The organism is Bradyrhizobium sp. 44 (assembly GCF_023073095.1).
GTDB lineage: Bacteria > Pseudomonadota > Alphaproteobacteria > Rhizobiales > Xanthobacteraceae > Bradyrhizobium.
The window spans coordinates 169,834-394,797 of record NZ_JADPIY010000029.1; the positions used below are offsets into that span (position 1 = coordinate 169,834).

Here is a 224,964-nt window from a genome sequence, read left to right on the forward strand (position 1 = left end):
CGCGATGTCTCTCATGCCGATGTCTCTCACGCCGATATGGCGATGTAGGGAATGCTGGTCAGGAGAGCGGCGAGCAGCACCGCATTGCCGAGCATTCCACTCCAATGTAGTCGGCGTAGCCGGCGCGGGGCCTCGGCATCGCCGGCGTCCCTGGCGCTGAGCTGTTCGTCCATCCGTTGCATGAACCAGCGGCGTCCGTAGATCGCCAAGGCTGCAAGAAGGCCAACGCCCATCGCGGCGACCAGACGACCGTCGAGCAGGAAAGCGACCGCTCCGATGAGTCCGGCAACGCGCATCACCAGAAAATGCGCATTGAACATTCCGCGCAAAAGCTGGGCGACGGGCTGGATATCCAGCTTCACCAGTAGGAAGGCCGGAGACGCCAACGTGAAATAGCCCATCGGAAAGAGCAGAATGATCATGACGGCTACGGCAACGCCATCCGGTGTCATGGGATCGGCCTTTCTCGTCCGCGCCGGTGAGACCTTCCCGGCAGCGTCGCACAATCATAGCGGGAAAATACGTTTCCGGCACTAGGCTTTGGTCGAATGCTGCGCCGCGAAGGGCGTCTTGTCTCGCGGTTCAGGAGGGCTCGAGGCCGAGGGACCGCGCGCTCTCGATCCAGATCGGCAGCTCGCGCTGATATAGGGCGTTGGTTTCCTTGAAGCCGATCGCGGGTTCGAGCACGAACGTGTTGAGAACCTCCTTTACCTTCGGATCGTTGTTGGCAGCGACGCAAAGCTCCGCCAGGCGGTCGACGACCGGTTGCGGTGTCGCCTTCGGCACGGCCCAGCCGGAGAAGCCGCTAACGGTGAAGAATTTCGACGTCGCGCCCTGCTCGGGGAGGGTCTTGATATCGGGGATGGCGTCGACCTTCTTCGAATGAACCGCGAACACTGTGCCGCGATCGCTCTGCAAAACCGATTGCGCTGCCGTGTAGCTGCCCATGGCGACATCGAGCGTACCTTCCAGCATGCCCGTCCACATCGGGGCTTCGCCGCGATAGTGGATCGGCTCGATGGCAAGGCCGTACTGCTTGTTGAGCTCGTGGACCGTCATATGCGGGGCCGAGCCCGCGCTATAGGTGCCGAAGTTGACCTTGCCGCTCTTGCGAGCAAAGGCGACGAAATCCTCCAGCGTCTTGACGCTGGTTTTCGGGTTCGCCACCAGCAACAGGCCGGCGCCCGGAATGACGCTGACGAGCGTCAAATCCTTGTCCATGTCGTAGCCCGGAGTCTTCATCACCACCCGGTTCATGATGTAGGTGGTCGAGATCGAGCACAGGATGGTGTGGCCGTCGGGCTCCGCGCGTGCGACCTCCGCCGTCCCGATCGCGCCCGCGGCACCCGGCTTGTTCTCGACGACGACGGTCTTTCCGACCTGCTTGGCAATGAATTCGCCATAGGCGCGTGCGAGCAGGTCAGTCTGTCCGCCGGCGGGATAGCTGCAAATCATGCGAATTTGCCGCGATGGCCATGCAGCCTGCGCCGAGGCGTTGCGCGAGACGAAAGGCGTCGCGAGCGTGGCGGTGCCGGCGGCAATGAAGCGGCGGCGATCGAGACTTGGGGACATGATTCTCTCCCGGGTTGTCGCCGACGGTACTGCATCGGGTCGCCTCTGCCATGGGTGGCAAGCGAGACAGATTGGCGCATTCGAAGGGCCGCGCTGTGCCAATTCGGGCGTCATCCGGACAATCGCACTTTTCGCATGACACGCAGCCAGACGATTTCGGTCAGGGCTACCGCAAGCAAGCCAAAGGTGCCGCCGATCAGCACGTTGACGATGCGCTCCTCCGAGATGCCGCTGGCGCTGCCGGCGAAAGAGGCGGCCAGCGCGATGAAGAAGCAGCGCAGGCCGAAGCCGATGATGTAGCGGGAGAACGAGATCAGCGTGAGGGTGGCCGCGAGAACCGCGAGCGCATAGCCGGCCCGGCTTTGCGGCAGCACCATGCCGGCGAGGAAACCGAGCGGCACGCCGGCGACGGCGCCGATCGCCCGCTGCTTCAGCTTGCCGGTCGAAGCGGCGAGATCGCCGACCACGACGCTTGCGGCCGACCACATCACCCATTGGCCCTGCGCGAGATCGAGGATCTCGACCAGAGCCGCCGCAGCGAACACCGCAAGGGCGGTTGCCGCCGCGGGCACAAACCATTCGGCCGCGGGCGCTCCGAACGAGGTCGCGGCATCGCCGCACCGTCGCTGGTCGTAAATCCGGATGGCGTAGACCAGAGCCAGCGCGATCGGAGAGGACACGATGATCATGCCGGCATGGCGCAGGGCTTCCGAGGCGCTCACGCCCTCCCGCACCTCGCAGGCAAGATACACGGCGGGGATGAACACCCAATTCCCGAGCGTGCGGAAATGTTCGCCGTGGCGCGTCACTGCGACCGCAAGGAATCCGGCGAGCGCCGTCAGCACTGCGAATAGCGGCTTGATCGGGTTCGCGAGGAACAGCGCGGCAAAGGTGAGGAGGATGGCGAGATAATGCCACGCGACGACTTTCGGCGGCAGGTGCAGCCTGAGTGCGGGAATGAGCAACGAGACCGCGACCAACCCGAGATTCAGCAGCGCCGTCTCGCGCGCGATGAAATAGGCGGCGACCATCGGGCCGACGACGATCAGCGCCCGCACCAGCTCGCCGGTCTTGATTTCGCGCGAGAGGAGATCGCGCAGGTTGGCACTAGTGGGCGGGAAATTCACGGCGCACCAAAAGGGCGAATGAGAACGCAGACATCATACGGTGCGGGGCGCCACTAAGCGAGTCGATGCCGTCGGGCTGATTCAAGAGGTGCGCCGCCGCCGCTCCACACTCCGTCATTGCGAGCGTAGCGAAGCAATCCAGTCTTTCTCTGGAGGGACTCTGGATTGCTTCGCTACGCTCGCAATGACGATGTTCATGCAGTTGCGGGCGAAGACTTAAGTCTCGAGCCCGGACACAGCGGGACACGAGAGCGTCTTCCGTCACCGCTGAATGATCTTCATCCAGACGTCGCCGAGGATCGCGGGCTCACGCGGCGGCAGATAGGTCAGCCCCGCCTGCGCGCCGAATTCGGCGATCTTGCCCTCGGCAGCAAGCCCGGTCAGCGCCTTGTTGACGGCGTCGGTCAGCGCGGGATCGCTGGCGAGCCCGACATAGCCGCGATTGGCCCCGATCGGATAGTAGTAGCCGGACGCGGTGATCGCTGTATCGGGGTGCGCGGCGCGATGGGCGTCGAGGCGGCCGAGGTCGATCAGCGTCGCGTCATAGTCGCCGCGGGCAAGTGCACCGAGGAGATCATCGCGGCCGGGGACGAGATGGGTGATGTCGTCGATCAGGCGCCCCTTGTCGAAGGTCATGAGGATCGCATCGCCGAGCGAGCCGCTCTCGATGACGAGGCGCAGGCCCGCGAGGTCGCCGATATCGGCGATCTTGCGACCCCGCGCCTTCGGTCCGAGCACGACCGTGATCGGCGAGTAGACATAGGGCTGGCTCGGCACGAGCACGCCGAGTGCGACACGGCGGCGCCGGTCGTCGCGCGTGGCGCCGGCAAAATCCGGCAGGCGCGCCGTTTTCATGCCGGGCTTGACGAGGGAGTCCGTCGTCAGCGCATAGCCGCCGACGAGCGAGCAGCGCCCGTCGGACAGCAGCGCATTGGCCTCGAGCTGCGGGCTCGAATCCTCATCCAGCTTGCCTTCGAACCACTGGATCGTCAGGGGCCGTCCGAGCCGGTCGGCGATCGCCTGCGCCAGCAGCACGTCGAACCCAGAGCCCGGCTTGCCTTTGTGATGCACCGAGAGCGGCGGCCGGTCCTCGTCGAGACAAATCTTGAGCGGATCGTCGGCCGCGCGTGCGGCCGTCGCCGCGAGGATCGCGGCAATGCTCCACGCGGCCAGCCAGTGCTTCATGGCTTTCTCCGGCTCGAGATGAAGGCCCAGAGATTTCCGATCTCGTCGTCGCTGAGAATGTCGGCCCAGGGCGGCATCCTGTTGTTCTTGCCGTTCTTCACGGTAGTGACGAAACGCGTCTTGTCGTCGGGGAAGGCGCGCAGGTCCGGCGTGATGGTGCCGGGGTTCATCATGTTGGGGCCGTGGCAGTGTGAGCATTTCTCGGCATAGGTCGACTTGCCATGGTCGATCTGTGCCTGCACGGGATTGCCGGTTGAATCATCCGCGGCACGAACGGTCGCCGCAAGCGCGACCATCGGCACCGCGACGGTGGCGAGGATCGCCACCGTCTTGTGAGATAGCTTTCTCAGCATCGTGCCGTGGTTATTGCTTGACCGCAAAGACCCAAAGCGAGCCGCCGGGCGGGACTTTGGCCAACCGCTCGTCGCCGGAGAACAGCGAGTAGACGCCGCCATAGCCGCTCGTCACCGCGACATACTGAACGCCGTCCTGCTGCCAGGTCACCGGTTGTCCCTCGATGCCCGAGCCGGTCTGGAACTGCCAGAGCTTCTTGCCGGTGTCGGCATCGAAGGCCTCGAACTCGCCGGTCAGCGCGCCCGAGAACACGACGCCGCCCGCAGTCGACAACACGCCGGAGAAGCGCGGGATGTCGCTTGGTGCTTCCCACTTCGCCTTGCCGGTCATGGGATCGATCGCCTTCAGATGACCGCGCGGACCATCACCCCATTCCCAGAGATCGGTAAGGTCCATGCCGAGATACCATTCACCCTGCTTGAAGGTGGCGGGTTCGGTCTTGTACCTGCCGCCGAAGGCTAGCGTGTTGGCGTAAGCGAGGCCGGTCTGCGGATTGAACGACATCGGCTCCCAGTTCTTGCCGCCGAGGATCGACGGATAGACTGTCACCTTCTTGCCCTCACGCGCGTCCTTCGAGACGTCGGTCTCGATGGGACGTCCGGTCTTCATGTCGATTCCTGTCGCCCAGTTGACCTTCACGTAGGGATTGGCCGCGAGCAGCTTTCCGTTGGTGCGGTCGAGCACGTAGAAGAAGCCGTTGCGGTTGGCGTCCATCAACACTTTGGTCGGCTTGCCCTCGACGTTCATGTCGGCGAGGACCATCTCGGCCACGCTGTCATAGTCGAATGGATTGTTGGGCGAGAACTGGTAGTGCCACTTGATCTTGCCGGTCTTGGGATCCATCGCCAGCACGGAGCAGGTGTAGAGGTTGTCGCCCGGGCGCACCGCCGAGTTGAACGGTCCGGGATTGCCGATACCCCAATAGACCGTGTTCAGCTCGGGGTCATAGGAGCCCGTAATCCAGGTCGAGCCACCGCCGAGCTTCCAGGTATCGCCCTTCCAGGTGTCGCCGCCGGGCTCGTCGGGGGAGGGGATCGAATGGGTGCGCCACAAATGCTTGCCCGTTGCGGGATCCCAGCCGTCGATGAAGCCGCGGGTGCCGAACTCGGCGCCGGAGATGCCCGTGATCACGATGCCGTCGGCGACCAGCGGCGCCACCGTCATCGAATATCCCTCCTTGATATCGGCCGCCTTCTGCCGCCACAGCTCCTTGCCGTCCTTGGCGTCGAGCGCGATCACGTTGGCGTCGAGCGTGGTGCGGAACACCTTGCCGTCATAGAGTGCTGCGCCGCGATTGATGATGCCGCAGCAGACGATGCGCGGCGTTTCGGCAGGATACTCGACCTTGGATTTCCAGATCTGCTTGCCGGTCTTGGCGTCGACCGCCATGGTCGCGTTGTGCGACGTCACGTAGATCACGCCCTGGTACACCAGCGGCTGCGATTCCTCGCTGCGATCGTCGTTGAAAGAGTAGTTCCAGACCGGGACAAGGTTCTTGACGCTGTCCTTGTTGATCTGGTTCAGCGTCGAGAAACGCTGGAGATTGTAGCCCATCCCGTAATTGAGAACGTTCGATGTATCGGTCGCGCCCTTGACCAGCTGCTCGCTGGTTTGTGCATTTGCACAAGTCGATGCAAGCATGACGAGGCTCGCGGCCATCGCAAAGCGTTTCATCCGTTCCTCCCAATATGCGCGCCTATTGACGCTGCGACTGCAACACTCCGCCCGAATGCAAAACGCGTCAATACGAAAGTCGTAATTGCGATGCCGATATGGTGGGCGGCGCGGGATGCCGGTCATCTGACGGAGAGCTGACAAGCAACTCTCACTTGTGCGCAGGCGCTGAAGAAATTCCGCGACACGGAGCAGGAGCGCGTGCGCCACGGCAATGGTCGGGCCGACGGGTTCCGCAAGTTGTACGGGCGCAGGCTGCAATTCGGGGCTTGAACCGAGGCTCGCTTGTGGACTTATGTCGTCGATCTGGCTCGAATCGGAGCTCTTGGTCTGGGAGGTTTTCATGATATCGCGTCGCTCTGTTGCACTTGCGCTCACGATTGCACTGCTGTCCGGTCCGGCATGGTCGGCCTCCGGCAATGCGGTCAAGACGTTCGATACCGACAATGACGGCACGCTCGATCTGGCCGAGGTGAAGAAGGCGGCGGCCGCGTTGTTCGCCAAGCTCGATCCCGATCACGACGGCACGCTCGATTCCCGCGAGTTGCGCGGACGGTTAACGGCGAAAGAACTCGCCGCCGCCGATCCCGATCGCGACGGGACTCTCACGCTCGACGAATATCTCTCGGTGGTGGAGCAGCGCTTCAACGCAGCGAATCCCGACAAGGACGGAACGCTGGATGCGAAGGAGATGAACTCGCGCGCCGGCCGCGCGCTGCTGCGCTTGTTGCGGTGAGAACCGCGCCGCTTGACTGAGAGCGAAGGCGAGTTGCCCGAGAGAGAAATTTGCAAGCGCGATGCGACAGTTCGCTGTGTCAACGGCGCGATTCCAGACTTGCGCTGTGCCTGACGCAGCCCTAGGTTTTGGCCGGCGCGATGTCGCGCTCAATCCCTTGGGAGTCCCCGAATGGCCTGGAAAGCTCCGAAGATCGTGGAAGTGCCGGTCGGCATGGAAATCAACATGTACGCCTGCGCTTTGCGCAAGTAAGACTGCAAGACTGAGGACCTGCCGCGGCTTCGATGGCAAACACCGTCGAAGCCGTGGTAGTGTCGGGGATGCGAGCGAGAGCCCATACATTCTGGACCATGGTCGCCTGCACCGTCGCGCTCGCGCCGGCATGCGTCAGCGCCGAAGAGGGCTTCGATACCGAGCACATCTTCGGCTTCATGATCGGCACCGATGTCGGCAATCCCGGCGAGCGCGAATTCCAGACCCAGACGACAGGTCGATTCGGCAAAGGCGGCGGGACCTATCGCGCGCTGTCGCAGGAGGTCGAAATCGAGGTCGTGCCGCTGCCGAACTTCCGCGTCGAGGTCGGCGGCACTGCCACCCTGCACGACATCACCGGCGTCCCCGATATCGGCGACCGTCGCCAGTTCAATTTCCAGGGCGCTTCGCTCGACCTGCGTTACCGCCTGCTCGATCGCGAGCGCGCGCCATTCGGGTTGACTGTCGCCGCCGAACTCCATGGCGACCGCATCGACGAGACCTCCGGCGCAAAAGGGCGGATGTACGGTACCGATTTCACGCTCGCTTTCGATCGCGAGCTGATCCCGAACTTTGCTATCGGGGCGCTCAACCTGATCTATCAGCCGGAATGGGCGCGCTTCGAGATGACGGGGCTGTCCGAAAAGAGCTCGACCATCGGCGCGGCGTTCGCCGGCCTGGTGCGCGTGCGGCCCGATGTGCTGCTCGGCGGTGAGGTGCGCTACTTCCGGCAGTACGAAGGCATCGGCCTCGGCGAGTTCGCAGGCCAGGCCCTCTTCGTCGGTCCGACCGCCTATTTCCAGCTTTCGGAGCGCTCGCGCCTGACCATGAGCTGGAGCATGCAGGCCTGGGGCCGTCCGGCCGGATCGGGCGGCAATCTTGACCTCGTCAATTTTGAGCGCCATCAGGCGAGGCTGGTGTTTGGGGTCAATTTCTAGCGCTCGCGCACGGGTTGCGGGGACAGGCGACGGGCAATTCCCCCTCGATTTCGCGCGGCCGGATTGAAACTTCCCGCTCCTCGGAACGTAATCTTTTGTGCTAACTTCATCGCCTCTGCGAGGATCCCGGCATGAACCCGATCGACCTGGTAGTGACTGTGTGTGCAGTGCTCTCGCCTGCGACCTGCGAGGAGCAGCATCTGGTGTTCAACTATGCGGGGTCGCCGACGCAATGCGCGATGGCTGCGCCGCCCTATATCGCGCAATGGGTCGGCGACCATCCGAAGTGGCAGGCGGTGCGGTGGCGCTGCGAATATCCGCACCCGAACGACAAGGCGTGAAGCCCTGAGCTGCGTTGCCGGTCGCGACTGGCTTAGGTCCTCATCCTGAGGAGCTTGCGAAGCAAGCCTCTCGAAGGATGGCCGCAGGCGACAGACGGGCCTGCATGGTTCGAGACGCGCGTTCCGCGCTCCTCACCATGAGAGGAAAACGCTCGTAACGCAGCCCGCGTTACTTGCTGCAATCCTTCAGATCCTTGTCGGCGATCGAGAACACCGCATCCGCCTTGATCTCGATGTCGCGCACGATGCACTGCCGCGCATTGGGGTAGCTGACCCTGGCGTCGTAGCGGCCGGGCTCGACGCCCGTGATGCGCAGCCGCTCGTCGTGGTCGACCTCCTTGTCCTTGTCGTTCAAGCACTGGTTCGGACCCCACTCGGTCTTCCCGGCCGGCGAGAGCTGGAAGCCGGAGATCGTCTCCATCGTCAGATTCCAGAGCCGGATACCCTTGCCCTTGGCCTGCGCGAGCGCCGCGCCCGGCATCGCAACCAACAGGATGCCGATCGCAATCAGCGTGCGCCGCATGGTGAACCTCCCGCGAAAATCTCGTTGGTCCAGTTGACCATGACTTCTCATTTTGATTCAAGCTGCAACGCCGCGAGTTCGGCCCTGATCCTGCCGAGTTCGGCCTCGCTGCGCTCCGCGCGCGGGATGGCAATCGGCACCTCGCGCACGATGCGCGCCGGTCGCGGCGACAGCAAGAGCAGGCGGTCGCCGAGCCGGATCGCGTCATCCAGGCTGTGGGTGACGAGCAACGTCATCACCGGACGGCGCGCCACCAGCGTCGCGATCTCGTCGCGCAAACGGCCGGCGAGTGCGTCGTCGAGCGAGGCGAGGGGTTCGTCGAGTACGAGCAGGTCGGGCTCCACCGCAAAGGCCCGGGCGAGCGCGACGCGCCGGGCGAGGCCGAGTGACAATTCGCCGGGAAAATGGCTGCGATGCGCCTCCAGCTCCAGGATCCTGAACAGCTCGGCGAGCTTGGCATCAGTGACGTCGGGTGCCGCAAGCCGCACATTCTGCTCGACCGAGCGCCATGGCAGCAGCCGCGGCTCCTGGAAAACCATGCCGATCCGCGCTTCCGGCGGGCGCGAGACGCGTCCCTCGAAATCGCGGTCGAGCCCGAGGATGATGCGCAGCATCGTGCTCTTACCGCAGCCGGACGGACCGATCAGCACGCCGACCTCGCCGGATTGCAGCGCGAAGCTGATCGGCGCGAGCACCTCCTGCGTTCCGCCCGCGGCACTCCTGAACGTCTTGCCTGTGATATCGACCTCAAGCCGCACGGGGTCGCCATCGTGTTGCGCGGGCTTCGAACGGTTGCACCAGCGCGGTCTCGATCACGAGCACGACGGCGGCGAAGGTCAGTGAATAGGCCAGCAGCCGCGGCGTGTCGAACAGCTGGAAAGCGACGCCGATCTCGAAGCCGACGCCGTTCGGCCGGCCCAGGAGTTCGGCGACCAGTACGATCTTCCACACCAGCGACAATCCGGAACGGGCTGAGGCTGCGATATAGGGCGCCAGTTGCGGCAGCACGACGTGGCGAAAGGCGCGCAAGCGCCGCATCGCGAACACGCTCGCCATCTCGTCGAGCGAGCGATCGAGCGCGCGCGCGCCCTCGCGCAGGGTGACGATGGCGGTCGGCAGCTTGTTGATGGCGATCGCCGCGATCGCTGCGGCCTCCGTGAGCCCGGCCCAGATATAGGCGAGCACGATCACGACCAGCGCGGGCAGGTTCAGGAGCAGGATCAGCCAGGGATCGCCGAGCCGGTCGGCGAGCTTCACTCGTCCCATCAGATAGCCGATGGCGCTGCCGAGCGACATCGCCAGCACGAAGGCGAGGCTTACGCGGGCAAGCGTGGCGCCGAGATGCAGGAACAGCGCGCCGCTCGATGCTTCCGCGATGACGACGTCGAGCACGGCGGGCGGGGAGGGCAGCTTCGCGGCGCCGACGAACAGCGCGGCTGTCCACCAGATCGCGAGCAACAGGGCAAACGACAGAAGACGCAGCACCTCAGTCTCCGGGAACTGCGTGATAGAACGTGCCGGGCTCGAGTTCAGCGGCCGAGCCAACGAGGTCGCGTCCGCCGGTCTCGGCCAGCACGCGGTAGAGCACGCGCGCGTCCTTTTCTTCGTCAGCGATGCTCCGGCGCGGAATGCCGTCGCGATAGCGCTCGCGATAGGTCTTGAGCAGGGTGGCATCGCTGGTGCCGGTGAGCGGCGCGACCTTGTCCCAGGCAGCATCCGAGGTCACCAGCAGCTGCTTGGCCTTGCGGGTCATCGCGATGAAGCGCGCCACAGCGTCCCGATGGCTCGCCGCCCAGCTCTCGTCGAAGACATAGCCGACTGCGGAGACGGCGCCCTTGGCGCCGAGCTTCGGCAAAATGTCCTCGATGCCGGCGAGGCGTCTAAAGCCCTTCGCCTCCAGCTGTGCGCAGAAATTCCAGAAGTTGAGGCTTGCATCCATCTCGCCGTCGAGCGCCTTGGCGGCGATCAGGGGCGGAGCCCCATAGACGATAGTTGCCTCCGATTTCAGGTCGATGCCGTCCTGCTTCAAGCGCGCCTGGAGCAGCAGCCAGCTCTTGTCGATGGGACCACCGCCGACCGCGAGCTTGCGGCCCTTCAAATCGGCGAGCGACCTGATCGGCGAGGAAGCCGGTATCATCACCGCGCCGAGCGCGCTGGAATAGGGATAGAAGGTGAGCTTGGCGCCCAGCGTGCGCTCGCGAGACACCCACAGCCAGTCGGACAGGATGATGTCGGCGTTACCCGCACGCAACGCGATCTTACCGGCCTCGGGGCTCGCAAGCTCGGTGACGTCGAGCGACAGGTCGGCCTCCTTGTCGAGGCCGCCGGCGCGGATCGCGGCCAGCTCCCAAGAGAATGTTCCGGTCTTCTGCACCGCAAGGCGGATTGTATCCGCGGCGCGGCCGGGCCCGGCTAGTGTCAGCGCCAGCGTCACCGCAAGTGCCAATGATCGACCAATTGCTCTCATCACCTTGTGAGCCGTTTCCTCAGACAGAGTGCTTTTCAGGACAATACGCATAGCATAACTTCCGTCGCAACCAGCGGGAGGACGCGCATGAATCTGGCCGGACAGCTACGACCGATTGTCGCCGCATTGGCGGTGTGGGCTGCGACCGCGCTCGCCGCGCAGGCTGAAGAGGCCAATGATTATCCGACGTCGGCGCGTGCCGAGTATGTCTATGGCTGCATGAAGGCCAATGGCGAGAGCCGGCAGGCGATCGAGCAATGTTCCTGTTCGATCGACGTGGTGGCCTCGATCGTATCCTATGAGCGCTACGTCACCGCAGAAACCGCGCTCAGCATGTCCCAGGTCCGCGGCAATCTCGGCGTCCAGTTCCGCACCTCGGAGCAGGCGAACTCGGCCGTGAATGATTTGAGGCGAGCACAGGCGGAAGCCGAGGTGAGGTGTTTCTGACCGCTTCGCGGCGCCTGTAGTGGTCGTCATGCGGCCGGGACAAGTCCGGCCATGACGACCAGGAGACCTACGTCCCCGGCTTCTCCACATCCCACTCGTTGCGAAACACGTGTCCGTCCGTGTCCTTGGCTTCCGCGCGAAAACGCCTGGCGCCGTTGGACACATAGGTGAAGCGCAGATTGGGATCTTCCGAGATCGAGATGCCGCCTTCCATCGAGAGTACGGGGCTGTCGTCCTGCGTCAGCTTGAGCTGGTTGACGAAGAAGGCGGGAATATAGAGCTGCGTGACTTGGTCCATCTGCAGCCCGGAATTATTGGGATGGCCGATCATGATCTGAGCCTCCCGCATGCGGCTCGCCGGTGCCTCCTCGCGCGCGAATTGCCGGTAACGCATCTGCCCGAGCCGGTTCTGGGCTTCCTCCGCATTCTTTCCTGCCGGGGCCGAGCAACCGCCGGAAGCCTTTACATAGACCTTCGAGACATAGAGCTGGCCGTCGCTGAGCTCGGCCACCGCATGGACGTCGGTGTAATTGTTGACGCGCACGCGCGTCGAGATTTCGGTGACGTTGGCATCCGGTCCGAGTTCGAACTTCGCCGCCATCGGCGCGGGATTACGATCGATCACCAGCGTGATCGAACGGATGCGGCGGGCATCGCCAGGCGAGAGCTTGCTGCGCAGAGTGACCGGCACGATGGCCGCGTCCTCGGCACGATACGGCATCTCGATGCCAATGACATTGCCGCCGTCATTCATCGGGCGGTTGCTGAAGATGTCCTGCACCAGGCCCGGCCAGGGATCGTAAGCGTCTTCCGCCTGCGCCGGCACGGCGAATGCAATGCCGAGGAGCAGGGCGATCAGAGGCAGGCGGCGCGTGCATCCCGTCATGGTCATGGTCTCGCGGACGAAGCAACGTTACGGACATCGTAGCGCGTCCGCTACTCCCATTCAATTTCCGAAAATGCTGCGGTTGCGTTGCGGGCATTGTAGTCGTCGAACAGCTCCCAGTGCGGCCGTTCGGAGGTGGCGGCCTTGTCTGCGGCGGTCCGGATCGGCTCGCCCTTCTTGTTCGACGCCCGGACGTCCGCCAACAGTGCCATCAGATAGCGCCGCTCATCGGTCAGCGCCGCAGGCCATTCGCTCACGGGCCCGTGACCGGGAACGACGCGCTGCGCCGGAATGCTCTGGAGTTCCCCGAGGGTGCCGAGCCAGCCGCGAATGCTGCCGTCCATCACCGGAATATGGCGGAGGAAGACGAGGTCGCCAGTGAACAGCGTCTTCGTCATCTCATCGAACACGGTCAGGTCATTGTCGCTGTGCCCGGCCGGCCAGGCCCGCAAGGTCAGGCGGCGTGCGCCGAGATCGAGCGTCATTGTGTCCGTGACGAGCATTGTGGGCGGCACGATTTTCACAGGAGAGATCAATTCGTCGCCCATGATCCGTCTAAAATTATCGAGATAGTACGGGCCGCGCGCAGCCAGCGCCCGCGGCAGCCTGCTGTGACCGACGAAAACGGTGTCCCCGACTGCGAAGGCCGCATTCCCGAAAACATGGTCGGGATGGCCGTGGGTATTGATGACGTAGCGGATCGGCTTGCTGGTTCGGGCCCGCACCGCCGCCAGCAGCGCCTCGCCCTCGCGAACGCTACCGCCGGTATCAATCACAGCCACCGCATCCTCGCCCACGATGAAGCCGACATTGGCGATGTCACCCTCGTTCTCGCGGGTCATCAGGGCGATGGTCCCGGAGTGTACGAATATTCCCGGTGCGACTTCGCTCACAGGCAATTCGGCCGCTGCGGCGCATGCTAGCGTCGCTGTCACCAGCAGGGACAAGGCTGCGATCACGAGAGCGATGCGAGACACTTTTCCGCCTCAGTTCAAACGGTTGCGCGCATTGCACTGCAATAAAGAAAAGCCAGCACACAATCTGGCAAAACATGGCGCGTCATGCGTTGCATGGCTAGCATTCAAACAAGCCCAGGAGGAAGCGCGATGACGGAGGCCGGACGACATCGTCGCTGGTTGTTTTCACTGAGTATCCTGGTTGCGTCTTACGCGTTCGGCGACGTCGCCATCGCGCAGACCAACGAGACGGGTGACCTCTCGTTCGAACTGGTCGACCCCAAGGTGTTGCGCGTCTGTTCCGACCCGCGCAATCTGCCGTTCTCGAACGAGAAGGGCGAGGGGTTCGAGAACAAGCTTGCCGAGCTGTTTGCGGACAAGCTCCAGAAGAAGCTCGACTATGTCTTTTTTCCGCAAGCCACCGGCTTCGTGCGCATGACGCTCGGCTCGCATCGCTGCGACGTCATCATGGGCTTCCCCCAAGGCGATGACCTCGTGCAAGGCACCAATCCCTATTACCGCACGAGCTATGCCCTGGTCGCGAAAGCAGGCAGCGGGCTGGAGGAGGTCGACACGCTCGAGGATGCCAGGCTGAAGGGCAAGCATGTCGGCATCGTCGCCGGCACGCCCCCTGCCACCAACATGGCCATCGCGGGACTGATGGGTGATGCAAAGCCCTATCCGCTGATGATCGACACGCGCTACGACAATTCAGCGCAGGCAATGATCAATGATCTCACGGCGGGCAAGATTGACGCCGGCGTGCTGTGGGGACCGATGGCGGGGTTCTACGCGAAGAAGGCGGGCTCGCTTCATGTCACCCCGCTGGTCAAGGAAACCACCGGGCCAAAACTGGTCTATCGCATCGGCATGGGCGTGCGTGGCGCCGACCAGAACTGGAAGCGGCAGCTCAACAAGCTGATCCAGGAGAACCAGGGCGAGATCAACAAGATCCTGCTCGACTTCGGCGTTCCGCTGCTGGACGAGAACGATCGGCCGCTCGGCGCGGAGACGGCCAAAAAGACGCCATGAGGCAGACGCCATGAGGCGGCACCTTGCCGTTGCGCTGGTCGCCGCCATGCTGGTGGCGCCGGGCGTTGCGCAGCAGCAGGAGCCGTTCGAGCCCGAGGGCTATCGCACCGACAACTACCGCGCGCCTGTGCCGGCGACGCTGGGCGGCGCGCGCGTGCTGTCGACGTCAGAAGCCGAGATGATCTGGCACGCGAAGAGCGGCGCCTTCATCGACGTGCTGCCGCGCGCGCCGAAGCCGAAGAACCTTCCAGCGGGTACCGTCTGGCGCGAGGCGCCGCGCAAAAACATTCCGGGCAGCATCTGGCTGCCGGATACCGGCTACGGCACGCTGCCGCCCGCCATGGACGATTATTTCCAGCGCGGCGTCGCGCGTGCATCACACGGCGACAAGACCGCGCTGCTCGTGATCTATTGCCTGGCCGATTGCTGGATGTCCTGGAACGCCGGCAAGCGAGCGCTCGCGTACGGCTACTCCAACATCGCCTGGTATCCCGATGGTACCGACGGCTGGGAGCGCGCCAAACTTCCGACCGAGGAGGCGCAGCCGGAGCCGCGGCCGGAGCAGTAGGCAAGAGATCATCATGCCCGGGCTTGTCCCGGGCATCCACGTTCTTGGTGCCGCGTGGCTATGCGTGGAGGGCCGGGACAAGCCCGGCCATGACGCCCTGTCGCACGTGGAAGAGGCGAGGAAAGCCTACTGCTTCTGCAATTTCGTCAGCGTGCCCGTGCCGTTATTGTCCGTCGCAGAGTAGCTCACCTTGTCGCCGGCGTGGACGGCGTCAAGCATCGCGGCATCCTTGGCCTTGTACTCCTGGAGCGCGCCGGCGCCGCCTGCGCTGCCGCCGACTGTGCCCCTCTGTGTCTGCTGGATCGAAATCGTGCTGTTGAGCCGATCTATCCGGGTGACCATTCCGGTCAAATCGTCAGCGAATGCGCTGCTTGCGAGCATGCTGATGGCCGCAGCGCCTGCGAGGATGAATTTTGTGGTTCCCATCGAGGCCTCCCGATGCCTTGGATTACCCATCGACAAGACATCCTAGATCGATTTGGTTCCGGCATATAGCGCGGCGACAGGTTAATCATCGCAATGGGGGCGCGGGAACCTGCCGCAAGCGGTCAATGAGGCTGACGCTATTCCATTTCCTGTTGGATCACGCGTCCGAGCGCAAACAGCCGCTGGTCGATTGTGGTGGGAACCTCGCAGACGAACCGTACCACCTTATAGCGGTCCTCGAAAATGCGGGTCTTCCAGATCAGCTCGTTGCTGAGCGCATCGACCTTGGCCTCGTCGCGCGGCGTGGCGCCCTGGAGCGCCTGGAGCTGCACACTCTCCTCACGGATCTTGTCGGCGGCTTCGCGCTGCTTGCGGCTGACGCGTTCCAGTCCGCTCATGACCTGCGAGCGCTGAGCGTTGAGCGTGTCGAACAAGCCTGCGAACAGCAGTTTCGCATTCGCGGTCTTGTCGGCCGCGGAGCCCGCCAAAAACTCCCTCACCAACTTCTCGGCTTCGTCCAGCGGCGTCTTGCGTGCCGACAGTTTCGCGACCAGCGCGCTGACTTTGGCGTCGTCCTTCCACTTGTTCTGCACGTCGTCGAGCCAGGGACCGGCCCAAACGGCCGCGAGCGAAATTTCCGGCACTTTGGCCTGCGTGCAGGGCCAATCCGGATAGCGCGGATCGGCCGCGCGTGCCGCCGTGCTCGCGGCTGCGAGCGTCAGAGCGGTGATGGCCAGAACCCGAACCGTCATCCTTCGCCTCCCGCAGGGCCCCGTCGCGCCAGCCCGCGCGAGGGATCATAGGCATAGATCGCGCCGATCATGAAGACGATTGTGCAGGTGGCGACCACCGCCAGCGAGATCCAGTTGATTTGCCCGTAGAATGCAAAACGTATCAGCTCGACCGCATGGGTGAACGGATTGGCCTCGCAAACGTAGTAGAGATATGGGCTGCCCTCCTGCACCCGCCAGAGCGGATAGAGCGCCGATGAAGCGAAGAACATCGGGAAAATGACAAAGTTCATCACGCCGGCGAAGTTCTCGAGCTGCTTGATGCCGGAAGAGATCAGCATGCCGAGCGAGCCCAGCATCAGTCCGGACAGGATCAGTGCCGGCAGCACGGTGAGATAGCCGGCTAAAGGAGGGGTGATGTCCCAGAACCAGGCGATCAGCAGGAACGCATAGACCTGGAGCAGCGAAACCGCGGTGCCCGCGAGCAGCTTGCAGAACAACAGGTAGCCGCGCGGCAGTGGGCTTACCAGCAGCGTGCGCATGTTCCCCATCTCGCGGTCATAGACCATCGAGAGCGAGGACTGCATGCCGTTGAAGAGCTGGATCATGGCCATCAGCCCCGGCGCGATGAAGACCTCGTAGAGGATGTAGGTTTCGTAGGGCGGGATGATGGAGATGCCGAGCACCTGGCGGAAACCGGCGGCGAAGATGAACAACCATACCAGCGGCCGCACCAGTGCCGAGACGAAACGCTCGCGCTGGTGCAGGAAGCGCAGGCCTTCGCGCCAGACGATGCCCGTGAGGCAGGTGATGTATTCGGCGGCCGAGAAGCCGCGTGGGGCATCGCGGGTGGCGATGCTGCTCATGCGCCGCCTCCCGGCAGGGTCTGCTCGCCGGTCAGCCGCATGAAGGCGGTGTTGACGTCCTGCGCGCCGGCTTCCGCGACGACGCGGCTCATCGGCCCCTGCGCCAGCACCTTGCCCTGGTGCAGCACCACGAGATTGTCACCGGCCATGATCTCGTCGAACAGATGCGTGGCCCAGAGCACGCCGATGCCTTGCTCGCTCACGAGCTGGCGCACATGGCTGATGATGTCGGCGCGCGCCTTGACGTCGAGGCCGACGGTCGGCTCGTCCAGCAACAGCAGGCGCGGCCGGTGCAGCAGCGCACGGGCGATTTCCAGCCGCCGCATCTGCCCGCCCGAGAGATCGCGCACCTTGCTGCCGGCGCGCTCTGTAAGCCCGATGCGGCCGAGCAGCTCGGCGGCTCGCGCGCGGGCCTCGCGGCGGCTGATGCCGTGGAGTGCGGCGTGATAGAGCAGGTTCTGCGTCAGCGACAGATCGAGATCGAGCGTGCGCGGCTGGAACACAACGCCGAGCAACCGCAGCGCTTCGCCGGGGCTTTTGCCGACGTCATGGCCGAAAATGCCGACGCGGCCAGATTGGATGCCGAACAGCCGTGTGATCAGCGAGAACAGCGTGCTCTTGCCCGCACCGTTGAGGCCGAGCAGGGCCGTAAAGCTCGCGGGCTGCACGTTGAAGGACACGTCCATCAGCGCGCGGCGCGGTCCATAGGCGTGACTGACGCCGTCGATCGACAGCGCGGGCACCGCCGTCGGATCGGGCCTTGGTGTTTCGCGTTGTTCGGCGATGGGAGCAGGGTTGGTCATGGCGCGATCGTGATACCCCAGGGCAGTTCGCCCACCTGAATGGTCTTGATCACCTTTTGCGCGGCGACGTCGATGACGGAGACGTCGTTCGAGACGCCATTGGTGGTGATCAGGTATTTTTCGTCCGGCGTGAAGGCCATGTGCCAGACCCGTTGTCCTACCAGCAGATATTTCGTCACCTTGCGCGAGGCGGTATCGACCACGGCGATGCGGTTGGCGGGCCCGAGCGCGATGAAGGCGGTCTTGTCGTCCCGGGTCATGCCGATGCCGACGGGCTGGATGGCCTCCTTCCTCAACCCCGGAATCTCGAAATTGATCTTGCCGGTCACCTCGTGCTTTCCGGGGTCGATGATCGAGACGGTGCCGCCGATCTCGGAGGACACCCACAATTCGGAAGCGTCGTGCTTGAATTCGGCAAAGCGCGGCCGCGCGTCGACCAGCACGTTGGCGACGATCTGGCGCGACGACGTGTCGATGAAATGCGCCATGTTGGTGGTCTCGGACGTGTTGATCAGCGTCTTGCCGTCCGGGCTGATGGTCATGCCCTCGGGCTCGACGCCGACCTGGATGTCGCCAAGGCGGGCGCGCTTCTCGAGGTCGATCACCGTCACTGTGTTGTCGTTCTCGTTGGCGACATAGAGGACCTTGCCGGCGGCATCTTGGGCGAACAATTCAGGGTCGGGCCCGGAGGGCAGGCTGTCCACCACGGTTTGCGTCTTGACGTCGATCATCTGGATGGTGTCGTCGTCGCCGACCGCGACCATCACGAACTTGCCGTCGCGCGTGAAGTCGATGCCGCGCGGGCGCTGGCCGACCTTGATGGTCTTGGTCACCGTCCAGCTGTCGGTATCGATCACCGACACCGTGTTGCTCTTCTCGTTCGAGACATAGGCGATGAACGCATGCGCGGGCGCTGCCACCAGCGCGAGTCCGGACAGCAACCCAACACGCCACGCGCGCAACGTCCAAGTGCTCACTTTGATGTCCTCATTTCAGCTTGCATTTGCTCTCCGGGCGGTCATAGCCGAGCGTGTCGAGCTCGGAGACCTGGTGCAGGAACCCTTCCTGCGGCGACACCGACACCACCATGCGGCCGTCGACCAGCAGGATCGGCTGGCGCAGCTGTAGGTTCCAGTCGCGCAGGGTCAGCTTCGTTCCCTTGAAGGCGGCGACCGAGAACTCCGGACCCTTGATGAAATCGGTGACCTTCTTGATGTCGCCGGAATTGGTGCGCGAGGTGGCCTCTCCGATCATGCGCACGGCCGTCCAGGCCTGCATGTCGAGCGCGGTCATCCGCCGCGCGTTCAGCTTGACGAAGCGGTTCTGCATCTGGATCGCGCCCCATTGATCCTGCGCCGCGTCCCAACTGCGGGGCACGAGGCCGGCGGAGCCCGCGACAGGCCGCGGATCCCAGGTGCGATAGGGCAGGTAGGCGCCGAATACTTCGCTCTCGTCGGCCGCGAGCAGCACGTCGTAGGCCGGAGCCTGTTGCGTGAACACCGGCATCTGGCGCTGGATCAGCGTCACGCCCGAGTCGGTGCGGCGCGCGCCGCCTTTGTCCTCGAAGCTGCGCTCCTGCACGATCTTGGCGCCGAACCGCGTCGCGGTGCGCCGGAGCGCATCGGCGAACAGTTTGTCCTCGTCATGCGAGCCGACCACGAGCAGCCAGCGCTTCCACTGCTTCCACACCAGATATTGGCCGAGCGCGTCCGCCAGCATCGCGCGCGTCGGCGCGGTGTGGATGACGTTGGCACGGCAATCGGCCTCGCGCAGCCGCTCGTCGATCGCGCCGGCGTTGAACAGCAGCGTGCCGCGCTCGCGCAGGGCGTCGGCCACTTTCAGCAGCGCGTCGGCCGGCAGGTCGGCGATGATGAAGCCGTTGCGTGCGGCGAGGTCGGTCGCGGCCTGCACGGCATCCTCGCCCTCCTTGATGCGCCGCTCCTCCAGCGCAAAACGCTGGTTGAGGAACTTGCCGGTGGTGTTGTTGTCCTCGATGGCGAGGCGTGCGCCGGCGATGCCGTCATTCTCCGCGGGCTGCTCGACCAGCGACAGCGTCGATCTGGTGCCGGCGATTCCGAGATAGCCGACGCCGATCATGACAGGGTCGGCCGCGAGCGCACTCGTCGCAGCAACACCCAGGCCGATCAGGCCGACCAACCATCGGATCATGTTTCCTCCGTACAACTCCCCGGCTTGACCACCGATGGAGAATTGTCTCTGCTAAAGCATGACCGATTTGTCAGGCCATGCAACCCCGCATTTCGTCCTCGCGCGCGTGAGGCCGGGAATCACGATCATGCGAGCGCTGATAGGTTTCGCAGCTTTGCTGTTGACGGGCTCGGTCGCGCTCGCCGATCCGCCGAAACTCGCGGTGTTCGATTTCGAACTGATCGACACCAGCCTGCCCGGAGAGTTCTACGGCTCCAAGCCGGAGGAGGCGAGGCTCGACCTTATCAGCGAGCAGTTGCGCAAGGCACTGGTCGAGTCAGGCAGGTTCCAGCTGCTCGATATCGCGCCGATCCGGGATGCGGCGCGTCACAGCAATTTGCAGGCCTGCGGCAATTGCGACCTCAAGCTTGCTGGGCAGTTGGGTGCCGATTTGGAAATCACCGGCATGGTGCAGAAGGTTTCGAACCTGATCATCAATCTGAACATCTACCTGCGCGACGTGAAGACCGGCAATATGATCACGGCCGCCAGCGCCGACATGCGCGGCAACACGGATGAATCCTGGACGCGCACGATGAGCTATCTGATCCGCAACCGGTTGCTGGCACCGAACTACGGCAAGCCGGAGTAGGTTCTTCCAAGAGAGAAGAAGCCATCACCCTTTCAATCTCTCCGCATGCCAGTGCAGATGGTCGCCCATGAAGGTCGAGATGAAATAATAGCTGTGGTCGTAGGCCGCCTGCCGCCGCAGCGTCAGCGGGATGTTGGCCTTGTTGCAGGCGGCCTGCAGCAGCTCCGGCTTGAGCTGCTCCTTGAGGAAATTATCGGCCTCGCCGACATCGACCAGAAAGCCTGAAAAGTTCGCGCCGTCCTCGATCAGCGCCACCGTGTCGTGGCTGCGCCAATTGTCCTTGTTCGGCCCGAGGTAGCCGGTCAGCGCCTTGATACCCCAAGGTACGAGCGACGGTGCCACGATCGGCGCAAAAGCGCTGGCCGCGCGAAAACGGTGCGGGTTGCGCAGCGCGACCGTCAGTGCGCCGTGGCCGCCCATCGAATGGCCCATCACCGATTGGCGCTTCGCGTCGACCGGAAAATTCTCCGCCACGAGTTTCGGCAGTTCGTCGGTGACGTAGCTCCACATCCGATAATTGCGTGAAAACGGCGCTTCCGTCGCGTCGACATAGAAGCCGGCGCCGAGGCCGAAATCGTAGGCGTTGTTGGCATCACCCGGCACGTCGGGGCCGCGCGGGCTGGTGTCGGGCGCGACGAAGATCAAGCCGAGCTCGGCGCAGGCTTTGCGGAATTCGCCCTTCTCGGTCACGTTGGCGTGCGTGCAGGTGAGGCCGGAGAGATACCAGACCACGGGCAGCTTGGCGCCCTGCGCCTGCGGGGGAACATAGACCGAGAACGTCATGTCGGTTCCGGTCGCCTGGCTGGCATGGCGATACACGCCCTGCACGCCGCCATAGGATGTATTGGTCGAGACAGTCTGGATCGTCATGCCGTTATGCTCCGTGGCATCAAGCCACATCAGGATTGCAACGCTTGTGTGACCGAATTCGTGGCGGCCGTCAGGCCACGCCGCTGTCGATCGCCAGCCGCACCAGCTCGACAGAGGTTTTCACCCCGAGCTTCTGGCGCATGATGGACGAGGTGTTGGCGACAGTCTTGTAGGACGACTGCACCAGCCAGGCGATCTCGGAAAGGCTCTTTCCCGCGCTGAGCAGCCGCAAGATCTCCATCTCGCGCGCGTTCAGCTTCGATAGTGGGCTTTGCGCCAGCGCGGGTCCCGCAAAGGCGATGCTGCGCGCGATCGCGCTCGGCAGATAGGTGCCGCCGCCGCCGACGGTGCGGATCGCTTCGACGAGATCGTCGGGGTCGCCGGTCTTTGAGACATAGCCCTTGGCGCCGCACTCGATCGCGCGCGCGGCAAACGCAGGGTCGTCGTTCATGCTGAACATGATGATTCGGGCCTCGGGCGCGCGCTCGAGGATGCGGCGCGCCAGCTCGAAGCCGGACACGGTCGGCAGGTTGATGTCGATGATCGAGAGGTCGGGGCGCTCGACGATGAAGACGCACTCGCCGTCTTCGGCGTCGGCGGCCTCCAAAATCTCGATCTCGCCTTCGTCGGCCAGCACGGCACGGCAGCCGGAGGCGACGATGGGATGATCGTCGACGATCAAAATGCGCATAGGCGTTCCTCGCGACAGCGCCTTGGCCTGTTTCGCGCCCGGCCGGGATTGCTGTACGCTTTCGATTAGATATCGGGCGCTTCGCCTCTGTCAACGTTATCGGACAGGCGCAGGCCAATCCTTCGCGGGGGCACGGGCGATACCAATGTGGCAAAATCTATCCTTGCGTGGGCGCATCAACCTGCTGCTGGCGCTGCTGCTGGCGCTGGGGCTCGCCGTCAATATCGGCCGCCAGGTCGCGGAAGCCGGGCCGCGCGTGCAGGCCGAGGACCAGAGCGTGATCCGGCTCGCGCGCGAATTCATCGAAATGATCGTGGCGGATCTCAACGAGGCGCCCGATCCGGACGCCAGGCTGAACCAGATCGCACGCGACCTCAGCCGCCTGCGCCATGTCAGCATCGCGCTTCGGGACGAAGCGGGCAGTCCGCTGACGCAGCCCCGGACCGACGCCGACGACGACACCCGCGCGCCGCCGGCCTGGTTCGTCAGCCTGGTCCATCCCGAGCAGACCGCGGTGAGCGTACCCGTCTCGATCCATGGCAAGCCGGGTTCGCTGCTGATCACCTCCCATCCCGATGACGAGATCGCCGAGATATGGGATGCCATCGTGACCCAGCTCGAGGTCGGCTCGGTGATCGCGCTGGCGCTGTTTCTGGTGATGATGAATGTGATCGGCCGGGCACTGGCGCCGCTCCAATCCCTTGCGGATGTGATGGCCGAGCTCGAAGACGGGCGCTATCAGGCGCGCGTCGCGCCGGGCGGCGCACCGGAGCTCGCCGCGATCTGCACCAAGCTCAACCATCTTGCGGCAACGCTCAGCGAGGCGATCGAGGACAAGCGGCGCCTCGCCGAGCGAACGGTGTCGCTCCAGGACGTCGAGCGCAAGGAGATCGCGCGCGAGCTCCATGACGAGTTCGGGCCATACCTGTTCTCGCTGCGTGCGCATGCCAGCGCGCTGGCGAAGCAGGCGGACGGACGCGCCCCCAGTGCGGAGGCCGTACGAAAACACGGCAGCGCCATGCTGGAGCAGATCAACGCGCTTCAGCAGTTCAATCGCCGGGTGCTGGAACGCCTCCGGCCCGTCGGCCTTGCCGAGCTCGGCCTGCGCCAGGCGCTGGAATCGCTGTCGCGGCTGTGGCGGGAGTCGCATCCCGATGTCACCATCGAGACCGCGATCTCGCCGGCGCTTGGCGTCACCGGGGAGACCGCCGACCTCACCATCTACCGCATCGTGCAGGAGGCGCTCACCAACGTGTTCCGCCACGCCGGCGCGACCTCGGTCAATGTCGTCATCGAGCCGGTGGCGCAGGCGGCAAGCGATGGCCGCGGCTGTGCCCGGGTACGGGTCAGCGACAACGGCCGCGGCATGGAGCCAGGCCAGAAGCTCGGCTTCGGGCTCGTCGGCATGCGCGAGCGGATCCTGGCGCTGGGCGGCACGCTCAACGTCGTTTCCGGTGATGGCGGTCTGACCGTCGAAGCACTGGTTCCGACGGCGGCGGCCTGATCGCGTCGGGAAAAATTCCCGATTTTGGCGGGAAAATTGGTGCGGATACGGCCCGACCTTTTGTGGGTGGCGCACGCATCTCTGCCGATTACACTCGTCTCGACCAACCGGCGAAAATCAAAACAGCCGGCGGTCACGGATGGGAAGGCTAGGATGGGCGATCGTGTTGGGTTCAAGCGTTTTGGGTTCAAGCCTCTTGGGTTCAAGCGTCGTTTGGTGATGGCCTCGGTTTCGACCGGGCTGGTGTCGGGGTTGATCTTCGCGATCCCCGCGAGGGCCGCGCAGGACGAGGAAACCAACGTCCAGAACCTGCCGCCGGTCGAGGTGACGGCGCCACCGCCGTCGACGGCGCGGCGCACCGCGTCGTCGCGTCCGGTCGCGCACGTCGGGGCACCGTCATCCGCCAGTTCCAGGACGCGCCTCTACGTCTATCCGACCGCGCCGGGTACCGGCAGAGGTCTCGACGTCGACAAGGTCCCGTCGGCGATCAACGCCGTCGATGCCAGCCAGATCAAGCGCACCGGCTCGATGAGCATCACCGATGCGCTTCGCGACAACATCGCCGGCGTCAACATCAGCGAGGTCACCGGCAATCCGTTTCAGCCGGATGTCGAATTCCGCGGCTTCGTTGCCTCGCCCGTGACGGGCACGCCGCAAGGCCTCGCCGTGTATCAGAACGGCGTCCGCATCAACGAAGCCTTCTCCGACGCCGTCAATTGGGACCTGATCCCGACCGCGGCGATCCGGTCGGTCACGCTCGTGACCAACAACCCAGCCTTCGGCCTCAACGCGCTGGGTGGCGCGATCAATTTGCAAATGAAGGATGGTTTCACCTATCAGGGTGCGGAGCTTGATCTCATGGGCGGCTCGTTCGGCCGCATCCAGGGCTCGGCGCAATGGGGGAAGACGGTCGACAAGAACTACGGCGTCTATGCCGCGCTCGAAGGCCTGCACGACATCGGCTTCCGCAATTTCTCCCAATCGGACGTGCGGCGCTTCTACGGCGATGTCGGCTACAAGGCCGGCGACAGCGAATTCCACGCCAACATGGGCGTCGCCAAGAACGATTTCGGCGCCAGCGCCACCGTTCCCGCCGAGCTGCTCGACAAATATTGGGGTGCGACCTACACGACACCGCAGACCACCTCCAATCGCGTCGGCTATCTCAACCTGACCGGCAAGGTCGATGCGACGCCGACCTGGACGCTCGAAGGCACCGCCCATGTGCGCCGCTACGAGCAGAAGCTCGTCGACGGCAATCCGACCGACGCGCAGGAATGCACCGATCCGGGGCTCACCGGCCTTCTTTGCTTCGGCGACGGCGCCACACCGGCAAACGGCGTGAACGGCCTGCCGCTTGCCAATCCTTTCGCGTCCGGGACCATCCTCGGCGAGATCGACCGCAGTTCGATACGCTCGACCACCTTCGGCGTGTCGGGGCAGGCCACCAACACCGATCAACTGTTTGGCCACGACAACCGCTTCGTGATGGGCACGACCTATGATGCCAGCGTCACGCGCTACAACGCCACCGCCGAAATCGGCACGATCGGAGAAAACTACGTCGTCAGCGGCAGCAGTCTCTTCCTGGGGCCGACCGGCGTACCTGAAACCGTTGCCGGCCCTGTCTCGCTGCGGACCGTCAACCAGTATAACGGCCTCTACGCAATGGACACGTTCAATATCACGGACGCCTTCGCCGTCACCGGCGGCGGCCGTTTCAACGTGGCGCGCATCACGCTGGAGGATCAGCTCGGGACCGATCTTAACGGCGATCACACCTTCACCCGCTTCAATCCGGTGATCGGCGGCACATACAAAATTACACCGGAGCTGACGGCCTATGCCGGCTATTCCGAGGCCAACCGCGTTCCGACGCCGCTCGAACTCGGCTGCTCCGATCCCGCCCGTCCCTGTCTCATTGCCGCGTTTCTCGTCTCCGATCCACCGCTGAAACAGGTCGTGTCCAAGACCGTGGAAGCGGGCCTGCGCGGCAGCAGGGAGCTCAACATCGGCACGCTCGGATGGAAGCTCGGCGGATTCCGCGCGACCAATTACGACGACATCGTCGCCGTTCCCGCAGTCGGCCGCACCGGCTTCGGCTATTTCTCCAACGTGGGCCGGACCAGGCGTCAGGGGCTCGAAGCCGAGGTCAACATCAAGTCGCCCACGCTTCAGTTTCAGGCGAGCTACGCGTTCGTCGACGCACGCTATCTCGACGCTTTCGCGCTCGGTTCCGAAAGCCCGTTCAGGGATATTGCCACCGAGACCATTCAGGTGCTGCCCGGCAACCAGCTCCCCGCGATCCCGCGCCATCGCGTCAAGGTCGGTGTCGACTATGCCGTCACCGACGTCTGGAAGGTCGGCGGCAACGCGCTGTTCGTCTCCAGCCAATACCTGGTCGGAGACGAGTCCAACCAATATGCGAAGCTGCCGTCGTACACCGTGTTCAACCTGCACACGTCCTACCAGGTGACCAAGAACTTCCAGCTCTACGGCAAGATCGACAACATCTTCGACAAGCGCTACGCGACCTATGGACAGTTCTTCGACACAGGAGCCTTGCCAAACTTCACCAACGGCGCCGCCGACTTCAACGACCCGCGCTCGCTCAGCCCGGCAAGGCCGCGTGCATTCTATGCGGGGATGCGGGTGACGTTCTGATCTGGCTCGCAAGCCCCGGCCCATGTGGGATGACGAGGAGGCCGGTTTGCGCCGGCGCGGCGTGCCGCCACGGGTGTGTTCTACCTCAAGCCGATTGACTCATTGTTCATGTTTTGTTCTTATGCTGCTCGTCCAGCCAAGGGAGCGAGCCATGGACAACCGCATCAACGAAATCCGCAGGATCATCAGGGCGTTACGCGTCAGCATGCGTGAGGCCGAGGCCATCATGCATGAGCAGATCAACAGGGACGAGGACTGCGGCTTCGTTGCGGGCGAAGTCATGAAAATGCGCACGGTGATGAGCGGCCTCGTCCAGGAGCGGGCCGCGCTCGGAGACACCGACCCGATCGTTGTCGCCAGCCTCTTTGTTCCCCGCCGGCGACCGATGCCATCGCGCGTCGGCGTTGAGAAGCGCCGCCTTGTTCCGCCGCGAGAGATGGCACGGGCATGAAGGGGGAGAGGCCGACCTACTTCTCCGACATGCCGGAGCCCCCGGAATTTCTGAAGGCTCTCCATCATGCGCGGCGCCTGTCCTGCCTCGAGGGCTGGTGCCGCATGCACATCGAGGCCATCCAGGTCGCGATCGACCAGTACGCGGAGGCGGCTCTCGGTAACCGGGAGTTCTTCCTCAACAAGCCGCACAGCATCGGCGGAAGTCGCAACAACGGCGAGGTGCCGTGACAGCGGTACGTGTCAGCGTATCGACCTTTTGACGCCCCATGGTCCGCGCGTCGGCAAAGCCTGGCCTGCGTTGTTTTACCGATCAGAAACCATAGCGAATGATCCTAAAATTGTAACGAAACTGTTCGGCTGTCTCTGCGTCGTTTCGTCGGAGGGCCCGTCCGATGACAGAGCACCAGTTGAGAGAGCAGGAATTCCAAATCGCGCGTTACCGGCATTTGGAGCGCGAAGTGACCGATCCACTTGCCGCCTGCCTGCTTCACAGCATCATTGAAGACCTGGAGGCCGAACTGCGCAGGGATAGCCCGGATTGGCACAGGCCGCGCGATTAACGCTTTGTTAGCGCTGATCGTGTCGATGATGCGCGAGGGAATACCGGGAGACTACTCCCATGTTGAAGGACGGCACCTACGCCGCCTGGTACAAGACGCCGCTCGATCAGGGGACCGGGATCGTCCATGTCGCAGACGGACAGATTTGGGGCTGCGATAGCCTGATGACCTATCACGGCTCTTGCAAGGTCGACGGCGATCGCTTCACCGCCACCGTGTCGACGAGGCGCCATACCGACGGACGCGCAACGGTGTTCGGCGTCGACGATGAGCTCACGCTGGATATCGAGGGAAACTGCCCGGGCAAGGTCGCGACTTACACGGCGACGGCAGCGCAGGTGCCGGGAATGGTCCTCCAGGGTACGCTGATTCTGACGGAACAGCAGACCCCCGCACCCGAACGAGCCCGGCAGATACCGCCGTTCAATCCCGACAAGATGCCAAAATTGCCGAAGCGCTCACGCTGATCGCGGAAGCCGCCGTCGTCAAGCAGTTCACTGCGAATACGAAAGCTGATCTTCCGTGACGACTCGCTCGATTTTCTCCGACTTGCACTTGATGCGGTATCGGAGACGTCCATCGGACTCGATGGGCATATGCTGGACGATGGTGTAAATCATCGGCGGCTCAGTTGCGGCACGTCCTTGTGGGCCTTGGGGCTGGTGGCGAACGTCTTCATTCAGCTTGTAGGCATACGACATATATTTACCTCGAATTCACAGTGGCTCTGACGCGGGGTCAGTCGATGTATCCCTGGCGGGACAGGCGCTTGGTCAAGCGGAAGAGGTGACCACAGTCTCATGCGGTCAAACCGCGTCCTAAGTCAGTCGTTCTCTTGCTTGACCGGTGCAGACAGACAATCGCCCAGAGCGGAGCGGCGATGGTTGCACCATACGCCATATTTTCGAACTTTGGTCGTAATTTCCGAGCGGTTTAGGGCATTCTGTGAGCCTACGGGCCCTCTTATCGAGGGGGACTGACAACTTCCTCGCCGGATTGGGCTGGTATTTCGGCTTTGGGGTAGCTCTGCCGACAATCGCCCTAGTCCCTTTCGGACGACTTTGTCGCATTCCGCAATCCTGCATCCTCGGCCCTCGGCTCGCCCGCTTCTCAAACGACCCGCGATTCGCCATGGTGCCGCCGAAAGAGCATCACCCGGAGCACTATCAATGTCGGACAAGGTCTCGCGCCGCCAGTTCGCCACGCTGGCGGGATTGTCCGCAGCCGGAATCGCCAATCCTCTTGAGGTCGCGGATGCCAAGCCCGCATCGTCCCCGCGGAGCGTGGACGGCTTTCCGGCGGGCTTTGTCTGGGGCACGGCGACCTCGTCCTATCAGGTCGAGGGCGCGGTCAACGAGGACGGGCGAGGGGCCTCGATCTGGGACAAGTTCGTCCGCATCCCCGGCAAGATCGAGGACGGCAGCACCGGCGACCGCGCCAACGAGCACTATCACCGCTACAAGGAAGACATCGCGCTCATCAGGGAGCTCGGCTGCAAGGCCTATCGCTTCTCGGTGGCATGGCCGCGGCTGTTTCCGGACGGCGATGGCAAACCCAACCCGAAGGGGCTCGACTTCTACAACCGCCTGGTCGACGAACTCCTCAAGAACGGCATCGAGCCGTGGCTGACGCTCTATCATTGGGACCTGCCGCAATCGCTCCAGGACCGGTTTGGCGGCTGGCGGTCGACGGAGACCTGCAAGATTTTCGGTGATTACGCGGCCTATGTCGCCCAGCATCTGACCGATCGCGTCAAGAACGTGTTCACATTGAACGAGAGCGGTCGCTTCGTCCATTTCGGCTACGGCATCGGCATCGACGCGCCCGGCGTGACACTGCCACAAGCCGAGGTCAACCAGATCAGGCACAACAGCGCACTCGCGCACGGGCTCGCGGTGCAGGCGGTCCGCGCCCACGGCCGCCGCGGCACCAGGGTGGGGCCGGCCGAGAACATCGATGCCTGCGCCCCCGCGATCGACACGCCGGAGAACGTCCGTGCCGCCGAGATCGCGCTGCGCGAGATGAACGCCGGCTATCTCAACGTCATCATGACGGGCCAGTACACCGACGCCTTCTTGAAGTTCGCCGGGCGCGACGCGCCGAAATACACCGATGCGGAGCTGAAGATCATCTCTTCGCCCGTCGATTTCCTCGGCCTCAACATCTACGCGCCGCAGAACTATGTGGTGGCGTCCGACCAGGGCGCGGGCTTCATGCCGCTGCCGATCCCGAAATCGTTCCCGCACATGAATTCGGACTGGCTGCGCGTCGGCCCCGAGACGATCTACTGGGTGCCGAAGCTGGCGGCGAAGATATGGAAGACGGACGCGATCTATATCAGCGAGAACGGCACCTCCGGCGACGACGTCGTGACGCCCGATGGCAAGATCTACGACACCGACCGCATCATGTATCTGCGCAACTACCTCGCTCAGCTCCAGCGCGCCACCGCCGAAGGCGCGCCGGTGCGCGGCTACTTCCTCTGGAGCCTGATGGACAATTTTGAATGGGTGTTCGGGCTCAACAAGCGCTTTGGGCTCTACCACGTCAATTTCGACACGCAGGTGCGTACGCCAAAACTCAGTGCCAGCTTCTATCGCAACGTGATCGCGAAGAACGCGGCGGGGGCGTGATTGCTCTCCCTCCCCCCGTTCTTGCGGAGGCGCGACGAGCTTGGCTTGCGCTGAGAGGGTGGGGTGAGGCGGTTCCGCCGACGCGCATTGACTCCCTTCGCACCTTGATTCAAAACGCCTCCAAGAATTCAAAAAGAGGATAACGCCAATGACCGACGCACTCATCATCGATGCCTGCCGGACCCCACGGGGCGTCGGCAAGGCCGGCAAGGGCGCACTCTCGGGCATTCATCCACAGCAGCTGGGAGCAACCGTGCTGCGCGCGCTCGCGACGCGCACCGGCATCGACACCGCCGATGTCGACGACATCATCTGGGGCTGCAGCGCGCAGGTCGCAACGCAAGGCGGCGATCTCGGCCGCATGTCGGCGCTGGACGCCGGCTACGACGTGCGCGCGAGTGCCGTGACGCTCGACCGCTTCTGCGGCTCCGGCATCACCAGCGTCAACATGGCCGCAAGCTCGATCATGGCGGGCGCGGAAGATCTCGTCGTCGCCGGCGGCTGCGAGATGATGTCGATGGAAGGACGTCGCGGCGGCGGCCCGATGATGATGGACAACGGCAATCTGCGCCTGCGTGCGCGGCATCCGCAGTCGCATCAGGGCGTCTGCGCCGACGCGATCGCGACCATGGAAGGCATCACGCGAAGGGACGTGGACGCGCTCGGCCTCGAAAGCCAGAAGCGCGCAGCCTTCGCGATCGCGAACGGCCACTTCAAGAAGAGTCTCGTGCCGGTGCATCGCGAGGACGGCAGCCTCGCGCTCGACCATGAAGAATATCCGCGGCCGCAGACCACGATGGAAGGGCTGAGCGCGTTGAAGCCCGCATTCCCCGCGGTCGCCGACCATGCGCTCGACGACAAGGGCACGACCTATCGCGGCCTTATCCTGCAGAAGTACCCCGAGCTCGAGATCGACTTCATGCACCACGCCGGCAACTCGTCCGGCGTGGTCGACGGCGCGGCTGCGATCCTGCTGGCGTCGCCAGCTTATGCCAAGGCGCATGGCCTGAAGCCGCGCGCGCGCGTGGTCGCGATGGCCAACATGGGGGACTCGCCGACCTTGATGCTGAACGCGCCGGTGCCGGCGACGCGCAAGGTGCTGGCGAAGGCGGGGCTGACCGTGGACGACATCGACCTGTTCGAGATCAACGAGGCCTTTGCCGTGGTTGCGGAAAAATACATCCGCGACCTCAAGCTCGACCGCGCCCGGGTCAACGTCAATGGCGGCTCGATCGCACTCGGCCATCCCATCGGCGCCACCGGCTCGATCCTGATCGGCACCTTGCTCGACGAGCTCGAGCGGCGCGACTTGAAGCGCGGTCTCGTCACCATGTGCGCGGCCGGTGGCATGGCCCCGGCCGTCATCATCGAACGTATCTAGCGCGAGCGAAGCTCGTCGGGCTCCTTAGAAATAAGGGAAAGAAAGTCCCCGCGATCGCCGCATCCCGACGGTCTAGCCTTATTTCCAGGGTGAATCGCGACCCGCCTTTCACAAAGAGGCCGGTCGTCGCTTGTCGAAAGCATCGAATCAGCTTTAGCAAGGCTGCGTGCGGGCCTTTGAAACAAGGTAAAATCCGCTGCCTGAGGCTTCTCCCGCTCCGGAAGTGGCTTAAAAGCAGGGTTTTTTGCCACAGAGGGCCAAAAAAGCCCGTAAAACCCCGACAAAACTGTGCAGAAGGCTATAGGCCTTCACCGGTTGGTCTAATATGCAGCCGTCAACGAATCAGAGGAGACACGATGGCCACCCAAATGTCGAAATCGCAGCTGATCGAAAAGATCGCGACCACCACCGAGCTTTCCAAGCGTGACGTCAAGAGCGTCATGGAGACGCTGACCGACGTCGGCCACAAGGAGCTCAAGAAGAACGGCCTGTTCCTGGTGCCGGGCTTCGCCAAGTTCGTGGTCATCAAGAAGCCCGCGACCAAGGCGCGCAAGGGCACCAACCCGTTCACGGGCGAAGAGATGATGTTCAAGGCCAAGCCGGCCCGGAAGATCGTCCGCGCCCGCCCGGTCAAGGCCGCCAAGGACGCCGTGGGCTAACAACGCAAAGGCCCCCTCGCGTGGAGGGGGCCTTTTGTTCGGGGCTGTCGCGAGGACTTGAGACGGAGGGCTCAACCCTTGCGGCGCTTCACCCTGACCGGGACCGGCTGAAGCCGCGGTCCTGATGCCGCCAGCGCATCGCGAACCCCGTCGATGGCGCGATCAAGCAACTGGCGCAGCCGTTGCGTTGTCCGCGATCGCTTCGCTCTTTCCAGCAGTTTTTTCATCGCATTCACTCCGCCGCTTCGACCTTGGCCTCGATCTTGGCCTCGGCCGGCTCAAGCGCCGCGGCGATGGCTTCGTCGACGCGCTCCAGCCAGATGAATTCGAGGTTGTCCCGCGCGCTCTTTGGGATGTCGTCGTAGTCCCGCTTGTTGCGCGCCGGCAGCATCACCCGCTTCAGGCCCGCGGCCGCGGCCGCCACCACCTTCTCCTTGATGCCACCGACCGGCAGCACCAGGCCGCGCAGCGAGATCTCGCCGGTCATGGCGGTGTCGCTGCGCACCGTGCGGTTGGTGAGCAGGGACGTCAGCGCCGTGAACATCGCAACGCCCGCGCTCGGCCCGTCCTTCGGGGTCGCGCCTGCGGGCACGTGAACGTGGATGTCGCTCTTTTCGAACAGCTGCGGATCGATGCCGAGCTGCGTGGCCTTGCTCTTCACCAGCGTCATCGCAGCCTGCACGCTCTCGCGCATGACCTCGCCGAGCTGGCCGGTCAGGATCATCCCGCCGCGACCGGATACCCGCGAGGCCTCGATGAACAGGATGTCGCCACCGACCGGCGTCCAGGCAAGGCCGGTGGCCACGCCTGGGATGCTGGTGCGCTGCGCGATCTCGCCTTCGAAGCGCGGCTGGCCGAGCACGGTGCCGATATCCTTCGGCGCCACGACGACCTTGGCAGCCGTGCCTTCGGCGACCTGCACGGCAGCATGGCGGAACAGCTTGCCGATCTCGCGCTCGAGGTTCCGCACGCCGGCTTCGCGGGTGTAGCCCTTGACCACCAGCTGCAGCGCCTCCGGCTCGATCTCGGCTTGCTCCGGCGTCAAGCCATTGGCCTCGAGCTGCCGCCGCACCAGATAGCGCTTCGCGATCTCCAGCTTCTCTTCCTGGGTGTAGCCGGTAAGGCTGATCAGCTCCATGCGGTCCAGCAACGGACCCGGGATCAGGTCCAGCATGTTGGCGGTCGCGATGAACACCACGCGCGACAGGTCGAAGGGCACGCCCAGGTAATTATCCCGGAACGTCCCATTCTGCTCGGGGTCGAGCACCTCCAGCATCGCTGCGGAAGGATCGCCCTGCACGCCGCGACCCATCTTGTCGATCTCGTCCAGCATCATGACGCAGTTCCGGGTGCCGGCCTTCTTGATGCCCTGGATGATGTTGCCGGGCAGCGCGCCGATATAGGTGCGCCGATGGCCGCGGATCTCGGCCTCGTCATGCACGCCGCCGAGGCTGACGCGCACGAAGGGACGATCCATCGCGCGTGCGATGGATTGGCCGAGCGAGGTCTTGCCGACGCCGGGCGGTCCGACGAAGCACAGGATCGGCGCCTTGCCCTGCGGCGCCAGCTTGCGCACCGCCAGATATTCGATGATCCGGCTCTTGATCTTCTCCAGGCCAAAGTGATCGGCATCAAGGATGCGGCGCGCTTCCTTGATGTCGATCGGCTTCTCCGCGGGCAGCGCCCACGGCAGCTCGATCAGCCAGTCCAGGTAAGTGCGGACCATGCCGGCCTCGCCGGCGGCCTCCGGCATGCGCTCGTAGCGGCGCAGCTCCTTCTTCGCATGAGCGTCCGCCTCGGGCGGCATGTTGGCCTTGGCGATGGCAGCGGTCAGCTCGGCGACCTCGGCCGCCTTGCCGTCGCCTTCGCCGAGCTGGCGCTGGATGGTCGCCATCTGCTCGCGCAGGATCGCTTCGCGCTGCCGCTCGTCGAAGCTGGCGCGGGTCTGCTGGCCGATCTCGTTGCTGATGCGCAGCACCTCCAGCCGTTCGGCCAGATGCTTCGACACCTTCTCGACACGCAGCGCGAGGTCGATGGTCTCCAGCACCTCCTGCTTGTCCTGCGGCTTGATGTCCATGAACGAGGTCGCCAGGTCCGCCAGCGCGCCCGGCGCGGTGGTGCCCTGGAACATCGCGATCAGCTCGGGCGGCGCCTGCGGCAGCAGCTCGATCGCCTCGATGGCCTGGCGCTGCAGGTTCAGCCCGCGGGCCTCGATCTCGGGCGTGCTCGTGGTCGGCTCCGGAATCTGCTGGAACCGCGCGGCCGGGAACGGCGTCCCCGGCAGAAAGTCGAGGATGCGCGCGCGCTGCACGCCCTGGCAGACGATGTGATGGGTGCCGTCGGGCGCTGTGATGTAGCGCACGATGTTAGCGATGGTCGCGACCCGATAGAGGTCGTCCGGCCCGGGCTCCTCGGTCTCGGGGCTGCGTTGCAGGATGATGCCGACCGGCCGCTGCTCGCGCAACGCCTGTTGCGCGGCGGCGACCGACTTCGGCCGCGCGATCGCGATCGGCGCGATGGCGCCGGGGAACAGCACCATCTCGCGCACGGGAATGATGATCAGCGCGTCTTCGGGAATCTTCACGTCAGAATTGCTCTGGGGATTGGTCGGTGCGGTATTCATTGGTTCGGTGGCCATGATCGACCTCAGGATTTGGCGAGGCGCAGCGCGACGCAGCCGTCCATCACGAAGCGACTGATGGCGTAGCGACCAACGGGCAGCGCAATGCGGCGCTCAAAACGCCCCTGCGGCAGCTCTAGCCTGTGAATGCGGGCGTTGCGAAGCTCCGGCGGAAGGGTGCGCTGGCCGGAGATGACGAGCACGCCGTCATGGATGACAGTCTCGACATTGTCGGGATTGACGCCGGGAAGCGCGACCAGGATCAGGAGCTCATGCTCGGTTTCGAGCACGTCGATCGGAGGCTCCCAGCAGGCTTCCTGGCGGCCGAACTGCTGGCGCAGCCGTTCGGCGCGGGTCAGCGAGTCCAGGGCTTCGGACAGCATCCAGTCGAGGGGATTTTTGGGTTGCATGATGCAGGCTCGGCGGTGGGGAACGCTGAATATGGGGCCGGTTCCCAAGAATTCCAGCCCGGCGGCGCGGAGGTGCCATGCGGATCGTGCGATCCGAAAAGACAAGCGCCGCGGCCTTCCAGACCGCGGCGCTCCGTTGTCACGCGATGTGCGGCTCAGGCCGCCTGGCGGTATTCCTCTTCCGCCTCGAGGTTGATCACGGAGGTGGCGAGCTCGGTCAGCGCGTGATCGGTCGCCTCTTCCTCGTCCAGCGTCGCCTGCAGCAGCCTTGCGGCGTCTTGCATGCCGAGCTCCTCAGCCCAGGTGCGCAAGGTGCCGTAGCGGGAGATTTCGTAATGCTCGACCGCCTGCGCGGCTGCGAGCAGGCCGGCGTCGAGCGCAGGCGCGTTCTTGAACTCCTTCATGATCTCGGCGCCTTCGTCGGTGATGCCGTTGATCGCTTCGCAAGGCTTGCCGCGGGCCGGCTTGCCTAGCATTTTGAAGATCTGGTCCAGACGTTTGACCTGGCCCTGCGTTTCGCGCAGATGCTTGTTGAAAGCCGCCGCGAGCTCCTTCGAGTTGGCAGCCTTGGCCATCTTGGGCAAGGTCTTGATGATCTTGTTCTCGGCGAAATAGATGTCCTTGAGCGTTTCCAGGAATAGGTCGCTCAACATCTTCGGCGCCTGACGGGCGCGGCCCGTCGACGATTTCTTGGTTGTGCGCTTCTTTGCTTTCTTGGCCATACATCCTCCTCTTGAGGTGACACGCGAAGGCATCGCCTTCCGCAATCCTCAGGCGATCAAAAGCTTTCGGAGAACGAAAGTTCCAAACGGCAACCTGCGCTCAGGTCGGACGCTTGTAGGGATCTTCCTGCCGCTGCCGCGCCTCGGTGTTGCGGTCAAGCTGCGCGCGCTCGTGGCGCCGCAGGCGCCCCGCCTTCGCCACGCCGTAGACGAGGACCGCACCCAGCACGAAGGCTCCGATGAACCAGAGCCAGAGCAGGTTGCCCGAAAGCTGGCCCAGCAACATTCCAATTCCACTGTCGCTCATTGTGCATCTCCGGTGATTTTCAAAGCGGTTCTGCCGGGCTAAGTCACTCCGCCAGCCATCGTTCCTGCGTCCAGGGAGCCCACCGAGACATGATCGACTTCACCTTATCTGCGTTCGTGACGCTGCTGCTCGTGGTCGATCCCGTGGGCCTTGCGCCGGCCTTCCTTGCCGCGACCGGAGGTATGCCCGACAAGACCAAGCGCACCATCGCGCTACGCGCGCCGCTGATTGCAGCGTCGATCCTGGTGGTGATCGCCCTGATCGGAAACTGGCTGCTGCGCCAGCTCGGGATCGGCATCCCCGCCTTCCAGATCGCCGGCGGACTGCTGCTGTTCGGCGTGTCCTACCAGATGATCTTCGGCGACCGTCCGCATCGCGAGGCTCGCGAGGCCGACAAGGCAAGCTCCGAACATGCCTCCGACGTCGCGGTATTCCCGCTGGCGATCCCGATGATGGCCGGTCCCGGCGCGATCGCGACCACGCTGCTCCTGACGGGCGATGCCGGCTACGGTCCGAGGCTCGCGATCATCATCGCGGTCGTGCTCTCGGTGTGCCTGCTCTGCACGCTCTGTTTTATCTTCGCGAACATGATCGCGCGGAGCCTTGGACGCACCGGCAACGCCGTCCTCTCGCGCGTGCTCGGCATGCTGCTCGCGGCCTATTCGGTGCAGTTCGTGATCAATGGGATCGCAGCGGTCCGGGCGAGCTTGCCGTAGAGCTGCGACAATCTGTTAATGCGTTGATTTTCATGTTTATTTCATGATGCCACGCGGCGGCTGGCGGGCTCGCGCGCGATCCGGCCCGCTTTCTCTTGCGCTGCCATATTGCTTGACGTACTCCCCGTCTGACAGGCGCCCACCGTCAGGAAATCGAGATGTCGATGACAGCGGACGAGCTCGACAAGAGACAGGCCATCATCGGCGCCTGCCGCCGCATGAACGCGCTCGGCATCAACCAAGGCACCTCGGGCAATATCAGCGTCCGGCATGTGGACGGGCTTCTGGTGACCCCGACCAGCGTGCCCTACGACGCCATGACGCCGGACCAGGTCGTGTTCATGACGATGGACGGCTCGCACGCGCCCGCTCAGAAGCCGTCCAGCGAGTGGCGCTTCCACCTCGACATCCTGAAAGCCCGGCCAGACGTCAACGCCGTCGTCCACGCCCATCCGACCTATTGCACCATCCTGGCGATCATGGGCCTGGAGATCCCGCCCGTGCACTACATGATCGCGGCCGCCGGCGGCGACAGCATCCGCTGCGCGCCCTATGCCACCTTCGGAACGATGGAGCTGTCCGAGCATGCCGTTCGGGCGCTGGAGGGCCGGCTTGCCTGCCTGCTCGACCATCACGGCATGATCGCGATCGGGAAGTCGCTGGACAAGGCGATGTGGCTCGCCGTCGAGGTCGAGACGCTGGCGCGGCAATATCACGGCTGTCTCCAGATCGGAGAGCCGCCGCTTCTGTCGAGCGCCGAGATCGAGCGGGTCCGCCAGCGCATGTCCGGCTACGGCATGTCGGAAGGGTAGGGCGGACAGAAAGTGTTCCTGCGGATCAGACATCTCGCCGACCGCAAGGGGACGAACCGCGTCATGGTTCGGCTGCGAGCGCTGCTGCGCAGCAACGAATTCTATCTGATCCCGCTGGCGCTGGTGATCGGCACGCTTGCCGGCGCCATCGTGACGCTGATGGCCGAGATTGCGCAGATTGCCCATATGGTGATCTACGGCATTCCCATCGACGTCCGCCTGTCCGCCAATACCAGCGTCAGTCCCTGGGCCGCGCTGATTGCGCCCGCGCTGGGTGGATTGGCGCTCGGTATCATGGAGTGGTGGCGGCGACGGCTCAAGCTCTCCAGTGCGGTCGATCCGATTGAGGCGAACGCGCTGCGTGGCGGCAATCTGTCGATGCGCGACAGCGTGGTGGTGTCGAGCCAGACGTTGATCTCGAACGGTTGCGGCGCCTCAGTCGGCCTCGAGGCCGGTTATACCCAGATCGGCTCGGGCATCGCCTCGCTGCTCGGCAAGTTCTTCAATCTGCGCCGCAACGATCTGCGCCTGATCGTCGGCTGCGGCGCCGCCGCGGCGATCGCGGCAGCCTTCGGTGCGCCGATCACCGGGGCCTTCTACGCCTGCGAGCTGATCGTCGGCGTCTATTCTGTCGGCAGCGCCGCGCCGATCCTCGCCGCCTCGCTCGCCGGTGCGCTGACCGCGCAATGGCTCGGCGGCGCGCCATACTCGCTCGAAATACCCAAGGTCAGCGCCGTCGGCGTCGAGCAATATCTGGCGCTGATTGGTCTCGCGCTCGTCACCAGCGGCGTCGGCATCGCCGTGATGCGCTCGTCCTCCATGTTCGAGCGCCTGTTCAAATGGCTGCCGGTCTGGCTGCGCCCGGTGATCGGCGGCCTCATCGTCGGCGGCTTTGCGATTGTCACGCCGCAGGTGCTGGCGGCCGGCCACGGCGCGATGGTGCTCGATCTCTTTCACGACATGACGATCGGCCTGATCGCGCTGATCATCGCCTTGAAGGTGACGGCTTGCCTGATCTCGCTCGCCTCCGGATTCCGCGGCGGGCTGTTCTTTGCCTCCCTGTTCGTCGGCAGCCTGATCGGAAAGTTCTTTGCCGCGGTGCTGGTCTTGATCAGCCCGAACTTCGTGATCGATCCGCTGGTCGCGATGCTGACGGGCATGGCGACGCTCGGCGTCGCCATCGTCGGCGGTCCCTTGACCATGTCGTTCCTCGTGCTCGAGATGACCCGCAACGTCGACGTCACCGCCGTGGTGCTGGCCGGCTGCATCGTCACCTCGATCTGCGTCCGCTTCATGTTCGGCCACTCCTTCTCGACCTGGCGCCTGCATCTGCGCGGGGAAACCATCCGCAGCGCCAACGACGTCGGCTGGCTGCGCAACCTCACCGTCGAGCGGCTGATGCGCTCCGATGTCGGCAAGGTGCCGTCGACCACGACGATTGCCGCGGTCCGCCGTGAATTCGCGCTGGGCTCGCGGCCCGGGATCGTCATCGTCAACAATGCGGACGAATATGTCGGCCTCGTCCTGCTGCCCGACCTGTTCTCCGGCGACCTCGACACCATCGCCGACGAGATCCAGGTGATCGAGCTCGCGCGCCTGACCGAGATCGTGCTGATCCCGGAAATGAACGTGAAATCGGCGATGGCGGTGTTCGACGAGGCGGAGGCCGAGATGCTGGCGGTGGTCGATTCCACCGACAGCCGCAAGGTGGTCGGCTTCCTCACCGAGACCTTCGCCCGCCGCCGCTATGTCGAGGAGATCGACAAGGCGACGCGCGGCGTGCTCGGCGCGTTGTCGTAAGGTCACGCGGAAGCGGGACGGCGCGCGTCATGCGCCGCCGTCCGCGCCCGCTATCGGCCCGGTTGGGAGGGAGCCGCAACGACGCCCGCCACGATCCGGCGGACCAGCGGCAGCACCATCAGCAGCGTCGGAAACGCGACGAGCCATGACAGCGCCCAGGCGCCCGGCCAGGTCGCGAGAAACGCCGGCGTTGCGCCGAGGCTTCGAAGCGTGGAAATGACCGACACCACGGCCGTCATGAGGATGGACAGCACGAATGGCATCACGATCGGCGCATAGCGCGCCGGCAGTTTGCGAACCGCAATCATCTGGTTTCTCTTTGGAATAGGACGCGTCGGTGACGGTGAACCCAAGAATGGCATCGATCCCGACGGCGTCGGTTGATGCGTTGGTTCACGTAAAACGCTTACGGCGACCGAAAAACGGTGCGTCTGTTCATTATCCGCTCATGTTGGATGGTTCAAGCTGGATCTGGACGTTCGGTTTACAATCGTTCAAAGCGTGCGGTTTACAATCGTTCAAAGCGTGGCAGATTGCCGCGATCACGAAACCATTTCAGTGGTTTGCGCATTAAGTCTCGTTTGATTGTGTCGCTTTGAGCGAGAACAGGGAAGGTCAAGATGAATAAGGGACCGATGATTTCTGCAGCCGGCCGCAACCTTGCGTTGGCAGCTTTCGCAAGTGTTGTTCTGATTGCGGCTTCGATCACCCCTTCGGCTGCCAACTCGCCCGCGCCCGCCAAGGCCGCTGCCGTGGGCGCGGGCGCTCAGGCTGCCACCGATTTCAGCGCCGCTCGCCGCCATCGCTATTATCGACGGGGCCCGAACGCTGCAGGCCTTGCCTTCATGGGCGTGGCGGCAGGTCTGATCGGCGGCGCGATCGCAGAGAGCAGGCGCCAGGAGTACTACGAGGACCGCTATAATTACGGCCCCCGTCCTTACTACGGCGGCCAGGGATATTACGGCGGCGGCCCCTATTATGGTCCGCGTGGCTATTATCAGCCGTATTAGGCGCCTGTCTTCGCCTCAGTCTCGATTCGCGCCAAAGGGGCGGTGTTTTGCACCGCCCCTTGTTGCTTCTACGCGAGGCGTCTCATTGCGCGGCCTGTGTCGCCCGTGCGTCAATCCCCTCGGAAAAAAATATTCTACTTTACCGAAATTCGGAAATGGCGTATGTGTCGCGCATCCCGGCTCATCCTTGAGGGGCGATCTTGTGGTCGTCACGTTCGCGCGCCGGGCTTGCGGTGGACGCGGCAGCGTTCGGGGACGAGAGGCTAAGGGCAGGGCGGATTGCTCTCCGTGAGCCCGAGGCTTCGTTCCGACGAGCGGCGCTGCTAGGCTTCGTCTCGTCATCAGGTCGGCGGCAACGTGCACAACGTCGTCGAAACCGGTGGCGAAATGGCGAGCCGTGCGTACGGCAAAACCGTGTGGTCCTGGCCGTCGTTGCTACGGTCAAGCCCTGGCGAATGCGGCATGCGCGTCAACCGGCGCGGTGCCGGTGAATTTCGTTGGGGCGAGGGAGGCCAAAGAGAACTCGGCTCCCGGGAGAGCACGGCATAAGCCGTCCAACCATCGCGCAGGGAAGGCCGAGTGATTGGCTACACCTGTATGCTGCTGTGCGGTTTTCCTGCGTGTGCTTTTCGCGCAGCGGACCGCGGGTGCCAGCCGGCACCCGGCCTTCCCTGCGCCCTCTTGGATTTGAGGGTGGAATGACGAAGCAAAGCTCGGGCGAAACGCGCCGCGAGGATGCGAAGGCGTGTCTGCAATCTGAATGCGAGCTGGAAGCGTGGCGCTGCCGCCTCATGCTCCGTCATTGCGAGCGCAGCGAAGCAATCCAGAAATGCATCCGTGGAAAATGTCTGGATTGCTTCGTCGCAAGGGCTCCTCGCAATGACGACGTGGAGGCAGTTTCGCTTGATCGCGCTAGGCTTCCTGCATCACCGTCCCGCTGGTGCAGACATCGCGCCGTTGGAATAGCGCGACCAGTCGGGCTCGGTCCGTTGTGATGGCCAGAGCGCGGCGTTGGAGTCGCGCACCGAATGGGTGATGGGATGGGGCTGCGCCTTGCGGACATGACGGCGGTCGTTCGCCGCGGCGATCTGGATCGTGGCGGCGGTAATCAGCGTTGCGCCGAGAATGATGAAAGTCTTTTGCATTGTTTCTTTCTCCCGTGATGACAGCCCGGCTGTGAGATTGTGTGTTTGTGTGCTCGCCGTCGCGGCTGACATGGCGACGCGCCCAGCCGATATCAGCGCTCGCGACATCACATTGGGGCGAGCCAATTTTCTAGCCTCGGCTAAATATTCGGCAATCGCGCCCGTTGCACCGGTGGACTTGCTCCCTCCAATCCGGTTCAATGGGCCAGATCTAGTTTTCAGGCGACAATGATGTCGAAATATCTGCTGGTCCTTCTGCTGATCGCTGCGCCAGCGGTGGCGCAGGTCAAGCTGACCCCAAAAACATCGGTGGCGCATCCGGACCCCTGCGCGCCGATCGGGCATACCGCGGACGGCAAGCTGGTCTATTCCATGAAATGCGAGAATTTGCCGGTGCCGCCTCCGCCGCCGCAGGCGGAACTGAGGGAGGCGCCGCAGCCCGCCGCCGAGCCGGAGCCCGAGACGCGGCGGAGTGGCGTTTTCGGCTGGTCCTACGACCGCAGGTAACTTGAGGTGACTTGCCGCGCCCCTTGCGCGAAGCCCGATGGAATGCTCTTTGCCTGAAAATTCCCCGTGGGGCACCGCCCCCGATCCAGAGAGATGAGATGAGCAAACTCGTTATCCGTGCCGGCGACTTCACCTTCGATGCCCGTTTCGAGGAGCAAGCGGCGCCCAAGACTGTCGCCGCGTTCCGCAAGGCGCTGCCGTTCGAAAGCCACATCATCCACGTGCGCTGGAGCGGCGAGGGCGTGTGGATGCCGCTCGGCGACCTCGATTTCGGTGTCGGCTACGAGAACCACACCAGCTATCCCGCGCCCGGCCAGATCATCCTCTATCCCGGCGGCATCAGCGAGACCGAGATCCTGATGGCCTATGGCGGCGTGCACTTCGCGAGCAAGATGGGGCAGCTCGCCGGCAACCATTTCATCACGCTGACCTCCGGCCTGGAGAATTTGGCGACGCTCGGCAAGAGCGTGCTGTGGAAGGGCGCGCTGCCGATCCGCTTCGAGGAAGTCTGAGTGACTGGTACCCGCTACCCGCGCGATCTCCGCGGTTACGGCCGCAATCCGCCGCATCCGCAATGGCCCGGCAACGCGCGGGTCGCGGTGCAATTCGTCGTCAATTTCGAGGAGGGCAGCGAAAACAACATCCTGCATGGCGACCCTGCCTCGGAAGCGTTCCTGTCCGACGTGCTCGGCGCGCAGCCTTGGCCCGGCCAGCGCCACGCCAATATCGAATCGATGTTCGAATATGGCTCGCGCGCCGGCTTCTGGCGGCTGTGGCGGGTGTTCAGCGAGCGGAAGTGGCCGACCACCGTGTTCGGCGTCGCCACGGCGCTGAAGCGCAATCCGGAAATCGTAGCTGCCATGAAGGAGGCGGGCTGGGACATCGCCAGCCACAGCCTGAAGTGGATCGAGCACAGGGACATGACCGAGGCGCAGGAGCGCGCGGAGATCGCGGAAGCGATCCGCGTCCACACCGCGGCGACCGGCTCGCGGCCGCTCGGCTGGTATACCGGACGCTCCTCCATCAACACCAACCGTCTGTTGATGGAGGAGGGCGGCTTCCTCTATCTCAGCGATTCCTATGCCGATGATCTGCCCTATTGGATCAAGGGCGCGAGCGGCAAGCAGCTCGTCATTCCCTATACGCTCGACGCCAACGACATGCGCTTCATCAACCCGCAAGGATTTGCCGAAGGCGAGCAGTTCTTCACCTATTTGAAGGATGCCTTCGACGTGCTCTATGCCGAAGGCGAGAGCGCGCCGAAGATGATGTCGGTCGGCCTGCACTGTCGTCTCGCCGGTCGCCCCGGCCGTGCGGCGGGGCTGATCCGCTTCCTCGACTACATCCGCAAGCACGACCGCGTCTGGGTGCCGACACGGTTGCAGATCGCCCAGCATTGGCACGACAAGCTCGCGCACCTTGCGGCCGATGCATTCGAGATCGGGTGAGGACGATGTCGCAGATATCGCTGTCTGATCTCAATGCCGCCGATGAAGCCGATTTCGTTGCCGCGCTCGCCAACGTCGTTGAATATTCGCCGTGGATCGCCGGGCAACTGGCCGCGAAGCGACCGTTCGCCGGCATCAACCAGTTGCGCGCCGCGCTGATGGCGGCGATCCAGAGTGCCGAACCCGACGTGCAATTGGCGCTGATCCGGGCGCATCCGGACCTCGCCAACAAGACCCAGCGCGCGGCGGGGCTCACCGCGGAATCGACCGAGGAGCAGAACAGCGCCGGCCTCGACCGGCTGTCGGATGCCGAATACGCGGCGTTCGAGCGCGTCAACAATGCCTATCGCGAGAAGTTCGACATCCCCTATATCGTCTGCGTGCGCCGTCACACCAAAGATTCCGTGCTGCGCGATTTCGAGACGCGGTTGCGCAATATCGCCAAGACCGAGACGCGGCGTGCGATCGAGGAGATTGGCCGCATCTCGGCTTTGCGGCTCGATCAACTCGTCGCAGCCGATGACAAGCTCAAGGTCCACGGCCGGCTCTCGACCCATGTGCTGGACAACCACGTCGGCAAACCTGCGCCAGGCATTCCGGTCGAACTGATCGAGCTCGCGAACCTCGGCGAGAGCCGCGTGATAGCGCGCGCGGTGACCAATGCGGACGGCCGCACCGACCAGCCGTTGATCGGCGGCCGTCCGCTTCCGATCGGCCGCTACGAGCTTCGCTTCAGCGTGGCCAAATATTACGCCGAGCGCAACGTGCAGCTCTCTGACCCGCCGTTTCTCGACGAAATCCCGCTTCGTTTCGCGATCAGCGAGCCGGAGAGCCACTACCACGTGCCGTTGCTCGTCACGCCGTGGAGCTATTCGACCTATCGCGGTAGTTAAATATGTTGCGCGGATGAGGCGACCGCTGCTGCATCCGCTTCCGCGGCTGCGCCGCCGCTCAATCCGTTGAAGAAGGCGTTGAGCAGCACGGAGACGATCGCACAGAGCAGAATGCCTGACTCCAGCAGCGGCTGGAGATCGTGCGGTAAATTCCTGAAGAAGCCGGGTGCGGCGAGCGGGATCAGGCCGAAGCCGATCGAGATCGCGACGATGAAGAGATTGTAGCGATTGTTGCGGAAGTCGACCGAGGTGAGGATGCGTGCGCCTGTCGCGGCGACCATGCCGAACATCACGAGGCCGGCGCCGCCGAGCACGACCAGCGGCACGGCCTCGACCAGCGCGGCGAGCTTCGGCAACAGGCCGAGCACGAGCATGATGAAGCCGCCCGTGACCGTCACCCAGCGCGAGCGCACGCCGGTGACCGAGACGAGGCCGACATTCTGCGAGAACGACGTGTACGGGAAGGTGTTGAAGATGCCGCCGAGCAGCGTGCCGACGCCGTCGGCGCGCAGGCCTCGGCTCAGGGCATCGCGATCGACCGTCTTGCCGGTGATGTCGCCGAGCGCGAGGAACATGCCGAGCGATTCGATCATCACGACGACCATGACGACGCACATGGTGATAACAGGTACCAGATGGAATTGCGGCATGCCGAAGCGGAACGGGATCACGATGGCGCCCCAGGAGGCCGCAGCGACCTTGTCAAAATGCATCACGCCCAGAATGCTCGCGAGCACGGCGCCGGCGATGATGCCAAGCAGCACGGAGACGTTGGCGAGAAAGCCGGTGCCCCATTTGATCAGGCCGAGAATGAAGAGCAGCACGAACAGCGAGATGCCGAGTCCCTGCAACTGTCCGTAAGCCGGATTGGGAAAGCTGCCGGCGACGCCGTCCACCATCCTGGTCAGCGTCGGCAGGCCGCCGCCGGCTCAGTTGATGCCGACCCGCATCAGGGAGATTCCAATGACGAGAATGATGCTGCCGGTGACGACGGGCGGAAATAGCGGCAACAGCCGGCTGACGAACGGCGCTGCGACAACGCCAAACAGGCCGGCGGCGATCACCGAACCGTAGATGCCGAGCAGGCCGATGTCAGGTGAAGCCGCCATCGACAGCATCGGACCGACGGATGCGAAGGTCACGCCCATCATCACGGGCAGTCGGATGCCGACGCCGGGAAAACCGAGGCATTGCACCAGCGTCGCAAGCCCGCAGGCGAACAGGTCGGCGCTGATCAGGAAGGCGACATCCTCCGGCGGCAATTTGAGTGCGCGCCCGATGATCAGGGGCACCGCGACCGCGCCGGCATACATCACCAGCACATGCTGAAGCCCGAGCGCGAGCAGGCGCGGGACCGGCAAGACCTCGTCGACGGGATGCACTTCGCTGCTCATGGATCAATCCCCCGAAATATGCCTACCCAAACTTATCGTGCAGCGCCGGAAACAGCCTGTCCGGCTTGAAGGGCGGCGCCGTGAAGCGGATGCCGGTGGCATCGGCAATCGCGTTGCCGAGGGCGGCGGCGACCGGATTGTACGGACTCTCGCTCATCGACTTAGCCCCCAGCGGGCCGATCGTGTCGGAGGTCTCGGCGAAGAAGACTTCGGTGCGGGGCACATCCGCGAAGGAGGGAAGATGGTAGTCGCGGAATTTGGGGTTGACGACGCGGCCGTCCGCATCGATCACCATCTCCTCGTAGAGCGCGGCACCGAGTGCCTGCGCGACACCGCCTTCGACCTGACCGCGGCACTGCATGGGATTGGCGACGACGCCGGCGTCCGCCGCATGCACGCTCCTGAGAATCCGGAGCTCGCCGGTGCCCTTGCTCACGGCAACGCGAAAGCCTTGCACGTTAAAGCCGACCGAACGCGGCGTGCCACCGGAATTGCCGGCGCCTGCGAACGGCTGTCCGCGTTCGCGCGCGAGCTTGGCCAGCTCCACAAAGGACATCCGCCGCACGCCACTGACGACGGCCTCGTTCTCGAGCGCGCAGCTCCCGACGTCGCAGAGCCATGCGCCGGCGGCGGCCGCCTTCAGCTCAGTCGCGAGCTGCATGGCTGCCGCATGCGTCGCCTTGCCGGCAACGAACATGCCGGCGCTGCCATAGGCGCCGGTGTCGTGGCCGCCATGGGCGGTGTCGGACTGGCGCAGGCGGATGCGGTCGACGGTGGTCGCAAGCGTCGTGGCCGCGATCTGCCGGTGCACGGTGCTGGTGCCGTTGCCGAATTCGGCGGTACCGACGATGAGGTCGAAGCTGGCGTCGTCGTTGAGCGTGACCATCGCATCCGCGAGATGGCCCGCCGGGGGCACCGTATCGATCATCGTCAGCGCGATGCCGTCGCCGATCAGCCACTCCGGCGACAGGTCCGGCTGCGGGCCATCAGCCTGCATCGCGCGCTCGACGAGGTCGAGGCACTGGTCGAGCCCGTAGGAGCCGTAGAGCACGTCGTGGAATTCCGATGACGGTGGCGACACCATGGGATCGCCGGGCTTAACGACGTTGCGCCGGCGCATCTCGTAAGGGCTGATGCCGAGCTGCTTGGCCAGTTCGTCGATCGCGGCTTCGACCGCGATCAGCGTTTGCGGCAAGCCATATCCGCGAAACGCGCCTGCCGGCACCGTATTGGTGTAGACGGCGCAGCCGTCGACCCGCTTGTTCGGGCAATTGTAGACGCTGATGGATTCGGCCAGCGAGTGGAACATCACGGGGCCGGCGTGATTGCCGTAGGCGCCGGTATTGGAGAGCACGTCGAGCTGGAGCGCGGTGAGCTTGCCGTCCGCGTCTGCACCGGCCTTGACGTGGACCCGCATCGGATGCCGCGTCGACGTCGCGACGAACTGCTCCTCGCGGGTGAGCTCCAGCTTCACCGGCCGGCCGGTCTTGAGCGAGGCGAGCGCCAGAATGTCCTCGACGAACATCTCCTGCTTGCCGCCAAAGCCGCCGCCGACGCGCTCGCAGAAGACGCGGACCTTGTCCATGGGAAGCTCGAAGATATCAGACAGCGCGCGCCTGGTCAGGAACGGCACCTGCGTCGAGGTGCGGACATTGAGCACGCCGGAAGCGTCGAGCCAGGCGAGGCCGCCGTGGGTTTCCAAAGCGGCATGCTGCACACGGTGACTATGGAAGGTGCCCTCGAAGGTGACGGCGGATGTCGCGAGCGCAGCCGCGACGTCGCCGAACTCGCCATGCGTCTCCGCGGCGAGGTTGCGCTGGGCTTCGGCAACGCGGTTCGCGGTGGTGCGATCGGGATGAACGATGGGCGCACCCGGCGCCATCGCCTGCTCCGGATCGACCAGCGCGGGCAAAATCTCGTAACTGACCTTCAGCCGGCGGCATGCGTCCTCGGCGGCGGCTTCGCTGTCTGCGACGACGGCTGCGACCTTCTGGCCGATGAAGCGGACGATGTCGTCGAGAACACGAGTGTCCTCGGGATCCATCCAGTCCTTCTCATGCCGCGCGGTCGACATCAGAGTGGTTGGCGCATCCTCATGCGTCAGCACCGCGTGCACGCCGGGAACGCTCAGGGCCTCCGACTTGTCGATCACGACGATTCTCGCGTGGGCGTGCGGTGACCGGAGCAGCTTGATATGCAGCAGGCCGTCAATCTGCGTGTCGAACGTGTAGCGCGCCTTGCCGCGCACGACATCGGGGCCAGCTGGCGCCGGCAGGCTGCGGCCGAATGCGGCGCCGGCCTCGACGTTCTCCTCGATATTGGTCTTGCCGATCAACGCATCCTCGATCGAACGATACCCGGTGCAGCGGCAGATATTGCCCTTCAGCGCGACGCCGAGATCGGTGCGCTGCGCCTGGTTCAGCGAGGCGCAGGTCAGGATCATGCCGGCGGTGCAGAAGCCGCATTGAAAGCCCTGCGCATCGAGGAAAGCCTGCTGCATCGGGTGCGCGCCGCTGTCTCCGCCGAGACCTTCGATCGTGGTGACGGCGCGCCCCTCGGCACGGAAGGCCGGGATCAGGCAGCTATGCACCGGCTCGCCGTCCAGCAGCACGGTGCAGGCGCCGCAATCGCCGGCGTCGCAGCCCTTCTTCACGCCGAAATGGCCGAGCTCGCGCAGGAACGTGCGCAGGCACTGGCCGGCGCGTGGCTCCTGCGCAAACGTCGTGCCGTTGACCTCGAAGCTCATGACGACGGTGCTCCGAGGAGTTCGTCGCGGATCTCTTCGGCAAGCCGCAGTGTCATGTGCTTGCGCCACAGCGGCTTGCCGTGGATGTCGGTGTGGTAGAGATCGTCGGTGATCTGCTGCGCGATGGCTTCACGGAGCGCTTTCGCGTCGGGGGCCTCGCGAAAGGACAGCCGAATCGGCCGCACGGTCGAGGCGGTGACCGTGAGCGTCAACGTGCCATCGGCATCCAGACTGCCGATCACCAGCGCCGCCGAGCGGCCGACCGGCGCCAGCGAGATCTGGCGAAAGACCGTACGACGCTTCAAGGCGGCAATCGGGATATCGATCTGCCGGAGCAGGTCCCCCGGCGCCAGAAGGTTGAGCTGGTTGCCGGTGACGAAGTCGACGACGGGCATCATCTGTTCGCCGCCGCCGGCCTTCCAGATGGTGCAGACGCCCTCCAGCGCCGCGGTGAGCGAGATCATCGGTCCCGCCGGAAGCGACATGCAGAGATTACCGCCGACGGTCGCCGTCTTCCAGATCTTGAACGAAGCAAGGAAGGCGCGGCAGCACTGGTTGATCAGCGGCGCCGCGAACCAGTCGGGTGGGCAGACGAATCCATCGAGCTGTGCAAGGGTGCAGGTGGCCGCGATGCTGAAATGGCTCTCGGTGACCGTCAGCGCCGGCCATTTCAGATCGATGAGATCGATGAGCCGAGTGAGGTGAACTTGCGGCTCCGAGAACAGCCAGGTGCCGCCCGCGAGCCAAGCATCACCTGGCGTCCAAACGGGCAGCTGCGCGCGCGTTTGCGGATGGGCGACCGCTGTGATGGTATTCAAGTCCATGGCGACGTCAACGCTTCCAACGAGTGAATCGAGCCAGGAGAAAGTCTTGCAAGACGAGCGCCAAGTCGCAACAACAAGTCGCAGCAAAAGTGCAATCGGGCCGGCCCCTGCCGTGCAGGCCTGTCGTCAGCGGATGTGAGGAGAAGCGGGATCATGAGCGACGCAAAGCCGATCTGGATCAGGGATCCTCTGGCTATCCTCGCCGATGGCGCCGAGCGCGGGATCGTGGTGAAAGGCGGCCGGATCGTCGAGCTGGTGCCGGCCGGCGCTGCGCCCGCAACCGCTGACGTCGCGGTGTTCGACGCTGGCGACCACGTCGTGCTGCCGGGCCTCATCAACACCCATCACCATTTCTACCAGACGCTGACACGGGCGCTACCCGCGGCGATGGACCGCGAGCTGTTCCCCTGGCTCCAGGCGCTCTATCCGGTGTGGGCGAAGCTGACGCCGGATGCGCTCGAGCTCGCTGTCACCGTGGCGATGTCCGAACTGCTGCTCTCGGGCTGCACCACCACGACGGATCATCACTATGTATTTCCGGCAGGGCTCGAAGACGCCGTCGATATCGAGGTGGGGGTGGCCAGGCGGCTCGGCGTGCGCGTGCTGCTCACGCGCGGCTCGATGAACCTGTCACAGCGCGATGGCGGCCTGCCCCCTGACAGCGTCGTGCAGGACGAGGACACGATCCTCGCGGACAGCGCGCGCGTGGTCGCCAAGTACCACCAGCGCGGCGCGGATGCGATGGTGCAGATCGCGCTGGCGCCATGCTCGCCCTTCTCGGTGACGACGTCCCTGATGCGCGCCACCGCCGATCTGGCCGACAAGCTTGACGTACGCCTGCATACCCATCTCGCCGAGACCGAGGACGAGAACAAATTCTGCCAGGAGATCTATGGCTGCCGTCCGCTCGACTATCTCGAACAATGCGGCTGGCTCAATGCGCGGACGTGGCTCGCCCATGGCATCTTCTTCAACGCAGACGAGATGAAGCGGCTCGGCAAGGCGAAGACGACCATCAGTCATTGCGCATGCAGCAATCAGCTTCTGGCGTCGGGCTGCTGTCCGGTGTGCGAAATGGAGGAGGCCGGCGCCGGCATCGGCATCGGCGTCGATGGCTCGGCCTCGAACGACGGATCGAACCTGATGCAGGAGGTGCGGGCCGCGTTCCTGCTGCAACGGGCGCGCTACGGGGTGACGAAGGTCAGTCACAAGGATGCGCTGCGCTGGGCCACCAAGGGCTCGGCAGCCTGCGTCGGCCGGCCGGAACTCGGCGAGATCGCGCTCGGCAAGGCGGCCGATCTCGCGCTGTTCAGGCTCGACGAGCTACGCTTCTCCGGCCATGGCGATCCCCTGGCCGCACTGGTGCTGTGCGGGGCGCATCGGGCCGATAGGGTGATGGTGGCAGGAAAATGGGTCGTGATCGACGGCGCGGTCCCCGGCCTAGATGTGGCAGACCTCATCCACCGCCACAGTTCGGCGGCGCGGGCCATGCAGGCGGGATAGTATCCAGGCGAAAATAGAAAGAGGGGGCGACCACAAGTGCCGGGTGCTTCTGGCCACCCCCTCCGAACCTCCTCCGGGAGGAGCAGGTGATTTAGGCGATGCAAGAAGCGTGCTACTTGCCCGGCAGCTTGTCGTCGATGCCCTTCACGTAGAAATTCATGCCGAGGATCTGGCCGTCGTCGAGATTGGCGCCGCCCTTGCACTCGACCGGCTTGCCATCCTGCCCAACGACCGGGCACTTGAACGGATGCAGCTTGCCCGCGGTGATTGCGGCCTGGGCATCCTCGGCGATCTTCTTCACGTCGTCGGGCATGTTGGTGTAGGGCGCCATCGCGAACATGTGGCTGTCGAGGCCGCCCCAGCTGTCCTCGGATTTCCAGGTGCCGTCGAGTTCCGCTTTGACCCGGGCGATGTAGTACGGACCCCAGGTATCGAGGATCGAGGTCAGCTGGGTCTTCGGCCCGAACTTGATCATCTCGGAATCCTGGCCGAAGGCGAGCTTGCCGCGTTCGCTGGCAATCTGCATCGCAGCGGGCGAATCCGTGTGCTGCATGATGATGTCGGCGCCCTGGTCGATTAGCGCCTTGGCGGCGTCGGCTTCCTTGCCCGGGTCGAACCAGGTGTTGGCCCAAATGATCTTGACCTTGATGTTCGGGTTGATGGTCTGCGCGGCGAGGATCGTCGCGTTGATGCCGGAGACGACCTCGGGAATCGGGAACGAGCCGATATAGCCGAGCACGCCGGACTTCGACATCTTGGCCGCGATCAGGCCCTGGATGTAGCGGCCCTGATACCATTTAGCCGAATAGGTCGACATGTTGGGGTTGCGCTTGTAGCCGGTCGCGTGCTCGAAATGCACGTTCGGATATTTCTTCGCGACCTTCAGCGTCGGATCCATGTAGCCGAACGAGGTGGTGAAGATCAGCTTGTTGCCGGCGCGGACGAGCTGTTCGATGGAGCGCTCGGCGTCGGGGCCTTCAGGCACGTTTTCGAGAAAGGTGGTCTCGATCTTGTCGCCGAGATCCTTCACTAGCGCCTGGCGTGCCAGCTCATGCTGATAGGTCCAGCCGAGGTCACCGACCGGGCCGAGGTAGATAAATCCGACTTTCAGCTTGTCGGCTGCGGAGGCTGCACTGACGCTCCCGGCAAGCAAGAGCCCGGCAGCCAGCGCAAGAAGTGATTTCCTCATCATCAATCTCCAAATGTCAGGGGAAAGCCACGATCCGCAACGTGCGCGCCCCATCGCGCACGGTGTGGAAATGAAACTCAGCGGTCAGGCACGAACACGGTGCCAAGCGCAGCCGGTGCGGTCGATCCACCCGTGCGCGCGCGGGAGAGCAGGACCAGGACGACGACAGTCGCAAGGTAAGGCAGCGCCGACATCAACTGCGAGGGAATGCCGACGCCCCAGCCCTGCGCGTGCAGCTGCAGGATCGTCACCGCGCCGAACAGATAGGCGCCCACCACGAGGCGGCCCGGCCGCCAGGACGAGAACACCACCAGCGCCAGCGCGATCCAGCCGCGTCCCGCGGTCATGCCCGGAATGAAGAACGGCGTATAGGCGAGCGGCAGATAGGCACCGGCAAGTCCGGCGCAGGCGCCGCCGAACATCACCGCTAAGGTGCGGATGCGCAGCACGGGATAGCCGAGCGCATGCGCGGAGACATGGTTGTCGCCGCAGGCGCGCAGGATCAATCCTGGCCGCGTGCGGTACAGGAACCACCAGACGCCGACGACCAGCGCCAGCGAGAAATAGACAAAGGCGTCCTCGCCGAACAACACGCGGCCGACCAGCGGAATATCGGTGAGACCGGGAATATTGAGATGTCGCGCCGGGGTGATGCGCTCGCCGACGAAACCGGCGCCGATCAGGCCGGAGAGTCCGACGCCCAGGATGGTCAGCGCAAGACCCGTTGCAACCTGGTTGACCGCAAGTCCGAGCGCCATCAGTGCGAAGACCAGTGACATCAGCGTGCCGGCGACGATGCCAAACAGTGCGCCAATGAAGATCGAGCCGGTCAGCCACGCACCTGCAAAGCCACACGCGGCACCGACGATCATCATGCCCTCGACGCCGAGATTGAGTACGCCGGAGCGCTCGGTCACGAGCTCGCCGGTCGCCGCGATCAGGAGCGGCGTCGAAGCGGCGAGCACTGCGAGAATGATGGCTTCAATGAGTTCCACGAGCCACCTGTCGGTTCGGGAAGACCAGCTTGAAGCGGTAGAGAATGAGGGAATCGCAGGCGAGCACGTAGAACAGCAGGATGCCTTGAAAAACCTTGGTGACGTCCAACGGGATCTTCATCGCGATCTGCGCCTGCTCGCCGCCGATAAAGGTCAACGCGAGAAAAAGGCCTGCAATTAATATTCCAAGGGGGTTCAACCGGCCGAGAAAGGCCACGATGATCGCCGTAAAACCGTAACCCGGCGAGATGCCGGGCTGGAGATGTCCGACCGGACCCGCGACCTCGATGATGCCGGCGAGGCCGGCCAGCGCGCCCGAGACGGCGAAGGTCAGGATGATCAACTGGTTGGAATTGAAGCCGCCGAACCGCGCGGCGCGAGGCGCCGCACCGACCACGCGAATCTCGAATCCCTTGATGGTGCGCCCGAGCAGGATCGCCACCGCCGCGACGACGAGAAGGGCGATGATGGAGCCGAGATGCAGCCGGCCGCCTTCGATCAGCAGCGGCACCGTTGCGACCGGATCGAACTCGGCGGTGGTCGGGAAGTTGAAACCGTGTGGATCGCGCCAGGGGCCGCGCACGAGATAGTCGAGAAAGAGATCGGCGACATAGACCAGCATCAGGCTGGTCAGGATTTCGCTGGCGCCGAACTTCACCTTGCAGATTGCCGGGATCAGTGCGTAGAGCGCGCCCGCCGCGGCGGCGAGCACGAGCATGACCGGCAGCACCCAGACGCCGGCGTCGGTGCCCTGCGTCTTCACCGCAATCCAGCTTCCGGCGACTGCACCAATCAGGAACTGCCCTTCGGCGCCGATGTTCCAGGCATTGGCGAGATAGCAGAGCGATAGTCCGATCGCGATCATCACCAGCGGAGTTGCCTTCACCGCGATTTCCTGGAGCGAATAGCTGTCGGTCAAAGGCGCGATGAAATAGGCGTGCAGGGCGAGCAGCGGATTCTTGCCGAGGATCGCGAACAGGATGACCATGGTCACGATCGTGAGGCCGATCGCGATCAGCGGAGAGATCAGCGCGATCGTGTTGGAGCGCTCGGCGCGCTTCTCAAGCACCAACTGCATGCGCGGCCTCCTTCGGCTCCAGCGTGCTGCCGCCCATCAACAGGCCGAGTTTTTCGCGCGTCGCCTCGCTGGTGGCGAGCGGTGCAGACAGATGGCCATGGAACATCACGGCGATGCGGTCGGCGATTTCCGCGAGCTCGTCGAGGTCCTGGCTGGTGACGAGCACGGCGGCGCCTGCGGTTGCGAGATCAAGCAGCGCCTGGCGGATGACGGCGGCAGCGCCGGCGTCGACCCCCCAGGTCGGCTGGCTCACCACCAGCACCGCGGGATTGCGCAGGATCTCGCGTCCCACAATGAACTTCTGCAAATTGCCGCCGGAGAGGGATGCTGCTTCCGGATCGCGCTTGGCCTTGCGGACGTCGAACGTCTCGGTTGCGCGGTCGACCGTCTTCAGAGTGGCCGCAGTATCGATGAAGCCGTGATGGACCATGCCGCTGGCGGCATGCCCGGTGAGAAGCGCATTCTCCGAAAGCTTCATGCGGGGCGCGGTGCCGTGGCCGAGCCGCTCCTCGGGAACGAAGGCCGCGCCGAGCTTGCGGCGCTGCGTGATCGAGAGATGGCCGGCAGCAAGGCCTTCGATCACGATCGTGCCGGGATCTTTCGACAGGCGTTCGCCGGAGAGCGCGGCGAACAATTCGTCTTGGCCGTTGCCGGCAACCCCGGCGATGCCGAGGATCTCGCCGCCTTTCAGCTCGAACGAGATGTGCTCGAGCCGCACGCCATGCGCCTCGCCGGGGGCGAGCGAGAGATCGTTGACGACGAGGCGCGGCACCGTGGTCTGCCGGCCGGCGGCCGCCTTCACTTCCTTGATCTCGCCGCCGACCATCATGCGCGCGAGCGAAGCGGCGGTCTCAAGCCTGGGATTGCAGGTCTCCACCTTCTTGCCGCCGCGCAGGATCGTTGCTGTGTCGCACAGGCGCTTCACCTCTTCGAGCTTGTGGCTGATATAGAGGATCGCGCGGCCTTCGGCCTTGAGCCGCTCCAGCACGATGAAGAGCTGGTCGGCTTCCTGTGGCGTCAGCACCGCGGTGGGCTCGTCAAGGATCAGGAATTGTGGATCCTGCATGAGCGCGCGAACGATCTCGATGCGCTGGCGTTCGCCGACCGACAATTGCCAGACCTCGCGTTTGGGATCGAGCGGCAATCCATAAGTCTTCGACACCTGCTCAAGCCGCGCCGACATGTCCTTGAAGGATTCTTTCCCGTCGAGGCCGAGCGCGACGTTCTCGGCGACGGTGAGATTGTCAAACAACGAGAAGTGCTGGAACACCATGCCGATGCCGCGGCTGCGCGCTTCCGAGGGGCCGGACAGCACGATCGGCTGGCCCTGCCAGAAAATCTGGCCAGCGCTGGGCTGGATCAGCCCGTAGATCGCCTTGACCAGCGTCGACTTGCCGGCGCCGTTCTCGCCCAGCAGCGCGTGGATTTCCGTTGGCCAGATATCGATGTCGATGGCATCGTTGGCGAGGAAATCGCCATAGCGCTTGGTGAGCCCGACCGTCCTGAGGAGCGGGGACTCGCCGGAATGCAGACTCTTAGCCGTGGGATCCAACATTCGCTGATGCGCTTGCATGGGGTGAAGTGCCTCAATACTGGGCTAGTTTGAACCGCCGCGTAAGGTGTGAAAAAGCGTCATCCCTTGCTCAACGCTTCGGCAGGCAAGTGGTGTCGGCGAGTCGCGGCTGTCGCCGGGAGGCGATCGTCCTCAAATGCCTGCCGAGCAGCCTTTGCAGTCCCGACTTGCGTGCGACGCGTGTTGCAAATTTGTGACGGCTCAAGCCAAATCGGAACCCGCTATGCAGGCTTGGCGTGAAGTTAAGCAGAGACGCGCCATCACGCGTATGCATTTGCGAACACCGCAACAGTAACTCCCGCCCATCTTGTCTGCCTCGTCCGCTCGACATGAAAAGGCGAGCGAAATCAAACGGGAATATCCGGCAATGGCCGCTCTCGCCTGACGTGTGGCGGTGAGGCTTGGCCTTCCAAATCCGCCAGTGAAACGCAGCACCCTGTGCAAACAAGCGGCATGCCTTGAAACAAGTTGAGGCTTCTCACTCCGGGAGATCGGCGCAAGTGTCGCACCCAAGGGACGTTCATTTTTACGTGTCCAAACTTGGGGGTATTCGATGTCGTTTCGTATGAAGGCAGTTGCGGCGGCGGCGCTGTCACTTGCTACGCTCGCTACCGGTGGCATGGCTCAGGCAGCCGACTTGCCGGTCAAGGCTGCCAAGAAGGCGGCCGACCTTCCGTTCTTCCTGGTGATCGACGACCGCGTCACCTTCTCCTACATCTTCAATGCCTCGCAGCCCGGTGCGTTCACCAACACCAACGGTGTGATCAACGCCAAGACGACGAAGCAGGTCTACTCCTTCACCCACTTCGATGCCTGGACTTACGGCACCAACTTCTTCACCATCTCGATGTTCAAGTCGGACCACAACGATCCGGCAGGCCCCTGCACCGCCACAGGCGTGGTCGTTTCGCCGGCTGCGGGCTTCGCTGCGACGCCGACGAGCTGTGCCGGCGCGACAGAAATCTACGGCCTTTTCCGCTCGACCTTCGGCTGGAACGAGATCTTCAACACCAAGGCCTTCACGCAAGGCCCCCTGCACAACATCTCGTTCGAGGTTGGTATGGATGCCAACACGGAGAACCGGTATTTCGGCGCCGCCAAGCGCGACGTTGTCGCGGGTCTGCAGTTCGCCTTCGATCTTCCCTATAAGGGCTACTTCAACGTCGCGCCGCTGGTGTACTGGGAGTTCGCCAACCACAACTCCTTCTCGCAGTGCGGCGCCGGTTGGTCCGCTCCGTGTATTGCCGACGGCAACACGTCGTTCAAGCCGACCTGGGCGATCGAAACCAACTACTATATGGACCTCGGCTTCCTGCCGCAGAACATGCAGTATTTCTCGATCAGCGGCCGCGCGGCGTGGTACGGCAAGAAGGGCACCGACACTGAGCCGCTTCCCGCCAGCGTCGCCAACGGCGTCTATCCCACCAAGGTCGAGTTCAACTCCGAGCCAATCCGCCTGACCCTCGATGCCTCGAAGGCGATTTGGGGCGACAAGTACTCGCACTTCGTCGACGTCTGGGTCGCCTATCGCTACTGGCAGAACAAGTTCGGCCTCGATCACAACAATGCCTTTGCTTGCACCACCTTCGTCGGTGGTACGAAGGTGAGCACCGGATCCTGCACCGAGTCCTCGCTCTACTCCGGTATCACTGTGAAGTTCTAACCACCTGACACTCTTCAGGTGAATGACGATGACGCCGCGTCAAACCTCCGCGGCGTCATCTTCGTTTGGGGGATGGGCTGGGTACCGTCAGGCAGCCCTTCAATGAGCGCGGGGCAAGGCCCGCTCGGCGGCGTCTACTTCGTCCACACGCCATCGTGCAGCGCTTCGGCCTCGTCTTCGAGCAACGGCCCCGCAACGTCTGTCGGCCTCTGGCCACTGGCAAAGACCTCGCGGCAGGGCAGGTCTAGCGTCGGATTCTCCGGATGATCGCCGGTAATGCTGCGCAGGCGGTGTTCGCTGAGGCCATAGACGACTCGGCCGATGCCGGCCCAGTAGATCGCGCCGGCGCACATCGCGCAGGGCTCGGCGGAGGAATAGAGCGTGGCCTTCGCCAACACCTCGCGGCCGAGCGTGCGGCAGGCCTGCGTCGCGGCGAGACGCTCGGCATGCGCGGTGCCGTCGTGATCGGGCATGTAGCCGTTCTCGGCTTCGATCAGGACCTTGCCTTCCGCATCGACGACGATGCAACCGAAGGGATGGTTGCCGTGGGTGAGGGAACGGCGGGCGACCGCAAAGGAAAGGCGCAGGAAGTGCTCGTCGCGCTCGGACCCGCCGCTCATCGCTCTTCCCTGGTCAATGCCCCGCCATATGCCGGCCGACCACGGTGAGATCGGCTTCGCTGGTCCGTGCTTCATACACGAATTCCCCGTGGAACATCACCACCAGCCGATCGGAGAGTTCAAGGAGTTCGTCGAGGTCCTCGCTGACCAGCAGCACCGCGGCGCCGCGGTTGCGCGCGGCCATGATCTCGGCATGGATTTGCGCCACCGCTGCGAAATCGAGCCCGAAACAGGGATTGGCTGCGATCAGCACCTCGACGGCGCCGCCGAGTTCGCGCGCCAGCACGGCGCGCTGGACGTTGCCGCCCGACAGTGCCGAGATCGGCGTGTCGGGCGTGCGGGTCTTGATCTTGTACTGGGCGATCTTCTTCCTGGCGTCGACGCGGAAGGCACCGCGGTTGAGCCACCAGCCGAAGCTAGCGAAAGGCGCGCGGTCGAACTCGCGAAAGGCGATGTTGTTGGCGACGCTCATGCCGCCGACACATGCGTTCTTCAACGGCTCCTCCGGCAGGAGTGACATGTTGTGCCGCCGCATCTCCTCGCGGCTGGCGTGATAGGGATCGCCGGAGACACGGATCTCGCCACTCTCGGCTTCGCGCTGGCCGGCCAGCACCTCGACGAGCTGGCGTTGGCCGTTGCCGGAGACGCCGGCGATGCCGACGATCTCGCCGGCGCGGACCGTGAGGGAGACATCATGAACGGCGATGGCGCCGGCGTCGTCGCGCGCGCGCATCTTCGCCAGCTCCAGCCTCGCCTTGCCGGCCTCTCCGGTGCGGGGCGGCTGCACCGTCAGCTCCTCGGCGCCGATCATGGTGCGCGCCATCGCGTCCGGCGTCAGTTCGGACACCTTGCCGGCACCGGCGAGCTTGCCGCGGCGCAGGATCGTGACGTCGTCGGCGAAGGCCATAACCTCGCGGAACTTGTGCGTGATCATCAGGATGGTCAGCTCGCCCTTGACCACCATGTCGCGGAGCATGCCGAGCACCTCGTCGGCTTCCGCCGGGGTCAGCACCGAAGTCGGCTCGTCCAGGATCAGGAAGCGGCGCTTCAGGTAGAGCTGCTTGAGGATCTCGCATTTCTGCCGCTCGCCCGCGGAGATGTCGGCGACTTTTGAGCTGAGCGGTACCTTGAATGGCATGCGCGCGAGAAAGGCCTCGAGCTCCTTCATCTCTTTCGGCCAGTTCACGACAGCCGGCACGTCATCGCGCGCCAGCACCAGATTTTCGGAAACCGTCATCGCCGGCACCAGCGTGAAATGCTGGTAGACCATGCCAAGGCCGAGGGCGTGGGCGTCCTTAGGATTGCCGATCGCGTGCTCGCGCCCGCCGACCAGAATGTCGCCCTCGGTGGCGTGATAGTAGCCCATGATGCATTTGACCAGGGTCGACTTGCCGGCGCCGTTCTCGCCGAGCAGCGCATGGAACGAACCCGGCCGCACTTTCAGCGCGACATTGTCCAGCGCCAGGAAATCACCGAAGCGCATGGTCATGGCGATGGCATCGACGCCGAAGGCGCCCGATGGCGGCGGCGTTTCGCCGACGATCACGAAATCGCTCCGATGAAAGCGTCGGACGTCGAGACCGCGCCGAACACGCCGCCCTGCATCTTGATCATCTTCAGCGCGTGGTCGTGGTTGCTCTTGTCGGTGGCACCGCAGCAATCGTGCAGCAGCACGCATTCGAAGCCGCGGTCGTTGGCCTCGCGCATGGTGGTGTGAACGCAGACGTCGGTAGTGATCCCAGTGAGCACGATGTTCTCGATGCCGCGCACGCGCAGGATCAGCTCCAGATCGGTGGCGCAGAACGAGCCCTTGCCGGGCTTGTCGATGATGGGTTCGCCGGGCAGCGGCGCGAGCTCCGGGATGATGTCCCACCCGGCCTCTCCGCGCACCAGGATGCGGCCGCAGGGGCCGGGATCGCCGATGCCGGCGCCGATCTGCCGGGAGCGCCAGCGCTTGTTGGCGGGCAAATCCGACAGATCGGGACGGTGGCCTTCGCGGGTGTGGATGATGTGAAAGCCTTGGGCGCGCATTGCCGTCAGCACTTTCTTGATCGGCTCGATCGGCGCCCGCGTCAATGAGAGGTCATAGCCCATCTTGTCGACATAGCCGCCGACGCCGCAGAAATCTGTCTGCATGTCGATGATGATGAGCGCGGTATTCTCGGGGCGGAGATCGCCGTTGTACGGCCAGGCATAGGGCTCGGACTTGATGGTGCGCTCGGGCATGATTTCGCTTCCTAGCGGGTGATCGACAATTCGGCCGGTGCTCCGGTCAGCGTGCGCTTCGGCGAGCAGGTGATGATCATGATCGCCAGCGTCAGGATGTAGGGGGCAGCGTTGAAGAGGTGGTAGCCGGAGGTGACGCCGACCGATTGCAGCGCCGGGCCCAGCGCCGCGGCGCCGCCGAAGGCGAGCGAGGCCCACAGACACAACAAGGGGTCCCAGCGCGCGAAGATCACGAGTGCAACCGCCGTAATGCCCTGGCCCGAGGACAGGCCCTCGTTCCAGCTTCCGGGATAGAACAGCGACAGGAAGGAGCCACCGATGCCGGCAAGGAAGCCGCCGACCATGGTTGCGCGCAGGCGGATCAGCAGCACGGAGTGGCCCATCGCACGCGCGGCGTCCGAACTCTCGCCGGCGGTGCGGATCAGGAGGCCCCAGCGCGTAGTCCGGAAGGCCCAGTAGAGAATTGGGGCGAGCGCGACGCCGATCAGGAACAGCACGTTGACCCGTAGGGCCGCGCGCACCTGCGGAATGTCGCTCCACCAGCCGAAATCGATTGCGGGCAGTCGAGGTGCCGTCGGCTCGATCAACGGTTTGCCGAGGTAGAACGCTAGTCCGGTGCCGAACAACATCAGCGCGATGCCGACCGCGACGTCGTTGACACGCGGCAGCGAACAGATGCCGGCATGCAGCGCGCCCAGAAGCGCGCCGGTGAAGCCAGCGGCGAGCACGCCCAGCCACGGCGATCCCGTGAGATAGGAAATGCCATATGCGCTCATCGCGCCCATCACCAGCGTGCCTTCGAGGCCGAGATTGATGCGGCCTGAGCGCTCGGTGATGCATTCGCCCAGGCTCACGAACAGGAACGGGGTCGAGACGCGAATGGCGCCGCCGAGCACGGCGAGCGGGACGGTCCAGAGTCCGATCGAGCCGTCTGCCATCTCAGGACTTTCCCTTCAGAAACCCGATGCGGCCGTAAAGCGCATCGCTGGCCAGCACGAAGACGAAGATGATGCCTTGCAGCACCAGCACGGATGCATCCGGCAATCCGAGGCGGCGCTGCAACAGCCCGCCGCTGGCGCTGATACCACCGAGCAGGATCGCGACGGGGATAATGGCGAGCGGATTTTGTCGCGCCAGGAAGGCGACGAGAATCCCTGTAAAGCCGTAGCCCGCGGCGAGGTTGGCGTTGGTGCGCCCCTGCACGGCGGCGACCTCGACCATGCCGGCAAGGCCCGCGGCGCCGCCGGCGAGGAAGCAGATGGTCAGGATCAGCTTGCTGACATTGAGGCCGACGATCTTCGCAGCGCGGATGTTGCCGCCGGCAACACGCGCGGCGAAGCCGAACACGGTGTGATAGATCAGGATATAGGCGGCGATCGCGGCGATCAGGCCGAACACGAGACCCCAATGCACGTCGGTGCCGGGGATCGATCCGATCATGTTGGCCGCGCCGATCTCGCGGGTTGACGGCTTGTTGAGGCTCGCGGGGTCGCGCATCACGCCTTCGACGAGATGGTTGAGGACCGCGAGCGCGATATAGACGAGCAGCAGGCTCGAGATCGTCTCGTTGACGCCGCGATATTGCCGCAGCGCGCCCGAGAGCATGACCCAGAGGCCGCCGCCGATCACGCCGGCGATGACCATGGCGATCTGCACGACGAGCGGCGGCATGCCCTGAAGCACCAGTGCCGCGCTGGTTGCCGACAGCGCGCCGATCAGGAGTGCGCCTTCGCCGCCGATGATGACCATGCCGAGTTGGGCGGGCAGCGCCGTGCAGAGTGCGGTAAGGATCAGCGGCGCCGCGCGCGTCAACGTGTTCTGCCACGAGAACCAGGTGCCGAACGCGCCGTAGTACATGTAGAAATAGAGGTCGAGCGGGCTCTTGCCGAACATCGCGACGAAGATACCGAAGACCCCGAGCGCGCCGGCCAGCGCCGCGCCCGGGATCAGGATATATTCGATCGCTCCGCCGTGACGTTGGAGGAATCCCGGATCGGCGGCCGGGGCAACCGTCCCGACCGCTTCAACAGGATCCGCAGCTTCCGTCGTCACGAAGTCGCCCCGACCACGCCCTCCACAAGATAGTCCATCTTCTCGAGCTCGGGATCCTTCTGGCCGCGATCGGTGCCGGCTGCGATCACCGTCTTGCCCTTGTTGTCGACCAGGCCTCCCTTGAAGATGGCGTAGCCGTCACCGGACAAGAACTTGGCCTTGACGTCGTCGGCGTGCTTGCGCGCCTCGGCCGAGACCGCTTCGCCATAGGGCGAGGTCTTGACGATTTCCTCCTTGAGGCCGCCGCGATAGAAGTTCGGGATGCTCTCGCCGGCGGCGATCATCTTGACGAACTTGGGGTACAACGCTTCCCAGTTCCACTCGGCTCCCGTGAGATACGCCTTTGGCGCGAGTGGCGACTGGTTGACGTGATAGCCGCACACCATGGCGCCCCGGCGCGCGGCGTTCTCGACCATGGTCTTCGGACCGTCGACATGGCAGGTCAGCACGTCGACGCCCTGGTCGATCAGACTGTTGGTGGCCTCGGCTTCCTTGATCGGCATCGACCAGTCACCGGTGAAGATGACCTGCGTGGTGGCCTTGGGATTGGCGAGCCGCGCGCCGAGCGCGAATGCGTTGATGTTGCGCAGCACCTGCGGGATCGGTTTCGCGGCGACGAAGCCGAGTTTGCCGCTCTTGGAGCTGTAGCCGGCGACGATGCCCGAGATATACTGGGCTTCATCGATATAGCCGAAATAGCTGCCGGCGTTCTTTGGGTCCTTGTCGCTCCACAGGCCGCCGCAGTGCTCGAAGTGAAGCTTCGGGAATTTGTTGGCCATCTTGACCATGTGCGGATTGTAGTAACCGAACGAGGTCGGGAAGAGCAGGGTGGCACCGTCGAGATTGATCATCGACTCGATCGTCTTCTCGACCGCGTCGGTCTCCGGCACCTTCTCTTCTTCCACGACCTTGAGGCCGGGAATCTTCTTCAGCGCCGCCGCGCCCTGCGCATGCGCCTGATTGTAGCCGTAGTCGTCGCGCGAGCCGACATAGATGAAACCGATCGTCGTCTCGGCCGCAAAGGACGGGCGGGCGCCGGCCGCCGCGCCGAGCGTGAGGGCCGCACTGCCCTGCAACAAATGACGTCGTGAGATCCTGCCAAATTCCATTGCTTGCTCCCCTTGGCGGATGCACCGCCTCATCTCGCGCTGCGCCGGTCTGGCGGAGCCCAGGATCAATTGTCGCAAGCTTCGTGCCAGAGGTTGCCGAGAGAGAATCTTTGATTAAGCCGTTGAAATTAATTAGGTATTTTCGGCAATTCGAGCTTGATCAGGAAAGCAGCAGATGAAATTATAGGCAATATTTTATAGTTGTATGCAATGGAGTTAAGCAGTCTTAACCGGCCTGGACATGTGCATGACGAGGGCCGGGTGGTCTGCCGGCGACCGCATTCATGCTAACCACGCGCTGATTGGAACGGTGTCGGCCGCGTGATTTCGCTGGCACCGAACTTGAATCGATTGCGCCAGGACCGCCGTCGCCGCGGTCCCAAGAGATGGAAAGCTCGCCGAGATGGCTGCTGGTAACGCCGTTCACACTGGTTCGCTCGGCGAAGAGATCGTGCGAGGGATCAATGAGCTCGCGGCGATCTCGGAAGAAGGCGACAAGCTCACCCGCATCTATCTGACCAGCGAGCTGCGCAAGGCGGCGGACCTCATCCTGAGCTGGATGCGCGACGCCGGCATGAGTGCGCGTCTCGACGCGATCGGCAATGTCTGCGGGCGCTACGAAGGCGAGCGGCCGGGCGCGCCTTGCCTGATGCTCGGCTCGCACTACGACACCGTGCGCGATGCGGGCAAATGGGACGGGCCGTTGGGCGTGATCACCGCGATCGCCTGCGTCGCCGATCTCAATGGCCGCGGCAAGCGCCTCCCGTTCGCGATCGAAATCGTCGGTTTTGCTGATGAGGAAGGGGTGCGCTTTGCTTCGACCTTGCTCGGCAGCCGCGCGGTCGCCGGCACCTTTGACGAGAGCGCCCTCAACACACGCGACCGCGATGGCGTGTCCATGCGCGACGCGCTGGTGCAGTTCGGGCTCGACCCCGATCATATTGGCGCGGCCGCGCGAGCCCGGCGCGAGCTGCTTGCCTATCTCGAGCTGCACATCGAGCAAGGGCCGGTGCTGGAAACACAAAACCTGCCCGTCGGCGTGGTCACCGCGATTGCGGGCGCGACACGGCTTGCCGCGCGGCTGACCGGCATGGCGGGGCACGCAGGCACGGTGCCGATGGCGCTCAGGCGCGATGCGTTGGCGGGCGCGGCCGAATGTATCGGCGCGATCGAACAGTTTTGCCGCACCGACGAGGACGGACTGGTCGGCACCGTCGGCTACATCCAGGCGAGGCCCGGCGCGACCAACGTTATTCCGGGCGAGGTGTCGTTCACCATCGACATGCGGGCACCGACGGACATGCACCGCAAGCGCGCGGTCGCCGATGTCGTCAGGCAGATCGAAGCCATCGCAAAGCGCCGTCAACTGTCGCTTCAGCTCGACGTCACCCACGAGAACCGCACCGCGCCGTGCGCGCCCTGGCTGAAGGAGCAGATCGCGCAGGCAATCAAGGCGGAGGGGTTTTCCGTGTTCGAGCTGCCGAGCGGGGCCGGGCATGATGGCATGGCCATGATCGATATTGCCGATGTCGGCATGATCTTCGTCCGCTGCCGCAGCGGCATCAGCCATCACCCGGACGAGCATGTCGAGCTAGCCGACGCCGATGCCGGCGCGCGGGTGTTGCTGGGGCTGATCGAGAATTTTCGGCCCCGGCAAGGCTAAACTGAGCCCGCAAGTCACGGGATAGAGACACGAATCAGACAGGTCTAGAGCCGCGACGGCCTCCCGCCGAACCACGAGACACCATTCGACGGCGCCTATGAACAGCGGCATCTCTTTTCCATCCCATCGCGAAAACCGATTTTACCAGGGTGTGGCGGCGACCTTCGTCGCCAACGCGCTCCAAGCCGTGAACTTTCTCGGTGATCGATTCCTGAGGCAGTCGCATCATCCGTTCACGGCCATCGAAGACCTTTACCGGCACTCGATGGACAGCGCCTTTGCGGTGACTGAGTCCTTTCTCGTCACGGGCGCGCCGCACGCCTCTGCGTATTATCCGCGCGACTTCGCCTGGTTCTATCCCGACGTCCTCGACCCCGACACCATCATCGATTCGCAGGATGCGGTGCGGCGGGCTCGTCTGCTCGACAAGAGCGTCCGCCTGCTGCTGGATGCGGTTCGCGCCAACGTCGTCACGACGACCATCGTCCCGGCTGGGCGCGCCAGGTATCTTGGCGTGAACTATTTCTCGCGCCCCTCGGATACGCTGCTCGGCATTCTGGCCGGCCTGCGGCAGATGATCTCTGCCGAGGAGAGAGGGTCATCCTATCTGGCGATGTCGGAATGCGCGCATGCCGGCCGCCTGCTGCTGGCCGAATATTGCGGTGATCTGAAGCGCGCGATCCTCCAGCTCGCAAGCGAGCTCGAACCGTTCAATGATGCTGGCTCCACCTATTTGCTGTGCGACGCCAGTGCTCCGCGCTCCGCGGCAACCGACACGCGCGCCGAGCGCAGGCGTTTCGTCACCAATGCCTGCGTTCACACGACGTACGTGTGGGGCGTGCAGCTCGGAATCGTCAACGAGAACGAGCTGAAGCGGCGGCTCGGACGCGACCTGGCGCAGTACAAGAGGGACCTGCTCCACCTGTTCGGCAAGGGCGGCCATATCAGGCATTCTCTTGATGGCCCTACGGGCTCGCCGGTGTCCTCGGTCGCGCTGGATTTCGTCAATGTGCATCGCGGCTTCTGGGATATGAGCGAGGAAAGCGAGCGCGCGCTGTTCGCGGCCACGGCGGATCTGATCATTGCGGAGCCGCGCTTTCGCATCCCCGGCACATTCCACTTCCTGGTGTCCGCGGATAATCCGCGTAACAAGATGATCCACAAGATCGCGGCTCCCGCCTACCAGGGACGGTCCTCCTGGCCGACGTTCAACGTCGAGTTCGCGGATCGCCTGCTGGACTACGACGAATTCTCGGGGAGCAATACTTACCGTTCCTGCGCCCGGGGAATTCTGAAGGACATTCGCACCGCGACCGAAGTCCACGGCGGCTATCAGGAGCTGATCTCGGAGCAGGGCCTGAAATATCGCACCTGGGCCTACAAGGGCGCCGTAGCCCACTCCTGGTTTCCGCGTTTCCTCTCCGTCTGGAGGAGGGCGCATGGAACGCCGCTCCTCCAGTGGAATGACTGAACGGCGGTCGTTACCCCGCCGTTACGTCCACGAGCTCGCCGCCGTCGAGGACCTTCGCCGCCTTGGCGCGGTCGAGGTCGCCTTCCCAGGCGGCCACCACCACGGTGGCAACGCAGTTGCCGGTGAGGTTACCGACCGCGCGAGCCATGCCGATGAACCAGTCGACCGACAAGACCAGCACGAGGCCGATCGCAGGGATGCTCGGCACCGCGTTCAGCGTCGCCGCCAGAATCACGATCGCGGAGCCCGGTACGCCATGCGCGCCCTTCGAGGTGATCAGGGAGACGCCGAGCACCAGCAGGAGGTCGCCGAATGACAGCGGCGTGTTGGTCGCCTGCGCGATGAAGACGACCGCAAGCGTCAGGTAGATCGAGAACGCGTCGAGATTAAAGGAATATCCGGTCGGGATCACCAGGCCGACCACGGAATCCTTTACGCCCATCCGCTCCAGCTTCTTCATGATCTGCGGCAGCACGGCGTCCGACGAGGCGGTCGCGAGCACGATGGTCAACTCCTCGCGCAGGTAGGCGAGGAATTTGAGGATGTTGATGCCGGCGAGCGCCATGACGCCGCCGAGCACGCCCAGCACGAAGATGCCGACCGAGACGTAGAACAGCGCCACCAGTGAGACGAGCTGCTTGAGCGAGCCGACGCCGTATTTGCCGACGGTGTAGGCGACTGCGCCGAGCACGCCAAGCGGAGCGACGCGGACAATAAGCCCCATGACGCGGAACAGCACGGTTGAGGCGGCATCGATCATCGAGGTGACGAGCTTGCCTTTCTCACCGCCGACCAGTGCGAGGCCTACGCCGAACAGCACGGCGAAGAACAGCACCTGGAGCACGTCGTTGCGCGACAACGCGTCGAACGAGGTGCTCGGGATCACGTTGAGGAGGAAGGAGCCGATGCCGCCGCCCTGAAGCTTGTGGGCGTTGTCGGCATAGGTATTGAGGGCCTTGGCGTCCAGCGTCGAAGGGTCGATGTTCATGCCGTGGCCGGGGCCGAAAGTGTAGGCCAGGATGAGACCGACCACGAGCGCGACTGTGGTCATCACCTCGAAATAGACCAGCGCCTTGACGCCGACCCGTCCGACCTTCTTGAGGTCGCCCGCACCGGCAATGCCGTGCACGACGACGCAGAACACGATCGGCGCCACGATCATCGAAATCAGCTTCAGGAAGGCGTCGCTCAGAATCTTGAGCGAGATGGCAAAATCCGGCGCGGCCACGCCGAGAATGATGCCGAGGATCAGCGCGGCCAGGACCTGGACGAACAGCGATGTATAGAGCGGCTTTGGCTCGGCAGCCGGGGCCGCGGCAATGGTCGACATGGTGACTCCCCCGTTTTGACGACGTCTCGATCGTCGAAAGGAGCAACTAGCGTGCCAGATTGTCGCGGTTTCCGCTGAGGAGGAGGTCTATTTGGTCGCTTTTGCGGTGCGACTGGGCATCCGCATCGGCACCGGGCCACCGTTCGAGCTGCCATCGGTCACATGGACAGGCGATTTTGCGGTCGTACCGTCATGTTCCGCACGCGGGTGGCCGTGTCACGCCGCCAGATCCAGCAGCCGACACGATCCGCGTACCAGCACCTTGCGTCCATTCGGCGTCATGACCGGCACACCGTCGCAGACGACGACAAGACCGAGCTTAACGAGGCTCTCGATGAGATAGGCCTTGGAAAGGCGACCGTTCGACACCGGGTTGCGAAGCGCCTTCAGAACCTCCCATTGGTCCGGCGAAAGATCGAAGTCGATGTCGTTGCTCATGTTGCCTCAAGCCGTAGTGCCGTTCGTGCGCCTCTGTTAGAGGCGCTGCATGAAGACCGTGCGACGACAATGAGTCGGGAATTCGGTGAGGTGTTTAGAACTCCTCTTCACAAATTGCTGCACGCCATTGCGCCACAAGCGTTAAGACCGCTCGATCACGAGGACCGTCCGGAGCTCGATCACATATTGATGATGTGGGCTTCATATTGGTCGGCGAACCACCGCACTGCACGGGAAGCGCTGCTGTCCCATTCTGCGTCGCAATATGCACAGAAATCATGAGACGAAGGGTTCGGGATTCTGTACGCTGATTCGCGGGGAATGGCTTCACACGGCAGGAGTGGAGTGCATGAACAGACTGGTCGAAATTCGTAGTCAGGAATCCCTGTGCCGGGAGCGCGCCGCGCTTGATTTCCAGCGCCGGGTTTTCTGGCTTGCGCAAGCTCAGGAATGGGAGCAGCGCGCGCTTGACGAGATCGCCTATCATTTCCGGGAGTGCAATGTGGCTCAGACGGAGCTGATGCGAAACTGACGTCGGCTTGGGTAAGGCCTACTGATAAGTCGCCACAATATCGGACACCGCGCGCTCGAGCTGCTGCGCGGTGGCGCACTGGCGCACCAGGCTGCAGAAGGTCGCATAACGCGGCATCTCGGAATCGCCAAAGCCCCAGGCGAGACGTCCTTCGGGATTGAGCCACACCAGTCGCTTCGAGCGCTCAGAGATGCGGCGCAGGATGTCGGCGCGCGGATCGAGATTGTTGCTGCGGGCATCGCCCAGCACGATCACCGTGGTCTGCGGCGTCAGCGTGCTCATAAACTCCTTGTCGAAATCGGCCAGCGAAGAGCCGTAGTCGGAGGAGCCGAAGCCGACCTTGGACATGATCTCGGCCATCGCCTCTTCCGGCGGTTTCGATTCCAGGACGTCGCTGACTTCGATCAGATGCGAGGAGAAGGCGAAGGAATGGACGTCGTCGACCACCTCGTGCAGCGAGTGGATCAGGAGCAGGAAGAAATCCGAGACCTGCGCGACCGAGCCCGAGACGTCGCAGAGCGCCACGATCTTCGGCCGGTCGCGATGCTTGCGCTTCCAGGCCGTGAGAAAGGGGATGCCGCCCCAGGCGGCGTTGCGGCGCAGCGTGCGGCGGACGTCGAGATGACCGCGCCGCTGGCGCTTGCGTGGCTTCGAATAGCGCTCGCGCAGGCGCCGCGCGATCTGGCGGATGAGAGCGCGCATTTCCGCGACATGGCGCCGCTCGATGCGGGCAAGCGGCGCGTTGCGCAGAATCTCGTTGCGGAGGTTTTCAGCCTCCTCGCGGGCATAGAGCGCAAGCCCCTGCGCGACAGTGTCGCGAACGGCGTCGCGCAAGCCATCGAGCGCGGCGCGAAGCCGCTCGGCCAGTGCCGGATTGGTCGCGGTCAGCTCGTCGAGATCGTCGCGTAGCCGCTGGAGCCCCATGGCGTCGAGGATGCGGCTGGAGAAGATGCCGCGCTGGGTGGAGTAGCGGATGTCGGACAGGGAGGCCGCACCTGAGCCGCTGGCGATCGCGGCGGTGATCGCGTTGCGATCCTGCGACAGCAGCATCTGCGCGAGGGGGCCCAATTCTGCGGGAGGCGAACCGCCGCTCGCATCGCTGGCCTCGCCGGATGACGGAGATTGATCTGCGTCCTCCGAAACATCGTTGCTGTCGGCTTCAGGCTGTTCCTGCCGCGGCTCCGGCTGGCTGAAGAACAGATCGAAGCAGTCACCGAGCGCGAGCTTTTCGTCCTGCGACTTGGCGAGCGTCAGAAGGAGCGCATCGCGCAGAATGGTCCGGTCGGAAACGCCGACCTGCGCGACCGCACGCATCGCATCGATGCTTTCGGCCGGCGAGACATGGACCCCGGCGCCCCGCGCCGCACGGAAGAAGCGATGAATATTCTCGCGCATCGGCGTCAACCGAAGACGTTGGATCGTGCTGCCTTGGCAATGAAGGTCGTAATCTGAGGCTGAGCCGCCTCGATGTCGGCCTCGTATTTCAGAAGTACGTTGAGCGTGTCCTTGACGATCTCGGTGTCGAGCTCCGAGGCCTGCAAGAGCACCAGCACGCGTGCCCAGTCGATGGTCTCGCTGACCGAAGGCAGCTTCTTCAGGTCGAGCGAGCGGATTTCGTGGATGAAGCCGACCATCTGCCGCCGCAGCGTCTGCGAAATGTTGGGGACGCGGCTCTCGACGATGCGCTCCTCGAGCCGCTGCTCGGGAAAGCCGATGTGCAGATGCAGGCAGCGCCGTTTCAGGGCGTCGCCGAGATCGCGCTCGCTGTTCGAGGTGAGGATCACCGTTGGCGGCGTGATCGCGGAGACGGTGCCGAGTTCCGGGATCGTGACCTGGAAGTCGGAGAGAATTTCCAGCAGCAGAGATTCGAATTCCGCATCCGACTTGTCGATCTCGTCGATCAGGAGCACGCAGCCGCCCGGCTGCTCCAGCGCTTGCAGCAGCGGCCGCGGCTCGACGAACTCCTTGGAGAAGAACACGTCGCCGAAATCGTGGAGCTGATTAAGTGCAGCGTGCAAAGTCTGCGCGCCGCCCAGGACTTCGCCGAGCTTGTCCTTGAGGATCTGCGTGTAGAGAAGCTGCTTGGCGTATTTCCATTCATAGAGCGCCTTGGCCTCGTCGAGGCCTTCATAGCATTGCAGGCGGATCATCTTCAGGCCGCGCCAGGCCGCGATTGCCTTGGCAAGCTCGGTTTTGCCGACGCCCGCGGGGCCTTCGACCAGGATCGGCTTCTCGATCTGTTGCGACAAATACACGGCGGTCGCGATCTGCCGGCTCGCGATGTAGCCTTGCGCGGCGAGGCCGCTCTCCACTGCCTCGATCGCTGTCGAGGGCTTCTGTTCAGCCACGAAAAGGCGCTCCCAAAGGTCTTGATTGAGGCTTGTTCTGCCTGCGTTCACGGCAAAGAACAAGCCTCGTTTGGGAGAGCCCAGACCCGCGCGAATGGGCGTTTTTTCCGCTCAGCGCAAATAGTCGAGCAGCCACCAGCCGCGCGATCAGTGCCGCAGCAACTCCGGCTTGCGGATCGTCTGTCTGACCTCGGCGCCGCAATCGGCGCATTCATAGACGAAGTCGATCTTGGCAAGCCTCCAATGCGGTTCGACCTCGCGCACATACATTGGAAGGAACCCCGTGCAAGCAGGGCAAATCACAGGCGCGATCTCGATATCCTGATGATGCTGTACATAAGCTGGCATCTCGGCTCTCCTTCGCAGACGACCTCCAAACCCGCGCGAAGGCTACTGCCGGCTGGCGCAAGGCCGACATCAACTCTTTCGAACAGAGGCGGAACGGCGGAGGTTTGTCGTTCGCTGTGACATTCTTGTTACGTCTCTGTACTGTGACGGGCGGACCAAATACCTATTTCAAAAGCCCGATCCGGTATTCGGATTTTGACCTCAACGATAAGGGAGCAACGCCCATGACGCATGCCATTCGCTTTCACAAGACTGGTGGTCCGGAAGTGCTGGTCTGGGAGGAGGTCAGTGTCGGCAAGCCCGGACCGGGCGAGGCACGAATCCGCCATACCGCCGTCGGTCTCAACTTCGTGGACATCTACAACCGTTCGGGCCTTTACCCGGCGCAACTGCCGAGCGGGCTTGGCAGCGAGGCCGCTGGTGTCGTTGAGGAGGTCGGGCCCGGTGTCACCGATCTGAAGCCGGGCGATCGCGTCGCCTACGGCGCCTCGCCGCTCGGCGCCTATTCCGAGGCGCGGCTGATCCCGGCCGACCGACTGCTGAAGCTGCCGGACGGTGTCGACGACAAGACCGCGGCGGCGATGATGCTGAAGGGGCTCACCACGCAATATCTGATCCGGCAAACCTATCGTGTGAAAGCCGGCGACACTATCCTGCTTCATGCGGCAGCCGGTGGTGTCGGCCTGATTCTCTCCCAGTGGGCCAAGCATCTCGGCGCGACCGTGATCGGCACCGTCAGCAACGACGAGAAGGCCAAGCTCGCCAAGGCGCATGGCTGCGACCATGTCATCATCTATAGCCGCGAGGATTTCGTGAAGCGCGTGAATGAGATCACTGGCGGCAAGAAGGTGCCGGTGGTCTATGACTCCGTCGGCAAGGATACGTTCCTGAAGTCGCTCGACTGCCTCGCGCCGCTTGGCGTCGCCGCGCTGTTCGGTGCGTCGTCCGGCGCCGTCGAGCCGCTCAATCTCGGTTTGCTAGCGCAGAAGGGCTCGCTCTACGTCACCCGGCCGACGTTGTTCACCTACGCCGCCAAGCGTGAGAGCCTGGTCGCGATGGCAGGTGAGTTGTTCGACGTCGTCAAGTCCGGCGCGGTCAAGATCGAGGTGCACCAGACCTATCCACTGAAGGATGCCGCCAAGGCGCATGCCGATCTCGCCGCGCGCAAGACCACGGGATCGACCGTCCTCACGGTGTGATCTCCGATCGGGCTGTGGCGCAGGCCGCTTGGCCTTGCGTCACGTCGGCTCGTGCTTACGCAGATCGTGGGCGTGATCGAGGCGGATAGCCTGTAAGTCGACTTCTTCGGGCCGTATCTCCGGGAGGGCCGCCTCGGCGAGGATGGCCTCGGTAATGTCCTCGACCGAGCTCTCCGCGATCTCGTGGATGAACGAGATGTTCCGATATTCACCTGAGGCAACGCGGGAAATGACCTCGCGCCTGGTGATTTCAGGGTCGACGACCGCCTCGCGGCCGCGACGCCCATAATCGATCATCACGACAAAATACTGCATGAAACGATCCTGCCGTGCCCCATGTCGGGCACGGCAGAGTATTTCCGAAAAACGGAATCAAGTCAAGACGCATTTCGAAAAAACGGAAATTCCAGCCTACTTGCTCCTCTTGCGAGGGCGCGCCGATTTGGCGCGCAGCCGCTCCAGCTGCCCCTTGGGCATGGAGAGGCAGATCTCGCCGACCCACTCCAGTTTCACGCCGACGATCTGCTTGGCATTGAAGCTGCTGAGATTGACGACGGAGGGGGATTTGCCCCGCTCGATCGTCTTTAGATAGCGCTCGCCGGTCTTGAGCCGGACCACGGCCTCCTCGCCGTAGAAGCTCGACAGGGGATGGCGCTGGTCCTTGTAGACCACGATGACGTCGCCGCTCTCGTATTTGGGCAGCATCGAATCGCCTACGATCTCGAATGCGATGGTCTCCTCCATGATCGGAAAGGGCAGCGCGATGTCGCCTAGGCCTTCCGGTGGAACCTGCTCATAATCCGGCTCGATCACGGCACCGGCGCCGACGCGGCCCATGATCGGCGCGAGATTGAGCTCGAGATATTCCATGATCGGAATGATTTCCGAAGCCTTCACCAGGCGTTCACCGCCGAGGATCTCCGAGACCGCGCCGGGCCGTACGCCCATGGCAGCCGCCAGGCCGCCCTTGCTCTTGCCTGTCTTTTCCAGGCCCCGTTCGATCATTGCAGCGTCCAACATGGTGATTCCCTCGATTGTCCATCGTTCCGCCTCTTGTAATCCGAAATTCGGAATTGATGCAATTATGAATATCAGAATTATCGCTTGACTCTGACTTCGGAATACCGGAATGTGCGCTTCGCCTCGCGATCGTGCGATCGGAGGAGGCGCATCACAGGACAGCAGCATGGAACCGGGCCATTGGCCGTCGGAGCACTCCGACGCGCTTCGCGACTATTTTCTCAAGGGAATGTCTTATGCGGAGATCGGAAGACAGATTAACGCAAGGTTTGGAACGTCTTACACGCGCAACGCGGTGGTCGGCCGCGCCAAGCGGCTCGGGCTGGTCGTGCAGGTGCGGACGGCGAGCCCGTCGATCGTCCCAGTGTTGCCGTCTGGGGGCTGTCTTGTCCTGCCGCACCGCCCTACGGTGCTGAGCCTGCCGCCGAAATCTGCGATGAAGCCTGCCGCGCAGGTCAAATTGCGCTGCGTCGGCGTCCAGCCGCGCCTGGTCCCGTTGGTCGAACTCGCTGGCGAGGACTGTCGCTATCCCTATGGCGGCGACAAGGACGGGGAGGAGATCACCTTCTGCGGCCATCCGCGCGAGCCGGGCTCGAGCTATTGCACGCCGCATGCGCGCCTGACGCGCCGCGCCGGAACTGGATCCGCTCGCGTCGCCGGCCCCGTCGTGCTGAGGCTGGTCTCTGCCGCCTGACCTGACGACCGCCCGTTCAATCGTCAATTTCGCAAGGAGTATCCGAGTGGCACGTGTCCGACGCAACAGGTCTTACAAACTGGCGGATGTCTACGATCGACGCTCGCGCGAGATACCGTTCAATGCGGAGATCGCGGAAGTCGAGGTGGACAATCCGCTGGCGCTCGACCCGGGCGAGAAGATCATGGCCGTGCGGTCGATCCGCAGCGATCCGCTCGGCCGGCTGCACGCGCACCATCAGATCGACGAGGCGCAGTATCGCGGCGGGCGCGCCTTCCAGAACGATTGGGAGAGGGCCGAGCGTGGCCCTCAGGCGATGGACCCGACCCGCGAATATGTCGATGGCGCGCGCACGCGCGAGCCGGTTACCGAGAGCCAACGTCAGGCGGTGCTGCGGCTGAACCGGATCGAGCGCGAACTCGGCACCGACGGTGCCGCGCTAGTGCACGACGTGTTGGTGCTGGGCCTGACCATGGACGAGATCGGCCAGCGTCGCGCCGTTCGTACGCAACGCTGGACGGACTATTTTTCCCGACGTTTTCGGGAATGCCTGGACCGGTTGGCACTGATCTACGGCTTTGCGACGGAAACGGGGACACGGCGTGCAGGGCAACGCAGATGACAAGGGCGCGCCCGCGACCTCGATCGCGGGCGCGCCGGTCTGCTGCTTAGGGATGCGGTAGGATCTGGTAGGTCGTGGTATACGGCTCGACCCGGAGCGACGCGTTGGCCAAAAGCCCGATTCTGGCGGTCGGCGCTTGCTGCAATTCGCCGTTCGGACCGCGATGCACGTTGTATTGCCAGACAGTGAGATCGCCCTTCTGTGCCAGAGCATGTGCAACGGCGCTGGCATCATTGCCGCCGAGCGCCTGAAGCTCCTCCGTCGACAATCCGACGACGATTTCGTCCTTGATGGTGACGATCTTGAACAGGTTCATCCTGGTCTCCTGCGCCCATGCGCCTTGTATCGAGAAGGTGAGAAGCGCGACTGCGGCGCCCTTGATGAGATCGCAGCGAGAAAGCATGCCGTCGTCCTTTGGTTTCTGGGGCGCCGAATCGATCAATGCATCGGCCATGGCGCCCGTGATCTGCGTGGCTGTTTCGCCACCGCTTTGTCGTTTGCTCCTCAAAAACGGTTCACCGCCGGAAACAAATGCGGCCCGATGAATTCTGATGCGAAGAGGCGAGTCCAAGTCCAAGAGCTCGATGGGGCGGGTTTAGATGAATCCAAACGCCATAGTCTGTCTCTTGGTTCAGAAGGCCGCTCTGTGGCTGCCGATCCATGGCCCGAGATCGACATCTATTTCGTGGACGATACAACCGCCGACGCCGGACTCAACAATTACGTGCATACGCTGAAGAAGCACTGGTCGGATCCACCAATGTCCATTCACATCTGAAACAAGACGAAACAAGGCGTCGATTGACGGCGATCGAGGCTGCATGCCTGATCGATGACGCTTCTTGACGCAGGTGGGTGACGGCTGGCCATATTCCTGTTATCCGGAATTGCCGTGGCGCGATGCAGACGAAGCATCGCTGTGTCAACTGTTAGGCTTGCCGGAGGGGTTGTTTCTTGACATAGTTGCAACCTGTTCAAGTGGGCCCGCTTGCACATGTACCTCGGCGTGCGAACACACCGGGCTTCACCCGGACGAAAGCGCGCCATCGCCATAGCATCCGGTTGTGGCATCCGGTTGTGGCATCCGGTTGTGGCGTTCGGTTCTTAGTTGGGACCTCGATGTTGGATCACGAAGTCCGATGCTTGTTATAGGTGCGAGATGAAGAACCTCAATTTCGCAGCTGAGCTGCACCTCAAGCTCGGCGCGCCTGCAAGCGGTACTGTCGAAAGCCTGCGCCTGCTCCGCGCCTTTCTGAAGCTCGCGCCCCGGCAGCGTTTCGAAGTCATCAAGCTCGTCGAAGACCTCGCCACCGAAGAATCCCTTCCCGAACACCCCCTGTCCTGAGCCGGCCTGCGCGCTGGCCTTACCCCTTGCCCTTCGTTTTCCTGCCAGAGCCGGCCGCCGGGCGACGTCTTCCCCGGCCTGGACGCTGGCAGGCGATCCGGCAAGTGTGGTATTCAGTTCTGAAAACGGGAGGAGTGCGACCATGATCGAACCGAAGCTCGAAGTTCCGGCCGAACTGCGCGACCTGGCCGAGAAGACGATTGACCAGGCGGAAAAAGCATTCGGCATGTTTTTCGAAGCCGCCACCAAATCGATGACGACCGTTCCGGGTGCGGGGACGGACGTCTCGAAGCAGGCGCTCGCATTCACCGAGCAGAACATGAAGTCGGCGTTCGAGCATGCTCGCAAGCTCGTCCATGCGACCGACCTTCAGGAGGCGATGCGAATCCAATCGGATTTCCTGCGCAGCCAGTTCACCAATGCCGGAGACCACATGCGCCAGATGACCGGCAGTCTCATGCAGCCAGGGAAGGGCAAGTCCTGATTCTCGGTGTGTTCCCGGCGCGTCCAGAGATTGGACTTGCCGGGCGTGATTATCCGCACGTCGATGCGGGTACCGGTCCATGCTGGGCCGTCGAATGGACCTCATTCGCCGCGCATCATCCCTTCTGCTGATCCCTGTCGGTTCTCAGGCAGGGATAGCATTTGTCGCGGATGTCTTGACCGATCGGTGGCTCTGCTAGCGCAGCGATGCGATGTAGGCCGCGATATCGCCGGCTTCGATCCGGCTCAAAGGGAAATTCGGCATCTTCGGGTGCGGGTCTAGCAGGAAAAAGGCGAGCCTTTCCGAACTGAAGTCAGGCCTGCGCGCAACGGACGCGAAGGAGGGGACGTCGGCGCTCGCCTGGATCTGGCCGTTCGCCACGACATGGCAGCTGGCGCACCAGCGCCTCGCAAGGTCGGCGCCGTGATCTGCATCGGCGGCGAGAGCGGGCGACGCGCACACGCTCGAGGCCACTGCAACCAGCAGACAGATTCGTCTCAAGTGCCGGTGCATAGGGCAACCCTGTGTGTTGTTGGCTAGCGACGCCGTCCTCATCCGCAACACGAACCCGGAAACTGCGAGAGGTCGATGCGGGCGATGATCGACCGCAGCAGCTTGCGGGCCAAACGATAGAGATGCCGGGCGAATCTCGGCGTCCTTGCCGCAGGCAGGACAAAGCTTGTCGCAGCGAGTCTTTTCGTACCAAGGCTTTCGATGGAGTGCGACACGGTGTCTCTCCGAGATGGCAAGGCCCTTTCTAGCGTGGCCGGCTCGCCGCAGCCTTGATCTGCCGCAAAGGTGCTGGACTAATAGTCGCCGGGGTTCATGATCATCGGGCTTCGTGTATCGGCCGGCGCGAGCGCGCTGCTGGCGCTGTCGCGCAGGAAGCGGTCGAGTGTCGCCTGGATCTTCTCCTTGACCGCATCGGGACCGCGATCGCTCATCTCGGTATGCTGCGCACCGGTGTGGATAATGTCGATGCCGCGCGCCTTGGCCTCTTCCGGCGTCGGCAGCACGCCGGGATCGGTTACGAAATGCGGATCCTTCGAGCGGAACGACAGGATCTTCATGTTGTCGCTAAGCACGAAAGGCACTCGCAGATTGTCGAGCGTGATCACTTTCGACACCAGCTCCGGGTGCTGATGGGCGACATACATCGAAACGTCGCCACCGTTGGAATGCCCGACGAGCGTGATGTGGTCGTAGTCGGCGTTCTCCTGCCGCCGCTTCAACTCGCCCAAGGTGAAGAGGATGTTGGCCTCGCAGCGGATATAGACCTCGCGCCGGCCGACATATTGCTGGCCGGCCTTGGTCATCAGCGGCGGATCGCTCGGCAGATCCTGCTGGATGCTGGCGACGAGATAACCGCGTGCGGCGAGCACGTTGGCGAGGAAGGAATATTCGGTGGCCTTGACGGTATTGCCGTTGCTGATGATGGCGAGCGGGAGCTTCCAGAGGCCGAGATTGGCCTTGGTCTCGTAATCGCGCCGTACAGCGATTTCGACCGCAATCGGCCGCTGGCGCGCGGCGTCGAACAGGGTCAAAACCTCATGGCGGATCGCGAACCGGCTGACGACGAAATACTGGCCGACGCCGAGGACGCAGAGAAACGCCAGAACAGCAAAAACCTTTTTCATGGTTCCGTCTCAAATCACTTTTGACTGAACATGGCCATTGGGAACTCCCGGATCGAGCGATCGTGAGCAGGTTACGGGATTAAATTTAGGCAAGTCTGTGAGCCGCGTCCCAAAAGAGCCGCATGCCCGGGGCCATAGCGCGAAGGGCAAGGGTTTAGAGACAGCCGCCCTTGCCGCGTTCGGGGCAGAGCCGCAGCGCGCTTGACAGAGTAAATAGGAAGCGGGGGCTGCGGCGGTCGTTGTCGGGCGCCCGGTAGCTCAGGGGGACGGCCACGCCGAGATCGGCCTGGAAATCGTCCGGCAGGAAGAACCGCACGCCAGCTCCGGCCGAGGTCAGCGACAGGCCGTCGCTCAGGCGGTAACCGTCGTTCCAGACGGCGCCGGCGTCGCCGAAGGCATAGAGCTGATAGCCGGTCCAGTAGCGGTAGTTGAGCTTCTGGTCGAAGCGCAGTTCGAGTGAGCCGGCAAGACCGTTGTCCCCGCTGATCTCTGCTGCGCCATAGCCGCGCCCGAAGGCAGCGCCACCGAGATAGAATTGCTGCGAGGTGAACAGCGGCCGTGACGCCGTCTGGCTCGCAGCGGAAAGCTTGAGCGACCAGACCTCGTTGAGCGTCTGGTAGCGCGCAAACCAGAGGTTTAGCACCGAGAAGTTCGATGAAGCGCCATCGCGCGACAAAAGATCGTCGTCGAAATGCGAGGCACCGAAGATGTCGAGGCCTTGGCGGTAGGTCAGCGTCGCGAAATTGGTGCCGCCGAAATGGTCCTGAAGCCGGTAATCGGCGGTCAGGCTCGCGGTCCTGATGTGGTCATTGTACCAGGGGCCGTAAAGGTCATGCTCGGACACGTTGCTGAAGGTCGTCGCCGCAGTCAGGGTCAGCGAGGAGGATTGCGACTGCAATGGGACGATGCTGGCACGCAGCTCGAACGCCTCGGTCGTGGTGATGTCGCTGTCGAGGCGGCGGGCATCGCCCGGTCTAACCGCGCTGTACAGGACGGACCCGCCGAGACGCACACCGTCGACACCGACCGGTGCATCGTAGGACAGCCGTGCGAAGCCAAGCTGGCGGGGGTCGTTGGCGATGGTCGACAGATTGACCGCCAGCGTGTCGCCGGGCGTGAGATAGGAGTTGAACGCGCCGGTCGCATAGGTCTGCCACGGACCAACTGATGATGAGCCGAGATTGTCCAGACCGAACGACGAGAAGACGTGCCAGGTCTTCAAATAGACGATGAGGCGGAATCGGCCGGTTGCAGTGCCGATCTCCTCCAGTGCGGTGTCGGTGATCCGGACGCCAGGTCTGCCGTTGACGAGAAAGAGCTGACGTTCCAGCGTTGCCAGGCGCGACGGTTGCTCAGCCAGAACCGGCCCAAGCATCGGTCTCACGCCGAACTGCTCGGCGCCGTCGCCTTTCAGCTCGGCCTCCAAAATGGCGCCTTCGACCACCTGGATCCGGACGCGTCCGTCCGCAATATCCTGCGGCGGCACGATCGCACGGCTCAAGTGAAAACCATCGGCACGGTAGAGATCGCTGATCGCGCCTGCGATCGCGGCGAGATCCGCCTGCGAAACCTTCTTGCCGACATAGGGCTGGTAGACCGCGGCGATGCGATCGGGGGAAACGGCCCGGGCCCCGCTGACGTTGATGCCGCGCAGCACGAACTGAGGCTTGGTATCGCCGCCGGTGTTGGGCTGGCCGACTGTCGGCAGCCTGACCGGAGGGCGGGTCAGCGATTCCCGCTCGGTTTGGTTTTCAAAATATTTCTCGGGTTGGCGCGGATCGAAGCCCGGCTGGTTCGCCTGTTGTGCGAAAGCCTGAGGAACTCCCGTGAAAAAAGGGGCTAACAGCGCCCATGCGGTAATGAGATGCCGCTTCCCGACGCGCGCAATGCGCCTGCCCCCGTAGTTCGACGGAGATGTGCCCCTGGTGCGATAAGGGTTCGTTAGCCACATGATTTTTCATAGTTTTTTATGGTCAATGAACCGTTAACGCGACCGCTCCGCTGGCTGCTTCCCGCTAATCCTATGTTGAGTGATTTCGGATACCCCTCAGGCTGGCTGTAACGCGGACTGAGGATCGTCATGCTGAGCAAAATTGGAATGCGGTGCGCCTTCGCGGCTGCGCTGATCCTGGGAACGGCTTGCGGCGCATCCGCCGCCGACGATGGCGTCTGGTCGGTCGGCAAAGCCACCGGCGAGGTCTGGGTTGCCACCAGCGGCGCGCAGCAGGTCTCGTTGAATCAGCAGGAGGCGCTTAAGCCCGGCGACACCATTCGCACCGGACGTAATGGCCGCGTGCTGCTCGTCCGCGGCGAGGAAACGATCCTGATCTCTCCCAACTCGGTGGTCGGCTTGCCGACCGAGAGCAAGGAGGGCCTCTCGACTACCATCATCCAGCAGGCAGGTTCGATCCTGCTCGAGGTCGAGAAGCGCAACGTCAAGCATTTCGAGGTCGAGACGCCCTATCTCGCCGCTGTCGTCAAGGGAACGCAGTTCAGCGTCACCGTGGCCGCGGGCAGCACCAAGGTCGGCGTGCTTCGCGGCCAGGTCGAGGTCTCCGACTTCAAGACGGGACAGATCGCCCAGGTCCTGCCGGGGCAGGCCGCCACCGTTTTTGAGCATGGCAAGCCTGGTCTCAGCCTGAGCGGCGCCGGGACTTTCAATCCGATCGAGCACGGCAAGCCACGCGCCTCGAGCATCGAGCGCGTGCCCGTGCCGAAATCGGGCCTGCCGGCGCCGCGCAACGGGGCGAATGGCCACATGATCCATGCGCTCGGGCCGATCGATAAGGGCACCAAGGCGGCTGGCGCGCTCAAGCCATCGCAACAGGCGGCTGGAGCTCACGCGTCCAAGGGCGGTGCTGCAAAGCCCGGCGTCGTACGCATCTCGAACTCGCTCGGCGAGGTCAAGCTGAACGTCCACAAGGTCACGCACGGGCTCGCCCACGGCGGCGGTGCCCCCGGACAGGTGCGCAACGCGCACGCCAGCACGGAGACGGTCTGGAGCGACTCGAAATCGGGCACAAACGCATCCAACAGCACCGTCCAGACTGCGGTCACCACGAGCAGCGGCGTGACGGCTGGCAGCACCAGTTCGTCGGCTGCAAGCACGACAATAGCCGCGACCACGGCAGGTGCGTCCAGCGACGGTTCGGGCGGCGGCAGCGGAAATTCCGATGGCAAGACCAAACCGGATAAGGGCAACTCCGGTAACGGCAATTCCGGCAATGGGAATTCCGGCAACGGCAATGGCAACAGCGGTGCCACCGGAAACGGCAAGGGCAACAACGGCAACGGCAATGGCAATGGCGGCGGCAACGGCAGCAATGGCCACGGCAATGCCTTTGGCCACAACAAGCACTGAGGCGATTTCCTGGGGATGAGGGGGCGCAACCGCAGAAGCGGGTGCGCGGGAGGACCGGAGTGAAGCGCTATCGTCCGCATATTCTAGTCGTGACCGCGCTGGCGATCGTGCTGTCGACGGGGTGGCATGGTGCGCTTCGCAACGCGCTGACCGACCTACGGTTTGCCTGGCAATCGCGCGCCGCGAGCGGCAACGTCGTCGTGGTGGCCATTGACGCGCCCTCAATCGACCAGATCGGGGTATGGCCCTGGCCGCGCCGGCTGCACGCGGAACTGTTGCAAAGGTTAGAGGCTGCGGGGGCACAGGACGTCGCTTTCGACGTCGATTTCAGCTCGCCATCCGACCCGGCCTCCGACGAGGCTTTCGTCAACGCGCTGCGTGAGGCAGGCGGCTCGACCATCCTGCCGTCCTTCAAGCAGCCGGCGCCGAATGGCGGCGCAGCTCACATCAATCGCCCCCTGAAGCCGTTCGGCAACCAGTCGTGGCCCGCGCTGGTCAATGTCGCCATCGAATCCGACGGGCTCGTTCGCCGATATCCGTTCGGCGAGAAGCTCGGCGATGCCCTGATGCCTTCGATGGCCGTCGTGCTGGCCGGGCAGGACGCCAATCGGCGGCCGCCGTTCCTGATCGATTTCAGCATTCGGGCGGGCTCCGTTCCAAGTGTCTCCTATGTCGACGTGCTCCGCGGCAAAGCCGCCGCTCTCGACAGGCTGAGAGACAAGAAGATCATCATTGGAGCGACGGCGCTCGAACTCGGCGACCGCTTCAGCGTTCCAAATGGCCGCATCATCTCCGGACCCATCCTCCAGGCGCTGGCAGCGGAATCGATCCTCCAGAACCGGATGCTGCGCTGGACTTCCGATACCGGCATGATCCTGGGTCTCGCGGTGATCTGCCTGCTGATGATGTATTCGTGGCGCCGCTTCGCTTCGGGAATTCGCGTCGCAATCCTGATCTCGGCCGGGGCGGCCTTCGAGCTGGTTGCGATCCTCGTTCAGGCAAGATGGCCCTTCATCATCGACACATCGTTGTTCCACATCGCGATTGTCGCTTATCTGACGGCGATCGCACTCGACGAGATCGATTTTCGTGGTCTGCTGGGGCGCATCGCCGAAAGCCGCTTTCATCGTATCGCGATGTCGCTCGGCGATGGCCTCGTCTGCACCGACGAAGATCAGCTGATCACCGTTTGGAACCCCGGCGCCAGCGCGATCTTCGGCTATATGCCCGCCGAGATCATCGGCCGCCCGTTCGAAACGCTATGTGCCGTTCCGGTGGACGGTGAGGCGAGGCCGTCCACGCGCGACGCCGCGCGCCAGGCACTCCTCGCACCCGGCGGAGCGGTCGTCATCGAGTTCGAAGGGCGGCGCAAGAACGGTGAAACTTTCCCGGTCGAGGCGAGCTTCTCGGGTTGGCAGGGAACGGACGGCTTCCAATACGGAGCCATCCTGCGCGACATTTCGGTCCGCAAGCGCGAGGCCGAACGCGTCAGATATCTCGCCGAGTACGACGTGCCGACCGGTCTGGTCAACCGCAACACGCTGCACGCCGGACTGGTCGGCATGATCGCGGATGCAGCGCAGCGTCCTTGCGAGGTCGCGCTGCTCGTGATCGGGCTCGACGGTTTCCAGAGCATCAACGACATGCTGGGCCATTCTGCCGGAGACCTCGTGCTGCAGGCGGTCGCTACTCGCCTGAAAGCCCACGCGGGCGACGGCGCTGTCGTTGCCCGGCTTAGCGGCGACGAATTCGCAATTGCGCGCAAAGGCGCCGATGGCGACGAGCGGATCGCAGAGTACGCCGAACGAATTGCGCGCGCGTTCGAAGCACCGCTTGCGACCGGCACGCGGCAGCATCGCGTCAGGATCAGCATCGGCGTCGCGGTCCATCCGGAAGGCGGACACAACGCCGACGATCTCCTGAGCAACGGCCATCTTGCGTTGACCAAGGCAAAGCTGACGCGGCGCGGCGGTCATGTGGTCTTCGAGAGCGCGATCCGGCAGGAGCTGGAGAACCGCCTGACGCTGGAGAGCGAATTGGCGCTTGCCGCGGATCGCGGCGAGTTCGAGCTGTTCTACCAGCCCCAGGTTCGCCTGATCGACGCCAGCCTGGTCGGGGCCGAAGCGCTCATCCGCTGGCGGCATCCCGTGCGCGGCTACGTTTCGCCCGGAGAGTTCATGCCCGTGGTCAACAGCTCAGCCCTGTCCGAGCGGATCGGAAACTGGGTGATGGAGACCGCCTGCCGCCAGGCACGCGCCTGGGAATTGTCAGGCGACCCTGTGCGCGTCGCGATCAACCTGTCACCCTCCCAGCTTCACTCCGGCGACCTCGCCCATTCGGTTGCGGGGATGCTCGAAGCGACGGGGCTCACACCGTCGCTGCTCGAGATTGAGGTCACTGAGGACATCCTGCTTCACGACGAAGCCCGCGTGCTCGACATGTTCAAGCGTATTCAGCAGCTCGGCGTCCGCGTTCTGTTCGACGATTTCGGCACTGGCTATGCGAGCCTGAGCTATCTGAAGAAGTTTCCGCTCGACGGGCTCAAGATCGACCGGTCGTTCGTGCTCGGTCTGCTCGCGAATTCCGACGATGCCGCGATCGTCGGGTCGACCATCGGCCTCAGCAAACAGCTCGGACTGACGGTCGTGGCCGAGGGCATCGAGAATCGCGCTACGGCCGACTTCCTGGTGAGCATGGGATGCGAGGAAGGCCAGGGCTATTTCTTCGGCCGTCCGATGCCGGCGGAAGCATTCGAGCGGCAGTTCCTCGCAGCCGAGTGCGCCGCCGTCAGTGCGGCCTGAACATACGTTGCTCTAGCGCCGCCGCGCGACCGCGACGCCGAACAGGAAAGCAACGAACAGGCTGGCGAGCGGCGCTTCGCGCGTGATCGCGGCGACGGTCGCGAGGGGCCGGCCCGGCTTTCGCGCTTCGTCGATAGCGGAGGTCATGCGGTCGACAGCTGCATGCAGGCCACCCGCGACTTCACCGATGGTGCGGGATACGTCCGTCGCGGCATCGATGGCGCGCTCGGCCATGCCGGGATGTGAGGTGGACTGCGGGATCTCCGTGCTCAAGTGCGCGACCTCCGGGCTGATCATGTGACGGAGGCCGATACCTTTGGCTATCCGCGCGAGCGCTCGTTCTGAACAGCGGGTCAGATGACCTTTGGCTATCCGCGACAGGCGCCGTGGTTTTTACGGCGGGTACCGGCCTTGAATGAGCAATTCGGCGCGCGGGCTTTTGTTCCGAAACGATCCGCCCCTGCGCGGACCCGCCCCCGTGAAACGACGGATGCGAATCTCTGTTAGGCTGGCTCAATCTTGCTGATGTCAGGAGACAGCTGTGACCGACCGGACCACGACGGATCGAGCCCGGCGCATCGCCTTGCTCGGCGCTCCCATCGACATGGGGGCTTCGCAGCGCGGTACCCTGATGGGCCCTGCGGCGCTCCGCACCGCCGGCCTTGCGACACTGCTCGAGAGCCTGGATTTCGAGGTGGTCGATTACGGCGATCTCTCGGTGGCCGAGCTCCGGGACCTCGCAGACAGGGCCCCCGACAAAGCCAATCACTACCGCGAAATCCAGCGCTGGACGCGCGTGCTGAGCCGCAGAGGCTACGAGATCGCGAAAACCGGCGCGCTGCCGATTTTTCTCGGCGGCGATCACACGTTGTCAATGGGATCGGTGAATGCCATGGCCCGTCACTGGCAGGAGCGCGGACGCGAGCTGTTCGTGCTCTGGCTCGATGCCCATGCCGACTACAACACACCGGAGACGACGATCACTGCCAACATGCACGGCATGTCGGCGGCATTCCTTTGCGGCGAACCCGGCCTCGACGGGTTGCTGGGCGACGATCCGCGCGCCTCGATCGATCCCGACAGGCTCGACCTGTTCGGCGCGCGCTCGATCGACAAGCTCGAAAAGGAGCTGATGCGCACGCGCCGGATCAGGGTCGTCGACATGCGCCAGATCGACGAATTCGGCGTCGCCGTGCTGATCCGCCGCGTCATAGAGCGCGTCAGGGCCAGCAACGGCGTATTGCATGTCAGTTTCGACGTCGATTTTCTCGACCCCTGCGTCGCACCTGGCGTGGGCACGACGGTGCCGGGTGGAGCGACCTATCGCGAGGCGCATCTGATCATGGAGCTCCTGCACGATTCCGGCGTAGTCGGTTCACTCGACATCGTCGAGCTCAATCCGTTCCTCGACGAGCGTGGCCGCACCGCGCGCACCGCGGTCGAACTGATCGGCAGCCTGTTCGGCCAGCAGATCGCCGACCGGCCGACCCCGAGCAACGCGATCGCGCCGGGCGAGTGACGGACGAGCCGTTTGTGCGTTGCGAAGAAGAGAATTGCCGTCGCTGCCACCGGATTTAGATCAGTCCAGATGGAAATCGCCTGTTTTTGAAATGGCTGCGAATTGCAAATGCTCGTTGCAGAATGTTTCATGCGGATCGCGCTACAGCCGAGGATCCGCAAATGAGCCGCACCTTCGACGCCGACGACAAATCCGCGGGCACGACTCGCCGCCGCTTTCTGCGTGGCAGCGCTGCGGTGGCGGGTGGGACCGTCCTGGGCGCCGGCGCATCGGTTGCCGCCGGGGCCGACAACCTTCCACCCAACATTCCCGAATGGATGAAGGCGCCGGGCGAACCGACGGGGGGCCAGCTCTATGGCGCGCCATCGTCGTTCGAGAAGGGCGTCGTCAAGAACATCCCGAAGACTCTCAAACAGTACATCTCGGCCTCCAGCCGGACGCCGTTGCAGGAGCTCGATGGCATCATCACGCCGAATGGACTGTTCTACGAGCGTCACCACGGCGGCGTTCCGACCATCGATCCGGCCCAGCACCGGCTGATGCTGCACGGGCTGCTCGAGCGCCCGCTGATCTTCACAATGGACGATCTCAGGCGTTTCCCGTCGGAATCGCGCGTCCACTTTCTCGAATGCTCCGGCAATCCCGGCTACAGCAAGCCTTACGGCAAGACAGCGTCGGACCTTGTGGGTCTGGTGAGTTGTGCAGAATGGACCGGCGTCAGCCTCAAGCTGGTGCTACAAGAGGCCGGGCTGAAGCCGGAAGCCAAATGGGTCGTCGCCGAGGGCGCCGACGCGGCTGCACTGACCCGCAGCATCCCGATCGAGAAATGCCTCGAGGACGCCATGCTGGTCTACAGCCAGAACGGCGAGCGGCTGCGCCCGCAGCAGGGCTATCCGCTGCGGTTGTTCCTGCCGGGCTTCGAGGGCAATATGAGCGTGAAGTGGCTGCGCCGCCTGCATGTGACGGCTGAGCCGGTTTACTCGCGCGAGGAGACCTCGAAATACACAGACCTGCTGCCGGACGGCACCGCGCGTGAATTTTCGTTCTACATGGAGGCGAAGTCGATCATCACGAGGCCCTCCGGCGGCCAACGCCTGGGCGCGCCCGGCTTCCACGAGATCACCGGCATCGCCTGGAGCGGGCATGGCAAGATCGCGCGCGTCGAAGTGTCCGTCGACGAGGGAAAAAGTTGGCAAAGCGCGCAATTGCAGGAGCCGGTGCTGACCCGCGCTCTCACGCGCTTCCGTTTGCCGTGGCGATGGGACGGCAAGCCTGCCGTGATTCAGAGCCGTGCCATCGATGAGACCGGCTATGTGCAGCCAACGCTCTCTGAGTTGCTCGCGGTGCGCGGCGAGAACTATTTCTACCACAACAACGCGATCTGGCCGTGGCGCATCGCGGCCGACGGCGAGGTGACCAATGCGCTGGCGTGAGACTTGCGGCATTGCCGTCGTCATCTTGCTGTGTGCGTTCGCGAGCGGAGCGCAAGCACAAAGCCTGTACGGCCTCGGACGCCCCGCGACAGCTGCGGAGATCGCGGGCTGGAATATCGACATCGGACGCGACGGTAGCAATCTCCCGAAGGGAAGTGGCTCGGTCAGCCATGGGCGCGAGGTGTTCGCCCAGCAATGTGCATCATGCCATGGCGACAAGGGCGAGGGCGGGCTGGGTGATCGGCTCGTCGGTGGGCAGGGCACGATAGCAACGCCAAAGCCTATCCGGACCGTCGGCAGCTATTGGCCATATGCGCCGACGCTGTTCGACTACATTCGCCGTGCGATGCCGCAGAACGCGCCGCAATCGCTCAGCGATGAGGAGGTTTACGCGGTGTCGGCGTACATCCTGAACCTGAACGGGCTGGTGGGAGCGGATGCGACGCTCGATGCCAAATCGCTTGCGGCTGTCAAGATGCCGAACCGCGACCGGTTCGTCGGCGATACGCGGCCGGATGTGAAACACTGAATGCCTTGGGGCGATCAGGTTCCCCGTATGGGCTGGACAACGGCGGAACTCGCAGGACGCGACTGCATTAACCTGTGAGAGGAAAACGTATGGATTCCACGATGCCAACGGATCGCTTCGCAAATTCCATGTCCTCAGCGCTTCGCCATCCCGGCGTAATCGCGTTGATTGTGGCCGCTGTGACCATTGCTGCGATGCTCATCGTCGATCATGGGCCATGGAATCGCGCCAAGACGCAGCCTGCTCACGTTGCGATGTATGCGACCACGGGCGAGGCCGCCCGCGCCGCAGGCGCCGCAGTGCTCCCGACCGAACAGAAGTCGCCGCTCGAGCCGGAGCGGCCGGGGCCGAAGACGTCCCCGACCGTCAATCCCGTGACGCCGTAAGACCCTCTAGCCTTTGCGGCCGTAGTTGAGCAATCCGCCGCTGGTCTTTGGCGGGTGCGCCCGAAGGGCTTCCTCGTTCGGATCGGTGCCCCAGCCGGGCCGGTCCGGAATGACCAGATGGCCGTCCTGAATTTCGGGCTCATGCGTGAACAGTTCGCGGTCCCACGCCAGGCGATCGATGTCGATCTCCATGATGCGCAGGTTCGGCACGGCGGCGCAGAAATGCGCGTTCATCATCGAGCAAAGATGGCCGTAGAAATTGTGTGGGGCAACGTTGACTTCGAACGCTTCCGCAGCGGCTGCGATCTTCATCGACTGCCAGACGCCGTTCCAGGGCGTGTCGATGATCGCGACGTCCATGGCCTGCTCGCGGAAATAGGGCAGGAATTCCCGCAAGCCCAATAGCGTTTCGCAGGACGAGATCGGATGCGGGCTTTGCCTGCGGATGTAACCGAGCGCTTCCGGATTGAAACTGTCGATCTCGACCCAGAACATGTCGAAATCCGCGATGGTGCGCAGGATCTTCAGGTAGCCCTCGGTCTTGGCGTTGAAGTTGCAGTCAAGCAGGATGTCGACGTCGGGGCCCGCCCCGTCGCGGATCGCTTCCAGATGCATGCGCAGGTCGCGCAGGATCTTGCGATCGACGTTGATTTCGGGGGCGAAGGGCGAGCCGAAGCCCGGTCGCCAACCGGTTGGCTTGCCGTCGTCGTAGGAGAAAATGTTGGTCTTGAGCGCGGTGAACTTGTTCTCGCGGACCTCGCGTCCCATTGCCTTGACGCCGTCAAGGTTCTCGATCGGCGGCTTGTACCAGGACGGATGATTGATCCGCCACGTCGCGCAATGCGACCAATAAACCCTGACACGGTCGCGGATCTTGCCGCCGAGCAGTTCGTAGCAGGGCACACCGAGACACTTCGCCTTGGCATCGAGCAGCGCATTCTCGATCGCGCCGAGTGCCTGCGCCACCACGCCGCCGGCGGCGGGACGCGTGGCCGCGAACAGCTCTGCGTAGATGCGCTCGTGCCGGAAGACGTTCTGCCCGACGACGCGGGCGGACAGGCGCTGGATCGCAGCGCCGACGCCAGGCGAGCCGAAGCCCTCGTCGAACTCGCTCCATCCGACGATGCCGTCCTCGGTCGTCAGCTTGACGAAGTGGTAGTTTCGCCAGCCGGCGTCGCAGGCGAGAATTTCAAGACTCGTTGCTTTTGATGATCTGGTCATGTCGCTCCCTGTGACCCGGCTGGGTCCTTTTTTTGTTTGGCCGGCTCGCAAGCCCCGCTCCAGCCGCAACTGTTAAGCTAATGGCCCTGCGCAGTGAAGCCCGGCGAACTGCGCCGGGGGCGCTTTGCCGCCTTTCTTCGGCGGGAAAGGTCGGGGAATCCGGTGGGGACAGCCATGATCTTTCCCGGGATCGTCCTGAAAAGGGACCATGCTTTGACGTTTTTGGCCACAATCGGGATCGACCCTCCGGCCATGAAATTTCTGGCTGTGATTTCGATCCTGGCGCTGCTCACGATGGGTGGAGCCGCCATTTCCGATCAGTTTCTGACGGCCGATCAGCACGTCGCGCACGGGGTGGAATAGCGCGGCGGGCGGAGATGCTTTTTGTCTTGGGGGAGACAGCGATGCTTTCGATCGACCAATTCCTGCGCTTCATCAGCGTGCCGGCCGTGTTCGCGGCCCTCGTCATCGCCTCGCAGATCTCGGCCGCCTTGTCGCAAGGTTAGTGAAAGGCTGGTCAGCCGATCGCGGACGAGCCGAGCAAAGCGAGCACGGCCAGCGCCATCAGCGCGGTGCCGAGCCAGCCCAGCGCGACCAGCCATGAGCGGCCCTTGAAGCGGCCCATGATCGCCTTGCTCGACACGATCAGCATCATCATGGCCATGATCGGAACGGCGACGATGCCGTTGAGCACGGCGCTCCAGACCAGCATGTGGATCGAATCGATCCCGGTGAAACCGAGTCCGAAGCCCATGATGGTTGCCGCGGCGATGATGGTGTAGAAGCCGACCGCCTCGTCGGGCTTCGCCTCAAGCGTCGCGCGCCAGCCGAAGATCTCCGCCACGCCGTAAGCGGCCGAGCCCGCCAGCACAGGAATCGCGAGCAGGCCGGTGCCGATGATTCCGGTCGCGAACAGGGCGAAGGTGAAGTCGCCGGCGAGCGGCCGCAGCGCTTCGGCGGCCTCCGTCGCCGAATTGATGTTGGTGACGCCATTCGCGTGCAGCACCGAGGCGGTGGTGAGGATGATGAAGAAGGCGATGCCGTTCGAGAGCAGCATGCCGGCGATGGTGTCGGACCTGATGCGCGCCAGCTCCGGACTGCCGCCGCGCTTGAGCTCGCGCAGCGGCTTGTCGCGCTTGCCCTGGTTCATCTCCTCGATCTCCTGCGAGGCCTGCCAGAAGAACAGATACGGGCTGATCGTGGTGCCGAGCACGGCGACGACCATCATGAAATAGTCGGCGCTGACATTCGTCTTCGGCCACACCGCCGCGAGCAGCGCCGTGCTCCACGGGATCTTGACGGTGAAGGCGGTCGCGACATAGGCGAACAGCGCCAAGGTGAGAAATTTCAGCACCGGCGAATAGCGCCGATAGGGCAGGAACACCTGCAGCAGGGTCGAGCCCGCCGCGAAGATCAGCGCGTGCTCGTGGTTGAGGCCGCCGATCACCAGCGACAGCGCCTCCGCCATCGCGGCGATGTCGGCGGCGATGTTGAAGGTGTTGGCGGCGACGAGCATGGCGACCAGCGACAGCACCGCCCAGCGCGGCGCGATCTGCATGACGTTGGCGGCGAGCCCCTTGCCGGTGACACGGCCGATCCGGGCGCTGACGAGCTGAATGGCGATCATGAACGGCGTGGTCAGAAACACCGTCCAGAGCAGTCCGTAGCCGAATTGCGCGCCGGCCTGCGAATAGGTGGCGATGCCGGACGGATCGTCGTCGGCCGCCCCGGTGACGAGACCCGGCCCCAGCCTCTGCAACAGCGTCGGCGCGGATTTCGCAGGGGTGAGGGCACTGTCGGTCATGCAGGAGGACCTCGGTCGGGCGCGTCCTTCACAAATGCTAAGCAGGAAACAAGGTTCCCGCGCCAGAGGTGAGCGGGCGTCTCATTCGATTCGGATAAAGCTAATCGCCTTTGACTCGTCGGGCAAAACACCTGTATAAGTGCATCATCGGAGAATACCCGGTGCCCGCTTTGGCGCGCATCCTCGGGCGCAACCGGGCGGCCATGGACGGCTGTCGCGCATTCCGCAACCCCCGTACTACGGACACCAGCAAGGTGTTCGTCCCGCAGAGAGTGCGGTCGGGATTATTTGATGCTGACGAACATGCCCCAGGCGCCGGCCAGCGCGGCGCCGGAAAAGACGATCAGCGGATTGTCGCAGAACGCACTGCCATAGGTGCACATGGTGACGCCGAACGAGCCGATCTCGTGATGGCCCGCGGAGTAGAACAGTCCGGACAGCACCAGCAATGCGGCGGCGACGAAATACATCGACGATCTCTCCGAGCTATCCCCCTTGCGTCTGTCGCAAGGGACCTGTCAAGGGACGCGTCCCAGCATGGCGCGAACCCATTGCGTCCTGCCGAATTCGCCCTGCTGCATTTGAACTAAAGTTGACCCGTTCCGCAGGATGCCGCCGTCGGCTGCAGTTTGCTGCGCAATCTGGACGTGCGAGCGGGAATGGAATATCTGCGCGGGAACTGTTGGACGCGCTCTCCATTAACGAACATGAACAATTGGACCAACTGAGGGGAGTGGCCCATGGGCGCCGAGCGGATGCACCCTCCGCGGTACTGGCGGATGCGGGCGGAAGAATTTCGCACCAAGGCGGACAATTGCGAATACCCCGAGACGCGGGACGTGCTGCGCAAGGTGGCGGAAAATTACGACGAGCTGGCCCGCCGCGCCGCGCGCATCTCCACACTCGAGAGCCTGGACCAACTCGGGGGGGGGGAAGCCCGCCAACAGCAAGCCGGCTTGATCGTTCAGGACAAACCCGCTTGATGGTTCAGGACAAAGCCCATGACCAGCGCGCGCGATCATGGGGCGTCTAGGCCCTCGCTTCTATCACAAGCACCGGCCGCGCCATTGGAACGAATGTCCACTTTGGCACTTAGGAACTCAGTCCTCCAATGAGGGATGAGATGAGCAGCGAACAGCAAGGCCCGGCAACGAGGCCGGATCAGCATTTCAGGCCGGGGCCGGCCTGCCCCAAATGCGAGAGGGGGACGCGCTGCCTGACCTCGATCTTCGACGTGAGGCGCGATTGCTCGATCCTGATCTATCGCTGCGACTCGTGCCGCGAGGACGTCTGGATCTGAGTGAGGGCGATCCCCGGCTTCCGCCCAATCTGCAGGATGGCCTTTTGCGGGTCGCAGAGGAACGCCGCATAGGAACTTCGCCTGTTTCGCGCGCTTTTCGTCTGCATCGACCACGCAAGGCGAGACAGCTTCCGACCATGCAATCACGCTACCCGTTGTTGAAGAAGTGGACAGCGGAAGAGCACGAGCGGCTGAAGGCGTTGGCCGAAGCCGGCTGGCGGCCGGACGAGATCGCCGGCGAGCTTGGTCGCAGCGAAGCGGCCGTGAGAGTGCGAGCCTGGCAGCACGGCATCGCGCTGCGCCTCGTCACGCAGAAGCGCGCCCGATCCGATCACCCATGACATACCGGGCCGATGGCATTACTTTGGCGCCTGCAAGCCTGGGGACTTCAGCCAATCGCTGATGTGCGCGGACGTCTCCGCCAGGCGTGCCCGCCTGAGAAGACTGTCGCGCTCCGCGCCTGCGGGTAATTGATTGGCCAGGTCTTTGAACTGGGCGGCCAGTTCGGCCAGTCGCTCTTCCAGGGAACGAGTATGCTTCACTCTGCGGCGATGCCCGATCACGACGCACGCTCCTGAGCTGTTGACGACGACTCCAAAACTGAAAACGGTAAGTTCAGTTCCCTGCTCGGAACAAATTATGTGCTTTTCAAATATGCCTTCGATGGCCGTGGGTTAAACTGCAGCCCAAGTCGATGGAGACATGCATGGTCTCGCGTGCTGCCGTATCTGGTCGCCGGTCTCGTTAAGTTCACTTCTGAACTGTCCGCAATCATCTCTTGACCTACTTCGCCCATCGAGCAGGAAGACGGGAGCTTGTCATGCTCACCAGCAAGGAATTCGAGGCGTATCTCGACCGGCAGAAAACGCATCAGCTTGATGGAAGCCAAACGACGGGGCAGATGCTGCGCCGTTCCCGGGAGCAGATCGCGGCGTCAATGGCGCTGCTTCAGCACCAGGTGCCGAAGATCTGGCATCCCGAGCCTCCAGAACAATAGAGACCTCGTCCACCGTTCTTCACGAGGCACTTGCGATCGAGACATCCAGCCGCTGGAGTCCCGCAACCTGCGGCAGCGACATGAAGCCTGGTTTGGCGAAATAGTAACCCTGGAACAGCGCGATGCCGGCGGCGCGCAAGGAAGTGAGCTCGGCCTCGCTCTCGACGCCTTCGGCCAGCACGGTGATGTCGAGCTCGCGCGCGATCGCGGCCACCGCGGCGACGATCACCTGCTTGGGGTGACTGAGCTGGATGTCTCTCACGAGCTCCATGTCGATCTTGATCAGGTTCGGCTGCAACCGGGCAAGCAGGCTGAGGCCGGCATAGCCCGCGCCGAAATCGTCCAGTGCGGTCCAGAACCCGAAGGCCTTGTAGGCGCGGACGATGTTTTCGATATGGGCGGGATCGGTGATCCGCTCGTTCTCGGTGAATTCGAACATCAAATTCGAGGTCGGAAAGCTCGCGCGGCGCGCGGCCTCCAGCGATTTCTGGATGCATGCGCGCGGCTCGTAGACCGCATTCGGCAGGAAGTTGATCGAGAGCCGCGCCTCCGGATCGTCGAACAGCGCGCCTGCGGTTTCGATCGCCAGCACGCGTGCGGCCTGGTCGAAGCGATAGAGCTGCTGGTCGGTGAGCTGGCTAAGGACGCTATGCGCACTTTCGCCGTTCGGACCGCGCACCAGGGCCTCATAGCCCCAGATGCGGTGCTCGACGACGTTGACGATCGGCTGAAACGCCATCTTGAACTGGAACGGGAGCTCGGTCCCGTCGGCACATCCCGCACACTTCACAGCCATCACGCGAACCCCAAGCCCTCTCAAGCGCCGCGGGAAAAACTAGGTCGCAGGCGTTAAGGAACAGCGAAGAGCAGAACGATAGAAACCTCCTGCTCTGTCCCGCGTTTGCGCGGATGGCGAACCGAGACACCAGGCAGCGGCCGATGTGTGCCGCGTGCAACCAACCCATGACCTTCATCGACGCGGTCAGTTCACCCGAGGGGGCGATTGCCATCTTCCGGTGTTCCGGCTGCAACAAGCTGTTCTGGGAGAAGCCCAGGCGAGACCAGAACCAGGCGCGCTCGCGTTGAATTTGCGCGGGGGAAGAAACGGCCCCAGCCCGGGGGCGAGCTGAGGCCGTGGGGGGTAGCCGGTCGTGCATCCGGACCGACGCACCGATAACTTTTTGACCCCGAAAGCTGTTCCTATTCAGGCGACCATGGACATGGTGCGCCCTGATGAAACACGCCTGAAACAGTGCTGAAACCCGATTGTCTCGAACGCCCCGCCCGCTGTGCCCGACCAACCTAGCGAAAAGGAGATCATCATGATCCAGGTTGGTTCGAAGGAAGAAGTCGCGTTTCTGCTGGCGCTGTTCGGCACCCACACCCAGCCGGTCAAGCGGCCGGCGAAATCGCGCGCGTGAGGCGCTGATCCCCATGCCAGGTTTGGCCGAATGCCAGAGCCTCTTGCGGCTTCTGATCGCAAGGGGCGACCCGAAGGCCATCCCGCTCGCGAAGGGCGCCATCGATCAATATCTGAACACGGCGCCGGCCTGCATGCGCGGCCGCGGCCTGCGCGTGCTCCAGCGCGACGCGCTCGACCAGCATGGGACCGCGGTCGGCGTGCAGCGCTCGTTCGCCGAAACGGTGGATGCCTATATCGTCGGGAAGCTTGCGGAGGAGTGAAGGGCCGAATGTCGTTTCGCTCCTGTCGCTTCGCACCTGTCGCTTTCGCTTCAAGAAGAGACACGAACGCGGCAGGCGATGCTGCCGCGTTCGATTTGGTCATCGTATCCTGAGCCCGGCTCCCGCGATTACTGGGTCGGCGGCAGCACGGCCTGCGTGGTCTGCTGCGGCAGGTTGGTGTAGGTCGCGCTTTCCTTGGTGCAGATATCCCTGAACACCACGACGCCGGCCTGCGGATATTCCTTCACGAGGCAGTTGCAGTTGTTGTTTACCACCGGAGTGGGCGCAGCCGCCGCGACCGGTGCCGCAACCACGGTGGCGGGCCGCTGCACGACCACCGTCTTCTCCACCACCTGCGGCGTCGGAACGTACACCGGCCTGTTCACGACAACCGGATACTGGACCGGCCGGACCACGACCTGCGGCGGGATATAGACCGGCGGCGCGGGCCGCGGATAGACGACGACCTGGGGCATCGGCCGCGGGCCGGGATAGACGACCGGGCGCTGGCCGCCGTTGCCGCCATAGCCGTTGAAATGGGGACCGAACTGGGGCCGCGCCTGCGGCGCGTTGCCGTACTGTCCGTTCTCGCCCCAGCCGGCCTGAGCCGAGCTGCTCGCAACGCCTGCCGCAACACTGGCCAACACGATCGCTGCCGCCATCTTCGTGATCATCAGGGTCTTCGTCATGGTCCACCTGTCTGGTTGTTTGTTTTGTCTCATGCCGTCGTCGTGGGATGAGTGATAGGCGGACATGGCGCGTGCATCCGTGACCCCGCGCACACAGCAGGCGAAATCCTCCTTCGTTGGAATGAGAGATGACGGGGAGGGGCGGCGCGGCCGGCGCTCGTTGCCTGCCGGATCGACCTGAGATGGGTACACGCAGGCGAAGTGCAGGCGCAGGTCGGGAAAACGCCGGGTTCCCGGAACCTGTTGATTCCACCAGATTTTTTTGGGGCCGCCGGAAACCCTTTGTCCGCTTCGGACCTAATACGGGCAAAGGATGCTGCAATGCCCCGATATTATTTCGACCTGCGCGACGACACCGGTGTAGCGCTCGACGAGGAAGGGTTGGAGCTCGCCAGCGCGCGCGCCGTTCAGGCGGAGGCCGCCAAGTCGGTCGCGGACATGGCGCGCGATGCCATCCTCTCCGCGCCTCCCGCAGGTGCCAGGCAGACCATGGCGATCGACGTTCGCGATGCCAAAGGTCCCGTGATGCAGGTCAAGTTCTCGTTCGCGATCGAGACCTTCAGGCCGCCCTCGACATCACGCGATCATTGACGCGTGAGAAATTCCGGCGGGTAGGAGTCGGACTCGAGCACGGCGATCTTGCGGCCGAGCTGCCAGACCTCCACCTTGCCGTGCCGCGTGAACTGCTGCGCGAAGGTGAGGGCGTTCGCATCCGACGCGGCCTCGAACGCCTCGGCGGAGCGGAACACGCCGTTGTCGCCGACCAGATAAGCGCGATATTGCTGGGTCATGTCGGGGCCCTCAGCCCTGGCGAACGCAGCCAGGCGGAAATGTGCATGGCGGTCTCGTCCTGCCGCGCGCGGCGCAGCAGCATCTCGCGGCGGCGCCCCGGTGCCAGCGTGCGCGCCTCCTCGCGAAGCCGCGCGGCCTCCTCGGCCAGCCGTTCGGTGAGTGTCGTGGTCTGCTTGAATCGTCGTCGTGTCCGCATGCAAATCTCCCTCGTTCGTGTGCGGGGCGGGAGCGCTTTTCGGCGTTCTCATCACCGGTCGACGCCAATTGCCTTGCGGTGATGGATAAAGCTTACGCCCCGCGTTTGAGGGAGAGACACAGCATATGATATGTCGGCGGATTAAATTGCGAGAGCGGGTCGAGCCAGTTGAGGGACTTGCTCAAATTGAGTGCCTGCGATTCCAATGTTCACTTTTGAACAAAGCCAGCTCAGCTCGCGTGGGAAGGGACGCGCCGGTTGATCAGCGCGGGATGTGAGATCTCTGCGCCGGCGCGAGCGCTGCCGAGCTCGGCGCAGCAAAGCCGATGACATCATCACGCGCGAGATGATTTCAGAACAACGTGCGTGTGGCCCGCAAGCCGATGCTGGCGAAGAGGATGACTTGACAATGTTCGTGTTTTGTTCTAGAAAAGTAAAAGTTCAACCTCTGGGCGAGGAGCAAATGTATCTGGTCTCGCTCCCAAAATTTCTGCGGGATAGCCGATGAGCAATTCACTGCTCGCTTTGGTCCTGTTGGACACGCCTGCAACGCCGGACATGTCGGCACTTGCGAAGGCGCTCCGCGCGCGACATCCGGAGCTGGCAACTGATGTTGCGGAGAACGGAGACGCGCAACAGGCTGAGGCAAACTCGCCGCTCATTCGCTGTGGCAATGAGCTTGTTGCCGTCATGTCGATGCCGGCGCGCATTCCCGACGATCCCGGCTTGTGGTCGCGCGCTTCCACGACATGGCCGCAGGGGAAGGCGGCCGCGGCGCGACATCGAGGGCATCTGATCGTCTCTGTGCTAGGCCAAAACCAGCAGCCGCTGTCCGCCGCTCGTCTGACAACCGCTGTCATCGGCGCATTGATTGCGACGGTGCCGGAATGTTGCGCTGTTGTATGGAATGGCAAGGTCGCACGATCCGCCGAACTATGGTTGGACATGTCCAGCCGATCGTTTGCGCCGTATCCAGACTATCCTTCCTCACTGTGGGTGGACATATTGCCGTTCCGATCAGAGACAGGCATCGGAGCAGTAACGATGGGTCTGTCAGCATTCGCTGAGCGTGAAATCGAGTTCGAGACCCACAAGCTGACACTTCCAACGCTGGTCAACAAGGTGGACGGCCTTGCCGTCTATCTGGTTGAGCACGGGCTCGTGGTCAAAGACGGCGATACGTTTGGTCGGGACTCGCGCGAGCGCTTCTCGGCTCGTTACAAGGACTCCGATCGATTTGAAGGCTTGCCCGTTCTTTCCTGTACCGATGGTTCGGCATAGTCAGCGTTAACCCAGCTCGCCCGATCTTACGGCTGTAGCAGTGGTGAACGCATCTTCCTTCTCGATGCCGCGCGCAACAATCTTCAAGCTTTCGTCCGGCAGCGGCCGTTGCAGTGCCTTGGCTTCATCCCACGGCGCCCTCAGCCAAACCTCTCGCTCCTCCACTGTAGTCAGGATCACCGGCATTGCCTTCGGATGGATCGGCTCCACGACCGCATTCGGCGTCGTGGTGAGAAAACCGTACACCTGATGCGGCCCCGGAATGGGCTTCGACTTGGTGCCGCGATCGCCATTGAAAGTCGTCCAGATCCCGGCGAACGCGAACAGTGGCCGAGCCTCCGCGAGCGCGAACCACACGATGTCTTTCTTCTTGGTCTCCGGGTTGGGCTCCGGCGCGTATTCGGCAAAGCTGTTGACCGGCACGAGGCAGCGGTGCTCCGGCTTGAGCCACGCGCGCCAGTGCGGCGACGAGGTGTTGCGGATATTCGTGACGGGCGGGCCGCCGGTGCGTGGCGGCGGCGGCATGCCCCAGCGCATTAGCACGATCTCTCGCTCGCCGGCTGCGTCGCGAATGACTGGCGCGGGGTAATCCGGAAATACGCCAGGCATCGGCGCCAGATTGCCTTCATAGCGGCGGACGACCCGGAAGAGTTCGGCAATGGCCGCCTGATTGGTGGTGATTGAATAGAGATTGCACATATGTTCGATGATCCTTAGCGCTCGCCGGGCCACCAGTAAGATGCCGGATTATCCGCCGAGATTTTCGTTGGTCTTAATGCAACAAGTGCGCTTCGCTTATACGGATAGAGCCGCACTTCCGAACAGTCCTTGCATCGCATGTAGCGCTCAAGTTCATGCACCGGCGTCGTCTTGGCACGGCGGACGATATCGAGCGCCACGGTTTGGTTGGTGTCGCATCCAAGGCATCGCACTTCGAGGTATAGGAAGCCGGCGTTGATGGCGTCTCCGATCGTCGGCGATGGCTGCGCTGGGCCCTTATAGCCAAGCATCCGATAGTTCCAGGCCGCGCAAGCCAGTTTGTCGGCCTCCTTGCGCGCCTCCTTGGCGCGCTCGGCCGAAATCTTGATTTGAGTGCCGTAGAGATGTTGGCGGGACTTGGTGGTCATGCGGCGATCAAAGCCATGTGCCGGCCAAGCTGGCAAATTATCGATGGGTGGTAGGCGAGGAGCTGAACGAACCACTGCCTGTCGTGGCTGTGGAAAACGCCCCGCGGCCTCAGTGCTGCGTCGGCTCTTCCGCGACCGGTTCGCCGTGTTGGTGCTCAAGCGCTTCGCCGAGGTCACGGCAGTCGAATCGTTCGCCGCAGGTCGGGCACGTCATGAAATGATCTTCATCGCTCCTGGGCTGCCAACCCTCTGTGCGGAATTTAGGTCTCACAGTGCGCCCCCGGCCCATATCCACCGATGATCGAACGTATCCATCACAGATCCTCCCTCAACCCTTTGAAAAAAGGATGCCGGACTTTCCCCTCCGCCGACTTGGCGCGGTACTCAATTTCCGCGAGCAGCTTCGGCTCGACCCAGATACCCTTGTGCGCGATGCGCTTGGCGTAAGGCTGTGTCTTGCGAATGAGCGGCTTCAATCGTTTTTGCAGTTCTGCGGCAGATGACTTGTCGAATCCATGGTCGACCTTGCCCGCATAAATGAGATCATCTCCCTTATGGCGCCCGAGATAGATGCCGTCCCATTTGCCTTCATCGAGTGCGAAGCCTGCGATGGTGAGCGTTTCCCGTTGCGCGCAAGTTGTCTTGACCCAGTTGTTGCCGCGGCCGCTGTTGTAGATGCTGTCGCGAACGCCCTCGAGCCCGACCTTGCAGGCATGCGCGAACATCTCGCGGCCTTCGATCTCGAAGCTCTCGCTGAATTGCAGGTCGGTGCCGGAAATGATCTTCTTCAGCTCGGCCTTGCGCTGAAACAGCGGCATGCCGCGAAGGTCGCGTCCATTGAGATAAAGCAGGTCAAACGCCACAAGCACGATCTTGGACGATGTGCCCTTCAACTCGTTTTGAAGGACGGAAAAATCGGTGCTGCCATCGGCAGCTGGAACGACAACCTCGCCATCAATGACCGCCGATCTCGCCTTGATGTGCCAGGCGTCGTCGGCGACTTTCTTGAAGCGTTTGGTCCAGTCGTAGCCGCGGCGGGTGTAGACGGTGACGGCCTCGTTGGCCAAATGAAGCTGTACCCGATAGCCGTCGAACTTGATTTCGTGAATCCACCGCGCTCCGGATGGCACGTGGTCCACCGCCGATGCCAAGGCCGGTTCGATGAAGCCGGGTAAGGGCGCTTTCACGCCGATTGTCCCCGGCCTACGCTGACGCTGCAACGCCACAGACAAACTCCACGCAACGAACACCTTGATTCGAATCCTTACGGTCAGATTCGTTCCGCGAATTCGCCGCCGCCCTGATGGACGGGGGAACCGATTGAATCCTCTTGCGTTTCACAGGTGCAAGGAGAGCAAACATGGCTAAAGCGAAGAAGCAGACCCCTCGCGGTCGCAAGCAGGACCGCGCGCGCGTGGCGGGCGGACAGAAATACGAAGTCAGCTACGAAGCGAAGAAGACCGGCCGCTCGGCTTCTGCTGTGAAGAAGGCGGTCAAGAAGGTTGGGAGCAGCCGGAAGAAGGTGGAGCGCAAGCTGGGGCGCAAATAGTTTGCTTGGGACTAGGTTTGCGACGAGCCGGTCGCGGGAGCGACCGGATTTCGTGCGCTGTGGGTGTAGCCGACCTGACAAGAGCAGCCGGTCCGGCACCACTTGTCACGCTAGCAGACGCCCTCACCGAGGGGGAGCACTCAAAAAATACTATTGGACCATCGATACAGTGTATGAGAGTCGCCCGGCTTGAATAAAAGAAGGCTTGGAAGCGCAAAGTAAATTTTTTTATCAAATTCAAACTTTGTAAGTGCCACGGGAATTTGTCGTCCCCGGGATTTGCCGTCAGCTGTGATGTAGCTGATCCACAGACAAGTCCCGAAGACCGGTTCTTTCCGCTCAAGGTTTTTCTCTGAAATCTTCACGACGGCCCGGAGCGACTTGGCTTCTTCATCGTCACTCCTTGACGGCAAGAGATATTTCTTCGGTACGATTTCGCCGGGCTTAATTGTAAACGCGTCAACATCAAAGGGAATCAATGACTGTTCGCCACTCTTGCAGTCGGGCTCTAGGTCGCCCTCAACAAGTTTAGGTTGGTGCACCATCAATATAACGTCTGTCAGTGACACTGGACGATTACCGGTATTGATGAAAGCAAAGTCGGTCCTCAATGAGAAATCGAGCTGTTTATTTGCAGTGTTCACATAGCCAGCGGGGCTGATGAAGACGGAAAAATCATCTTCTTTGCGAACCAGGGTGAAATAAGTTGTTGAGATTGAGACTAAGAAAGCGAGCACGGACAGAGTTGTAGTGATCCAGTCTTTGACCGTTAACTTGGCGATCTCCCTGGGCTTTGTTGCTTCTTTTCGCTTTTGATACTGTTCCAACAGACTCATGGGCTGGTTCCCCTTGCACGCACACAAGACTGTCTCGGACTGTCGTACACATCAAGAGGATCTTACTGTTGCTCGCTCGTCGCCATTGGCCTGCACTATCGCGGCAAGGCGTCAGGTTGACGCAAGAGAAACCTCCGAATGTATACCTCTGGCCCTTAGCGGAGATGTGAAACGATGGTCTGCGAAGACCGCTGTCGGACGTGTCGCCCCATTTACCGAGTTGAAGGCGGCTCCGGTCGAAGTGAAATTGTTCTCAACGAGGACGCGTAAGTACAGCATCTCGGAGCCCAATAGATTTGACACGTCGGGCAAAACACTGGCAGAATAGCATCATTGAGATGAGTTTGTTTTTGCCCGCGCCGGAGCTTTCCGCCGCGGGTTTTTTGCGTCCGGACTGGATTAGGCTGATCGAAGTTTCAAAAGAGGATTTTCCAAATGACTGAGGCGGTGACGCACAACCTTCTTTCCCAGAACGCTCTCGCGAGGGCGGCCGCTCGCCGAGCTCTGAAAGAGCGTACGTTGACTGAAATCAAATCCTTGGCGCGGACGCATACCCCGGTCGCCATGAAAACTCTCGTGCAGATCATGCGCGACAAGGAAGCTCCTGCCCATGCGCGGGTCTCGGCGGCCAATGCGATCCTTGATCGCGGCTGGGGCAAGGCGTTGCAGCCGCTTGCAAGCGAAGACGGCAAGCCCCTGGAATTTATTCACCGCATCGAGCGGGTCATTGTGCACCCCGGCGACAACGTGACGATGGAAGCCCAAATTGAGGAGAGCGTGCAGCGAGTACCGATCAGCGTTCTCGGAAGCCTCGGCGCGACGTGCGATTCCGAAGCGTCTTATGAAGAGCTTTGGCTGCATTCGCAGGAGCAGGTATGAGTACAGAGTTGCACAAGGGGCGCCAAGCGAGCGTTGAGACAGGTTCGGCCGTCGGCTGGCCGCAATGGATCGCCGATGCGCTTGCATATAAACCCCAGCAAACGCTGTTGAGTCGGGCGCGCCCGCGAAGCCGGTCGCATCAGAGGCCGAGGACCGGCGCAACATTCGCATCCTGAGCCGCGTTGTGAGCACCTGATCCGTTGGGCCGATTCCCACAAACCTGGTTGGCCCGCGACGTAAACCACGTCCGTTTTGTTGTCGAAACCGGACGTGGTTAGCCTAGAACTCTAAGGAGTAGCCCTAGAGGAGATTTAGCCTATTTGATTTCCTGAAAGGTCACGGGCGTTTTGCTCATCAGATCGAGCGTTACCTTCAATTGAAGGGACACTATATCGTCAGCGGCGACGACCATGGTCATATTCCAATCGGTAGGCGGCCGATCTGGGTCTTGAAAAATTCCATATGCGGGCTGCCCAGTTGGTAGCAGCACCTCTAGATGCTTCGGGTAGTTCTGACGTAGCGCCGGTTCGTACCTTTTCTTTTCTTCTTCGCCGTAAGTGACGGCCCCTCCAGTAGGGAAGGCATCACTCGAAACCATCTTGCCGACCTCGAAGAGCGCCCATTCGCCATGCCGGATATCGGTCAACAATTCTCCGCTCTCTTTGATGCGGGCTATGCGCGGCTCTTGGCCCATGAAAAATATTCTCGCCTTCACATTCTTTATTTGGCGTCCCGTATCCATGGCGTTGCCAACCACTAGATAAAAACGGGTTTCAAAAAGTCCGGAGTTGGTGCCATCAACCCATCTAACCAACTTTGTCTCAGCAAAGGCGTTAGTCTCAAATCTGAATGCCACTCTGTTTTTTGGTTCGATCGCTTCTGTTGCATGGCCATGCGCTTCACTGGCCGGCACGCCAGTGCCAAGCCGGCTGAAGTGCCAAAACAGGCCCCCCGCTATAAGTACCGCGCCAACAATGACTAGGCTTAGCGGGCCATATTGCAGCTTCATGTGAGACAAGGATTCGATGCCTAAAACGAGGCTATAGGTCAGCCAAGATAGCCCTATGCCTGCAAGAGTGTAGCTGAGAGCTTTGGGCATTTTAGGCCAAAACTCTGGGGCAACGATTGCTAGGAAACCTAGCCCCACCCCAACAGCTTCCGCCATAGTCATGCTTGCAGCTCCCTAGGCAGCCTAACCCAGGGTGTGCGAGTCGGGAGAGACTGAATTTCGCCATCCACGGGTCATATCCGACCCCTTGTGGCGTTTGCGCGATAATACCGCATTAATGAATTACACGCCCTAGGTCGCAGCCGCTCCGAACCACTTCGTCAGCGCCTCCGCGGGTCCGTATTGGCTCTCATCTCCCACCCAGGCCACATGCCCGTCGGGCCGCACCAGAACGGCTTTGGGCGCCGCAACCTGTCCGATCGTCGGAAGCTCCCAAGTGCCGTCGTATTCGGCATCCACTGTCTTGATGCGATCCGCCCATGGTGCGATATCGAAACTGTTCTTCTCGGCAAAATTGAGCAGAAAGCCTCGCGCGTCGTGCAGCAGCGTGAACAGTTTTAGCGGACGCCCCTCGACCGTCAAATCGAGATCGGGCATGCGCCGCCCGAGCAGCGCGTGGCCTTGGCCGAGATCATAGTGCACGTCGAGCCCGCTCATCATCGCGCCAAAACGTTGGCGCGGCGCGTCCATCGCGAGCAGTTCGGCGACGATGTCGCGCGCGGCCTTGAGGCCGTCCTCGCCGCGGCGGAGCAGGGCGATTTGCGCCATGGTGTTGCGCAAGGTCCGCGCGCCGACGGGATGGCGCTCGGCATGGTAGCTGTCGAGCAGGCTGTCAGGCGACAGGCCCTTGACCACTTGCGCGAGCTTCCAGCCGAGATTGACGGCGTCCTGCACGCCAATGTTGAGGCCCTGGCCGCCGACGGAGTGATGGATATGCGCGGCATCGCCGGCGAGCAGCACGCGTCGCTTGCGATAGGAAATCGCCTGCCGTGCCGCATCGGTGAAGCGGGAGATCCAGGACGGGTTCTGCAGGCCGAAGTCGGTGCCGTAGACGGCGACGAGGGCTTCGCTGAGATCGCGCGGACCGGGCGCGCCGGTGCGATCGAGCGTCGCTTCCGTCACGACCGCCAGCACGCGTCCGCTCTCGGTCTTGCTGAGGCCGTGAAAGCCGAGCGCGTCGTGGCGCAGGCCCCATGCGGGCTCGTCGCGCATCTCGACTTCGGCCATGAGGTTGCTCAGCGTCGGCCCGGAGCCTGCGAAGTCGATGCCGGCGGCCTTGCGCACCAGGCTGCGGCCGCCGTCACAGCCGACCAGATAATTCGCGCGCAAGGTCTCGCCGCCGGACAGCGTCACGTCGATGCCGGCCTCGTCCTGCGCAAATCCCGTCACCTCGCGGTTTCGATGGATCGGCACCGCGAGCTCGCCGACCCAGTCGGCCAGGATGCGCTCGATGTGGCTCTGCCGCAGGGCCAGCCCGTAAGCGTGCCGGGTGGGGAGGTCGCTGATGTCGAGCCTGGTCCAGGCGAAGCCTGCGAGCTGGGTGATCTGTCCTTCGCGCAGGAAACGATCCGCGACACCGCGCTGGTCGAGGATCTCGATGCTGCGCGCATGCAAGCCGCCGGCGCGCGTGCCGACCAGTTCCTGATCGGCGCGCCGTTCGACCATTGCGACATCGACATGCGCGAGCGCGAGCTCCGCGGCCAGCATCAAGCCAGTCGGGCCACCGCCGGCGATCACGACGGCGTGGTCTTTCGCGCGGTCTCTCACATGGTCTTGCGCGTGATGGGCGCCGGCCCCTTTGCTGTGGCCGCGCGTCCGGGACGTCGGAAGCAGTACAGGCATGTGATGACCCCTCGGGTTTGGATGGTGTTCGGGTCGAGGGTTCTACGGCAGGGTCGGGGGCTTGAAGCAAGCCCGTTGCACACCACATATCTGAGTGGGGAGAGGGAAATCCTTTGTCCGCATTCGGCGCGTTGACACGTCGGGCAAAACACCGGCATAATGCCATCGTCGAAAAGAGTTTGGTTCAACCCGCGCGGACGCGATCCGCCGCGGGTTTTGTTTTGGGGTTTGAGCTTTCCGGCGTTGCGGGCTTGCGACCTTCAGCAGATGCCGGTGGTCCGCTGCATGGTGCTGGCGAGTTCCTCGAACGAGAACGGCTTTCTGATCATGGGAAGGCCGTCGCGCCGGGGTTCACGTCCCGACAATTGCAGGATCTTCAGTTCCGGGCGGCGTCGTCTGGCCAGCTCGGCGAGTTCGTGACCGTCCATGCCCGGCATGTTGATGTCGGTGATGAGGATGGAGATGTCCTGGTTCTGCCTGAGCCGGTCGAGCGCATCCGGGCCGCTATTGGCGCTGATGACGCCGCAGCCGAGATCTTCCAGCATGCCCACAAGGACATCGAGCACGCCGGGATCGTCGTCAACAACCAGTACGGTGTGGCTCATCGCAGAATGTTCCTCCTGAAGGAATAAACGCGCCCGCCTTGGTGTAAGTTCCGCACGGCGTGGTCGAATGAGGATGTTTTGCACGTCACGCAGAGCGCGGCCGAAGAGCAACGTTGTGCTGCGCCCGCCTGCGGAGCGGCCTAATCGTCCTTCGACAAATCGCCGGGGCTGGTGGGGAGGTCGATGGTGCCGCCCTCGCCATGCACGAGATCGCGGTCGTTGTTGTCCGTGTCGCCGGGGTCTTCAACGACGGTCTCTTGCGTGTCGCGCGCCTTGTCGGTGCGCGGCTTTGGTCCTGTAAGATTTCGCGATGTGTCTTGTGATGGAGTCTTGAGCGTCATCTGCCGGCCTCCTGATCGCCTAACGCAGCTTGAGCGAATTCGTTCGTTTGACACGTCGGGCAAAACACCGGCATAATGCCATCATCGAGACGAGTTTGGTTGACCCGCGCGGAACGCATCCGCCGCGGGTTTTTTCGTCTCGATCGAGATCGGACGGCGGCGGCGCATTGCGGCCACGCACTCGTCAAACCTGGAGCGCCGATCGGCGCGCCGTCGTCCGTACCATTGCTGGCCGTCACGCGCGAACGTGCCGGCCCGCGGCGCTGGGCCAGTGCTCGCGCCGCTGCGGTCTCCGGGAGCGGAGATAGGGTTCGCGCCCGAAACGATCGCGCTTCGTCTCGCGATCTGCCGCGCATTTCTTTTTGTGGAGAAGTCATGACAGCCTATCTGATATCGCTCGCACTCGCGGGCCTGGTTGCAATCGTGCTGTGGGAGACGTTGTCTTGAGCGAGGACATGGAAATTGCGCTCGTGAGCGAGCCGGTCCGCGCGCCTGCGCGACGGAAGACGTCCAGCGCGCGCACCCTGACCGAAATCCGCTCGCTGGCACGGAGTCACACCAGAACCGCGCTCAGGGTGCTGGTCGGCATCATGCGCAGCGACGATGCAACGCCGGCCGCCCGTGTCTCCGCCGCCAATGCAATCCTCGATCGCGGCTGGGGCAAGGCGGCGCAGCCGGTCGAGAATGGGGAGGATCGCGTGCTGGAATTGATTCACCGGATCGAGCGCATCATCGTGTATCCGGCAAGCCTGCGCGATGCGGATGCTGGGATGACGCCTAAGCCGTGAAAAGATCGATCTGGAATTCGGTTCCGACACTCCGAGCAACGAGGACTGGTCCGCGATGTGGCGGAGGCGTGCCGGCCGGTCGTAGTGCGAGCGAGCGCATCCATTGTCCATCCTGAAAATTCCGACCGCCAAGATCTTCGAGCCACTGCTGCAACCCGCGCGCTACAAGGGCGTTTATGGTGGACGCGGCTCGGGCAAATCGCATTTTTTCGGCGAGCTTCTTGTCGAGACCTGTCAGGCCGAGCGCGGCACGCTCGCAGTCTGCATCCGCGAAGCGCAGCGGACGCTGGCGCAATCTTCCAAGCGGCTGATCGAGGGCAAGATCGCAAGTCTTGGTCTCGGCCACGGCTTCAAGTTCTTCAGCGACAAAATCGAAACGCCTGGCGACGGGTTGATCATCTTTCGCGGGCTTCAGGCCAATCTGGTTGTCTCCTTCTACTTCGCCAAGCGCGGCTTCGAGAATGTTGCGAGGATCATCAAGCGGTGAAGATGGCAGATGACGAAATCAGGGCGATCGTTGCCGAGACGCTGGCTGAGCAACAGAGGCTTCAGCAGGCGAACATCGATGCCATCGTATTGAGGACGGTGGCATCGGTGCTGGCGTCTTTCGGAATCGAAGATGACGACCGAAAGGAGCTGAGAGCTGATTTTCAGCACCTGCGCCGATGGCGAACGAGCGTGGAGCAGGCGCAGAGCTACACCTTCAAAGCCATCATTACGGTGATCGCCACCGGGCTGATGGGCGCGGTTTGGCTAGGCGTCAAGGTCGTGCTGGGCAAGTGAGCCTCAATCGGCACGATGTTACTGCACTCCACCCCAATGGACCGTCTCATGTACAGAATTCGCATCGTCGATGCATCCGATGTCGACATCGCCAATATATTGGCCGATCTGCATCAGTCGACGTTCTTCGATGCGGCTCCCTTGCCACGATTCGAGTTAGGGGCGTGGTGGCTTGCCTATCACGGCGATGAGCCGGTAGCATTCGCCGGTGTCGTGCCGTCAACGTACATTCGAAATGGCGGCTATTTCTCCAGGGTCGGTGTGTTGCAGCGGCACCGGGGACGTGACCTCCAGTGCAGGATGATGCGGGTGATCGAGGCAAGGGCACGGCGTACTGGATGGGACAGCATCGTCTCGGATACGACGGACAATCCGGTGTCCGCCAATAATTTCATCCGGGCGGGCTATCGGCTCTTCGAACCCCATGTGCCCTGGGCCTGGGCCCATACGCTTTACTGGCGAAAGCGGCTTCGCTGAGCGAGTGGAGCCAGGTTTCCCGTGGTGCGGAACGCGATTCACGCAACGTAAAAATGGTTCGCGCGAGATGAAGCGTAACACGGAACGTCCAAGGGCCCGGCAGCTTGACAGCTGCCGGGCCCTTTTTTGCGTATTGAAGCGATGCGGGCGAAGGACTTGCGAAGTCGGCGGTGCCGGGCTTTAAGTTTGCTCCTGCGGGAAATTCGGCAACCATAAGCCGATGTAGGGGAGCGCCGTCGATGCCCACCAAGCCTCAATTGCCGGAACGTTCGTCGCGCGCGACGGGGGCGCCTACCGCGCTCGACGGTCTGCTGGTCGTCGATTTCACGCGTGTGGTTGCCGGCCCGGCCTGTACGCAGACGCTTGCTGATTTCGGCGCGCACGTCATCAAGATCGAGAATCCGGACGGAGGCGATGACACGCGCGCGTATGAACACGCCGAGATCGGTGGAGAGAGCGCTGCCTATCTGAGCCTGAATCGCAACAAGCGTGGCATCACGCTCGACCTTACCGTGCCGGAGGCTCGTGAGATCGCGCTGGATTTGATTCGCAAGGCCGACGTGGTCGTCGAGAACTTCTCCAGCGGGGTCATGAAGAAATTTGGCCTCGACTATGAAACGGTTGCGCCGCTCAATCCGCGGTTGGTCTATTGCTCGATCTCCGCCTACGGGCGCACCGGACCGTTTGCCTCGCGTCCCGGCTTTGATCCGATCACGCAGGCGGAAAGCGGCTTCATGTCGCTCAACGGATTTGCTGATGGCCCGGCGGTTCGCACCGGCCCGCCGATCGTGGACATGGCGACGGGGATGTCTGCCTGCAACGCCATCCTGATGGCGCTGCTGGCGCGCGATCGGCTCGGTCGCGGCCAGCATGTCGAGGTCGCCCTGTTCGACGTCGCGATGGGCATGACCGGCTTCTATGGCATGGCCTATCTGATCAACGGCGAAAATCCCGGCCGGTTTGGTAATTCGCCGAGTGGCTCTCCTACCGTCGGCGTGTACGAGGCCTCCGATGGGGCGCTTTACATGGCCTGCGCGAACGACCGGCTCTATCGCCGGCTGGTTGTCGAGGTGCTGAACCGGCCGGAACTGATCACCGATCCGCAGTTTGCCTCGCGCAAGGCGCGTTCCGAGAACAAGGAGCTTCTGCGGGCAGCCATCGCGGAGGTCTTTGCGAGCGATACTCTCGAGAACTGGATGACCAAGATGAAGCTGGCCAATATCCCGGTCGGCTATCTCCGGACGGTAGAGGAGGGGTTCAATGCACCGGAGGCGCGAGAGCGCCATCGCTTGAACCGGATTCCACATCGTACGGCAGAGTGGGTCCCGAACATCGAGCCGCCGATCAGTATGAGCTTGACGGGAACGATCGATCCCGTGGCTGCCCCCTTGTTGGGCGAGCATACCAACGACGTCCTGCGTCACACGCTCGGATACGACAGTCATCGGATCTCGGAGTTCAACCAAAAGGGGGCTTTTGGATCGGGCAAGCCATCGGAGCAGGTCTGAACCCAAGCGGTCGTTCCCTTGGGACGTGCAAATCGCGCCCTTTCGCTGCATCCGCTTGATTTGGCGATGTTCCAGCCGCATAAATGCGTGAAAGCGAGGGATACGAATGGCGCCTGGTCAAGAGCCGAGCGTGGGCCGGCCCGCAGGGGCGCAATTCGATGAACCTGCCCATGCGGCAATGGTCGCGAAGGCGCGCGCGCTCATCCCACGGCTGCGAGAACGGGCGGCGCGGACGGAGGAGTTGCGGCATTTGCCGCCCGAAACGGAGAAGGATCTGCACGACGCGGGCCTGTTCCGGATGCTTCAGCCCAAGCGCATTGGCGGCGCAGAACTCGATTATGTCGCCTTGATCGACTGCGCGGATTTGCTCGGACAGGCGGACGCCTCGGTGGCGTGGAATCTGGCCAATCTGGCGAGCCATCACTGGATGCTCGGCATGTTCGAGCCGGCGGCGCAGGAACTGGTCTGGGGCCGTGACCCGGACGCGCTGATCGCGTCCTCGTTCATTTTTCCCGCCGGACGTGCCACGAGAGTCGAGGGCGGATACCGGCTCCATGGCAGCTGGCCGTTCTCCTCGGGCGTTGCCTCCTGCGCATGGAACATGCTTGCAAGCGTGGTCTACTCCGACGATGAGGCAGATGGCATCGAGTATCGGATATTTCTGCTGCCGAAAGCCGACTACAAGGTCCTCGACACCTGGAATGTCGCGGGGCTGCGTGGGACAGGGTCCTGCGACGTGGAGGTCAGGGACGCTTTCGTGCCCGAGGACATGACGGTTGCAGTCGGCGATCTTGACGGTGGTCCGACGCCGGGAAGCAAGCTCAATCCTAGCCCGCTGTATGAGCTCCCGGTGTTCTCGCTGTTTCCCTACGTCCTCTCCGGTGTCGCGCTGGGGAACGCGCAGGCGTGTCTCGACGACTATGCGGAGGTCGTCCGTCATCGGATTTCCACCTACAACCACGCCAGGCTGAGCGACTTTCAAAGCACCCAGATCAAGATCGCCGAGGCCTCGGCGAAAATCGACGCTGCACGCCTGATCATGCGATCGGCCTGTCTGAATGCCATGGAGGATGCGCGGCGGGGTCATATCCCCGATATGGCGACCAAGACCAGATATCGGCGCGACGGCGCCTTTTCAGTAAACTTCTGCACGGATGCGGTGTCGATGCTGTTTGCCGCGAGCGGAGCACGGGGCCTGTTCACGACGGGCGCGTTGCAGCGGCAATTCCGCGATGCGCACGCGATCAATTCGCATCTCGCGTTCAATTTCGATGCAGCCGGGACCAACTATGGACGCGTGGCGTTGGGCCTGCCGTCCGAGAATCTCACGCTGTGAGGCCGGCCGATGAATGATCTGCCGAAGCAGCCGGCCGTTCCCGATCCGGCCAACGAACTCGCGAGCGACAACTCGCCGATCGATCCCCGTGATTTCCGCAGTGCGCTAGGCACCTACGCCACGGGGGTGACGATCATCACAGCCGCTGCGCCTGACGGCAAGCCCTATGGCCTGACGTGCAATTCGTTTGCCTCGGTCTCGCTGAATCCGCCGCTGGTTCTTTGGAGTCTCGTCGTCTATTCCTCTAGTCTGACCATCTTCCAGAACGCCAGTCATTTCACGGTCAACGTTCTTGGCGTTTCGCAACAGGCGCTTGCGAGCAAATTCGCCAAGTCGTCTGATGACAAGTTCACCGGTGTCGACTGGACGCCGGGCCTCGGCAACGCGCCGGTGCTCGCCGAGAGCGTCGCCAATTTTCAATGCCGCTCGGTCAATCGCTATTACGGCGGCGACCACGTGATCTTTCTCGGTGCGGTCGAGGCCTATACTTACAATGCGAAGGAGCCGCTGCTCTTCGCGCGCGGCGCGTTCGGCCGATTTCTCGCCGACAGCTAGCGCAAGCAGTCACAGCAAGCGTGCTTCAGTTCGCGCTCGATGATTCAGCGCTCCCTGCCGAAAGCTTGTAGATTTCGAGCGCATCCGCATCCGCGCCTCGCGCGGCCTTGGCGAGCCTGAAAAGTTGTCCGGCGAGCGAGGCCATGGGCACCGGGGTCGACGTCGTCTGCGCGGCATCGGCGACGGTATCGAGGTCCTTGAGCATTGTAGCGATTTGACCAAGCGGCGGTGAGTGAATGCCCTGGACCATTCGCGGCACGAACAGCTGTAACGGAATGGAGTCCGCGAAGCCGCCGGCGAGTGCTTCGGGCAACCGGTTGGCATCGATTCCGGCGTTCACGGCAAGGCGTGTTGCCTCCGCAAGAACAGCCATCGCGCATCCGACGATCACCTGATTGCATAGCTTTGTGGTCTGGCCGGCGCCGGTCGGGCCCATGTGGGTGAACCTTCGTGCCATGGCCAGTACGTAGGGGCGGACCCGCTCGATATCGCCTGCTTTTCCGCCGGCCATGATGGCAAGCGTGCCTTCCTCGGCGCCCTTGGTGCCACCGGACACCGGCGCATCGATCCAGCCCGCGCCGTTCGCAGCTAACAATCGTGTTGCAAGGTCCCGTGCGGCATCAGGATGGATCGACGAGAAGTCGACCACGAGCTTACCCGCGCCGGGCGCTGTTGAGATGCTCGTGGGCCCGAAGATCACCTCTTCCACGGCAGCCGCATCCGTCACGCACATGAAGACGATGTCCGAGCTCTCCATCAAGTCGCGTGGGCTGGCTGCGCGCCTGGCACCGGCTTCGACGAGCGCGGCCATCTTCCCTTCCGAACGGTTCCAGACAGTGACCTGATGGCCGGCGTTGAGCAGGCGCCGGCTCATCGGTGTCCCCATCAGTCCAAGGCCGAGATAGCCGAGCCGCTCGACGGCTTGCGGGTTTGTCTTGCTTGCCTCAGCCATAGGTTGCCTCCATCTGCTGCTGTGCGACGCTGCACTACCATATAGGGCGTATCCCACGACGAAACCGCCCGGCCTGCATGGCTTGCTTGATTGTTTGAACCATGAAACATTTGCCGCGGTCGGGTTGGATGGCGCGGGTCGGCGCCTGGGCAGCGGAGTGGGCACGATGCGAACCGTTTCGAAGTGGATCCTGGCTTTGGGGGCGGCAGCGGCCGTGAGCGCGGGCCCATCATGGGCGCAGCAGACAATTCGCGTCGGCTGGACGATTCCAGCCGAGGAATCCAAATACTGGATGATGCGCCGCCCGGCTGAGTTTCCCAACATCGGCAAGGCCTACAACATCGAATGGACCCAGTTTCAGGGCACCGCTCCGATGACGCAGGCCTTGGCGGCCGGCGCGCTGGATTGCGCGACGCAGGCGCCGCTGTCGCTCGCCAACGGCGTGGTTGGCGGCAACCTCAAGGCCTACATCGTGGCGCAGCACGTCTTCGAGAAGGCCGGCGGTTTCTCCGTCTACTGGGCTGTCATGGACGACTCCCCGATCAAGACGATCGCCGATCTCAAAGGCAAGACGGTCGGAATTTCCGTAATCGGCGGCGGCACGCAAGGCCCGTTCAATCTGTTGCTAAAGCAGAACGGCATCGATCCGGCCAAGGACATCAAGCTGGTCGAGGTCGGCTTTGCCGTCTCCGAAGATGCGTTGCGGCAGGGCCGCGTCGATGCGGTCAACATGAACCAGCCGTTTGCCGCGCGCGCGGAGGCAAAGGGCGGCACGCGGAAACTGTTCTCGCTGTCGCAGGCGATGCCGAACATCGTGCACATCCTGGAAGCCTGCCGTGCCGATTTCGTCGACAAGAACCCGGAATTGGTCAAGGCTTACGTGCGTGACATTACCTCCGGCATGAAGAAAGCGCTGGCGAACCGCGAAGAGACGTTGAAGGTCGTCAACGAAGTCCTGAAGGCACCTATTCCGGTTCTCGAGACCTATCTGCTCAAGGACAATGATTTTGGCCGCGATCCGGGTGCGGCGCCGAATTTCCCGGCGATCCAGAAGATGCTGGACATCTACGCGGAGACAGGGATGCTGCCGAAATTGGATGTCGCGCAATTCAAGCATTCGACGATTGTCGCTCCACTGCAATAGGCGATCGGGCGAACGAACCGAGCGAGAAGGTGTGGCGTCCAGGATGATCCGGGACGTTGCATGAAGAAGATGCACGTATGAAGAAGCTCCGATCTCGGATCACGACGGATGGTCTCGACCGGGCCCCGCACCGCGCATTCATGCGCGCCATGGGGCTCGACGACGCTGCGATTGCCAAGCCGATGGTCGGCGTCGTCAGCATGAAGGGCGAACAGACACCCTGCAACATGACGCACGACTTTCAGGTCGCGGCGGCCAAGACCGGAATTGAGGAGGCCGGCGGCACGCCGCGCGAGTTTTCGACCGTGTCGGTTTCCGATGGTATCAGCATGAATCACGAGGGGATGAAGTTCTCGCTGTTTTCGCGGGAGCTGATTGCCGACTCGATCGAAGCCGTCGTCCATGGTCTCGCCTACGATGCGCTGATCGGATATGGCGGATGCGACAAGACGCTTCCCGGCGTGATGATGGGCATGGTCCGGTGCAACGTCCCGTCCATTTTCATCTATGGCGGCAGCGCGCTGCCGGGCCGTATGGACGGGCGGACCCTCACCGTGCTCGACTCCTATGAGGCTGTCGGCAGCTTCATGACCGGAGAGATCGACAGTGCCACGCTCGAGCGCATCGAGCGGGCGTGCCTGCCGACCATCGGCGCGTGCGCCGGCCAATTCACTGCCAACACCATGGGGATGGTGTCGGAGGCGATGGGCCTCACCATTCCCAACGTGTCGATGGTGCCGGGTGTCTATGCCGAACGCGCGCAGATATCCAGGCGGGCCGGGCGCCTCGTCATGGAGATGCTGGAGCGCGGCGGGCCGTTGCCGCGCGACGTCGTGACGCGGAAATCCCTGGAAAACGGTGCGGCGATCGTGGCCGCCACGGGCGGTTCGACCAATGCTGCGCTACATCTGCCGGCGATCGCAAACGAGGCCGGGATCGCATTCACGATCGACGATGTCGGCGAGGTTTTTGCCAGGACGCCGCTGATTGGAAACCTGCGGCCTGGAGGCAAATATACGGCGAAGGATGTCTACGATATCGGCGGTGCCGCCGTGGTGATCCGGGAGCTGATCCAGAGCGGGCATATTGATGGCAGCTGCTTGTCTGTCACGGGCCGTACACTTGCCGAAGAATACGGCGCCGCCAATGCACCTGACGGCGAGGTCGTTTACGCGGCTCGCGCCCCGATCATGCCAGATGGCGGCGTCGCTGTGCTGAAGGGAAACCTCTGTCCCGACGGCGCGGTCATCAAGGTCGCGGGCCTGAAGAGTCAGTTCTTTGAAGGCGTGGCGCGCGTTTTCGAAGACGAGGAGGCCTGCGTCGCTGCGGTTCGTGATCGCACCTATCAGGCGGGCGAGGTTCTCGTGATCCGAAACGAGGGGCCGGTGGGCGGCCCCGGCATGCGCGAGATGCTCGGCGTCACGGCGCTGATCTATGGACAGGGCATGGGCGAGAAGGTGGCCCTGATCACGGATGGACGCTTCTCTGGCGCCACGCGCGGAATGTGCATCGGCTATGTGTCTCCCGAGGCCTTCGTCGGCGGTCCGCTGGCGCTGGTTCGCGATGGCGACAGGATCCGGATCGATGCTGCGAAGCGGCGGATGGATATGCTGGTCGACGAGCAGGAACTCGCTGCTCGCCGGCACGATTGGAAGCCGCGTCCGCCTCGTCACCGTGCCGGCGCGCTGGCGAAATATGCCCGATTGGTTGGCCAGGCACCGGGCGGAGCCGTGACGCATGAGGGGCCCGCGGAATGGCCCTGGTTCGGATGACGCGGCGCACTTGCCCGAAAACAGCCAAACGTCTGGCAAGTTTCTTGCTAAGCTCGCGTCGCTGACGAAGGATGTTCAGCAAGCCTGTTGCGCAGGGGTCGCGCGAACGAAGTGAGACGGGATGAAGGTAGTGCCTTCGAGATCGAGCGAATGGGTGAGACCGGTGACGCCGCAAAAACCGGCTTCTGCAATCATCGAGATCGAGAGCGTCTCGCAGGTATTTCAGACCTCGGCGCGCAAGGATCATGTAGCGCTATCGGACATCTCGCTGGCGATCGACGAAGGAGCCTTCGTCTCCATCCTTGGTCCGTCCGGCTGCGGCAAGTCGACACTGCTTTACGTCGTCGGCGGCTTCGTCAGCCCGACCAGCGGTTCAGCGAAGATCAAGGGACGGACGATCACGGGTCCAGGGCCGGATCGCGGCCCGGTGTTTCAGGAATTCGCATTGTTTCCGTGGAAGACCGTACTGGGCAATGTGATGTATGGCCCTCGCCAGCAGGGCGTGCGCACCGCCGAGGCGGAAGCACAGAGCCGGGCCTTGATCGAAATGGTCGGGCTCAAGGGCTATGAGAACTTCTATCCCAAGGAGCTGTCCGGCGGCATGAAGCAGCGCGTAGCGCTGGCTCGAACGCTGGCTTACCATCCTGAGGTTCTGTTGATGGACGAGCCGTTCGGCGCGCTCGATGCTCACACGAGAACGCGGCTGCAGAACGATCTGTTGAATATCTGGGAGCGTGATCGCAAGACGGTGCTGTTCGTCACTCATTCGGTGGACGAAGCGGTTTTCCTCTCAGACAAGGTCGTGATGATGTCGAAGTCCCCCGGCCGCATCCGCGAGGTCATCGACATCGATCTGCCGCGGCCGCGCCGCCGCAGCGATCTGCTGCTCGATCCACGCTACCAGAAATACGTGGTCGATATCGAGCGGATGTTCGACGAGACCGACCCTGTCGGGTCTCCGTCATGATATCGCCCGCCGCTTTGGCGAGACGGGCTGCCCCGGTGCTTGCCTGCATCGGATTGCTCGCGATCTGGCAGGCGGCGTCCCTCGCGTTGAAGAATGACAGCTTTCCGACGGCGATCGAAGCAATTCGTGCAATCCCGGACATTCTCGGGGACAAGGAATCGCTGATCAACATCCTGGCCTCGCTCCGCCGCATGGCGGTCGGGTTTGGCATAGCGGTATCGGTTTCGATTCCGCTCGGCCTGTTGATGGGCCGCAGCCGGGCCGTCGCGGCCTTCTTCAATCCGCTCCTGATGGTAATCTACCCGGTGCCGAAGGCCGCCTTGATGCCGATCATCATGCTGTGGCTCGGCGTCGGCGACATCACGAAGACGCTGGTGATCTTCCTCGGCGTCAGCTTGCCCGTGATCTATCACAGCTTCGAGGGCGCCAAGGCGGTGGAAGAGAAGATGCTATGGTCGGGTGCCGCGATGGGGCTTTCGCCTGCGCAACGGCTGGTCCGGATCGTACTGCCGGCGGCGCTGCCGGAAATTCTGACCGGTTGCCGCACCGGACTCGTGCTGGCGCTGATCACGATGATCACCAGCGAGATGATCGCCCGTCAGTCCGGCGCCGGCAACATCTTGTTCAACGCTCTCGACATGGGCCAATACGACACCGTCTTTGCGATGATCATCATCGTCGGCGCGATGGGAATATGCCTGGATGCGATCTTCGAGCGGGTCCGCGCAAGGCTGGTGCGCTGGTCTGAACCGCAGTTCGACATGCCGCTGAGCTTCTCATGATGCCGCAGCTTCGCTCCACCAGCATCATTCTCGGGCTTGCGCCGATCGTGCTGGTGATCGCGCTGTGGCAAGGCCTTGTATCGTTTGGCTTTGCGCCTGCTGTCTTGCTCCCGCCGCCGGGATACGTATTCAGCAGGCTGCTTCAGCAACTCCTGACCTGGACGTTTCAGCAGGAGATCGCGGCGACTCTGATCCGGCTGTTTGCCGGCTTCGCGATTGCGGTCGTGCTCGGTGTCAGCATCGGCATCGCCGCTGCCGCCAATCCGGCTATCAACGCCGTGGTTCGGCCGATCGTTCGCGTGCTTGCACCCTTGCCAAAGGTCGCGCTCTATCCAGCATTGCTGCTGCTGCTCGGCTTCGGTCACGGATCGAAGATCACGCTGGTGGCGGCGGATGCACTCTTTCCCATTCTGTTGTCTACCTATTACGGCGCGTCGACGGTGGAGCAGAAGCTGATCTGGTCGGCCATGGCGGCGGGAACGCCGCGCTATGAGATCCTGTTCAAGGTGGTGCTGCCGGCCGCGATGCCGTCGATCCTGACCGGTTGCCGGATCGGCCTTGTCATTTCCTGCATCGTGGTGTTTCTGGCGGAGATGATCACGTCGAGCGACGGGCTCGGACATGTGCTCGTCACGGCGGCCCGGACCTTTCAGGCCGTCGACATGTTCGTGCCGCTGATCACGATCTCGCTGCTGGGCCTGATCCTCAATGGTCTGCTGGGGGCAGTGCGCGCGTATCTGCTGCGGGGTTTCCCCGAAGCATGAACTGACGAAGAAGAAACAGAAAGACGGGAGTAGACATGCTGGCTGATCGCATTGAGGCAAAATGGATCGACGCATTTTGCGAGATTTTTGAGCGATGCGCCGTCAAGGCCGGCGATACCGCGGCGATCCTCTCGGAAACCCAGTCACGTGCGTTGAACGTTCATCTGGCGGAGCTCGCGCTGTTGCGGATGGGCGCCCGACCGTTTCACGTGGTCATGCCGACCCCGCGTAACCGGAATATCGTTCCGGTTCGCTCGACAGGGGCGAGCGAGGCGATCCAGCGGCTCGGCCCGGTCATTACCGCGCTTCAACAAGCCGGCTTTGTGGTGGATTGCACCATAGAGGGCTTGATGCATGCGGTGGAGACACCCGAGATCCTCAAAGCCGGCGCGCGCATCCTGGTGATCTCCAACGAGCATCCCGAAGCGCTGGAGCGGATGGTGCCGGATTCCGCGCTCGAGAAGCGCGTTCGCGCGGCGGCGAAGATGCTGCGCGGGACCAAGCGGATGCGGGTGACGTCGAAGGCCGGCACTGCGCTCGACGTCGATATGGTCGGCGCATCCACGGTCGGCGTGTGGGGGTGGACGGACAAGCCCGGTACACTGGCGCATTGGCCCGGCGGGATCGTCGTCAGCTTCCCCAAGAGCGGAACGATCAATGGCACGCTGGTGATGGCGCCAGGCGACATCAACCTGACTTTCAAGCGGTACCTGACGTCGCCGGTGAAGATGACACTGAAGGACGATTATGTCGTCGAGCTGGAAGGCGAGGGCACGGATGCCGCAATGATGCGTGCCTATCTTGAGGCCTGGGGCGATCGAGAAGCCTATGCGGTGTCGCATGTCGGCTTCGGCATGAATCCCCGCGCGCGCTACGAGGCGCTGTCGATGTATGACCAGCGCGACACCAACGGCACGGAAATTCGTGCCGTCTCCGGCAACTTCCTGTTCTCGACCGGTGCCAACGAATTCGCGGGCCGTTACACGGCGGGCCATTTCGATCTGCCGATGATGGGGACGACGATCGAGCTCGATGGTGCCGCCGTGGTGAGTGAAGGGGTGCTGCAGGACGTGTTCGGCTAGTTCCGATCGAGCACCGGCGGGCGAGCCAGGTCAAAGTGACGGAGCAGGTCGACCATGGCCTGAAGCCGTTTTGCCCGATAGGCGTCGATGTCCATACCTGAGTAATCGAGAAAGCCTGCGCCCGTTCGCAGGCCGATCCGGCCCTCCTGCATGTTCCGTGAAATGACCTCCGGCGCGCGATAGCGGTCGCTGCCGAGTGCGCCCTCGAGATAACGACTGGCGTAGTAGAGGATGTCGCCGCCGCCCCAATCGATGAATTCGAGCAGCCCAAGCACGGCGTAGCGGAAGCCGAAGCCGTAGCGGATCGCCTTGTCGATCTCCTCGGCGCTGGCGACGCCTTCCTCGACCATGCGCGCGGCCTCGTTCATCGCCAGCGCCTGGATGCGCGGAACGATGAAGCCGGGCGTCGCCGCGCAGACCACCGGCATCTTGCCGATGCCTTCGAGTAGCGCCTTGACCTCCTCGACGATGCCTGGATCGGTGGCCTTGCCTGGCGAAACCTCGACCAGCGGGATCAGATAGGCCGGATTGAGCCAGTGCACATTGAGGAAGCGGCGAGGATTCACGATCGCGCCAGAGAGATCGTCGACAAGGATGGTCGACGTCGTCGATGCGATGATCGTATCGGGGCCGACTTGTTTTGAGGCCGCCCCCAGCACATTTCGCTTGAGCTCGACGATCTCGGGGACCCCTTCGAAGATTATTCCCGCATCGGACAGTGCCGCATCGCTCTGGCTGGCCGGCACCACCGAGACCCGCGCGATCAGCGGATCGACATCCGCCTCGGTCAGTAGCCCCAGCTTCGCCAGGCTGGCAAAGGTCTTCCTGACTTCGCCGAGCGCATCTGCCTCCAGCCTGGCGAAATCTTCGGCTGAACGGGCCTTGATGTCGATCATCGTGACCATATGCCCCGCGTAGGCGAACGCGACGGCGATGCCGCGGCCCATCCGGCCGGCCCCGAGACAGGCGATTGTGGCTCGGCTGGTCATCGGTCAAAATCCCTTGCGAAGAAGCGTCTGCAAAGCGGCCTTGTCGAGATTGCCGAGGCCCAGCTTCTCGAGGGTTCGGCCGCCTTGCGTGAAATCCTCACCGCAGATTGCGCCACCGATGGCCAGAAATCCTTTGGCCAGCGGCGTAGCCACGCCCGCCAGGCCGGCGACAGAGACCAGCAGCGATAGCCCAAGCCGCAAATCTTCTCTCATGTAGCGGTGCTCGGTCAGCACGATCCGCTCGCGCCAGTCGCCGGAATCGGTCAGCCGGTCGTGCGAGCCGCGGCCATACATCCAGATCTCGCCTTCCTTGGCATAGTGATGGGCGAGCGGAAAATGCGGTGCGCCATATCCGAGCGCCTCACGCACGGCAATCCGTTCGGCATCGAGCGCGTCGGTGACACGGCGAATCGCGGCTTGCGTTCCTTCCTTGTGGATGTCCCACTTTTCGAAATGCTCGATCGGGCCTGCATTCATCACGATCAGCGGCGGATGGATAATCGGGCCTGCATTCATCAGCGCACCGGAGAGAGCATCGCCGCACGGCTCGATTGCGTTGGCGAAAGCCTGTCCAATCACCGCAAGCGCACGCGGCGCCTGATCGAGCGGGAAAACGCCGACCGGCAGTCGCTTGGCGCGGATGGTGATCGCGACCTCGAACGGGCCGTGCTTGCGGGCCAGCCAGGGCAAGGTCCCGGTTTCGGCAAAGCACGCGTTGGCGGGGTTGCCGGCATCCCGCGCAGCCTGGGCGAAGATCATCGAACCGAACGTGGCCGGCGGCAGAAACACGACCTGTCCATCCTGCAGATGTGGAGCAAGCAGGCGCGCAATATCAGACTGCGCGAAGGCGGGGGCGGGGCACAGGATCAGCTCTGCGCCGTTGACGGCTTCGGCGATGGCAGCGGTGACCAGCGCGAGCTTGACGTCGTGACGGCCGTCATGATCCTTCACCAGGATGCGCGAGCCGGCGGCGCGATGGGCTGCGACCTGATCCGCGTCGCGGCGCCAGAGCCGGACCTCATGTCCCGACAGCGCAAAATCGCCCGCGGCCGCGAAAGAGCCGTTTCCCCCACCCAGAACCGCAATCTTCAAGATGCTTCTCCTTGCGCGCGCGATTGCGCATCAAGCTGCTTCAGCAGGAAATGCTGGACCTTGCCCAGCGCTGTGCGCGGCAGGTCGGTGACGAAAACGATGTCGCGCGGAACCTTGTAGCGGGCGAGTTGGGCTTGAAGATGCGCTTTCAACGCGTCTGCTTCGAGCCGACAGCCGGATCGCGGGATCACGTAGGCGATGGGCACCTCGTCCCAGCGTGGATCGGGCCGGCCGATCACGGCGCATTCGCTGACATCGGGATGTTCCAGCAGGACGCGTTCGACCTCCGCCGGATAGATGTTCTCGCCGCCGGAAATGACCATGTTCTTCTTGCGGTCGCGCACCCAGAAATAGCCGTCCGCGTCGCACAGGCCGATATCGCCGGTACGGTACCAGCCGTCGTGCAGCGCATCGCGCGTTGCGTCCGCATTGCCCCAATATTCGAAGAACACGTTGGGGCCGCGCACTGCGATCTCCCCCGGCGCTCCCGTCGGCACCTCGTTGCCGGCCTGATCGATCACTTTCGCTTCGCAGCACAGGCCGGCAAGTCCGGTCGATCCCGCGCGCGAGAGATCGCCACCAAGCCGGGTGTAGACTGCGATGGGACAAGTTTCCGTCGAGCCGTAGACCTGAAGCACGGGTACGCCGCGCGCCACGAAGCGGTCGATCAGATGCGGCGGCACGATGGTCGAGCCGGTCGCGACGGCTTTGAGTGACGAAAGGTCGGTCGTGGGCCAGGCGGGATGCTCGCTCACCGCCTGGATGATCGCCGGCACCATCACGGTCAAGGTCGGCCGTTCCCGTTCGATGGCTGCAAGCGCGGTGTCCGGCGTGAAGCGTGCGTGAACCGTGACCGTCGCGCCCAGCTGGAGCGCCGCCGTGGTCTGGATGTTGAGGCCACCGACGTGGAAGAACGGTAGCAGCGTCAGCACATGGTCATCGGACGTCATGTTGTGCATGTGCTGGCTCATGACGCCGTTCCAGAACAACGCCTCCTGGCGCAGCACTGCGCCTTTGGGCCGTCCGGTCGTTCCCGATGTGTAGACAATGAGGAGCGGACAGGAGAGATCAGTGTGCGGGTTGCGGCCGGTGCCGCGGCTTCGAGCCAACAGGTTTTCGAACGTCATGCTGCGGGCCGGCTCGAAATCGAGCCCGACGATTGCGGTCCCCTCAAGCTCGGCGAGTACCCCCTCAAATGCCTGCTCGAGCACCAGGACCTTGGCGCCGGCATCGTTGAGGATGAAGAGCTGCTCGGCCACAGCGAGCCGCCAGTTCAGGGGCACCAGCATCGCGCCGAGCCGCGCGCAGGCATAGAGCAGAACCAGATAGTCCGGCCGGTTCAGGCTGAGGATCGCAACGCGGTCGCCCCGGCCGACGCCGAGCTCCTGCTTCAACGTCGCCGCCGTCCGCTCGATGCGTGCAGCGAATGCCGCATAGCTCAACCGTTCGCCCTCGAAGGCGATGGCCGTCTTGTCTGGCGCGAACGCCGCGTTGCGATCGATCAGACTGCAGAGATCCACCGTTAGTCGTCCGTTTCGCCGGCCTCGTACAGCGCCTCGCGCCCGATCCGGTCGAGGCAGAGCTCGGCTGTCCAGGGCAACATCAGCGAGCCGCAGCGGCTATCGCGATAGATGCGCTCCAGCGGCAGCGAGCGCAGCATGGCCTGTCCGCCGCAGGTGCGGATCGCGAGCGCAGCGAGCTCATTGGCACCCTCCATCACCGAATATTGTGCGGCATAAGCGCGAAGCACCTGCTCCTTGCTCGGATTGGCGCGCGCTTCGGTGACGGCCTGGAACCAGATCGCCTTGATCTGCTCGAGCTTGATCTGCATCTGCGCGACCGCAATTTGCTTGGTCGGATACATCCTGCGCTTGACCGGCGGCATGCCCGGTACTTCGCCGCGCAGATACCGCACGGTGAAGTCATAGGCGGCTTGCGCAAGGCCCATATAGGTTGGCGACAGCGTCAGGAACATGTGCGGCCAGCGCATCGCGGCCTGGAAATAGACGCTGCGCGGCATCAGCGCCGAATCTGCCGGCACGAACACGTCCTTGAACAGCAGCGTGCGCGAGACCGTCCCGCGCATGCCGAGCGGATCCCAGTCGCCGACGACCGAAACGCCTTCCGATTTCGCAGGAATGGCGAGGTAAAGCGTATTGCGGCGCGAAGCCTTCTCGCCTTCCTCGATCTCCGTGCAGAGAACGCCGTAATAGTCCGCATGGCCGGAGAGTGATGCAAAGATCTTCTTGCCGTTGACGATCCAGCCGCCCTCGACCGGCCGCGCTTCCGTGCCGAAAGCAACACCGCCTGCCGCAGCTGCACCGCCTTCCGAAAAAGGCTGCGAATAGATCGCGCCATGCTCGACGATGCGCTTGTAGTGGACTGCACGCCGCTGCTCGTGCTCGGCGCGGGTTTCAGCATCCATGTCGAGATCGTCGGCGAGCGGACCGGACCACAGCGTCGAGCAGACGTGCATGTTCCAGGTGAGCGCAGTCGCGCCGCAATAGCGGCCGATTTCGGCTGCCGCCAGTGCGTAGGTTTGATAATTCGCGCCGAGCCCGCCATGCTTCTTGGGTACGGCAATACCGAGCAGGCCGACGCGATGCAGGTCGCGATAATTCTCAGACGGGAAGATCGCCTCGCGGTCGTAAGTCGCGGCGCGGCCGGCGAACACGCTCTGGCCGATCTCGCGCGCCCGCGCGATGATGCCGGCCTGCTCGTCGCTCAGTCGGAATGCGACAGGATCGAAGATCGGCGCATCCAGCGCGACCTTGTCACTCGCGCCGATGGTCTTGCTGACTTGCATGGTCATTGCGCAGTCATCCTACGTTTTCGTCGCGACAGAATTCAGGAATCGGCCGAGCGCCTCGTTAAAGGCATCGGGGCGTTCGAGGTTGGCGAGATGGCCGACAGCGTCGAGCTCGACATATTCCGCGGAAGGAATGTAGGTCGCCGTCTTCGCCATCATTGGGGCTGGCGCGTTGTTGTCCTTGGAGCCGGACAGCAGAAGCGTCGGGATGGAAATATCCTTGAGGGTGCTGCGTTGGTCGAAGCCGATCAAGGCCAGCATCATGGCGCGATAGCTCGCCTCGGGCACACTTGCCATGCACTCGCGTGCAAGCTCCATTCCCCTGGGATCAGGATCGTCGCCCACCAGCTCCTTCACCAGAGAGGGAGCCAGCGACTTCATCGTTTCGCCGCGATCGAGCGGCCCGAGCCGGGCGGCGATAAACGATTTCTGCCAATCGCCGTCGGCCTTGCCGAACGCCGGGCTGGTCTGCGCCAGCACGACCGCGCGCGCCAGTTTTGGGGATTGCACCAGCCATTTCTGGACGATCATGCCGCCGATGGAATGTCCGACCAGAATTGGCTTGCTCGCCCCAAGCTGCTCGATGAATCGCTGCAGCGCATCCGCCAGGGCAGCGATGCTGACGGTGGCGAGCGGCGCCGAGCTGCCATAGCCCGGCATGTCCCATGCAATCGCGTGAAAGCGGTCGCCGAACGTCGCAAGCTGCTGCCGCCAGGCCCGTGCCGCACCGCCGATGCCATGCAGGAAAATCAGAGGTGTCCCGCCCGGATCGCCCGCTGCTTCATAGGAGAAGCGGCCGTCCTTTGTTATCTTTGGCGCAGGCTGCGACACGCGACATCCTTTTGCTTGGCCCTTCGATGCTAACAGGCCTGTGAGGGATGGGAAGAGATAATTTTATACTTAAAGCAATTTTCAGGCCGTCTTCTCCGTTGCGACGGTTCACGGGGTGGAGTCGAGCTTTGTTTGCAAAAGTTTGAAGGTTAAAATATATCGAGAAGAGCGATCAGCAGAATGCAAGGAAGCCAGCGCATGTCCGGATTACCGCATTCGCCGCACGCGCTGGTGACCGGTGGCGGTCGCGGCATCGGTCGCGCCATCGCAGCAGCGCTCGTCGGGGGCGGTGCCACCGTGACCGTCCTTGGGCGGAACGCTGCGACGCTTGAAGAGGCTGTCAGCGCAGGGGCAGCACATTTTGCGGCCGTCGCCGATGTCTCGGACGAAACCTCATTGAAGGTCGCCATCGCTCAAGCGAGTGCACGGCAGCCGATCGATATCCTGATCGCCAACGCGGGAAGTGCCGAGTCCGCGCCGTTCTCCAAATCCGACAGCGCCCTGTTCGCGCGCATGATGGACGTCAATTTCATGGGCGTGGTCCATGCTGTCAGCGCTGTGCTGCCCGGGATGAAGGATCGGCCCTATGGCCGTATCGTCGCGATCGCGTCGACGGCGGGGCTCAAGGGATATGCCTATGTCAGCGCGTACACTGCAGCCAAGCATGCTGTGGTCGGTCTCGTGCGTTCCCTTGCGCTCGAGATGGCCGGCAGCAATGTGACCGTCAACGCGGTGTGTCCCGGTTTCACCGACACCGATCTGGTCGCCGGCAGCATCGAGAACATCATGAAAAAGACGAGGCGGAGCCGCGAGCAGGCCATTGCCGAGCTCGCAAAGCATAATCCACAGGGACGATTGATCTCTCCTCAGCAGGTCGCGGATACCGTGCTCTGGCTGTGCGGCGAGGGCGCCGGCGCAATCACCGGGCAGGCGATCGCTGTTGCCGGTGGTGAGATTTAGCGCACATGGCACCGGCACGGAACAAGAAAGCCAAGGAGATCGTATGAGCAGACCAGCCAATCCCGTGACCTTACCGCTTGCGGACTATTCGCCGCAGCACTTCCTGCTGGCCGTCGTCGATGGTGTTGCAACCGTGACGCTCAATCGCCCGGAACGGAAGAATCCGCTGACCTTCGAGAGCTATCGCGAACTCACCGATTTCTTTCGCGCCTGCGCGTTCGACGATGCGGTCAAGTCCCTCGTCGTGACCGGCGCTGGTGCCAATTTTTCGTCCGGCGGCGACGTGTTCGAGATCATCGGGCCGCTCGTGAAGATGGACACCAAGGGGCTGACGGCGTTTACGCGGATGACCGGCGACCTCGTCAAGGCGATGCGGGCCTGTCCGCAGCCGATCGTTGCTGCGGTTGAAGGCATTTGCGCCGGCGCGGGCGCGATCATCGCCATGGCGTCGGACATGCGGCTTGCGGCGAGCGGGGCCAAGGTCGCCTTCCTCTTCAACAAGGTCGGCCTTGCCGGTTGTGACATGGGCGCCTGCGCGATCCTGCCGCGGATCATCGGACAGTCCCGCGCTTCCGAGTTGCTCTACACCGGCCGGTTCATGACCGCGGAGGAGGGCGAGCGCTGGGGCTTCTTCAGCCGCATCGTCACGTCGGAGCAGGTGCTGCCCCAGGCACAGCTACTGGCCAAGCAGATTGCTGAGGGACCGACCTTCGCCAACACCATGACCAAGCGGATGCTGGCCATGGAATGGGCGATGTCGGTGGAGGAGGCGATCGAGGCGGAGGCCGTTGCTCAAGCGCTGTGCATGACAACGGCCGATTTCGAACGGGCCTTCGAGGCCTTTGCCAACAAGGTCAAGCCGGTCTTCAGGGGCGACTAGGCCCGGCTTTGCCGGCAGCCTGCCGCAATGGGGACTTGCGCGAGATTATTTTAGGCTTAAAATAGTTTCGCCGGGTTGAATTGGCGAGGCTCCCATGAAAGTCGCGATCATCGGTGGCGGACCTGCGGGTCTCTACGCTGCAATCCTGCTGAAGAAGCAGCGGCCGAGCGCCGAGATCGCGGTGTACGAGCGCAACCGCGCCGACGACACCTTCGGCTTCGGCGTGGTGTTCTCGGACGCCACGCTCGATAATTTCGAGAAGCACGACCTTCCGAGCTATCGCCGCATCACCCAGGAATTCGCCTACTGGGATGACATCGCCGTGCACTTCCGCGGAACGGTCCATCGGGTCGGTGGCAACGGCTTTTGTGGCTGCTCGCGGCAGAAGCTGCTCCTGATCCTGCAGGCGCGCGCGCGCGAGCTGGGCGTCGTCCTGAATTTCGAAGCAGACGTCGAGGACGAGACCCGCTTCGCCGACGCCGATCTGATCCTGGTCGCGGACGGCATCAACAGCCGCTTCCGCGACAAATATGTCGATCATTTCGCGCCGGAACTCGATCTCCGTGCCAACAAGTTCGCCTGGATGGGTTCGACCAGGCCGCTGGATGCCTTCACCTTCATCTTCCAGGAGACGGAGTGGGGACCGTTCATCGCCCATGCCTATCAATATGAAGCCGGGCACTCGACCTGGATTTTCGAGACCGATCCGGAGACGTTCGAACGCGCCGGGCTGACGGGGCTGAACGAGACCCAGTCGGCTGCGCGAATGGCCGAGATCTTCGGCTGGTTCCTCGATGGGCATCAACTGCTCACCAATCGTTCGACGTGGCGCAACTTCCCGATGATCCGCAGCAAGCGCTGGGTCAAGGACAACATGGTTCTGCTCGGCGACGCCAAGGCGAGCGCGCATTTCTCGATCGGCTCGGGCACCAAGCTTGCGATGGAAGATGCGATTGCGCTGGCAGAGGCGATGGAGAAGGCGCCCAGCATCAAGGCGGCGCTGGACGTCTATGAGCACGGGCGGCGTGAGGAGGTCGAGAAGACGCAGCACGCCGCGGACGTCTCGCTGGTCTGGTTCGAGCATGTCGACCGCTTCTGGGATTTCGATCCCGTGCAGTTTGCCTTCGGCGTGATGACGCGCTCGAAGGCGATCACCTACGATAATCTGAAGCTTCGCGCTCCTGACTTCGTGGCGGAGGTCGAAAGATCGTTTGCCAAGCGTGTTCGTGACAGCGGTTTCGAAGTCGACACCGAGAAGCCGATGGTGCCGCTGTTCCAGCCCTTCCGGCTGCGTGAGATGGAGATCGCCAATCGCGCCGTGGTGTCGCCGATGTGCATGTATTCGGCGAAGGAGGGCGTGCCGACCGATTTCCATCTGGTGCATTACGGATCGCGCGCGATCGGCGGCGCCGGCCTGATCTTCAGCGAGATGGTCTGCGTCAGCCGTGAGGCGCGGATCACGCCGGGCTGCGCAGGACTGTGGAATGACGAGCAGGAGGCTGCATGGCGGCGCATCGTTGATTTCGTACATACCAATTCAGCCGCAAAAATCTGCCTGCAGTTGGGCCACGCCGGGCGCAAGGGCGCGACCAAGCTGATGTGGGACGGCATGGACCGTCCGCTCGAGGAGGGCGGCTGGGAGGTGTTTTCGGCGTCGCCGCTGCCCTATTTCCCCGACAGCCAGGTTCCGCGCGAGCTCGATCGCGTCGGCATGAATGCAGTGAAGGACGCTTTCGTCGCGGCGGCCGAGCGCGGCGAACGCTGTGGCTTCGACATGCTCGAACTGCACTGCGCCCACGGCTATCTGCTTGCGAGCTTCATCTCGCCGCTGACGAATAGACGCGCGGATGAGTATGGCGGCTCGCTCGAAAACCGCCTGCGCTTCCCGCTCGAAATCTTCGAGGCGCTGCGGGCCATATGGCCGTCGCACAAGCCGATGTCTGTGCGCATTTCCGCGACCGACTGGGCCGAGGGTGGCATCGGCGGCGACGACGCAGTGGCGATCGCGCGGGCTTTTGCCGAGGCGGGCGTCGATCTCGTCGACGTCTCGACCGGGCAGACAGTGCGCGATGCGCAGCCGATCTATGGCCGCATGTTCCAGACCCCGTTCTCCGACCAGGTCCGCAATGAGGCGCGCGTGGCCACGATGTGCGTCGGCAACATCACGACGGCGGACCAGGCCAACACCATCCTGGCTGCCGGCCGGGCTGACCTCGTCGCGCTCGGGCGGCCGCATCTGGTCGATCCCTCCTTCACCATGAGGGCGGCGGCCTGGTACGGAGCGGGCGACGCGTTCTGCCCGCCGCAATATCTTCCCGGAAAAGATCAGATTTTCCGCAACAGCGTGCGCGACCGGCAGGATCTCGAGGAGCTGAGAATTAAGGCTAAGCCCAAGACCCGGGCCGAGCTCAAGGCGGAGGCGACAAAGCCGCTTGCGGCCGAGTGACCGCCCGTGCGACTTTGGCCGCATTGCCTGGTGTGTACCGAGTGGAGTGAGGGCGATGAAGGCGATTATCGTCGGCGGCGGTATCGGTGGTCTCACCACCGCATTGATGCTGCGCTCGCGGGGCCTCGCTTGCGAGATCTTCGAGCAGTCCGACACCATCCGCGAGCTTGGTGTCGGCATCAACACGCTGCCCCATGCCATGCGTGAGCTGGCAGGCCTCGGTCTGCTGCAGCAGCTTGACGATGTCGCGATCCGCACCGACCAGCTCTATTACCTCAATCGTCACGGCCAGGAAGTCTGGCGCGAGGCCCGCGGCATCGACGCCGGCCACGATGTGCCGCAATTCTCGATCCACCGCGGTCGCCTTCAAGGCGTCATCCATCGGGCCGTCGAGGAGCGGCTCGGGCCGGAGGCCATCCACACCGGCTCCCGCCTCGGTGCCTTCACGCAGGACGAGGGCGGCGTCACCGCGTACTTCTTCGACCGCTCAGGCGCGCACATCCATACCGCGCGCGGCGACATCCTGATTGGTGCCGACGGCATCCATTCGCGGGTCCGTGACACGCTGTTCCCGAGCGAGGGGCCGCCGTGCTGGAACGGCCTGATGCTGTGGCGCGGTGCGCGGGATTGGCCGCTATTCCTTACCGGCAAGTCGATGATCGTCGCCGGCGGGCTCAACGCCAAGGTGGTGATCTATCCCATCGCGGAGGGATCGAGCCCGGCGAGCCGTCTCACCAATTGGGCGGTGCTGGTGAGGGTCGGCGAGGGCAACGCGCCGCCGCCGCGGAAGGAAGACTGGTCGCGGCCGGGCCGTCGCGAGGAGCTGATGCCGCATGTGGCGCGCTTTTCGGTGCCTTACGTCGACGTGAAGAGCCTGATCTCGGCCACGCCCGAGTTCTACGAATATCCGACCTGCGACCGCGATCCGTTGCCCTATTGGTCGTCCGGCAGAGTGACGCTGCTCGGCGATGCCGCGCATCCGATGTATCCGGTTGGCTCCAACGGCGCTTCGCAGGCCATCCTCGACGCGCGCTGCCTCGCCGACGCGCTGGTGCGCGCCGAGCATCCGCGCCAGGCGTTGCTTGAATACGAGAAGAAGCGCCTGCCCATGACCGCAGATATCGTCCGCTCCAACCGGCGCGGCGGCCCCGAGGGCGTCATCGACGCCGTCGAGCAGCTCGCGCCTGATGGTTTCGACAATGTCGACAACGTGCTGAGCTATTCCCAGCGCGAGGCGATCGTGCGCGGCTATGCCACCAAGGCCGGCTTCGCCGCAGTGCCGGGACTTGCGGCGGTGCGGGCTTAAGATGCGCTGCTAGCCGCCGGGAGGCGGCGGCAGGAAGTGGATGTTGAACTCGGCGGCCATCGCCACCACGTCCTCGGGCTTCTGTTCCTTCATGTTGTGAAGGCCCCAGAACAGGTCGAACAGCTTGCGGGTCGGTGACACCCAGAACAACACCTTCGCGGTCTGATCCGATTTGTTGAAGATGCCATGCGGCACGCCCATGCCGAGCCGGATCAGGTCGCCCGCGGTCGCCTGCGACTCGGAATTGCCGAGCATGAAATCGAGCTTGCCCTCCAGCATGTAGAGATATTCATCCTGGTCCGGATGAATGTGCGGCGGCACGAACGTGCCCGGCGGCAGCGTCGCATGCCAGGAGAAGCTGTGCTCCGTGTTGCTCTTCGGGACATAGGTCTGGCCGAGGATGTTCCAGGAGATGCCCTGGATCCCCTCATTGGCCCGTGTGATGCCGGTGATTTCGCTTTTCATCGTGATCCTCCCTCGACGCGACGTGCGGCTTAGTTCGCCGCCTTGCAGTCCTTGGCGTAGCGGTCGCCGTAATTCTCAAAGACTTTCTGGACGATCTCGGTCTGGAACTTGCCGTCCGCGCGCTTGGCGACCTTGGTCAGGTAGAAATCCTGGATCGGATAACCGTTGGTGTTGAACTTGAAGGCGCCGCGCAGCGAGGTGAAGTCGGCCTTTTTCAGAGCGGCCGCGACCGCGTCCTTGTTGGAGAGGTCGCCCTTCACGGCCTTGACGGCGCTGTCGATCAGCATCGCGGCATCATACGCCTGAAAGGCGTAGGTACCGGGCACGCCGTTATAGGCGGCCTCGTAGGCGGCGACGAACTTCTTGTTCTGGGGATTGTCGAGATTGGGCGCCCAGTTCGCGCCGCCGAACATGCCGACGGCCGCGTCCTGCTGCGCCGGCAACGTCGATTCATCCACCGTGAAAGCCGAGAGCACCGGAATGCTGTCGGCAAGGCCAGCCTGCCGGTATTGCTTGACGAGATTGACCCCGAGGCCGCCGGGCATGAACGTGAAGAGCGCATCCGGCTTCTGCGATGAAATCTTGGAAAGCTCCGGCTGGAAGTCCAGCGTGTTGAGCGGCATGTAGGATTCTTCGACGATCTCGCCCTTGTAGTCGAGCTTGAAGCCCGCCACCGAGTCCTTGCCGGCCTGATAATTCGGCACCATCAGATACATGCGCTTGTATCCGCGATCCTGCGCGACCTTGCCGAGGATTTCGTGCACCTGATCGTTCTGATACGAGGTCACATAGAAGAAGGGGTTGCAATCCTTGCCGGCAAAAGTGGACGGGCCGGCATTGGGGCTGATCAGGAAGGTTTTCGATTCCGTGACCGGCCGGTGGATCGCCTGGAGGATGTTGGAGAAGATCGGGCCGACCACGAAGTCGACCTTGTCGCGCTCCAGAAGGCCCTTGACCTTGGTAACCGCTGCGTCGGGCTTCAATTCGTCGTCGACCACGACGACCTCGACATCGCGGCCGCCCATCTTGCCGCCGAGATCCTTCATTCCGAGCGCAAAGCCGTCGCGAACCTGTTGGCCGAGCGCGGCGGCGGGTCCCGACAGGGTCACGATCACACCCAGCTTGATTTTCTCCTGGGCGAGGGAAGGGCTCACCGCGGTGCCAAGCAGCCAGGCGGCTGCGGCCAACGTCATTTGCGTCTTCATGATCTGTCCCCCGTGACAACAGGACTTGCGCTGCAAGCCGCTACTCCAATCCAAGTTTATGCCGATGATTGCTGCCGCGGCAAGCGAGCTCAAAGCGTCGTCATCTGCGGACAGCGGCGCATGCAAGCGGCGCGCCAATTATTTGAAGCCTAAAGAAATCGGGATGCGATCGATTGTTGCGGCTTTAGGCTTGCAGCCGGCTTCGATTTATTTGAAGCTCAAAATGTTGGGAATCCGTGCCGGGCGCCAATGCTAGGCCGTGAGTGACTGCATCAACATGCTCGATTCCGAGACCAAGGCCGTCGAAACTCCGGAGGATCACGCCGAAGAGCTTCGGCTGTGGCTGCGCCTCTTGACCTGCACGACGCTGATCGAGGGCGAGGTCCGTGGCCGGTTGCGGCAGCGCTTCGACGTCACATTGCCCCGTTTCGACCTGATGGCGCAGCTCGACAAGGCACCCGACGGCATGACGCTGTCCGACGTCTCCAAGCGCATGATGGTGTCGAACGGCAACGTCACCGGTCTCGTCGAGCGCCTCGTGGAATCCGGTCATCTCGACCGCCGCACGTCGGAGACCGACCGCCGCGTCCAGGTGATCCGGCTGACCAAACTCGGTCGCGCCCAGTTTCGCAGAATGGCCGCGGAACACGAGACCTGGATCGCCGATCTTTTCGCCGACCTGACGCCGAAGGATGTGCGCGAATTGATGCGGCTGCTCGCCAAGACCAAGGCATCGGCGCAGAAATCGGCCGGTCGCCGCCGGGCCTAGTGCGCGGCTGACGCGCCCACCAATCCCATTTGCCGCCGGAAAAAGCACGGGATGCCCAAAATCCGCTATTGCACGAAATTGCTTTAAGCCTAAAATGTTTCCGAGTGAGTGCTGCCGGGTGCTTTCCATGCTGAAAGGAGCGTGCGATGGCCAACGCCGCCAAGGTTCAAGTCTCGGGCTCGCGTGACGATAACGCCGCGACAGCCCATGTCGATACGTTCGCGCGGCAGCACCTTCCGCCAGCCGAGCTCTGGCCGGAATTCATCTTCACGCGACCGGAACTGCAGTATCCGCCCCGCCTCAACTGCGTCAGCTATTTCCTTGACCGCTGGGTCGAGCAGGGACATGGCGACGCTCCTTGCGTGATCAGCCCCGCCGTCAGCTACACCTATCGTGAGCTGCAAACGGTCGTGAACCGCATCGCCAATGTGCTGGTCGGCAAGCTTGGTCTCGTCACCGGCGGACGCGTGCTGCTGCGTTCGGCCAACAATCCGATGATGGTCGCGACCTATCTGGCAGTGATCAAGGCCGGTGGCATCGTCGTCGCGACGATGCCACTGTTGCGTGCCAAGGAGCTGTCCTATCCGATCCAGAAGGCCGAGATCACGCTCGCGCTCTGCGACGGCAAGCTCGCCGACGAAATGGAGAAGGCGAAAGCCGCAGCCCCCGGCCTCGAGCGCGTGGTCTATTGGGGCAACGGCGGCAGCGACTCGCTCGAAGCGCTGATGGAGGATGCAAGTCCGGAGTTCAGGGCTGTCGATACCGCCTCCGACGGCGTCTGCCTGATTGCGTTCACGTCGGGCACGACCGGCGATCCCAAGGGCACCATGCATTTCCACCGTGACATGCTGGCGGTCTGCGATGGCTATGCGCGCAACATCCTGCGCGCGGAGCAGAAGGATCGCTTCGTCGGCTCGGCACCGCTCGCCTTCACGTTCGGCTTCGGCGGCGTGCTGTTTCCAATGCACATCGGCGCCTCGTTCGTCGTTCTGGAGAAGACGGCGCCCGACGACATTCTGAATGCGATCGAGCAGTACGAGACCACGGTCTGTTTCACCGCGCCGACCGCGTACCGGGCGATGATCGGCAAGCTTCCGGGCCGCGATATTTCCTCGCTTCGCAAATGCGTGTCCGCCGGAGAGACGCTGCCCAAGCCGACATTCGATGCCTGGCTGAAGGCGACCGGCATCAAGCTGATGGACGGCATCGGCTCGACCGAGCTGCTGCACATCTTCATCAGCGCGACCGAGGACGAGATCCGCCCCGGTGCAACGGGCAAGCCGGTGCCGGGGTATGAAGCGAAGATCGTCGATGATTCTGGCAATGACGTTCCGCCGGGCACGATGGGAAGGCTCGCGGTACGCGGGCCGACAGGTTGCCGCTATCTCGCCGACGAGCGGCAGCGCAAATACGTCCAGAACGGCTGGAACATCACCGGCGACACCTATCTGATGGATAGCGACGGCTATTTCTGGTATCAGTCGCGCTCGGACGACATGATCGTGTCGGCCGGCTACAACATCGCTGGCACGGACGTCGAGGCGGCGCTGCTCACGCATCCCTCCGTCCTCGAGTGCGGGGTCGTCGGCGCGCCGGACGAGGCGCGCGGCATGATCGTGAAGGCGTATGTCGTTGCCGCGCCGGGCGTAACGCCGGATGCCGAGCTCGTGGCTGCGTTGCAGGAGCATGTCAAACGCGAGATCGCGCCATACAAATATCCGCGCGCGATCGAGTTCGTGACGCAACTACCGAAGACCGAGACCGGCAAGTTAAAGCGCTTTGCCCTGCGGCAACTGGCGCAGACCGCGGTGACGTCCTCCGGCGTCGCGGCGGAATGAGAGAAGGATAGAGAATTGTCCGTGACGACGCCGAAAAGCCCGCAGCTTGCGGTGCTGCCGACAGCAGCTGAAGACGAAACCCGCGCCAGGGCGCAGGTGCTCCAACCGTCCGGTTGGCCGGTGCCGAAAGGCTATGCCAACGGCATGGCCGCCGAGGGACGCATCGTCGTCACTGGCGGTGTCATCGGCTGGGATGCCGAGGAGCGTCTCGCGGAGGGTTTTGTCGCGCAGGTGCGCCAAACCCTAGGCAACATCGCCGCGATCCTCGCGGAGGCCGGCGCGCAGCCCGAGCATCTGGTGCGCCTGACCTGGTACGTCGTCGACATGGACGAGTACCTGACGAACCTGAAAGAGCTCGGCAAGGCCTACCGCACCATCTTCGGCGCGCACTACCCGGCGATGGCGCTGGTTCAGGTCGTCCGCCTCGTCGAGAAGACGGCGCGCGTCGAAATCGAAGCCACCGCTGTCATTCCGCGCTGAACTGCGATCGGTGCGCGGTCAGCTTGCCTTGGTCAGCTTGCCTTGGCGAGGTCATCGTCTTCGGGCGAGTTCAGGTATATTCCTGACATGGTGTCGACCCAGCAGAGATGGTCGTGCACCTTCTTCACGCCGTTGACGTTCTCCGCTGCGACGACCGCGGCCTGTCGCACGCGCTCCTCGGTGATGACGCCGCTGAGATGAACGATGCCGTCGCGGACGATGACGTTCAGCCCGAACGGGCACCAGTCGTTCTTCTCCATGGTATCGATGATGCGGCTGCGAATGTGATCGTCGTCCGCGGTCGGGTCGGGTACGTCTCGGGCGAGGTCCGCCACCGCCTGGAGCAGGTTCGCGCGCGACACGATGCCGACGATTTTGTCGCCGCGGATTACCGGGAGACGCTTCACGTTGTTCCGCTCCATGAGATCGACGATCTCGGCAAGCGCCGTATCCTCGGTGATGGTCACCGGTGAAGAGGTCATCACCTCCGAGACCTTGCGGCCGTGCTCGTGGACGAAGTCGCTGGCCGATTTGCCGGATCCGAGAATGAACCGCAGCCAGTGCCCGCGCTTGCGTCCCGTGCCGATTTCGCTGCGGCGGATGAAGTCGCCTTCCGAGACCACGCCGACCAGCTTGCCGGCATTGTCCACGACCGTGAGACCGCTGACATGCCGCTTCAGCATGATGTTTGCCGCCTCGACGATGCTGGTGTCGGGCGTAACCGAGATGACCGACCGGGTCATGATCTGATGGGCGCGCATGGCAGACTCCGCTGGCTTGTCGATGTCGATGCGCAAAACCTAGCTCTCGCGTCGTGCTGCGGCTTGACGCAGGTCAAGGGGTGAAGCGGGGCTCTTTCCGATGCCCGGATTTGATGCAGCTCAACGCGCATCCCAAGCCTCGCCATATCCTGCTGCCACGCAGCCAAGAAGCCGGCGGGAACATTCAGCCATGAGCGTCGTGCAGATATTTCCAAGGTCCGAAGGGCCGGCCGCGCAGGTTCTCTCCGTCAGTCCTGTTGCTGAGCCCGAAGCCTCTACGACCGGCCCCGAAACGCCGGCTGGAACGCCAGTCGCCGCCGATCCCCTGCCTGTATCGGAGCCATACCCTCTCGATCGCGCGTTTCATGCGATGCTGGCGCGGTTGACGGGCGGGATTTCGCCGCTGGCCTTGTCGCTCGCCTGGCTCGATTGGAGCTCTCATCTGGCTGCCGCGCCGCAGCGTCAGGTGGAGATGTCGCGCAATGTCCTTCGCGACATGGGCCAGTTCCTGGAAGCCGCCGCGCATGCGACGTCGCAAAAGCCGTGGTCCGTGATTGCACCGCAGGGACGGGATCGTCGCTTCAGGGGGCCGCAGTGGGAAGCCGCACCGTTCAATCTGCTTGCGCAGGCGTTCCTGCTCAGAGAGCGCTGGTGGCACGATGCCACGACCGGCGTACGCGGCGTGTCGCATGCAAATGAAGCCGTCGTCGAATTCTCGATGCGTCAGATGCTCGACATGCTGGCGCCGTCGAATTTCGCGGCGACCAATCCGCAAGTGCTGGAGAAGGCGTTCCGGAGCGGCGGGGAGAATTTCGTATTCGGCTGGCAGAACTGGTGCAGCGACCTGATGCGCCTGCTCTCCGCCGCAAGGCCAGCGGGCGACGAACAGTTCATCGTCGGCAAAACGGTCGCGGCTTCGCCGGGCAAGGTCGTTTATCGCAATGCGTTGATCGAGCTGATCCAGTACCATCCGACGACGGCTCAAGTGCGACCCGAGCCAATCCTGATCGTGCCCGCCTGGATCATGAAGTACTACATCCTCGATCTGTCGCCGCAGAATTCTCTGGTGAGGTATCTGACCGGCCAGGGCTTCACCGTATTCGCGATATCCTGGCGAAATCCGGATGCCAAAGACCGGGATGTTGCCTTCGACGACTATCGCAAGCTGGGTGTCATGGCGGCGTTGGACATGATCGGCCGGATCCTGCCGGGCCGGAAGACCCATGCGCTCGGCTACTGCCTGGGTGGCACATTGCTGTCGATCGCTGGGGCTGCGATGGCACGCGATGGCGACAAGCGACTGTGCACGACCACCCTGCTTGCCGCACAGACGGATTTCACCGAGGCCGGCGAGCTGACGCTTTTCGTCAACGAGAGCCAGGTCGCCTTTCTCGAGGACCTGATGTGGCAGCGGGGCTATCTGGACACGACGCAGATGGCCGGCGCGTTCCAGTTGTTGCGCTCCAACGAACTGATCTGGTCGCGGCTGTCGCACGACTATCTGATGGGCGAGGGCGCGCCACCGAGCGACCTGATGGCTTGGAACGCCGACGCCACGCGACTGCCTTATCGCATGCATTCGGAGTATCTGCGAAAGCTATTCCTGGGCAACGATCTCGCCGAGGGCCGCTATCGTGTCGAGGACAAGAGCGTCTCGCTTTCCGATATCCATGCGCCGATGTTCGTGGTCGGCACGCTCGCCGATCACGTGGCGCCGTGGCGATCGGTCTACAAGATCCACTATCAGGTCGATGCCGACGTGACTTTTGTGTTGACCAGCGGCGGCCACAATGCCGGCGTCGTCGCGCCGCCGGACGAGCCCGGCCACAGCTATCAGGTGCTGATCAAGGCCGCCGATGCGCGCTATGTTGGCCCGGACGAATGGCTGAAGCTGGCACCGCAAGTCGAGGGATCGTGGTGGCCGGAATGGGCCGAATGGCTGGCCGCACACTCCGGGGCGCCCTGCGATCCGCCGCAAATCGGAGGCGGAGACCTTGACGGTCTGCCCGACGCGCCGGGAGACTACGTCCACACCTAGTCCTCAGGCTCAGCATTCGGCGCAAGGTCGGCGGAGCGGAACGGCTTGGCCTTGTCCAGTTTCCGGTAGGCGTCCGAAGCGATCCGCAACAGTTTCTTTTCGCGCTTGCGATTGAGGAAGCGAATGCCCGCCTCGGGGACGGCCTCGTTCAACGACGCCGCCAAGGCCTGACCTCGCGCATCGTCGTTCAGTTGTCCGAGGGACTTTTGCGCCTTGCGCAATTGCTTGAGGATCGACTTCTGCTTGGTCAGCGACTCGTCGGCGAACAGGTCCTCGAGCGACTCGATCGAATAGGTCAGCCGCTTGTTGAGAAGCCGCAGCTTGTGCCGTTTCTCGACATCAAGCTTGCGGAGCTTGCGCGCTGTCTTGAGCAGCGTCTTTTCCCATTGCGCGAGTTTCGCTGTTGCGTGGTCGGCGAGCGTGCAGCGGCGTAGCCTGATAGCTTCCTTGCTGCGCCGGGTCGACCAGGGGCCGCTCTCGATCCAGGCTGACGTCTGCTCGACGAGACGGAGATACCGCGCGGATTGCAGCGCGCGCGTCAGCAGGCGGTGGCTCTCGGCGCGCTTTTCGTCCCAATGCTGGAGCTCGGCAATCACGGTCAACTCGCCTCCACTCTCGGCGATGACCCGCTCGATTGCCACGTCGAGGTCCCGGACCATGCCGAGTTGGCTGTTCAACCATTTCAGTTCGATCCAGACCTCCGGCCGAAGGGCATCATCGACCATCGGCGAGAAGAAGCGGATGGCGGTGCGCAGATGCGTCAGTGCAATCCGGATCTGGTGCAGTGCCTCGGGATCGCCGCGGCAGGTGCCGTCATGCTGGGCGAGAACGGCGGCGAGGTGACGGCGGGCGATGATCCGGAACGCGGTGTCGCAGACCATGCCGGGGCTGAGGCGGCCGGGCAGGACATCGTGCTTCGCCGCAGGCTTGACGCGCGCGGCCGTCGAATTCGTGCTGGGTCGCGCCATTTGCAGATTGCCTTACTTGCTCTCGGCGATCGCGTCCCGGCAGTTCTGGAGCGTCTGCTCTTGCGTCCCGGATGCGTCGATGGTCGCCCAACCGACATGGCCGATATTATAGTGCTCTTGCAGCGCGGCAACCTCTTGCGTGGCGTCGGATGCGTCGCCCCGGCGGCCTCCGATCCGCGCCTGCCGGGTCGCAAGGTCCGCAACCAGAAACAGGCCGCTCAGCGGCACGTTGCGCTCGCGCGCCAGCGCGGCGACGGCGTCCCGTTCGTCCTCGCGGGCGAACACGCCGTCGATGATCGCTGAATGGCCTTGCGCCAGCACCCGCCCGGCGTACTCAGCCAACATGTCGTAAACGCGGGCGGTAACCTCCGGCGTGTATGCGGATGCCGGCAGCCCGTCCGTGTCCTCGACCCCGAACATCTGCTTGCGGACCAGGTCGCTGCGCAGCACGACTGCGCCCGGCTGCGGCGTAACCTCCGGCGCGAGCGTGCGTGCCAAGATCGTCTTTCCGGTGCCTGACAATCCGCCGACTGCAATTAGCCGGGGAGCCGGCGGCTGGATCAGCGCGCGGGCTAGGCCAAAATAGCGCCGCGCCCCGTCGAGAATGCTGGGATCATCGGAATGCGGCGGCTTCAGCCGTGCCAGCGCGACCTGGGCGCGGATCGCCGCCCGGATGGACATGAACAGTGGCAGTGCGGAGAGCGCGTCGAGATTTTCGACCGGAGTCGCGGCGAGATAGCGGTTCAGCACGATGTTGGCCGCGCGTGCCTGATCGTGGTGCAACAGATCCATCAATCCGAATGCGAGATCGTAGAGCACGTCGGTGGTTGCCATCTGCGCATCGAATTCGATGGCGTCGAACAGCACCGGCTTCTCGTCGATCGACACGATGTTCGCAAGATGCAGGTCGCCATGGCAGCGGCGGACGAAGCCTTGACGGCCGCGCTCTTCGAGCAAAGGCCGGAGCCGGACCAACATCGCGTGCGAGTCTCTGCCGAGTTCTGCGATCTCTTCGCCTTCGAAATGATTGCCGGTCCGCAGGCCATTGCTGTTGCCATCGATCAGGCCGGGGATGGAGGAAACCCATGCGTTGCCGTTGGCGCGAACAGCCTGCGCATGCGAAGCGGCGATCGCGTCGGCGACAGCCGAAGCAAAAGTGTCATCCAGCGCTCCGGCCTTGGCCAGATGATCCAGCGTCCGGCTTTCGTCGAAGCGTAACATCTCGACCGCATACTCGATCGGCCGGCCGCTTCCGTCGACCTTCACCGATCCATCGGGCTCTTCCGTGATCGTCACGACGCGGTGATAGATCTGCGGCGCCAGCGGCCGGTTGATCCTGATCTCCTTCTCACACGCCGCCTTGCGCTTCTCGAGCGTCGAATAATCGAGGAATGGAAATTTCACGGCGCGCTTGATTTTCAGGGCGCGTCTGCCTTCGAGGAAGACCGAAGCGGCGTGCGTATCGATCCGCCTCACGTTTGGATGATCCGCGGAATTGGCGAGCGCCGCAAAGATCCGGTCCTGGGTCGCAGAATCGTCGGTCATTCCAGCTGGTACGTCCAGATGCGTCGGAAGGCGGCTCGCCCCGCGATCAGGGTAATCCATAGAAGCAGATCGCGGCCAGTCCTTGACTTCGGTCAACGCCTGTCTCCTTCCGGCCGGTCGAAGTTCCCGGCTTGACGAGGATCAAGCGTCCCGACCAAAGCCAGTCTATTCTGGCGCCTGAGGAGAATCCCGATGCCGATCAAGGACGTCTTTCTGCCGCTCGTCGGCCAGCCACGCGGCCCGGCCCTTGCTGCGATCGAGAAATGCGTGGCCGTTGCCGCCGACCTCGGCGCCAGGATCACCGCGCTTGCCCTCGAGGAGGAGGTCTTCGTGCGGCCGAAGGTGATGCTCCCCGATGATTCCGATGCGGCCGAGGCAAACGGGCCGCTTGGGGCGGGCGACACGCAGGATCTCCTGGGCGCGTTCACCCGTGCAACCTCCCGCACCGGCATTCGCGCTCAAAGCCGGTCGGCCAAGGTGCCGGCAGACCAGATCGCCTCAGTGCTGGCCGAGCACGGACGCTTCAGCGATCTCACGCTGCTCCCCGTGAAGCAGCACGACAGCCGAACCGAGCACATCATCGAGACGCTCCTGTTCGAATCCGGGCGGCCAGTGCTGCTTTGCCCGGAGCAGCATGTGGACGAACTGCGACCGGAATTCGAGAACGTCATGATCGCCTGGGATCACTCCGCGCGTGCGGCGCGTGCGGTCGGCGACGCGCTGCCTATCCTTCAGGCAGCAGCCCTGGTCCGCGTCGTGACCGTGGCGGACGACAAGTCAGACGCGATCGTGCAATCCGGGACGGCTCTGGTCGATCATTTGAGGGAACATGGGGTCTACGCCTCGTTCGAAACCACGACGGGCAGCGGCAGCTCGATTGGCAAGGTGCTCGGAAGCTGGGCGAATTCCCATGCCATCGATGCAATCGTGATGGGCGCTTACCATCATTCGCGCCTGAACGAGATCGTTTGGGGCGGTGTGACAAAGACCGTCATTGGCGAGCCACCGTGCTGGGTTATGCTCTCATACTAGGCGGGTCGCCAGTTTATCGGGCTTGATCGTCAACCATCGGAACCGCCACCGACCGGGCGCATTTGCTTTCATGTCAACCTATCGTCTGAAGAACCTGCTGTCGCCGCGTTCGGTCGCGCTCGTCGGTGCGAGCGCCCGCCCGGTGTCCGTTGGACGCGCCGTTCTGGAGAACATCCAGAAGGCTGGATTCTCGGGACAGTTCGGCCTCGTCAATCCGCGCCATGCCGAGATCGGCGGCGTCGCGGCCGTGGACAGCCTCGACAAATTGCCGTTCGTACCCGAGCTCGTGATCATCACCGCGCCGGCGCGCGCGGTTCCCGGCATCGTCGATCAAGCCGGGCGACGCGGCTCGGCGGGCGCCCTGATCGTCTCGGCCGGGCTCGGTCACGGACCGGGGTCCCTGCAGGAAGCCGCCATCGCTGCGGCCCGCAAATACGGCATGCGGCTGATCGGGCCGAACTGCCTGGGCATCATGATGCCCGGCGTGAGCCTCAATGCCAGTTTTGCCGCGCACATGCCGGGGTCGGGGAATCTCGCGCTGATCTCGCAATCAGGCGCGATCGCGGCCGGCATGGTCGATTGGGCCGCGCAGCGCGGCGTCGGCTTCTCCGGCATCGTCTCGATCGGCGATCAAATCGACGTCGATGTTGCCGATCTGCTCGACCATTTTGCGATGGATCACAAGACCCGCGCGATTCTGCTCTATATCGAAGCCATCAAGGACGCGCGCAAGTTCATGTCGGCCGCGCGAGCCGCGGCGCGTGTGAAGCCGGTCGTGGTGGTGAAGTCCGGCCGAATGGCGCAGGGCGCGAAGGCGGCCGCCACCCATACCGGTGCACTCGCCGGCGCCGACGCCGTCTATGACGCGGCGTTCCGGCGCGCGGGCGTCCTGCGGGTCTCCGATCTGCGCGAGCTGTTCGATTGCGCCGAGACGCTCGGCCGCGTCGAGTCGCCGGCGGGAAAGCGCCTCGCCATCTTGACCAATGGCGGCGGCATCGGCGTCCTCGCCATTGACCGATTGGTCGAGCTCGGCGGCATTCCGGCAGCCATCTCGGCCGACGCCCGCAAGAAACTCGATGACGCGCTGCCGCCGACCTGGTCCGGCGCAAATCCCGTCGACATCGTGGGCGACGCCGATGCGTCGCGCTATGCGGCGGCGCTCGAGGTGTTGCTCGCCGATCCCGACAACGATGCGGTCCTCGTTCTCAACGTGCAGACCGCGATCGCCTCGGCTGCCGATATCGCAACGATGGTGACCGAACGGGTCAAGGCATATCGCGAGAAGCACCGCAGTTGGGCCAAGCCCGTGCTCGCCTCGTGGATCGGAGCAGACCAGAACATCATCGAAACACTGTCCGGCGCGGGCATCCCGAACTATCCCACCGAGGATGACGCCGTGCGCGGCTTCATGTACCTCGTGAGGCACCGCGAAGTCGTGGAGGAGCTGAGCCAGGTTCCACCGGCGATGCCCGAGACTTTCGTGCCGGACGCACGGGCTGCGAAGCAGATCGTAGCTGCTGCCATCGCAGACGGCCGCCAATGGCTCGAGCCCGTCGAGATCAAGCACCTGCTCGAAGCGTACGATATCGCGCTGGTGCCCACATACGCCGCGGCCGATGTCGAGCAGGCGGTGGCCTACGCGAAAGACATCCTTGCGCAAGGCGCCACGGTCGTGCTGAAGATCATGTCGCGCGACATCGTCCACAAATCCGATGTCGGCGGCGTCGTGCTCAATCTGACGACGATCGAGGCGGTGCGCGCCGCCGCCATCGACATTCTCGCCCGGGCAAGCAAGCTGCGTCCGCAAGCCCGCATTGAGGGCGTCATCGTGCAGGCGATGGTCGTGAAGGCGAAGGCGCGCGAGTTGATCTTGGGCCTCGCCGACGATCCGACCTTCGGCACCGTCGTCGTGTTCGGCCGCGGCGGGACCGCGGTCGAGATCATCAACGACAAGGCGCTTGCGTTGCCGCCGCTCGATCTGCAGCTGGCCCGCGACCTGATCGACCGCACGCGCGTGTCACGGCTGCTTCGCGCTTACCGGGACGTGCCGGCGGTGAAGCCCGACGCGGTCGCCATGGTCCTGGTCAAGCTGGCGCAGATGGCCGCCGACATTCCCGGGATCCGTGAATTCGACATCAATCCGCTGCTGGCGGACGAAACCGGCGTGACCGCGGTCGACGCTCGCGTCGCGGTCGGGCCACCGCAACGGAAGTTTGCCGGCTCCGGCGCCGCCAATTTCGCCGTTCGGGCCTATCCGTCGCAATGGGAGCGCCGCCTCAAGCTCAAAGAGGGCTGGCGGATCTTCGCACGGCCGCTGCGTCCGGAGGACGAGCCGACCATCCACGCATTTCTGCGTCATGTCACGGCGCACGACCTTCGCCTGCGTTTCTTCGCGCCGATGAAGGAGTTCACACACGAGTTCATCGCGCGCCTGACCCAGCTCGACTACGCCCGCGCGATGGCCTTTATCGCGTTCGACGAGGCGACCGGCGAGATGGTCGGCGTGGTCCGACTCCATTCGGACTCGATCTACGAGAGCGGTGAATATGCGATCCTGCTGCGGTCCGATCTCAAGGGCAAGGGGCTGGGATGGGCCCTGATGCAGCTGATCATCGACTACGCGAGATCGGAGGGGCTCAAAGCGATCTCCGGTGATGTTCTCAGGGAGAACACCACGATGCTCGAAATGTGCCGGCAGCTCGGCTTCGAGGTGAAGCCGGATCCGACCGAGCCGGATATTTGCGACGTCAGGCTGAAACTTTGAGCGCCTGCTATGAGCGCGCTTCGGCCGGATTTGCCGCGGCGGAGTCCTTGGCCGGTCTCCGCAAAGTCTTGACCAGGACCGCAATCAGCGGCACCAGCACGGGCACGATCGTGCCGAGCGGATGGTGCACGGCCGCCGACACCTGGGCCTGGAATGTGCGTGCCTCGAGCTGAAGTGCTTCGATGGATGCGCCGTGAATCTCGTTGGCGAGTTCGATGTCGCGGCCTGCAGGAGGCCGGCCGGCAATCACAAAGAGAATTGCGGCGATGGCAAAATTGACGGCGCCGAGGATGGCCGCCGCGCCAATGGCACTCCAGATCTGCACCAGTGCGAAATAGGCGGACAGCTCCAGCATCAGGAGCCCGAACGCGGCGATCAGCGCCGCAAAGGCGCGCAGGCCTAGGCCGATCAGCAGGTGGCGCAGCCTGATGTCCGCGATGATCCTGTCGGTACGCCAGAGCACACGCAGATGTTTGACGACATTTTCGGTGTTCACCTAGTGCCTCCGCAGCATGAAGCCGACGACCACGCCGAGCGCGAAGGCCGAGGCCAATGATGTGATCGGGCGGTCCGCAATGAGGCCCTGAAGCTGCTGCTGCTCCTCGTCGACGGTCTCGCCGAGCTCGGCGAGCGCGGCCCTGATCTGATCGGCAAGCGCCTCCGCGCGGTCTTTCGAACTGTCGAACATCTCCTCGCCGGCCGTGCTCAGCAAGCGTGTGACGTCAAGCTTCAGCGTGCGCAGTTCTTCGCTCATCCTGTCGCTGTCGAACATGAATCTGATTTCCCCGTTAATGGAAACAAACCTAGGACTCACCGGCCCGACCGGGCTTGATTTGCGTCAAGAAGGCAGACGCGTCGTGGTCTTGAGACAGGTCAAACCGGCTGCCACATGCTGGCCTAGAATGACCGGCTGAATGGGGACCCGGTTGTCCCGATGAGGTGGAAGCGTGAACTCCGAACCGCTGTTGCTGGCAACGCCCTCCGGCGAAGAGCTGAAATTGTGCCCGGAAGGGCCGTGGATTGCTGCGAACGTGTCGATGCTGGAGACATTGTCCCGGTCGGTCGGGGCTGATGTCGATCAATCCAGAGCCGTGACCCTGGACATGTCGGGCGTCAGCGCGCTCGACACGCTCGGCGCCTGGATCCTGGAGAAGCTGTCGCGCAGGGCTTCATCATCCGGCAGGTCGGCCGAGTTTATCGGTGTCGCCGACCATTTCAGTGGCCTGATGGACGAGGTGCGTCAGGTCAACCGCCACACCCCGCCGCCGGCGCCTGCACCCAACCCTGTTCTGCTCAGGCTGAACGATCTCGGCAAGTCCACGGTCGGCGCGCGCGAAGACATCACGATCTTTCTTCAAATGCTGGGCGCGCTGTTCATGGCCCTGATCGGCGTGCTGCGCCGGCCGCGCTCGCTGCGACTGACATCGCTGATCTATCAGCTCTACCGCATCGGCTGGCAGGCCATCCCCATCGTCGTGCTGATCACCTTCCTGATCGGCGCCATCATCGCCCAGCAGGGATTTTTCCATTTCCGCAGGTTCGGCGCGGAGTCCTACACCGTCGACATGGTCGGCATTTTGGTGCTGCGCGAGCTCGGCGTATTGATCGTCGCCATCATGGTCGCCGGCCGCTCGGGAAGCGCCTACACCGCCGAGCTCGGCTCGATGAAGATGCGCGAGGAGGTCGACGCGCTGTCGACCATGGGCCTCGATCCCGTCCACGTCCTGATCCTGCCGCGGGTTGCGGCCCTGGTGATTGCGCTGCCGATCCTTGCTTTCATCGGATCGATCGCCGCACTCTATGGCGGCGGCCTGGTCGCGCAGTTCTATGGCGGCATGGCGCCGGCGATCTACATCGCGCGGCTGCACGAGGCGATCTCGGTCACCCATTTCGAGGTGGGCATCCTGAAGGCGCCGTTCATGGCGCTGGTGATCGGAGTAGTCGCCTGCAGCGAGGGCTTGCGCGTGAAGGGCAGCGCCGAGTCGCTGGGACGACAGACCACGACGTCGGTGGTCAAGTCGATCTTCCTGGTGATCGTGCTCGACGGCCTGTTCGCGATCTTCTTCGCCTCGATCGGAATGTGATCATGGGCGAATCGCAAGAGCAGTTCGCGATCCGCGTCCGCGACCTCGTGGTCGGCTTCGGCCGGCAGACCGTGCTCGATCATCTGTCCCTCGACGTGCGCCGGGGTGAGATCCTCGGGCTCGTGGGGGCGTCCGGTGGTGGCAAGTCGGTGTTGATGCGAACCATCATCGGCCTCATCCCGCGCCAAGGCGGGACCATCGAGGTTACGGGACGGCCGATCGGCGGCCGTATCGAAGGCGCCGCCACGACATGGGGCATCCTGTTCCAGCAGGGCGCGCTGTTCTCCTCGCTGACGGTCCGGCAGAACATCCAGTTTCCGCTCCGTGAAAATCTCGTCCTGTCGCAGGAGCTGATGGATGAGATCGCGATCGCCAAGCTCGAAATGGTCGGGCTGCGGGCGCAGGACGCCGATAAATATCCGGCGGAGCTGTCCGGTGGCATGACCAAGCGCGTCGCGCTGGCGCGCGCGCTCGCGCTCGATCCGCCGATCCTGTTCCTGGACGAGCCGACATCAGGTCTCGATCCGATCGCTGCGGGCGATTTCGACGCGCTGATCGGGACCCTGCAAAAGACCCTCGGCCTCACCGTGTTCATGGTCACCCATGATCTGGCGAGCCTCACCACGGTCTGTGATCGCGTCGCGGCGCTCGCCGACGGCAAGATCGTGGCGATCGGTCCGATGCGCGAGCTGCTGCAATCCGAGCATCCCTGGGTGCGGGCCTATTTCCACGGCAAGCGCTCGCAGATGCTGCAACACGAGATGAGATGAGACATGGAAACCCGCGCTCCCTACGTGCTGATCGGCAGTTTCGTCCTGGCGGCGATCCTCGCTGTGTTCGGCTTCGTCTATTGGCTGAACAACACCGGCGGCATCGGACCGCGCACGAGCTATCACGTGCAATTCCAGGGCCCGGTGCCCGGTCTTCTGGTCGGCGCCGGCGTGCTGTTCAACGGAATCCGCGTAGGCGAGGTCACCCAGCTCGGGCTTGCGCCGGACAATCCACGCTTCGTTAATGCGACGATATCGGTTGCTTCAACCACCCCGGTGCGCGCCGACAGCAAGGTCGGGCTTGATTTCCAAGGGTTGACCGGCGTGCCGGTGGTGACGCTGGAGGGAGGCGTCATCGTCACCAAATCCGGCGAGCCCCTGGCCCTGATTGCCGAGGCCGGAGCGGGGCAGAGCATGACGCAGGCCGCGCGTGATGCACTGCGGCGGGTCGACACCGTGCTGGAGGACAATTCGGGTCCGCTGAAGGACACCATCGCCAATCTCAAGACCTTCTCGGACGGGCTTGCGCGCAACACCGGCAAGATTGACGGCATTTTGGCGGGCCTGGAGAAGATGACCGGCGGCGGAACGCCGGCGCAGAAAGTCACCTATGACCTGCGCACGCCGCAGGACCTCGGTCCGGCCGGCAAGACGCTCGCGGCGTCACTGACCATCCCCGAGCCGACAGCGGTCGCCATGCTCCAGACCCAGCGCATGCTGTTTGCGCCTGGCGGCGACAATCCGGGTTTTGCCAATTTCCTCTGGGCCGACAGCATTCCCAAGCTGGTGCAGGCGCGGCTGATCGACAGTTTCGAGAACTACGACATCGCCCACGCGCCGTTGCGCACGGCCGATCTCGGGCAGGCGGACTATCAGCTGCTGATCGACATCAGGCGCTTCCGCATCGCCACCGAGGGAGAGACACGGGTCGAGATCGGCCTGTCGGCACGGATCGTCGACAAGAACGGCAAGGTGGTCGCCTCGCGTCTCATCGAGACCAGCGAAAAGCTCGACAAGGTCGAACCGGCCGCGGCGGTCGCGGCCTTCGACACGGCCTTCACGCGCATCGCGAAGGAGCTGATCGGCTGGACGGTGCAAGCGGTATGAGGGCGGCTATTCCAGGGTCTTGAGGTAGGACAGGAGATCGTGAATCTGGTCCGGACTGAGCTCGAAGGCCGGCATGTCGGCGTGGCCGGTGTTGATGCCCTCGGCCAGCGCCTCCCCAAGGCTCTCGATCGGATAGCGCTGGTGCAGGGCTCGCAGCGGCGGTGCGATCTTGAGCGGACTGTTCGACGCACGGTCGATCGCGTGGCAGCGGGCGCAATTGGCGCGCGCAAAGGCCTTGCCGCGTTGTTCGGCGGTCGGGGCCGCCAGGGCAGGCGTCATCAGAAGCAACCCGACCAACCCGTGACGCAGCGTGCCTTGCAGCATGTAAAGTGACCCCGTTTAAGTCCGGGAGAACAATAGGGCGGGGATTCCCTCCAAAATTGATCTGGGTCAACCGGCTTTGGCGCAGTGCAGTAAAATGCATCCGCGCGACGGAGTGGGCCTGATGGGCAGCCGGCGCTTGGAGCGGTCGATGAAGCCCGTAGTCACGATTGAGCCGAACTGGCAGCTCTGCAGCGATTGCGCCGTCCGCGCATCAGCGGTTTGTTCGTCGCTGGATGCGGTCGAGCTTCGGGAATTCGAGCATCTCGGCCGGCGCGTCCATTTTTCCTCGGGCGAGACTGTGTTCTCCGAGGAGGACATCACGACCTCGTTCTACAATCTCTTCGAGGGCGTCATGCGGCTGTACAAGCTGCTGCCCGACGGCCGCCGGCAGATCGTGGGCTTTGCCTTGCCCGGCGATTTCCTGGGGATGAATATTTCGGGCAGGCACAATTTTTCGGCCGATGCGATCGGCGCGGTGACCGTATGCCAGTTCGCGAAGGCACCCTTCGGCCGTTTCATCGAGGACCGGCTGCACCTCCTCAGGCGGATCAACGAGCTGGCAATTCGCGAGCTGAACCAGGCCCGGGACCACATGGTCCTGCTCGGCCGCCGTTCGGCGGACGAAAAGGTTGCGGCCTTTCTGCTCGGCTGGCGCGAGCGGCTGGTTTCGCTGAAGGCGGCGTCGGACACGGTTCCGCTTCCGATGAGCCGCCAGGACATCGCCGATTACCTCGGCCTGACCATCGAGACCGTCAGCCGCACGTTCACCAAGCTGGAGCGCCACGGCGTGATCGAGATCATTCATGGCGGGATCAGCCTGCTCGATCCGGCGAAGGTCGAGGCCTTGGCCGCAGCCTGATTCCGACGCAGCGCGGCTCGATTTTGATCGGGATCAATGCATTCGGCCGCGTGCCCCGAATAATGCCTGAAACCACAGGGGAGGGCATCATGCCTGCTGACGCCTTGCTTATGAGCATCATTGTCGTGGCAATCTTTGTCACATTCGCCGGGGCACTGGCCTGGGCAGACCGGCAAACCAGCGCAGGCCCGCTCAAGTCAGACGTCAAGCGTCGAAGCTCCTGAGATCACGGTCGCATTTGCGGCGCCCGCGGCGCGGGTTATGCCGTGCGAGTGCGGGAGGGTTGGCAGCGCCTCAACGCAAGGCGGCGTGCGGCGCCTGCAACTCTGCATCGCCTAGGACGCATTGGCTCATCCTTCGGCTGCCGGCTTCACGCCTGACCGCGGCATTTTCGCCGCGTTTGCCTCAAATAGGGAGCATGCTTTCCGGTTGAAAAACTGGGCTACACTGACTACGCAGGGACCCCAGTGCCTCGCAGTCTTAGGAGCCCAGTGGCGTGCCTCAGGACAAGACCGGCGACGACCCCCGACAAGCGGCGGGAAATAAATTATCGGTCCTGCGCAAGCACCCGATCTTTGCGGATCTGGGGCCGGAGGCGCTGGATCAGCTCTGCCGTTACGCCAAGCACACCACGGTGAAGCGCGGCGCGACGATCGCCGCCAAGGGCGATCCCGGCAACAACCTGTTTGCGGTGATCACGGGGACGGTGAAGATCTCCTCTTCGTCGCCCGATGGCCGTAACGCCATTCTCAATCTGATCGGTCCCGGAGAGATCTTCGGCGAAATCGCGGTGCTCGACGGCGCCCCCAGGTCGGCCGATGCGACCGCCAACACCAATTGCGAGCTCTACATCATCGATCGCCGGGACTTCCTGCCGTTCGTGAAGAGCCAACCGGCGCTCGCAATGAAATTCATCGAGCTGCTCTGCGCGCGCCTGCGCTGGACCAGCCAGCAGGTCGAGCAGGTGATCCTGCAAAATCTGCCGGGCCGGCTTGCGAGCGCGCTGCTGGGGCTCACCGAAGAGCGCAAGTTCGACTCCGGCAGCGGCACGCTCGTCATCACGCAGCAGGAGATCAGCGAGATGGTGGGGATGACGCGCGAGAGCATCAACAAGCAATTGCGCGCCTGGGCGGGCCGCAACTGGGTTCGCCTCGAGCACGGCGCCATCGTCGTGCTCGATATGGATGCCTTGCGCGAACTCGCCGAGAGCGGGCTCGACAGCTAGCTGTCGATGATCGCGACGGCGCGGGTCCAGCCTGCGGAGGCCCGCTCGATCTTCACCGGAAAGCACGAGACGGTGAACCCGGTCGAAGGCAGCTGGTCGAGATTGTGCAGCTTCTCGAGATGGCAATAGCCGATGTGCCGCCCCGCCTTGTGGCCCTCCCAGATCAGGCCGGCGTCTTTCGTTTCGGCGTATTTCTTCGCGGTATGGACGAAAGGCGCGTCCCAGCTCCAGCCGTCGGTGCCGGTCAGCCGCACGCCGCGTTCGAGCAAATACATGGTGGCCTCATAGCCCATGCCGCAGCCCGAGCTGACATAATCGGCTTGGCCGAACCTGGCGCCGGCGGCGGTGTTGACGACGACGATCTCCAGCGGCGACAGCGCATGCCCGATCCGCCTCAACTCCTTCTCGACGTCGTCGGCGCTCGCCACGTAGCCGTCGGGGAGATGACGGAAGTCGAGCTTCACGCCGGGCTGAAAGCACCATTCCAGCGGCACCTCGTCGACCGTCCATGACCGCTCGCCGCGATTCATGGTTGGATGGAAGTGCCAGGGCGCATCGAGATGCGTGCCGTTATGAGTCGACAGCGAGACCTGCTCGACCGCCCAGCCCTGGCCGTCCGGCAGGTCCTGCGCCGTGAGGCCGTCGAAGAACTGCAGCATCCGCGGCAGGCCCTGCTGGTGATCGATGTACTGGATCGCCGGGTGATTGCCCGGCGGATCGGCCGTCACGTCGTTTCTGAGCGGCACGGAGATGTCGATCAACTTCCGCGGCATGGGCATTCCTCGGGATGGTCCATTTTGTTTTGGAGCATCTTGAGGGGGCCGCACCGGCGTCGTCAAGCAACGCCCACGAACGCTTCCCGCGCCAGAGGACCAGATGATTTCGGAAAAACTGGACGATGGGCCGGTTGTCTGCCCAAAGCCGGCTTGATCCATCGATGCAACTCTAGCATTGATCGATGCCGGATTTAGCTTGGACAGAGAATGCCGCGCGCCCTAGGGACGACAATGGCGCTTGACTTCACACCGGAAGTGGAGCGACCCAAGGCGGCCCGCAGCTCTGCCCAACGACATAATCAACTCAGGAGGAAGCTCAGATGAAGATACTTACCGGCGTCATCGCAGCCGCTCTGCTGGCGGTCTCAGCCCCCTTGGCGACCGCACGCGATTTCCGTTCCGCCGACATCCATCCCGCCGATTATCCGACCGTCGAGGCCGTCAAGTTCATGGGCAAGCAGCTCGCAGCGGCGAGCGGCGGCAAGCTCGGCGTGAAGGTGTTCCCCAACGGTGCGCTGGGCTCCGAGAAGGACACCATCGAGCAGCTCAAGATCGGCGCACTCGACATGATGCGGATCAACGCATCGCCCTTGAACAACTTCGTGCCGGAAACGATCGCGTTGTGCCTGCCCTTCATCTTCCGGGACACGCAGCACATGCGCACCGTTCTTGACGGGCCGATCGGCGACGAGATCCTGGCGGCCATGGCACCCGCAGGCCTGATCGGCCTCGCCTATTACGACAGCGGCGCCCGGTCCATCTACACCGTCAAGGCACCGATCAAGTCGCTCGCGGACGTCAAGGGTCTGAAAATTCGCGTCCAGCAATCCGATCTGTGGGTCGGCATGATCCAGAGCCTCGGGGCCAATCCGACGCCGATGCCCTACGGCGAGGTCTATACCGCTCTCAAGACCGGTCTGGTGGACGCTGCCGAGAACAACTGGCCGTCTTACGAGTCCTCGCGCCATTTCGAGGCCGCCAAGTTCTACAACGTCACCGAGCACTCCCTGGCGCCCGAAGTTCTCGTGATGTCGAAGACGGTCTGGGACACGCTGAGCAAGGAGGACCAGGCGATGGTCCGCAAGGCGGCGAAGGAATCGGTTCCCGTCATGCGCAAGCTCTGGGACGAGCGCGAGCAGGCGTCCCGCAAGACCGTCGAAGCGGCCGGTGTTCAGGTCGTGACGATCGCCAACAAGGCGGAATTCGTCGACGCGATGAAGCCGGTGTACGACAAGTTCGCCGGTGACGAGAAGCTGAAGGGCCTCGTCAAGCGTATCCAGGACACGAAGTAAGACCATAGCGTCGGTCCGGCGCGCCGACTGGCGACGCCGGACCGACGCGTTGGAGGCGCGCAAGGAGACTTGCAAGGAGACTTGGATGACAGACCCTCACGTCGCAGACCACGAACTGGACGTAGCCGGACGCCCGTCCACCGGTTTGCTGTCCCGGATCAATGCTCCCGTCGCTCGGCTGGGGATGTATCTGTCGGTGACCGGACTGCTCGTCATCGTCACCATCGTCTTCTACCAGGTGTTCGGACGCTACGTGCTCAATTCCAGCCCGACCTGGACGGAGAACCTTGCGTTGGTTCTGATCCTGTATGTCACGTTGATCGGCGCCGCGGTCGGCGTGCGCGATGCCGGACATATCGGCATGGACAGTTTGCTGGTGATGCTGCCGGATCATGCGCGGGAGAAGATCGAGCTTGTGATCCACGTCCTGGTGGCCGGGTTCGGCCTCGCGATGGCTTATAACGGCTGGATCCTCGGAGCCTCGGTCGGAACGGTGAAGATCCCCAATCTCGGCCTGCCCGAGGTCATCCGCTACGTGCCGCTGATCGCCTCCGGCGTCCTGATCGTCTCCTTTTCAATCGAGCACATCATCGCTCTCCTGCGCGGCGAAGAGGTCGTCCCCTCATGGAACTGATCATTCTCGGCGCCACTTTCTTCGGCTTCCTCGTCCTCGGCGTCCCCGTCGCCTTCGCGATCGGCCTCTCGGCGATTTGCACCATCCTCTACGAAGGCCTGCCGGTCGCGGTCATCTTCCAGCAGATGATGTCGGGGATGAACATCTTCTCCTTCCTCGCCATCCCGTTCTTCGTCTTCAGCGGTGAGCTGATGCTGCATGGCGGCGTCGCCGACAAGATCGTGCAACTCGCCAAGAATCTCGTCGGACACATCCGCGGCGGGCTCGGCATGTCGAACGTGGTCGCCTGCACGCTATTCGGCGGCGTGTCCGGCTCGCCCGTGGCCGACGTGTCGGCGATGGGGGCGGTGATGATCCCCATGATGAAGAAAGAAGGGTTCGACACCGACTACGCCGTCAACGTCACAACCCATGCTTCGCTGGTCGGAGCGCTGATGCCGACGAGTCACAACATGATCATCTATGCGCTCGCCGCCGGGGGCAAGGTCTCGATCGGCGCGCTGATCGCCGCCGGCCTGCTGCCGGCGCTGGTGCTGATGGTGTGCATGCTGGTCGCCGCTTACGGGGTCGCGGTGAAGCGCGGCTATCCGGCCGGCAAGTTCCCGGGCTGGCCCGCGGTTTTTCGCTCGTTCGCGGCCGCTCTGCCCGGCCTTCTGATCGTCGGCATCATCCTGGCGGGCATCCTGTCGGGCGTGTTCACGGCGACCGAATCCGCGGCCGTCGCGGTCACCTACACGATCCTGCTGACGTTCTTCATCTACCGCACCATGACCTTGCTGAACTTCCTGCGCGCGGCGGCCAAGGCGGTGAAGACCACGGGGGTGGTGCTGCTGCTGATCGGCGTCTCCACTATGTTCCAGTATTTAATGGGGCTTTACGAGGTGGCCGACTTCGCCGGCGAGATGATGAGCAGGGTCTCGAACCAGCCCTGGGTCATCTTCCTGCTCATCAACGTCATTCTGTTCGTGCTCGGCACGTTCATGGACATGGCCGCGACCATCCTGATCTGCACGCCCATCTTCCTGCCGATCGCGATGAAGGCGGGAATGGATCCGGTGCAGTTCGGCATGCTGATGCTGATCAACTGCGCGCTCGGGCTGAACACCCCGCCGGTCGGGACGACGCAGTTCGTGGGCTGCGCCATCGGCGGCATCTCGGTGGGCGCGGTGATGCGCACCATCCTGCCGTTCTACGCCGCCCTGATCGCAGCTCTGATGTTCGTGACCTACGTCCCCGCCTTCTCGCTGTGGCTGCCCCGTCTGCTGATGGGCTACAAGGGCTAGCAGCAACGCAGGGAGAATCTATCCGTGACTGACTATCGCAAGCTCTTCGATCTCACCGGCAAGACAGCCGTGGTGCTGGGCGCCGCCTCCGGAATCGGCAAGTCGTCGGCCGAGGCACTGGCCGGGCTTGGTGCCCGGGTCGTCTGCGCCGATCGTGCGCTTGACGCTGCGGAAGCAACCGCCGCCGGCATTCGTGAGAAGGGCGGCTGGGCCGAGGCGGCTGCGTGTGACGCGGCGAGCGCTGCGGACGTCAACGCACTGGCCAAGACCGTGATGCAGAAATTTTCGCGGCTCGACATCGCGGTGACGACGCCCGGGCTCAACATCCGCAAGACCATCCTCGACTACACCGAGGAGGATCTCGACCGCGTCCTCAACCTCAACATCAAGGGCACGGTCTGGTTCTTCCAGGCCTTCGGCCGCATCATGGTCGAGCAGAAGGGCGGCAGCATCATTGCCTGCTCCTCGGTGCGGGCGGTGACTATCGAGCCGGGCCTTGGCGTCTACGGCTCGACCAAGGCCGCCATCGGCCTGCTGGTGAAGGGCTTTGCTTCGGAGGTTGGACGCTCCGGCGTGCGCGTCAACGCGATCGCGCCGAGCATCGCCGAGACCGCGCTGACCGGCCCGTTCAAGCAGCGTCCCGACATCTACAATCTCTACGCCGGCCATACCGTGTTCAACCGCTGGAGCAGCGCCGACGAGGTCGCGACAGCCGTCGCCTATCTCGCCTCGGACGCCGCGAGCTATGTCAGCGGCAGCACACTGTTTGTCGATGGTGGCTGGACCGCCGTCGACGGTCCGCCGACCGGTCTCACCCAGTTGCACACATAGGGCGATTATCTAGCCTGCAAAGCCGGCGCGCTGGCGCAGATCCCTGCGGTCTGCGCTGGTCAGCAACGCGATCAGCGCGGCCGCCTCTTGTGGATGTACGGCCCGCGTGGTCACGCCGGCCGTGTACATCGTCATGAGCTCGCAGCCCGGCGGCAGCGCTGCTGACAGCGCGATGCCGTCGGTCGCGATGATCTCGGTGGCCTGTGTACAGCCGATCGGATGCGCGGCGGTAGACGCCGCAAGCTCTCGCATCGCGGTCGCACCGTTGGGAAAGATCTTGAGGCGCGAAGCGACCTCATAGGCGATGCCGAGCTGATCCAGCAACTTTGCGACGTGCTGTCCCGCAGTCGAGGCTTTCGTGTCCGGCACGTAGATCGCGTCAGCGCTGCGCAGCACCTCGCGCAAATCGGCCTCGGTCTTCACGGTCACCTTGGGGTCGCGGCTGCGGACCGCGAGCGCGGTCTCGACCCGCCCGACATCCGAGATCGAGGCTGGGATGACGAGCGTCTCTTCGGCAAGCTTTGCAAGCAGCGCTTGCGTCAGGATGACGAGATCGGCCGCCGTTCCCGCCCGCAGCTTGTTCGCCATGATGCCGACCGCGCCGAACTCGCCGTCGATGCCGAAGCCGGTCTGCGTCTTGAAGGGATCGCCGAGGCCGCGCACCAGGCCTTGCGCCGCGCCTCCACTCAAAATGCTCACTGTCGTCACGACGCCTGCTCCATGGCTGCAATGATCTTGTCGCGGGTGATCGGCAGGTCGCGCACGCGCACGCCGAGGCAATCGTAAACGGCATTCGCGATCGCCGCCGTCACCGGGCCGTGCGCGGCCTCGCCGGCGCCGACCGGCTCGATCTCCGGCCGCTGGACGATCTCGACATCCACCATTGGCACCTCGCTGAAGGTGAGGATCGGATAGTCGGTCCAGGACGTCGATGTGATGCGCGTGCGGTCGAAGCGGACGCGTTCCTTCAGAACCCAGCTTGTCGCCTGGATCGCGCCGCCCTCGATCTGGTTGATGACGCCGTCCGGGTTGATGGCCTCGCCGACATCGACCGCAAGCATCAGCCGCTTGACGCGGATGTTGTCAGTGCCCTCGATCTCCGCAATCGCGGCGCAATAGGCCCCGGTGTTCTTGTAGCGGGCGAAGCCGACGCCGTGACCGATGCCGGACTTCTTTTGCGGTTTCCATTGCGCGCGTCGTGCCACCGCGCGAATGACCTCCTTTGCCCGTTCGTCGCGCAGATGGCGCAGGCGGAACGCGATCGGGTCTTCGCCGCGGAGGGCGGCGATCTCGTCGAGCAGGGACTCGATGGCGAACACATTGCCTTGTCCGCCAAGCGTCCGCAGCGCCGAGGTCCGCACCGGCATGGTCAGCAGCCGGTGGCTCGTGACCGTCCAGGCCGCGAGGTCGTAGAGCGGAACGGAGTTGCGGTCGCCGCCGCCGCCATTGGCCGCGGGCGGATTGGTCGAGATCATGCGCGGGTAGGGGTTCGTAATCTCGGTTGCGGCAAGCAGCGCGGGCTGTGCCGCGCGCCCTGGCCGCGCTGCGTGGCCGTTGCTCCAGATCGCGTGGCGCCAACCGACGATCTCGTTGTTCGCATCGAGGTCGGCCTCGATCTCGATCGCCATCGCCGCGCCGAACGGTGCGTGGGCCATCTCGTCGTGGCGCGACCACTGCACCCGCACGGGACGGCCGCCGGCAGCCGCTTTCGCCAGCAGCACGGCATCGAGCGCGACGTCATCGGCCGCGTTGTGTCCGTAGCAGCCGGCGCCCTCCATGTGCTCGACGACGATGTTTGCTGCCGGCAGCTTGAGCACGATAGCTAGGTCGGCGCGCAGCAGATAGACACCCTGGCTGTGAGTCCACACGTGGACGTGATCGCCGTCCCATCGGGCCATCGCACAGGACGGCGCGATCGAGGCATGCGCGATGTAGGGACGGATGTATTGCCGGCGGAGGGTGCGAGCAGCTTTCTTTATCGTTGCTGCAGAGGTCCTGGTGTCGATGACAGTGGTCTCGACCGGCTGGCTCTTCAGGAATCCGGCGAGATCAGCTTCATCGGGCAGCGGCTCGCCAGCCGACCATGTCGCCCCCTTACGCAAGGCTTTCAGCGCGGCTTCCGCCGCTGCCTCGCCGTCGGCAACCACGCCGGCAAAGCCGCCGTCGCAGACGATCGCGAAGAGGCCGGGAACGGCTCGCGTCGCGGTCTCGTCGAGCGCGATCAGCCTGGCGCCGGAAATCTCCGGCCGCAGCACGCGTCCGTGCAGCAAGTCCGGCAGCGGACAGTCATGGATAAAGCGCGGCCGTGCGAACACCTTGTCGGGAATGTCGACGCGCTGGACCGAATGTCCGGCGACGATGCGTTTGGCGACGATCTTCGCTGTCGCGCCCGCTTTGGCGTCGTGGTCGAGCGAGACGTCACCGGCCAACTCCCAATAGCTGGTCCTGACATTGCCGGGGCCCGAGATCGTGCCGTCATGGATATCGAGCAGGGACGCATCGACACCGAGACGCTCAGATGCCGCGGCGAGGAAGCGCTGGCGGACCTCGGCACAGGCGTGGCGCAGCGCCCGGCCGGATTGCTGGACCGAAAGGCTGCCCGAGGTGACGCCCTCGTTCGGACTTGCCGCCGTGGAGGCGCGGATCATCTCGATGCGGCCAATATCGACGTCGAGTTCGTCTGCTGCGATCTGCGCCAGGGCCGTGACGATGCCCTGGCCGATCTCGACCTTGCCGGGCGAGATCGCCACGCGGCCTTCGCCGATGAGCTTCACCCAGGATGACAGCATGGGATTGGCCGCAAGGCTGACCGGCAGTGTTTGGGCAGGGGACGGCGCACTCATGTTTCCGCCATCTCCGACGCCGCCCGCAGCACGGCGCGGACCATGCGGTTGTGCGATCCGCAGCGGCATAGATTGCGATCAAGCGCGGTTCTCACCTCCGCCTCCGTCGGCGACGGATTGCGCTTCAGCAAAGCCGCCGCGCTGATCAGAATCCCCGAGACGCAATAGCCGCATTGCATCGCCTGTTCGGCGATAAAGGCGCGTTGCAGCGGATGCGGTTGCTCCGCTGTGCCGAGGCCTTCCACCGTGACGACGTCCTTGTCCGCGACCGACCACATCGGCAGGTCGCACGAGGCCATCGCTCGGTCGTCGACCATGACATGGCAGGCGCCGCACTCGCCGGCCCCGCAGCCGAAATGCGTACTTGTAACGCCGAGCCGGCTGCGCAGCACGTCGAGCAGCGTCTGATCCGGATCGGCATCCACGGCCGCGGCCGTGCCGTTGAGCTGGAATTGAATGGTAGGCATTGTCGCTCTACAGCCTCAGGACTTGTCGAACTTCTTGACCACGTCGGCCCATTTTTCGATGTCACCGCGCAGGAATTTGTCGAATTCCTCCGGCGTCATTGACATCGGCACCGCGCCCTGCGCAGTCCAGAGCTTGACGATGTCGGGCCGCTTCACCATTGCGTTCACGGCGGCATTGAGCTTGTCGATCACAGGTTTCGGCGTGCCGGCCGGCGCCATCAGGCCGAGCCAGATCGTGGCTTCGTAGCCCGCGACCCCCGCCTCGATCGCGGTCGGCACGTTCGGCAGCACCGCTGAGCGCTGCTTGCCGGTGGTCGCGAGCGCGCGGACCTGGTTCTCGCCGATGTTCGGCGCCATCGCCGGCACGGCGTCGATCATCATCTGCACCTGCCCGCCGATCACGCCGCTGCGTGCCTCGCCGCTGTTGCGATAGGGCACGTGGACAAGGTCGATGCCGGCGATGGCTTTGAACAGCTCGCCGGCCATGTGATAGGGCGTGCCCTGGCCGGAGGAGGCGTAGTTCAATTTGCCCGGCTGCGACTTGGCGAGCGCGACGAACTCCTGCAGCGTCTTCGCTGCGACTTGCGGGTTCACCACGATGACGAGATCGGAAGAGTTGACCGGTGCGATCGGCGCGAGGTCGCGCATCAGCTCGTATTTGCGTTTATCCGGCGTCAGCAGGGATTCGTTCGCGGTCTGGGTGTTGGACATCATCAGCAGCGTGTAGCCGTCTGCGGGCGACTTCGCCGCTTCGACCGTGCCGATGACGCCGCCCGCGCCGGTGCGGTTCTCGATCACGAAGGGCTGGCCAAAACTCTCCTGGAGCGCGTTGCCGATCTGCCGGGCCGCGACATCGGCCGGCCCGCCGGCGCCGAAGGGCACGACGATCCGGACCGAATGGTTGGGATAGTCCTGCGCCAGGGACGGGCTTGCGGAGGACGCGCTGAGCAGGCCGACGGCCAGCGCCAGCATGAATTGTCGGGCCGTCACACCCACCTCCCTGATGTCGTTCTTGTTGTTGGGCACTGTAGCGGCAAGGGAGGCGGACTGTCGACGCCTCACAAGACCGATGGTGCCTGGAATATCGGGCGGTTTTCGGTGTGGCGGCGCCGCTCTTCGCGGTCGCGGCAGGAACCGGCGGCGCACACGGTCTGAGCAAATCGCATGGGCGTTGCCGGATAAATACCCTCGGCTGAGGGGTATTTTGGTGTTACCAAATTGGACATGAACCAGCACGCCAAGATCGAAATCCGCCATTCGACCTGTCCGCATGATTGCCCGTCGGCCTGTGCCCTCGATGTCGAGGTGCTCGAGGGACGCAGCATCGGTCGTGTCCGCGGTTCGAAAAAGCAGACCTATACGGCCGGCGTGGTCTGCGCCAAGGTTGCCCGTTATGCCGAGCGCATCCATCATCCTGAAAGGCTGATGTATCCGCTGCGTCGAACGGGTGCGAAGGGCTCCGGCCAATTCGCCCGGATCGGCTGGGACGAGGCGCTGGACGAGATCGCGGATCGCTTCAACCAGGCCGAGCGCGAGTTCGGTGCGGAATCGGTCTGGCCCTATTATTACGCCGGCACGATGGGGCTGGTGATGCGCGACGGCCTCAACCGCCTCACGCATGTGAAGAAATATTCGCGGTTCTATCAGACCATCTGCGCCAACGTTGGCCGCATCGGGTTCGCGATCGGCACCGGCAAGATCGCCGGCGTCGATCCGCGCGAGATGGCGCTGTCCGATTTGGTGGTGATCTGGGGCACCAACCCCGTCAACACGCAGGTCAACGTGATGACGCACGCCGCCCGTGCGCGCAAGGAGCGCGGCGCCAAGATCGCGGCCGTCGACATCTACGACAACGAGACCATGAAGCAGGCGGATATCAAGATCATCCTGCGGCCCGGCACCGACGGCGCGTTCGCTTGCGGCGTGATGCATGTCCTGTTCCGCGACGGCTATGCCGATCGCGCCTATATGGACAAGTACACCGACTGCCCTGGCGAGCTCGAGGCGCATCTGAAGACGCGCACGCCCGAATGGGCCTCCGCGATCTCCGGCGTGCCGGTAGCGGAGATCGAGGCTTTTGCCAAACTGGTCGGCGAGACCAAGCGGGCCTTCTTCCGGCTCGGCTATGGCTTCACCCGCTCGCGCAACGGCGCGGCGCAGATGCATGCCGCGAACTGCATTCCCGCGGTGACCGGCGCCTGGCAATATGAAGGCGGCGGCGCCTTCTTCAACAATTACGCGCTGTGGCACTTCAACGAATCCATCATCGAAGGCCATGACGCCATCGACCCAACCATCCGCGCGCTCGACCAGTCGCAGATCGGCCGCATCCTCACCGGCGATTCCGAGGCCCTGCACGGCAAGGGTCCGGTCAAGGCGATGCTGATCCAGAACACAAATCCGATGACGGTGGCGCCGGAGCAGGCACTCGTGCGGCAGGGTTTTGCGCGCGAGGATCTGTTCGTCGCGGTGCACGAGCAGTTCATGACCGAGACCGCCGAGATAGCCGACATCGTGCTGCCCGCGACGATGTTCATGGAGCATGACGATCTCTATTACGGCGGCGGCCACCAGCACATCTCGGTCGGGCCGAAGCTGATCGACCCGCCCGGAGAATGCCGCTCCAACCACGAGGTGCTACAGGCGCTGGCGCCGCGGCTTGGCGCCAGGCATCCGGGGTTCGAGCGGACGCCGCGCGAGTTGATCGACGCGACGCTGAAGCTGAGCGACCACGGCGACATTGCTGGTCTCGAAGCCGACCTCTGGCGCGACCTGCAGCCTGACTTCCGCACGTCGCATTATCTCGACGGCTTCGCCCATGCCGACAGGAAATTCCACTTCAAGGCCGATTGGGCGCATCCGCCGTTCGGCCAGAAGATGGGTGACTTCGACAAGATGCCGTCGCTGCCGGACCATTGGGCGGTGATCGAGCATTCCGACCAGGCCCATCCTTTCCGCCTTGCCACGAGCCCGTCGCGCAGCTTCCTCAACACCACCTTCAACGAGACGCCGTCCTCCCAAGCGCGTGAGGGCAAGGCGAGCGTGATGATCCATCCCCTGGATGCGGCCGCGCTCGACATCGCCGATGGCGACGCCGTGACGCTCGGCAACACCCGCGGCGAGACCACGCTGATCGCCACGCTGTTCGAGGGCGTGCGGCGGGGTGTGCTGATCGCGGAATCCGTGCATCCCAACAAGAACCATATCGGTGACCGCGGCATCAACATGCTGACGGGCGCGGACACGATCGCGCCGATTGGCGGCGCCGCGTTCCACGACAACAAGGTCTGGATCAGGAAAGCGGTCGCGGCCTGAGCCGCACACGCGCTTCGATCGCGCTACAAGTTTGTGTCGAGGCGCTAAAGCGGCGCCGCGCCGCAGTTTGCCCTTGCACCTTCGGCCCGAGCTGCCGCAAATGGCCGCTAAACGGGAGCCCAAGGAAGCGAGCGTGCCATGATCGACACCACAGCCGTGATCACCGAGAAGCGCGGGCAGGCGCTCTGGATCACCATCAACCGGCCCGAGAAACGCAACGCGCTGAATGGCGAAGTCATCGCCGGCATCGCACGCGGCTATCGCGACGCGCATGACGACAAGGAAGTCCGCATCATCGTGCTGACCGGCGCGGGCGACAAGGCGTTCTGCGCCGGTGCGGACCTGCAGAACTCCGGCGCGGCTTTCGCGATGGATCATTCGAAGCCGAATGTCGACTATGCCGATCTGTTACGCTTGTCGCAGAACGCGACCAAGCCCGCGATCGCGCGCGTCGGCGGCGTCTGCATGGCCGGCGGCATGGGCCTGCTCTGCATGACCGACATGGCCGTCGCCGCCGATCACGTCATCTTCGGCCTGCCGGAGGTGAAGGTCGGCGTATTCCCGATGCAGGTGTTGAGCCTGTTGCAGTCCATTGCTCCACCTCGCCTCGTCAACGAATGGGCGCTGACCGGCGAGCCGTTCGACGCGAAAGCGGCGCAGGGAGCGGGCCTGCTGAACCACGTCGTGCCCACGGCCGAGCTGGATGCCAAGGTCGACTGGCTGATCGGCCGCATCGTCGATAAATCCCCGACCGCGATCCGCCGCGGCAAATACGCGATGCGCGCCATCGCCTCGATGTCGTTCGACGAGAGCATCGCCTACACCGAAAGCCAGATCGCGCTGCTCGCGATGACCGAGGACGCCAAGGAAGGGCTGAAGGCGTTCAGCGAAAAGCGCAAGCCGGTGTGGACGGGGCGGTGAAGTTCAATGTCGTCCTGACGGAGCCAGTACGACGCCGCGGCACCGGAACGATCTTGTAGCCCGGACGGAGCGAAGCGTAATCCGGGGTTTGCGCGTGGGGCGCCGCTCCGGATTGCGCTTCGCTCCATCCAGGCTACGGAAGAGGTCTCACCCCGCGTTGGCCGTCAACCCCGCGGCTTGGATGCCCGCCACCGCGCACGTCTCGTCATTGTCGGACGTGTCTCCGCTGACGCCGACCGCGCCGAGCAGCGTCGTGCCGTCCATGATCAGCACGCCGCCGGGGACCGGGACCAGCGCGCCCTTGGCCATGGTGTTCACGGCGTCGATGAAATAGGCCTGCTCCTGCGCGCGCTGGAAGAGAGCGCGCGAGCCCATGCCCAATGCGAGTGCGCCATAGGCCTTCCCGTGCGCGATCTCGGCGCGCATCAGGCTGGTGCCGTCCTGCGCCGCGGCGATCTTGAGCACGCCGCGGGCGTCGAGGATGGTGACGACCAGCGGCTTCAGCTTCAGCTCGGTGGATTTCGCGAAGGCGGCGTCGAGGATCTTGCGGGCGGTGTCGAGGGTGAGGTCAGCCATGATTGGTTTCCTTTGCAACGGGAGGGGTTGTGGATTGGATCTCGGCACGATCAAGGCTCATCGCCAGCACGCGCGCGACGTGAAGCGCCTCTCGCTCCGCGCCGTCGTGGATCTGGTGTCGGCAGGAGGTGCCGTCGGCAACGACGAGCGTATTCTGGTCCGCGCGTCGCACGGCGGGTAGCAGCGACAGCTCCGCCATCTCGATCGAGGCATCGTAGGTGTCTGCGCCATAACCAAAGGCGCCGGCCATGCCGCAGCAGCTCGATTCGATGGTCTCGACCTCAAGGCGAGGGATGAGGCGCAGCACCTGTTCGACCGGCTTGAACGCGCCGAAGGATTTTTGATGGCAATGGCCGTGCACCAGGGCTTTGTCGGCGACGGCGCCGAGCGGTAGTTGCAGCCGGCCGGCCTCGGCCTCGCGCACCAGGAATTCCTCGAAGGTCAGCGCATGGGCGCCAACGGCCCTGGCATCGGCGTCCTTGCGCAGCGAGGCGAGCTCGTCGCGCAGGGTCAAAAGGCAGCTCGGCTCGAGGCCAACGATCGGCACGCCGCGCGCGGCAAAGGGCGCGAAGGCGGCGACGAGACGATCGAGCTCGGACCTGGCTTCGTCGACAAGGCCCGCTGACAGGAAGGTGCGGCCGCAGCACAGCGGACGGCTGCCGCTTGCAGGTTTCGGCAGATGCACGCGGTAGCCGCCGGCCGCGAGCACGCGCAGCGCGGCCTCGAGATTTTCGCGTTCATAGATGCGATTGAAGGTGTCGGCGAACAGCACGACCTCGCGGCCGGTCTCCGGCCCGACCGCTTCGGCCGGCGGCACGAACACGTCGCTGCGGAAGGCGGGCAGCGCGCGGAGGGCGCTGATGCCGGCAAAGCGCTCGAACAGCTTTCGCAACAGCGGGCTGCGGTTGCGCAAATTCGCCAACGGCGCGAAGCGCGACGCGAGGCCGGCATAGCGCGGGAGGTAGCCGACCAGCCGGTCGCGCAAGGTCAGGCCATGCGAGGCCGCGCGCGCGGCGAGCACCTCGATCTTCATCTTGGCCATGTCGACGCCGACAGGGCATTCGTGGCGGCAGGCCTTGCAGGACACGCAAAGCTTTAGCGTCTCCATCATCTCGTCGGAGGAGAGCGCGCCCGCGCCAAGCTGGCCGGAGATGGCGAGCCGCAGCGTGTTGGCGCGGCCTCGCGTCGCGTCCTTCTCGTTGCGCGTCGCGCGGTAGGACGGGCACATCACGCCGCCCTCGAGCTTGCGGCAGGCGCCGTTGTTGTTGCACATCTCGACCGCGCCCTGAAAACCGCCGCCGGCCCCGGGATAAGCGGACCAGTCGAGTTTTGTCTTGATCTCTGCGACGCGATAGTCAGGCTTGAAGCGGAATAGCGAACGATCGTCCATCTTCGGTGCGTCGACGATCTTGCCGGGGTTGAGCACGCCCTCGGGATCAAAGCGCTGCTTCACTTCCCTGAAGTCGGCGACCAGGCGCTCGCCGAACATCGTTTCGTGGAATTCGGAGCGCACCAGGCCATCGCCGTGCTCGCCGGAATGCGAGCCCTTGTATTCGCGCACCAGTTCGAAGGCTTCCTCGGCGATGGCCCGCATCGCCTTGACGTCCTTCTCGAGCTTCAGGTTCAGCACCGGCCGCACGTGCAAGCAGCCCTCGGAGGCATGCGCGTACATCGTGCCGCTGGTGCCGTGCCTGGCGAAGACCTCGTTCAAGCGCGCGGTGTAGTCGGCGAGATGCGGCAGCGGCACGGCGCAGTCCTCGACGAAGGAGACGGGCTTTCCTTCCTGCTTCATCGACATCATGACGTTGAGGCCGGCGGCGCGGAAATCGGCGATCCCGCTCTGCAGCGCCGGCTCGGTGATTTCCACCACGCCGCCCCATTTTCGTTTGTCGTTGTTCCAGCTGAAGCCGAGATCGCCCATCAGCTCGCCGAGCTGCTTCAGGCGCACGAGGTTGTCCGCCTGATCCTCCTCGGCGAACTCGACCACGAGCACCGCATCCGGATCGCCCTTGATCGCAGTGGAGATGATGGGTCGGAACATCGCGATGTCGCGGCCGAGTGCGAGCATGGTGCGGTCGACCAGCTCGACCGCGATCGGCTTGAGCTTGACCAGATGCTGGGCCGCGTCCATCGCCTCGTAAAAACTGCCGAAATGGCAGATGCCGAGCGCCTTGTTGCGGATCACGGGCCACAGCTTCAGCTCGACCTTGGTGGTGAAGGCGAGGGTCCCCTCGGAGCCGACGAGAAGGTGCGCCATGTTGTTGCGGGCATTGCGCGGCACCAGCGCATCGAGATTGTAGCCGCCGACACGGCGCTGCACTTTTGGAAACCGTGCGGCGATCTCCCCGACCTCGCGGGCCCCGAGATCGAGCATGTCGCGGAACAGGGCGCGGGCGCTGTCGTTCGCATCGAGATCGGAGAGATCGCGCGAGACCTCGCCGAAGCGGCTCAGCGTGCCGTCGGCAAGCGCGGCCTCCATCGACAGTGTGTTGTCGCGCATGGTGCCGTAGCGCAGGCTACGGCCGCCGCAGGAATTGTTGCCGGCCATGCCGCCGATTGTGGCGCGCGAGGCCGTAGAGACGTCGACCGGAAACCAGAGGCCGTGTTTCTTCAGCTGGCGGTTGAGGTCGTCGAGCACGATGCCCGGCTCGACCACGCAGGTGCGTCCTTCGACGTCGAGCGACAGGATCCGGTTCAGGTGCTTCGAGAGATCGACCACGAGACCGTCATTGACGGTCTGGCCGCATTGCGAGGTGCCGCCGCCGCGCGGGGTCACCTTCAGTCCCTCGTCGCGCGCGATCGCCAGCGCCCGCAAGGCCTCGTCCATGGTGCGCGGCACCACCACGCCATGGGGCATGATCTGGTAGAAGGAAGCGTCGGTGGCGTAGCGGCCGCGGCTGAAAGCGTCGAACAGGACGTCGCCGGTCACGTCCCGGGCCAGACGTGCCGCGAGGCCGTCCTTTTTGGCCGATTCCTGTGATTTCCGGGGCACTTCCGCCGCCATGGTCCGCTCTTGCCTGTTCGCCGCCCCCGTCTTGCCTCCGGTCACGGCCCTTGGCAAGGCGAGCCCTGCTTCTTGTGCATTGACGGACCCCGCCCGGCGAGGGACAAGCCCGGCGAATAGTGATATTCGAGCGGCTCGCGCAGCCCCTTGAGACCAAAAGGCTGGAAGTCAAGCTGGGTTCAAGGCCAAGACAGACGCAAAAGACAGATTCAAAGACCGGGAAGGACGCCGATGACCGTGCATACTGGAAGGCATTTTCTCCAGATTCCAGGACCGACCAACGTGCCCGACCGGGTGCTGCGGGCGATGGACATGCCGACGCTGGATCATCGCGGTCCGGAGTTTGCCGAGCTCGGTTTCGCCGTCCTCGCCGGCATGCAGCGGGTGTTCCGCACCAAGCAGCCCGTGATCATCTTCCCCTCGTCCGGCACCGGCGCCTGGGAAGCCGCGATGGTCAACGTGCTCGCGCCCGGTGACAAGGTCCTGATGTGCGAGACCGGCCAGTTCGCCGTGCTGTGGCGCGGCATCGCCGACAAGTTCAAGCTCGACGTCGATTTCATCCCGAGTGACTGGCGCCATGGCGCCGATCTCGCCGAGATCGAGAAGCGCCTTGCCGCCGACAAGCAGCACACCATCAAGGCGGTCTGCGTCGTCCACAACGAGACCTCGACCGGCTGCGTGACGCCGCCGCTCGAAGTGCGCAAGCTGCTCGACCGGGTCAAGCATCCCGCGCTGCTGATGGTCGACACCATCTCCGGCCTCGGCTCGATCGAGTACGAGCACGATGCCTGGGGCATCGACGTCTCGGTCGCCGGCTCGCAGAAGGGCCTGATGCTGCCACCGGGCCTCGGCTTCAACGCCGTCTCGGAGAAAGCGCTCGCGGTGGCCAAGGCCAACCCCGGCATGCGCTCCTATTGGGACTGGCAGGAGGTCATCTCCTTCAACAAGCTCGGCACCTTCCCCTATACGCCCGCCACCAATTTGCTCTACGGCCTGCGCGAGGCGATCAAGATGCTGGAAGAGGAGGGGCTCGAGAACGTCTGGACCCGCCACAAGCGCCATAGCGCGGCGACGCGCGCCGCGATCAAGGTCTGGGGCCTGGAGACGCAGTGCGCCGATCCTGCCGCGCATTCGCCGGCGCTGACAGGCGTGCGCGTGCCTGATGGCCATGACGCCGATGCCTTCCGCAAGGTGGTGCTGGAAAACTTCGACATGTCGCTCGGCACTGGCCTAAACAAGGTCAAGGGCAAGGTGTTCCGCATCGGCCATATCGGCCATTTCAACGACCTGATGCTGATGGGGACGCTCGCCGGCGTCGAGATGGGCCTCGATCTTGCAAAGATCCCGCACCGGAGCGGCGGCGTGTTGGCGGCCATGGACGTCCTGAAGGGACGCGACGCGGTGCCGATGACCAAAGCTCAGGTGGCCTGAAGGCCCAGGTTGCCTGAACTAACCTAGAGAAAAGAGAGCGCGCGATGAACGCACCGACGACCGCCAACGAAGACCTGCTCTACTCCGTCACGGACGGCATCGCGCGGATCACCTTCAACCGCCCGCAGGCGCGCAACGCACTGACCTTCGCCATGTACGAGCGCATGGCGGAGATCTGCCAGGAGATCAACGCCGACCGCTCGATCAAGGCGCTGATCCTGACCGGCGCCGGCGACAAGGCGTTTGCCTCCGGCACCGACATTTCTCAGTTTCGTGCGTTCAAAACCGCGCAGGATGCGCTCGACTATGAGGCCCGCATCGACCGCGTGCTCGGTACGCTCGAGCAGTGCCGCGTGCCCGTGATCGCGGCGATCGCGGGGGCATGCACCGGCGGCGGCGCCGGAATTGCGGCTTGCTGCGACTTGCGCATCGGGACTGAAACGACGCGCATCGGGTTTCCGATCGCGCGCACGCTCGGCAACTGCCTGTCGATGTCGAACATCAGCCGCGTCGTCTCGCTGGTCGGCCCCGCCCGCACCAAGGATCTGATCTTCAAGGCGCGCCTCGTCGAAGCGCCGGAAGCACTGGCGCTCGGCCTTCTCAACGAGGTCGTTCCCGACGTCGAGACCCTGCAGCGCCGCGCCGACGAGACCGCCAGGCTCGTGGCGAGCCACGCCCCGCTGACGCTTGAAGCGACCAAGGAGGCAGTCCGCCGCATCCGCCGCACGCTGTCGCGCGAAGAGGGCGAGGATCTGATCCTCAAGGCCTATATGAGCGAAGATTTCCGCGAGGGAATGGACGCCTTCCTCAACAAGCGCACGCCGAACTGGAAGGGCAGGTAGCGCGAGCTAGGCTGGCTTCGTCCGAAAGTCATAGGTAGCGGCATCCTCGCCTGCTTGAACTCGCTCGCAATAGTCCGCACAATGTGTCGATAAATTCCTGGCAAACAAAGCCAATAATCCAGGGGACGAAGCTCGTGCGAATTCTAATGCAAGCTGTTGGCGTCGCAGCAGCGCTATCGTTGAGCACGCCGGCCTTTGCGGGATGGGAGCCGACCAAACCGGTCGAGATCGTGGTCGCGGCGGGCGCGGGCGGCGCCTCCGACCAGATGGCGCGGATGATGCAGGCCGCCATCCAGAAGAACAATCTGATGAAGCAGCCGATCGTGGTCTCGCTCAAGGGCGGGGCTTCCGGCGCTGAAGCGCTGATGTACATGAAATCCAGCGAGGGCGACCCCAACAAAGTGCTGATCGCCTATTCGCTGATCTACATGCTGCCGCTGTCGGCGAAGATCCCGTTCAACTGGCGTGAGCTGACCCCGGTTTCGGTGATCGCGCTCGACCAGTTCGTGCTGTGGGACAACAGCGCGGGTCCCAAGACGGTGAAGGAGTTCGTCGCGGCCGCGAAGGCGGCAGCCGCGCCGTTCAAGATGGGCGGCACCGGCTCCAAGCGCGAGGATCACGTGTTGACCGTGTTTCTCGAGCAGAAGACCGGCGCGAAATTCTCCTATCTGCCCTACAAGTCCGGCGGCGAGGCCGCGACCCAGCTCGTCGGCAACCACACCGAATCCAACGTCAACAATCCATCCGAAAATCTCGAGGTCTGGCGCGCGGGCCAGGTGCGTCCGCTCTGCGTGTTCGACAAGGAACGAATCTCCTACACCAGCAAGGTGACGGACACGCAGTCCTGGGCCGACATCCCCACCTGCAAGGAGGAGGGCGTCGATGTGCAGTATCTGATGCTGCGCGCGATGTTCCTGCCCGGCAAGGTCACGGCGGAACAGCAGGCGTTCTATGTCGAGCTGTTCCACAAGGTGACGCAGACGTCCGAATACAAGGACTACATGGAAAAGCAGGCGCTGAAGCCGATCTTCCTCACCGGCAAGGACATGGTGCAATTCCTCGAGGAGGACGATGCAGTCAACAAGGCGCTGATGACGGAAGCCGGATTCGTCGCGAAGTGATTGCTTCACCTCGCCCCGCTTGCGGGGAGAGGTCGGATTGCATCGAAGATGCAATCCGGGTGAGGGGGGACTCTTCGCGAGTCCAACTCTCACCGTCCCCGCCGTGACTTCCCCTCACCCTAACCCTCTCCCCGCAGCGGGGAGAGGGGATCAGCCGCAGCGGTTGTTGTCAGCTCATGCCCCAAACCGATCTTGAAATCGTCGTCGACGATCCGACCGCGCCCGAAGACGACTCGCCTTCCGTCGTCTCCTCCGGCACGATCGAGATATTCGTCTGCTTCCTGCTGCTCGCGCTGGCCGCCACGCTCGGCTACGACAATTGGCGCACCGGCGCCTCCTGGGATTCGACCGGGCCGGAGCCCGGCTATTTCCCGTTCTACCTCTCCGTCATTCTCGGTGGCGCCAGCCTCTACGGCCTGATCGTGGCGCTGGTCGCGCATCGCGCGGCAGCTGAGACCTTCGTCACGCGCGCGCAAGCCCGCCGCGTGATGGCGGTGTTCGGGCCGACGCTGCTGTTCTGCCTGGCGACGCAGTTTCTCGGCCTCTATGTCGCGAGCTTCCTGCTGATCGCCAGCTTCATGCGTCTCGTCGGCAAGATCGCGCTGTGGAAGTCGCTGCTCACCGCTGTCGTATTCACGGCGATCATGTTCGTGACCTTCGACATCGCCTTCGACGTCATCATGCCGAAAGGGCCGCTCGAAGCGGCCTTCGGCCACTAAGGCGGGCCCGCGATGGAAGCTTTCGGTCTCTTGCTTCACGGCTTTGCGGTCTTGCTGACGTGGAAGACGCTCGCGCTGATGATGGTCGGGCTGGTGCTCGGCATCTTCGTCGGCGTCTTGCCCGGGCTCGGCGGACCCAACGGCGTCGCGATCCTGTTGCCGCTCACCTTCACGATGGATCCGACCTCGGCGATCGTGATGCTGTCCTGCATCTACTGGGGCGCACTGTTCGGCGGCGCGATCACCTCGATCCTGTTCAACATCCCCGGCGAAGCCTGGTCGGTCGCGACCACTTTCGATGGCTATCCGATGGCGCAGCAGGGCAGGGCGGCGGAGGCGCTGACGGCGGCGTTCACGTCCTCCTTTATCGGCTCGCTGGTCGCGGTGCTGCTGATCACCTTTCTTGCGCCGATGATCTCGTCCTTTGCGTTGAAGTTTGGCCCGCCGGAGTTCTTCGCGGTGTATTTGCTGACCTTCTGCTCCTTCGTCGGGCTGGGGCGCGAGGCCAAGTACAAGACCGTCATCTCGATGTCGCTGGGACTGTTGCTCGCCGGCATCGGCATGGACACGGTGTCAGGCAATCTGCGCATGACCTTCGGCTCGTCCGAGCTTTTGCGAGGCATCAACTTCCTGGTCGCCGTCATCGGCCTGTTCGGCATCAGCGAGATCCTGCTGACGATGGAGGAGCGCCTGGCGCTGCGCGGACACGCGGCGAGCATATCGCTGCGCGTCGTGCTTGCTGTGTGGAAGGACCTGCCGAAATACTGGGTGACACTGCTGCGCTCCTCCTTCATCGGCTGCTGGCTCGGCATTACCCCGGGCGGCGCGATCGCGGCCTCCTTCATGGGCTATAATCTGGCAAAACGCTTTGCCAAGGATCCCGAGAGCTTCGGCAAGGGCCGCATCGAGGGCGTGTTCGCGCCGGAGACGGCGGCGCATGCCTCCGGCACCGCGGCGCTGCTGCCGATGCTGGCGCTCGGCATTCCCGGCTCGGGCACCGCCGCGATCCTGCTCGGCGGCTTGATGGTGTGGGGGCTCAATCCGGGACCGCTGCTGTTCGTCGAGCACAAGGACTTCGTCTGGGGCCTGATCGCCTCGATGTATCTCGGCAATGTCGTCGGCCTCGTGCTGGTGCTGACGACGGTGCCGATCTTCGCCTCGATCCTGCGCGTGCCGTTCGCCGCGGTGGCGCCGATGATCGTGGTGTCATGCGCGATCGGCGCCTATGCGATCCAGAATGCGATGTTCGATATCTGGCTGATGCTCGGCTTCGGCGTCGTCGGCTACGTCTTCAAGAAGATCGGCATTCCGCTCGCTCCGTTCACGCTGGCGCTCGTGCTGGGCAACCGCGCCGAGGATGCCTTCCGTCTGTCGATGATCGGTGCCGGCGGCGACCTCAAGGTGTTCTGGTCGAACGGCTTGGTCGGCTCGATCACGACCTTGGCGATCGTGCTGCTGTTTTGGCCGGTGATCGACGGTTTGCTTGCCCGTGTCGGATTGACGCAGGGAGGCAAGCCGGTGCCAAGCAAGGCGTAATCAGCCACGGATTCAAGTACATGGGGGTGATGTCGTCCTGGTCCCAGGCGTTGCACGCTGCGATTGATCCGGGTTGTTGCTGACGCGGCACAGCCCTTTGGCGCTCCTCGGCGTATATCTTCATCACAAAATTGTGCGGAGGAATTGCCATGAAGCGGATTGTGATTGGAATGGCGGCGGCGATGTCGCTGTTCGCGACGGGCGCACTGGCTGCCGATCTGGCCGCTAGGCCCTACGTCAAGGCGCCGGTCATGGTTGATCCGGTCTGGAGCTGGACCGGATTCTACGTCGGCGCCAATGGCGGCTACAGCTGGGGCCGCTCGCGTACCGACGTCTCCTACTTCAATTCGGCAACAGGTGCTGCGATCGTGCCGCCCGCCGGCTCCATCACCAATGCGTCGTTCGACATGAACGGCGGCATCGCGGGCGGTCAGGCCGGCTACAACTGGCAGAGCGCCAACTGGGTCTACGGCATCGAGGGCGACCTGCAATGGTCGGGCGAGAAGGGCCGCGCCGGCTATAGCTGCGTTATCGCCACGCTTGCCGGTGGCGCCTGCCTTCCCGGTTTGACTTTCGCGCCCGCTGGTCTCGGGACTGCCACCACCCTGACGGTCGATCAGCATCTCCAGTGGTTCGGCACGGTGCGCGGCCGCGTCGGCATCCTGGCGACGCCCAAGGTGCTGTTCTACGGCACCGGCGGTTTGGCCTTCGGCGAAATCAAGACCACGGGCACCATGACCGGCTTCACGCCCGCGGGTGTCGCGATCGCCTCGGCCGGCTCGAATTCGACGACGCGCGCCGGCTGGACTGCCGGCGTGGGCGTCGAGGGCAAGATCACCCAGAACTGGAGCGCCAAGCTCGAATATCTCTATATGGATCTCGGCACCTTCTCGTCCGGTCCGTTCACGCTGGCGCCGCTCTCCACGGTCAGTGCCAACGTATCGTCGCGCTTCACCGACCACATCCTGCGCGCCGGCATCAACTACCAGTTCGGCGGCCCGGTGGTCGCCAGATACTAAGATCAACAGAGGCGTCAAGAACAAGCGAAGCCCGGCTCAAGCCGGGCTTTGTCGTTTCGGGCATGGTTATTCGACCTCGCGTTGCCTGCTCATTGCTCCGCGAGTCAATAAGCCCGGCGAGCGCCGGGCTTATTCGTTCGCCAACCTCTCAACGTCTAATGAGCACTCACACCACTTTGGCGTCCCTGAGCTTGGCAATCTCGTCCGTGCCGAAGCCGAACTCCGTCAGCACTTCGTCGGTCTGCTCGCCGAATTCCGGCGGCCGCGCCACCATCCTGCTCGGCGTGCGCGACAGCGTCACCGGCTGGCCGACCAGGCGGATCTCGCGACCCTCTTCATTCGGCACCTCCTGCGCGATGCCGAGATGCCTGACCTGCTCGTCTTCGAACATCTGGTCGATAGCGTAGATCGGCCCGCAGGGCACGCCGGCCTCGTTGAGTTCACGGACCCACGTCTCGGTGGACTTCGTCAAGGTACGCTTCTCGATCTCGGCATTGAGCGCGTCGCGGTTCTTGGAGCGGGCGGGCGCGGTCAGATAGTCGGGATGGCTGTAGAGTTCCGGCGCGCCGATCGCCTGCGCGCAGCGCTCCCAGATCCGGCCGCCCGTGGTGGCGATGTTGATGTAGCCGTCCGAGGTCTTGAACACGCCGGTCGGAATGCTGGTCGGGTGGTTGTTGCCGGCCTGCTTGGCCACTTCCTTTTCCATCAGCCAGCGTGCGGCCTGGAAGTCGAGCATGAAGATCTGGGCCTGCAGCAGCGAGGTCTGCACCCACTGGCCCTTGCCCGAAACCTCGCGCTCCAGCAGTGCGGTGAGGATGCCCATGGCACAGAACAGACCGGCGGTGAGATCGGCGATCGGAATGCCGACCCGCATCGGGCCTTCGCCCGGCGCGCCGGTGATCGACATCAGTCCGCCCATGCCTTGCGCGATCTGATCGAAGCCCGGCCGCTTGTGGTAGGGCCCGTCCTGGCCGAAGCCGGAGATGCTGCCGTAGACGAGGCGGGGGTTGATCCTGGCGAGGCCCTCATAGTCGATGCCGAGCTTCTTCTTCACGTCGGGCCGGAAATTCTCCACCACAACGTCGGCCTTGGCAGCGAGGCGCTTGAACACGGCGAGCCCGCGCTCGTCCTTCAGGTTCAGCGTCATCGCCCGCTTGTTGCGATGCAAGTTCTGGAAGTCGGAGCCCCGCCGCGGCCCGCCCGGCTGTTCGCCGCCGGCATCCTCGGTGAGCGCGTCGATCTTGATCACGTTGGCGCCCCAATCCGCGAGCTGCCGCACGCAGGTGGGCCCGGACCGGACGCGGGTCAGATCGAGCACGGTGAAGCGTGACAGGGCTTCCGAGGCATGCGGAAAGGGCATCTTGATGGGCTCCGGGACAAATTGCGGGCCTACCATAGTGCCGAAAGACCATGCGGCAAGACATCAGGCGGCAGGTCTGGGCCGCGCGGATGCCGTCTGTCAAAATGTAATGCGGGGGCGCCCGCGAAGGATCAGCGCGTCAGCTGTTTCAGCTCGGCGCGCGCCTGCTCGGCCAGCGGGTCATCTCCGTGGCGCGCAATGAACAGCTCGAACGCCTCCCGCGTTCCCTTGCGATGGGCGGATTCGTACTCCTCCGCGACTGCAGCCGAAGGGTCGCGGGCCATTGGGACGGAGGGCGCGCGCCCCGCTGTGCCGCCTTGTTGGCCGCTCTCATCCGCATTGGCTTTTCCGACCATGGCAGGGAGTCCTCCGAAAGGTAGATGGCCCGGCCCCGTGAGCGCCATCAGGGCGCCGAACAGACCGGCCGAGAGTAGACCTCGTTTCATGATTTCACTCGCAACAAGTAAGTCGCCGGAACCGACATCCCTTGGTCTGACCCGTATGACTACGGGATTTGATGGCTAACACGGCCTTACGGAAGGAGTCCGCACCGGCTCGCCAAAATTAAACCAAACGTTTAGCTCTCAAGCTAGAATCACCTGTTCGCGCCCCGAATCGAACGGGGTTTGCCGCTTCGGAGATCCCTTTGGCTACCGCAGTCACCGTCAGTGCCACTAACAACGCCGAGATCGACGGCCTGCTGTCAGGCTATAAATGGACCGGCACGATCACCTACAGCTTTCCGGACGCTGCAAGCGACTATGCCAATCCCTACAGTGGCGGAAGCAGTGAGCCGACCACGTCGGGTTTTGCATCGGCACCCAGTCAGATGCAGGCCGCGATCAATTACGCGATCGGACTGATCCTCGGCTACACCAACGCCAACATCCAGTACGCCGGGACGAACGGCGCCGACATTATGGTGGCGCAGTCGCCGGCGGCCAGTCCGACCTCCTATGCCTATTACCCCGGCAACTACGCGTCCGGCGGCGACATCTGGTTCGGAACTGCCTACAACTATTCGCTGGCTGCGCTCGGCAATTATTATTTTGCGACTGCGTTGCACGAACTCGGGCACGCCCTTGGCTTGAAGCACAGTCAGGAGGCGGGCGGCCCCGCCAATGTCGCGGTGCCGAGCGCGCACGACGACAGCGAATACACCGTCATGAGCTATCGCAGCTATGTCGGTGCTTCGACCACGAGCGGCTACACCAACGAGGCCTATGGATATTCGCAGACCTATATGGCCAACGATATTCTCGCGCTACAGACGATGTACGGCGCGGACTACAACACCCAGGGCGGGACCACCGTCTATACATGGAGCCCGACCACTGGGCAGGAGTTCATCAACGGCGCCGGACAGCCGGCCGACAATGGCGGTGTCGGTGGCTCGGCCAATCGCATCTACGAGACGATCTGGGACGGTGGCGGCGTCGATACCTACGACCTGTCGAACTACACGACGAACCTGAGCATCAATCTCAATCCAGGTGCGTCGTCCGTGTTCTCGTCGGTTCAACTCGCCAATCTTGGAAACGGCCATTATGCGTCGGGTAACGTCTACAATTCTTATCTCTACAACAACGACGCGCGTTCCTACATCGACAACGCGACCGGCGGCTCCGGCAACGACATGATCGTCGGCAATGCCATCGCCAACGCACTGACGGGCGGCGGCGGCAACGATACGCTGACCGGCGGCGGCGGCAACGACACCATCAACGGCGGTTCGGGCACCGATACGGCGGTGTATTCGGGCAACAGGGCGAACTACGCGATAACCTACAGCACGATCACGCAGAGCTTTACTGTGGTTGATCAGCGATCCGGTTCTCCCGACGGAACTGACACTGTGAGCGGTGTCGAGTCTTTCCAGTTCGCTGATGGTGTGACAGCAAACTCCGTCCTGATGGGGCCTCCTCGGCCCGATCTGTCCGAGTACATCGCCGTCAGCCAGAGTTCCGTTCCGGCCGGCGGTAGCCTGACGGTTGACGCCTACAACATGAATCTGGGTGATGACGTGGCGGGGCCGTCCACCGCGGGGATCTATCTCTCCACCGACGCGACGATCACCACGTCGGATACCCTGCTCGCGACCGTGTCGACCTCAATGACCCTCGCGACGGTGAGCCAGCCCGGCTACTACGACCATCAGACGATCCTGGTCGCGCTTCCCGGCAATTTGGCGCCTGGCACCTACTACATCGGTGGTATCGCCGACTATAACAACCAGCTTGGCGAGCGCGATGACACCAATAACACCTATAATGTGGCGCAGATCACGGTGACGGCGGCAGGTCATCCCGACCTGTCCGAATATGTGGCCGTGGACAAGACGACGGTTGCCGCCGGCAGCGGCCTGACAGTCGATGCCTACAACATGAACCTCGGCAACGCCGTGGCCGGGCCCACGACGGCTGGAATCTATATTTCCGCCGACGCGACGATCACCACATCGGATACGCTGCTCACGACGGTCGCGACGTCGACGACGCTGGCGACCGTCAGTCTGCCCGGCTATTACGATCATCAGACGGTCGCCGTGACGCTGCCCGGCAATCTTGCGCCCGGCACCTATTACATTGGGGGACTTTCCGACTACAACAATCTACTCAGCGAGAGCAACGAGACCAACAACACCTACAACGTCGTTCAGGTCACGGTGACTGCGCCGACGCAGCCTGATCTGTCCGAATATGTTGCAGTGAACAAGACGACCGTCTTGGCCGGCGACAGTCTGACGGTCGACGCTTACAACATGAACCTCGGCAACGCGGTGGCGGCGTCTCCGACGACCGCTGGCATTTATATCTCGACTGATGCGACGATCACGACGTCGGACACGCTGCTCACGACGATTTCGACATCGGCCACGCTGGCAACGGTGAGCCAGCCTGGCTATTTCGATCACCAGACGGTTACGGTGACGCTGCCCGGCAATCTTGCGCCCGGCACTTATTTCGTTGGGGGACGTTCCGACTACAACAATCACCTCGCCGAGAGCAGCGAGACCAACAACGCCTATAATGCGGTGCAGGTTACAGTGGCTGCCGCGAGCAACCCGACCGCAGCGCAAGCGCAAACTGCTTCGTCACCGCCGGCCCAGACAGCGACGAATGTCCAGGACAACTTCGCGCTATCGCATACGAGCAATGGGGCAGCGCTCGGCGAAGCGCATGGGGTCGATCATGGCCAGCTCACGCAATTCGTCTCGGCGCCGGCGACCAGCATTCAGCAATTGGCGGATACGACGGATGCTCATTTCGCATTCAACAATCTATCCGACGCCGCGCAGCTCCATATCAGCGATTATCACCTGATCTGATCGATACGCGCTCGCACTGCAGCTCTGGATTCTCCGGTTTCCCTGCACTAGTCTGGCGGTTCAGTGCGAAGACTAACGATGGCGTCGGCAAGGGATTGCGGATCGTCGCAGTCGAATGATCGCGGCGTCGCCGGCCTGCGCCTTGAAGGCTTCGGGATAGATCACGGGTGCGCCGACGGCCCAGGCCTCTAGTGGCAGCAGATTGGTCGGGCCGAAATAGCTCGGCTTCACCCGCGCCGCGGCGCCGTGATAAAGCGCGCCGAGCTCGGCGGATTCGACGAGGTCGATGATGGAGATTTGCTCGGACAATTCATAGGTGCGGATTGCCACATCGATCTTGTCGCGACCGCTGCGGTTGGAGCCGCTCAGCACCAGCCGTTCGTGATGCCCCGTTCGCGCAACAGGGCGAGCGCGGCGAGCAGGGTGACGTGGTTCTTGTGCCGCCAGAACTGTGTTGGATAGAACAGATAGCCCGGCTCGAGGGAGTATTTTGCCAGCACCGTCGCGTCATCAGCGGCGTCGGGCGCGGACTGGCTGACATAGACCGACTATCTGCTCTGGCCGCAAACGCCAATGGATTTGGAGGTAATTAATTACCGTCAAAATGTGGGGGTTTTGCGTGGGTACGGTTTTCCAGGCACCGCGGGTTCGTATAGAAGCCGTCGAGATTGCGGGGGGCATGTCTCCCGTTGGGAGCAAGTTGATGAAGGTAGTAATTCTTGCCGGAGGTCTCGGCACCCGAATCGCCGAGGAAACTAGTACGCGGCCGAAGCCTATGGTCGAGATCGGCGGCCGGCCCATCCTCTGGCACATCATGAAGATCTACAGCCATTACGGCTTCAATGATTTCGTGATCTGCCTTGGCTACAAGGGTTACATGATCAAGGAGTACTTCGCGAACTACTTCCTGCACATGTCCGACGTGACGTTCCATCTCGCCGAGAACCGGATGGAAGTGCATCGCGAGACTGCCGAGCCCTGGAGGGTCACGCTGGTAGACACCGGCGAGGAGACGCAGACCGGAGGTCGGCTGAAACGCGTGCTGCCCTACGTCGCGGACGAACCCCTTTTCGCGCTGACCTACGGCGACGGCGTCGCCGATATCGACCTCGCCGCCGAGATCACCTTCCACAAAGCGCATGGCCGCAAGGCGACCGTCTCGGTGGTGCGGCCGGCCAAGCGGTTTGGTGCAGTCGCGATCGAGGGCGACAGGGTCGTCAATTTCGAGGAGAAGCCGAACGACGACGGCGGCTGGATCAATGGCGGCTTCTTCCTGCTGTCGCCGTCGGTCGGCGACCTGATCACGGGCGACAAGACCATTTGGGAGCGCGAGCCGATGGAGCAACTCGCCCGCGGCGACGATCTGCGCGCTTACATGCATCCCGGCTTCTGGCACCCGATGGATTCGTTGCGCGATCGTACTTTCCTCGAGGGCGAGTGGGCCAGCGGCCGCGCCAAGTGGAGGATCTGGTGAAGGATCCGGCATTCTGGCACGGCAAGAAGGTCTTTCTGACCGGCCACACCGGTTTCAAGGGCGCGTGGGCCTCGTTGCTACTGCGCCGGCTGGGTGCGAGCGTCTACGGTTATTCACTTCCACCGACGCATGAATCCGCGCTGTTCGTGACCGCGCGCATCGCCGACGACATCAAGCATCGCATCGCCGACATCCGCGATCTCGCCTCTTTGCGCGCCGCGATGGTGGAAGTCGAGCCCGACATCGTGATCCACATGGCGGCGCAGGCGCTGGTGCGACCATCCTATGAGGAGCCGGTCGAGACGTTTGCGACCAACGTGATGGGCACGGTGCATGTGCTGGAGGCAGCGCGGCAGCTGCGTTCGGTGCAGGCGATCCTGATCGTCACCAGCGACAAGTGCTACGAGAACAACGGTAAAGGCGCCGCCTTCCGCGAGGGCGACCGCCTCGGCGGCGATGATCCCTACAGCAACAGCAAGGCGTGCGCCGAACTGGTGACGCATTCCTACCGTCACAGCTTCTTCAACGGATCCGGCGCCGCGCGCGTTGCGACGGCGCGCGCGGGCAACGTCTTCGGCGGCGGCGATTGGGCGCGCGACCGCCTGGTGCCAGATGCGATGCAAGCCTTTCTCGGGGGCGAGGCACTGCGCATCCGCAATCCCAATTCAGTGCGGCCCTGGCAGCACGCGCTCGATCCGGTGCTGGGATATCTGACACTGGTCGAGCGGCTGGCGGGCGACGAGCGCTTCATCGGTGGCTGGAATTTCGGGCCCGATGCCGCAAGCGAGGTGCCGGTCGGGACCGTGGTCGAACATCTGATCGCGCAGTGGGGCGAGGGCGCGCACTGGACCGCCGATGCGGGCCCGCATCCGCACGAAGCAGCCTATCTCAGGCTCGATTGCGAGAAGGCGCGCAAACAACTCGACTGGACCCCGCGGCTTGATCTGGCTCAGGGCCTGCGTCTCACCGTCGACTGGTACAAGGCGCTGCGCGACGGCCGGGATCTGCGCAAATTCTCGCTCGATCAGCTCGATCAGGTCGTCGGTGCCGCGTAACCGAGGCGCTCGCGGGCTCGCAATCAAACAAAGTGTCGCAACCGCCTGTGCGCCCTCTCTGGTCGATGGCGTAGATCGGTCCGCGGAGGACAACGGCCGCGTTGAGCTCCCTACGAGGTCTCTCGCTGTAAAGGCGAATGTCCCCAGTCTGCTTGTACCACAGGGCTTTCACTGACGCACTGAACCAGCCGTGATGAGCCCGGAAGAGCGCCATCTGAGCAGATCTTGTTTAATGAACTTCGCTTCGGCGTATACAGGGGCCCAGAGGTCAGGGAGGCTAGGTGCGGCGGTTTTCTGTTTCGCTTATCGATATTCTGGTTGCTTTGCGCGGCCATCGTCCTGATCGGGTGCGCTCTTCGGGCGGTAGCTCCCAGCGAATCCTGATGTCATCGAGTTGTCCGCTCGTTGTTGTTGCCCAACATGGTAGGTGTTTCGTGTCAGCCGCGCCCTGACGACGCGCTGGCTTCAGCGGGGCGGCGGTAATATCGAATGGCGCGTTTGCAATATCGCGGACTTCACTTATAAGGCGACATTATTCCCCCAATTTGGGACTGTAGATGGAGCGTACAATTAAAGGTTGCGAGGTGTGCGGCGGATCTCGACTCAAGGAAGTCCTGGATCTCGGAAGCCATCCGCTGTGCGACGATCTCGTGTCGGTCGGGAATCCGACGATTCCTGAAACATATCCGATAGATATCGTATTCTGTCCGACCTGCAAGACGGCTCACCAAGCGTATCAGGTTCCGAAGCGGACTCTGTTTCCAAGTACATACCACTACAGGGCACGGCACACCGCAGACGTTCTGAACGGAATGCGTCAGCTGGTGGAGCGATGCGAAAAGCAGATCGGTTCACTGAACGAGCTTTTGGTGCTCGACGTTGGCTGCAATGACGGCAGCCTGCTGTCGATTTTCAGGGAACGAGGCGCGAGGACGATTGGCGTCGAGCCGACCGGTGCCGCCGCCGACGCGAAGCAGGCCGGCCACACGGTTTATCAGGACTACTTCGCGCCTTCGCTGGCCGAAAAAATTGCGGCCAGCGACGGTCCGCCCGACATCATCACTTTCACCAATGTGTTTGCGCATATCGAAGATCTGCGGAGCGTTCTTTCGGCCGTCGGCGTGTTGATGGGGCCGACCACGCTGCTGGTGGTCGAGAACCACTACCTCGGCTCCGTGCTCGATCGCTATCAGTTCGATACTTTCTATCACGAGCATCCGCGCACCTATAGTCTTTCGTCCTTCCGGTACATCGCCAAATCGCTCCAGGCACGGATCGAGGCTGTGGAGTTTCCGGCACGCTATGGCGGCAACATCCGCGTCATGATGCGGCGAGGCGACGGCGGGGAGCAGGCCGCTCCCGAACTTGCGAAGGTCGATGTCGCCGAAGGCGGCTTCGAGCAGCGTCTGCTCGACATGGCGAAGCGGATACCCACGTGGCAGAAGCGGAAGCGCGACGAAATCGAAGCGGCCGTTTCTCGCCATGGCCCACTCGTTGGCAAGGCCTTTCCCGGTCGCGCAGCCATCTTGGTGAAGTTGCTCGATCTCGATCAATCCATTCTGCAAGCGGTCTACGAGAAGCCGGGTTCGATGAAGATCGGGCACTACATCCCGGGCACCCGCATCCCGATCCTTTCCGACGATGATTTTGACAAGCGGCCGAACAGGGATGTGCCGCTTCTCAATTTGGCCTGGCACATCTCCAACGAAATCCACGGGTACATGCGCAAGCAGGGATATGACGGTCAGATCATCGATCTATTTTCGCCAGAGGAGTTTAAGCGGGCCTAGTGCCGCGCGCGACGGGAATTGCTTTGATGGCTGAAACGACGTCAGGAGAGAGCGCTGAATCCGCGAATGGGAGACCTGAGTCCTCAAGCAGGCCTCTCATTACGATCATCGTTCCCGTGTACAATGAAGAAGACAATGTCGACCGAACATATTCGGAGCTGAAGCGGGCCACGGAAGAGCTGAAGGATTATCAGTTCGAATTTCTGTTTACCGACAATCACTCCACCGATACCACCTTCAGAAAGCTCTCCAGCATTGCCGCTCTCGATCCGAACGTGCGGATAGCCCGCTTTGCAAGGAATTTCGGTTTCCAGCAATCCGTTCTGACCGGATATCGGCTGGCGCGCGGAGCGGCGGCAATCCAGATTGACGCGGATCTTCAAGACCCGCCATCGATGTTCGCTCCCTTTCTGCAGAAATGGCGGGAGGGATTTGACGTCGTGGTTGGCGTGCGGCGCAGCCGGAAAGAGAACCTGCTGCTGCGGCGCGCCAGGCGGGCCTATTACCGATTCATGCGGCGGATTGGCGGGCCTCACCTCATTCCAGACGGCGGCGATTTCCGGCTGATCGACCGATCGGTGATCGAACGGCTTCGTCCGATTCACGAGCCGCACATGTATCTGCGCGGCCTGATTTCCTCGCTCGCCAGACGCCAAACCGGGATTCCCTTCGATCGCGCCGCGCGCTTGCACAACGAAAGCAAGTTTCGATTTGGGAGCCTGGTGCGCCTCGCCATGGACGGCATCATTGCGCATTCAAGCCTGCCGTTGCGGGTGTCATTCTATATCGGCGTGGTGATCGCGGCAGCTGCCGTCCTGCTTGCCAGCTTTTATCTCGGGGTGAGATTGTTTTCTCACCATATCGTTCCGCCCGGGTTTACGACCACGCAGATTCTCATTCTGTTCGGAATAGGGTTGAACAGCCTTTTCCTCGGCGTGCTGGGTATCTATGTCGGGCGAATTTACGATCAGGTTCGCATGCGGCCACCGACGATCATTTCCGATCTGGTAAATTTCAATGAGCAGATCGACAGCGTCGAACGGAATTTGCTCCGATGAACGGCACCGGCGCCATGTCTGGCTTGTTTGCACTGGTGAGTTCATCCTCCGTGCGCCTGATCCTGCGCTTTGGCTTGATGGGAGTGACGACGACGCTCGTGTACTTTGTGCTGACCAGCGCGTTCGTACTCTCGCGCATGATGACGCCGGTGTTCTCGTCGGTGTGCGCGTACGTCATATCGGTCGCTGTCTCGTACCTGATGCAGAGTCGCTTCACCTTTCGGGTCGATGGCCATTCCCTCGAACACGTTGCTCGCTTCGTGGTCATGTCCCTGGCTGGGCTCGTGGTTTCCTGGTGCGTGATGGCGCTTACCGTCGATCTGTTGCATTGGCCCTACCTGACCGGCGCGATTGGCGTTTGCGTGATGATACCCGTGCTGAGTTTCTTCCTGATGCGCGGCTGGGTGTTTGGCGGGCGAGAGCGAACAGTTGCGGCGGGAGAGTCGGAATGAGCGAACAGAAGACATCTCAAGTGACGCAGGCACAGGTCGCGGCGGATTTTGATAACGTCACCGGAGACTACGAGCAAAAGATCAATTCGGCACTTGCCTTTGCCGGGCGTGAGCACTCGTTCTACATCGACATCAAGCGCGAGCACATTCTGAGACTCGGCAGAGAGCATTTTCCCGACCTGACCGAGCTGGATGTTCTGGACCTCGGCTGCGGGCTCGGCGCATATCATCCCGGCCTCGAAGGCAAGTTTCATGAACTGCACGGCATCGACGTATCGGCGCAAAGCGTCGAGCTTGCAGCGGCACGGCATCCATTCGTGCGCTATTCGACCTTCGACGGAACCCGGCTGCCCTATCGCGACGGGCAATTCTCCATCGTGTTCACCGTCTGCGTGATGCATCATGTGCCGCCGCCGGAGTGGGCCCAATTCATCGCAGAGATGTTTCGCGTCACAAAACCGGGCGGGATTGTGCTCGTGTTCGAGCACAATCCCTATAACCCGGCGACCCAGTACATTGTGAAGAGCTGCGACATCGACAAGGACGCGGTGTTGTTGCGGCCCGGGAAGCTGCGGCGAATGTTTGCAGACGCCGGTTTTGCCGAGGTCGAAACGAAGACGATCATTTCGGTGCCGCCGGCCGGCCCACTTCTCAGCCGCCTCGACTCGTTTCTGGGGTATCTTCCATTCGGCGCCCAATATTACCTCTGCGGCGTGAAACCGTCGTCCTGACGCGGGAGAGACCATCTGAGCGCGATTGCTTCCGACCTGGCTGACTTCTGGCGCGCGGCCGCCCTGCCGGTTCCGCTTCTGATCGTTGGCGGCGGCCGTTGGGGCCGGACTTGGGTTTCGGTCGTCGTCGCCGCGCGCGGTTCTGCGGAAGGCGTCGTCCTGGCTGCTCGCAGCCGGCCCCAGGAGGTGCGGACATGGGCCGATGCGCACGCCGAGCTTGCGGGCCTGACGGTCGTACCGACAGTTGCGGAGGCCATGCTTGTCGATCGGCAGCCGCAAGCGGCGATCATATCAAGCCGGCCACGCGATCACGTGCGCGACGGAATGGAAGTGCTCAGCCGTGGCCTGCACGCCCTTGTCGAGAAGCCGCTCGGTGTCGATCCGGAAAGCGGACGGGTGCTTGTGGCGGCGGCTCAGCACACAAAGCGTATTCTCGCGGTGGGCACGGAGTTTGCCTATCTGCCAGCCTTCCACCAATTGTCCGAGGAATTTGCCAGCGCCGCCGGCACAGATATGACGCTGATATGGGAAGACGTCGAAAATGAGGTGCGACATGGCGCGACAAAGACCCGGCACGAGGAGACAGGGCTGCTGTACGACTTGTTGCCTCATGCCTTGTCAATCTTTTGGGTCTTTGTCCCAAAGGCCGGTCTTCGGATTGGCGCCGTACGGCAGAGCCCGGATGGCTGTCAAGGACGTATCGAATTCCTCGATGATCGGGGAGGGCGCCATGAATTCCGGTGTCATACCAAAGCGAAGGCGCGCCGGAGAATCCTTTATATTCGGACCGATTCCGGGCATGCGTCGGTTGATTTCAGCGGCGTTCGCTCGCTGATGACGATCAACGGCCGGCCGCACGCGCTTGATAAGCGTATGTCGACGATGACGAGCACGTTACGGCTTGAACTGGGAGCGTTCCTGTCTCAGGTTACGGGCTCGACAGGCCCAGCATTTGCGAGCTTCGACGTTTCTGGCTTGCTTGCGGTGCAGGAGAACCTCAAGCGCGCACACGCAACGGCGGGGCCTTGATCGATAAACCGGTCTACTGTTTGCGATCTATGGATGTCTGTGTCCTAAAGCTGATGAAAGACCTATGCCCAGTGCGGAAAGTACGCCCGCTTTAGGCCGCGGGCGATTGGATTTGGGTGAGCTGATGGACCCCGTTGCCGCAGTGGTCATACAGCCTAAGCAGAGAGCGCTGCCGGTGAGGTCCAATTCCACGGCGGAAGCTCGTCAAGCCGATAAGCTGGGTGGGCGGCTATACGAGCGAGGATGTCGGTGAGCCAAGCTTGCGGATCGACGCCGTTTATTTTGGCGGTGACGATCAGGCTGTGCATGGCCGCAGCGCGCCGCCCGCCACGATCAGAGCTGCAGAACAACCAGGCCTTTCGGCCAAGTACGATGCCTCTCAGGCCGCGCTCGGCGGTATTTTTTGAGAGGCGACCCGCCCCTCTTCAAGGAAGAGAGTGAAACTCGCCCAGCGCTTCAGTTGAACGCCTTGGCTAGGTCGTGCCCGCGGGAGCGCCTTGTGAGCTGTTCGCCCATATAGAGTGTCTGGTGCACTTGGAGGCGCTCCCCGGCACCCTTGTCTCGATGGAGCGCTCGATCTCGAACGGCGCAACGATCCGGTGCACGACTTCGACTGCAATTGGAGAGAGCGGCATTTCTCTTTTGCCGGCGGCTTTGCGTCCGCATTGTCTCCGATGTCGGCCATGGCAAGAACGGGCGCCGCGCATGTCCACTCCGGCGATCCGCAATTGTGATCGGGAAGGGGCGGGGCTAACAGTAACATCAGTCAGCACCGGTTCTGGATGGCCCGTGGCGCAAAGAGCTTCACGGATGTGCCATCGAGCGGATGACGGACATCGGCTACAAGGCGGTAGGCGGAAAAGTCGATTCCAAAAGATTGGAGTTCGGACATCGAGAATGAGCCAGGGGTTTCGCTAGTGATTAGCCAGCTTTGGGCGAGCAACGAACCGTCAATCCGTTTAAACACCTCGCGTGCGAAGGGGTCGGAAAATGAATAGCCGGCAAATATCCATGGGAAGACCGGCATGCGTCCGCCGATAGCGAAAACAGCGCCTGGCAAGCTTCCACTAAGGTCAATGGCGGCATTACCCTGACAAAAACCCTCTTGCTTGGCGCTATTGTGGAGTGTCGCGATGAAATCTCTGGTTCTCGCATCGAGCTTCAGTTCTGCCCCCCAACCCAACGTTGTGGGGTTCAACTGCTTATCAATGGGGGAGGCCAGTCTGTAGGGAACAGAAAGTCCGACTTGAACAGCGAGAAATGTCATAACCAGACATATGGAAGCGGCAACGGTAGCGCCAAAAGTCTTGGCACCCGACGCGCTTGACAGAGCAACGAGCCCAACGAAGCCCCAAAGTCCAGTAAAGAAAGCAAGTTGTGAAAAGATGCGGTTGCTCGTGCCAAAGGTTGCAGCGAAGGGAACCAGCGCGGAAAGACCTAGCAGCGCAATCAGGCCAAAATCCGCGTCCTTTCGCAAGCAGGCTAGCGAAAGGCAAACAAATGCGAATACGCCCGCCGCCGGGCCAATATCGTATACGAAACCGCCGGCTCGAAACTGAACGACGGTTGCCGTTGCTGCAATGATGGCGCCGGTTGTGACTAGTCCGTTGCGCAGTTTTCCCGACGCCCTTTTGTCGCGCAGCGTGACCATGCTGCCAACAAACAACACGAACGAGAACGCAATCCAAACCCCCTCGTGCCGAAAAAAATCAAATTGCCTGCCAACAAGGCCGGCGTCGGTTGGATTGCCGGTACCGAATATCGTATAGTAGGCTTGCAGTTGCTTGGCGATGGTTCGAAGCGGCGCAACGGCGGCGACGGCCAAAATCACAGCAGCCGCCAAGCCGGCGGTGCGTAACATCTGCAACCATTTGCCGCGAAGTGTCGGAACGACGATTCCAACAGCCAGCAGGTAGATTCCGAAATAGGCGATCGCATTCTGAGGTCTTGTAAAAATTAGTAAGACCGAAGCAAGTGCAGCAGTCGTCGCGGATCGCCAGGAGTGTCGCGGATGATAAACATCCAGCGTCGCGCCGATCATTACCAGACCACTCGCCAGAGCGAACCAATTGTAGGATGGGGTGACGAGCCAGAAGACGTAGTACGCGAACGGGAGGGCCGCGGAGACTGCGATAAGCTGAAGGCTCGTTGGCCCCCAAAGGCTCATCTTCGCGCTGCCGACGGCGATCAGGGAAGCAATAATTCCCAAAAAGACGAGGATGAGAGCTGCAGCGCGCCGGAGGCCTGCGATCGATCCGTTCAACATATCAAAGAGCGGATGCAAGCCATAGCCGAACAGACCGTAGGCGATGTCGAACGCCCTAGGCTGCTGTGCCCACGCCAGATAGAAGGACTCGTCTGTAAAGTCGAACCCCCGATCCATCAACCATATTGTGCGGACGATGAGCGTTATCGCCGTGCCGACTATTGCAGCGGAGACAAACCATTCGTACGGTCGTGCTGTGCTGGCGTTCGAAGAATACATTCTCGGCGGTAACCAATGCCAATTTAGGTAAGGGGCGCGATAATAGTTAATTGGAGGCGCAATTCAGTACAAGGATGGTATTCTGTGACGTGAGCTACTGCCGCGCACTCCCCCCAGACGCTGAGCGTGAACTCTTCATGCTAGTGCGGACACGGCGAGCCCTTCGCGGTAACACGATATCCATCTACTGAGAGCTGAGCATCCGCTATTGGGCAAAGATCATAATCCCTATGGATGCGCTGGAGAATGCCCGCCTCAATCACTTGCAGCGCTTCAGGGTCACGTCGGACTATGACCATGTCGCCGGGCTTTAGCGCAACCGGCGCCGCAATGATCCGCTCCGCCAAGGCTGGAACCAGTGCGTCCGTATAGGCGAAGGAGATCGGCCAGCGCTGCCATCGATCAGTGTACAGCAGCGAAAGTTCGCTCGCAACAGTTTCACCGAGTAGGACGGTGACGTTCGAGCTCGCCGATTCCCGCTGGATCAGCTTCACAGTGTCTGGAACGAATTGCGAAGTTTTGGGATTATCTCCGTAGCGATCGCTCAGGAAATTGCCAGTTCGCTCCATGAGCACACGACGGTTGGCGGCATTCTTAAGATCATGGAAAAGCGCAGAGACTGTACAGCTTCCGCGATCGCGGCATTCCTGAAGCAAGAAAGTATAAGGTGCGTCACTTCGCGAGAGCGCCAGCCAACAGAACGTCAGCGTCGATACGGAGATAAAAATCGGAATGACGCAAAGGAGCTTGGCCGAAGCCGGCGCTCTCGCTAGACGGTTCGTGGCGCCCAAGATGCCCGGTATGGCCAACGCCGAAAATGGGAGAAACGCCATTAACAAAGTATAATCGTACGACCTAAATACGTAATATGCAGCGGTGAGCGCTGTCATCGCTGACATCGGCAGGAATTTATAATTAAATCCGGCCGCAGAGAGGTGCGGCCCAAGAGTCTGCGTACTGAACACGTGGCGCCAGCCTTCGCAAAGAACGAGGAATACCGACAAAAGGATCGTGATCCAGGCGAGAAATTGAGAGTCCGCGGCATGCGACCAAAAGTCTGAGATCGGATTGTAAGCTGCAAGAAACGCCAGGTACGTCCGATAGTCCGGCAACGATCCTGATCGATAAAGTGTCGTTGTCAGAAGGACGGCGATCGATAGGAGCATGGGTGACCCAGCCAATGCTGCGTCTGTAAAAAAACGCCTATACGTGCGCGTTTGAAGATTGATCATTGCAATGCTTGAGAGGTGAATTCCCAGCGTTCCAATGAGACACTCGACGCTCCAGAGGCCAGCCAAGGCAGTACAAAGGCTCGTAAAGATCGACATTCGTGCGGGCGGTCGCAGACAAGATATCGCTAGCACCATGCATAGTGTCAGAAGATGCCGAAGCCCAAGAACTGAGGGTGCAACGTTGATATTGCCGTTGCCATAATCCCAGCAAGCCAGCAGGACTGTGATACTAGCGAAGCCGAGTAAAGAGGCGGTCGCCTTCCACCGCGTCATTCTAAATAGGCAGACCAGCCAAATGGCGTAGAACGCGAGATTTGAGAGTTGAGCGGCGACTTGTACCGTTGCAAGAGTCCGTGGGCCGGCGAGCAACGCGAAGACTGCGATCAACACCGGGCCCGGCCCGTATTGCGAGAATGCGTCTACCATGGGAGTTCCGCCATGAATGACGTGCGCAGCGGGGCCTGCGATGGTGAGGTAATGAATCGGGTCGAGGTTCAGCGAAAAGTCAAAATAGGCGATGAACGTCAGCGTGATCGCGAGACAAAGTGCTGCAATCTGCACGGTGCGCAGGAGCGCGGACCTTTTGCGCAGCAGTGCGCTCTCGATGATGTGGGCTGCGCAAGCTGCGCCGACAATAGTTACGGCAAATCCCACCGCGGCACCAATTTTCGCCGAACCGCCGAAGGGCGGATCAACGAAAATTCTTATGAATGGCGAAAAATACGGCAGCGTTGGATCGACCCTGAACAGGATAGTCGCTGCGATCGCGTACGATACAATTGAAGCTGTAACGGTGATTGGAGATTCGGCAAGAAGCGGGAGAGGCGGCCGGGAGGCCTTCAGGTGCAAAGCAAAAAGCAAGAGCGCCGTGACATGGCCCGCTATCATTGAAAACAGGAGAATTCTTGCCGCCCGTGTCCACCCTTCACCGCCTAAGTCGAGAACCCGCGTAAGAACGGCAATCAACGTCAGCCCGATGAGCGCAGACGTAGCAACCCAAATGTTAATCGCTTCGATATCGCGACGCGATTGTTTAGCTTTGATCCGATTTGCAATACATCGCTGAACCAATACCGTAAGGAGCGGAAGCGCTGCAATTCCGAAGACGAACAGGGCGGAGTCCCTTGTTTTTGGCGACAAGTTCGAGAGGGAAATCAGCGCGAGGCCATAGAGAAAGCCAATGATACCGATAGCTGCCGTTGAAATCTGAGGCGCAAAAGCGGCGAGTGATGCGGCAGTGGATTTCCGCTTGCTGCGGTCTATTTCGAAGCGTTGCATTTGAGCTTACCGCCTCTTATTGAGCCGGACATCCGGCATCGCCGCCGACGCGATAGACGGCGATTTCCTTCCACTGCGCCGGCAGGAGGCACAAGGTCGTCTCAGCGCGGATTTTGCGCAGAACACGTCTTTCGATCTCTCCGAACGTCGTTTCGTCGCGTCGAACGATGACGATCTCCCCTTCATTTAGTCGGATTGGGGTGGATACGATCTGATCGACCAGCGCGGGAATAAGATCGTCCGAAAATCCATAAGATCTCGGCCACCGATGCCATTTCCCCGCGTACAGCAGCGCCATGTCACTTGCGATGTTGTCGCGAATCGAACCCACCAATGGAGTGGGCAAGACCGACCCGAGAAATACGCTTACAGTCGGCTTGTCCGCCGCAAGGTGTTGCATCGCATCGACGGCCTCCCGAACGGTTCCGCTACTATCGAAGTAATATCTGCTCCATTGGGCGCTGACTTGGTCGAGAACCGGTCGTACACGGAGCTTCTCCTTAAGTCCCGCGACCAGTGTTGAAGGGGTGCAGCGACCATAATCGCGACATTCCTGAATCAGCAGAGAATAGGTGGATCCCTGACGCGTCAGTGTGAGAAAGGTGAATGATAGCGCCCACAGGCCGACGAGAACCGGAAGCGTGAACACCAGTAGCGAGGCTGGATGTTTGCTTTGAGCAAGTATAGTCCCTGTTCTGAGAAGTCCGGGTACAATGAGCGCAATGAAAGGCAGAAGGGCGATAATAATCACATACTCCACCGAGCGTCCGACAAAATATGCCGACATGAGAATGGTGAGCAGCGCCATTGGCAAAAATTGGTAGTAAAGCGCTGCGGGGCTGAGTTCTGTTACCTGTTGGGAGTGATCAAAAATCCGCAGCCATCCATCGGCCAGTACCAAGAATATTACAAGCAGTATGGCGCTCCAGCCAAGAAACAGTGGATTGGCAGGCAGCGACCATAGCGGCGAAAGCATGCCGTAAACCGACATAAAATCCAGATAAACATGATAGTTGGGAAGCTTTCCGGCCTGAATGAGGGTGAGCAATGACAGCGTGGCGATGGCGCCCAACACCGGAAGACATGCCAAAATACCATCGGACAGAATGCGAAAGATTGCGCGGTCCCGCAGCCCCAGCATTCCTAAAAAGGCGAGGTGGATACCTAGTGATCCTATGAGCGCCTCGGCGCTCCACAGACCGGCGATCATGGTGCTGACCGCTGTCAAAGTTGAATGACGAGCCGGAGGATGCAAAAGTGAGATCGCAAGCACCATCGACAGAATCGGAAGATATCGAGGGCCGAGGATCGAGGGTGCGAAGTTGATGTTACCTTCGCCTTGGCCCCATCCCGCCATCAAAAAGCCGATCGCCAGGAAGCCGATCAACAATGATGGAAGTTTCAGCGTCGACATGCGGTACAGACAGACCATCCAGAGGCTGTAGAAAAGTAGGCTTTGGATCTGGACCACGATATTTCCCATCGCGACCGTGGTCGGTCCGAGTGTCAGACCCAGAAGCGTCACCAGCACAGGCCCTGGCCCATATTGCGAGAAGGTATCGACCATCAGGACTCCCCCAAATCGAAGGTGGAGAGCTGGACCAATGTTGGTCATGTTGTGAAGTGCGTCGGCGGGAAGGGAGAAGTCGAAGTAGCATAGCCATGTCAAGCCGATCGCAAAACCAAGACCGATGCGATAAATCGGTTGGAAGTGGCGGGTTGCCCCGTCACGCATCCGGGTTTCGAATTTCGCCAAAGCTGCTAGTGAAAAAATAGTGAGGGCGGCAAAGAGCAAAACCAGAACCTGCCCGGAGGTCGGCTTCAAAAACGCTGAAAAAAAATGTGTGATCGGATTCGAGAAAGGGGCTCGCGGTTCAATCCAAAACAGGGAAAACAGGAACGCCCAAAGAGCGCAAAAGAACGCGCCGACCATCACTGGCGTTGATCGTAGTTGTTCAAACGCAGGCATCAGAGGGCGCTGAGTAAAGTTCAGAATGACAGTCAGAATGGCAGCGCTGCATGTCGCGGCGATCAGTGACCGGCCGGTCTTGAAGAGCAGAGGTTCGTCTCCGCCAAGGACACGAACGAACAGCGGTAATACGGCAAGTAGCGAGAGTGCCATGATCGCTATCCAAATGTGGGTTGCTTCAACCGCAGCACCCTTTCCAAGCCGCGAAATGAAGACCCGAAGAATCGCGCATATCGGGGCTAGGAAAAGGCTGCATATCACATAGAAAATCAGGTCTCTCAGCTCGCCGGTGATGCGCAAAAAGAAACTGATCTCGACGAGAAAAATGAAAGCAAGAACCCCCAGTGAAGTTATCGCAATGCCGGGACTTGCGATGGAGGGCCATTCCCGCCCCGGCGCGCGGCGCCGACTTTCTTGAACAGCAGAAAAAGCCTCTTCAACTATTTCGTCCATGCCGATCCGCCAATTGTTCTACCTTACCGAGCATAGGCGGCGAGCTGATCGCAAACCCAACTTGATGCAAAAAAAAGCTGCGTCGCCTTGAACCCATCCAAGCCAACATCAATAGCAGATCCAAGACACGGTCTGCAAAATCAGCTATCGGACTCCGCACAGATCCTGGCGTCTGGACAACTTCGGGACTTTCTTCATTTCGGTTCTGGGCTTGCTTCGATTACGGTTTTGATCATCGCAGTTTTTGCATGAGGGCCACGATCGCTGAAATGTTACTCGGGTTGTTTTTTTGATATTGCATAGGAGCCGTCTGCTTTGTCGTCCGCGCGGATCGGTAAATTTCTTTCGCAGTGATCGCTTATGGCAAGCCGCCAAGTCGTTTGGCCATCTTGAGAGTCAGTTTGGACGAATCCGAGCTTGCTGAAATGATCACGAACTACGCCATTTCTGGCGGTCGGTATGTAGCGTCCGATGATTTCTCTTATTCCCGCCAAACGGGCCTTTTTGACAATGTGTTCAAGAATAGCTTCCTCGACGCGTCGGCCTAGCACGCGGCAGGACATGATCCAGGTATCGACCTCCCAACGCTGGCCAGCTTGCCGGCAAATCACGACTGAAATCATTCCGTTGTCGCCGAAAATATCTTCTAGGCGCGCCTGCATCGTGAAAGCGTCGGGGCTCGTTTGCAACGCAGCGATTTCTGCTTCGCTATAGCGACGAGTCGTCAGGTTGAATTGATTTGATTTCGAGATGAGTTGGGCTATCCGCTTGCGGCCGGCGTTGTCAAATGGGGCGATCGACAGCGTCATTCCGAGCGAGCGCAGGTAATCGTCGTGATTTCCGATCCGTTCGAGTTGGGCCGCGCGTAGCGCATTGGCCTTGTAAAAGTCTGCGCGCAGCTGGTCTTCCTTGGAAAAACCGGTTTGCTCGAAATATCCCGCAGCCTGAAACACCGGCAGCCAGTCGCTGGGATCCTCAGGCAATTCGGGAACGGCGACCGCGGGCAGGGCATCGCGGACGCGTTTGCGTTCGGCGGGGTTGTCATCGAGGAAGACGAAGGAATCGAGGCCGAGGTCGATCGCCTCCGCTATTGCCTTGATATTGGCGGCCTTATCTTCCCAGTTGACCCGGAACGCGACTATGTCGTCCTCCTTCAAGATCATTTCGGGATGGTTGCGGAACGCATCGAGCGCGATGGCTTCGTCGTTTTTCGAGGAAACACACAGGATGATTCCGCGCCCCTTCAGCGAAAGCGCCATCTGCTGTAGCGCCGAATGGGCTTCGCCCAGCGCGCTGCCATTGCCCAGCGCGAGACCCTCGACGCCGTCGTCGCCGACGATGCCGCCCCACATGGTGTTGTCGAGGTCGAGAACCAGGACCCGGCGCGATCGTCCCACCTGCGCGGCTAGTATTCGCATGACGTTGTCCGCGTAGAGGGGGATCATGGCGGTCGCAAACGGGTATTTCGCGGCATACCAGTAGCGTCCGGCGGACCATGCTGACTGTCCGACCAGTCCGGCCAACGCATTGACGTCAAGCAGCAGCCGGGAGTCCTGCCGCGCTTTGAGCGCCAGGCAACGGTTGAATTCGCCGGCGAGATAACGGGGGCTGCCCGGCAGGCCGAGATCCATGTTGAACTGAATGGCATCGGGATCGCCGGCGAGCGTCTGCAAGATGACGGGACGGGCGGTGGCAGCCTGGGCGACTTCGGCAATTCGTGCGATCCGACCGACCGCCGCTTCGACGGTCTGCGCTGCCGTGGCTTCGTCGCCGAGCCGAGATGCGAGCTTCAGCATGCGATTGTCGGAGGCAACCAGGACAAAATCCGGCGGACTTTTTTCCAGCTCGCTGCTGTTCCTGTCGAGCCACGGCTCCGGCTCCTCATATTCCGCGATCGAGACCTCGAGTAGAAATTTGAACCGGATCGCGGTGCCGATCAGGGCGTCGGACATATGCGAGACGGTGCTGGCGGAAAGAATCAGGATCCGGACTGGCACGAAGCCGTGTTTCCGGGCCTCGGCAGTGAGGCTGGCGGCGGGGGCCGACTTCAGAATGGTCGCGATTTTCCGGCCGAGAACGCGGAGATCGGCCTCGCCCCAGGCTGCCTGCGCCAGCGACTGCAGGAACTGCAGCGCTGGCAAAGGCTCGGCCGGCAGTAATGCGAGCCGCTCGCGCATCCTGCCGGAAGGGCGCGGGAGCCACGGCAGGGCCTGCAGGGGCAATCTCGTCGCCCGGTTCGTCAAGACCGGGGAGGAACTCACCGCGAGCGTTCCTCGATTAGCTGGACAAAATGGCCGACCGAATTGATCTGTTCGATTTCGGTGAGGTTGAATTGAATGTCGAACTCGCTCTCGATGCCGCTCACCAGCCGGATGTGCGCCAGGCTGTCCCAAGCCTTAAGGTTCTTCTGGCTGGTTTCGGGTCCGATCACCAGACCCTCATCGTCGAGCTCGGCGCGGAATACGTCCTGAACCCTGGCTAGTATGGTTTCCGACGAAGTCAGTCCTTCAGACACGTTCACCATTAGGTCGCAGGTCCCTTCGAAGTGATAAAAAGTTCCAGCCTCGGAACGGGCTCGATATACATCGTAATGCCCTTGCGACCAAGGGCGACCGTGCGCTCAATAAAGGGTTTAGCATCAGCGGCAAATATCCTCAAATTTGATATTTTCGCCTCGACGCAGATATCCCGGCCAAAATGGCGCCGCAGCCGTTGCGGCCGGATGTCGCCGATCCGCCGCATGTATTCGTGTTCGCCGGTCTCGCCATTAGCTCTTTTCCAGCGGTATTTGATCGTGCCGTCGAACACGCTGCGGAAGAACGGGACCTCGTCGTACAGCAGGCATTCCGCGGTGTGCAAGTGAGTTAAGAAGTTGAAACCGGCGCCGATTCCGAGGATGCGCCCATCCAGCTCCGCCAGCCGGCAGAACGGGCTCTCCTTCCCCCAGGGCATTAAGGTGAGATGATGATCCCGCACTAGAAAATCAGCGTTGGGGCCGACCGCGCACACAGATGAAGACAGGTGTATGCTTCTGCGTATGTCGGGAGAGCGACGAAAGACTTCGCATAGCAGGCCAGTATAGACCGGCGCCCTGTCGACCAGAAAGACCGTGTCGGGATTGTGATCCATCGGAAACGCGGGCATGGCAAGCGTTCCGCCCGGGCCGAGCAGGTCACGCATCAAATCAATTATGTCGCTGGGGCGTAGGGCAACGTTGTAAAATTCGTTCCATGAGGAATGGACCCAGAGGGTCCTTCCGGGCGTCACCCCCAGATCGACCAATTGTTGTCGCAGTTTGGCGATCGAAACGGGGCGCTGGTAAATTTTCTTCGAAAGCCACAATTTTTGTTGGCGCAGGAAACCACGTACGTCGCTCCGGCCTATGAGCTTCTGGGCAACTCGTCTGACGGAGCTGCGGACGGTGCGAGACATGTTTGTAAGCACAATAGTTGGTTAAGGCGCCGTGTTTCGGGAGCATGATGACGCTTCGGGCCGGAAGACCTCAGCCGCGCGGTGCCGGCTCAGGCCGCGCCGTGCGCTGCACCTCATATACAATGGGGAGCATCACGTCCAATGCGTTGTCGGCGCTGGCGACACCAACGGTCGCGGTTTGATCGGTCAGGATGCGGGGCAAGCGGCGGGAGATGATGTGAATATTGCTCGTGAATTCATTCAGGTATTTCGCGAGGATTTCTCCGGCCATCTTCGCCATCGCATATTCCGCTGTAGTCCTGACGCCTTCGTCGATCGCCACGGTTGACGGGTAGAACAGGGCGAGCTTCGCCGGCCCGTCATGAACCAGCGCGGTGCACAGATCGAAGAAGCCGTCGGCATAAAAACGCATGAAGGTGCGCAGCTTGTCCGGCTCGTAGAGTGCGGATTTGCGCTGAAATATTTTCGCCGTCGCGAAGTAGTAGCAGGAATCGACCGCGCCCAGCTGCTGTAGTTGTTCGCTCGCCGGCATCAGCGCATCGTAACGCAGTATCTCGCAATGGCCTCCGGCGCCGAGAATCTCGGCTGAGACCCGCTCGGCCTCATGTTGGCCATCCCTGTAAGTAATGAGAGGGCGTCCACCGCCGGCAGCGACGATCTTCGCCGTCACTTCGCCAAGGCCGCGCGAGCCGCCGACAATGAGTGATCTCTGTCCGGCGAACGGGCTTCCTGCGACGTGCAACGATATCTCGGTCATGCTTGACTGGGACGGCGGCGTCGGCCGGGCAAAGGCATCCAGCCGCCCTGCGATGCCCGAGCCCGAAACGTCAATTTGCAGTGATCGAAACCGGGCGTCGACCTTCTTGACCGCATAGGCGAGCGCGCCATCCCGCTCGGTGTCCAGAGCGCAATTCACATTGAGCCCGGAGAACAGCGAGTGCAGTCCCGGGCACGCCATCCCCACAATTTGAGAAGTCGCAAGCAGCGCCTTGACGGCCGCAATGCCAATCGTTTCCGAAAGCGCGGGGAATGGCGATTGGACGTCGCCATCCCCGGTCGCTACCGTGCCGGTCTGATCGGCGAGCTCGTCGAAGCGGAGATCGGCAGGCTGTGAAATCTGCGCTGGCACGGACGGCGCCAATAGTGTGCTTCGGGCCAACGCCTTTCCGGGTTCGGATGAAAGCCTGATCAGCGCCACCACCGTATTTGCGGCGACGACCTCAAATTCTACCTGCCGGTCGCTGCGATCGCGAATTCGGACCGATGCAAGCTCGTTGAGGTACAGCGGCTGGAGAAACCGGGCGCGGATGTTGGCAACCTTGAAGGGAAAGCGAAATAGCACGGCATCTGCCGCCCATGCGAGATTGTGAATCCCATGCACCACGGGCGTACCCACCTGGGTACGCCGCGCGAAGGCTTCATCCAGATGCATCGGATTCCAATCCCACGAGAGCCGGGCGAATGCGATCTGATCGTTCAGGCTGAAGCTTCGGCTGGCAAGCTGCTCGTCAGTCATCATGGCCCTGCAGTCCCTCAATGCGCTGGCGAGGGGGGTTCTACCAAGCGCTGCTTTGGGTGCTCCAAATCCTCAAACGCGTTTCTTATGCACCCGGCAACGGCGGGCCCGATCTGGCCGGGCTCAAAACGACCCGACAAGCCGAAGAATGGCTGGAATCCCTCGACTTCGTAGCCACCTTCCGGAACCTGTGTTGTTGTGGGAAGATAGCCGAATAACGCGCCCAGGTATCCTGAATAAAGGCGTATCAGCCCGGATCGGGGCGGCACCGCCTCATCCAGAATCCGTTCCCATTCGACGCTTGGCTCCGCGGACAACGCCACAATCTCCAGTTCCTGACCAATTCTGATGACCTGGGCCACCAGCATCTTGTCGGGAAAGGAGCCCTTGAAGAAGTCGCCGAGCGGAATTCGGGCTGATCCAGTCTGAAGGCGTGTGGGGGAAAACGTTTTGACGGGATTGCCTTTTGCGATGTCGCCCACGCAGGCCGCCAGGCCGCGGCTCCAGCGCATCCAGTCTCCGACCGATAGGGTCGGAAATAAATTGCCGAACGCGACCACGCGGATCAGTTTGCGAAAGCGCTCGCGTAAACCGATCTTTTGCCGGGAAGCTTGGATATTCGGTCTGATATTGCCGCAAAACCCTTGTATAAACAGGCATGGAATATCGCCAAAGCGCTCGCGTAGCGCCTGGCGCACCGCGCCCGGATAGTCTGCACTGATGACATTGTCCGGCATAACAGCGGTCGGATGGCAGGTGTAGTGCCAGATCGCGCTGAGCACCCGCTGGTCGTCGGCCCTCCGCAAAAGGATAACGGTCGCCCACTCGTCCTTGGGACCTGAAGGGTTTGGCGAGAAAGCGACGCTCGTTAGCTGGAAGCCATGCATTCGTCCAATGGTCGGAAACGGCCAATAGCGCCGTCGGTTGATGGAGTGGTTCAGCTGTCCCTGAGAGACGCTCAGACTTACTTCTGAAGGTTCTTCTTGTTGAATTTGGCGCAGCAGAGTTTCCGCCGCTTCGGCGACGCTGTTCACGAATGCGAAGTCCGGCGTTCCCAGACGCTCGCAAGCCCGGTCGGTAGCGGGAGCATTATGGGTGTGCGACGCCAGCAGCATGACTTCGTCGGCCCTAAATCCCATTCGTTCGAGCTTCATGAGGATCATATTTTGAAGTTCTGAGCCGACGATCATGAGATCGAAGCTGAAGAGCAGGCAGCGTCCCTCCGAGCATTCCAGCAGCACCGCTGACATTTCGATCGGGTCGAGGACTTCCGAGACCGGCGCCTTGCGCAAAGCATAGCCCGCCAGCGGGACCGGATGGTCGCGCGGGGTCAAGTCGCATGAGGCTGAACGTGCAAACAATTTCGCCGTGGCGGCCTTTGGATGGTAAAATTGTGCTTTCGCGGGCATCCTTCGAATCTATGAGATCATGGCGCTGGAATCGAGGGCCTCTTGCCTGCCACCGCTTCGCACAATAAGGCTTAGTCTTACGTATCGGCCGTGAGGACATATGTCTAGCAAACGTGATCTAGTCGGACGCCTTTTTCCGAAGGGCGTCCCTTTCTCCGAGAGCATAAACGACAATGCCGTGTTTGTTGCCGTCCGCCGGGAGCGGTTCTCGAACTGCCCGGAGTTCGGCGTCAGGCTCGACCTTTACAAGCATCTTGCTTCGATCGCCGGCAACGATCCGATCGACTACCTCGAATTCGGGGTCTGGAAGGGCGATGCCATTGACGCATGGCGAAAGCTCAATAAGGCAACGGAAAGTCGTTTTGTGGGTTTCGATACGTTTGAAGGCCTACCGGAGGATTGGGAAGAAGGGCATCCCAAGGGGACATTTTCGACGGATGGCGCGACGCCCCGCATTGACGATCCACGGGTTTCGTTCGTGAAGGGGTTGTTTCAGAAAACGCTGCTTGGTTTTCTGGAGAGGGTAAAACTGCAGAACAGGCTGGTCATCAATGTCGACTGCGATCTTTATTCGGCGACGCTGTACGTGCTAACGATGCTGGATAGATATTTTCAGCCTGGTACGATCATCATCTTTGATGACTTTTACTCGATGAGCCACGAGTTCAAGGCCTTTGTCGATTACGACAGATCGTATGGACGCCAGTGGCGCGCGCTTGGGCGCATGCCTCATTGCATGAAGACTGCGATCGAGATTTGCTCGTAGTTGGCCGAGCAATGCCGGGCAGATGGTCTGCTACAATTTCTGTGAGGACATGTGACGCTCCTGACCTCGAGCCGCGCGCGTCGTATTTTTGGGGGATGGTCAGCCAGCGTCGTGCAGGTGTTGCTCGCCCTGACGCAGCAAATCGTTCTCATTCCGATATTTTTGAAATACTGGACAAGCGATACCTTATCCGCCTGGCTGATAATTTTTGCCGCGGGTAGTCTCGTAGTTGCCGCTGATGCCGGCTTGCATGCTTGGTCAGTGAACCGTTTTCTTTCATTCAAATCGCGGATTGATTGCGACCGTCGGACCAGGCGATATTACGGTGCCATATTTCGGCTTTTCGTCTGGTTCACCGCGCTGATGGCGGTTTTGCTCCTGACGGTGGTTCAACTGGTTGCGCCTTCGAGCGTGCTTGGATTTTCTCAAGAGCCGAATTTCGATCTTGCCTTTGCGGTGATGACCTTAGGTCAGATTTTGACACTGCCGACGAATTTGGCCGGCTCGCTATACCGCGCGCGCGGGCTCTATGGACGAATAGTGATGGTTCAGGCGTGGGGCACCGCGCTCGGACAGCTCGGCCAGCTTGTTGGGATAGTCGCAACCAGCAGCCTGTTGGTTGTGGTCACAGCATATGTTGTGGGTCAAATTTTGACGATGATATACATCCTCTTCATCGATCTACACCGGCAATTCCCATTTATCAGAGATATTCGTCGTCGGATCTCCTTGCGCTGGACGGTTGGACAGCTCGTTGGTTCCTTCCCTTTTGCAGTGATGAATTTTGCCGAAATCGGACTTACCTATGTTTCCGTCTTGTTGATTGGCGCCTTCGTCACGGATCGCATTGCTATTGCCCAGTGGGGACTGACGCGCACAATCGTCGGCTTGCTAAGAGGCATTTGTCATCAGATGACGTTGTCGCTGGCGGCCGAACTCGGACACGATCATGCCATTGGCGCGCGAGACAGCCTGCAACGGCTCTATGCCAGGGGATCAATCCTCGTTACCCTATTTGCGAGCGCCACCACATCGGGCGCGCTGGTGTTTTGGCCGGACTTTTTTGAAATCTGGACCCATGGCGCCATTCCTTTCGATGCGACTCTTGCGTTCATCCTGCTTTTGGGCATGTGTGCCGGAGCGCCGTCCATTTTGGCCCTCAGCTACGCCAACTACAGCAACCGCGGGACCTTGCTGCTTTGGACCAAGTCTCTGCAACTAGCGATATTTCTGTTTCTGTCGTTCCTGCTGATCCCGCGTCTCGGACCTTTGGGAGCGGCAATTGCCCTAGTGTCGAGCGATCTAATTGCCCAAGTTGGCGTTCTTTTTATCGTCATTGTGCACGAAACCTTGACACGCCCGGTACGACACACCTTGCTCCTGATCGTGATGATGGTAACGGTCGTCTCGGGTGGATTCGGTATCGGCGAGGCGATTCGCTATTTGCTGCCTGGAGCGGGAATTGGACATTTCCTGACGGAGTGCGCGCTATGGCTGTCGGCAGTCGCTATGCTCGCAAGCACGCTGATGCACAAACCGGTTCGCGACAAGTTAGTGGACGCGATTCCCCACTAACAGCCGATTTCTGGCGCTTAGCCAGGCCTGACGAATGGGATGGTGCTGGTGAGCCCTGGCTTTTAAAGCAAGCCGGGGGACCTGTGTCGGCGTGACGGAGCGCTGGTCTAAAGTAGATTGTCTTGATGATATGCTCGGTGAGGAGCGTCCGCTACTTCGTGGCGAGCAAGGCGACGCCGCTGCCGAGCTTCCTGGCAAACGGGATGCAATTGCATATCGCGTCGTCGATATCGGCGACCCAAGTGGCCTGCGGAACTGAAAGCACGATACCCGCTTTTTGGGCCACAATGGAAGGATAGCGCGTCAAAGTTCCGTGTTGAATACATTCAGCATTGCTGAAAGCGCTGTAAATCGGGGATACGCGGGCTTTGTCGAGCGGCGAACAATAAGCGTTTGGCTCGCGCTTTCCGAATATTTTTGTTCCCCAAGTATAGCCGGGAGCTCGCCAGGGTTCGATAGCGGCGAACTTGCCGCCCGGTTTCAGAATTCTCGCGATCTCCAAAAACGCGATCTCGGTGCGCATGTGGTGCACGCAGCCGCCGACGTAACACACATCCAGATACGAGTCTTCAATCGGAATTTCCTCGGCAATGCCGACGATGCAGCGAAGCCGGTCCTCAAGTCCGAGCAGGCTTGCCAACGCGTTGGCGACGCTCGCCTCACCGTGCATGGGCGTAAGGAGAATTGATTCAGCGGCGCCGGCCAGCAGAAGCAGGACGGCAACCGAGCCCTTGCCGCCGATCTGGATGACGCGCTTTCCTCTGACCGATCCAATGTGACGATAACAGTCACGTTCTGCAGCGACATCGATCGTTTCGCAGTACCACAGGTCGGAGTCCGGGAATGGTCCTCGCTCTGCTTCAGAAAGTTTGGCGATCGAGCCTAGATGGCGAAGCGCCGCCGAGTCGCTGGTGTCGAGGGATCCGGTTTCTCGAATTTGCTTGGCGTGTTCGTACCCAGCCAAGTTGTAGAATTCCATCTCCTTATAGGCTTCGTCATACTGGGGCGCCCTGAGATTACGTGGCCACGGCGCTTGTTCGGTGACGGCCTCGGGTCCAAGCAGGATCGGGATGTCGTCCTTTACGGGATAGGAAATCGTGCCATCGGCGACCGCCAAATGATCACCGCTGAGCGCCGTCAGCGGCCGCTTGGTGATGGGACATACGAGGCCAGAAATATTCATCGGAAGTCCTTAGACCGGCGCGGATTTGGATCAATGGAAAATCGCGGCAGCTATCATTTTCGCCAATAGTGTCAAGCTCTTTGAGCGTTCTGCGATCAGTAAAAGCATGGATGTGCGACACAATTCAAGACAATCTTGGACCCGTCCTTATGTTAATGCCTTTGTCAGCCCAAAGCTGGTTCTTGCAGGTCGCCATCGACGATCATTGAAATCGGCCCCGCCGCGCGGTCCCGTCGTCGGAACTGCCGACCAGCTCCAGATCTTCATTGCGTGGGTCGAACAGCGCCCCAACGACTATCGACATTTATCTGTGAGGCTGGTACGTGCCGACAGATCACGGCTGTTATTGGCGGATGCGATTTCTCGCTTTCCAGGGCGCCCAGCAATCGCGATATGGGCCATTCGAGATCCCTTAGGATGAGAGTATTCCAAAGTTTTTGCTACTATCCGTCCTATCGGCCGCGCTTGCGACGGTTGGCCACCAATGCCGCGACTTTCAGGCAGCAGATCGAGGTTTTCTTTGCCGACAGGTACGGAGCCTCGCATATTTTGCTTCCGGTCATTCGCGCAGATCCGGATGCATTTTTCACAAATTGGGACGACGATGACCTCCAGCGCGCCTGGGCGCGCGAAGCCGGAATGGCGAAAAGCGCGTCGTTGGAGGATATCCTGCTGGCGCAAATCGAGTCCCATCGCACCGACATCTTTTACAATATCGATCCCGTTCGTCTTGAGAATGGGTTCCTGGCGCGGCTGCCGGGCTGTGTCAAAAAAACCATTGCGTGGCGCGCCGCGCCATCGGGCAACGTCGACTTCTCGAAGTACGATTTGGTCGTCTGTAACTTCCCCGCCATATTGGCTGATCTAAGCCAGCGCGGCTACAGAACGGCTTATTTTGCACCGGCGCACGATCCGGCGATGGATCCGTTTGCCGACAACAGCGAACGTCCGATCGACGTGATTTTTGTTGGCGGCTATTCGCGCCATCATTTGCGTCGTGCGGAAATATTGAATTCAGTTGCAGGCTTGGCAGACCAGTTCAAGATTGTATTTCACCTCGATGCGTCGCGATTGTCTCGACTTGCCGAGTCACCCATCGGATTCCTGCCGCCGCTGGCGCGGCATCGTCGACCACAAGACGTCCGCTCCGTTTCAAAGTTGCCCGCATTCGGTCTCGATCTCTATTACGCGCTGTCTCAAGCCAAGATCGTTCTCAACGGCGCGATCGATATGGCTGGAAACGACCGTGGCAACATGCGCTGCTTCGAGGGCATGGGCTGCGGTGCGCTACTGCTCTCCGACGACGGGAGATATCCGGATGGCATGGTTCCGGGCAACACGTTGCTTACCTACGACTCTGCCACTGACGCGGTTGCACAAATTCGGCGGCTGCTGGCAGATCACGATCAACGCAGAGCCATTGCGCGCGAAGGTCATAAAATGGTATCCACTAGGTATTCCAAGGAGATCCAGTGGCTGCGATTTCAAGAACTACTTTGACGGGCTTCTAGTCACTTCGACAAACGCGAACGAGAACGAGCGTCAGATGGATAGTTATATTCCGATTTCACAACCCTCAATCGGCGCACGAGAACGGGAGCTTGTCCTCGATGCGGTAGATTCCGGCTGGGTATCTTCCATTGGAAAATATATCGATGAGTTCGAAGCCACGTTTGCGCGATACTGCGGGACTGAATTTGCGCTGGCGGTGAGCAACGGCACGACCGGTCTTCATTTGGCCCTGGTGACACTTGGCCTTAGGCCTGGCGACGAGGTGATCATACCGGACCTGACATTTGTCGCGACGGCTAACGCCGTAGCATATACTGGCGCGACTCCCGTTCTCGCTGATATCGATCCCGATACGCTCTGCATGGATCCAGCATCGGTCGAGTCCCTGGTGACGGAGCGCACCAGAGTAATCATGCCAGTTCATCTTTATGGGCATCCGGCAGACATGGACGCGCTTGCCGGGATCGCGAAGCCCCGCGGTATTGCCGTCATCGAAGACGCTGCCGAGGCCCACGGTGCCGAATACAAGGGACGGCGGGTTGGGGGATTAAGTCAGTGTGGCGTATTCAGCTTTTATGGAAACAAGGTCGTGACCACCGGCGAGGGGGGCATGCTGACGACTAATGATCGCGCTTTTTACCAGCGGGCAAAACGGCTGCGGGATCACGCGATGTCCCCCGAACGCCGCTACTTCCATGACGAGCGCGGGTACAACTACCGCATGACAAATCTGCAGGCTGCATTGGGTGTCGCGCAAATGGAGCGCATCGATGATTTCCTGAAGGGTCGTGACGAAATCATGGCGTGGTATCGTTCGGCCATTCCTTCAAGCGAAACCGTTCGCCTGAACCGCGTCAAGAACTGGGCAGCCAGCGCTTTCTGGATGGTGTGTTTGGAAGTCGACGGCTTCAACGAGGCGCGACGCGAAGCATTCATGGGGAAGCTGAAGCAGCGGGGTATCGATTCTCGTCCGTACTTCTGCACGATGTCATCGATGCCGATGTACCAGCAGAAGCCATTGCCCGTTGCGGCGCGGAAGGCGCAATCAGGCCTCAATCTGCCATGCTTTGTCGGCCTCAGCAAAAAGGATGTCGAGCGCATCGGCGGCGTCGTCAACGAATTGCTTGCGGACGCTGACCAGAGATGAAGGATGCGCCACCGCCAATCTTGAATCGAATAGCCCGAAAGCTAAAATCGTTCTCGATGCGATCCGAACTTCGCGCGTATCAAAGTTCGATGTCGGCGGACAGCCCGTTGCGAGGATTGCCTGCGCACGTTGTTGGCGATGCGTCGGCGGATCCGACTGAATTCTTCACGCACTACGACGCCTTTGGCTACTGGTTGGCCGAGAAGCTTGCGCGCACAGATCGACGTCGGCGAATACTCGACATCGGCAGCCCCAAGACACAGAATGCAATCCTTTCCACCTCGCACGACGTGACGGCGGTCGTTCTCGCTGACTGCTCTGACAGGTTCAGCGCCGTCAAATACGTCGAGCACGATGTGACGCAACCGCTGCCGTTTGCGGCGGGATCGTTCGACTGTTTTACATCGGCCGCGGCGCTGCAACTAATCGGATTGGGGCGGTATGGAGACCGCATCGACGCAAACGCCTTGCCGAATCTTGTATCGGAGCTTGGTCGCGTCATGTCGGATGACGCCGAGCTCTTTTTGAGCATGGCGCTTGGCCCCAACATACTCATGTTCAACAACCATTGGTGCCTGGATCTGGAAACAATCCAGCGCGTGTTCAGGGGCTGGCGCCTCGCGGATGCAGTGGCTGACAATTGGTCCTCGCCGAAAGTTCACCCCACCGGCGACGCCTCGAAAAGATTCCTGACGCCGGAACAGCTTCCCATCATCGAGAAACGTGACTATCGGGTTGTCTTCTGTGCGTTTGTTCGAAATTCCTGATAACCCACGAGAGGCGACCACGACCAGGAATGGGGGATTGAGCACGGACCCTACTCATCTCGGATAAATACAACTTTAAATCGGTGCCTTGATGTTACAGGACAAAAAAGCCGCCCACTATAGCTGGGAAGAGGCGATCGCTATCCTTCGAAAAGATCCGCAGCATCGTGAGTTGATTCACAATGCATACTTGACGGCTGATTTGCACGATAATTGCCGGCGCTTTGCTGAAAGCGCCGAATTTGCCGAAGTTCTCAATTTGATCCGCACTCATAGGTCCGATGCGCGCGACGTCCTCGATGTTCCAAGCGGTAATGGCATCGCTGCTCTTGCATTCGCGCGTGCGGGCTTCAAGGTGGTCGCGGTTGAACCGGATCCTTCGGATTCAGTCGGTCGTGGTGCGATTGCCACATCCTTGTCGTTAGAGAACCTCGAGGCTAGGATTGTTGATGCGTTTGGCGAGAATCTGCCGTTCGCCTCTGACAGCTTCGACGTGGTCTATGTCAGGCAGGGCCTTCATCACGCCATGGATTTGAAGGCCATGCTGGCCGAGTATGCGCGTGTACTGCGTCCTGGCGGCCTGCTGTTGGGGTGCCGCGAGCATGTGGTCGACGACTATGAATCCAGTTTACAGGAATTTCTCGACGCCCAGGTGGATCATCAGCTTTATGGCGGGGAGAACGCGTTCACACTGTCCGACTATCGTGCAGCTTTCGTGGATGCAGGACTTCGCATCATTGAGGAAATCGGACCTTACGATTCACCGATCAATCTGCACCCCAATACGCCGGAGCTTCTTGCTGCCAAGATCTGCAAATCGGTGCCGGGTAGAATCCTCAGTTCGATTTTGCCGGAATCTACCGTTTTCAGACTTGGCATGTGGCAGTTGAAACGATCAAACCGCCCGGGGCGACTCTACTCTTTCGTCGCTTTGGCCTCATAGCGGTCGATCGAAACAATGCTCCAGCGCCTTCTTCCCCTTGTCGTATTGCTTCGCGAGCGATTTCCGCCCGCTTACGATTTGCTGGTGCGATTGGCCAAGCGCTTCATGGGGGGAGTGTTCGGCGTCTATCCTCGTGCCTTGGCCAATGAGGTAGGCGCTGTCACGGAAATCCTGCGAAGCTCGCAGTGGAACATGGCCTACGGACGGGGGCTCGCGCACGAGCGCCTCGAAAATGATTTCGCTGAAGCTGTTGGCGCCCGCCACGCGATTGCGGTCGCGAGCGGAGGTGTGGCGTTGCAAATGTCGCTGCGCGCCATGGGGCTAAAACCGGGCGACGAGGCGATCCATCAGGTCGACACCTGTTCCGCGACCGCGATGGCCGTGATGAACGCGGGTGTTACACCCGTTTTTGCGGATATCTCGGATTCCACGTTCATGCTCGACTGTTCCGACGTCCAGCGTCGGATCGGGCCACACACGCGGGCATTGATTGCCACCCACATGTGGGGAAATCCCGAGAATGTCTCCGCGCTGCGGACGTTGGCGCGCGAGCACGGCCTGAAGTTGATCGAAGATGCTTGCCTCGGCCTTGGTGCCGTCGTGGACGGAAGACCTGCTGGCTCCTGGGGCGACGTCGGCGTGTTTTCGTTCGGGTGCATCAAGCCGATTCAAACCGGCGAAGGAGGGATGATCGTCACCCATGACGAAACGCTCGCGCGGGAACTCAGGTCGCTGCGTCACTGGGGCGATCGTACCATCGAATTTGGCGTTCGTGACGCAACACAGTTGGCGTGGAACGGCCGCATGTCCGAGATTCTTGCCGGCGTCGCCCGCGAACAGTTGCGCGGGTATCCAAGGCACCTGAAGGAGGTGCGCGACGCAGTCGGCGAATTTCAGATCTTCCTTGAAGGTTTTCCGGGCCTGTCGCTCGTGCTTGGCATGGCCGACTCGGTTTCGAGTTGCGCCTTCACCCAGGCCGTCCTGCGCGTCGACGCGGCGTCGCTGGGCTTTGGCAAGACGGAGCTGATGGCGGAATTGACGAGAAACGGCGTCGCCAATTGGCATGCCAACTTCGAACTCATCAATGGCCTTTCTTTCTTCCGTTCCGGAGGATGGCGGGACTGGATTTTACGCGGCGATATCGATCGCGTCGGAAAAAACAACGATGGGCCGTTTCCGGCAGCCGAGCGGGTATATGCGCATGACGGCGTTGGCCTCGGCAAGATGAACTTTCTTTCGCCTGGCAACCGCAAGCACCTGGAGTCGGTTCTCCGCTCCCTGACAAAAGGGAGAGCTGCTTGACAAAACTTGGCGTTGTGGTGCTGTCGGCGCCGGACCTCGGAGGAACATACCAATATTCGCTGTCGATGCTGGAAGCGCTCCGCCATACGCAGGCCTATGAAATTACGCTTTATGCCGACCCTTCGAACAAGGATCTCGTGAAACTGGGGTATCCAATTCGCAAATTCACCGAGCCCCGCTGGAAGCAATTGAGTTACCTGGCGGCCGATGCGCTGGGCCTGAAACTGGAAGATCCGTTTGTTGACGAAGATATCCTGATCGCTCCGATCTATTCTCTGGCTCTGCTCCAGACCGCGAAACCATTTGTCTACACACTGCACGATCTGCAGGAGTTCTACTATCCGCAGAATTTTTCCTGGGCACAAAGACTCTGGCGCCGCAGGGTCCATGTTTGCCTGTCCCGCAGGGCAGGGCGCATAATCTGCGAGTCGGAATACGTGAAATCGGACATCGTCCGTTTCTTTGGCGTGCGGGATGAATGCGTTGCGGTTATCGCAGCTCCGCCGTTGCGGCAGAGGACCGCGGAGTTCGACGCAGCGGAACTTGAAGAGGTCCGTGGCCGCCTTCGTTTGCCGGATCGCTTTATATTGTACCCCGCGCAGTTTTGGCCGCACAAGAATCATCTCCGCCTGATCGATGCATTCAAGCAGGTCGTCGCCAAGGCGCCTGAATTGAAACTGGTCTTGACCGGAAAAAAACGCGATGACTATGAGGTCGTGATGAGAGCGGTCGGGGAAGCCGGCCTCGAAGGCAATATTTTGCATCTGGGCTACATTGAGCAGTCCGATTTGCAGGCGATCTACCATCTTGCGGCCGCACTTGTGATGCCATCCTTGTTCGAAAGCGTCAGTATACCCATTTATGAAGCCTTTGAGGCGGGCACACCAGTCGCAGCCTCCAATATCCTTTCGATTCCGGAGCAAGTGGGAAGCGCGGCTTTGCAGTTTGACCCTTTTTCAAGTTCTTCCATAGCTGAGAGTATATTAAAACTTGCCCATGACCCGGGACTTGCGAAGAGGCTAGGAGCGCTGGGGCGCGATAGAATCGCGTCAATGACGCCGCAAACCTACTGCAGTCGATTGCAGAATTTGTTGACACAAATCGCAAACGCGAAGCTCATCAGAGCTGACTAGAATCTTTGCGCGCGTGGGGTCAGCCAAAACAGTTGCTTCGGCGGAGCTGAAACTCCTGATCGCAAGCACGGATTGTTTCGCCGTCGATCCTTCCTTCGCTGATTTGTGCAGGGTTGCAAGGTTTCCCTTTTCGCCTTCGCCGTGGACCACCATGGGACGTAATATGTGGACGAAGCGCCTCCTGAGCGATCGGATTGTTCGGCAACTTCGAGTGTCCTCTTCCCCAGTCTTCTCTTGATCTTGGCTTTCGGTTTCAAGGCGTTCTTCCTGGACTGATTGCCAGGGCGATCCTACGAGGCAGCTCGCACTACGTACATCGGCTAACTTCCGCTGGCGCGCTAATGCGTCGCGGTCGTCAACGAGCAGCGCCTAGGCGATCGATTTGGAGCTTTGCTCTCGAAGGCCCAAGCACTCTCTCGGAGACGCTTCTGCCTTTCGATGGTGGAAGCCGTCGTGGACGTCGCGAGGGTATGAGCTGAGCCCGCTTTCGGGTCCGTGAACGATGAGAATCCATGACCGAATAGCTTATGACGTGCATAGGAGGCGGCATGATCGCAATCGTACTGTGTCAACCGTTGCCACGATGATTGTGCCCGTCCTTGGCAGTTGAACGTGTGAGACACGAGATTAATACTACATCAGGGGGGCAGATGGAAATGTTGCACCGGCGATATTCTTCGGTCGCTTGACGATTGACCCGGTCAAAACGCTCACCTTCAGCGGCGAATGTATAGCTTGAGACAAAAATTCAATAGTTGTTTGTTGATTCTAGTTCGAGAGAAACTACCGGCGCCATGTTCGAACATTGTGCGTGGCGTTACGTACCACAGTAGGAAAAGAAGCGCGGCCCCGTTCGTCAGTAAGGTCGTTGTAAGGGGCACGTTTAAAAGCAACTGGGGAAAAACCCCGCCCGATAACAGAACAAAACTTGGGGGTAAGCCTGCGGACAGACGATTTCCCAGGGCGACTACAAAGCCGCATGCGAGGACGGCGAATGGCGCCAAAAGCGGACCGACAGACGCAATGCCTTCCGTCGCAAATAAAGAGGCGTTTAAGTTCCCCAGTTGATAGTTCTTTGCCATCACGATCGACAGCGGGTCACTGTAAGGGCATTGGACGAATGGCTTCAAAAACGAAATTTGGCAGAAATACGTGTAGTCATGCCTCGAAAAAAAATCGTTGTACACATCAATAGCGGCAGAAGGAAAGGCAATCATCCTAAAGTTTATTGACCCGAACCACTCTATGAAATGTTGGTAGGAAATCGCTCCCGACTTATACAGAGCGGACAAGGCCAGACCGGTCGACAGCGGAAGAAATAGTGACAGCACCACTGCAATGCGAGGGTTAAACCTGGATAGCAATGTGAGAAGCAGCAGCCAGAACGGCGCAAGGAGCGTCAGTTTTGTGAGTGCGATCGGGTAACACAGCAGCATCAGCAGCAGCGCTGCGGCGGCACGTCGGTGATTTCGGCGGGTCACGAAGCATGCAAATGCGAAAGGCAGCAGCGCGTTCGGGGTTATGCCGATTGCGTATCTCATAAAGGCGGGAAGGTCGAGTTCGCTGCGAGCGCTGTACATTTCAGCGAGGCCGACAAATCTAAAATTGTAGATGGCGCCGGTTATGACGACCGCCGTCCCTAATACGAGTATGAATGACAACAAGCGATCGAGCGCTGGCTCTGACAATACCAGCCTTTGCTTGATTGGCGACGTCAGGAATAGCGCCGGCGCGAGGAATGCCGACGCGCAGGAAAAAGCCGAAATGGCGCCTAAGAGATGATCGTATCGGAATAGCGAAAATTCGGCGAGCCAAAGATACCCGAGAACCATCGTGTAGAGATAGAACCCCACAAAATAGCCGAAGCTGAAGCGGGCAAACACGAATAGCGCAGAGGCAGCTGCAAACGGCGCAACCATCATGATGGCGCCGTAGAGGCGCGTCGTGTCGAACATAATCAATTTAAGATATGCGTAAAATTCGGCGACGAAGATCAGCGACAGGCAGCACGCGACGATGTGGAGCCCCAATAGTGTGCCTAGCCAGAGTTGGACGCGCGACCGCACCGGAAAACTCAGGGGTCTGTCAGACACTTCGCTCATGCTCGCCTAGGCAGGATTTCAGGGGAGCGTTCAGCGCGCTGAATCCGGATGATGCTACAGGTAGAACGATCAAAGGTTGAACTTCACCGGAACGATTCGCCCTCGGCAACCCTGGACCGCATTGGCGGTTCATTCAAGATGGTGTGCAATCCAGTGCGAGCAGTTTTCTAGGCCTCGCAATCAGCGGACAGCCAATTCGGTGCCAAATCGAACTTTGACCGCCGGCCTTAATAAGTACCTTACGCCATCCTTCGGGAACTGGTATTAACCGAGGAGGTCGGTTCTGGCTAGCTCGATAACGCGTAATCACATCGGAAACTGTAAGCGGCATCGAATCCGATACGATAGGTCTCACCGCGGGCGCGCGGATTGACCAGTGCAGTTGCCACGGCAGAACAGAAATTCTCAACCGACAGCACCGACCGTCGAGCCCTTAGCGCTCCGAATCGCAATGGAAGCGATAGGCGCGAGATTCTGCGAAGGGCTCGCATAGTTGCCCTTCTCGCCGTCCCCATAAATCACAACAGGGCGCTGAATTGTAAACGAAACGCCTGTCGACCGTACCGATAGCTCGGCGGCCAATTTTGACCCTCGTATTGCCGCATCAGCAAATGTTACCGTGATGGCACGGATGCGAGGTCGACTGATCGGCCGCGCCCGCCAGCTTTCCCGGCTTGCTCGACGAAAGGGGCTGTGGGCGGGTCGGGCCCTACATAGCCCGAGCCGTCCACAACGCCGGGCGATGAAGCGGTGGCCGAGGCATCCGCAAGCGGCCGCTCCGCGACCAACTGCTCGGCAGTCTGCTGTCTAAGCGCCCTTAGTAGGCGCTGCACGATCGAATGCTGTCTCGCCCCGAACTCCTCGGGGTGAGTTTCGCTCAGCCGACCGACGATTGCGAGCGCCGTCAGTTGCGGCTGCTCCGCGACCCAGTCCTCGATAGCAGCAATATGCGGGTCGAGCTTGGACGGCATGCGAGCCCTGGTTTTATAGGGCCGACGAGTCCGCCGGCGCGTGGCACGCGGGCGGTTACCCTCTTGCCGAGCGTCTTCGCGAACGTCGCCGCGGTCACCGGCGCGTTGCTCGTGTGAGCAGAACGCAGGCCGCGCGCCTGTCCGGCACGACGATCGACGCGATTGCCGAGTTCGTCCTGGGTTGCGCGAATCTCGGCCAACAGCGCGACCGGATCGAGCGAGCGATACTGATCGCGCAGCCGTTTCTTCACGGCAGTGGTCACCTTGGGATGCGCTAATGCACGCTCGTAGGGCGTCGATGGGGGATGATAGCACTTGATCACTTTAGCCCTTCGCGGCGCTTCTCCTTCAGCTTGAACGACGGCTGGAAGAAGTTGACGTAAAGTCGTGACGCCGCATAGAGGCGGCCCATCACGCGCGCCGTCTCGACGCCATCGAAGCGGCCATAGGCCATGAGGCGACGGACGACGGCACCATTCTTCTGCTCGACGAATGCTTGATCGTTCTTCTTGTACGCGCGCGAGCGCGTCACTTGGAGCTTCTGTTCGCGACACCATGGCACGACGACGTCGTTCATGAACGCGCTGTCGTTGTCGAAGACAACGCCGCGCAACAACCAGGGGAATAGGCTCTGTGCGCGGTTGATCGCTTCGACGACCAGCGAACCCTCCCGCGTCAGCAACGGCAGGCACTCCGTCCAACCACTGGCGATATCGACCATCGTCAGGGTCTGGATGAACGAGTCGGCCACCGACGTGCCGCCATGGGCGACCATGTCGACCTCGCAGAAGCCGGGCACCGGGCTGTTCCAGTCATTGAACGTGCGAATCGGGACCTCGCGCCGGATTGCGAATAGAATCCGGCACGGCGCCGCCTGCCGCGACTCGCCGCAATCTTCACATCGACGAGCAGGCGATCGATGGTGGCGGCGCTGATGGCCAGAACACGATCTCGATCCGCCTGGCCAAGCCGCAATCGGCCGTGTTGCTCGAGCGCCGGCAGCAAGGTCGGGATCATCACCTTGAGCTGCTTGCCGCACACCCGATCCGACGCCTCCCACAGCGCAGTCATCGCGTCCTTGATCGTCGTACCATATCTACGTTTGCGCTCTTGTGGATTCTCGATCTCGCTGGGCCCAACTGTCGAGCGTCGTCCGAGCGCGCGCACCGCATGTTTACGATGCCAGCCCGTCATCGCGCACAGCGCGTCGAGGATCCGTCCTTTTCCGCCCGCTTGGCGGACCCGGTATTGCTCCGTCACCGCTGACACCTTCGCGCCGCGCGCCCATGCTGATCTTTTCTCGCCGTAGTGGCCACGGAGCCAATTCGGTGCCACCGCCCCAATCAATGGCGAGCAGTTTCCAGTAACATTCTAGATGCGGCAATACGACCCTCCGTAGGCGTTGCTTGGCCTAGGAGCATCATCCTCAGTCAATTCGCGATCGGAGAATGAGCGACTGCGCGGCAATGGATGAGATCAAAACCAGATGACTGCTGGACCGAAGCGCCGCTCGGGCCAGCTCTTCAGCTGCCTGATTGACACGGTCATACAAGTCTTCTTCGGCAAATCTGTGAGCTGTTCCGGCGAGGTGGACGACGGCATCGCAATTCCGCAGTAGCGGCGTCCAATAGAAAGGCGCGGCCAGATCGGGAAGCGGCACTGCGAAGACGCTGTGGCCCTGGAGCCTGGACGTTGTCCTGGAGGCCGCCACACCCTGAAGCCTTGCTCGGCGAGATAGGGCACCAGATGGCGTCCAAGAAAGCCTCCGGGCCGGTCGCGAGTACGGTGGATTGATCATTCATGAGTGAAAAACGGCTCCGCGCGCTGCAATCACTGACTTCCTTAGGGTGTCTGGTAGCGCAGTTTTCCGGTTATTTGCCGCCCGTTTAGCGCTGCCGTCTTGTCAACTTGCGACTGCCGTTCGTTTTCCGGCATCTAACGAGAAAATTGTGCGGGGCGTTATGTACCACAACAAGAATATAATGGCCGTGCCGTTGGTCAAAAACGCGATCGTGAGCGGTACGTTTAGAAAAACTTGCGGAAGCATGCCCATGGACAAAAGGATGAATTTAGGCGGCAAACCGCAAGACAGGCGGTTGCCGAGAGAGATCAGAAGCCCACATGCCAGGACGGCCGCCGGAGCCGCAATCAGTCCCACTGAAGCGATCCCTTCAGTTGCGAACAAAGACGCATTGAAGTTGCCGATCTGATAGGTCCTTTGCATAAGCAGCGCCAACGGTTCATTGTATGGACAACTGACCAGCGACTTCAGAAAATTGATCTGACAAAAATAGGTAAGATCGTGTGTCGAAAAGAAATCAGAATACAAATCCAAACCGATGGAGGGTAGAGCGATCATCCTGAAATTGACGGTACCGAAATATACCGCAATTTGCGAGTGCGAGAGCACTTGGACCTTGAACAACAATACCAACATGACCCCAATCGACGTAGGGAGAAGTAATGATATGACGACAGCGCCTCTAACCTCAAAGAGTCGGGATAGTAGCGCCAAGAATAGCAGCCAGAATGCCGCAAAGAGCGAAGCCTTGCTGAGGGTAATCGGGTAAAAGAGCGACAGAAGCAGGATGACGCCCGTCGCTCGAAAAATTTGTCCGCGGGCAAAGAAGCATGCGAAGGCGAATGGCAACAGAGCATTCGTCGTTACCCCCATCGCATATCTCAGCCATGTTGGAAAATTCAGTTCAGCTCGAAATTTGTAGATTTCCGTTATGCCAACCAGCCTGAAATTGTGAACAACACCAATTGTTGCAATCGCCGCCGCAGAAATCAGAATTGAGAGCAAGAGCCTCTCGAATGCACGGGCGGAGAGGACATATCTTTGCTTGACCGGAGAGGTGATGAACAGTGCTGGCAGAATAAATGCCAGAGCCGAAGCAAATGCTGACAAGGCTGCCAGTGAATGATCGTAATGGAATTTTGAAAAGACCACGAGCCATAGATAACCAAGAACCATCGTGTAAAAATAGAATCCCAAAACATAGCCGAAGCTGAATTCGGCGAATGTGAAAAGGATCGATACAATTGCGAATGGAGCAATATTCAGCGTCGCCCACTGCAGGCGATTTCCATCGAACATGATGATCTGGAGATCGCCATAAAATTCCGCGACGTAGACCAGCGACAGACAGCATACCCCGATATGAAAATATATCAGGAACGCCGGCCCAAGCCGGGGGCGTGGCGACCCGAAGAAACTACGTGGGCCATCATCGGTTAGGTCGGTCATGCCGATTTCGTCGGAACGTGATGCTGGCAATCGGTGTACAAAAAATCGCGCTTACCATTCATGTTCTTCTCTCAGTAATATTTTGAACCAGCACAACAGATCCGAATGCAGTCAGAATAGACATTCCGAGTGCAATAACTAACAAGCTTGGTCGATCCCAGACATTCGTTACCGGCATCACCGTCGGTATTTGTGATACCTGAGGGTCCTTGAAGTTACTCTGTTCAAACTGGGCGGCGACTAGGGTCGCCATCTGCGCACTGTGCTCCCGCTCCGCTGTCGTAAGATCACGAACAAGTCTTGATCGCTCGAGCGCCAGTTCCCCCGCCAACGTCCATTGATTTGAAATCGTTTCGCGCAATTCTCGGGCACGGGCTCGATCGGCGTTGATTTCATCCGTTTGCGATGCCGGTGGATCTCGCGTCGCCAGATTTGCCTGTGGAGATTCCAACTGGCGCTGAAGGTTGCTTGTAAAGGTATCGACGCGTTCGATCTCCCGCGCGGTATCCTTGACCTGCCGTTCAAGTTGTTCGGATGTTTTGGTTCCCAGGGCGATTCGGGACGCGATGTTTTCACGTAGTGCGCGAGCACCAGGTGCCAGATCCTCCATTACCTGGTCGGTGATGCTCTCCTGAAACGCCTTGGCATCGCTCTCGAATTGAGGTGGTATGGTGTTCACGATCAATACAGAACCGCCGTAGCCCTCGACGATCGGATTTTGCAGACTCGCCAAAACGGAAGGGTTTTTAGCTTTTCCAGCGATTGCCAAGAGCGTGGCGGGTGCATAGACGCCGGTGATCCGCCTCGCGACCAGGTCGGGCGCTTGAACGGCAGTGCCAATTTCGATCGATGATCGAATCTGCACGCGCTTGGGCATTACGAAAATGGCCGTGGCAAGCACAGCAAATGTCAGGCCCATCACTCCCAGAAACAGGAATCGGCGCGACCAAACACTTTGTAAGATTGGAGCGGTCATCGGCTGGCGTCGCTTGTAGGCAACGGATCGGACAAATTAGATCAAGCGGCTAGTCTCCTGTTCCTAAGTGTTAAGCGAATTGATCGGTCAAGTCTATCATCCGGGTTGGACTTGTTGTCTCTCCGAAAATTTTCTAATCGACGATGGCGCTTCCAATGCGGAGTGGGCTCCTAAACGACTTGATTTATATAGGCTATTCGGAATATAGACACGCCGTATCGACACGCACTCGGCACCTTGTGCGAGTATGACCTAAAGTCGGCTGCCGCCCGGACTGGATAAAGGACCTGCCATGATTAGATTTGGCTTGCTAGGGTGCGGGCGCATTGCCAAGCGTCACTCCGAACTGCTGGGCGGCGGTCATGTCGGCCAGGCCAGTCTCGTCGCTGTCTGCGATCCCATTCGGGCACGCGCGGATGCAATTGCGTCGAAGTTCGGCGTTCCGGCACACTATGATATCGATGGCTTTCTCGCGCGGAACGATCTTGATGCGGTTGCGGTGCTGACGCCAAGCGGCATGCACCCCCAACATGCAATTGCCTGCGCGAGGGCGCGGAAACACGTTGTTGTCGAAAAGCCAATGGCGCTTCGGCTGCAGGATGCAGATGATATGATGCGCGCTTGCGACCAGGCCGGCGTCAAGCTTTTCGTCGTCAAGCAAAACCGCTTCAACGTTCCTGTGGTCAAGGCGCGCGAGGCGCTGGAAGCCGGTCGCTTCGGTCGTCTGATCCTGGGTACGGTGCGCGTGCGCTGGTGCCGCGATCAAAGCTACTATGATCAGGACGCCTGGCGCGGCACCTGGGCCTATGACGGCGGCGTCCTCACCAATCAGGCCAGTCATCACATCGACATGCTGGAGTGGTTCTTCGGGGACGTGGTGAGCGTTCATGCCCGGGCCACGACCGCCCTGGTGAAGGTCGAGACCGAAGACACCGCCGTGGCGACGGTAAAATTCCGCAACGGCGCATTGGGGATCATTGAAGCCACCACCGCGGTTCGGCCAAAGGATCTCGAAGGCTCTCTCTCCATCCTTGGCGAGAAAGGCACCGTGGAGATCGCAGGTTTCGCAGTCAACCAGATCAGGCACTGGAATTTCGTCGACGAGTTACCGAGCGACAAGGTCGTCATCGAGAAGTTCTCGGTCAATCCGCCCAACGTCTACGGCTTCGGCCACCAGGCCTATTATCAGCACGTCGTCGACTGCCTGTTGCATCAGCGCGCCGCGCTGGTCGACGGCCTTCAGGGCCGCAAGAGCCTCGAACTGATCTCCGCCCTCTACGAATCCATCGAGACGGGGCAGGAAGTTGCGCTGCGCTTCGAGCCGCGGCGGAGCAAGCTTGGTGTAATTTTGTGAGCGGAAGGCCGCAAGTGCACCAGGTCGCCGTGCGTGACGTCAAATTTGGCGAGCGTGTCAAACTGGTCGAACCTTGCAATCTCTACGGCTGCGAGATCGGGGACGACTGCTTCGTCGGTCCCTTCACGGAGATCCAAACCGGCGCCGTCGTCGGCGCGCGGACCCGGGTGCAGTCGCATGCCTTCATCTGCGAGCTGGTCTCGATCGGCGAAGATTGCTTCGTCGGGCACGGCGTGATGTTCATTAACGACACGTTTTCGACCGGTGGGCCGGCCCGTGGCCGCCGCGAATTGTGGCGTTCGACGAAGATCGGCAAGCGGGTCTCGATCGGTTCGAACGCCACCATCATGCCGGTATCGATCGCAGACGACGTCGTGATCGGAGCAGGCTCGGTGGTCACGAAAGACATCACCGAGCCGGGCAGCTACGCCGGAAATCCCGCCCGCCGCCTCAAGGGCAAGACCTAGGGAGTAGCATTCATGCGGGTACCTTACGCGGATCTCGGCCTCCAGTATCAGTCGATCAAGGACGAGATCGACGGTGCGATCGCGGCCGTCATTCGCGACAGCGCGTTCATCCGCGGTCCCTATGTCGATGCCTTCGAGCGGGAGTTCGCGGCGGCGGCGAGCGTCAAGCACTGCGTGTCCTGCGCCAACGGCACCGACGCGCTCTACCTCGCGATGGCAGCGCTCAAAGTCAAGCCGGGCGACGAGGTCATCACGACGGCGCATTCCTGGATATCGACCTCCGCGATGATCACGCATGCCGGCGCGACGGTCGTGTTCTGCGACACTGACGGCGAGACCTTCACGATCGACCCCGCGGCGATCGAAGCGGCGATCACGCCGCGCACGGTCGGCATCATCCCGGTGCATCTCTACGGGCAGCCGGCAGACATGGACGCGATCATGGCAATCGCGCACAAGCACGGCCTCTGGGTCATCGAGGACTGCGCCCAGGCGCATCTTGCGCAATACAAGGGCCAGCCGATCGGGACCTTCGGGGCGGCCGCGACCTACTCCTTCTATCCGGGCAAGAATCTGGGCGCGTTCGGCGACGCCGGCGCGGTCGTGACCGAGGACGCGGCACTGGCAGAGCACATGTCCATGCTGGCCCGGCACGGCGGCCTCGTGAAGCACAAGCACCTGATCGAAGGCATCAACAGCCGGCTCGACGGGATGCAGGCGGCGATCCTGTCCGCCAAGCTGAACCACCTGAAGGCCTGGACCAAGGCGCGGCAGGATGCTGCGGCGGTCTATGATGCAGGTCTCAATCAGCTCGATGGTATGGAGGTGCCCCGCGTCGCGCCTGACCGCACCCACGTTTATCATCTCTACACGATCAAGCATAAGAAGCGTGACGCTCTCGCGGCGTATCTGGGCGAGAACGGAGTCCAGACCGCGATCAACTACCCCACCGCGCTGCCGCTGCTCCCCTCTTACGCGCGCTTCGCGCATCGCCCCGAACACTTTCCGAGGGCGTTCGATGATCAGAACAAGATCCTCTCGCTCCCGATGTTTGCGGAGATCACTCGCGAGCAACAGGACGAGGTCATTCGGCTGATCAGGAACTTCTAGCGGTCGCTCTCGCGCAAGCTCTTTACGATGTCCCGGTAGCGCTTCGTCGAAGCCTGCTCGCTGTATTTTAGCGCGGCCACCGCAGCAAGACGGCCGCGTTCAAGCGTCGCCTGGCGATCGGATGCGGCTTCGGAAATCGCTTGCGCGAGCCTGGCGGGATTCTCCGGAGGCACGATCCAGCCGATGTCTTCCTCGGCGACCGCAAGCCCGGCCTCCGCGTTCGGCTCCGTTCCGACGATAACGGCCCGCCCGACAGCAAGAAAATTGTAGAGCCGGCTGGGAATCGAGACGCCCGCGACGTCGCGCCGATAGGGGATGGCCCAGGCGTCCGCCGCCGCCAGGAATTCGGCAAGCCGGTTCTCGGGCACGGGGTCCAGCAATGTGACGTTGTCCAGATTCTCCGCCGCTTGAAGGGTTTTCAGCTCGGTCCAGCCGACGCCCCAGCCGGAGAGAACAAAGTGAATGTTGGTCTCATGTCGCATCAGTCGTGCGGCTTCGAACACGGTGCGAGGCGCGTGCGTGAAGCCGAGATTGCCGCAGAGGCCGACGACGAACTTCGCCGAATAGGGCTTCCTGAAGCTGCTGCTATCGTCGGGCGCGCGGAAACCGATCGGCAGCAGCGTCCAGTTCGGCACGAAATGAATGCTGTCTGCTCGCACGCGCGGATAGCTCAGCAGCAGTGGGGCGACGTCACGGCCGATGACGAAAATCGCGTCTAGGGATCTGAACAGCCAGCCGTTGGCAAGGCGCAAGAAGCGCGTGGCGAGCGACGATTGACGGGCTATGCCGGCGGCCACCAGGGCCTCCGGATATAGGTCGTAGATCAGCAGCGCGGTCTTTGCGCGGCGCAGCCTTGCGGCGAGCGTGACCGCGTAGGGCAGGGTGAAGGGGCTCGTGACCGACATGACCACGATGCCGGGACGTGCACGTCTGTAAACGGCCCAGAACAAGCGTATCGCCAACGCAGTGCTCGCGATGAGGCGTTGTGCGAGCGCGTGCTTGGGCGGTCTCCAGTTCGCGATCTCGATGATTTCGGGTGTGTTCCCGCCGGTCGCTACCGGTCGTGCGGACCCCGGCGTCCCCGACAGGACGACCGCCGGCATGTCGAGGGCGATTGCATTCGCGATCGCACCGAGATAGGTCGCGGTCGTGCTCGAATCCGGCGGATAAAACTCCGTCGCGAGGATGAAGCCGGGAGTCTTCTCCACGACGTTATCCGGCTGGCAAAAGCGGCAGGACGAGCTCCCGCAGACTTTTGCCCGTAAAGAGATAGCCGGGCAATCCGGCTGTGCGCGCGGCCTCGATGCCGGACGGCCTGTCGCCGGCCACGAAGGTCCTGCTCGCGTCGACGGGAAACTCGCTGAGGAGGTCCATGATCATGCCGGGTTGCGGTTTGCGGCGGTCACTGTTGCGCCGTTAAGGGGGTCACTGTCCGTTCGGATGAATCGGGCAATATTCCAAAAGCATCGATCCGCGCATCGCAAGCCATCAGCTGCTCCGCCATCCAAAAGTGCAGCCGACAGATCTCGGCCTCGTGATAGAAGCCCCTAGTCACACCCTGCTGGTTGTTGATCACGAAGGCGAAATACCTGGCTTCATTGGTCGCCTTTACGGCCTCGATGGCGCCGTCGATCCAGCTGAGTTTGTCGATCTCAAACAGATATTCGCTATGGACGTTCAGAACGCCGTAGCGATCGAAGAAAACCGCAGGGCGCAGCACCTGGTTGATCGCCGTGTTCTCTCGGTCTCGGTTCATTTCGGCTCGACATTGCGGTCTCTGCGGGGCGGAGGAAGCTGCTGATGCGGCCCGATCTCTGTGCCACTGTATCATGATTGTGTTCGAGGTCCAATCTGGGGCCGCGCTCCCGGCTTACCCGTGCCGGGCGGCTCCCTGGGGTTGACCCGCGAGGGACGATATGGCCAAGAAGAGCAAAGTGCGCGGCGCTCTGTGCGCATCGATCCATTTCAAATGGTGCGGGAATAAGTAAGTCATGAGTCAACGTGTTGCTCTCATCACCGGTGTGACTGGCCAGGACGGCGCTTATCTGGCCGAATATCTGCTGTCGCTCGGCTATGTCGTGCATGGCATCAAGCGGCGCTCGTCCTCGTTCAACACCGCCCGGGTCGATCATCTCTACAAAGACCCGCATGTCGGCAACGTGCCGTTCCTAATGCATTACGGCGACATGACCGACTCAACCAATCTGATCCGGCTCGTGCAGCAGATACGGCCGACCGAGATCTACAATCTCGCCGCCCAGAGCCACGTCGCCGTCAGCTTCGAGAGCCCAGAGTACACCGCCAATGCCGACGGCGTCGGCGTGCTGCGCCTTCTGGAAGCGGTCCGCATCCTCGGCATGGAGAAGGAGACGCGGTTCTACCAGGCTTCGACCTCTGAGCTCTATGGCCTCGTGCAGGAGATCCCGCAGAAAGAGACGACGCCGTTTTACCCGCGCTCGCCTTATGGCGTGGCAAAGCTCTACGGTTACTGGATCACGGTGAACTACCGCGAAGCCTACGACATGTTCGCGAGTAACGGCATCCTGTTCAACCATGAGAGCCCGATCCGCGGTGAAACCTTCGTCACCCGCAAGATCACGCGCGGCGTCGCGCGCATCGAGGTCGGGCTGGAGGAGACGCTCTATCTCGGCAATCTCTCGGCCAAGCGCGACTGGGGCCACGCCAGGGATTATGTCGAAGGCATGCACAAGATCCTGCAGGCCGACAAGCCCGACGATTTCGTCCTCGCCACCGGCCAGATGCACTCGGTGCGCGAGATGGTCGAGCTCTCGTTCGCGCAAGTCGGCCGCCGCATCACATGGCACGGCAAGGGCGTCGACGAGACCGGCGTCGATGAGAAGAACGGCAAGACGGTCGTGAAGATCGATCCGACCTATTTCCGTCCGACTGAAGTCGATCTCCTCGTCGGCGACGCCAGCAAGGCCCGCGAGGTGCTTGGCTGGAAGCCGAAGCGGACCTTTGCAGAACTCGTCGCGGAGATGATGGCGAGCGATCTGGCGAACGCAAAGCGGGACGCTGGCAGTGGCAAACGCACCGTTTGAGCTGACAGGCAAAAGCGTCTACGTCGCCGGCCATCGCGGCATGGTCGGCAGCGCGATTGCGCGCCGGCTCGAACGGGAGGACGTCAAGCTCGTCACCGTGGACCGGCGCGAGGTCGATCTGTGCAATCAAGCCGCGGTGTTCGACTGGTTTTCGAAGACGCGGCCGCAGGTGATCTTCCTCGCCGCGGCCAAGGTCGGCGGCATCGTCGCCAATAACACGCTGCGTGCCGAGTTCATCTACGACAACATCGCGATCGCGGCGAACGTGATCCAGGCCGCGCATCAGAACGGCGCCGAGAAGCTGATGTTTCTGGGCTCGTCCTGCATCTATCCGAAAATGGCGCCGCAGCCACTACACGAAGATTCGGTGCTGACCGGCCCGCTGGAGCCGACCAACGAACCTTATGCGATTGCCAAGATCGCCGGCATCAAGATGGCGGAGGCCTATCGCAGCCAGTACGGATGCGACTTCATCAGCGTGATGCCGACCAATCTCTACGGCCCCGGCGATAATTATCATCCCGAATTCAGTCACGTCGTCGCGGCCCTGATCCGCCGCTTCCACGAAGCGAAGCTCGCGGGCGCGGAGAGTGTTATCGTGTGGGGTACCGGCACGCCGCGGCGCGAGTTCCTGTATGTCGACGACATGGCGGATGCCTGCGTGCACCTGATGAAGACCTACTCAAGCGCCGAGCTGGTCAACATCGGCACGGGCGAGGACATCAGCATCGCCGAGTTCGCACATGTGGTCGCCGACATAGTCGGTTACGGCGGCGAGATCACGTTTGACACCTCTCGACCTGACGGCACGCCGCGCAAACTGCTCGACGTAACCCGCCTTGTCCAGCTCGGCTGGCGGGCCGAGACTCCGCTCTACCAAGGGTTACAGCAAGTCTATCAGGAGTATTCGAAGATATCCCGCTAGGTTGTAGTTGTTCATCGAAAAGCTGTAGAATGAACCTGGAGTTGCCGCGTAGCAAGTGGGTGCAAATGACAATAATCAATCAGCACTTCGGCTAGTCACATCGAACAGAGCGCATGATAGTTCGACTTATGCAGATGACTTGCCCGGAGGAAGCGTGGCGCTTTTTGAACAAATGCAAGCATCGCGAATAAAATCGCGCATCCTGAGACCGAAGCGGCTGCCGAAGTGATCTGACGGTCACGGCACGCAGTACAATGGAGGCGAATGGCTAGTGTCCCAACGAAGTGCGAAGGAATTTAGAAGCGCAAGTAGTATGTGGGCGGCGATCAGGGCTTTGCTTTGGATAGTGTTGCTAAGTGCAACTGTAGCATTTGTCGCCCTCCATCTTCCATGGTGAGCGATATGCACGTGGTTTCTCAAGGAACGTTGCCGAGTTCGAGCTAGACCGATGTGAGTAGGCTATCGCGTGCTTACAAACGCGCTGGTCAGCTCGCGAATCAGCAGATCGCGACGCCCAACCGGGGAATCG

At 62.4% G+C, this 224,964-nt stretch carries 223 protein-coding genes and 3 pseudogenes; 115 read left to right on the forward strand and 111 right to left on the reverse strand.

Features of this window, described 5'->3' with window-relative positions; genetic code table 11:
* Positions 1-26 precede the first annotated feature (26 nt).
* The 6 genes from IVB41_RS26500 to IVB41_RS26525 form a co-directional block, all read right to left on the reverse strand.
* Complete coding sequence (locus tag IVB41_RS26500; RefSeq protein ID WP_027566537.1) at positions 27-452, reverse strand: hypothetical protein; 426 nt, start codon at positions 450-452, stop codon at positions 27-29.
* A gap of 130 nt (positions 453-582) precedes the next feature.
* Positions 583-1,572 carry a tripartite tricarboxylate transporter substrate binding protein gene (locus tag IVB41_RS26505; protein WP_247436569.1) on the reverse strand — a complete coding sequence of 330 codons (990 nt, stop codon included), beginning with the start codon at positions 1,570-1,572 and terminating at the stop codon, positions 583-585.
* Positions 1,573-1,682: 110 nt separating this feature from the next.
* A complete protein-coding gene (locus IVB41_RS26510; protein ID WP_247436572.1) occupies positions 1,683-2,699 on the reverse strand; it encodes an FUSC family protein in 1,017 nt (338 codons plus the stop codon).
* Between the two features lie 261 nt (positions 2,700-2,960).
* Positions 2,961-3,884 (reverse strand): ABC transporter substrate-binding protein, encoded by a 924-nt coding sequence (locus IVB41_RS26515; protein ID WP_247436593.1) that lies wholly within the window; start codon positions 3,882-3,884, stop codon positions 2,961-2,963.
* Entirely contained in the window at positions 3,881-4,237 is a 357-nt protein-coding gene (locus IVB41_RS26520) for a cytochrome c (protein ID WP_247436598.1), read from the reverse strand. Before IVB41_RS26520 ends, IVB41_RS26515 begins: the two co-directional genes overlap by 4 nt.
* Positions 4,238-4,247: 10 nt before the next feature.
* On the reverse strand, positions 4,248-5,912 hold the full coding sequence (locus IVB41_RS26525) for a methanol/ethanol family PQQ-dependent dehydrogenase (RefSeq protein ID WP_247436601.1): 1,665 nt from the start codon (positions 5,910-5,912) through the stop codon (positions 4,248-4,250).
* A gap of 343 nt (positions 5,913-6,255) precedes the next feature.
* On the opposite strand from IVB41_RS26525, the gene IVB41_RS26530 reads away from it, so the two are divergent.
* From IVB41_RS26530 to IVB41_RS26545, 4 genes are all read left to right on the forward strand, one after another.
* Positions 6,256-6,648, forward strand: coding sequence for an EF-hand domain-containing protein (locus IVB41_RS26530; protein ID WP_247436620.1), 393 nt, complete (start codon positions 6,256-6,258; stop codon positions 6,646-6,648).
* A gap of 171 nt (positions 6,649-6,819) precedes the next feature.
* On the forward strand, positions 6,820-6,900 hold the full coding sequence (pqqA, locus tag IVB41_RS26535; protein WP_018460299.1) for a pyrroloquinoline quinone precursor peptide PqqA: 81 nt from the start codon (positions 6,820-6,822) through the stop codon (positions 6,898-6,900).
* A 32-nt stretch (positions 6,901-6,932) separates the two neighbouring features.
* The gene (locus IVB41_RS26540; RefSeq protein ID WP_247436623.1) at positions 6,933-7,838 is read left to right on the forward strand and encodes a hypothetical protein; all 906 of its coding nucleotides are present in this window, start codon (positions 6,933-6,935) and stop codon (positions 7,836-7,838) included.
* Between the two features lie 131 nt (positions 7,839-7,969).
* Positions 7,970-8,179 (forward strand): hypothetical protein, encoded by a 210-nt coding sequence (locus tag IVB41_RS26545; RefSeq protein WP_027566545.1) that lies wholly within the window; start codon positions 7,970-7,972, stop codon positions 8,177-8,179.
* 169 nt (positions 8,180-8,348) lie between these two features.
* Here the strand turns inward: IVB41_RS26545 and IVB41_RS26550 are convergent, their stop codons facing one another.
* From IVB41_RS26550 to IVB41_RS26565, 4 genes are read right to left on the reverse strand one after another with little or no spacing between them, the layout of a single operon-like run.
* Complete coding sequence (locus IVB41_RS26550; protein ID WP_247436626.1) at positions 8,349-8,702, reverse strand: hypothetical protein; 354 nt, start codon at positions 8,700-8,702, stop codon at positions 8,349-8,351.
* 47 nt (positions 8,703-8,749) lie between these two features.
* Complete coding sequence (locus IVB41_RS26555) at positions 8,750-9,460, reverse strand: ABC transporter ATP-binding protein (RefSeq protein ID WP_247436629.1); 711 nt, start codon at positions 9,458-9,460, stop codon at positions 8,750-8,752.
* The gene (locus IVB41_RS26560; protein ID WP_027566548.1) at positions 9,450-10,187 is read right to left on the reverse strand and encodes an ABC transporter permease; all 738 of its coding nucleotides are present in this window, start codon (positions 10,185-10,187) and stop codon (positions 9,450-9,452) included. The genes IVB41_RS26555 and IVB41_RS26560 overlap by 11 nt, the downstream gene beginning before the upstream one ends.
* A 1-nt stretch (position 10,188) precedes the next feature.
* On the reverse strand, positions 10,189-11,169 hold the full coding sequence (locus tag IVB41_RS26565; protein ID WP_247436632.1) for an ABC transporter substrate-binding protein: 981 nt from the start codon (positions 11,167-11,169) through the stop codon (positions 10,189-10,191).
* 87 nt (positions 11,170-11,256) lie between these two features.
* Between IVB41_RS26565 and IVB41_RS26570 the strand changes: the two genes are divergently transcribed.
* Positions 11,257-11,616 (forward strand): hypothetical protein, encoded by a 360-nt coding sequence (locus tag IVB41_RS26570; protein ID WP_027566550.1) that lies wholly within the window; start codon positions 11,257-11,259, stop codon positions 11,614-11,616.
* Between the two features lie 67 nt (positions 11,617-11,683).
* On the opposite strand, the gene IVB41_RS26575 is transcribed toward IVB41_RS26570, so the two are convergent.
* Positions 11,684-12,502: a quinoprotein dehydrogenase-associated SoxYZ-like carrier gene (locus tag IVB41_RS26575; RefSeq protein WP_247436635.1), complete on the reverse strand. Its 819-nt coding sequence runs from the start codon at positions 12,500-12,502 to the stop codon at positions 11,684-11,686.
* A gap of 50 nt (positions 12,503-12,552) precedes the next feature.
* On the reverse strand, positions 12,553-13,479 hold the full coding sequence (locus IVB41_RS26580) for a quinoprotein relay system zinc metallohydrolase 2 (RefSeq protein WP_247436638.1): 927 nt from the start codon (positions 13,477-13,479) through the stop codon (positions 12,553-12,555).
* 129 nt (positions 13,480-13,608) lie between these two features.
* Between IVB41_RS26580 and IVB41_RS26585 the strand changes: the two genes are divergently transcribed.
* Both IVB41_RS26585 and IVB41_RS26590 read left to right on the forward strand, forming a co-directional pair.
* Positions 13,609-14,490, forward strand: a complete 882-nt coding sequence (locus IVB41_RS26585) for a substrate-binding domain-containing protein (RefSeq protein ID WP_247436641.1) — start codon at positions 13,609-13,611, stop codon at positions 14,488-14,490.
* Positions 14,491-14,500: 10 nt separating this feature from the next.
* On the forward strand, positions 14,501-15,058 hold the full coding sequence (locus IVB41_RS26590) for a PQQ-dependent catabolism-associated CXXCW motif protein (RefSeq protein ID WP_247436645.1): 558 nt from the start codon (positions 14,501-14,503) through the stop codon (positions 15,056-15,058).
* Positions 15,059-15,184: 126 nt separating this feature from the next.
* Here the strand turns inward: IVB41_RS26590 and IVB41_RS26595 are convergent, their stop codons facing one another.
* The 6 genes from IVB41_RS26595 to IVB41_RS26620 all read right to left on the reverse strand — a co-directional run bounded on the left by IVB41_RS26595 (position 15,185) and on the right by IVB41_RS26620 (position 20,053).
* Entirely contained in the window at positions 15,185-15,484 is a 300-nt protein-coding gene (locus IVB41_RS26595) for a copper-binding protein (RefSeq protein ID WP_247402771.1), read from the reverse strand.
* Between the two features lie 137 nt (positions 15,485-15,621).
* On the reverse strand, positions 15,622-16,236 hold the full coding sequence (locus IVB41_RS26600; RefSeq protein ID WP_247436648.1) for a hypothetical protein: 615 nt from the start codon (positions 16,234-16,236) through the stop codon (positions 15,622-15,624).
* Entirely contained in the window at positions 16,233-17,081 is an 849-nt protein-coding gene (locus tag IVB41_RS26605) for an ABC transporter permease (RefSeq protein WP_247436653.1), read from the reverse strand. The genes IVB41_RS26600 and IVB41_RS26605 overlap by 4 nt, the downstream gene beginning before the upstream one ends.
* Entirely contained in the window at positions 17,078-17,884 is an 807-nt protein-coding gene (locus tag IVB41_RS26610; RefSeq protein WP_247436656.1) for an ABC transporter ATP-binding protein, read from the reverse strand. Before IVB41_RS26610 ends, IVB41_RS26605 begins: the two co-directional genes overlap by 4 nt.
* Positions 17,881-18,861 (reverse strand): YVTN family beta-propeller repeat protein, encoded by a 981-nt coding sequence (locus IVB41_RS26615; RefSeq protein ID WP_247436659.1) that lies wholly within the window; start codon positions 18,859-18,861, stop codon positions 17,881-17,883. Before IVB41_RS26615 ends, IVB41_RS26610 begins: the two co-directional genes overlap by 4 nt.
* Before the next feature lie 10 nt (positions 18,862-18,871).
* Complete coding sequence (locus IVB41_RS26620) at positions 18,872-20,053, reverse strand: ABC transporter substrate-binding protein (protein WP_247436662.1); 1,182 nt, start codon at positions 20,051-20,053, stop codon at positions 18,872-18,874.
* A 58-nt stretch (positions 20,054-20,111) separates the two neighbouring features.
* Here IVB41_RS26620 and IVB41_RS26625 point away from each other — a divergent pair, with 58 nt between their 5' ends.
* Positions 20,112-20,684: a DUF3280 domain-containing protein gene (locus IVB41_RS26625; protein WP_247290578.1), complete on the forward strand. Its 573-nt coding sequence runs from the start codon at positions 20,112-20,114 to the stop codon at positions 20,682-20,684.
* Between the two features lie 24 nt (positions 20,685-20,708).
* Here the strand turns inward: IVB41_RS26625 and fghA are convergent, their stop codons facing one another.
* The gene (gene fghA, locus IVB41_RS26630; protein WP_247436665.1) at positions 20,709-21,554 is read right to left on the reverse strand and encodes an S-formylglutathione hydrolase; all 846 of its coding nucleotides are present in this window, start codon (positions 21,552-21,554) and stop codon (positions 20,709-20,711) included.
* A gap of 70 nt (positions 21,555-21,624) precedes the next feature.
* Positions 21,625-22,245 (reverse strand): response regulator transcription factor, encoded by a 621-nt coding sequence (locus IVB41_RS26635; protein WP_018460280.1) that lies wholly within the window; start codon positions 22,243-22,245, stop codon positions 21,625-21,627.
* 145 nt (positions 22,246-22,390) lie between these two features.
* On the opposite strand from IVB41_RS26635, the gene IVB41_RS26640 reads away from it, so the two are divergent.
* The 9 genes from IVB41_RS26640 (at position 22,391) to IVB41_RS26680 (ending at position 32,099) form a co-directional block, all read left to right on the forward strand.
* Complete coding sequence (locus IVB41_RS26640) at positions 22,391-23,749, forward strand: histidine kinase (RefSeq protein ID WP_247290576.1); 1,359 nt, start codon at positions 22,391-22,393, stop codon at positions 23,747-23,749.
* Positions 23,750-23,902: 153 nt separating this feature from the next.
* Entirely contained in the window at positions 23,903-26,413 is a 2,511-nt protein-coding gene (locus IVB41_RS26645; protein ID WP_247436668.1) for a TonB-dependent receptor, read from the forward strand.
* 151 nt (positions 26,414-26,564) lie between these two features.
* Entirely contained in the window at positions 26,565-26,864 is a 300-nt protein-coding gene (locus IVB41_RS26650; protein ID WP_247359139.1) for a hypothetical protein, read from the forward strand.
* Positions 26,861-27,094, forward strand: a complete 234-nt coding sequence (locus tag IVB41_RS26655) for a hypothetical protein (protein WP_027566566.1) — start codon at positions 26,861-26,863, stop codon at positions 27,092-27,094. Before IVB41_RS26650 ends, IVB41_RS26655 begins: the two co-directional genes overlap by 4 nt.
* Before the next feature lie 164 nt (positions 27,095-27,258).
* Positions 27,259-27,426 (forward strand): hypothetical protein, encoded by a 168-nt coding sequence (locus tag IVB41_RS26660; RefSeq protein WP_197031110.1) that lies wholly within the window; start codon positions 27,259-27,261, stop codon positions 27,424-27,426.
* Positions 27,427-27,485: 59 nt separating this feature from the next.
* The gene (locus tag IVB41_RS26665; RefSeq protein WP_027566567.1) at positions 27,486-27,893 is read left to right on the forward strand and encodes a hypothetical protein; all 408 of its coding nucleotides are present in this window, start codon (positions 27,486-27,488) and stop codon (positions 27,891-27,893) included.
* 702 nt (positions 27,894-28,595) lie between these two features.
* Positions 28,596-30,059, forward strand: a complete 1,464-nt coding sequence (locus IVB41_RS26670) for a GH1 family beta-glucosidase (RefSeq protein ID WP_247436672.1) — start codon at positions 28,596-28,598, stop codon at positions 30,057-30,059.
* 148 nt (positions 30,060-30,207) lie between these two features.
* Positions 30,208-31,440, forward strand: coding sequence for an acetyl-CoA C-acetyltransferase (locus IVB41_RS26675; RefSeq protein WP_247436676.1), 1,233 nt, complete (start codon positions 30,208-30,210; stop codon positions 31,438-31,440).
* Positions 31,441-31,796: 356 nt separating this feature from the next.
* Positions 31,797-32,099: an HU family DNA-binding protein gene (locus tag IVB41_RS26680; protein ID WP_007601427.1), complete on the forward strand. Its 303-nt coding sequence runs from the start codon at positions 31,797-31,799 to the stop codon at positions 32,097-32,099.
* Between the two features lie 71 nt (positions 32,100-32,170).
* Here IVB41_RS26680 and IVB41_RS26685 read toward each other — a convergent pair whose 3' ends face one another.
* The 5 genes from IVB41_RS26685 to IVB41_RS26705 all read right to left on the reverse strand — a co-directional run bounded on the left by IVB41_RS26685 (position 32,171) and on the right by IVB41_RS26705 (position 36,158).
* Positions 32,171-32,326, reverse strand: coding sequence for a hypothetical protein (locus IVB41_RS26685; protein WP_247436679.1), 156 nt, complete (start codon positions 32,324-32,326; stop codon positions 32,171-32,173).
* A gap of 5 nt (positions 32,327-32,331) precedes the next feature.
* Positions 32,332-34,737, reverse strand: coding sequence for an endopeptidase La (gene lon / locus IVB41_RS26690; RefSeq protein ID WP_247436683.1), 2,406 nt, complete (start codon positions 34,735-34,737; stop codon positions 32,332-32,334).
* 8 nt (positions 34,738-34,745) lie between these two features.
* On the reverse strand, positions 34,746-35,129 hold the full coding sequence (locus tag IVB41_RS26695) for an Hsp20/alpha crystallin family protein (RefSeq protein WP_007601432.1): 384 nt from the start codon (positions 35,127-35,129) through the stop codon (positions 34,746-34,748).
* A 155-nt stretch (positions 35,130-35,284) separates the two neighbouring features.
* A complete protein-coding gene (locus IVB41_RS26700) occupies positions 35,285-35,851 on the reverse strand; it encodes a ferritin-like domain-containing protein (RefSeq protein WP_027566571.1) in 567 nt (188 codons plus the stop codon).
* A 100-nt stretch (positions 35,852-35,951) separates the two neighbouring features.
* Positions 35,952-36,158 (reverse strand): hypothetical protein, encoded by a 207-nt coding sequence (locus IVB41_RS26705; protein WP_027566572.1) that lies wholly within the window; start codon positions 36,156-36,158, stop codon positions 35,952-35,954.
* Between the two features lie 89 nt (positions 36,159-36,247).
* Here IVB41_RS26705 and IVB41_RS26710 point away from each other — a divergent pair, with 89 nt between their 5' ends.
* The 3 genes from IVB41_RS26710 to IVB41_RS26720 all read left to right on the forward strand — a co-directional run bounded on the left by IVB41_RS26710 (position 36,248) and on the right by IVB41_RS26720 (position 39,486).
* Entirely contained in the window at positions 36,248-36,874 is a 627-nt protein-coding gene (locus IVB41_RS26710; RefSeq protein ID WP_027566573.1) for a MarC family protein, read from the forward strand.
* 158 nt (positions 36,875-37,032) lie between these two features.
* Positions 37,033-37,686, forward strand: coding sequence for a class II aldolase/adducin family protein (locus IVB41_RS26715; protein ID WP_247436686.1), 654 nt, complete (start codon positions 37,033-37,035; stop codon positions 37,684-37,686).
* Between the two features lie 12 nt (positions 37,687-37,698).
* Positions 37,699-39,486 carry a chloride channel protein gene (locus IVB41_RS26720; protein ID WP_247436690.1) on the forward strand — a complete coding sequence of 596 codons (1,788 nt, stop codon included), beginning with the start codon at positions 37,699-37,701 and terminating at the stop codon, positions 39,484-39,486.
* Between the two features lie 50 nt (positions 39,487-39,536).
* Here the strand turns inward: IVB41_RS26720 and IVB41_RS26725 are convergent, their stop codons facing one another.
* The gene (locus IVB41_RS26725; protein ID WP_247436693.1) at positions 39,537-39,794 is read right to left on the reverse strand and encodes a DUF2798 domain-containing protein; all 258 of its coding nucleotides are present in this window, start codon (positions 39,792-39,794) and stop codon (positions 39,537-39,539) included.
* 312 nt (positions 39,795-40,106) lie between these two features.
* Between IVB41_RS26725 and IVB41_RS26730 the strand changes: the two genes are divergently transcribed.
* Entirely contained in the window at positions 40,107-40,496 is a 390-nt protein-coding gene (locus IVB41_RS26730; protein WP_247436696.1) for a hypothetical protein, read from the forward strand.
* Between the two features lie 926 nt (positions 40,497-41,422).
* Here IVB41_RS26730 and IVB41_RS26735 read toward each other — a convergent pair.
* Positions 41,423-41,641, reverse strand: coding sequence for a hypothetical protein (locus IVB41_RS26735; protein WP_247436699.1), 219 nt, complete (start codon positions 41,639-41,641; stop codon positions 41,423-41,425).
* 228 nt (positions 41,642-41,869) lie between these two features.
* Between IVB41_RS26735 and IVB41_RS26740 the strand changes: the two genes are divergently transcribed.
* The 4 genes from IVB41_RS26740 to uraD all read left to right on the forward strand — a co-directional run bounded on the left by IVB41_RS26740 (position 41,870) and on the right by uraD (position 44,489).
* Positions 41,870-42,148, forward strand: coding sequence for a hypothetical protein (locus IVB41_RS26740; protein WP_247436701.1), 279 nt, complete (start codon positions 41,870-41,872; stop codon positions 42,146-42,148).
* Between the two features lie 98 nt (positions 42,149-42,246).
* On the forward strand, positions 42,247-42,660 hold the full coding sequence (locus IVB41_RS26745) for a DUF3830 family protein (protein WP_027566580.1): 414 nt from the start codon (positions 42,247-42,249) through the stop codon (positions 42,658-42,660).
* On the forward strand, positions 42,661-43,596 hold the full coding sequence (puuE, locus tag IVB41_RS26750; RefSeq protein WP_247436704.1) for an allantoinase PuuE: 936 nt from the start codon (positions 42,661-42,663) through the stop codon (positions 43,594-43,596).
* Positions 43,597-43,601: 5 nt separating this feature from the next.
* Positions 43,602-44,489, forward strand: a complete 888-nt coding sequence (gene uraD / locus IVB41_RS26755) for a 2-oxo-4-hydroxy-4-carboxy-5-ureidoimidazoline decarboxylase (protein WP_247436707.1) — start codon at positions 43,602-43,604, stop codon at positions 44,487-44,489.
* On the opposite strand, the pseudogene IVB41_RS26760 reads toward uraD, so the two are convergent.
* The 3 genes and pseudogenes from IVB41_RS26760 to IVB41_RS26770 all read right to left on the reverse strand — a co-directional run bounded on the left by IVB41_RS26760 (position 44,486) and on the right by IVB41_RS26770 (position 49,453).
* Positions 44,486-45,883, reverse strand: a pseudogene (locus IVB41_RS26760) (nucleobase:cation symporter-2 family protein). The gene uraD and the pseudogene IVB41_RS26760 overlap by 4 nt on opposite strands.
* Positions 45,884-45,905: 22 nt before the next feature.
* Positions 45,906-48,629, reverse strand: coding sequence for a molybdopterin-dependent oxidoreductase (locus IVB41_RS26765; RefSeq protein ID WP_247436710.1), 2,724 nt, complete (start codon positions 48,627-48,629; stop codon positions 45,906-45,908).
* The gene (locus tag IVB41_RS26770; RefSeq protein WP_247436731.1) at positions 48,626-49,453 is read right to left on the reverse strand and encodes an FAD binding domain-containing protein; all 828 of its coding nucleotides are present in this window, start codon (positions 49,451-49,453) and stop codon (positions 48,626-48,628) included. The genes IVB41_RS26765 and IVB41_RS26770 overlap by 4 nt, the downstream gene beginning before the upstream one ends.
* A gap of 153 nt (positions 49,454-49,606) precedes the next feature.
* Between IVB41_RS26770 and IVB41_RS26775 the strand changes: the two genes are divergently transcribed.
* Positions 49,607-50,956, forward strand: coding sequence for an 8-oxoguanine deaminase (locus IVB41_RS26775; protein ID WP_247436767.1), 1,350 nt, complete (start codon positions 49,607-49,609; stop codon positions 50,954-50,956).
* A 112-nt stretch (positions 50,957-51,068) separates the two neighbouring features.
* Here IVB41_RS26775 and IVB41_RS26780 read toward each other — a convergent pair whose 3' ends face one another.
* The 4 genes from IVB41_RS26780 to IVB41_RS26795 form a co-directional block, all read right to left on the reverse strand.
* Positions 51,069-52,145: a BMP family ABC transporter substrate-binding protein gene (locus tag IVB41_RS26780; protein ID WP_247438164.1), complete on the reverse strand. Its 1,077-nt coding sequence runs from the start codon at positions 52,143-52,145 to the stop codon at positions 51,069-51,071.
* Between the two features lie 77 nt (positions 52,146-52,222).
* The gene (locus IVB41_RS26785; protein ID WP_247402821.1) at positions 52,223-53,140 is read right to left on the reverse strand and encodes an ABC transporter permease; all 918 of its coding nucleotides are present in this window, start codon (positions 53,138-53,140) and stop codon (positions 52,223-52,225) included.
* Positions 53,127-54,218 carry an ABC transporter permease gene (locus IVB41_RS26790; RefSeq protein WP_247402824.1) on the reverse strand — a complete coding sequence of 364 codons (1,092 nt, stop codon included), beginning with the start codon at positions 54,216-54,218 and terminating at the stop codon, positions 53,127-53,129. Before IVB41_RS26790 ends, IVB41_RS26785 begins: the two co-directional genes overlap by 14 nt.
* Positions 54,202-55,773 (reverse strand): ABC transporter ATP-binding protein, encoded by a 1,572-nt coding sequence (locus IVB41_RS26795; protein WP_027566590.1) that lies wholly within the window; start codon positions 55,771-55,773, stop codon positions 54,202-54,204. Before IVB41_RS26795 ends, IVB41_RS26790 begins: the two co-directional genes overlap by 17 nt.
* Before the next feature lie 571 nt (positions 55,774-56,344).
* On the opposite strand from IVB41_RS26795, the gene IVB41_RS26800 reads away from it, so the two are divergent.
* Complete coding sequence (locus IVB41_RS26800) at positions 56,345-57,454, forward strand: hypothetical protein (protein WP_027566591.1); 1,110 nt, start codon at positions 56,345-56,347, stop codon at positions 57,452-57,454.
* A gap of 134 nt (positions 57,455-57,588) precedes the next feature.
* Here the strand turns inward: IVB41_RS26800 and IVB41_RS26805 are convergent, their stop codons facing one another.
* From IVB41_RS26805 to IVB41_RS26830, 6 genes are read right to left on the reverse strand one after another with little or no spacing between them, the layout of a single operon-like run.
* The gene (locus IVB41_RS26805) at positions 57,589-58,074 is read right to left on the reverse strand and encodes a nucleoside deaminase (RefSeq protein WP_247436770.1); all 486 of its coding nucleotides are present in this window, start codon (positions 58,072-58,074) and stop codon (positions 57,589-57,591) included.
* Between the two features lie 13 nt (positions 58,075-58,087).
* Positions 58,088-59,620, reverse strand: a complete 1,533-nt coding sequence (locus IVB41_RS26810) for an ABC transporter ATP-binding protein (protein WP_247436773.1) — start codon at positions 59,618-59,620, stop codon at positions 58,088-58,090.
* Entirely contained in the window at positions 59,617-60,300 is a 684-nt protein-coding gene (locus IVB41_RS26815) for a cysteine hydrolase family protein (protein WP_027566594.1), read from the reverse strand. The genes IVB41_RS26810 and IVB41_RS26815 overlap by 4 nt, the downstream gene beginning before the upstream one ends.
* A gap of 11 nt (positions 60,301-60,311) precedes the next feature.
* Entirely contained in the window at positions 60,312-61,238 is a 927-nt protein-coding gene (locus IVB41_RS26820) for an ABC transporter permease (RefSeq protein WP_247403033.1), read from the reverse strand.
* A gap of 1 nt (position 61,239) precedes the next feature.
* Positions 61,240-62,352: an ABC transporter permease gene (locus IVB41_RS26825; RefSeq protein WP_247290529.1), complete on the reverse strand. Its 1,113-nt coding sequence runs from the start codon at positions 62,350-62,352 to the stop codon at positions 61,240-61,242.
* A complete protein-coding gene (locus IVB41_RS26830; RefSeq protein WP_247290527.1) occupies positions 62,349-63,461 on the reverse strand; it encodes a BMP family ABC transporter substrate-binding protein in 1,113 nt (370 codons plus the stop codon). Before IVB41_RS26830 ends, IVB41_RS26825 begins: the two co-directional genes overlap by 4 nt.
* A 403-nt stretch (positions 63,462-63,864) precedes the next feature.
* Between IVB41_RS26830 and IVB41_RS26835 the strand changes: the two genes are divergently transcribed.
* Together IVB41_RS26835 and IVB41_RS26840 are read left to right on the forward strand one after the other, a co-directional pair.
* Positions 63,865-65,124 (forward strand): allantoate amidohydrolase, encoded by a 1,260-nt coding sequence (locus tag IVB41_RS26835; protein WP_247436777.1) that lies wholly within the window; start codon positions 63,865-63,867, stop codon positions 65,122-65,124.
* 97 nt (positions 65,125-65,221) lie between these two features.
* Positions 65,222-66,595 (forward strand): hypothetical protein, encoded by a 1,374-nt coding sequence (locus IVB41_RS26840; protein WP_247436780.1) that lies wholly within the window; start codon positions 65,222-65,224, stop codon positions 66,593-66,595.
* 10 nt (positions 66,596-66,605) lie between these two features.
* Here IVB41_RS26840 and IVB41_RS26845 read toward each other — a convergent pair whose 3' ends face one another.
* Together IVB41_RS26845 and IVB41_RS26850 are read right to left on the reverse strand one after the other, a co-directional pair.
* Positions 66,606-67,925 (reverse strand): dicarboxylate/amino acid:cation symporter, encoded by a 1,320-nt coding sequence (locus IVB41_RS26845; protein WP_018456682.1) that lies wholly within the window; start codon positions 67,923-67,925, stop codon positions 66,606-66,608.
* 216 nt (positions 67,926-68,141) lie between these two features.
* On the reverse strand, positions 68,142-68,363 hold the full coding sequence (locus tag IVB41_RS26850) for a hypothetical protein (RefSeq protein WP_247290522.1): 222 nt from the start codon (positions 68,361-68,363) through the stop codon (positions 68,142-68,144).
* 349 nt (positions 68,364-68,712) lie between these two features.
* Here IVB41_RS26850 and IVB41_RS26855 point away from each other — a divergent pair, with 349 nt between their 5' ends.
* Complete coding sequence (locus tag IVB41_RS26855; RefSeq protein WP_027519316.1) at positions 68,713-68,895, forward strand: hypothetical protein; 183 nt, start codon at positions 68,713-68,715, stop codon at positions 68,893-68,895.
* Between the two features lie 18 nt (positions 68,896-68,913).
* Here IVB41_RS26855 and IVB41_RS26860 read toward each other — a convergent pair whose 3' ends face one another.
* From IVB41_RS26860 to IVB41_RS26870, 3 genes are all read right to left on the reverse strand, one after another.
* A complete protein-coding gene (locus tag IVB41_RS26860) occupies positions 68,914-70,290 on the reverse strand; it encodes a VWA domain-containing protein (protein WP_247436783.1) in 1,377 nt (458 codons plus the stop codon).
* 5 nt (positions 70,291-70,295) lie between these two features.
* Positions 70,296-71,243 carry a MoxR family ATPase gene (locus tag IVB41_RS26865; RefSeq protein ID WP_007601482.1) on the reverse strand — a complete coding sequence of 316 codons (948 nt, stop codon included), beginning with the start codon at positions 71,241-71,243 and terminating at the stop codon, positions 70,296-70,298.
* A gap of 147 nt (positions 71,244-71,390) precedes the next feature.
* Positions 71,391-71,591: a hypothetical protein gene (locus tag IVB41_RS26870; protein ID WP_027566602.1), complete on the reverse strand. Its 201-nt coding sequence runs from the start codon at positions 71,589-71,591 to the stop codon at positions 71,391-71,393.
* 224 nt (positions 71,592-71,815) lie between these two features.
* Here IVB41_RS26870 and IVB41_RS26875 point away from each other — a divergent pair, with 224 nt between their 5' ends.
* Positions 71,816-72,790, forward strand: coding sequence for a quinone oxidoreductase (locus IVB41_RS26875; RefSeq protein WP_247436787.1), 975 nt, complete (start codon positions 71,816-71,818; stop codon positions 72,788-72,790).
* Positions 72,791-72,829: 39 nt separating this feature from the next.
* On the opposite strand, the gene IVB41_RS26880 is transcribed toward IVB41_RS26875, so the two are convergent.
* Positions 72,830-73,105 carry a hypothetical protein gene (locus tag IVB41_RS26880; protein WP_247290514.1) on the reverse strand — a complete coding sequence of 92 codons (276 nt, stop codon included), beginning with the start codon at positions 73,103-73,105 and terminating at the stop codon, positions 72,830-72,832.
* Between the two features lie 96 nt (positions 73,106-73,201).
* Positions 73,202-73,810 carry a S24 family peptidase gene (locus tag IVB41_RS26885; protein ID WP_007612810.1) on the reverse strand — a complete coding sequence of 203 codons (609 nt, stop codon included), beginning with the start codon at positions 73,808-73,810 and terminating at the stop codon, positions 73,202-73,204.
* Positions 73,811-73,976: 166 nt separating this feature from the next.
* On the opposite strand from IVB41_RS26885, the gene IVB41_RS26890 reads away from it, so the two are divergent.
* Both IVB41_RS26890 and IVB41_RS26895 read left to right on the forward strand, forming a co-directional pair.
* Complete coding sequence (locus IVB41_RS26890) at positions 73,977-74,504, forward strand: GcrA family cell cycle regulator (RefSeq protein WP_247436789.1); 528 nt, start codon at positions 73,977-73,979, stop codon at positions 74,502-74,504.
* Between the two features lie 46 nt (positions 74,505-74,550).
* Positions 74,551-75,126: a hypothetical protein gene (locus tag IVB41_RS26895; protein ID WP_247436793.1), complete on the forward strand. Its 576-nt coding sequence runs from the start codon at positions 74,551-74,553 to the stop codon at positions 75,124-75,126.
* Positions 75,127-75,172: 46 nt separating this feature from the next.
* Here IVB41_RS26895 and IVB41_RS26900 read toward each other — a convergent pair whose 3' ends face one another.
* Positions 75,173-75,529, reverse strand: coding sequence for a hypothetical protein (locus IVB41_RS26900; protein WP_007612800.1), 357 nt, complete (start codon positions 75,527-75,529; stop codon positions 75,173-75,175).
* 243 nt (positions 75,530-75,772) lie between these two features.
* Between IVB41_RS26900 and IVB41_RS35695 the strand changes: the two genes are divergently transcribed.
* From IVB41_RS35695 to IVB41_RS26910, 3 genes are all read left to right on the forward strand, one after another.
* Positions 75,773-75,904, forward strand: coding sequence for a hypothetical protein (locus IVB41_RS35695; RefSeq protein ID WP_256378960.1), 132 nt, complete (start codon positions 75,773-75,775; stop codon positions 75,902-75,904).
* Positions 75,905-76,285: 381 nt separating this feature from the next.
* Complete coding sequence (locus IVB41_RS26905; RefSeq protein WP_027519309.1) at positions 76,286-76,471, forward strand: hypothetical protein; 186 nt, start codon at positions 76,286-76,288, stop codon at positions 76,469-76,471.
* Positions 76,472-76,613: 142 nt separating this feature from the next.
* Positions 76,614-76,955: a phasin gene (locus tag IVB41_RS26910; protein WP_027519308.1), complete on the forward strand. Its 342-nt coding sequence runs from the start codon at positions 76,614-76,616 to the stop codon at positions 76,953-76,955.
* A 195-nt stretch (positions 76,956-77,150) separates the two neighbouring features.
* Here IVB41_RS26910 and IVB41_RS26915 read toward each other — a convergent pair whose 3' ends face one another.
* The 3 genes from IVB41_RS26915 to IVB41_RS26925 form a co-directional block, all read right to left on the reverse strand.
* Positions 77,151-77,468, reverse strand: coding sequence for a cytochrome c (locus tag IVB41_RS26915; RefSeq protein ID WP_247402861.1), 318 nt, complete (start codon positions 77,466-77,468; stop codon positions 77,151-77,153).
* A 293-nt stretch (positions 77,469-77,761) separates the two neighbouring features.
* Positions 77,762-78,592 carry an alpha/beta fold hydrolase gene (locus IVB41_RS26920; protein WP_247402863.1) on the reverse strand — a complete coding sequence of 277 codons (831 nt, stop codon included), beginning with the start codon at positions 78,590-78,592 and terminating at the stop codon, positions 77,762-77,764.
* A 154-nt stretch (positions 78,593-78,746) separates the two neighbouring features.
* On the reverse strand, positions 78,747-80,543 hold the full coding sequence (locus tag IVB41_RS26925; protein ID WP_247436798.1) for a ShlB/FhaC/HecB family hemolysin secretion/activation protein: 1,797 nt from the start codon (positions 80,541-80,543) through the stop codon (positions 78,747-78,749).
* Positions 80,544-80,672: 129 nt separating this feature from the next.
* Between IVB41_RS26925 and IVB41_RS26930 the strand changes: the two genes are divergently transcribed.
* Together IVB41_RS26930 and IVB41_RS26935 are read left to right on the forward strand one after the other, a co-directional pair.
* Positions 80,673-81,953 (forward strand): FecR domain-containing protein, encoded by a 1,281-nt coding sequence (locus tag IVB41_RS26930; RefSeq protein ID WP_247356476.1) that lies wholly within the window; start codon positions 80,673-80,675, stop codon positions 81,951-81,953.
* Positions 81,954-82,012: 59 nt separating this feature from the next.
* The gene (locus tag IVB41_RS26935) at positions 82,013-84,754 is read left to right on the forward strand and encodes an EAL domain-containing protein (protein ID WP_247436801.1); all 2,742 of its coding nucleotides are present in this window, start codon (positions 82,013-82,015) and stop codon (positions 84,752-84,754) included.
* A 12-nt stretch (positions 84,755-84,766) separates the two neighbouring features.
* Here IVB41_RS26935 and IVB41_RS26940 read toward each other — a convergent pair whose 3' ends face one another.
* Positions 84,767-85,051: a hypothetical protein gene (locus IVB41_RS26940; RefSeq protein ID WP_007612789.1), complete on the reverse strand. Its 285-nt coding sequence runs from the start codon at positions 85,049-85,051 to the stop codon at positions 84,767-84,769.
* A 244-nt stretch (positions 85,052-85,295) separates the two neighbouring features.
* On the opposite strand from IVB41_RS26940, the gene rocF reads away from it, so the two are divergent.
* The 4 genes from rocF to IVB41_RS26960 all read left to right on the forward strand — a co-directional run bounded on the left by rocF (position 85,296) and on the right by IVB41_RS26960 (position 88,621).
* A complete protein-coding gene (rocF, locus tag IVB41_RS26945; protein ID WP_247436804.1) occupies positions 85,296-86,273 on the forward strand; it encodes an arginase in 978 nt (325 codons plus the stop codon).
* A 161-nt stretch (positions 86,274-86,434) separates the two neighbouring features.
* Positions 86,435-87,706: a sulfite dehydrogenase gene (soxC, locus tag IVB41_RS26950; RefSeq protein WP_247436807.1), complete on the forward strand. Its 1,272-nt coding sequence runs from the start codon at positions 86,435-86,437 to the stop codon at positions 87,704-87,706.
* The gene (locus IVB41_RS26955; protein WP_247436811.1) at positions 87,693-88,235 is read left to right on the forward strand and encodes a c-type cytochrome; all 543 of its coding nucleotides are present in this window, start codon (positions 87,693-87,695) and stop codon (positions 88,233-88,235) included. The genes soxC and IVB41_RS26955 overlap by 14 nt, the downstream gene beginning before the upstream one ends.
* 89 nt (positions 88,236-88,324) lie before the next feature.
* Complete coding sequence (locus IVB41_RS26960; RefSeq protein WP_247290490.1) at positions 88,325-88,621, forward strand: hypothetical protein; 297 nt, start codon at positions 88,325-88,327, stop codon at positions 88,619-88,621.
* 6 nt (positions 88,622-88,627) lie between these two features.
* On the opposite strand, the gene IVB41_RS26965 is transcribed toward IVB41_RS26960, so the two are convergent.
* Positions 88,628-89,842 (reverse strand): mandelate racemase/muconate lactonizing enzyme family protein, encoded by a 1,215-nt coding sequence (locus tag IVB41_RS26965; RefSeq protein WP_247290489.1) that lies wholly within the window; start codon positions 89,840-89,842, stop codon positions 88,628-88,630.
* A 174-nt stretch (positions 89,843-90,016) separates the two neighbouring features.
* Here IVB41_RS26965 and IVB41_RS26970 point away from each other — a divergent pair, with 174 nt between their 5' ends.
* Positions 90,017-90,205, forward strand: a complete 189-nt coding sequence (locus tag IVB41_RS26970; protein ID WP_027566617.1) for a hypothetical protein — start codon at positions 90,017-90,019, stop codon at positions 90,203-90,205.
* Between the two features lie 154 nt (positions 90,206-90,359).
* On the opposite strand, the gene IVB41_RS26975 is transcribed toward IVB41_RS26970, so the two are convergent.
* Positions 90,360-91,646 carry an NRAMP family divalent metal transporter gene (locus tag IVB41_RS26975; protein WP_247356483.1) on the reverse strand — a complete coding sequence of 429 codons (1,287 nt, stop codon included), beginning with the start codon at positions 91,644-91,646 and terminating at the stop codon, positions 90,360-90,362.
* Positions 91,647-91,930: 284 nt separating this feature from the next.
* Positions 91,931-92,116: a hypothetical protein gene (locus IVB41_RS26980; RefSeq protein WP_247290484.1), complete on the reverse strand. Its 186-nt coding sequence runs from the start codon at positions 92,114-92,116 to the stop codon at positions 91,931-91,933.
* A 270-nt stretch (positions 92,117-92,386) separates the two neighbouring features.
* On the opposite strand from IVB41_RS26980, the gene IVB41_RS26985 reads away from it, so the two are divergent.
* From IVB41_RS26985 to IVB41_RS26995, 3 genes are all read left to right on the forward strand, one after another.
* Positions 92,387-92,629 carry a hypothetical protein gene (locus tag IVB41_RS26985; RefSeq protein ID WP_247436816.1) on the forward strand — a complete coding sequence of 81 codons (243 nt, stop codon included), beginning with the start codon at positions 92,387-92,389 and terminating at the stop codon, positions 92,627-92,629.
* 140 nt (positions 92,630-92,769) lie between these two features.
* Complete coding sequence (locus IVB41_RS26990) at positions 92,770-92,946, forward strand: hypothetical protein (RefSeq protein WP_247290480.1); 177 nt, start codon at positions 92,770-92,772, stop codon at positions 92,944-92,946.
* 137 nt (positions 92,947-93,083) lie between these two features.
* On the forward strand, positions 93,084-93,287 hold the full coding sequence (locus IVB41_RS26995; protein WP_247402891.1) for a hypothetical protein: 204 nt from the start codon (positions 93,084-93,086) through the stop codon (positions 93,285-93,287).
* Between the two features lie 18 nt (positions 93,288-93,305).
* On the opposite strand, the gene IVB41_RS27000 is transcribed toward IVB41_RS26995, so the two are convergent.
* Entirely contained in the window at positions 93,306-93,509 is a 204-nt protein-coding gene (locus tag IVB41_RS27000; RefSeq protein ID WP_027566622.1) for a hypothetical protein, read from the reverse strand.
* Positions 93,510-93,766: 257 nt separating this feature from the next.
* Between IVB41_RS27000 and IVB41_RS27005 the strand changes: the two genes are divergently transcribed.
* Positions 93,767-93,943: a hypothetical protein gene (locus tag IVB41_RS27005; RefSeq protein ID WP_247436819.1), complete on the forward strand. Its 177-nt coding sequence runs from the start codon at positions 93,767-93,769 to the stop codon at positions 93,941-93,943.
* A gap of 19 nt (positions 93,944-93,962) precedes the next feature.
* Here IVB41_RS27005 and IVB41_RS27010 read toward each other — a convergent pair whose 3' ends face one another.
* Positions 93,963-94,739, reverse strand: coding sequence for an EAL domain-containing protein (locus IVB41_RS27010; RefSeq protein WP_247436822.1), 777 nt, complete (start codon positions 94,737-94,739; stop codon positions 93,963-93,965).
* A gap of 167 nt (positions 94,740-94,906) precedes the next feature.
* Between IVB41_RS27010 and IVB41_RS35700 the strand changes: the two genes are divergently transcribed.
* Positions 94,907-95,029, forward strand: a complete 123-nt coding sequence (locus IVB41_RS35700) for a hypothetical protein (RefSeq protein ID WP_256464259.1) — start codon at positions 94,907-94,909, stop codon at positions 95,027-95,029.
* Between the two features lie 348 nt (positions 95,030-95,377).
* Positions 95,378-95,626, forward strand: a complete 249-nt coding sequence (locus IVB41_RS27015; RefSeq protein ID WP_007612758.1) for a hypothetical protein — start codon at positions 95,378-95,380, stop codon at positions 95,624-95,626.
* A 128-nt stretch (positions 95,627-95,754) separates the two neighbouring features.
* Here IVB41_RS27015 and IVB41_RS27020 read toward each other — a convergent pair whose 3' ends face one another.
* Positions 95,755-96,315 carry a hypothetical protein gene (locus tag IVB41_RS27020; RefSeq protein WP_247356489.1) on the reverse strand — a complete coding sequence of 187 codons (561 nt, stop codon included), beginning with the start codon at positions 96,313-96,315 and terminating at the stop codon, positions 95,755-95,757.
* A 321-nt stretch (positions 96,316-96,636) separates the two neighbouring features.
* Between IVB41_RS27020 and IVB41_RS27025 the strand changes: the two genes are divergently transcribed.
* Positions 96,637-96,906: a DUF6894 family protein gene (locus IVB41_RS27025; protein ID WP_027566626.1), complete on the forward strand. Its 270-nt coding sequence runs from the start codon at positions 96,637-96,639 to the stop codon at positions 96,904-96,906.
* On the opposite strand, the gene IVB41_RS27030 is transcribed toward IVB41_RS27025, so the two are convergent.
* Together IVB41_RS27030 and IVB41_RS27035 are read right to left on the reverse strand one after the other, a co-directional pair.
* The gene (locus IVB41_RS27030) at positions 96,900-97,106 is read right to left on the reverse strand and encodes a hypothetical protein (protein ID WP_247436826.1); all 207 of its coding nucleotides are present in this window, start codon (positions 97,104-97,106) and stop codon (positions 96,900-96,902) included. The genes IVB41_RS27025 and IVB41_RS27030 overlap by 7 nt on opposite strands.
* Complete coding sequence (locus IVB41_RS27035) at positions 97,103-97,303, reverse strand: hypothetical protein (protein ID WP_247436829.1); 201 nt, start codon at positions 97,301-97,303, stop codon at positions 97,103-97,105. Before IVB41_RS27035 ends, IVB41_RS27030 begins: the two co-directional genes overlap by 4 nt.
* A gap of 504 nt (positions 97,304-97,807) precedes the next feature.
* Here IVB41_RS27035 and IVB41_RS27040 point away from each other — a divergent pair.
* A complete protein-coding gene (locus IVB41_RS27040; protein ID WP_247436832.1) occupies positions 97,808-98,584 on the forward strand; it encodes a DUF4261 domain-containing protein in 777 nt (258 codons plus the stop codon).
* Between the two features lie 6 nt (positions 98,585-98,590).
* On the opposite strand, the gene IVB41_RS27045 is transcribed toward IVB41_RS27040, so the two are convergent.
* The 3 genes from IVB41_RS27045 to ligD form a co-directional block, all read right to left on the reverse strand.
* Entirely contained in the window at positions 98,591-99,283 is a 693-nt protein-coding gene (locus tag IVB41_RS27045) for an SOS response-associated peptidase (protein ID WP_247436835.1), read from the reverse strand.
* Between the two features lie 14 nt (positions 99,284-99,297).
* Positions 99,298-99,711 (reverse strand): hypothetical protein, encoded by a 414-nt coding sequence (locus IVB41_RS27050; RefSeq protein WP_247436839.1) that lies wholly within the window; start codon positions 99,709-99,711, stop codon positions 99,298-99,300.
* A 314-nt stretch (positions 99,712-100,025) separates the two neighbouring features.
* On the reverse strand, positions 100,026-100,937 hold the full coding sequence (ligD, locus tag IVB41_RS27055) for a non-homologous end-joining DNA ligase (RefSeq protein ID WP_247436865.1): 912 nt from the start codon (positions 100,935-100,937) through the stop codon (positions 100,026-100,028).
* A 134-nt stretch (positions 100,938-101,071) separates the two neighbouring features.
* Between ligD and IVB41_RS27060 the strand changes: the two genes are divergently transcribed.
* Positions 101,072-101,260: a DUF3606 domain-containing protein gene (locus tag IVB41_RS27060; protein ID WP_247436868.1), complete on the forward strand. Its 189-nt coding sequence runs from the start codon at positions 101,072-101,074 to the stop codon at positions 101,258-101,260.
* Between the two features lie 140 nt (positions 101,261-101,400).
* Here the strand turns inward: IVB41_RS27060 and IVB41_RS27065 are convergent, their stop codons facing one another.
* On the reverse strand, positions 101,401-102,096 hold the full coding sequence (locus IVB41_RS27065; RefSeq protein WP_247436871.1) for a hypothetical protein: 696 nt from the start codon (positions 102,094-102,096) through the stop codon (positions 101,401-101,403).
* 435 nt (positions 102,097-102,531) lie between these two features.
* Between IVB41_RS27065 and IVB41_RS27070 the strand changes: the two genes are divergently transcribed.
* Positions 102,532-102,975 (forward strand): hypothetical protein, encoded by a 444-nt coding sequence (locus IVB41_RS27070; RefSeq protein ID WP_247436874.1) that lies wholly within the window; start codon positions 102,532-102,534, stop codon positions 102,973-102,975.
* Positions 102,976-103,291: 316 nt separating this feature from the next.
* Here IVB41_RS27070 and IVB41_RS27075 read toward each other — a convergent pair whose 3' ends face one another.
* From IVB41_RS27075 to IVB41_RS27090, 4 genes are all read right to left on the reverse strand, one after another.
* Positions 103,292-104,146 (reverse strand): hypothetical protein, encoded by an 855-nt coding sequence (locus tag IVB41_RS27075; protein WP_247436877.1) that lies wholly within the window; start codon positions 104,144-104,146, stop codon positions 103,292-103,294.
* Positions 104,147-104,275: 129 nt separating this feature from the next.
* Positions 104,276-105,826: an FAD-dependent monooxygenase gene (locus IVB41_RS27080; RefSeq protein ID WP_247436880.1), complete on the reverse strand. Its 1,551-nt coding sequence runs from the start codon at positions 105,824-105,826 to the stop codon at positions 104,276-104,278.
* Between the two features lie 260 nt (positions 105,827-106,086).
* Positions 106,087-106,431 (reverse strand): response regulator, encoded by a 345-nt coding sequence (locus IVB41_RS27085; protein ID WP_027566639.1) that lies wholly within the window; start codon positions 106,429-106,431, stop codon positions 106,087-106,089.
* 140 nt (positions 106,432-106,571) lie between these two features.
* On the reverse strand, positions 106,572-106,772 hold the full coding sequence (locus tag IVB41_RS27090; protein WP_247436886.1) for a hypothetical protein: 201 nt from the start codon (positions 106,770-106,772) through the stop codon (positions 106,572-106,574).
* 443 nt (positions 106,773-107,215) lie between these two features.
* Between IVB41_RS27090 and IVB41_RS27095 the strand changes: the two genes are divergently transcribed.
* The 7 genes from IVB41_RS27095 to IVB41_RS27125 all read left to right on the forward strand — a co-directional run bounded on the left by IVB41_RS27095 (position 107,216) and on the right by IVB41_RS27125 (position 112,219).
* Positions 107,216-107,560, forward strand: coding sequence for a hypothetical protein (locus IVB41_RS27095; RefSeq protein ID WP_407062502.1), 345 nt, complete (start codon positions 107,216-107,218; stop codon positions 107,558-107,560).
* A gap of 103 nt (positions 107,561-107,663) precedes the next feature.
* Positions 107,664-108,047 (forward strand): phage terminase large subunit, encoded by a 384-nt coding sequence (locus IVB41_RS27100; protein ID WP_247436889.1) that lies wholly within the window; start codon positions 107,664-107,666, stop codon positions 108,045-108,047.
* Positions 108,044-108,343: a hypothetical protein gene (locus tag IVB41_RS27105; RefSeq protein WP_247436892.1), complete on the forward strand. Its 300-nt coding sequence runs from the start codon at positions 108,044-108,046 to the stop codon at positions 108,341-108,343. Before IVB41_RS27100 ends, IVB41_RS27105 begins: the two co-directional genes overlap by 4 nt.
* A gap of 48 nt (positions 108,344-108,391) precedes the next feature.
* The gene (locus tag IVB41_RS27110; protein ID WP_247436895.1) at positions 108,392-108,820 is read left to right on the forward strand and encodes a GNAT family N-acetyltransferase; all 429 of its coding nucleotides are present in this window, start codon (positions 108,392-108,394) and stop codon (positions 108,818-108,820) included.
* Positions 108,821-109,059: 239 nt separating this feature from the next.
* The gene (locus IVB41_RS27115; protein WP_247438168.1) at positions 109,060-110,328 is read left to right on the forward strand and encodes a CaiB/BaiF CoA-transferase family protein; all 1,269 of its coding nucleotides are present in this window, start codon (positions 109,060-109,062) and stop codon (positions 110,326-110,328) included.
* Between the two features lie 106 nt (positions 110,329-110,434).
* On the forward strand, positions 110,435-111,664 hold the full coding sequence (locus IVB41_RS27120; protein ID WP_247436898.1) for an acyl-CoA dehydrogenase family protein: 1,230 nt from the start codon (positions 110,435-110,437) through the stop codon (positions 111,662-111,664).
* A 9-nt stretch (positions 111,665-111,673) separates the two neighbouring features.
* Entirely contained in the window at positions 111,674-112,219 is a 546-nt protein-coding gene (locus tag IVB41_RS27125) for a flavin reductase family protein (protein ID WP_247356512.1), read from the forward strand.
* 25 nt (positions 112,220-112,244) lie between these two features.
* Here IVB41_RS27125 and IVB41_RS27130 read toward each other — a convergent pair whose 3' ends face one another.
* Positions 112,245-113,336, reverse strand: coding sequence for an NAD(P)-dependent oxidoreductase (locus IVB41_RS27130; protein WP_346770873.1), 1,092 nt, complete (start codon positions 113,334-113,336; stop codon positions 112,245-112,247).
* A 1-nt stretch (position 113,337) separates the two neighbouring features.
* Between IVB41_RS27130 and IVB41_RS27135 the strand changes: the two genes are divergently transcribed.
* The 6 genes from IVB41_RS27135 to IVB41_RS27160 all read left to right on the forward strand — a co-directional run bounded on the left by IVB41_RS27135 (position 113,338) and on the right by IVB41_RS27160 (position 119,682).
* Positions 113,338-114,315, forward strand: coding sequence for an ABC transporter substrate-binding protein (locus tag IVB41_RS27135; RefSeq protein ID WP_247356515.1), 978 nt, complete (start codon positions 113,338-113,340; stop codon positions 114,313-114,315).
* 77 nt (positions 114,316-114,392) lie between these two features.
* A complete protein-coding gene (gene ilvD, locus IVB41_RS27140; RefSeq protein ID WP_247356516.1) occupies positions 114,393-116,087 on the forward strand; it encodes a dihydroxy-acid dehydratase in 1,695 nt (564 codons plus the stop codon).
* Between the two features lie 121 nt (positions 116,088-116,208).
* Complete coding sequence (locus IVB41_RS27145) at positions 116,209-117,054, forward strand: ABC transporter ATP-binding protein (RefSeq protein ID WP_247356517.1); 846 nt, start codon at positions 116,209-116,211, stop codon at positions 117,052-117,054.
* Positions 117,051-117,836: an ABC transporter permease gene (locus IVB41_RS27150; RefSeq protein ID WP_027566683.1), complete on the forward strand. Its 786-nt coding sequence runs from the start codon at positions 117,051-117,053 to the stop codon at positions 117,834-117,836. The genes IVB41_RS27145 and IVB41_RS27150 overlap by 4 nt, the downstream gene beginning before the upstream one ends.
* Positions 117,833-118,600 carry an ABC transporter permease gene (locus IVB41_RS27155; protein WP_027519277.1) on the forward strand — a complete coding sequence of 256 codons (768 nt, stop codon included), beginning with the start codon at positions 117,833-117,835 and terminating at the stop codon, positions 118,598-118,600. The genes IVB41_RS27150 and IVB41_RS27155 overlap by 4 nt, the downstream gene beginning before the upstream one ends.
* A gap of 35 nt (positions 118,601-118,635) precedes the next feature.
* On the forward strand, positions 118,636-119,682 hold the full coding sequence (locus tag IVB41_RS27160; RefSeq protein WP_247356518.1) for a peptidase M29: 1,047 nt from the start codon (positions 118,636-118,638) through the stop codon (positions 119,680-119,682).
* Here the strand turns inward: IVB41_RS27160 and IVB41_RS27165 are convergent.
* The 5 genes from IVB41_RS27165 to IVB41_RS27185 are packed head-to-tail and all read right to left on the reverse strand — an operon-like array spanning position 119,679 to position 125,403.
* On the reverse strand, positions 119,679-120,671 hold the full coding sequence (locus IVB41_RS27165; protein ID WP_247436906.1) for a 3-hydroxybutyryl-CoA dehydrogenase: 993 nt from the start codon (positions 120,669-120,671) through the stop codon (positions 119,679-119,681). The two genes, IVB41_RS27160 and IVB41_RS27165, sit on opposite strands and share 4 nt — an antisense overlap.
* 3 nt (positions 120,672-120,674) lie before the next feature.
* Entirely contained in the window at positions 120,675-121,763 is a 1,089-nt protein-coding gene (locus IVB41_RS27170; protein WP_247356520.1) for an NAD/NADP-dependent octopine/nopaline dehydrogenase family protein, read from the reverse strand.
* On the reverse strand, positions 121,760-123,283 hold the full coding sequence (locus IVB41_RS27175; protein ID WP_247436943.1) for a long-chain fatty acid--CoA ligase: 1,524 nt from the start codon (positions 123,281-123,283) through the stop codon (positions 121,760-121,762). The genes IVB41_RS27170 and IVB41_RS27175 overlap by 4 nt, the downstream gene beginning before the upstream one ends.
* Before the next feature lie 2 nt (positions 123,284-123,285).
* The gene (locus IVB41_RS27180) at positions 123,286-124,575 is read right to left on the reverse strand and encodes an acyl-CoA dehydrogenase family protein (RefSeq protein ID WP_247436946.1); all 1,290 of its coding nucleotides are present in this window, start codon (positions 124,573-124,575) and stop codon (positions 123,286-123,288) included.
* A gap of 12 nt (positions 124,576-124,587) precedes the next feature.
* Positions 124,588-125,403 (reverse strand): alpha/beta fold hydrolase, encoded by an 816-nt coding sequence (locus tag IVB41_RS27185; protein ID WP_247436950.1) that lies wholly within the window; start codon positions 125,401-125,403, stop codon positions 124,588-124,590.
* A 198-nt stretch (positions 125,404-125,601) separates the two neighbouring features.
* Here IVB41_RS27185 and IVB41_RS27190 point away from each other — a divergent pair, with 198 nt between their 5' ends.
* From IVB41_RS27190 to IVB41_RS27205, 4 genes are all read left to right on the forward strand, one after another.
* Positions 125,602-126,363, forward strand: a complete 762-nt coding sequence (locus tag IVB41_RS27190; protein ID WP_247436953.1) for an SDR family NAD(P)-dependent oxidoreductase — start codon at positions 125,602-125,604, stop codon at positions 126,361-126,363.
* Positions 126,364-126,406: 43 nt separating this feature from the next.
* A complete protein-coding gene (locus IVB41_RS27195) occupies positions 126,407-127,243 on the forward strand; it encodes an enoyl-CoA hydratase family protein (RefSeq protein WP_247436974.1) in 837 nt (278 codons plus the stop codon).
* 94 nt (positions 127,244-127,337) lie between these two features.
* Positions 127,338-129,689, forward strand: a complete 2,352-nt coding sequence (locus IVB41_RS27200; protein ID WP_247436993.1) for a bifunctional salicylyl-CoA 5-hydroxylase/oxidoreductase — start codon at positions 127,338-127,340, stop codon at positions 129,687-129,689.
* A 55-nt stretch (positions 129,690-129,744) separates the two neighbouring features.
* Positions 129,745-130,995 (forward strand): flavin-dependent oxidoreductase, encoded by a 1,251-nt coding sequence (locus IVB41_RS27205; protein WP_247437003.1) that lies wholly within the window; start codon positions 129,745-129,747, stop codon positions 130,993-130,995.
* Positions 130,996-131,004: 9 nt separating this feature from the next.
* Here the strand turns inward: IVB41_RS27205 and IVB41_RS27210 are convergent, their stop codons facing one another.
* Both IVB41_RS27210 and IVB41_RS27215 read right to left on the reverse strand, forming a co-directional pair.
* Positions 131,005-131,460 (reverse strand): cupin domain-containing protein, encoded by a 456-nt coding sequence (locus IVB41_RS27210; RefSeq protein ID WP_027566694.1) that lies wholly within the window; start codon positions 131,458-131,460, stop codon positions 131,005-131,007.
* 29 nt (positions 131,461-131,489) lie between these two features.
* Positions 131,490-132,665, reverse strand: coding sequence for an ABC transporter substrate-binding protein (locus IVB41_RS27215; RefSeq protein WP_027566695.1), 1,176 nt, complete (start codon positions 132,663-132,665; stop codon positions 131,490-131,492).
* Positions 132,666-132,942: 277 nt separating this feature from the next.
* On the opposite strand from IVB41_RS27215, the gene IVB41_RS27220 reads away from it, so the two are divergent.
* The 3 genes from IVB41_RS27220 to IVB41_RS27230 all read left to right on the forward strand — a co-directional run bounded on the left by IVB41_RS27220 (position 132,943) and on the right by IVB41_RS27230 (position 135,752).
* Positions 132,943-133,434, forward strand: a complete 492-nt coding sequence (locus IVB41_RS27220; protein ID WP_247438170.1) for a MarR family winged helix-turn-helix transcriptional regulator — start codon at positions 132,943-132,945, stop codon at positions 133,432-133,434.
* Between the two features lie 146 nt (positions 133,435-133,580).
* Positions 133,581-135,272, forward strand: a complete 1,692-nt coding sequence (locus tag IVB41_RS27225; protein WP_247437005.1) for a benzoate-CoA ligase family protein — start codon at positions 133,581-133,583, stop codon at positions 135,270-135,272.
* Positions 135,273-135,293: 21 nt separating this feature from the next.
* Positions 135,294-135,752 carry a RidA family protein gene (locus tag IVB41_RS27230; protein WP_027566698.1) on the forward strand — a complete coding sequence of 153 codons (459 nt, stop codon included), beginning with the start codon at positions 135,294-135,296 and terminating at the stop codon, positions 135,750-135,752.
* Between the two features lie 32 nt (positions 135,753-135,784).
* On the opposite strand, the gene IVB41_RS27235 is transcribed toward IVB41_RS27230, so the two are convergent.
* Positions 135,785-136,513 carry a CBS domain-containing protein gene (locus IVB41_RS27235; RefSeq protein WP_247437007.1) on the reverse strand — a complete coding sequence of 243 codons (729 nt, stop codon included), beginning with the start codon at positions 136,511-136,513 and terminating at the stop codon, positions 135,785-135,787.
* A 190-nt stretch (positions 136,514-136,703) separates the two neighbouring features.
* Between IVB41_RS27235 and IVB41_RS27240 the strand changes: the two genes are divergently transcribed.
* Positions 136,704-138,551 (forward strand): alpha/beta hydrolase, encoded by a 1,848-nt coding sequence (locus IVB41_RS27240; RefSeq protein ID WP_247437009.1) that lies wholly within the window; start codon positions 136,704-136,706, stop codon positions 138,549-138,551.
* Here the strand turns inward: IVB41_RS27240 and IVB41_RS27245 are convergent.
* Both IVB41_RS27245 and IVB41_RS27250 read right to left on the reverse strand, forming a co-directional pair.
* Entirely contained in the window at positions 138,548-139,519 is a 972-nt protein-coding gene (locus tag IVB41_RS27245) for a CHAD domain-containing protein (RefSeq protein ID WP_247437011.1), read from the reverse strand. The genes IVB41_RS27240 and IVB41_RS27245 overlap by 4 nt on opposite strands.
* Before the next feature lie 12 nt (positions 139,520-139,531).
* Entirely contained in the window at positions 139,532-141,064 is a 1,533-nt protein-coding gene (locus tag IVB41_RS27250; RefSeq protein WP_247437013.1) for a bifunctional aminoglycoside phosphotransferase/ATP-binding protein, read from the reverse strand.
* A gap of 192 nt (positions 141,065-141,256) precedes the next feature.
* On the opposite strand from IVB41_RS27250, the gene IVB41_RS27255 reads away from it, so the two are divergent.
* The gene (locus IVB41_RS27255) at positions 141,257-142,096 is read left to right on the forward strand and encodes a universal stress protein (RefSeq protein ID WP_247437015.1); all 840 of its coding nucleotides are present in this window, start codon (positions 141,257-141,259) and stop codon (positions 142,094-142,096) included.
* A gap of 70 nt (positions 142,097-142,166) precedes the next feature.
* The gene (locus IVB41_RS27260; protein WP_247437017.1) at positions 142,167-144,860 is read left to right on the forward strand and encodes a bifunctional acetate--CoA ligase family protein/GNAT family N-acetyltransferase; all 2,694 of its coding nucleotides are present in this window, start codon (positions 142,167-142,169) and stop codon (positions 144,858-144,860) included.
* A 7-nt stretch (positions 144,861-144,867) separates the two neighbouring features.
* Here IVB41_RS27260 and IVB41_RS27265 read toward each other — a convergent pair whose 3' ends face one another.
* Together IVB41_RS27265 and IVB41_RS27270 are read right to left on the reverse strand one after the other, a co-directional pair.
* Positions 144,868-145,356 carry a phage holin family protein gene (locus IVB41_RS27265; protein WP_247356550.1) on the reverse strand — a complete coding sequence of 163 codons (489 nt, stop codon included), beginning with the start codon at positions 145,354-145,356 and terminating at the stop codon, positions 144,868-144,870.
* Positions 145,357-145,632: a hypothetical protein gene (locus IVB41_RS27270; RefSeq protein ID WP_027566706.1), complete on the reverse strand. Its 276-nt coding sequence runs from the start codon at positions 145,630-145,632 to the stop codon at positions 145,357-145,359.
* Between the two features lie 175 nt (positions 145,633-145,807).
* Here IVB41_RS27270 and IVB41_RS27275 point away from each other — a divergent pair, with 175 nt between their 5' ends.
* From IVB41_RS27275 to IVB41_RS27285, 3 genes are read left to right on the forward strand one after another with little or no spacing between them, the layout of a single operon-like run.
* The gene (locus tag IVB41_RS27275) at positions 145,808-146,944 is read left to right on the forward strand and encodes an ABC transporter permease (protein ID WP_247437018.1); all 1,137 of its coding nucleotides are present in this window, start codon (positions 145,808-145,810) and stop codon (positions 146,942-146,944) included.
* Positions 146,945-146,946: 2 nt separating this feature from the next.
* On the forward strand, positions 146,947-147,714 hold the full coding sequence (locus tag IVB41_RS27280) for an ABC transporter ATP-binding protein (RefSeq protein WP_247437021.1): 768 nt from the start codon (positions 146,947-146,949) through the stop codon (positions 147,712-147,714).
* 3 nt (positions 147,715-147,717) lie between these two features.
* Complete coding sequence (locus tag IVB41_RS27285; protein WP_247437023.1) at positions 147,718-148,821, forward strand: ABC-type transport auxiliary lipoprotein family protein; 1,104 nt, start codon at positions 147,718-147,720, stop codon at positions 148,819-148,821.
* 6 nt (positions 148,822-148,827) lie between these two features.
* Here the strand turns inward: IVB41_RS27285 and IVB41_RS27290 are convergent, their stop codons facing one another.
* Positions 148,828-149,145, reverse strand: a complete 318-nt coding sequence (locus IVB41_RS27290; RefSeq protein ID WP_247356556.1) for a cytochrome c — start codon at positions 149,143-149,145, stop codon at positions 148,828-148,830.
* A gap of 148 nt (positions 149,146-149,293) precedes the next feature.
* On the opposite strand from IVB41_RS27290, the gene IVB41_RS27295 reads away from it, so the two are divergent.
* Complete coding sequence (locus tag IVB41_RS27295; RefSeq protein WP_247437024.1) at positions 149,294-150,004, forward strand: helix-turn-helix domain-containing protein; 711 nt, start codon at positions 149,294-149,296, stop codon at positions 150,002-150,004.
* Between the two features lie 496 nt (positions 150,005-150,500).
* Entirely contained in the window at positions 150,501-151,229 is a 729-nt protein-coding gene (locus tag IVB41_RS27300; RefSeq protein WP_027566711.1) for a Crp/Fnr family transcriptional regulator, read from the forward strand.
* Here IVB41_RS27300 and IVB41_RS27305 read toward each other — a convergent pair.
* A complete protein-coding gene (locus IVB41_RS27305) occupies positions 151,226-152,002 on the reverse strand; it encodes a cyclase family protein (protein WP_247437027.1) in 777 nt (258 codons plus the stop codon). The two genes, IVB41_RS27300 and IVB41_RS27305, sit on opposite strands and share 4 nt — an antisense overlap.
* Positions 152,003-152,325: 323 nt before the next feature.
* Between IVB41_RS27305 and IVB41_RS27310 the strand changes: the two genes are divergently transcribed.
* The 4 genes from IVB41_RS27310 (at position 152,326) to IVB41_RS27325 (ending at position 156,045) form a co-directional block, all read left to right on the forward strand.
* Positions 152,326-153,297, forward strand: a complete 972-nt coding sequence (locus IVB41_RS27310) for a TRAP transporter substrate-binding protein (protein ID WP_027566713.1) — start codon at positions 152,326-152,328, stop codon at positions 153,295-153,297.
* A gap of 85 nt (positions 153,298-153,382) precedes the next feature.
* The gene (locus tag IVB41_RS27315) at positions 153,383-153,931 is read left to right on the forward strand and encodes a TRAP transporter small permease (protein ID WP_007612645.1); all 549 of its coding nucleotides are present in this window, start codon (positions 153,383-153,385) and stop codon (positions 153,929-153,931) included.
* Positions 153,922-155,214 (forward strand): TRAP transporter large permease, encoded by a 1,293-nt coding sequence (locus tag IVB41_RS27320; protein ID WP_247437029.1) that lies wholly within the window; start codon positions 153,922-153,924, stop codon positions 155,212-155,214. The genes IVB41_RS27315 and IVB41_RS27320 overlap by 10 nt, the downstream gene beginning before the upstream one ends.
* A gap of 24 nt (positions 155,215-155,238) precedes the next feature.
* Positions 155,239-156,045, forward strand: a complete 807-nt coding sequence (locus IVB41_RS27325) for an SDR family NAD(P)-dependent oxidoreductase (RefSeq protein WP_018454805.1) — start codon at positions 155,239-155,241, stop codon at positions 156,043-156,045.
* 9 nt (positions 156,046-156,054) lie between these two features.
* Here IVB41_RS27325 and IVB41_RS27330 read toward each other — a convergent pair whose 3' ends face one another.
* From IVB41_RS27330 to IVB41_RS27345, 4 genes are read right to left on the reverse strand one after another with little or no spacing between them, the layout of a single operon-like run.
* Entirely contained in the window at positions 156,055-156,753 is a 699-nt protein-coding gene (locus tag IVB41_RS27330) for a substrate-binding domain-containing protein (protein WP_247437032.1), read from the reverse strand.
* Entirely contained in the window at positions 156,750-158,888 is a 2,139-nt protein-coding gene (locus IVB41_RS27335; protein ID WP_247437033.1) for a molybdopterin cofactor-binding domain-containing protein, read from the reverse strand. Before IVB41_RS27335 ends, IVB41_RS27330 begins: the two co-directional genes overlap by 4 nt.
* Positions 158,885-159,355: a (2Fe-2S)-binding protein gene (locus tag IVB41_RS27340; RefSeq protein WP_247437035.1), complete on the reverse strand. Its 471-nt coding sequence runs from the start codon at positions 159,353-159,355 to the stop codon at positions 158,885-158,887. The genes IVB41_RS27335 and IVB41_RS27340 overlap by 4 nt, the downstream gene beginning before the upstream one ends.
* 15 nt (positions 159,356-159,370) lie before the next feature.
* Positions 159,371-160,327 carry a tripartite tricarboxylate transporter substrate binding protein gene (locus tag IVB41_RS27345; protein WP_247438172.1) on the reverse strand — a complete coding sequence of 319 codons (957 nt, stop codon included), beginning with the start codon at positions 160,325-160,327 and terminating at the stop codon, positions 159,371-159,373.
* A 252-nt stretch (positions 160,328-160,579) separates the two neighbouring features.
* On the opposite strand from IVB41_RS27345, the gene IVB41_RS27350 reads away from it, so the two are divergent.
* Together IVB41_RS27350 and IVB41_RS27355 are read left to right on the forward strand one after the other, a co-directional pair.
* Positions 160,580-162,670: a molybdopterin-dependent oxidoreductase gene (locus IVB41_RS27350; RefSeq protein ID WP_247437037.1), complete on the forward strand. Its 2,091-nt coding sequence runs from the start codon at positions 160,580-160,582 to the stop codon at positions 162,668-162,670.
* 138 nt (positions 162,671-162,808) lie between these two features.
* Positions 162,809-163,591, forward strand: coding sequence for an enoyl-CoA hydratase/isomerase family protein (locus IVB41_RS27355; protein ID WP_247437039.1), 783 nt, complete (start codon positions 162,809-162,811; stop codon positions 163,589-163,591).
* A gap of 147 nt (positions 163,592-163,738) precedes the next feature.
* Here the strand turns inward: IVB41_RS27355 and IVB41_RS27360 are convergent, their stop codons facing one another.
* On the reverse strand, positions 163,739-164,167 hold the full coding sequence (locus tag IVB41_RS27360) for a heme-binding protein (protein ID WP_247437041.1): 429 nt from the start codon (positions 164,165-164,167) through the stop codon (positions 163,739-163,741).
* Positions 164,160-167,171, reverse strand: coding sequence for an FAD-binding and (Fe-S)-binding domain-containing protein (locus tag IVB41_RS27365; RefSeq protein WP_247437043.1), 3,012 nt, complete (start codon positions 167,169-167,171; stop codon positions 164,160-164,162). Before IVB41_RS27365 ends, IVB41_RS27360 begins: the two co-directional genes overlap by 8 nt.
* Positions 167,172-167,402: 231 nt before the next feature.
* On the opposite strand from IVB41_RS27365, the gene IVB41_RS27370 reads away from it, so the two are divergent.
* The 6 genes from IVB41_RS27370 to IVB41_RS27395 all read left to right on the forward strand — a co-directional run bounded on the left by IVB41_RS27370 (position 167,403) and on the right by IVB41_RS27395 (position 173,839).
* On the forward strand, positions 167,403-168,602 hold the full coding sequence (locus tag IVB41_RS27370) for an alanine--glyoxylate aminotransferase family protein (protein ID WP_247290336.1): 1,200 nt from the start codon (positions 167,403-167,405) through the stop codon (positions 168,600-168,602).
* A gap of 44 nt (positions 168,603-168,646) precedes the next feature.
* The gene (locus tag IVB41_RS27375; RefSeq protein WP_247437046.1) at positions 168,647-169,444 is read left to right on the forward strand and encodes an enoyl-CoA hydratase/isomerase family protein; all 798 of its coding nucleotides are present in this window, start codon (positions 168,647-168,649) and stop codon (positions 169,442-169,444) included.
* A 146-nt stretch (positions 169,445-169,590) separates the two neighbouring features.
* Positions 169,591-170,565, forward strand: a complete 975-nt coding sequence (locus tag IVB41_RS27380) for a tripartite tricarboxylate transporter substrate binding protein (protein WP_247437047.1) — start codon at positions 169,591-169,593, stop codon at positions 170,563-170,565.
* Between the two features lie 176 nt (positions 170,566-170,741).
* Positions 170,742-171,284 carry a tripartite tricarboxylate transporter TctB family protein gene (locus tag IVB41_RS27385; RefSeq protein ID WP_247437050.1) on the forward strand — a complete coding sequence of 181 codons (543 nt, stop codon included), beginning with the start codon at positions 170,742-170,744 and terminating at the stop codon, positions 171,282-171,284.
* A 12-nt stretch (positions 171,285-171,296) separates the two neighbouring features.
* Positions 171,297-172,820 carry a tripartite tricarboxylate transporter permease gene (locus IVB41_RS27390; protein WP_247437052.1) on the forward strand — a complete coding sequence of 508 codons (1,524 nt, stop codon included), beginning with the start codon at positions 171,297-171,299 and terminating at the stop codon, positions 172,818-172,820.
* Between the two features lie 149 nt (positions 172,821-172,969).
* On the forward strand, positions 172,970-173,839 hold the full coding sequence (locus tag IVB41_RS27395) for an outer membrane protein (RefSeq protein ID WP_027566731.1): 870 nt from the start codon (positions 172,970-172,972) through the stop codon (positions 173,837-173,839).
* A 166-nt stretch (positions 173,840-174,005) separates the two neighbouring features.
* Here IVB41_RS27395 and IVB41_RS27400 read toward each other — a convergent pair whose 3' ends face one another.
* Positions 174,006-175,199, reverse strand: a complete 1,194-nt coding sequence (locus IVB41_RS27400; protein WP_247437062.1) for a CaiB/BaiF CoA-transferase family protein — start codon at positions 175,197-175,199, stop codon at positions 174,006-174,008.
* 131 nt (positions 175,200-175,330) lie between these two features.
* Entirely contained in the window at positions 175,331-175,645 is a 315-nt protein-coding gene (locus tag IVB41_RS27405) for a hypothetical protein (protein ID WP_247437064.1), read from the reverse strand.
* Between the two features lie 200 nt (positions 175,646-175,845).
* Here IVB41_RS27405 and IVB41_RS27410 point away from each other — a divergent pair, with 200 nt between their 5' ends.
* Entirely contained in the window at positions 175,846-178,527 is a 2,682-nt protein-coding gene (locus IVB41_RS27410; protein ID WP_247437073.1) for a M10 family metallopeptidase C-terminal domain-containing protein, read from the forward strand.
* Between the two features lie 72 nt (positions 178,528-178,599).
* Here the strand turns inward: IVB41_RS27410 and IVB41_RS27415 are convergent, their stop codons facing one another.
* A complete protein-coding gene (locus IVB41_RS27415; RefSeq protein ID WP_247437075.1) occupies positions 178,600-178,899 on the reverse strand; it encodes a hypothetical protein in 300 nt (99 codons plus the stop codon).
* Complete coding sequence (locus tag IVB41_RS35705) at positions 178,893-179,027, reverse strand: hypothetical protein (protein ID WP_256464260.1); 135 nt, start codon at positions 179,025-179,027, stop codon at positions 178,893-178,895. Before IVB41_RS35705 ends, IVB41_RS27415 begins: the two co-directional genes overlap by 7 nt.
* A gap of 203 nt (positions 179,028-179,230) precedes the next feature.
* Here IVB41_RS35705 and rfbF point away from each other — a divergent pair, with 203 nt between their 5' ends.
* The 7 genes from rfbF (at position 179,231) to IVB41_RS27450 (ending at position 186,116) form a co-directional block, all read left to right on the forward strand.
* Positions 179,231-180,001 carry a glucose-1-phosphate cytidylyltransferase gene (gene rfbF / locus IVB41_RS27420; protein WP_247437077.1) on the forward strand — a complete coding sequence of 257 codons (771 nt, stop codon included), beginning with the start codon at positions 179,231-179,233 and terminating at the stop codon, positions 179,999-180,001.
* Positions 179,998-181,056: a CDP-glucose 4,6-dehydratase gene (rfbG, locus tag IVB41_RS27425; RefSeq protein WP_247437079.1), complete on the forward strand. Its 1,059-nt coding sequence runs from the start codon at positions 179,998-180,000 to the stop codon at positions 181,054-181,056. The genes rfbF and rfbG overlap by 4 nt, the downstream gene beginning before the upstream one ends.
* 557 nt (positions 181,057-181,613) lie before the next feature.
* On the forward strand, positions 181,614-182,846 hold the full coding sequence (locus IVB41_RS27430; RefSeq protein ID WP_247437081.1) for a class I SAM-dependent methyltransferase: 1,233 nt from the start codon (positions 181,614-181,616) through the stop codon (positions 182,844-182,846).
* A 26-nt stretch (positions 182,847-182,872) separates the two neighbouring features.
* The gene (locus IVB41_RS27435; RefSeq protein ID WP_247437083.1) at positions 182,873-183,904 is read left to right on the forward strand and encodes a glycosyltransferase family 2 protein; all 1,032 of its coding nucleotides are present in this window, start codon (positions 182,873-182,875) and stop codon (positions 183,902-183,904) included.
* Entirely contained in the window at positions 183,901-184,356 is a 456-nt protein-coding gene (locus IVB41_RS27440; RefSeq protein ID WP_247437085.1) for a GtrA family protein, read from the forward strand. The genes IVB41_RS27435 and IVB41_RS27440 overlap by 4 nt, the downstream gene beginning before the upstream one ends.
* The gene (locus IVB41_RS27445; RefSeq protein WP_247437088.1) at positions 184,353-185,087 is read left to right on the forward strand and encodes a class I SAM-dependent methyltransferase; all 735 of its coding nucleotides are present in this window, start codon (positions 184,353-184,355) and stop codon (positions 185,085-185,087) included. Before IVB41_RS27440 ends, IVB41_RS27445 begins: the two co-directional genes overlap by 4 nt.
* Before the next feature lie 81 nt (positions 185,088-185,168).
* Positions 185,169-186,116: a Gfo/Idh/MocA family oxidoreductase gene (locus tag IVB41_RS27450; RefSeq protein WP_247438174.1), complete on the forward strand. Its 948-nt coding sequence runs from the start codon at positions 185,169-185,171 to the stop codon at positions 186,114-186,116.
* 155 nt (positions 186,117-186,271) lie between these two features.
* Here IVB41_RS27450 and IVB41_RS27455 read toward each other — a convergent pair.
* From IVB41_RS27455 to IVB41_RS27495, 9 genes and pseudogenes are all read right to left on the reverse strand, one after another.
* Positions 186,272-186,824, reverse strand: a pseudogene (locus IVB41_RS27455) (transposase domain-containing protein); the annotation flags it as partial.
* A gap of 58 nt (positions 186,825-186,882) precedes the next feature.
* Positions 186,883-188,601, reverse strand: a complete 1,719-nt coding sequence (locus IVB41_RS27460) for a hypothetical protein (protein WP_247437090.1) — start codon at positions 188,599-188,601, stop codon at positions 186,883-186,885.
* Between the two features lie 140 nt (positions 188,602-188,741).
* Positions 188,742-191,111, reverse strand: a complete 2,370-nt coding sequence (locus IVB41_RS27465; protein ID WP_247437092.1) for a hypothetical protein — start codon at positions 191,109-191,111, stop codon at positions 188,742-188,744.
* Between the two features lie 16 nt (positions 191,112-191,127).
* Positions 191,128-193,533: a hypothetical protein gene (locus tag IVB41_RS27470; protein WP_247437094.1), complete on the reverse strand. Its 2,406-nt coding sequence runs from the start codon at positions 193,531-193,533 to the stop codon at positions 191,128-191,130.
* 272 nt (positions 193,534-193,805) lie between these two features.
* A complete protein-coding gene (locus tag IVB41_RS27475) occupies positions 193,806-195,755 on the reverse strand; it encodes an HAD family hydrolase (protein WP_247437096.1) in 1,950 nt (649 codons plus the stop codon).
* A 35-nt stretch (positions 195,756-195,790) separates the two neighbouring features.
* The gene (locus IVB41_RS27480; protein ID WP_247437098.1) at positions 195,791-196,057 is read right to left on the reverse strand and encodes an acyl carrier protein; all 267 of its coding nucleotides are present in this window, start codon (positions 196,055-196,057) and stop codon (positions 195,791-195,793) included.
* Positions 196,057-196,965, reverse strand: a complete 909-nt coding sequence (locus tag IVB41_RS27485; protein WP_247437100.1) for an AAC(3) family N-acetyltransferase — start codon at positions 196,963-196,965, stop codon at positions 196,057-196,059. Before IVB41_RS27485 ends, IVB41_RS27480 begins: the two co-directional genes overlap by 1 nt.
* Before the next feature lie 70 nt (positions 196,966-197,035).
* The gene (locus IVB41_RS27490) at positions 197,036-198,484 is read right to left on the reverse strand and encodes a MaoC/PaaZ C-terminal domain-containing protein (protein ID WP_247437102.1); all 1,449 of its coding nucleotides are present in this window, start codon (positions 198,482-198,484) and stop codon (positions 197,036-197,038) included.
* Positions 198,485-198,498: 14 nt separating this feature from the next.
* Positions 198,499-199,890, reverse strand: a complete 1,392-nt coding sequence (locus IVB41_RS27495) for a hypothetical protein (protein WP_247437110.1) — start codon at positions 199,888-199,890, stop codon at positions 198,499-198,501.
* Positions 199,891-200,068: 178 nt separating this feature from the next.
* On the opposite strand from IVB41_RS27495, the gene IVB41_RS27500 reads away from it, so the two are divergent.
* Both IVB41_RS27500 and IVB41_RS27505 read left to right on the forward strand, forming a co-directional pair.
* Entirely contained in the window at positions 200,069-200,656 is a 588-nt protein-coding gene (locus tag IVB41_RS27500) for a TylF/MycF family methyltransferase (RefSeq protein WP_247437111.1), read from the forward strand.
* A gap of 51 nt (positions 200,657-200,707) precedes the next feature.
* Positions 200,708-202,231, forward strand: a complete 1,524-nt coding sequence (locus IVB41_RS27505; RefSeq protein ID WP_247437113.1) for a lipopolysaccharide biosynthesis protein — start codon at positions 200,708-200,710, stop codon at positions 202,229-202,231.
* A gap of 151 nt (positions 202,232-202,382) precedes the next feature.
* Here IVB41_RS27505 and IVB41_RS27510 read toward each other — a convergent pair whose 3' ends face one another.
* Positions 202,383-203,414, reverse strand: coding sequence for a methyltransferase domain-containing protein (locus IVB41_RS27510; protein ID WP_247437115.1), 1,032 nt, complete (start codon positions 203,412-203,414; stop codon positions 202,383-202,385).
* 417 nt (positions 203,415-203,831) lie between these two features.
* Here IVB41_RS27510 and IVB41_RS27515 point away from each other — a divergent pair, with 417 nt between their 5' ends.
* From IVB41_RS27515 to IVB41_RS27540, 6 genes are all read left to right on the forward strand, one after another.
* Positions 203,832-204,914, forward strand: a complete 1,083-nt coding sequence (locus IVB41_RS27515) for a glycosyltransferase (RefSeq protein WP_247437118.1) — start codon at positions 203,832-203,834, stop codon at positions 204,912-204,914.
* 46 nt (positions 204,915-204,960) lie between these two features.
* The gene (locus IVB41_RS27520; RefSeq protein WP_247437120.1) at positions 204,961-206,073 is read left to right on the forward strand and encodes a DegT/DnrJ/EryC1/StrS aminotransferase family protein; all 1,113 of its coding nucleotides are present in this window, start codon (positions 204,961-204,963) and stop codon (positions 206,071-206,073) included.
* Between the two features lie 89 nt (positions 206,074-206,162).
* Positions 206,163-206,840, forward strand: a complete 678-nt coding sequence (locus tag IVB41_RS27525; RefSeq protein WP_247437123.1) for a DUF268 domain-containing protein — start codon at positions 206,163-206,165, stop codon at positions 206,838-206,840.
* Between the two features lie 91 nt (positions 206,841-206,931).
* On the forward strand, positions 206,932-207,783 hold the full coding sequence (locus IVB41_RS27530; RefSeq protein ID WP_247437125.1) for a class I SAM-dependent methyltransferase: 852 nt from the start codon (positions 206,932-206,934) through the stop codon (positions 207,781-207,783).
* Between the two features lie 15 nt (positions 207,784-207,798).
* Positions 207,799-209,085 carry a DegT/DnrJ/EryC1/StrS aminotransferase family protein gene (locus tag IVB41_RS27535; RefSeq protein WP_247437127.1) on the forward strand — a complete coding sequence of 429 codons (1,287 nt, stop codon included), beginning with the start codon at positions 207,799-207,801 and terminating at the stop codon, positions 209,083-209,085.
* Positions 209,082-210,218 (forward strand): glycosyltransferase family 1 protein, encoded by a 1,137-nt coding sequence (locus tag IVB41_RS27540; protein WP_247437130.1) that lies wholly within the window; start codon positions 209,082-209,084, stop codon positions 210,216-210,218. Before IVB41_RS27535 ends, IVB41_RS27540 begins: the two co-directional genes overlap by 4 nt.
* A 716-nt stretch (positions 210,219-210,934) precedes the next feature.
* Here the strand turns inward: IVB41_RS27540 and IVB41_RS27545 are convergent.
* From IVB41_RS27545 to IVB41_RS27565, 5 genes are all read right to left on the reverse strand, one after another.
* A complete protein-coding gene (locus IVB41_RS27545; protein WP_247437132.1) occupies positions 210,935-212,320 on the reverse strand; it encodes a hypothetical protein in 1,386 nt (461 codons plus the stop codon).
* Between the two features lie 904 nt (positions 212,321-213,224).
* A complete protein-coding gene (locus IVB41_RS27550; protein ID WP_247437134.1) occupies positions 213,225-213,542 on the reverse strand; it encodes a hypothetical protein in 318 nt (105 codons plus the stop codon).
* A 68-nt stretch (positions 213,543-213,610) separates the two neighbouring features.
* Positions 213,611-214,090, reverse strand: a complete 480-nt coding sequence (locus tag IVB41_RS27555; RefSeq protein ID WP_247437136.1) for a transposase family protein — start codon at positions 214,088-214,090, stop codon at positions 213,611-213,613.
* A 1,104-nt stretch (positions 214,091-215,194) separates the two neighbouring features.
* Positions 215,195-216,541: a hypothetical protein gene (locus IVB41_RS27560; RefSeq protein ID WP_247437138.1), complete on the reverse strand. Its 1,347-nt coding sequence runs from the start codon at positions 216,539-216,541 to the stop codon at positions 215,195-215,197.
* 58 nt (positions 216,542-216,599) lie between these two features.
* Entirely contained in the window at positions 216,600-217,517 is a 918-nt protein-coding gene (locus IVB41_RS27565; protein WP_247437140.1) for a hypothetical protein, read from the reverse strand.
* Between the two features lie 292 nt (positions 217,518-217,809).
* On the opposite strand from IVB41_RS27565, the pseudogene IVB41_RS27570 reads away from it, so the two are divergent.
* From IVB41_RS27570 to IVB41_RS27585, 4 genes and pseudogenes are all read left to right on the forward strand, one after another.
* Positions 217,810-218,109: pseudogene (locus IVB41_RS27570) on the forward strand (Gfo/Idh/MocA family protein); the annotation flags it as partial.
* Between the two features lie 18 nt (positions 218,110-218,127).
* Positions 218,128-218,871, forward strand: a complete 744-nt coding sequence (locus IVB41_RS27575; RefSeq protein WP_247438185.1) for a Gfo/Idh/MocA family protein — start codon at positions 218,128-218,130, stop codon at positions 218,869-218,871.
* Positions 218,868-219,338 (forward strand): acyltransferase, encoded by a 471-nt coding sequence (locus IVB41_RS27580; RefSeq protein ID WP_247437142.1) that lies wholly within the window; start codon positions 218,868-218,870, stop codon positions 219,336-219,338. The genes IVB41_RS27575 and IVB41_RS27580 overlap by 4 nt, the downstream gene beginning before the upstream one ends.
* A 12-nt stretch (positions 219,339-219,350) precedes the next feature.
* Positions 219,351-220,448: a DegT/DnrJ/EryC1/StrS aminotransferase family protein gene (locus IVB41_RS27585; protein ID WP_247437144.1), complete on the forward strand. Its 1,098-nt coding sequence runs from the start codon at positions 219,351-219,353 to the stop codon at positions 220,446-220,448.
* Here IVB41_RS27585 and IVB41_RS27590 read toward each other — a convergent pair.
* Genes IVB41_RS27590 through IVB41_RS27600 form a run of 3 tightly spaced genes read right to left on the reverse strand, consistent with a single transcriptional unit; the run spans position 220,445 to position 222,168 of the window.
* The gene (locus IVB41_RS27590; RefSeq protein WP_247437154.1) at positions 220,445-221,656 is read right to left on the reverse strand and encodes a glycosyltransferase family 4 protein; all 1,212 of its coding nucleotides are present in this window, start codon (positions 221,654-221,656) and stop codon (positions 220,445-220,447) included. The genes IVB41_RS27585 and IVB41_RS27590 overlap by 4 nt on opposite strands.
* 4 nt (positions 221,657-221,660) lie before the next feature.
* Positions 221,661-221,828: an HAD hydrolase-like protein gene (locus IVB41_RS27595; RefSeq protein WP_247437165.1), complete on the reverse strand. Its 168-nt coding sequence runs from the start codon at positions 221,826-221,828 to the stop codon at positions 221,661-221,663.
* Positions 221,829-221,850: 22 nt separating this feature from the next.
* Positions 221,851-222,168: a hypothetical protein gene (locus tag IVB41_RS27600; protein WP_247437167.1), complete on the reverse strand. Its 318-nt coding sequence runs from the start codon at positions 222,166-222,168 to the stop codon at positions 221,851-221,853.
* 271 nt (positions 222,169-222,439) lie between these two features.
* On the opposite strand from IVB41_RS27600, the gene gmd reads away from it, so the two are divergent.
* Positions 222,440-223,510, forward strand: a complete 1,071-nt coding sequence (gmd, locus tag IVB41_RS27605) for a GDP-mannose 4,6-dehydratase (protein WP_247437178.1) — start codon at positions 222,440-222,442, stop codon at positions 223,508-223,510.
* Entirely contained in the window at positions 223,491-224,435 is a 945-nt protein-coding gene (locus tag IVB41_RS27610; RefSeq protein ID WP_346770874.1) for a GDP-L-fucose synthase, read from the forward strand. Before gmd ends, IVB41_RS27610 begins: the two co-directional genes overlap by 20 nt.
* Positions 224,436-224,964: the final 529 nt, after the last annotated feature.

What these genes read in the sequence shown, in the direction of transcription:
- IVB41_RS26500 (WP_027566537.1), bottom strand. Translation starts at nt 452, where the DNA reads ATGACACCGGATGGCGTTGCCGTAGCCGTCATGATCATTCTGCTCTTT.
- IVB41_RS26505 (WP_247436569.1), bottom strand. Translation starts at nt 1,572, where the DNA reads ATGTCCCCAAGTCTCGATCGCCGCCGCTTCATTGCCGCCGGCACCGCC.
- IVB41_RS26515 (WP_247436593.1), bottom strand. Translation starts at nt 3,884, where the DNA reads ATGAAGCACTGGCTGGCCGCGTGGAGCATTGCCGCGATCCTCGCGGCG.
- IVB41_RS26520 (WP_247436598.1), bottom strand. Translation starts at nt 4,237, where the DNA reads ATGCTGAGAAAGCTATCTCACAAGACGGTGGCGATCCTCGCCACCGTC.
- IVB41_RS26525 (WP_247436601.1), bottom strand. Translation starts at nt 5,912, where the DNA reads ATGAAACGCTTTGCGATGGCCGCGAGCCTCGTCATGCTTGCATCGACT.
- IVB41_RS26530 (WP_247436620.1), top strand. Translation starts at nt 6,256, where the DNA reads ATGATATCGCGTCGCTCTGTTGCACTTGCGCTCACGATTGCACTGCTG.
- pqqA (WP_018460299.1), top strand. Translation starts at nt 6,820, where the DNA reads ATGGCCTGGAAAGCTCCGAAGATCGTGGAAGTGCCGGTCGGCATGGAA.
- IVB41_RS26540 (WP_247436623.1), top strand. Translation starts at nt 6,933, where the DNA reads ATGGCAAACACCGTCGAAGCCGTGGTAGTGTCGGGGATGCGAGCGAGA.
- IVB41_RS26545 (WP_027566545.1), top strand. Translation starts at nt 7,970, where the DNA reads ATGAACCCGATCGACCTGGTAGTGACTGTGTGTGCAGTGCTCTCGCCT.
- IVB41_RS26550 (WP_247436626.1), bottom strand. Translation starts at nt 8,702, where the DNA reads ATGCGGCGCACGCTGATTGCGATCGGCATCCTGTTGGTTGCGATGCCG.
- IVB41_RS26565 (WP_247436632.1), bottom strand. Translation starts at nt 11,169, where the DNA reads ATGAGAGCAATTGGTCGATCATTGGCACTTGCGGTGACGCTGGCGCTG.
- IVB41_RS26570 (WP_027566550.1), top strand. Translation starts at nt 11,257, where the DNA reads ATGAATCTGGCCGGACAGCTACGACCGATTGTCGCCGCATTGGCGGTG.
- IVB41_RS26575 (WP_247436635.1), bottom strand. Translation starts at nt 12,502, where the DNA reads ATGACGGGATGCACGCGCCGCCTGCCTCTGATCGCCCTGCTCCTCGGC.
- IVB41_RS26585 (WP_247436641.1), top strand. Translation starts at nt 13,609, where the DNA reads ATGACGGAGGCCGGACGACATCGTCGCTGGTTGTTTTCACTGAGTATC.
- IVB41_RS26590 (WP_247436645.1), top strand. Translation starts at nt 14,501, where the DNA reads ATGAGGCGGCACCTTGCCGTTGCGCTGGTCGCCGCCATGCTGGTGGCG.
- IVB41_RS26595 (WP_247402771.1), bottom strand. Translation starts at nt 15,484, where the DNA reads ATGGGAACCACAAAATTCATCCTCGCAGGCGCTGCGGCCATCAGCATG.
- IVB41_RS26600 (WP_247436648.1), bottom strand. Translation starts at nt 16,236, where the DNA reads ATGACGGTTCGGGTTCTGGCCATCACCGCTCTGACGCTCGCAGCCGCG.
- IVB41_RS26605 (WP_247436653.1), bottom strand. Translation starts at nt 17,081, where the DNA reads ATGAGCAGCATCGCCACCCGCGATGCCCCACGCGGCTTCTCGGCCGCC.
- IVB41_RS26610 (WP_247436656.1), bottom strand. Translation starts at nt 17,884, where the DNA reads ATGACCAACCCTGCTCCCATCGCCGAACAACGCGAAACACCAAGGCCC.
- IVB41_RS26620 (WP_247436662.1), bottom strand. Translation starts at nt 20,053, where the DNA reads ATGATCCGATGGTTGGTCGGCCTGATCGGCCTGGGTGTTGCTGCGACG.
- IVB41_RS26625 (WP_247290578.1), top strand. Translation starts at nt 20,112, where the DNA reads ATGACCGATTTGTCAGGCCATGCAACCCCGCATTTCGTCCTCGCGCGC.
- fghA (WP_247436665.1), bottom strand. Translation starts at nt 21,554, where the DNA reads ATGACGATCCAGACTGTCTCGACCAATACATCCTATGGCGGCGTGCAG.
- IVB41_RS26635 (WP_018460280.1), bottom strand. Translation starts at nt 22,245, where the DNA reads ATGCGCATTTTGATCGTCGACGATCATCCCATCGTCGCCTCCGGCTGC.
- IVB41_RS26640 (WP_247290576.1), top strand. Translation starts at nt 22,391, where the DNA reads ATGTGGCAAAATCTATCCTTGCGTGGGCGCATCAACCTGCTGCTGGCG.
- IVB41_RS26645 (WP_247436668.1), top strand. Translation starts at nt 23,903, where the DNA reads ATGGGCGATCGTGTTGGGTTCAAGCGTTTTGGGTTCAAGCCTCTTGGG.
- IVB41_RS26650 (WP_247359139.1), top strand. Translation starts at nt 26,565, where the DNA reads ATGGACAACCGCATCAACGAAATCCGCAGGATCATCAGGGCGTTACGC.
- IVB41_RS26655 (WP_027566566.1), top strand. Translation starts at nt 26,861, where the DNA reads ATGAAGGGGGAGAGGCCGACCTACTTCTCCGACATGCCGGAGCCCCCG.
- IVB41_RS26660 (WP_197031110.1), top strand. Translation starts at nt 27,259, where the DNA reads ATGACAGAGCACCAGTTGAGAGAGCAGGAATTCCAAATCGCGCGTTAC.
- IVB41_RS26665 (WP_027566567.1), top strand. Translation starts at nt 27,486, where the DNA reads ATGTTGAAGGACGGCACCTACGCCGCCTGGTACAAGACGCCGCTCGAT.
- IVB41_RS26670 (WP_247436672.1), top strand. Translation starts at nt 28,596, where the DNA reads ATGTCGGACAAGGTCTCGCGCCGCCAGTTCGCCACGCTGGCGGGATTG.
- IVB41_RS26675 (WP_247436676.1), top strand. Translation starts at nt 30,208, where the DNA reads ATGACCGACGCACTCATCATCGATGCCTGCCGGACCCCACGGGGCGTC.
- IVB41_RS26680 (WP_007601427.1), top strand. Translation starts at nt 31,797, where the DNA reads ATGGCCACCCAAATGTCGAAATCGCAGCTGATCGAAAAGATCGCGACC.
- IVB41_RS26685 (WP_247436679.1), bottom strand. Translation starts at nt 32,326, where the DNA reads ATGAAAAAACTGCTGGAAAGAGCGAAGCGATCGCGGACAACGCAACGG.
- lon (WP_247436683.1), bottom strand. Translation starts at nt 34,737, where the DNA reads ATGGCCACCGAACCAATGAATACCGCACCGACCAATCCCCAGAGCAAT.
- IVB41_RS26695 (WP_007601432.1), bottom strand. Translation starts at nt 35,129, where the DNA reads ATGCAACCCAAAAATCCCCTCGACTGGATGCTGTCCGAAGCCCTGGAC.
- IVB41_RS26700 (WP_027566571.1), bottom strand. Translation starts at nt 35,851, where the DNA reads ATGGCCAAGAAAGCAAAGAAGCGCACAACCAAGAAATCGTCGACGGGC.
- IVB41_RS26705 (WP_027566572.1), bottom strand. Translation starts at nt 36,158, where the DNA reads ATGAGCGACAGTGGAATTGGAATGTTGCTGGGCCAGCTTTCGGGCAAC.
- IVB41_RS26710 (WP_027566573.1), top strand. Translation starts at nt 36,248, where the DNA reads ATGATCGACTTCACCTTATCTGCGTTCGTGACGCTGCTGCTCGTGGTC.
- IVB41_RS26715 (WP_247436686.1), top strand. Translation starts at nt 37,033, where the DNA reads ATGTCGATGACAGCGGACGAGCTCGACAAGAGACAGGCCATCATCGGC.
- IVB41_RS26725 (WP_247436693.1), bottom strand. Translation starts at nt 39,794, where the DNA reads ATGATTGCGGTTCGCAAACTGCCGGCGCGCTATGCGCCGATCGTGATG.
- IVB41_RS26730 (WP_247436696.1), top strand. Translation starts at nt 40,107, where the DNA reads ATGAATAAGGGACCGATGATTTCTGCAGCCGGCCGCAACCTTGCGTTG.
- IVB41_RS26735 (WP_247436699.1), bottom strand. Translation starts at nt 41,641, where the DNA reads ATGCAAAAGACTTTCATCATTCTCGGCGCAACGCTGATTACCGCCGCC.
- IVB41_RS26740 (WP_247436701.1), top strand. Translation starts at nt 41,870, where the DNA reads ATGATGTCGAAATATCTGCTGGTCCTTCTGCTGATCGCTGCGCCAGCG.
- IVB41_RS26745 (WP_027566580.1), top strand. Translation starts at nt 42,247, where the DNA reads ATGAGCAAACTCGTTATCCGTGCCGGCGACTTCACCTTCGATGCCCGT.
- uraD (WP_247436707.1), top strand. Translation starts at nt 43,602, where the DNA reads ATGTCGCAGATATCGCTGTCTGATCTCAATGCCGCCGATGAAGCCGAT.
- IVB41_RS26765 (WP_247436710.1), bottom strand. Translation starts at nt 48,629, where the DNA reads ATGAGCTTCGAGGTCAACGGCACGACGTTTGCGCAGGAGCCACGCGCC.
- IVB41_RS26770 (WP_247436731.1), bottom strand. Translation starts at nt 49,453, where the DNA reads ATGGACTTGAATACCATCACAGCGGTCGCCCATCCGCAAACGCGCGCG.
- IVB41_RS26775 (WP_247436767.1), top strand. Translation starts at nt 49,607, where the DNA reads ATGAGCGACGCAAAGCCGATCTGGATCAGGGATCCTCTGGCTATCCTC.
- IVB41_RS26780 (WP_247438164.1), bottom strand. Translation starts at nt 52,145, where the DNA reads ATGAGGAAATCACTTCTTGCGCTGGCTGCCGGGCTCTTGCTTGCCGGG.
- IVB41_RS26790 (WP_247402824.1), bottom strand. Translation starts at nt 54,218, where the DNA reads ATGCAGTTGGTGCTTGAGAAGCGCGCCGAGCGCTCCAACACGATCGCG.
- IVB41_RS26795 (WP_027566590.1), bottom strand. Translation starts at nt 55,773, where the DNA reads ATGTTGGATCCCACGGCTAAGAGTCTGCATTCCGGCGAGTCCCCGCTC.
- IVB41_RS26800 (WP_027566591.1), top strand. Translation starts at nt 56,345, where the DNA reads ATGTCGTTTCGTATGAAGGCAGTTGCGGCGGCGGCGCTGTCACTTGCT.
- IVB41_RS26805 (WP_247436770.1), bottom strand. Translation starts at nt 58,074, where the DNA reads ATGAGCGGCGGGTCCGAGCGCGACGAGCACTTCCTGCGCCTTTCCTTT.
- IVB41_RS26815 (WP_027566594.1), bottom strand. Translation starts at nt 60,300, where the DNA reads ATGCCCGAGCGCACCATCAAGTCCGAGCCCTATGCCTGGCCGTACAAC.
- IVB41_RS26820 (WP_247403033.1), bottom strand. Translation starts at nt 61,238, where the DNA reads ATGGCAGACGGCTCGATCGGACTCTGGACCGTCCCGCTCGCCGTGCTC.
- IVB41_RS26830 (WP_247290527.1), bottom strand. Translation starts at nt 63,461, where the DNA reads ATGGAATTTGGCAGGATCTCACGACGTCATTTGTTGCAGGGCAGTGCG.
- IVB41_RS26835 (WP_247436777.1), top strand. Translation starts at nt 63,865, where the DNA reads ATGGCTGCTGGTAACGCCGTTCACACTGGTTCGCTCGGCGAAGAGATC.
- IVB41_RS26840 (WP_247436780.1), top strand. Translation starts at nt 65,222, where the DNA reads ATGAACAGCGGCATCTCTTTTCCATCCCATCGCGAAAACCGATTTTAC.
- IVB41_RS26845 (WP_018456682.1), bottom strand. Translation starts at nt 67,925, where the DNA reads ATGTCGACCATTGCCGCGGCCCCGGCTGCCGAGCCAAAGCCGCTCTAT.
- IVB41_RS26850 (WP_247290522.1), bottom strand. Translation starts at nt 68,363, where the DNA reads ATGAGCAACGACATCGACTTCGATCTTTCGCCGGACCAATGGGAGGTT.
- IVB41_RS26855 (WP_027519316.1), top strand. Translation starts at nt 68,713, where the DNA reads ATGAACAGACTGGTCGAAATTCGTAGTCAGGAATCCCTGTGCCGGGAG.
- IVB41_RS26860 (WP_247436783.1), bottom strand. Translation starts at nt 70,290, where the DNA reads ATGCGCGAGAATATTCATCGCTTCTTCCGTGCGGCGCGGGGCGCCGGG.
- IVB41_RS26870 (WP_027566602.1), bottom strand. Translation starts at nt 71,591, where the DNA reads ATGCCAGCTTATGTACAGCATCATCAGGATATCGAGATCGCGCCTGTG.
- IVB41_RS26875 (WP_247436787.1), top strand. Translation starts at nt 71,816, where the DNA reads ATGACGCATGCCATTCGCTTTCACAAGACTGGTGGTCCGGAAGTGCTG.
- IVB41_RS26880 (WP_247290514.1), bottom strand. Translation starts at nt 73,105, where the DNA reads ATGCAGTATTTTGTCGTGATGATCGATTATGGGCGTCGCGGCCGCGAG.
- IVB41_RS26885 (WP_007612810.1), bottom strand. Translation starts at nt 73,810, where the DNA reads ATGTTGGACGCTGCAATGATCGAACGGGGCCTGGAAAAGACAGGCAAG.
- IVB41_RS26890 (WP_247436789.1), top strand. Translation starts at nt 73,977, where the DNA reads ATGGAACCGGGCCATTGGCCGTCGGAGCACTCCGACGCGCTTCGCGAC.
- IVB41_RS26900 (WP_007612800.1), bottom strand. Translation starts at nt 75,529, where the DNA reads ATGCTTTCTCGCTGCGATCTCATCAAGGGCGCCGCAGTCGCGCTTCTC.
- IVB41_RS26905 (WP_027519309.1), top strand. Translation starts at nt 76,286, where the DNA reads ATGAAGAACCTCAATTTCGCAGCTGAGCTGCACCTCAAGCTCGGCGCG.
- IVB41_RS26910 (WP_027519308.1), top strand. Translation starts at nt 76,614, where the DNA reads ATGATCGAACCGAAGCTCGAAGTTCCGGCCGAACTGCGCGACCTGGCC.
- IVB41_RS26915 (WP_247402861.1), bottom strand. Translation starts at nt 77,468, where the DNA reads ATGCACCGGCACTTGAGACGAATCTGTCTGCTGGTTGCAGTGGCCTCG.
- IVB41_RS26920 (WP_247402863.1), bottom strand. Translation starts at nt 78,592, where the DNA reads ATGAAAAAGGTTTTTGCTGTTCTGGCGTTTCTCTGCGTCCTCGGCGTC.
- IVB41_RS26925 (WP_247436798.1), bottom strand. Translation starts at nt 80,543, where the DNA reads ATGTGGCTAACGAACCCTTATCGCACCAGGGGCACATCTCCGTCGAAC.
- IVB41_RS26930 (WP_247356476.1), top strand. Translation starts at nt 80,673, where the DNA reads ATGCTGAGCAAAATTGGAATGCGGTGCGCCTTCGCGGCTGCGCTGATC.
- IVB41_RS26940 (WP_007612789.1), bottom strand. Translation starts at nt 85,051, where the DNA reads ATGATCAGCCCGGAGGTCGCGCACTTGAGCACGGAGATCCCGCAGTCC.
- soxC (WP_247436807.1), top strand. Translation starts at nt 86,435, where the DNA reads ATGAGCCGCACCTTCGACGCCGACGACAAATCCGCGGGCACGACTCGC.
- IVB41_RS26955 (WP_247436811.1), top strand. Translation starts at nt 87,693, where the DNA reads ATGCGCTGGCGTGAGACTTGCGGCATTGCCGTCGTCATCTTGCTGTGT.
- IVB41_RS26960 (WP_247290490.1), top strand. Translation starts at nt 88,325, where the DNA reads ATGGATTCCACGATGCCAACGGATCGCTTCGCAAATTCCATGTCCTCA.
- IVB41_RS26965 (WP_247290489.1), bottom strand. Translation starts at nt 89,842, where the DNA reads ATGACCAGATCATCAAAAGCAACGAGTCTTGAAATTCTCGCCTGCGAC.
- IVB41_RS26970 (WP_027566617.1), top strand. Translation starts at nt 90,017, where the DNA reads ATGATCTTTCCCGGGATCGTCCTGAAAAGGGACCATGCTTTGACGTTT.
- IVB41_RS26975 (WP_247356483.1), bottom strand. Translation starts at nt 91,646, where the DNA reads ATGACCGACAGTGCCCTCACCCCTGCGAAATCCGCGCCGACGCTGTTG.
- IVB41_RS26980 (WP_247290484.1), bottom strand. Translation starts at nt 92,116, where the DNA reads ATGTATTTCGTCGCCGCCGCATTGCTGGTGCTGTCCGGACTGTTCTAC.
- IVB41_RS26985 (WP_247436816.1), top strand. Translation starts at nt 92,387, where the DNA reads ATGGGCGCCGAGCGGATGCACCCTCCGCGGTACTGGCGGATGCGGGCG.
- IVB41_RS26990 (WP_247290480.1), top strand. Translation starts at nt 92,770, where the DNA reads ATGAGCAGCGAACAGCAAGGCCCGGCAACGAGGCCGGATCAGCATTTC.
- IVB41_RS26995 (WP_247402891.1), top strand. Translation starts at nt 93,084, where the DNA reads ATGCAATCACGCTACCCGTTGTTGAAGAAGTGGACAGCGGAAGAGCAC.
- IVB41_RS27005 (WP_247436819.1), top strand. Translation starts at nt 93,767, where the DNA reads ATGCTCACCAGCAAGGAATTCGAGGCGTATCTCGACCGGCAGAAAACG.
- IVB41_RS27010 (WP_247436822.1), bottom strand. Translation starts at nt 94,739, where the DNA reads ATGGCTGTGAAGTGTGCGGGATGTGCCGACGGGACCGAGCTCCCGTTC.
- IVB41_RS35700 (WP_256464259.1), top strand. Translation starts at nt 94,907, where the DNA reads ATGACCTTCATCGACGCGGTCAGTTCACCCGAGGGGGCGATTGCCATC.
- IVB41_RS27015 (WP_007612758.1), top strand. Translation starts at nt 95,378, where the DNA reads ATGCCAGGTTTGGCCGAATGCCAGAGCCTCTTGCGGCTTCTGATCGCA.
- IVB41_RS27020 (WP_247356489.1), bottom strand. Translation starts at nt 96,315, where the DNA reads ATGACGAAGACCCTGATGATCACGAAGATGGCGGCAGCGATCGTGTTG.
- IVB41_RS27025 (WP_027566626.1), top strand. Translation starts at nt 96,637, where the DNA reads ATGCCCCGATATTATTTCGACCTGCGCGACGACACCGGTGTAGCGCTC.
- IVB41_RS27030 (WP_247436826.1), bottom strand. Translation starts at nt 97,106, where the DNA reads ATGACCCAGCAATATCGCGCTTATCTGGTCGGCGACAACGGCGTGTTC.
- IVB41_RS27035 (WP_247436829.1), bottom strand. Translation starts at nt 97,303, where the DNA reads ATGCGGACACGACGACGATTCAAGCAGACCACGACACTCACCGAACGG.
- IVB41_RS27040 (WP_247436832.1), top strand. Translation starts at nt 97,808, where the DNA reads ATGAGCAATTCACTGCTCGCTTTGGTCCTGTTGGACACGCCTGCAACG.
- IVB41_RS27045 (WP_247436835.1), bottom strand. Translation starts at nt 99,283, where the DNA reads ATGTGCAATCTCTATTCAATCACCACCAATCAGGCGGCCATTGCCGAA.
- IVB41_RS27050 (WP_247436839.1), bottom strand. Translation starts at nt 99,711, where the DNA reads ATGACCACCAAGTCCCGCCAACATCTCTACGGCACTCAAATCAAGATT.
- IVB41_RS27060 (WP_247436868.1), top strand. Translation starts at nt 101,072, where the DNA reads ATGGCTAAAGCGAAGAAGCAGACCCCTCGCGGTCGCAAGCAGGACCGC.
- IVB41_RS27065 (WP_247436871.1), bottom strand. Translation starts at nt 102,096, where the DNA reads ATGAGTCTGTTGGAACAGTATCAAAAGCGAAAAGAAGCAACAAAGCCC.
- IVB41_RS27070 (WP_247436874.1), top strand. Translation starts at nt 102,532, where the DNA reads ATGACTGAGGCGGTGACGCACAACCTTCTTTCCCAGAACGCTCTCGCG.
- IVB41_RS27075 (WP_247436877.1), bottom strand. Translation starts at nt 104,146, where the DNA reads ATGACTATGGCGGAAGCTGTTGGGGTGGGGCTAGGTTTCCTAGCAATC.
- IVB41_RS27080 (WP_247436880.1), bottom strand. Translation starts at nt 105,826, where the DNA reads ATGCCTGTACTGCTTCCGACGTCCCGGACGCGCGGCCACAGCAAAGGG.
- IVB41_RS27085 (WP_027566639.1), bottom strand. Translation starts at nt 106,431, where the DNA reads ATGAGCCACACCGTACTGGTTGTTGACGACGATCCCGGCGTGCTCGAT.
- IVB41_RS27090 (WP_247436886.1), bottom strand. Translation starts at nt 106,772, where the DNA reads ATGACGCTCAAGACTCCATCACAAGACACATCGCGAAATCTTACAGGA.
- IVB41_RS27110 (WP_247436895.1), top strand. Translation starts at nt 108,392, where the DNA reads ATGTACAGAATTCGCATCGTCGATGCATCCGATGTCGACATCGCCAAT.
- IVB41_RS27115 (WP_247438168.1), top strand. Translation starts at nt 109,060, where the DNA reads ATGCCCACCAAGCCTCAATTGCCGGAACGTTCGTCGCGCGCGACGGGG.
- IVB41_RS27120 (WP_247436898.1), top strand. Translation starts at nt 110,435, where the DNA reads ATGGCGCCTGGTCAAGAGCCGAGCGTGGGCCGGCCCGCAGGGGCGCAA.
- IVB41_RS27125 (WP_247356512.1), top strand. Translation starts at nt 111,674, where the DNA reads ATGAATGATCTGCCGAAGCAGCCGGCCGTTCCCGATCCGGCCAACGAA.
- IVB41_RS27135 (WP_247356515.1), top strand. Translation starts at nt 113,338, where the DNA reads ATGCGAACCGTTTCGAAGTGGATCCTGGCTTTGGGGGCGGCAGCGGCC.
- ilvD (WP_247356516.1), top strand. Translation starts at nt 114,393, where the DNA reads ATGAAGAAGCTCCGATCTCGGATCACGACGGATGGTCTCGACCGGGCC.
- IVB41_RS27145 (WP_247356517.1), top strand. Translation starts at nt 116,209, where the DNA reads ATGAAGGTAGTGCCTTCGAGATCGAGCGAATGGGTGAGACCGGTGACG.
- IVB41_RS27150 (WP_027566683.1), top strand. Translation starts at nt 117,051, where the DNA reads ATGATATCGCCCGCCGCTTTGGCGAGACGGGCTGCCCCGGTGCTTGCC.
- IVB41_RS27155 (WP_027519277.1), top strand. Translation starts at nt 117,833, where the DNA reads ATGATGCCGCAGCTTCGCTCCACCAGCATCATTCTCGGGCTTGCGCCG.
- IVB41_RS27160 (WP_247356518.1), top strand. Translation starts at nt 118,636, where the DNA reads ATGCTGGCTGATCGCATTGAGGCAAAATGGATCGACGCATTTTGCGAG.
- IVB41_RS27165 (WP_247436906.1), bottom strand. Translation starts at nt 120,671, where the DNA reads ATGACCAGCCGAGCCACAATCGCCTGTCTCGGGGCCGGCCGGATGGGC.
- IVB41_RS27180 (WP_247436946.1), bottom strand. Translation starts at nt 124,575, where the DNA reads ATGACCATGCAAGTCAGCAAGACCATCGGCGCGAGTGACAAGGTCGCG.
- IVB41_RS27190 (WP_247436953.1), top strand. Translation starts at nt 125,602, where the DNA reads ATGTCCGGATTACCGCATTCGCCGCACGCGCTGGTGACCGGTGGCGGT.
- IVB41_RS27195 (WP_247436974.1), top strand. Translation starts at nt 126,407, where the DNA reads ATGAGCAGACCAGCCAATCCCGTGACCTTACCGCTTGCGGACTATTCG.
- IVB41_RS27200 (WP_247436993.1), top strand. Translation starts at nt 127,338, where the DNA reads ATGAAAGTCGCGATCATCGGTGGCGGACCTGCGGGTCTCTACGCTGCA.
- IVB41_RS27205 (WP_247437003.1), top strand. Translation starts at nt 129,745, where the DNA reads ATGAAGGCGATTATCGTCGGCGGCGGTATCGGTGGTCTCACCACCGCA.
- IVB41_RS27210 (WP_027566694.1), bottom strand. Translation starts at nt 131,460, where the DNA reads ATGAAAAGCGAAATCACCGGCATCACACGGGCCAATGAGGGGATCCAG.
- IVB41_RS27215 (WP_027566695.1), bottom strand. Translation starts at nt 132,665, where the DNA reads ATGAAGACGCAAATGACGTTGGCCGCAGCCGCCTGGCTGCTTGGCACC.
- IVB41_RS27220 (WP_247438170.1), top strand. Translation starts at nt 132,943, where the DNA reads ATGCTCGATTCCGAGACCAAGGCCGTCGAAACTCCGGAGGATCACGCC.
- IVB41_RS27225 (WP_247437005.1), top strand. Translation starts at nt 133,581, where the DNA reads ATGGCCAACGCCGCCAAGGTTCAAGTCTCGGGCTCGCGTGACGATAAC.
- IVB41_RS27235 (WP_247437007.1), bottom strand. Translation starts at nt 136,513, where the DNA reads ATGCGCGCCCATCAGATCATGACCCGGTCGGTCATCTCGGTTACGCCC.
- IVB41_RS27240 (WP_247437009.1), top strand. Translation starts at nt 136,704, where the DNA reads ATGAGCGTCGTGCAGATATTTCCAAGGTCCGAAGGGCCGGCCGCGCAG.
- IVB41_RS27245 (WP_247437011.1), bottom strand. Translation starts at nt 139,519, where the DNA reads ATGGCGCGACCCAGCACGAATTCGACGGCCGCGCGCGTCAAGCCTGCG.
- IVB41_RS27250 (WP_247437013.1), bottom strand. Translation starts at nt 141,064, where the DNA reads ATGACCGACGATTCTGCGACCCAGGACCGGATCTTTGCGGCGCTCGCC.
- IVB41_RS27255 (WP_247437015.1), top strand. Translation starts at nt 141,257, where the DNA reads ATGCCGATCAAGGACGTCTTTCTGCCGCTCGTCGGCCAGCCACGCGGC.
- IVB41_RS27260 (WP_247437017.1), top strand. Translation starts at nt 142,167, where the DNA reads ATGTCAACCTATCGTCTGAAGAACCTGCTGTCGCCGCGTTCGGTCGCG.
- IVB41_RS27270 (WP_027566706.1), bottom strand. Translation starts at nt 145,632, where the DNA reads ATGTTCGACAGCGACAGGATGAGCGAAGAACTGCGCACGCTGAAGCTT.
- IVB41_RS27280 (WP_247437021.1), top strand. Translation starts at nt 146,947, where the DNA reads ATGGGCGAATCGCAAGAGCAGTTCGCGATCCGCGTCCGCGACCTCGTG.
- IVB41_RS27285 (WP_247437023.1), top strand. Translation starts at nt 147,718, where the DNA reads ATGGAAACCCGCGCTCCCTACGTGCTGATCGGCAGTTTCGTCCTGGCG.
- IVB41_RS27290 (WP_247356556.1), bottom strand. Translation starts at nt 149,145, where the DNA reads ATGCTGCAAGGCACGCTGCGTCACGGGTTGGTCGGGTTGCTTCTGATG.
- IVB41_RS27295 (WP_247437024.1), top strand. Translation starts at nt 149,294, where the DNA reads ATGAAGCCCGTAGTCACGATTGAGCCGAACTGGCAGCTCTGCAGCGAT.
- IVB41_RS27305 (WP_247437027.1), bottom strand. Translation starts at nt 152,002, where the DNA reads ATGCCGCGGAAGTTGATCGACATCTCCGTGCCGCTCAGAAACGACGTG.
- IVB41_RS27310 (WP_027566713.1), top strand. Translation starts at nt 152,326, where the DNA reads ATGAAGATACTTACCGGCGTCATCGCAGCCGCTCTGCTGGCGGTCTCA.
- IVB41_RS27315 (WP_007612645.1), top strand. Translation starts at nt 153,383, where the DNA reads ATGACAGACCCTCACGTCGCAGACCACGAACTGGACGTAGCCGGACGC.
- IVB41_RS27320 (WP_247437029.1), top strand. Translation starts at nt 153,922, where the DNA reads ATGGAACTGATCATTCTCGGCGCCACTTTCTTCGGCTTCCTCGTCCTC.
- IVB41_RS27335 (WP_247437033.1), bottom strand. Translation starts at nt 158,888, where the DNA reads ATGAGTGCGCCGTCCCCTGCCCAAACACTGCCGGTCAGCCTTGCGGCC.
- IVB41_RS27340 (WP_247437035.1), bottom strand. Translation starts at nt 159,355, where the DNA reads ATGCCTACCATTCAATTCCAGCTCAACGGCACGGCCGCGGCCGTGGAT.
- IVB41_RS27345 (WP_247438172.1), bottom strand. Translation starts at nt 160,327, where the DNA reads ATGCTGGCGCTGGCCGTCGGCCTGCTCAGCGCGTCCTCCGCAAGCCCG.
- IVB41_RS27350 (WP_247437037.1), top strand. Translation starts at nt 160,580, where the DNA reads ATGAACCAGCACGCCAAGATCGAAATCCGCCATTCGACCTGTCCGCAT.
- IVB41_RS27355 (WP_247437039.1), top strand. Translation starts at nt 162,809, where the DNA reads ATGATCGACACCACAGCCGTGATCACCGAGAAGCGCGGGCAGGCGCTC.
- IVB41_RS27360 (WP_247437041.1), bottom strand. Translation starts at nt 164,167, where the DNA reads ATGGCTGACCTCACCCTCGACACCGCCCGCAAGATCCTCGACGCCGCC.
- IVB41_RS27365 (WP_247437043.1), bottom strand. Translation starts at nt 167,171, where the DNA reads ATGGCGGCGGAAGTGCCCCGGAAATCACAGGAATCGGCCAAAAAGGAC.
- IVB41_RS27370 (WP_247290336.1), top strand. Translation starts at nt 167,403, where the DNA reads ATGACCGTGCATACTGGAAGGCATTTTCTCCAGATTCCAGGACCGACC.
- IVB41_RS27375 (WP_247437046.1), top strand. Translation starts at nt 168,647, where the DNA reads ATGAACGCACCGACGACCGCCAACGAAGACCTGCTCTACTCCGTCACG.
- IVB41_RS27380 (WP_247437047.1), top strand. Translation starts at nt 169,591, where the DNA reads ATGCAAGCTGTTGGCGTCGCAGCAGCGCTATCGTTGAGCACGCCGGCC.
- IVB41_RS27385 (WP_247437050.1), top strand. Translation starts at nt 170,742, where the DNA reads ATGCCCCAAACCGATCTTGAAATCGTCGTCGACGATCCGACCGCGCCC.
- IVB41_RS27390 (WP_247437052.1), top strand. Translation starts at nt 171,297, where the DNA reads ATGGAAGCTTTCGGTCTCTTGCTTCACGGCTTTGCGGTCTTGCTGACG.
- IVB41_RS27395 (WP_027566731.1), top strand. Translation starts at nt 172,970, where the DNA reads ATGAAGCGGATTGTGATTGGAATGGCGGCGGCGATGTCGCTGTTCGCG.
- IVB41_RS27400 (WP_247437062.1), bottom strand. Translation starts at nt 175,199, where the DNA reads ATGCCCTTTCCGCATGCCTCGGAAGCCCTGTCACGCTTCACCGTGCTC.
- IVB41_RS27405 (WP_247437064.1), bottom strand. Translation starts at nt 175,645, where the DNA reads ATGAAACGAGGTCTACTCTCGGCCGGTCTGTTCGGCGCCCTGATGGCG.
- rfbF (WP_247437077.1), top strand. Translation starts at nt 179,231, where the DNA reads ATGAAGGTAGTAATTCTTGCCGGAGGTCTCGGCACCCGAATCGCCGAG.
- IVB41_RS27430 (WP_247437081.1), top strand. Translation starts at nt 181,614, where the DNA reads ATGGAGCGTACAATTAAAGGTTGCGAGGTGTGCGGCGGATCTCGACTC.
- IVB41_RS27435 (WP_247437083.1), top strand. Translation starts at nt 182,873, where the DNA reads ATGGCTGAAACGACGTCAGGAGAGAGCGCTGAATCCGCGAATGGGAGA.
- IVB41_RS27440 (WP_247437085.1), top strand. Translation starts at nt 183,901, where the DNA reads ATGAACGGCACCGGCGCCATGTCTGGCTTGTTTGCACTGGTGAGTTCA.
- IVB41_RS27445 (WP_247437088.1), top strand. Translation starts at nt 184,353, where the DNA reads ATGAGCGAACAGAAGACATCTCAAGTGACGCAGGCACAGGTCGCGGCG.
- IVB41_RS27460 (WP_247437090.1), bottom strand. Translation starts at nt 188,601, where the DNA reads ATGTATTCTTCGAACGCCAGCACAGCACGACCGTACGAATGGTTTGTC.
- IVB41_RS27465 (WP_247437092.1), bottom strand. Translation starts at nt 191,111, where the DNA reads ATGCAACGCTTCGAAATAGACCGCAGCAAGCGGAAATCCACTGCCGCA.
- IVB41_RS27470 (WP_247437094.1), bottom strand. Translation starts at nt 193,533, where the DNA reads ATGGACGAAATAGTTGAAGAGGCTTTTTCTGCTGTTCAAGAAAGTCGG.
- IVB41_RS27480 (WP_247437098.1), bottom strand. Translation starts at nt 196,057, where the DNA reads ATGGTGAACGTGTCTGAAGGACTGACTTCGTCGGAAACCATACTAGCC.
- IVB41_RS27485 (WP_247437100.1), bottom strand. Translation starts at nt 196,965, where the DNA reads ATGTCTCGCACCGTCCGCAGCTCCGTCAGACGAGTTGCCCAGAAGCTC.
- IVB41_RS27490 (WP_247437102.1), bottom strand. Translation starts at nt 198,484, where the DNA reads ATGATGACTGACGAGCAGCTTGCCAGCCGAAGCTTCAGCCTGAACGAT.
- IVB41_RS27495 (WP_247437110.1), bottom strand. Translation starts at nt 199,890, where the DNA reads ATGCCCGCGAAAGCACAATTTTACCATCCAAAGGCCGCCACGGCGAAA.
- IVB41_RS27510 (WP_247437115.1), bottom strand. Translation starts at nt 203,414, where the DNA reads ATGAATATTTCTGGCCTCGTATGTCCCATCACCAAGCGGCCGCTGACG.
- IVB41_RS27515 (WP_247437118.1), top strand. Translation starts at nt 203,832, where the DNA reads ATGAGAGTATTCCAAAGTTTTTGCTACTATCCGTCCTATCGGCCGCGC.
- IVB41_RS27520 (WP_247437120.1), top strand. Translation starts at nt 204,961, where the DNA reads ATGGATAGTTATATTCCGATTTCACAACCCTCAATCGGCGCACGAGAA.
- IVB41_RS27525 (WP_247437123.1), top strand. Translation starts at nt 206,163, where the DNA reads ATGTCGGCGGACAGCCCGTTGCGAGGATTGCCTGCGCACGTTGTTGGC.
- IVB41_RS27530 (WP_247437125.1), top strand. Translation starts at nt 206,932, where the DNA reads ATGTTACAGGACAAAAAAGCCGCCCACTATAGCTGGGAAGAGGCGATC.
- IVB41_RS27535 (WP_247437127.1), top strand. Translation starts at nt 207,799, where the DNA reads ATGCTCCAGCGCCTTCTTCCCCTTGTCGTATTGCTTCGCGAGCGATTT.
- IVB41_RS27545 (WP_247437132.1), bottom strand. Translation starts at nt 212,320, where the DNA reads ATGAGCGAAGTGTCTGACAGACCCCTGAGTTTTCCGGTGCGGTCGCGC.
- IVB41_RS27560 (WP_247437138.1), bottom strand. Translation starts at nt 216,541, where the DNA reads ATGACCGACCTAACCGATGATGGCCCACGTAGTTTCTTCGGGTCGCCA.
- IVB41_RS27565 (WP_247437140.1), bottom strand. Translation starts at nt 217,517, where the DNA reads ATGACCGCTCCAATCTTACAAAGTGTTTGGTCGCGCCGATTCCTGTTT.
- IVB41_RS27575 (WP_247438185.1), top strand. Translation starts at nt 218,128, where the DNA reads ATGATGCGCGCTTGCGACCAGGCCGGCGTCAAGCTTTTCGTCGTCAAG.
- IVB41_RS27585 (WP_247437144.1), top strand. Translation starts at nt 219,351, where the DNA reads ATGCGGGTACCTTACGCGGATCTCGGCCTCCAGTATCAGTCGATCAAG.
- IVB41_RS27595 (WP_247437165.1), bottom strand. Translation starts at nt 221,828, where the DNA reads ATGATCATGGACCTCCTCAGCGAGTTTCCCGTCGACGCGAGCAGGACC.
- gmd (WP_247437178.1), top strand. Translation starts at nt 222,440, where the DNA reads ATGAGTCAACGTGTTGCTCTCATCACCGGTGTGACTGGCCAGGACGGC.